Annotated in this window: 213 protein-coding genes, 5 tRNA genes and 3 riboswitches (2 of these 221 only partly in view); of the genes, 73 read left to right on the top strand and 145 right to left on the bottom strand. The window is 65.0% G+C overall.

The features are described 5' to 3' along the window. The 49 genes from rpsM to BSY238_RS11585 all read right to left on the bottom strand — a co-directional run. Positions 1–211 carry the 5' portion of a 30S ribosomal protein S13 gene (gene rpsM / locus BSY238_RS11820; protein ID WP_069039320.1) on the bottom strand. 155 nt of this gene lie to the left of the window's left edge, so the window shows 211 of its 366 coding nt (coding positions 1–211); its start codon is at positions 209–211; the stop codon falls past the left edge of the window. 54 nt (positions 212–265) lie between these two features. Further along, the gene (rpmJ, locus tag BSY238_RS18155; RefSeq protein ID WP_083224033.1) at positions 266–379 is read right to left on the bottom strand and encodes a 50S ribosomal protein L36; all 114 of its coding nucleotides are present in this window, start codon (positions 377–379) and stop codon (positions 266–268) included. Positions 380–409: 30 nt separating this feature from the next. Further along, on the bottom strand, positions 410–628 hold the full coding sequence (infA, locus tag BSY238_RS11815; protein WP_018413356.1) for a translation initiation factor IF-1: 219 nt from the start codon (positions 626–628) through the stop codon (positions 410–412). A gap of 6 nt (positions 629–634) precedes the next feature. Then, positions 635–1,960, bottom strand: coding sequence for a preprotein translocase subunit SecY (gene secY / locus BSY238_RS11810; RefSeq protein ID WP_069039319.1), 1,326 nt, complete (start codon positions 1,958–1,960; stop codon positions 635–637). Positions 1,961–1,963: 3 nt separating this feature from the next. Further along, the gene (gene rplO / locus BSY238_RS11805) at positions 1,964–2,398 is read right to left on the bottom strand and encodes a 50S ribosomal protein L15 (protein WP_069039318.1); all 435 of its coding nucleotides are present in this window, start codon (positions 2,396–2,398) and stop codon (positions 1,964–1,966) included. Then, a complete protein-coding gene (gene rpmD / locus BSY238_RS11800; protein ID WP_069039317.1) occupies positions 2,399–2,581 on the bottom strand; it encodes a 50S ribosomal protein L30 in 183 nt (60 codons plus the stop codon). Positions 2,582–2,589: 8 nt separating this feature from the next. Beyond that, on the bottom strand, positions 2,590–3,114 hold the full coding sequence (gene rpsE, locus BSY238_RS11795; protein WP_069039316.1) for a 30S ribosomal protein S5: 525 nt from the start codon (positions 3,112–3,114) through the stop codon (positions 2,590–2,592). 20 nt (positions 3,115–3,134) lie between these two features. Further along, positions 3,135–3,488 (bottom strand): 50S ribosomal protein L18, encoded by a 354-nt coding sequence (rplR, locus tag BSY238_RS11790; protein WP_069040633.1) that lies wholly within the window; start codon positions 3,486–3,488, stop codon positions 3,135–3,137. 11 nt (positions 3,489–3,499) lie between these two features. Beyond that, positions 3,500–4,033 (bottom strand): 50S ribosomal protein L6, encoded by a 534-nt coding sequence (gene rplF / locus BSY238_RS11785; protein WP_069039315.1) that lies wholly within the window; start codon positions 4,031–4,033, stop codon positions 3,500–3,502. Between the two features lie 10 nt (positions 4,034–4,043). Further along, a complete protein-coding gene (gene rpsH / locus BSY238_RS11780; protein ID WP_069039314.1) occupies positions 4,044–4,439 on the bottom strand; it encodes a 30S ribosomal protein S8 in 396 nt (131 codons plus the stop codon). A gap of 12 nt (positions 4,440–4,451) precedes the next feature. Further along, a complete protein-coding gene (gene rpsN, locus BSY238_RS11775; RefSeq protein ID WP_069039313.1) occupies positions 4,452–4,757 on the bottom strand; it encodes a 30S ribosomal protein S14 in 306 nt (101 codons plus the stop codon). A gap of 7 nt (positions 4,758–4,764) precedes the next feature. Further along, positions 4,765–5,304 (bottom strand): 50S ribosomal protein L5, encoded by a 540-nt coding sequence (rplE, locus tag BSY238_RS11770; protein WP_069039312.1) that lies wholly within the window; start codon positions 5,302–5,304, stop codon positions 4,765–4,767. Positions 5,305–5,341: 37 nt separating this feature from the next. Continuing rightward, a complete protein-coding gene (gene rplX / locus BSY238_RS11765; RefSeq protein WP_069039311.1) occupies positions 5,342–5,659 on the bottom strand; it encodes a 50S ribosomal protein L24 in 318 nt (105 codons plus the stop codon). A gap of 19 nt (positions 5,660–5,678) precedes the next feature. Beyond that, a complete protein-coding gene (gene rplN, locus BSY238_RS11760) occupies positions 5,679–6,047 on the bottom strand; it encodes a 50S ribosomal protein L14 (RefSeq protein WP_069039310.1) in 369 nt (122 codons plus the stop codon). Positions 6,048–6,195: 148 nt separating this feature from the next. Continuing rightward, positions 6,196–6,465, bottom strand: a complete 270-nt coding sequence (gene rpsQ / locus BSY238_RS11755) for a 30S ribosomal protein S17 (protein WP_069039309.1) — start codon at positions 6,463–6,465, stop codon at positions 6,196–6,198. Further along, a complete protein-coding gene (gene rpmC, locus BSY238_RS11750; RefSeq protein ID WP_069039308.1) occupies positions 6,462–6,656 on the bottom strand; it encodes a 50S ribosomal protein L29 in 195 nt (64 codons plus the stop codon). Before rpmC ends, rpsQ begins: the two co-directional genes overlap by 4 nt. 3 nt (positions 6,657–6,659) lie before the next feature. After that, positions 6,660–7,073 carry a 50S ribosomal protein L16 gene (rplP, locus tag BSY238_RS11745; RefSeq protein WP_069039307.1) on the bottom strand — a complete coding sequence of 138 codons (414 nt, stop codon included), beginning with the start codon at positions 7,071–7,073 and terminating at the stop codon, positions 6,660–6,662. After that, positions 7,042–7,899, bottom strand: a complete 858-nt coding sequence (gene rpsC / locus BSY238_RS11740; protein WP_069039306.1) for a 30S ribosomal protein S3 — start codon at positions 7,897–7,899, stop codon at positions 7,042–7,044. Before rpsC ends, rplP begins: the two co-directional genes overlap by 32 nt. Positions 7,900–7,904: 5 nt before the next feature. Continuing rightward, positions 7,905–8,234, bottom strand: coding sequence for a 50S ribosomal protein L22 (gene rplV / locus BSY238_RS11735; RefSeq protein WP_069039305.1), 330 nt, complete (start codon positions 8,232–8,234; stop codon positions 7,905–7,907). A gap of 12 nt (positions 8,235–8,246) precedes the next feature. After that, the gene (gene rpsS, locus BSY238_RS11730; protein ID WP_069039304.1) at positions 8,247–8,522 is read right to left on the bottom strand and encodes a 30S ribosomal protein S19; all 276 of its coding nucleotides are present in this window, start codon (positions 8,520–8,522) and stop codon (positions 8,247–8,249) included. A 10-nt stretch (positions 8,523–8,532) separates the two neighbouring features. Then, a complete protein-coding gene (gene rplB, locus BSY238_RS11725; protein ID WP_069039303.1) occupies positions 8,533–9,360 on the bottom strand; it encodes a 50S ribosomal protein L2 in 828 nt (275 codons plus the stop codon). Then, positions 9,360–9,686: a 50S ribosomal protein L23 gene (gene rplW, locus BSY238_RS11720; protein WP_069039302.1), complete on the bottom strand. Its 327-nt coding sequence runs from the start codon at positions 9,684–9,686 to the stop codon at positions 9,360–9,362. The genes rplB and rplW overlap by 1 nt, the downstream gene beginning before the upstream one ends. Further along, a complete protein-coding gene (gene rplD / locus BSY238_RS11715; RefSeq protein ID WP_069039301.1) occupies positions 9,683–10,306 on the bottom strand; it encodes a 50S ribosomal protein L4 in 624 nt (207 codons plus the stop codon). Before rplD ends, rplW begins: the two co-directional genes overlap by 4 nt. A gap of 10 nt (positions 10,307–10,316) precedes the next feature. Continuing rightward, positions 10,317–10,958 carry a 50S ribosomal protein L3 gene (gene rplC, locus BSY238_RS11710; protein ID WP_069039300.1) on the bottom strand — a complete coding sequence of 214 codons (642 nt, stop codon included), beginning with the start codon at positions 10,956–10,958 and terminating at the stop codon, positions 10,317–10,319. Positions 10,959–11,071: 113 nt separating this feature from the next. Continuing rightward, complete coding sequence (gene rpsJ / locus BSY238_RS11705) at positions 11,072–11,383, bottom strand: 30S ribosomal protein S10 (protein ID WP_069039299.1); 312 nt, start codon at positions 11,381–11,383, stop codon at positions 11,072–11,074. Positions 11,384–11,449: 66 nt separating this feature from the next. Continuing rightward, positions 11,450–12,640, bottom strand: a complete 1,191-nt coding sequence (gene tuf, locus BSY238_RS11700; RefSeq protein ID WP_069039288.1) for an elongation factor Tu — start codon at positions 12,638–12,640, stop codon at positions 11,450–11,452. Between the two features lie 23 nt (positions 12,641–12,663). Further along, the gene (gene fusA / locus BSY238_RS11695) at positions 12,664–14,757 is read right to left on the bottom strand and encodes an elongation factor G (protein ID WP_069039298.1); all 2,094 of its coding nucleotides are present in this window, start codon (positions 14,755–14,757) and stop codon (positions 12,664–12,666) included. A 62-nt stretch (positions 14,758–14,819) separates the two neighbouring features. Continuing rightward, on the bottom strand, positions 14,820–15,290 hold the full coding sequence (gene rpsG, locus BSY238_RS11690; protein ID WP_069039297.1) for a 30S ribosomal protein S7: 471 nt from the start codon (positions 15,288–15,290) through the stop codon (positions 14,820–14,822). A gap of 59 nt (positions 15,291–15,349) precedes the next feature. Next, positions 15,350–15,727, bottom strand: coding sequence for a 30S ribosomal protein S12 (gene rpsL / locus BSY238_RS11685; protein WP_008061703.1), 378 nt, complete (start codon positions 15,725–15,727; stop codon positions 15,350–15,352). Positions 15,728–15,919: 192 nt separating this feature from the next. Continuing rightward, positions 15,920–20,122, bottom strand: a complete 4,203-nt coding sequence (gene rpoC / locus BSY238_RS11680; protein ID WP_069039296.1) for a DNA-directed RNA polymerase subunit beta' — start codon at positions 20,120–20,122, stop codon at positions 15,920–15,922. A 59-nt stretch (positions 20,123–20,181) separates the two neighbouring features. Further along, complete coding sequence (gene rpoB / locus BSY238_RS11675) at positions 20,182–24,258, bottom strand: DNA-directed RNA polymerase subunit beta (RefSeq protein WP_069039295.1); 4,077 nt, start codon at positions 24,256–24,258, stop codon at positions 20,182–20,184. Between the two features lie 309 nt (positions 24,259–24,567). Next, positions 24,568–24,945, bottom strand: coding sequence for a 50S ribosomal protein L7/L12 (rplL, locus tag BSY238_RS11670; protein WP_069039294.1), 378 nt, complete (start codon positions 24,943–24,945; stop codon positions 24,568–24,570). Between the two features lie 78 nt (positions 24,946–25,023). Then, positions 25,024–25,554: a 50S ribosomal protein L10 gene (rplJ, locus tag BSY238_RS11665; RefSeq protein WP_069039293.1), complete on the bottom strand. Its 531-nt coding sequence runs from the start codon at positions 25,552–25,554 to the stop codon at positions 25,024–25,026. Between the two features lie 256 nt (positions 25,555–25,810). Beyond that, positions 25,811–26,503: a 50S ribosomal protein L1 gene (rplA, locus tag BSY238_RS11660; RefSeq protein WP_069039292.1), complete on the bottom strand. Its 693-nt coding sequence runs from the start codon at positions 26,501–26,503 to the stop codon at positions 25,811–25,813. Between the two features lie 2 nt (positions 26,504–26,505). Continuing rightward, positions 26,506–26,937, bottom strand: coding sequence for a 50S ribosomal protein L11 (rplK, locus tag BSY238_RS11655; protein WP_069039291.1), 432 nt, complete (start codon positions 26,935–26,937; stop codon positions 26,506–26,508). Between the two features lie 177 nt (positions 26,938–27,114). Beyond that, complete coding sequence (nusG, locus tag BSY238_RS11650) at positions 27,115–27,648, bottom strand: transcription termination/antitermination protein NusG (RefSeq protein ID WP_069039290.1); 534 nt, start codon at positions 27,646–27,648, stop codon at positions 27,115–27,117. Next, on the bottom strand, positions 27,645–27,998 hold the full coding sequence (gene secE, locus BSY238_RS11645) for a preprotein translocase subunit SecE (protein ID WP_069039289.1): 354 nt from the start codon (positions 27,996–27,998) through the stop codon (positions 27,645–27,647). Before secE ends, nusG begins: the two co-directional genes overlap by 4 nt. A 55-nt stretch (positions 27,999–28,053) precedes the next feature. Then, positions 28,054–28,129 (bottom strand) — tRNA-Trp (locus tag BSY238_RS11640). A 48-nt stretch (positions 28,130–28,177) separates the two neighbouring features. Beyond that, positions 28,178–29,368, bottom strand: coding sequence for an elongation factor Tu (gene tuf / locus BSY238_RS11635; RefSeq protein WP_069039288.1), 1,191 nt, complete (start codon positions 29,366–29,368; stop codon positions 28,178–28,180). Between the two features lie 90 nt (positions 29,369–29,458). Continuing rightward, positions 29,459–29,533, bottom strand: a tRNA-Thr gene (locus tag BSY238_RS11630). A 77-nt stretch (positions 29,534–29,610) separates the two neighbouring features. Then, positions 29,611–29,684: transfer RNA gene (locus BSY238_RS11625), tRNA-Gly, on the bottom strand. Between the two features lie 109 nt (positions 29,685–29,793). Next, a tRNA-Tyr gene (locus BSY238_RS11620) sits at positions 29,794–29,878 on the bottom strand. Between the two features lie 66 nt (positions 29,879–29,944). Next, on the bottom strand, positions 29,945–30,643 hold the full coding sequence (bioD, locus tag BSY238_RS11615; RefSeq protein ID WP_069039287.1) for a dethiobiotin synthase: 699 nt from the start codon (positions 30,641–30,643) through the stop codon (positions 29,945–29,947). Next, positions 30,640–31,422: a methyltransferase domain-containing protein gene (locus tag BSY238_RS11610; RefSeq protein ID WP_069039286.1), complete on the bottom strand. Its 783-nt coding sequence runs from the start codon at positions 31,420–31,422 to the stop codon at positions 30,640–30,642. Before BSY238_RS11610 ends, bioD begins: the two co-directional genes overlap by 4 nt. Next, entirely contained in the window at positions 31,415–32,176 is a 762-nt protein-coding gene (locus BSY238_RS11605) for an alpha/beta fold hydrolase (protein ID WP_069039285.1), read from the bottom strand. The genes BSY238_RS11610 and BSY238_RS11605 overlap by 8 nt, the downstream gene beginning before the upstream one ends. Beyond that, on the bottom strand, positions 32,169–33,323 hold the full coding sequence (bioF, locus tag BSY238_RS11600) for an 8-amino-7-oxononanoate synthase (protein WP_069039284.1): 1,155 nt from the start codon (positions 33,321–33,323) through the stop codon (positions 32,169–32,171). The genes BSY238_RS11605 and bioF overlap by 8 nt, the downstream gene beginning before the upstream one ends. Then, positions 33,320–34,564, bottom strand: coding sequence for an adenosylmethionine--8-amino-7-oxononanoate transaminase (gene bioA / locus BSY238_RS11595; protein WP_069039283.1), 1,245 nt, complete (start codon positions 34,562–34,564; stop codon positions 33,320–33,322). The genes bioF and bioA overlap by 4 nt, the downstream gene beginning before the upstream one ends. 172 nt (positions 34,565–34,736) lie before the next feature. Beyond that, complete coding sequence (locus tag BSY238_RS11590) at positions 34,737–36,131, bottom strand: dihydrolipoyl dehydrogenase (protein WP_069039282.1); 1,395 nt, start codon at positions 36,129–36,131, stop codon at positions 34,737–34,739. Between the two features lie 101 nt (positions 36,132–36,232). Then, positions 36,233–36,967 (bottom strand): glutathione peroxidase, encoded by a 735-nt coding sequence (locus BSY238_RS11585; protein ID WP_069039281.1) that lies wholly within the window; start codon positions 36,965–36,967, stop codon positions 36,233–36,235. A 199-nt stretch (positions 36,968–37,166) separates the two neighbouring features. Between BSY238_RS11585 and BSY238_RS11580 the strand changes: the two genes are divergently transcribed. Continuing rightward, a complete protein-coding gene (locus tag BSY238_RS11580; protein WP_083224032.1) occupies positions 37,167–38,153 on the top strand; it encodes a hydrogen peroxide-inducible genes activator in 987 nt (328 codons plus the stop codon). Then, a complete protein-coding gene (locus BSY238_RS11575; protein ID WP_069039280.1) occupies positions 38,150–38,623 on the top strand; it encodes a Dps family protein in 474 nt (157 codons plus the stop codon). Before BSY238_RS11580 ends, BSY238_RS11575 begins: the two co-directional genes overlap by 4 nt. 209 nt (positions 38,624–38,832) lie before the next feature. On the opposite strand, the gene BSY238_RS11570 is transcribed toward BSY238_RS11575, so the two are convergent. The 5 genes from BSY238_RS11570 to BSY238_RS11550 are packed head-to-tail and all read right to left on the bottom strand — an operon-like array spanning position 38,833 to position 46,853. After that, a complete protein-coding gene (locus tag BSY238_RS11570; RefSeq protein ID WP_069039279.1) occupies positions 38,833–39,510 on the bottom strand; it encodes a phosphatase PAP2 family protein in 678 nt (225 codons plus the stop codon). Beyond that, positions 39,507–41,438, bottom strand: a complete 1,932-nt coding sequence (locus BSY238_RS11565; RefSeq protein ID WP_069039278.1) for an LTA synthase family protein — start codon at positions 41,436–41,438, stop codon at positions 39,507–39,509. The genes BSY238_RS11570 and BSY238_RS11565 overlap by 4 nt, the downstream gene beginning before the upstream one ends. Beyond that, positions 41,435–44,497: an efflux RND transporter permease subunit gene (locus tag BSY238_RS11560; RefSeq protein ID WP_069040632.1), complete on the bottom strand. Its 3,063-nt coding sequence runs from the start codon at positions 44,495–44,497 to the stop codon at positions 41,435–41,437. Before BSY238_RS11560 ends, BSY238_RS11565 begins: the two co-directional genes overlap by 4 nt. Beyond that, on the bottom strand, positions 44,497–45,555 hold the full coding sequence (locus BSY238_RS11555; RefSeq protein ID WP_069039277.1) for an efflux RND transporter periplasmic adaptor subunit: 1,059 nt from the start codon (positions 45,553–45,555) through the stop codon (positions 44,497–44,499). The genes BSY238_RS11560 and BSY238_RS11555 overlap by 1 nt, the downstream gene beginning before the upstream one ends. Further along, positions 45,552–46,853: a TolC family protein gene (locus BSY238_RS11550; protein ID WP_223300106.1), complete on the bottom strand. Its 1,302-nt coding sequence runs from the start codon at positions 46,851–46,853 to the stop codon at positions 45,552–45,554. Before BSY238_RS11550 ends, BSY238_RS11555 begins: the two co-directional genes overlap by 4 nt. Before the next feature lie 58 nt (positions 46,854–46,911). On the opposite strand from BSY238_RS11550, the gene BSY238_RS11545 reads away from it, so the two are divergent. The 4 genes from BSY238_RS11545 to BSY238_RS11530 all read left to right on the top strand — a co-directional run bounded on the left by BSY238_RS11545 (position 46,912) and on the right by BSY238_RS11530 (position 50,794). Beyond that, on the top strand, positions 46,912–47,679 hold the full coding sequence (locus tag BSY238_RS11545; protein WP_442922949.1) for a response regulator transcription factor: 768 nt from the start codon (positions 46,912–46,914) through the stop codon (positions 47,677–47,679). Beyond that, on the top strand, positions 47,676–48,485 hold the full coding sequence (locus BSY238_RS11540; RefSeq protein WP_069039274.1) for a transferase: 810 nt from the start codon (positions 47,676–47,678) through the stop codon (positions 48,483–48,485). Before BSY238_RS11545 ends, BSY238_RS11540 begins: the two co-directional genes overlap by 4 nt. Then, positions 48,478–49,869 (top strand): sensor histidine kinase, encoded by a 1,392-nt coding sequence (locus BSY238_RS11535; RefSeq protein WP_069040631.1) that lies wholly within the window; start codon positions 48,478–48,480, stop codon positions 49,867–49,869. The genes BSY238_RS11540 and BSY238_RS11535 overlap by 8 nt, the downstream gene beginning before the upstream one ends. Before the next feature lie 187 nt (positions 49,870–50,056). Beyond that, positions 50,057–50,794: an AbiV family abortive infection protein gene (locus tag BSY238_RS11530; protein ID WP_069039273.1), complete on the top strand. Its 738-nt coding sequence runs from the start codon at positions 50,057–50,059 to the stop codon at positions 50,792–50,794. Between the two features lie 117 nt (positions 50,795–50,911). Here the strand turns inward: BSY238_RS11530 and BSY238_RS18150 are convergent, their stop codons facing one another. The 4 genes from BSY238_RS18150 to BSY238_RS11515 all read right to left on the bottom strand — a co-directional run bounded on the left by BSY238_RS18150 (position 50,912) and on the right by BSY238_RS11515 (position 55,008). Beyond that, on the bottom strand, positions 50,912–51,787 hold the full coding sequence (locus BSY238_RS18150; RefSeq protein ID WP_083224030.1) for a carbon-nitrogen hydrolase family protein: 876 nt from the start codon (positions 51,785–51,787) through the stop codon (positions 50,912–50,914). Continuing rightward, positions 51,784–52,440: a GNAT family N-acetyltransferase gene (locus BSY238_RS18145; RefSeq protein WP_190295013.1), complete on the bottom strand. Its 657-nt coding sequence runs from the start codon at positions 52,438–52,440 to the stop codon at positions 51,784–51,786. Before BSY238_RS18145 ends, BSY238_RS18150 begins: the two co-directional genes overlap by 4 nt. Before the next feature lie 104 nt (positions 52,441–52,544). After that, on the bottom strand, positions 52,545–54,299 hold the full coding sequence (locus BSY238_RS11520) for a tetratricopeptide repeat protein (protein ID WP_069039272.1): 1,755 nt from the start codon (positions 54,297–54,299) through the stop codon (positions 52,545–52,547). Positions 54,300–54,363: 64 nt separating this feature from the next. Then, the gene (locus BSY238_RS11515) at positions 54,364–55,008 is read right to left on the bottom strand and encodes a histidine phosphatase family protein (protein ID WP_069039271.1); all 645 of its coding nucleotides are present in this window, start codon (positions 55,006–55,008) and stop codon (positions 54,364–54,366) included. Positions 55,009–55,010: 2 nt separating this feature from the next. Here BSY238_RS11515 and BSY238_RS18535 point away from each other — a divergent pair, with 2 nt between their 5' ends. The 3 genes from BSY238_RS18535 (at position 55,011) to BSY238_RS11505 (ending at position 57,810) form a co-directional block, all read left to right on the top strand. Further along, the gene (locus tag BSY238_RS18535) at positions 55,011–55,478 is read left to right on the top strand and encodes a hypothetical protein (protein WP_190295012.1); all 468 of its coding nucleotides are present in this window, start codon (positions 55,011–55,013) and stop codon (positions 55,476–55,478) included. A 155-nt stretch (positions 55,479–55,633) separates the two neighbouring features. Then, positions 55,634–56,140, top strand: a complete 507-nt coding sequence (locus BSY238_RS11510) for a TRAP transporter small permease subunit (RefSeq protein ID WP_069039270.1) — start codon at positions 55,634–55,636, stop codon at positions 56,138–56,140. Further along, positions 56,137–57,810: a TRAP transporter large permease gene (locus tag BSY238_RS11505; protein ID WP_069039269.1), complete on the top strand. Its 1,674-nt coding sequence runs from the start codon at positions 56,137–56,139 to the stop codon at positions 57,808–57,810. The genes BSY238_RS11510 and BSY238_RS11505 overlap by 4 nt, the downstream gene beginning before the upstream one ends. A gap of 37 nt (positions 57,811–57,847) precedes the next feature. Here the strand turns inward: BSY238_RS11505 and BSY238_RS18405 are convergent, their stop codons facing one another. From BSY238_RS18405 to BSY238_RS11465, 8 genes are all read right to left on the bottom strand, one after another. Further along, positions 57,848–58,564, bottom strand: a complete 717-nt coding sequence (locus BSY238_RS18405) for a PEP-CTERM sorting domain-containing protein (RefSeq protein ID WP_150123939.1) — start codon at positions 58,562–58,564, stop codon at positions 57,848–57,850. 58 nt (positions 58,565–58,622) lie between these two features. After that, positions 58,623–61,451: an autotransporter-associated beta strand repeat-containing protein gene (locus BSY238_RS11495; RefSeq protein WP_069039267.1), complete on the bottom strand. Its 2,829-nt coding sequence runs from the start codon at positions 61,449–61,451 to the stop codon at positions 58,623–58,625. 170 nt (positions 61,452–61,621) lie between these two features. Next, complete coding sequence (locus BSY238_RS11490; protein ID WP_069039266.1) at positions 61,622–62,665, bottom strand: heme-dependent oxidative N-demethylase family protein; 1,044 nt, start codon at positions 62,663–62,665, stop codon at positions 61,622–61,624. A gap of 10 nt (positions 62,666–62,675) precedes the next feature. After that, positions 62,676–63,635 (bottom strand): PDR/VanB family oxidoreductase, encoded by a 960-nt coding sequence (locus BSY238_RS11485; protein WP_069039265.1) that lies wholly within the window; start codon positions 63,633–63,635, stop codon positions 62,676–62,678. Beyond that, positions 63,632–64,225, bottom strand: a complete 594-nt coding sequence (locus BSY238_RS11480; protein WP_069039264.1) for a dimethylamine monooxygenase subunit DmmA family protein — start codon at positions 64,223–64,225, stop codon at positions 63,632–63,634. The genes BSY238_RS11485 and BSY238_RS11480 overlap by 4 nt, the downstream gene beginning before the upstream one ends. Before the next feature lie 78 nt (positions 64,226–64,303). Beyond that, positions 64,304–65,422, bottom strand: a complete 1,119-nt coding sequence (locus BSY238_RS11475; RefSeq protein WP_069039263.1) for an aminomethyltransferase family protein — start codon at positions 65,420–65,422, stop codon at positions 64,304–64,306. 314 nt (positions 65,423–65,736) lie between these two features. Beyond that, entirely contained in the window at positions 65,737–68,019 is a 2,283-nt protein-coding gene (locus BSY238_RS11470) for a DUF1989 domain-containing protein (protein WP_069039262.1), read from the bottom strand. Positions 68,020–68,131: 112 nt separating this feature from the next. Beyond that, complete coding sequence (locus BSY238_RS11465; protein ID WP_069039261.1) at positions 68,132–69,493, bottom strand: flavin-containing monooxygenase; 1,362 nt, start codon at positions 69,491–69,493, stop codon at positions 68,132–68,134. A gap of 592 nt (positions 69,494–70,085) precedes the next feature. On the opposite strand from BSY238_RS11465, the gene BSY238_RS11460 reads away from it, so the two are divergent. Both BSY238_RS11460 and BSY238_RS11455 read left to right on the top strand, forming a co-directional pair. Beyond that, complete coding sequence (locus tag BSY238_RS11460; RefSeq protein WP_069039260.1) at positions 70,086–70,877, top strand: TorF family putative porin; 792 nt, start codon at positions 70,086–70,088, stop codon at positions 70,875–70,877. Between the two features lie 50 nt (positions 70,878–70,927). After that, entirely contained in the window at positions 70,928–72,628 is a 1,701-nt protein-coding gene (locus BSY238_RS11455; RefSeq protein ID WP_069039259.1) for an APC family permease, read from the top strand. 104 nt (positions 72,629–72,732) lie between these two features. On the opposite strand, the gene narL is transcribed toward BSY238_RS11455, so the two are convergent. Both narL and BSY238_RS11445 read right to left on the bottom strand, forming a co-directional pair. Then, positions 72,733–73,383, bottom strand: a complete 651-nt coding sequence (gene narL, locus BSY238_RS11450) for a two-component system response regulator NarL (RefSeq protein WP_069039258.1) — start codon at positions 73,381–73,383, stop codon at positions 72,733–72,735. Next, positions 73,380–74,918 carry a histidine kinase gene (locus BSY238_RS11445; RefSeq protein WP_083224146.1) on the bottom strand — a complete coding sequence of 513 codons (1,539 nt, stop codon included), beginning with the start codon at positions 74,916–74,918 and terminating at the stop codon, positions 73,380–73,382. The genes narL and BSY238_RS11445 overlap by 4 nt, the downstream gene beginning before the upstream one ends. Positions 74,919–74,979: 61 nt before the next feature. Here BSY238_RS11445 and BSY238_RS11440 point away from each other — a divergent pair, with 61 nt between their 5' ends. Then, on the top strand, positions 74,980–76,848 hold the full coding sequence (locus BSY238_RS11440) for a PAS domain-containing protein (protein ID WP_069039257.1): 1,869 nt from the start codon (positions 74,980–74,982) through the stop codon (positions 76,846–76,848). Between the two features lie 69 nt (positions 76,849–76,917). Here BSY238_RS11440 and BSY238_RS11435 read toward each other — a convergent pair whose 3' ends face one another. Next, positions 76,918–77,715, bottom strand: a complete 798-nt coding sequence (locus tag BSY238_RS11435; protein ID WP_069039256.1) for an alpha/beta fold hydrolase — start codon at positions 77,713–77,715, stop codon at positions 76,918–76,920. Between the two features lie 142 nt (positions 77,716–77,857). Here BSY238_RS11435 and BSY238_RS11430 point away from each other — a divergent pair, with 142 nt between their 5' ends. Beyond that, on the top strand, positions 77,858–78,361 hold the full coding sequence (locus BSY238_RS11430; RefSeq protein ID WP_069039255.1) for a hypothetical protein: 504 nt from the start codon (positions 77,858–77,860) through the stop codon (positions 78,359–78,361). 16 nt (positions 78,362–78,377) lie between these two features. On the opposite strand, the gene BSY238_RS11425 is transcribed toward BSY238_RS11430, so the two are convergent. The 7 genes from BSY238_RS11425 to BSY238_RS11395 all read right to left on the bottom strand — a co-directional run bounded on the left by BSY238_RS11425 (position 78,378) and on the right by BSY238_RS11395 (position 84,436). Then, a complete protein-coding gene (locus BSY238_RS11425; protein WP_069039254.1) occupies positions 78,378–80,114 on the bottom strand; it encodes a cation:proton antiporter domain-containing protein in 1,737 nt (578 codons plus the stop codon). 48 nt (positions 80,115–80,162) lie between these two features. After that, positions 80,163–80,936 (bottom strand): fumarylacetoacetate hydrolase family protein, encoded by a 774-nt coding sequence (locus BSY238_RS11420; protein WP_069039253.1) that lies wholly within the window; start codon positions 80,934–80,936, stop codon positions 80,163–80,165. 41 nt (positions 80,937–80,977) lie between these two features. Next, positions 80,978–81,613, bottom strand: coding sequence for an NADPH-dependent FMN reductase (locus BSY238_RS11415; protein ID WP_069039252.1), 636 nt, complete (start codon positions 81,611–81,613; stop codon positions 80,978–80,980). Next, a complete protein-coding gene (locus tag BSY238_RS11410; protein ID WP_069039251.1) occupies positions 81,610–82,236 on the bottom strand; it encodes a ParA family protein in 627 nt (208 codons plus the stop codon). Before BSY238_RS11410 ends, BSY238_RS11415 begins: the two co-directional genes overlap by 4 nt. A 23-nt stretch (positions 82,237–82,259) precedes the next feature. Next, positions 82,260–82,919, bottom strand: coding sequence for an SDR family NAD(P)-dependent oxidoreductase (locus BSY238_RS11405; RefSeq protein WP_069039250.1), 660 nt, complete (start codon positions 82,917–82,919; stop codon positions 82,260–82,262). A gap of 114 nt (positions 82,920–83,033) precedes the next feature. Further along, entirely contained in the window at positions 83,034–83,372 is a 339-nt protein-coding gene (locus tag BSY238_RS11400; protein ID WP_069039249.1) for a hypothetical protein, read from the bottom strand. Between the two features lie 80 nt (positions 83,373–83,452). Next, positions 83,453–84,436, bottom strand: a complete 984-nt coding sequence (locus BSY238_RS11395) for a quinone oxidoreductase family protein (RefSeq protein WP_069039248.1) — start codon at positions 84,434–84,436, stop codon at positions 83,453–83,455. Between the two features lie 108 nt (positions 84,437–84,544). Between BSY238_RS11395 and BSY238_RS11390 the strand changes: the two genes are divergently transcribed. Together BSY238_RS11390 and BSY238_RS11385 are read left to right on the top strand one after the other, a co-directional pair. Then, positions 84,545–85,312, top strand: a complete 768-nt coding sequence (locus BSY238_RS11390; protein ID WP_069039247.1) for a ParA family protein — start codon at positions 84,545–84,547, stop codon at positions 85,310–85,312. 109 nt (positions 85,313–85,421) lie between these two features. Continuing rightward, positions 85,422–85,919, top strand: a complete 498-nt coding sequence (locus BSY238_RS11385) for a hypothetical protein (RefSeq protein WP_069039246.1) — start codon at positions 85,422–85,424, stop codon at positions 85,917–85,919. Here the strand turns inward: BSY238_RS11385 and BSY238_RS11380 are convergent. The 3 genes from BSY238_RS11380 to uvrD are packed head-to-tail and all read right to left on the bottom strand — an operon-like array spanning position 85,916 to position 89,641. Beyond that, positions 85,916–86,515, bottom strand: coding sequence for a poly-gamma-glutamate hydrolase family protein (locus BSY238_RS11380; RefSeq protein WP_223300105.1), 600 nt, complete (start codon positions 86,513–86,515; stop codon positions 85,916–85,918). The genes BSY238_RS11385 and BSY238_RS11380 overlap by 4 nt on opposite strands. Beyond that, on the bottom strand, positions 86,512–87,414 hold the full coding sequence (locus tag BSY238_RS11375; RefSeq protein WP_069039245.1) for a tetratricopeptide repeat protein: 903 nt from the start codon (positions 87,412–87,414) through the stop codon (positions 86,512–86,514). The genes BSY238_RS11380 and BSY238_RS11375 overlap by 4 nt, the downstream gene beginning before the upstream one ends. Position 87,415: 1 nt before the next feature. Beyond that, complete coding sequence (gene uvrD, locus BSY238_RS11370; protein WP_069039244.1) at positions 87,416–89,641, bottom strand: DNA helicase II; 2,226 nt, start codon at positions 89,639–89,641, stop codon at positions 87,416–87,418. A gap of 155 nt (positions 89,642–89,796) precedes the next feature. Here uvrD and BSY238_RS11365 point away from each other — a divergent pair, with 155 nt between their 5' ends. The 6 genes from BSY238_RS11365 (at position 89,797) to BSY238_RS11340 (ending at position 97,261) form a co-directional block, all read left to right on the top strand. Beyond that, the gene (locus BSY238_RS11365) at positions 89,797–90,726 is read left to right on the top strand and encodes a mechanosensitive ion channel family protein (RefSeq protein ID WP_069039243.1); all 930 of its coding nucleotides are present in this window, start codon (positions 89,797–89,799) and stop codon (positions 90,724–90,726) included. 58 nt (positions 90,727–90,784) lie between these two features. Continuing rightward, positions 90,785–93,421, top strand: a complete 2,637-nt coding sequence (leuS, locus tag BSY238_RS11360; protein WP_069039242.1) for a leucine--tRNA ligase — start codon at positions 90,785–90,787, stop codon at positions 93,419–93,421. Positions 93,422–93,435: 14 nt separating this feature from the next. Next, a complete protein-coding gene (locus tag BSY238_RS11355; RefSeq protein WP_223300104.1) occupies positions 93,436–93,951 on the top strand; it encodes an LPS-assembly lipoprotein LptE in 516 nt (171 codons plus the stop codon). A gap of 5 nt (positions 93,952–93,956) precedes the next feature. Continuing rightward, the gene (holA, locus tag BSY238_RS11350) at positions 93,957–94,961 is read left to right on the top strand and encodes a DNA polymerase III subunit delta (RefSeq protein WP_069039240.1); all 1,005 of its coding nucleotides are present in this window, start codon (positions 93,957–93,959) and stop codon (positions 94,959–94,961) included. A gap of 275 nt (positions 94,962–95,236) precedes the next feature. Then, positions 95,237–96,493 (top strand): glutamate-5-semialdehyde dehydrogenase, encoded by a 1,257-nt coding sequence (locus BSY238_RS11345; RefSeq protein ID WP_069039239.1) that lies wholly within the window; start codon positions 95,237–95,239, stop codon positions 96,491–96,493. Between the two features lie 171 nt (positions 96,494–96,664). Beyond that, positions 96,665–97,261 carry a MarC family protein gene (locus tag BSY238_RS11340; protein ID WP_069039238.1) on the top strand — a complete coding sequence of 199 codons (597 nt, stop codon included), beginning with the start codon at positions 96,665–96,667 and terminating at the stop codon, positions 97,259–97,261. A gap of 13 nt (positions 97,262–97,274) precedes the next feature. Here the strand turns inward: BSY238_RS11340 and ybaL are convergent, their stop codons facing one another. The 3 genes from ybaL to BSY238_RS11325 form a co-directional block, all read right to left on the bottom strand. Then, on the bottom strand, positions 97,275–98,933 hold the full coding sequence (gene ybaL / locus BSY238_RS11335) for a YbaL family putative K(+) efflux transporter (RefSeq protein ID WP_069039237.1): 1,659 nt from the start codon (positions 98,931–98,933) through the stop codon (positions 97,275–97,277). Between the two features lie 157 nt (positions 98,934–99,090). Next, complete coding sequence (locus BSY238_RS11330; protein ID WP_069039236.1) at positions 99,091–100,491, bottom strand: FecR family protein; 1,401 nt, start codon at positions 100,489–100,491, stop codon at positions 99,091–99,093. 9 nt (positions 100,492–100,500) lie between these two features. Next, a complete protein-coding gene (locus BSY238_RS11325; protein WP_223300103.1) occupies positions 100,501–101,874 on the bottom strand; it encodes a tetratricopeptide repeat protein in 1,374 nt (457 codons plus the stop codon). Positions 101,875–102,071: 197 nt separating this feature from the next. Between BSY238_RS11325 and BSY238_RS11320 the strand changes: the two genes are divergently transcribed. Both BSY238_RS11320 and BSY238_RS11315 read left to right on the top strand, forming a co-directional pair. Further along, positions 102,072–102,656 (top strand): chalcone isomerase family protein, encoded by a 585-nt coding sequence (locus BSY238_RS11320; RefSeq protein WP_069040627.1) that lies wholly within the window; start codon positions 102,072–102,074, stop codon positions 102,654–102,656. After that, positions 102,653–103,198 carry a methylated-DNA--[protein]-cysteine S-methyltransferase gene (locus BSY238_RS11315; protein WP_069039235.1) on the top strand — a complete coding sequence of 182 codons (546 nt, stop codon included), beginning with the start codon at positions 102,653–102,655 and terminating at the stop codon, positions 103,196–103,198. Before BSY238_RS11320 ends, BSY238_RS11315 begins: the two co-directional genes overlap by 4 nt. Here BSY238_RS11315 and BSY238_RS11310 read toward each other — a convergent pair. Next, positions 103,137–103,496: a dihydroneopterin aldolase gene (locus BSY238_RS11310; protein WP_069039234.1), complete on the bottom strand. Its 360-nt coding sequence runs from the start codon at positions 103,494–103,496 to the stop codon at positions 103,137–103,139. The two genes, BSY238_RS11315 and BSY238_RS11310, sit on opposite strands and share 62 nt — an antisense overlap. Positions 103,497–103,559: 63 nt before the next feature. On the opposite strand from BSY238_RS11310, the gene plsY reads away from it, so the two are divergent. Then, a complete protein-coding gene (gene plsY, locus BSY238_RS11305; RefSeq protein ID WP_069039233.1) occupies positions 103,560–104,174 on the top strand; it encodes a glycerol-3-phosphate 1-O-acyltransferase PlsY in 615 nt (204 codons plus the stop codon). A gap of 10 nt (positions 104,175–104,184) precedes the next feature. On the opposite strand, the gene tsaD is transcribed toward plsY, so the two are convergent. Continuing rightward, entirely contained in the window at positions 104,185–105,195 is a 1,011-nt protein-coding gene (gene tsaD, locus BSY238_RS11300) for a tRNA (adenosine(37)-N6)-threonylcarbamoyltransferase complex transferase subunit TsaD (protein ID WP_069039232.1), read from the bottom strand. Between the two features lie 128 nt (positions 105,196–105,323). Here tsaD and rpsU point away from each other — a divergent pair, with 128 nt between their 5' ends. The 5 genes from rpsU to BSY238_RS11275 all read left to right on the top strand — a co-directional run bounded on the left by rpsU (position 105,324) and on the right by BSY238_RS11275 (position 110,703). Then, entirely contained in the window at positions 105,324–105,536 is a 213-nt protein-coding gene (gene rpsU / locus BSY238_RS11295) for a 30S ribosomal protein S21 (protein ID WP_008061479.1), read from the top strand. A 118-nt stretch (positions 105,537–105,654) separates the two neighbouring features. Beyond that, complete coding sequence (locus BSY238_RS11290; RefSeq protein ID WP_069039231.1) at positions 105,655–106,110, top strand: GatB/YqeY domain-containing protein; 456 nt, start codon at positions 105,655–105,657, stop codon at positions 106,108–106,110. 12 nt (positions 106,111–106,122) lie between these two features. Continuing rightward, positions 106,123–107,889, top strand: coding sequence for a DNA primase (dnaG, locus tag BSY238_RS11285; protein WP_069039230.1), 1,767 nt, complete (start codon positions 106,123–106,125; stop codon positions 107,887–107,889). Between the two features lie 276 nt (positions 107,890–108,165). Further along, positions 108,166–110,220 (top strand): RNA polymerase sigma factor RpoD, encoded by a 2,055-nt coding sequence (rpoD, locus tag BSY238_RS11280; RefSeq protein ID WP_069039229.1) that lies wholly within the window; start codon positions 108,166–108,168, stop codon positions 110,218–110,220. Positions 110,221–110,271: 51 nt separating this feature from the next. After that, positions 110,272–110,703, top strand: coding sequence for a CBS domain-containing protein (locus BSY238_RS11275; protein WP_069039228.1), 432 nt, complete (start codon positions 110,272–110,274; stop codon positions 110,701–110,703). Here BSY238_RS11275 and BSY238_RS11270 read toward each other — a convergent pair. Continuing rightward, a complete protein-coding gene (locus BSY238_RS11270) occupies positions 110,688–111,857 on the bottom strand; it encodes an alkaline phosphatase family protein (RefSeq protein ID WP_083224145.1) in 1,170 nt (389 codons plus the stop codon). The genes BSY238_RS11275 and BSY238_RS11270 overlap by 16 nt on opposite strands. Before the next feature lie 87 nt (positions 111,858–111,944). On the opposite strand from BSY238_RS11270, the gene BSY238_RS11265 reads away from it, so the two are divergent. Then, positions 111,945–112,023, top strand: a tRNA-Ile gene (locus BSY238_RS11265). A gap of 67 nt (positions 112,024–112,090) precedes the next feature. Here BSY238_RS11265 and BSY238_RS11260 read toward each other — a convergent pair. From BSY238_RS11260 to BSY238_RS11245, 4 genes are all read right to left on the bottom strand, one after another. Beyond that, entirely contained in the window at positions 112,091–112,453 is a 363-nt protein-coding gene (locus BSY238_RS11260; protein WP_069039226.1) for a BON domain-containing protein, read from the bottom strand. Between the two features lie 150 nt (positions 112,454–112,603). Further along, the gene (locus tag BSY238_RS11255; RefSeq protein ID WP_069039225.1) at positions 112,604–113,983 is read right to left on the bottom strand and encodes a sigma 54-interacting transcriptional regulator; all 1,380 of its coding nucleotides are present in this window, start codon (positions 113,981–113,983) and stop codon (positions 112,604–112,606) included. Further along, positions 113,980–114,456: a hypothetical protein gene (locus tag BSY238_RS18135; RefSeq protein WP_083224026.1), complete on the bottom strand. Its 477-nt coding sequence runs from the start codon at positions 114,454–114,456 to the stop codon at positions 113,980–113,982. Before BSY238_RS18135 ends, BSY238_RS11255 begins: the two co-directional genes overlap by 4 nt. Further along, on the bottom strand, positions 114,437–115,864 hold the full coding sequence (locus BSY238_RS11245) for a HAMP domain-containing sensor histidine kinase (RefSeq protein ID WP_223300102.1): 1,428 nt from the start codon (positions 115,862–115,864) through the stop codon (positions 114,437–114,439). Before BSY238_RS11245 ends, BSY238_RS18135 begins: the two co-directional genes overlap by 20 nt. A 270-nt stretch (positions 115,865–116,134) precedes the next feature. On the opposite strand from BSY238_RS11245, the gene BSY238_RS11240 reads away from it, so the two are divergent. Continuing rightward, positions 116,135–116,740, top strand: a complete 606-nt coding sequence (locus tag BSY238_RS11240; RefSeq protein ID WP_069040625.1) for a bactofilin family protein — start codon at positions 116,135–116,137, stop codon at positions 116,738–116,740. 25 nt (positions 116,741–116,765) lie between these two features. On the opposite strand, the gene BSY238_RS11235 is transcribed toward BSY238_RS11240, so the two are convergent. From BSY238_RS11235 to BSY238_RS11220, 4 genes are all read right to left on the bottom strand, one after another. Further along, a complete protein-coding gene (locus BSY238_RS11235; RefSeq protein ID WP_069039223.1) occupies positions 116,766–118,205 on the bottom strand; it encodes an efflux transporter outer membrane subunit in 1,440 nt (479 codons plus the stop codon). After that, positions 118,202–121,312 (bottom strand): efflux RND transporter permease subunit, encoded by a 3,111-nt coding sequence (locus tag BSY238_RS11230; protein ID WP_069039222.1) that lies wholly within the window; start codon positions 121,310–121,312, stop codon positions 118,202–118,204. Before BSY238_RS11230 ends, BSY238_RS11235 begins: the two co-directional genes overlap by 4 nt. A gap of 14 nt (positions 121,313–121,326) precedes the next feature. Beyond that, positions 121,327–122,553 (bottom strand): efflux RND transporter periplasmic adaptor subunit, encoded by a 1,227-nt coding sequence (locus BSY238_RS11225; RefSeq protein WP_069039221.1) that lies wholly within the window; start codon positions 122,551–122,553, stop codon positions 121,327–121,329. A gap of 94 nt (positions 122,554–122,647) precedes the next feature. Next, on the bottom strand, positions 122,648–124,057 hold the full coding sequence (locus BSY238_RS11220) for a TAXI family TRAP transporter solute-binding subunit (RefSeq protein WP_069039220.1): 1,410 nt from the start codon (positions 124,055–124,057) through the stop codon (positions 122,648–122,650). 144 nt (positions 124,058–124,201) lie between these two features. Here BSY238_RS11220 and BSY238_RS11215 point away from each other — a divergent pair, with 144 nt between their 5' ends. Together BSY238_RS11215 and BSY238_RS11210 are read left to right on the top strand one after the other, a co-directional pair. Continuing rightward, a complete protein-coding gene (locus tag BSY238_RS11215) occupies positions 124,202–125,239 on the top strand; it encodes an HD domain-containing phosphohydrolase (RefSeq protein ID WP_069039219.1) in 1,038 nt (345 codons plus the stop codon). A 3-nt stretch (positions 125,240–125,242) separates the two neighbouring features. Continuing rightward, complete coding sequence (locus tag BSY238_RS11210; protein WP_069039218.1) at positions 125,243–128,350, top strand: hybrid sensor histidine kinase/response regulator; 3,108 nt, start codon at positions 125,243–125,245, stop codon at positions 128,348–128,350. Between the two features lie 13 nt (positions 128,351–128,363). Here BSY238_RS11210 and gloA read toward each other — a convergent pair whose 3' ends face one another. From gloA to BSY238_RS11150, 12 genes are all read right to left on the bottom strand, one after another. Then, entirely contained in the window at positions 128,364–128,762 is a 399-nt protein-coding gene (gene gloA / locus BSY238_RS11205; RefSeq protein ID WP_069039217.1) for a lactoylglutathione lyase, read from the bottom strand. A gap of 25 nt (positions 128,763–128,787) precedes the next feature. Then, the gene (locus BSY238_RS11200; RefSeq protein ID WP_223300101.1) at positions 128,788–129,567 is read right to left on the bottom strand and encodes a M48 family metallopeptidase; all 780 of its coding nucleotides are present in this window, start codon (positions 129,565–129,567) and stop codon (positions 128,788–128,790) included. Beyond that, entirely contained in the window at positions 129,536–130,279 is a 744-nt protein-coding gene (locus tag BSY238_RS11195) for a lysophospholipid acyltransferase family protein (protein ID WP_069039216.1), read from the bottom strand. Before BSY238_RS11195 ends, BSY238_RS11200 begins: the two co-directional genes overlap by 32 nt. Beyond that, the gene (gmhB, locus tag BSY238_RS11190) at positions 130,279–130,821 is read right to left on the bottom strand and encodes a D-glycero-beta-D-manno-heptose 1,7-bisphosphate 7-phosphatase (protein ID WP_069039215.1); all 543 of its coding nucleotides are present in this window, start codon (positions 130,819–130,821) and stop codon (positions 130,279–130,281) included. The genes BSY238_RS11195 and gmhB overlap by 1 nt, the downstream gene beginning before the upstream one ends. Before the next feature lie 3 nt (positions 130,822–130,824). Further along, positions 130,825–132,930 carry a glycine--tRNA ligase subunit beta gene (gene glyS, locus BSY238_RS11185; RefSeq protein ID WP_069039214.1) on the bottom strand — a complete coding sequence of 702 codons (2,106 nt, stop codon included), beginning with the start codon at positions 132,928–132,930 and terminating at the stop codon, positions 130,825–130,827. Between the two features lie 51 nt (positions 132,931–132,981). Further along, a complete protein-coding gene (gene glyQ, locus BSY238_RS11180; RefSeq protein ID WP_069039213.1) occupies positions 132,982–133,932 on the bottom strand; it encodes a glycine--tRNA ligase subunit alpha in 951 nt (316 codons plus the stop codon). Between the two features lie 30 nt (positions 133,933–133,962). Next, a complete protein-coding gene (gene lnt, locus BSY238_RS11175; RefSeq protein ID WP_069039212.1) occupies positions 133,963–135,429 on the bottom strand; it encodes an apolipoprotein N-acyltransferase in 1,467 nt (488 codons plus the stop codon). After that, positions 135,426–136,289 (bottom strand): HlyC/CorC family transporter, encoded by an 864-nt coding sequence (locus BSY238_RS11170; RefSeq protein WP_069039211.1) that lies wholly within the window; start codon positions 136,287–136,289, stop codon positions 135,426–135,428. Before BSY238_RS11170 ends, lnt begins: the two co-directional genes overlap by 4 nt. 105 nt (positions 136,290–136,394) lie before the next feature. Continuing rightward, positions 136,395–136,847, bottom strand: a complete 453-nt coding sequence (gene ybeY, locus BSY238_RS11165) for an rRNA maturation RNase YbeY (protein ID WP_069039210.1) — start codon at positions 136,845–136,847, stop codon at positions 136,395–136,397. Next, positions 136,847–137,830, bottom strand: a complete 984-nt coding sequence (locus BSY238_RS11160; protein WP_069039209.1) for a PhoH family protein — start codon at positions 137,828–137,830, stop codon at positions 136,847–136,849. The genes ybeY and BSY238_RS11160 overlap by 1 nt, the downstream gene beginning before the upstream one ends. Next, positions 137,827–139,176: a tRNA (N6-isopentenyl adenosine(37)-C2)-methylthiotransferase MiaB gene (gene miaB / locus BSY238_RS11155; protein ID WP_069039208.1), complete on the bottom strand. Its 1,350-nt coding sequence runs from the start codon at positions 139,174–139,176 to the stop codon at positions 137,827–137,829. Before miaB ends, BSY238_RS11160 begins: the two co-directional genes overlap by 4 nt. Before the next feature lie 32 nt (positions 139,177–139,208). Beyond that, the gene (locus BSY238_RS11150) at positions 139,209–139,520 is read right to left on the bottom strand and encodes a hypothetical protein (protein ID WP_069039207.1); all 312 of its coding nucleotides are present in this window, start codon (positions 139,518–139,520) and stop codon (positions 139,209–139,211) included. A gap of 183 nt (positions 139,521–139,703) precedes the next feature. Here BSY238_RS11150 and rpoH point away from each other — a divergent pair, with 183 nt between their 5' ends. After that, on the top strand, positions 139,704–140,591 hold the full coding sequence (gene rpoH / locus BSY238_RS11145; RefSeq protein WP_069039206.1) for an RNA polymerase sigma factor RpoH: 888 nt from the start codon (positions 139,704–139,706) through the stop codon (positions 140,589–140,591). 63 nt (positions 140,592–140,654) lie between these two features. Here rpoH and BSY238_RS11140 read toward each other — a convergent pair whose 3' ends face one another. Genes BSY238_RS11140 through BSY238_RS11120 form a run of 5 tightly spaced genes read right to left on the bottom strand, consistent with a single transcriptional unit; the run spans position 140,655 to position 144,408 of the window. After that, on the bottom strand, positions 140,655–141,239 hold the full coding sequence (locus tag BSY238_RS11140; RefSeq protein ID WP_069039205.1) for an SCO family protein: 585 nt from the start codon (positions 141,237–141,239) through the stop codon (positions 140,655–140,657). Further along, the gene (gene cyoE / locus BSY238_RS11135) at positions 141,236–142,135 is read right to left on the bottom strand and encodes a heme o synthase (protein ID WP_069039204.1); all 900 of its coding nucleotides are present in this window, start codon (positions 142,133–142,135) and stop codon (positions 141,236–141,238) included. The genes BSY238_RS11140 and cyoE overlap by 4 nt, the downstream gene beginning before the upstream one ends. Then, the gene (locus BSY238_RS11130; protein ID WP_069039203.1) at positions 142,116–143,132 is read right to left on the bottom strand and encodes a COX15/CtaA family protein; all 1,017 of its coding nucleotides are present in this window, start codon (positions 143,130–143,132) and stop codon (positions 142,116–142,118) included. Before BSY238_RS11130 ends, cyoE begins: the two co-directional genes overlap by 20 nt. Further along, positions 143,132–143,689, bottom strand: coding sequence for an SCO family protein (locus tag BSY238_RS11125; RefSeq protein WP_069039202.1), 558 nt, complete (start codon positions 143,687–143,689; stop codon positions 143,132–143,134). The genes BSY238_RS11130 and BSY238_RS11125 overlap by 1 nt, the downstream gene beginning before the upstream one ends. Next, complete coding sequence (locus BSY238_RS11120) at positions 143,686–144,408, bottom strand: SURF1 family protein (RefSeq protein ID WP_069039201.1); 723 nt, start codon at positions 144,406–144,408, stop codon at positions 143,686–143,688. Before BSY238_RS11120 ends, BSY238_RS11125 begins: the two co-directional genes overlap by 4 nt. 51 nt (positions 144,409–144,459) lie before the next feature. Between BSY238_RS11120 and BSY238_RS11115 the strand changes: the two genes are divergently transcribed. Beyond that, positions 144,460–144,654, top strand: a complete 195-nt coding sequence (locus tag BSY238_RS11115; RefSeq protein WP_069039200.1) for a twin transmembrane helix small protein — start codon at positions 144,460–144,462, stop codon at positions 144,652–144,654. Positions 144,655–144,825: 171 nt separating this feature from the next. Here the strand turns inward: BSY238_RS11115 and BSY238_RS11110 are convergent, their stop codons facing one another. The 8 genes from BSY238_RS11110 to mpl form a co-directional block, all read right to left on the bottom strand. Further along, a complete protein-coding gene (locus tag BSY238_RS11110; RefSeq protein ID WP_069039199.1) occupies positions 144,826–145,692 on the bottom strand; it encodes a cytochrome c oxidase subunit 3 in 867 nt (288 codons plus the stop codon). A 27-nt stretch (positions 145,693–145,719) separates the two neighbouring features. Continuing rightward, positions 145,720–145,908 carry a DUF2970 domain-containing protein gene (locus BSY238_RS11105; protein ID WP_069039198.1) on the bottom strand — a complete coding sequence of 63 codons (189 nt, stop codon included), beginning with the start codon at positions 145,906–145,908 and terminating at the stop codon, positions 145,720–145,722. 2 nt (positions 145,909–145,910) lie between these two features. Continuing rightward, positions 145,911–146,504, bottom strand: a complete 594-nt coding sequence (locus BSY238_RS11100) for a cytochrome c oxidase assembly protein (protein WP_069039197.1) — start codon at positions 146,502–146,504, stop codon at positions 145,911–145,913. After that, positions 146,501–146,572, bottom strand: coding sequence for a hypothetical protein (locus tag BSY238_RS18895; RefSeq protein WP_236952627.1), 72 nt, complete (start codon positions 146,570–146,572; stop codon positions 146,501–146,503). The genes BSY238_RS11100 and BSY238_RS18895 overlap by 4 nt, the downstream gene beginning before the upstream one ends. Before the next feature lie 56 nt (positions 146,573–146,628). Then, positions 146,629–148,215, bottom strand: a complete 1,587-nt coding sequence (gene ctaD / locus BSY238_RS11095; protein WP_069039196.1) for a cytochrome c oxidase subunit I — start codon at positions 148,213–148,215, stop codon at positions 146,629–146,631. Between the two features lie 51 nt (positions 148,216–148,266). Then, complete coding sequence (coxB, locus tag BSY238_RS11090; protein WP_069040623.1) at positions 148,267–149,319, bottom strand: cytochrome c oxidase subunit II; 1,053 nt, start codon at positions 149,317–149,319, stop codon at positions 148,267–148,269. Positions 149,320–149,483: 164 nt separating this feature from the next. After that, positions 149,484–149,954, bottom strand: coding sequence for a DUF2244 domain-containing protein (locus BSY238_RS11085; RefSeq protein ID WP_223300100.1), 471 nt, complete (start codon positions 149,952–149,954; stop codon positions 149,484–149,486). A gap of 124 nt (positions 149,955–150,078) precedes the next feature. Then, positions 150,079–151,431, bottom strand: coding sequence for a UDP-N-acetylmuramate:L-alanyl-gamma-D-glutamyl-meso-diaminopimelate ligase (gene mpl / locus BSY238_RS11080; RefSeq protein WP_069039194.1), 1,353 nt, complete (start codon positions 151,429–151,431; stop codon positions 150,079–150,081). 88 nt (positions 151,432–151,519) lie between these two features. On the opposite strand from mpl, the gene BSY238_RS11075 reads away from it, so the two are divergent. From BSY238_RS11075 to BSY238_RS11035, 9 genes are read left to right on the top strand one after another with little or no spacing between them, the layout of a single operon-like run. After that, positions 151,520–152,077 carry a nucleotidyltransferase gene (locus tag BSY238_RS11075; protein WP_223300099.1) on the top strand — a complete coding sequence of 186 codons (558 nt, stop codon included), beginning with the start codon at positions 151,520–151,522 and terminating at the stop codon, positions 152,075–152,077. Beyond that, positions 152,074–152,613 carry a TlpA family protein disulfide reductase gene (locus BSY238_RS11070; RefSeq protein ID WP_069039192.1) on the top strand — a complete coding sequence of 180 codons (540 nt, stop codon included), beginning with the start codon at positions 152,074–152,076 and terminating at the stop codon, positions 152,611–152,613. Before BSY238_RS11075 ends, BSY238_RS11070 begins: the two co-directional genes overlap by 4 nt. A gap of 53 nt (positions 152,614–152,666) precedes the next feature. Next, the gene (gene aroQ / locus BSY238_RS11065; RefSeq protein WP_069039191.1) at positions 152,667–153,185 is read left to right on the top strand and encodes a type II 3-dehydroquinate dehydratase; all 519 of its coding nucleotides are present in this window, start codon (positions 152,667–152,669) and stop codon (positions 153,183–153,185) included. A 55-nt stretch (positions 153,186–153,240) separates the two neighbouring features. Next, positions 153,241–153,696, top strand: a complete 456-nt coding sequence (accB, locus tag BSY238_RS11060; protein WP_069039190.1) for an acetyl-CoA carboxylase biotin carboxyl carrier protein — start codon at positions 153,241–153,243, stop codon at positions 153,694–153,696. 16 nt (positions 153,697–153,712) lie between these two features. Continuing rightward, positions 153,713–155,074, top strand: a complete 1,362-nt coding sequence (gene accC, locus BSY238_RS11055) for an acetyl-CoA carboxylase biotin carboxylase subunit (protein WP_069039189.1) — start codon at positions 153,713–153,715, stop codon at positions 155,072–155,074. Beyond that, complete coding sequence (gene prmA, locus BSY238_RS11050) at positions 155,071–155,997, top strand: 50S ribosomal protein L11 methyltransferase (RefSeq protein ID WP_069039188.1); 927 nt, start codon at positions 155,071–155,073, stop codon at positions 155,995–155,997. Before accC ends, prmA begins: the two co-directional genes overlap by 4 nt. Next, positions 155,997–157,385, top strand: coding sequence for a DUF3426 domain-containing protein (locus tag BSY238_RS11045; RefSeq protein WP_069039187.1), 1,389 nt, complete (start codon positions 155,997–155,999; stop codon positions 157,383–157,385). Before prmA ends, BSY238_RS11045 begins: the two co-directional genes overlap by 1 nt. A 48-nt stretch (positions 157,386–157,433) precedes the next feature. Beyond that, a complete protein-coding gene (tpx, locus tag BSY238_RS11040; protein ID WP_069039186.1) occupies positions 157,434–157,937 on the top strand; it encodes a thiol peroxidase in 504 nt (167 codons plus the stop codon). Between the two features lie 29 nt (positions 157,938–157,966). After that, positions 157,967–158,344, top strand: coding sequence for a diacylglycerol kinase (locus BSY238_RS11035; protein ID WP_069039185.1), 378 nt, complete (start codon positions 157,967–157,969; stop codon positions 158,342–158,344). A gap of 45 nt (positions 158,345–158,389) precedes the next feature. Here BSY238_RS11035 and BSY238_RS11030 read toward each other — a convergent pair whose 3' ends face one another. Beyond that, on the bottom strand, positions 158,390–159,523 hold the full coding sequence (locus BSY238_RS11030) for a PilT/PilU family type 4a pilus ATPase (protein WP_069039184.1): 1,134 nt from the start codon (positions 159,521–159,523) through the stop codon (positions 158,390–158,392). Between the two features lie 80 nt (positions 159,524–159,603). Continuing rightward, positions 159,604–160,647 (bottom strand): type IV pilus twitching motility protein PilT, encoded by a 1,044-nt coding sequence (locus BSY238_RS11025; protein WP_069039183.1) that lies wholly within the window; start codon positions 160,645–160,647, stop codon positions 159,604–159,606. Between the two features lie 86 nt (positions 160,648–160,733). Here BSY238_RS11025 and BSY238_RS11020 point away from each other — a divergent pair, with 86 nt between their 5' ends. From BSY238_RS11020 to BSY238_RS10990, 7 genes are all read left to right on the top strand, one after another. Then, positions 160,734–161,423 (top strand): YggS family pyridoxal phosphate-dependent enzyme, encoded by a 690-nt coding sequence (locus BSY238_RS11020; RefSeq protein ID WP_069039182.1) that lies wholly within the window; start codon positions 160,734–160,736, stop codon positions 161,421–161,423. A 141-nt stretch (positions 161,424–161,564) separates the two neighbouring features. Next, positions 161,565–165,731 (top strand): PAS domain S-box protein, encoded by a 4,167-nt coding sequence (locus BSY238_RS11015; protein ID WP_069039181.1) that lies wholly within the window; start codon positions 161,565–161,567, stop codon positions 165,729–165,731. Between the two features lie 28 nt (positions 165,732–165,759). Then, on the top strand, positions 165,760–166,944 hold the full coding sequence (locus tag BSY238_RS11010; RefSeq protein ID WP_069039180.1) for an EAL domain-containing response regulator: 1,185 nt from the start codon (positions 165,760–165,762) through the stop codon (positions 166,942–166,944). Positions 166,945–167,012: 68 nt separating this feature from the next. After that, the gene (locus tag BSY238_RS11005) at positions 167,013–167,663 is read left to right on the top strand and encodes a DUF4124 domain-containing protein (protein WP_150123938.1); all 651 of its coding nucleotides are present in this window, start codon (positions 167,013–167,015) and stop codon (positions 167,661–167,663) included. 155 nt (positions 167,664–167,818) lie between these two features. Continuing rightward, positions 167,819–168,622 carry a prolipoprotein diacylglyceryl transferase gene (gene lgt, locus BSY238_RS11000; RefSeq protein ID WP_069039178.1) on the top strand — a complete coding sequence of 268 codons (804 nt, stop codon included), beginning with the start codon at positions 167,819–167,821 and terminating at the stop codon, positions 168,620–168,622. 11 nt (positions 168,623–168,633) lie between these two features. After that, entirely contained in the window at positions 168,634–169,095 is a 462-nt protein-coding gene (locus BSY238_RS10995) for a VOC family protein (protein WP_069039177.1), read from the top strand. Positions 169,096–169,228: 133 nt separating this feature from the next. Continuing rightward, positions 169,229–169,603, top strand: coding sequence for a membrane lipoprotein lipid attachment site-containing protein (locus BSY238_RS10990; protein ID WP_069039176.1), 375 nt, complete (start codon positions 169,229–169,231; stop codon positions 169,601–169,603). A 42-nt stretch (positions 169,604–169,645) separates the two neighbouring features. Here BSY238_RS10990 and BSY238_RS10985 read toward each other — a convergent pair whose 3' ends face one another. After that, positions 169,646–171,187 (bottom strand): C13 family peptidase, encoded by a 1,542-nt coding sequence (locus tag BSY238_RS10985; RefSeq protein WP_069039175.1) that lies wholly within the window; start codon positions 171,185–171,187, stop codon positions 169,646–169,648. A gap of 139 nt (positions 171,188–171,326) precedes the next feature. Continuing rightward, positions 171,327–171,425: riboswitch (S-adenosyl-L-homocysteine riboswitch) on the top strand. A gap of 70 nt (positions 171,426–171,495) precedes the next feature. Between BSY238_RS10985 and ahcY the strand changes: the two genes are divergently transcribed. Next, positions 171,496–172,905 carry an adenosylhomocysteinase gene (ahcY, locus tag BSY238_RS10980; RefSeq protein ID WP_069039174.1) on the top strand — a complete coding sequence of 470 codons (1,410 nt, stop codon included), beginning with the start codon at positions 171,496–171,498 and terminating at the stop codon, positions 172,903–172,905. 223 nt (positions 172,906–173,128) lie between these two features. Here the strand turns inward: ahcY and BSY238_RS10975 are convergent, their stop codons facing one another. After that, positions 173,129–174,676: a carbonic anhydrase gene (locus BSY238_RS10975; RefSeq protein ID WP_069039173.1), complete on the bottom strand. Its 1,548-nt coding sequence runs from the start codon at positions 174,674–174,676 to the stop codon at positions 173,129–173,131. Positions 174,677–174,792: 116 nt separating this feature from the next. Continuing rightward, positions 174,793–174,894, top strand: a riboswitch (TPP riboswitch). 38 nt (positions 174,895–174,932) lie between these two features. Between BSY238_RS10975 and thiC the strand changes: the two genes are divergently transcribed. Next, positions 174,933–176,882, top strand: a complete 1,950-nt coding sequence (gene thiC, locus BSY238_RS10970; RefSeq protein WP_069039172.1) for a phosphomethylpyrimidine synthase ThiC — start codon at positions 174,933–174,935, stop codon at positions 176,880–176,882. Between the two features lie 456 nt (positions 176,883–177,338). Then, positions 177,339–178,316: a PEP-CTERM sorting domain-containing protein gene (locus BSY238_RS10965; protein ID WP_069039171.1), complete on the top strand. Its 978-nt coding sequence runs from the start codon at positions 177,339–177,341 to the stop codon at positions 178,314–178,316. A 69-nt stretch (positions 178,317–178,385) separates the two neighbouring features. On the opposite strand, the gene BSY238_RS18985 is transcribed toward BSY238_RS10965, so the two are convergent. Continuing rightward, positions 178,386–178,907, bottom strand: coding sequence for a MarR family winged helix-turn-helix transcriptional regulator (locus BSY238_RS18985; protein WP_069039170.1), 522 nt, complete (start codon positions 178,905–178,907; stop codon positions 178,386–178,388). A gap of 146 nt (positions 178,908–179,053) precedes the next feature. Beyond that, a riboswitch (cyclic di-GMP riboswitch) is annotated at positions 179,054–179,143 on the top strand. A 225-nt stretch (positions 179,144–179,368) separates the two neighbouring features. Here BSY238_RS18985 and BSY238_RS10955 point away from each other — a divergent pair. From BSY238_RS10955 to BSY238_RS10945, 3 genes are all read left to right on the top strand, one after another. Beyond that, a complete protein-coding gene (locus BSY238_RS10955; protein ID WP_069039169.1) occupies positions 179,369–181,735 on the top strand; it encodes a reprolysin-like metallopeptidase in 2,367 nt (788 codons plus the stop codon). Between the two features lie 105 nt (positions 181,736–181,840). Then, positions 181,841–182,653 carry a pyrroline-5-carboxylate reductase gene (gene proC, locus BSY238_RS10950; protein ID WP_069040622.1) on the top strand — a complete coding sequence of 271 codons (813 nt, stop codon included), beginning with the start codon at positions 181,841–181,843 and terminating at the stop codon, positions 182,651–182,653. 54 nt (positions 182,654–182,707) lie between these two features. After that, a complete protein-coding gene (locus tag BSY238_RS10945) occupies positions 182,708–183,274 on the top strand; it encodes a YggT family protein (RefSeq protein ID WP_069039168.1) in 567 nt (188 codons plus the stop codon). 219 nt (positions 183,275–183,493) lie between these two features. Here the strand turns inward: BSY238_RS10945 and BSY238_RS10940 are convergent, their stop codons facing one another. From BSY238_RS10940 to BSY238_RS10920, 5 genes are read right to left on the bottom strand one after another with little or no spacing between them, the layout of a single operon-like run. After that, positions 183,494–184,792, bottom strand: a complete 1,299-nt coding sequence (locus BSY238_RS10940) for a dihydroorotase (RefSeq protein ID WP_069039167.1) — start codon at positions 184,790–184,792, stop codon at positions 183,494–183,496. Then, the gene (locus BSY238_RS10935; protein ID WP_069039166.1) at positions 184,789–185,757 is read right to left on the bottom strand and encodes an aspartate carbamoyltransferase catalytic subunit; all 969 of its coding nucleotides are present in this window, start codon (positions 185,755–185,757) and stop codon (positions 184,789–184,791) included. The genes BSY238_RS10940 and BSY238_RS10935 overlap by 4 nt, the downstream gene beginning before the upstream one ends. 2 nt (positions 185,758–185,759) lie before the next feature. Beyond that, a complete protein-coding gene (gene pyrR, locus BSY238_RS10930) occupies positions 185,760–186,251 on the bottom strand; it encodes a bifunctional pyr operon transcriptional regulator/uracil phosphoribosyltransferase PyrR (RefSeq protein ID WP_069039165.1) in 492 nt (163 codons plus the stop codon). Next, positions 186,238–186,684 (bottom strand): Holliday junction resolvase RuvX, encoded by a 447-nt coding sequence (gene ruvX / locus BSY238_RS10925; protein ID WP_069039164.1) that lies wholly within the window; start codon positions 186,682–186,684, stop codon positions 186,238–186,240. The genes pyrR and ruvX overlap by 14 nt, the downstream gene beginning before the upstream one ends. Further along, entirely contained in the window at positions 186,677–187,255 is a 579-nt protein-coding gene (locus BSY238_RS10920; RefSeq protein ID WP_069039163.1) for a YqgE/AlgH family protein, read from the bottom strand. Before BSY238_RS10920 ends, ruvX begins: the two co-directional genes overlap by 8 nt. A gap of 87 nt (positions 187,256–187,342) precedes the next feature. Here BSY238_RS10920 and BSY238_RS10915 point away from each other — a divergent pair, with 87 nt between their 5' ends. After that, complete coding sequence (locus BSY238_RS10915; RefSeq protein ID WP_069039162.1) at positions 187,343–188,785, top strand: cryptochrome/photolyase family protein; 1,443 nt, start codon at positions 187,343–187,345, stop codon at positions 188,783–188,785. A gap of 82 nt (positions 188,786–188,867) precedes the next feature. Here BSY238_RS10915 and BSY238_RS18400 read toward each other — a convergent pair whose 3' ends face one another. Further along, complete coding sequence (locus tag BSY238_RS18400; RefSeq protein ID WP_069040621.1) at positions 188,868–189,635, bottom strand: BPSS1780 family membrane protein; 768 nt, start codon at positions 189,633–189,635, stop codon at positions 188,868–188,870. Positions 189,636–189,835: 200 nt separating this feature from the next. Here BSY238_RS18400 and BSY238_RS10905 point away from each other — a divergent pair, with 200 nt between their 5' ends. The 3 genes from BSY238_RS10905 (at position 189,836) to BSY238_RS10895 (ending at position 191,724) form a co-directional block, all read left to right on the top strand. After that, entirely contained in the window at positions 189,836–190,201 is a 366-nt protein-coding gene (locus BSY238_RS10905) for a hypothetical protein (RefSeq protein WP_069039161.1), read from the top strand. A 75-nt stretch (positions 190,202–190,276) separates the two neighbouring features. Beyond that, positions 190,277–190,789 (top strand): acyl-CoA thioesterase, encoded by a 513-nt coding sequence (locus BSY238_RS10900; RefSeq protein WP_069039160.1) that lies wholly within the window; start codon positions 190,277–190,279, stop codon positions 190,787–190,789. Further along, positions 190,786–191,724 carry an MBL fold metallo-hydrolase gene (locus BSY238_RS10895; RefSeq protein ID WP_069039159.1) on the top strand — a complete coding sequence of 313 codons (939 nt, stop codon included), beginning with the start codon at positions 190,786–190,788 and terminating at the stop codon, positions 191,722–191,724. Before BSY238_RS10900 ends, BSY238_RS10895 begins: the two co-directional genes overlap by 4 nt. A gap of 33 nt (positions 191,725–191,757) precedes the next feature. Here the strand turns inward: BSY238_RS10895 and BSY238_RS10890 are convergent, their stop codons facing one another. Then, complete coding sequence (locus tag BSY238_RS10890; RefSeq protein ID WP_069039158.1) at positions 191,758–192,105, bottom strand: hypothetical protein; 348 nt, start codon at positions 192,103–192,105, stop codon at positions 191,758–191,760. A 142-nt stretch (positions 192,106–192,247) separates the two neighbouring features. On the opposite strand from BSY238_RS10890, the gene BSY238_RS10885 reads away from it, so the two are divergent. After that, positions 192,248–193,567: a short-chain fatty acid transporter gene (locus BSY238_RS10885; protein WP_190295011.1), complete on the top strand. Its 1,320-nt coding sequence runs from the start codon at positions 192,248–192,250 to the stop codon at positions 193,565–193,567. Positions 193,568–193,589: 22 nt separating this feature from the next. On the opposite strand, the gene BSY238_RS10880 is transcribed toward BSY238_RS10885, so the two are convergent. From BSY238_RS10880 to BSY238_RS10870, 3 genes are all read right to left on the bottom strand, one after another. Then, positions 193,590–194,060 carry a DM13 domain-containing protein gene (locus tag BSY238_RS10880; protein WP_069039157.1) on the bottom strand — a complete coding sequence of 157 codons (471 nt, stop codon included), beginning with the start codon at positions 194,058–194,060 and terminating at the stop codon, positions 193,590–193,592. A gap of 69 nt (positions 194,061–194,129) precedes the next feature. Continuing rightward, positions 194,130–195,515: a sensor histidine kinase gene (locus tag BSY238_RS10875; RefSeq protein WP_069039156.1), complete on the bottom strand. Its 1,386-nt coding sequence runs from the start codon at positions 195,513–195,515 to the stop codon at positions 194,130–194,132. After that, positions 195,505–196,176 (bottom strand): response regulator, encoded by a 672-nt coding sequence (locus BSY238_RS10870; RefSeq protein ID WP_069039155.1) that lies wholly within the window; start codon positions 196,174–196,176, stop codon positions 195,505–195,507. The genes BSY238_RS10875 and BSY238_RS10870 overlap by 11 nt, the downstream gene beginning before the upstream one ends. 210 nt (positions 196,177–196,386) lie before the next feature. Here BSY238_RS10870 and BSY238_RS10865 point away from each other — a divergent pair, with 210 nt between their 5' ends. Next, positions 196,387–197,598, top strand: a complete 1,212-nt coding sequence (locus BSY238_RS10865; RefSeq protein WP_069039154.1) for a TolC family protein — start codon at positions 196,387–196,389, stop codon at positions 197,596–197,598. Between the two features lie 19 nt (positions 197,599–197,617). Here the strand turns inward: BSY238_RS10865 and BSY238_RS10860 are convergent, their stop codons facing one another. Beyond that, the gene (locus BSY238_RS10860) at positions 197,618–199,540 is read right to left on the bottom strand and encodes a B12-binding domain-containing radical SAM protein (RefSeq protein ID WP_190295010.1); all 1,923 of its coding nucleotides are present in this window, start codon (positions 199,538–199,540) and stop codon (positions 197,618–197,620) included. A 272-nt stretch (positions 199,541–199,812) separates the two neighbouring features. Here BSY238_RS10860 and BSY238_RS10855 point away from each other — a divergent pair, with 272 nt between their 5' ends. The 4 genes from BSY238_RS10855 to BSY238_RS10840 all read left to right on the top strand — a co-directional run bounded on the left by BSY238_RS10855 (position 199,813) and on the right by BSY238_RS10840 (position 211,447). Beyond that, the gene (locus tag BSY238_RS10855) at positions 199,813–201,639 is read left to right on the top strand and encodes an AMP-binding protein (protein WP_083224021.1); all 1,827 of its coding nucleotides are present in this window, start codon (positions 199,813–199,815) and stop codon (positions 201,637–201,639) included. 22 nt (positions 201,640–201,661) lie between these two features. Beyond that, complete coding sequence (locus BSY238_RS10850; RefSeq protein WP_069039152.1) at positions 201,662–203,386, top strand: thiamine pyrophosphate-binding protein; 1,725 nt, start codon at positions 201,662–201,664, stop codon at positions 203,384–203,386. 154 nt (positions 203,387–203,540) lie between these two features. Next, complete coding sequence (locus tag BSY238_RS10845; protein WP_223300098.1) at positions 203,541–210,695, top strand: amino acid adenylation domain-containing protein; 7,155 nt, start codon at positions 203,541–203,543, stop codon at positions 210,693–210,695. Next, a complete protein-coding gene (locus tag BSY238_RS10840; protein ID WP_069039151.1) occupies positions 210,692–211,447 on the top strand; it encodes a 4'-phosphopantetheinyl transferase family protein in 756 nt (251 codons plus the stop codon). The genes BSY238_RS10845 and BSY238_RS10840 overlap by 4 nt, the downstream gene beginning before the upstream one ends. On the opposite strand, the gene BSY238_RS10835 is transcribed toward BSY238_RS10840, so the two are convergent. The 7 genes from BSY238_RS10835 to BSY238_RS10805 all read right to left on the bottom strand — a co-directional run bounded on the left by BSY238_RS10835 (position 211,438) and on the right by BSY238_RS10805 (position 217,969). After that, entirely contained in the window at positions 211,438–212,049 is a 612-nt protein-coding gene (locus BSY238_RS10835; protein ID WP_069039150.1) for a PqiC family protein, read from the bottom strand. The two genes, BSY238_RS10840 and BSY238_RS10835, sit on opposite strands and share 10 nt — an antisense overlap. Next, on the bottom strand, positions 212,049–213,686 hold the full coding sequence (locus tag BSY238_RS10830) for a PqiB family protein (RefSeq protein ID WP_069039149.1): 1,638 nt from the start codon (positions 213,684–213,686) through the stop codon (positions 212,049–212,051). Before BSY238_RS10830 ends, BSY238_RS10835 begins: the two co-directional genes overlap by 1 nt. Next, positions 213,679–214,338 carry a paraquat-inducible protein A gene (locus BSY238_RS10825; RefSeq protein WP_069039148.1) on the bottom strand — a complete coding sequence of 220 codons (660 nt, stop codon included), beginning with the start codon at positions 214,336–214,338 and terminating at the stop codon, positions 213,679–213,681. Before BSY238_RS10825 ends, BSY238_RS10830 begins: the two co-directional genes overlap by 8 nt. Continuing rightward, on the bottom strand, positions 214,335–214,994 hold the full coding sequence (locus tag BSY238_RS10820; RefSeq protein WP_069039147.1) for a paraquat-inducible protein A: 660 nt from the start codon (positions 214,992–214,994) through the stop codon (positions 214,335–214,337). Before BSY238_RS10820 ends, BSY238_RS10825 begins: the two co-directional genes overlap by 4 nt. A gap of 72 nt (positions 214,995–215,066) precedes the next feature. Then, positions 215,067–215,531 carry a tellurite resistance TerB family protein gene (locus tag BSY238_RS10815; protein ID WP_069039146.1) on the bottom strand — a complete coding sequence of 155 codons (465 nt, stop codon included), beginning with the start codon at positions 215,529–215,531 and terminating at the stop codon, positions 215,067–215,069. Between the two features lie 98 nt (positions 215,532–215,629). Continuing rightward, positions 215,630–216,406: an MOSC domain-containing protein gene (locus BSY238_RS10810; RefSeq protein WP_069039145.1), complete on the bottom strand. Its 777-nt coding sequence runs from the start codon at positions 216,404–216,406 to the stop codon at positions 215,630–215,632. A gap of 87 nt (positions 216,407–216,493) precedes the next feature. Beyond that, positions 216,494–217,969, bottom strand: a complete 1,476-nt coding sequence (locus BSY238_RS10805) for a putative nucleotidyltransferase substrate binding domain-containing protein (protein ID WP_223300097.1) — start codon at positions 217,967–217,969, stop codon at positions 216,494–216,496. 127 nt (positions 217,970–218,096) lie between these two features. Between BSY238_RS10805 and BSY238_RS10800 the strand changes: the two genes are divergently transcribed. The 3 genes from BSY238_RS10800 to BSY238_RS10790 are packed head-to-tail and all read left to right on the top strand — an operon-like array spanning position 218,097 to position 219,284. After that, positions 218,097–218,429: an ArsR/SmtB family transcription factor gene (locus BSY238_RS10800; protein WP_069039144.1), complete on the top strand. Its 333-nt coding sequence runs from the start codon at positions 218,097–218,099 to the stop codon at positions 218,427–218,429. A 2-nt stretch (positions 218,430–218,431) separates the two neighbouring features. After that, the gene (locus BSY238_RS10795) at positions 218,432–218,866 is read left to right on the top strand and encodes a YeeE/YedE family protein (RefSeq protein WP_069040616.1); all 435 of its coding nucleotides are present in this window, start codon (positions 218,432–218,434) and stop codon (positions 218,864–218,866) included. Position 218,867: 1 nt separating this feature from the next. Beyond that, on the top strand, positions 218,868–219,284 hold the full coding sequence (locus BSY238_RS10790; RefSeq protein ID WP_069039143.1) for a DUF6691 family protein: 417 nt from the start codon (positions 218,868–218,870) through the stop codon (positions 219,282–219,284). Here BSY238_RS10790 and BSY238_RS10785 read toward each other — a convergent pair. The 4 genes from BSY238_RS10785 to gcvT form a co-directional block, all read right to left on the bottom strand. Next, the gene (locus BSY238_RS10785; RefSeq protein WP_223300352.1) at positions 219,265–220,395 is read right to left on the bottom strand and encodes an NAD(P)H-dependent flavin oxidoreductase; all 1,131 of its coding nucleotides are present in this window, start codon (positions 220,393–220,395) and stop codon (positions 219,265–219,267) included. The genes BSY238_RS10790 and BSY238_RS10785 overlap by 20 nt on opposite strands. Before the next feature lie 224 nt (positions 220,396–220,619). Further along, positions 220,620–222,194, bottom strand: a complete 1,575-nt coding sequence (locus BSY238_RS10780) for a choice-of-anchor I family protein (protein WP_069039142.1) — start codon at positions 222,192–222,194, stop codon at positions 220,620–220,622. Between the two features lie 400 nt (positions 222,195–222,594). Next, positions 222,595–225,510: an aminomethyl-transferring glycine dehydrogenase gene (gene gcvP / locus BSY238_RS10775; RefSeq protein ID WP_069040614.1), complete on the bottom strand. Its 2,916-nt coding sequence runs from the start codon at positions 225,508–225,510 to the stop codon at positions 222,595–222,597. Positions 225,511–225,616: 106 nt separating this feature from the next. Beyond that, the gene (gcvT, locus tag BSY238_RS10770; RefSeq protein ID WP_069040613.1) at positions 225,617–226,741 is read right to left on the bottom strand and encodes a glycine cleavage system aminomethyltransferase GcvT; all 1,125 of its coding nucleotides are present in this window, start codon (positions 226,739–226,741) and stop codon (positions 225,617–225,619) included. Positions 226,742–226,916: 175 nt separating this feature from the next. On the opposite strand from gcvT, the gene BSY238_RS10765 reads away from it, so the two are divergent. The 3 genes in view from BSY238_RS10765 to BSY238_RS10755 are tightly spaced (each overlapping or abutting the next) and all read left to right on the top strand, a layout consistent with a single transcriptional unit that may run on beyond the window. Beyond that, positions 226,917–227,600 (top strand): TetR/AcrR family transcriptional regulator, encoded by a 684-nt coding sequence (locus BSY238_RS10765; protein WP_069039141.1) that lies wholly within the window; start codon positions 226,917–226,919, stop codon positions 227,598–227,600. After that, positions 227,593–228,639 carry an efflux RND transporter periplasmic adaptor subunit gene (locus BSY238_RS10760; protein ID WP_083224018.1) on the top strand — a complete coding sequence of 349 codons (1,047 nt, stop codon included), beginning with the start codon at positions 227,593–227,595 and terminating at the stop codon, positions 228,637–228,639. Before BSY238_RS10765 ends, BSY238_RS10760 begins: the two co-directional genes overlap by 8 nt. After that, positions 228,636–229,275, top strand: partial view of an efflux RND transporter permease subunit gene (locus BSY238_RS10755; protein WP_069039140.1) — the 5' portion only. Its footprint extends 2,489 nt past the window's final position; 640 of the gene's 3,129 nt are visible here — the first part of the coding sequence; its start codon is at positions 228,636–228,638; its stop codon lies off the right edge, out of view. The genes BSY238_RS10760 and BSY238_RS10755 overlap by 4 nt, the downstream gene beginning before the upstream one ends.

Below are 229,275 nucleotides of genomic sequence, written 5' to 3'. Positions count from 1 at the left end.
GGCGAAGGTCACCTTCAATCGTGAACTTGCCGACCTCTTCCCGCAGCCGATCCATTTCGGCCTCCGAGAGGTCTTTGATCTTGGCGGTGCGGGTTACCCCAGCAGCGTCACAGATCTTTTGTGAGCGGGACCGACCGACGCCGAAAATCGCGGTGAGAGCGATCTCGGTGTGCTGGTGGTTAGGAATGTTTACGCCGGCGATACGGGCCATGCAGTCACCCCGAAAAGCGAAACCTTAAATTTTATCAAAAACCACTAGCAAGCGTCAACCTTGACGCTGCTTGTGACGTGGATCCGCGCAAATGACACGCACAACCCCGTGGCGACGAATCACCTTGCACTTGCGGCAAACGCGCTTTACAGAAGCTTGGACTTTCATCCTATTTCTCCAGCTGAACCAAACGCCTACTTACTTGGCGCGAAACACGATGCGACCTTTTGTGAGGTCATAAGGCGTGAGCTGCACCGTTACCTTGTCTCCGGGAAGAATCCGGATGTAATGCATCCTCATCTTTCCGGAAATATGCCCGAGAACCACGTGTCCATTTTCGAGCTTCACGCGAAACGTCGCATTAGGCAGGGTTTCAACAACTTCCCCCTGCATTTCAATGACATCTTCCTTGGACATAAGTACCTAGCGCGTCGGGAATCCAGTCCCGCGGAAATTTGCTTTCTTCAACAAACTTTCGTACTGATGCGACATGACATAGGCCTGAACCTGCGACATGAAATCCATCGTCACAACAACGATGATCAGCAACGACGTGCCGCCGAAATAAAACGGCACGTTCCATTTGAGGATCAGAAACTCCGGTAGCAGACACACGAGCGTGATATACACCGCGCCCACAAGCGTCAGACGCGTAAGAATCTTGTCGATGTAGCGCGCCGTCTGCTCACCAGGACGGATACCAGGCACAAAGGCGCCACTCTTTTTCAGGTTGTCTGCAGTTTCTTTGGCGTTGAACACCAGCGCCGTGTAGAAGAAACAGAAAAACACGATCGCAGCCGCGTACAACAATACATACACCGGCTGACCGGGAGAAAGCGTTGCTGCGAGATCCTTGAGCCAACGCGTGCTTTCGGTCGTAGCGAACCAACCAGCCAGCGTAGCCGGAAACAGTATTATCGACGACGCAAAAATCGGCGGGATGACGCCTGCCATATTGAGTTTCAGAGGCAAGTGCGAACTCTGCCCACCGTAGACCTTGTTTCCCACCTGACGCTTTGCGTAATTGACCAGAATCTTGCGCTGACCACGTTCTACGAAGACCACGACCGCGGTGACCGCAATGACGAGCGCCACGATGAACAATGCCGTCAGTTCGTGCATTGCCCCGGTATTCACCAGTTCAAGCAAGCCGCCTATCGCACCTGGCAACCCTGCAGCGATACCTGCAAAAATGATTATTGAGATACCGTTGCCCACACCGCGTTCAGTGATCTGTTCGCCCAACCACATCAGGAACATTGTGCCGGTTACAAGCGTCGAGATCGTCACGAACCGGAACATCATGCCCGGATCGAGCACCAACCCGGGCTGAGACTCAAGTGCAATCGAAATCCCGATTGCCTGGAACAACGCGAGCACCAGCGTCCCATAACGCGTGTACTGTGTGATTTTCCTGCGTCCGGCTTCGCCTTCCTTCTTGAGCGCTTCAAGTGTCGGAACGGCTACCGTAAGCAACTGCATGATGATCGACGCCGAGATGTACGGCATGATCCCAAGGGCGAAAATCGTGAATCGAGAAAGCGCCCCCCCGGAGAAAAGGTTGAACACTCCAAGAATGCCGCCCTGCTGCCCCTGGAACAATTCAGCAAGACGCGCAGGGTCAATGCCGGGAACAGGTATGTGCGCGCCAAGTCTGTAGACGATCAGCGCCCCTGCAAGAAACCACAGGCGACGCCAAAGATCTCCGAACTTGGCGCTACGACCAGGCTGCTGGGCGGCAGTGACCAAAACTTACTCCCCGACCTGGCCGCCAGCCGCTTCGATAGCAGCCCGCGCGCCCTTCGTAGCACCGATTCCACGCAGCGCGACTTTCCGAGTGATCTCGCCAGACAGAACAACCTTCGCAGCCAGCGCATCACGCGGCACGAGATTGAATTGCTTGAGCACGAGCAGATCGATCTCTTCAACCGGCAGGCGCGAAAGCGAAGACAGGTTCACCTCTGCATTACGTGCCCGGGTCAGCGACTTGAACCCACGCTTCGGGAGACGACGCTGGAGGGGCATCTGACCGCCTTCAAAACCAACGCTCTTCCAACCGCCCGAACGCGACTTCTGGCCCTTGTGACCACGTCCACAAGTCTTGCCCAAACCACTACCAATGCCACGACCAACACGACGACGGGCGTGCTTGGAGCCCTCAGCGGGCTTGATATCGTTCAGTTCCATTTACGCCTCGAGCTTCAGCAGGTAGACCACCTTGTTGATCATGCCGCGAACCGCAGGCGTATCTTCAAGGACAACGGTGTGGTTGATACGACGCAGACCCAATCCGCGGACCGTCGCGCGGTGATCCTGCTTGCGACCGATCAGGCTCTTGATCAGCGTGACCTTCAGAGTTTTTTCAGCCATGTGCGACCTCAGCCGAGAATTTCCGCAACGGTCTTGCCGCGCTTGGCGGCAATGTCGGACGGAGTGCTCATGCGCGAAAGGCCATTCAGCGTCGCACGCACAAGGTTGTAAGGATTGGACGAACCAAGCGACTTCGCCACCACGTCCGTGACGCCCATGACTTCAAACACGGCGCGCATCGGACCACCTGCGATGATGCCCGTGCCGGGCGCAGCAGGTTGAATCAGCACCGTCGAAGCACCATGGTGCCCAATGATCTGGTGATGGAAACTTCCATTGCGAAGGCTGACGCGCGACATCTTGCGACGCGCCTCTTCCATCGCCTTCTGGACGGCGACAGGCACTTCACGCGCCTTGCCTTTGCCCATGCCGATGCCGCCATCACCATCGCCCACGACGGTCAGAGCTGCAAAACCGAGAATACGACCGCCCTTCACCACCTTCGTGACACGGTTGATCGATACCATTTTTTCACGCAGGCCATCATCGCGTTCTTCCTGGGCCTGGTGTTGCTTGCGTTGTGGTTTAGCCATCGCTTTAGTCGCCTGAACAGTTAGAACTTAAGACCGCCTTCGCGGGCGGCCTCAGCGAGCGCCTTGATACGGCCGTGATACTTGAAACCGCCACGGTCGAAGGCAACCTGCTCGACACCCTGAGCGCGTGCGCGCTCGGCGATGAGCTTTCCTACCAGCGTCGCTGCCTGTACGTTCCCGCCATTGCTCAACTCTTTGCGCACCGACTCTTCCACTGTCGATGCCGCTGCAATGACGCGAGTACCGCAGCCCGAATAGACCTGGGCGTAAATGTGGCTGTTGCTGCGGTGAACCGACAGTCGAACTGCCTTCAGTTGCGCAATCCGTGCGCGAGTCTGGCGGGAACGACGCAAACGGGATTGATTCTTGTCCATGTTCGTCACCCCTACTTCTTCTTCGTCTCTTTGATCACCACCACCTCATCCGAATAACGGACTCCCTTGCCCTTGTAAGGCTCGGGTTGGCGGTAAGCCCTGATTTCGGCAGCAACCTGACCCACCAGCTGCTTGTCGATACCCTTGATGCGAATTTCCGTCTGCACAGGCGTCTCCACCTTGATACCGGCCGGCATTTCATGCACAACCGGATGCGAGAAGCCAAGAGACAGATTGAGCTTGTCGCCTTGCGCCTGAGCCTTGTAGCCGACGCCGACCAGCATGAGCTTGCGCTCGAAGCCTTGCGTCACGCCCTGAACCATGTTCGCGACAAGTGCGCGCATGGTGCCGGACAACGCCTTGGTATTCTCCCGGCCTTCAATCTGCGCGAAGCGCACTTCGGCGGCATCTACGGACACCGCTACAGCCGGATTAATGACTCGACTGATTTCTCCGAGCGGGCCCTTGACCGAAAGCTCACCGTTGTTCAGCGCAACAGTCACACCTTTAGGAACGACAACCGGGTTTTTCGCTATACGTGACATGTCAGTTTCCTCAAGCCACGATGCAGAGCACTTCGCCACCGACCTTCTCGGCGCGTGCCTTGCGATCGGTCATGACACCGCGCGGCGTCGATACGATGGCTACACCGAGGCCATTCATGACACGCGGGAGATCATCGGAGCCGCGATAAACACGGAGACCGGGGCGGCTTATTCTTTCGATGCGTTCAATGACTGGACGCCCCGAGTAATACTTGAGAACCAGCTCAAGATCGGCTTTTTGCCCGTTCGCACGGACGGAAAAACCTTCAATGTAGCCTTCGGACTGCAGCACCCCGGCGATCGCTACCTTGATCTTCGAGGAAGGCATGACAACAGAGCCTTTCTGCGCCATTTGTGCATTGCGGATGCGGGTCAGCATGTCCGCAATCGGATCACTCATGCTCATCTTGTACCCCTGTTACCAACTAGCCTTGACCATACCGGGCACTTCACCCCGGAAGGCCGCTTCACGCAACTTCATGCGACACAGACCAAACTTGCGAAACACTCCGCGCGGACGACCGGTCTGTTCGCATCGATTGCGCAGACGCGTCGGATTGGCATTACGCGGCAGCGCCTGCAGCTTGAGGCGGGCGGATGCGTGGTCCGAGTCGCTCGCCGACATGTCGGCAATGGTTGCTTCGAGTGCAGCGCGCTTGGAAGCAAACTTGGCGACCAGCTTTTCGCGCTTTTTCTCGCGGTTAATCAATGACAACTTGGCCATGGCAACCTCAATTCTTGAACGGGAATTTGAATGCGGCGAGAAGAGCCTTGGCTTCTTCGTCGGTCTTGGCGGTGGTCGTAATGCTGATATTCATCCCGCGGAGTACGTCGATCTTGTCGTACTCAATTTCCGGAAAAATGATCTGCTCCTTGACGCCCACGTTGTAATTGCCGCGACCGTCAAAACCTTTGCCGGAAACACCACGGAAGTCACGAACGCGCGGCATTGCCACAGTGATCAACCGGTCGAGGAACTCAAACATCCGCGGACCGCGCAGCGTAACCATGCAACCGATCGGATAACCCTGGCGAATCTTGAAACCGGCGATCGCCTTGCGCGCCTTGGTGATGACCGGCCGTTGACCAGCGATCTTGACCATATCGCCCACTGCATGCTCGAGCACCTTCTTGTCACCAATCGCCTCACCAACACCCATGTTGAGCGTGATTTTGGTGATTCGCGGCACTTCCATCACCGACTTGTAGCCAAAGCGGGTCGTCAATTCGCCCACCACGGCTTCTTTGTAATACTGCTGCAAGCGCGCCATCGTCATTCCTTATCCCAGACTGCCGGAGGAGAGGCCTTCAGGCCTTCACCAACTCGCCGTTCGACTTGAAGAAACGCACTTTCGTACCATCTTCAAGAGTTTTGATACCGACCCGATCACCCTTGCTGGTGGCTGGGTTGAACAGCGCCACATTGGAAATGTCGATCGGCATTTCCTTTTCGACGATGCCACCCTGCTGCCCCTTCATCGGGTTCGGCCGCTGATGCTTCTTGACGCGATTGACGCCCTCAACGAGCACGGCTCGCTCGTCGACGCGACGCAACACGGTTCCGCGACGACCACGATCCTTACCGGCCAGCACGACCACTTCGTCGCCCTTGCGAATCTTTTCCATCAATATTCTCCCGCGGGCCTCAGAGGACTTCTGGCGCCAGCGACACGATCTTCATGAACCGCTCGCCACGCAACTCGCGCGTGACGGGCCCAAAAATGCGCGTACCGATTGGCTCCAGCTTGTTGTTCAACAACACAGCTGCGTTGTTGTCGAACTTGACAAGCGAACCATCCGGACGCCGGACACCCTTGGCGGTGCGCACGACGACGGCATTGTAGACTTCGCCCTTCTTGACGCGACCACGGGGCGCTGCGTCCTTGATCGTGACCTTGATCACGTCGCCGATGCCCGCATAACGGCGCTTGGAACCACCAAGCACCTTGATACACATCACCGACCGCGCGCCCGTGTTATCGGCCACGTTCAGGATGGATTGCATCTGGATCATTTAATTTCTCCAACTTATCCCGCTCATCGAGCGGTCAGTCTTGGACCCGTCAGGGTTTAGGACGAGCCCAACAGATTCAAGGCTCGTTAAGCACAGCACGCAACGATAGCATGCCGGGAGGAGGCGAGCAAGCCCCTCCCGTGCCAAATCAGATGATTCGCGCCACTTCCATAACCTGCGTCACCTTCCATGCCTTGGTGCGGCTGATCGGACGGCATTCGACAATCTGAACCAGATCACCCTCGTGCGCCTCGAGGCCTTCGACATGTGCGTGGTATTTCTTTGAGCGCATGATGACCTTGCCGTAGAGCGGGTGCTTGACGCGGCGCTCCACCAGGACCGTCACGGTCTTGTCCATCTTGTCACTGACCACACGCCCGACCAGCGTGCGATTGACCTTTTGATTGGTCTCGCTCATTTCGCGTCCGCCTTTTCCTGCAGCAGCGTGCGCACACGAGCGATATCGCGGCGAACGTTCTTCAGCTGGTTGGTATTCGTCAACTGCTGGGTCGCCTTCTGCATGCGCATTGAAAACTGCGCCTTCAGGAGTTCGATCAGCTCCGTATTCAATTCGGCGGTGTCTTTGACCCGCAGATCCTTAGCTTTCATCACTTACCCCAGTTGTCGTATGACAAAGGTGGTTTCAAGCGGAAGCTTGGCTGCAGCGAGGCGGAACGCCTCCCGCGCCAGTGCTTCGTCGACGCCATCCATCTCGTACAGCACCTTGCCCGGCTGGATCTCGGCAACCCAGTACTCCGGGTTACCCTTGCCGTTACCCATGCGAACCTCTGCAGGTTTCTGCGAAATCGGCTTGTCCGGGAAAATCCGGATCCAGATGCGACCACCCCGCTTGATGTGACGGGTCATTGCACGGCGCGCTGCCTCGATCTGGCGAGCCGTCAAACGGCCGCGCGCGGTAGCCTTGAGACCATACTCGCCAAACGAAACCTTGGTGCCGCGGGTGGCGAGGCCCTTGTTGCGGCCCTTTTGCTCCTTACGATACTTCCTTCTCGCCGGCTGCAGCATTATTAGCTCCTGACTTTCTGACTCGTTTCGAAGTGCCCTTCACGTCGGCATCTGCCGGCGCTGCAGCACCTTCGGGCTTGGCATCGCGGGCCGGGCGACGGCCTGCCGGCGGGCGGTTATCGCCTTCCGGACGGCGACCATCGCGACGCGGACGGCGTGCATTGTCGTTTTCCTCGGTAACCGCCGGGGCTTCGCCACGGGCGAGCATCTCACCCTTGAAGACCCAGACCTTGATACCGATGACACCATAGGTCGTCTTGGCTTCCGACGTACCGTAATCGATGTCTGCGCGCAGGGTATGCAGGGGCACGCGGCCTTCGCGATACCACTCACGCCGTGCGATCTCGATACCGTTCAGACGACCCGACGACATGATCTTGATGCCTTGGGCTCCAAGACGCATCGCGTTCTGCATCGCACGCTTCATCGCGCGACGGAACATGATCCGCTTTTCGAGTTGCTGGGCGATTGAGTCTGCGATCAGTTGAGCATCGATTTCCGGCTTGCGGATTTCTTCGATGTTCACATGTACCGGTACGCCCATCATCTTGGCGAGTTGTGCCTTGATCAGTTCGATCTCTTCACCCTTCTTTCCGATCACGACACCTGGTCGAGCAGAAAATACGGTGATGCGGGCATTCTTCGCGGGGCGCTCGATGATCACGCGTCCCACCGAAGCGTGCGCGAGCTTCTTCTTGAGAAATGCGCGAACTTCGAGGTCCTGGTTCAGCATGCGGCTGAAGTCCTTGCTCGAAGCGAACCAGCGTGAGGTCCAGTTGTGCGTGACCGCCAAACGGAAGCCGGTCGGATGAATCTTCTGTCCCATAACCTTCAGTCTCCAACCGTGACGAACACGTGGCAGGTCTGCTTCACGATCTGATTGCCGCGACCCTTTGCACGAGCGGTGAAACGCTTCAGCACCGCGCCCTTTTCCACGTAGATGGTCTTCACCTTCAGGCTGTCGATGTCAGCGCCGTCGTTATGTTCAGCATTGGCGATTGCAGATTCGACGACCTTCTTGATGATCTTGGCGCCCTTTTTCGGGCTGAAAGCCAGAATGTTAAGAGCCTGACCAACCGGTTTGCCGCGGACGAGATCGGCAACCAGCCGACCCTTCTGCGCCGACAGGCGCACGCCGCGAAGATTTGCACGGGTTTCCATAGTCATCGCTCCTTACTTCTTGGCTTTCTTGCCGGCGGTGTGACCCTTGAACGTCCGGGTCAGCGCGAATTCGCCGAGCTTGTGACCGACCATGTTTTCCGAAACATAGACCGGAATGTGCTGACGACCGTTGTGTACCGCGATGGTCAGGCCGATGAAATCCGGCAGCACCGTCGAACGACGCGACCAGGTCTTGATCGGGCGCTTGTCGTTGGAGGAGCGTGCCGTATCCACCTTGGCCAGCAGGTGGGCATCGACGAACGGGCCCTTCTTGATTGAACGTGCCATTGCCTACCTCTTATCGCTTGTAACGGCGCTGCACGATCATGCTGCTCGTGCGCTTGTTGCTGCGGGTACGGTAGCCCTTGGTCGGCTGCCCCCACGGACTGACCGGCACACGGCCTTCGCCGGTACGGCCTTCACCACCACCGTGCGGGTGGTCGATCGGATTCATCGCGGTACCGCGGACAGTCGGACGGACACCGCGCCAACGGGTTGCGCCGGCCTTGCCGAGCTTGCGAAGATTGTTCTCTTCGTTTCCGACTTCACCGACAGTCGCGCGACATTCCACATGCACACGACGGATTTCGCCGGAGCGCAGCCGCAACTGGGCATAACTGCCTTCACGCGCCAACAGCTGAACCGAAGTGCCTGCAGCGCGCGCAATCTGCGCGCCCTTGCCCGGCATCATTTCGATGCAATGCACCGTAGAACCGACCGGGATATTGCGCAGCGGCAATGTGTTGCCCGACTTGATCGGTGCTTCGGAACCGCTGAGCAACTGCTGCCCCACGACAAGGCCCTTCGGCGCAATGATGTAACGACGCTCGCCATCTGCGTAACACAGCAGCGCGATGTGCGCCGAACGATTCGGGTCGTATTCGATGCGCTCGACCTTGGCCGGGATGCCGTCCTTATTGCGACGGAAGTCGATCACGCGATACTGCTGACGATGACCGCCACCCTTGTGACGGGTCGTGATGTGTCCGTGATTGTTGCGACCAGCCGTCTTGCTTTGGCTTTCGGTCAGCGAATCCAGCGGGCGGCCCTTGTAAAGGCTCGAATTGACAACCTTGACGACGGCACGGCGGCCGGCCGACGTCGGCTTGACTTTGACGAGTGCCATCAGACAGCTCCTCCTTCAGCAAACTGGATGTCCTGGCCGCGCTTGATGCACACGAATGCCTTCTTCCAGTCACTGCGCCGGCCGAAACTGCGGCCGAAGCGCTTTACCTTGCCCTTGACGTTCAGCACCTGGACCGACACCACCTCGATCTTGTTGTCACCCTTGCTGAACAGCAGTTCAACGGCCGCCTTAATTTCCGGCTTGGTCGCATCAGATGCCACCTTGAACACCACCTGATTGTTGCGGTCGGCGATGAAGGTTGCCTTCTCGGAAATCTGCGGCGCGAGCAGAACCTGCATCAGCCTTTCCTGCGAAAAGTTGCTCATGCCCACATCTCCTCGAATTTGCTCATCGCGTTGCGCGTGATCAGCACCTTGCCGAAACGGATGAGCGACACCGGGTCTGCCTCATGCGCCTCCAGCACCAGCACGTTGTGCAGGTTGCGCGACGACAAGAACAGGTTCTCATCAAGTTCGTCCGTAATCACCAGGACCGAATCGAGCCCCATCTCCTTGAGCTTGCTCGACAGCAGCTTGGTTTTCGGCGCATCGATGCTGAAGCTCTCGACAACTGCAACGCGATCTTCGCGCGCCAGCTGGGACAGAATCGCCGCAATGCCTGCGCGATACATCTTGCGGTTCACCTTCTGCGAGAAATTCTCGTCAGGCGAATTCGGGAAAATGCGACCGCCTCCGCGCCAAAGCGGGCTTGAGGACATACCAGCGCGTGCGCGGCCGGTGCCCTTCTGGCGCCACGGCTTGCGAGTCGTGTGCTTGACCAGAGTGCGGTCTTTCTGGGCACGCGTACCCTGGCGAGCGTTGGCTTGATACGCCACCACCACCTGATGAACAAGTGCTTCGTTGTATTCGCGGGCAAACAGTGCGTCGGGTGCCTGCACCGTCGACGACTGCTGACCTGCATCATTCAGTACTTTCAATTCAGCCATCGCGCTCTCCTCAGCCCTTGACCGCGGGCAGGACGATTACGTCACCACCCTTGGAACCCGGAACTGCGCCCTTGATGAGCAGCAACTGACGGGCTTCGTCGATACGCACGACTTCAAGGCCCTGCTGGGTGCGCTTGACGTCACCCAGGTGGCCGGCCATGCGCTTGCCTGGGAACACGCGACCCGGATCCTGCGCCATGCCGATCGAGCCAGCAGAGTTGTGCGAGACCGAATTACCGTGCGATGCGCGGTTTGACGAAAAGTGGTGACGCTTGATGGCACCGGCGTAGCCTTTACCGATCGTCGTCCCCGTCACGTCCACCTTCTGGCCAACAGCAAACACTGCTGCCGGACTGATGGTGTCACCCGCCTTGAACTGTTCGAGCTGAGCAGCATCGACGCGGAACTCGCGCAGCACTTGCCCTGCCTCGACACCTGCCTTGGCGAAGTGACCTGCTGCGGCCTTGTTCACGCGAGTAGCGCGACGCTTGCCGAAAGCGACCTGCACCGACGAGTAGCCATCGGTTTCTGCTGTCTTGATCTGGGTGACGCGATTGTTCGACACATCGACCACTGTCACCGGCACGGTCTGGCCGTCATCGGTGAAAATGCGCGTCATGCCGACCTTGCGACCCACAAGGCCTAAAGTCATGTTTATTCTCCTCATCCCGGTTGCGATTGACTGGGATTCGTTTCAACTGCCACCGGAACCTCCGGTAACCCTTGCCCGGCAAAAAGAACGCCGGAAAAAGACTGCACTAATTCCTACTGAAGCTTGATTTCCACATCGACGCCAGCCGGCAGATCGAGCTTCATCAATGCGTCAACAGTCTTGTCGGTCGGATCGATGATGTCCATCAGACGGACGTGGGTACGAATTTCGAACTGGTCACGCGACGTCTTGTTGACGTGTGGCGAGCGCAGGATGTTGAAACGCTCAATGCGCGTGGGCAACGGAACCGGGCCACGGACAACGGCTCCGGTACGCTTTGCGGTATCCACGATTTCAAGAGCCGACTGATCGATCAAGCGATAGTCGAAAGCTTTGAGACGGATGCGGATTTTCTGGCTTGCCATTTTATTTCCTAAAGAGCGAAAGAGCTGACCCGGCCTGCTCGCGCAGACCGGGGCACATCAACCTGATTAAGCGATGATCTTGGCAACCACGCCCGCGCCCACAGTACGACCGCCTTCGCGGATCGCAAAGCGCAGACCTTCTTCCATCGCGATCGGCGCAATCAGCTTCACCGTGATCGATACGTTGTCGCCCGGCATCACCATCTCCGTGCCTTCCGGCAGTTCGATCGACCCCGTCACGTCCGTCGTGCGGAAGTAAAACTGCGGACGATAACCGTTGAAGAACGGCGTGTGACGACCGCCTTCGTCCTTCGACAGCACATAGATCTCCGCCGTGAAGTGCGTGTGCGGCTTGATCGAACCCGGCTTGGCCAGAACCTGACCACGCTCGACATCTTCACGCTTGGTGCCGCGCAGCAGCACGCCGACGTTGTCGCCTGCCTGACCCTGGTCCAGCAGCTTGCGGAACATTTCAACGCCGGTACACGTGGTCTTCACCGTGTCCTTGATGCCGACGATCTCGATTTCCTCGCCGACCTTCACAATGCCGCGCTCGATACGCCCCGTCACCACCGTGCCGCGACCCGAAATCGAGAACACGTCTTCGATCGGCATCAGGAAGGCGCCGTCAATCGCACGCTCCGGCGTCGGAATGTAGCTGTCCAGTGCATCGGCCAGCGCCATGATCGCGCCTTCGCCCAGCTCCGTCTTGTCGCCTTCGAGCGCCTTGAGTGCCGAACCCTTGACGATCGGTACATCATCGCCCGGGAAATCGTACTTGCTCAGCAGCTCGCGCACTTCCATTTCGACCAGCTCGAGCAGCTCGGCGTCGTCGACCATGTCGCACTTGTTCAGGAACACCACGATGTACGGCACACCCACCTGGCGGGCCAGCAGGATGTGTTCGCGCGTCTGCGGCATCGGGCCGTCAGCGGCCGAACACACCAGAATGGCACCGTCCATCTGCGCCGCACCCGTGATCATGTTCTTCACATAGTCAGCGTGGCCCGGGCAATCAACGTGCGCATAGTGACGCTTCGCCGTTTCGTACTCGACGTGCGCCGTGTTGATCGTGATACCGCGCGCCTTTTCTTCCGGCGCCGCATCAATCTGGTCATACGCCTTCGCCTCGCCGCCGAACTTCGACGACAGAATCGTCGTGATCGCCGCCGTCAGCGTCGTCTTGCCATGATCAACGTGCCCAATCGTCCCCACGTTCACGTGCGGCTTGGTACGCTCAAACTTTCCCTTTGCCATGTCTAGCCCCTAAATCCCAAAACTCACTTCTTGTTGATGATCGCTTCGGCGACGTTCTTCGGCGCTTCGGCGTAATGCTTGAATTCCATCGAGTAGGTCGCACGACCCTGGCTCAACGAACGCAAAGTCGTGGAATAACCAAACATCGCCGCTAGCGGAACCTCAGCCTTGATGGCCTTGATGCCACCCGGCAGATCTTCCATGCCCTGAACAATGCCGCGACGACCCGAAAGGTCACCCATCACGTTGCCCATGTAGTCTTCCGGCGTTTCCACCTCGACCGCCATCATCGGCTCGAGCAACACGGGACTCGCCTTGCGCATCGCGTCCTTGAACGCCATCGACGCGGCCATCTTGAACGCATTTTCATTCGAATCGACGTCGTGGTAGGAGCCGTCGAACAGCGTCACCTTGACGTCGACGACCGGGAAACCAGCAAGAACGCCGTTCGGCAGCGTTTCGCGCAAGCCCTTGTCGACTGCCGGGATGAATTCTCGCGGAACGGTACCGCCCTTGATCGCATCGACGAATTCGTAACCCTTGCCAGCTTCATTCGGCTCAAGCTTGATCCACACGTGTCCGTATTGGCCACGACCGCCCGATTGCTTGACGAACTTGCCTTCCTGCTCAACCGATTTCCGGACCGCTTCGCGATACGCGACCTGCGGCGCACCAACATTCGCCTCAACACCGAATTCGCGCTTCATGCGATCAACGATGATTTCCAGGTGCAGCTCACCCATACCCGAAATCACGGTCTGACCGGATTCTTCATCGGTACGCACGCGGAACGACGGATCTTCCTGCGCCAGACGCGACAGCGCCAGACCCATCTTTTCCTGATCACCCTTCGTCTTCGGCTCGACAGCAACGTGAATCACCGGCTCCGGAAATTCCATGCGCTCCAGCGTCACTGCATTGTCCGGATCACACAGCGTTTCGCCGGTGGTCACAGACGAAAGGCCGATCGCAGCTGCGATGTCGCCTGCACGCACTTCCTCGATTTCCTGACGGTCATTGGCGTGCATTTGCACCAGGCGACCGATGCGATCCTTCTTGCCCTTGATCGGGTTGTACACCGTATCACCCGACTTCAGCACACCCGAATAAACGCGGATGAACGTAAGCTGACCGACGTATTTGTCCGACATGAGCTTGAAAGCCAGCGCCGAAAATTTCTCGTCGTCGGCTGCGCGGCGTTCGACCGGCTTGTCATCGTCATCGAGACCCTGGACCGGCGGAATATCAACCGGCGACGGGAGAAAATCGATCACGGCGTCCAGCATCCGCTGCACACCCTTGTTCTTGAAGGCGGTGCCGCACAACATCGGATGTATTTCACCCGCGATGGTGCGGGTACGCAGCCCAAGAATGATGTCCTTCTCGTCAAGGTCACCGTTCTCGAGGTAGCGGTTCATCAGCTCTTCGCTGGATTCCGCCGCCGCCTCAACCATCTTCTCGCGCCACTCGCTGCAAACATCCGCGAGTTCTGCAGGAATCTCTTCGTACGAGAACTTGATGCCCTGAGACGCCTCATCCCACAGGATCGCCTTCATCTTAATCAGGTCGACAACGCCCTTGAAGCCTTCTTCTGCACCAATCGGCACAACAACCGGCACCGGATTGGCGTGCAGACGAGTCTTCAACTGCTCATAAACCTTGAAGAAGTTCGCACCGGTACGGTCCATCTTGTTGACGAAGGCGAGGCGCGGCACACCGTACTTGTTGGCTTGACGCCAGACGGTTTCCGACTGGGGCTGCACACCACCCACAGCGCAATAGACCATGCACGCACCATCGAGCACACGCATCGAGCGCTCGACTTCAATCGTGAAATCCACGTGACCCGGAGTGTCGATGATGTTGATGCGGTGCTCGGGGTAGTCGCCCGCCATACCCTTCCAGAACGTGGTAACGGCGGCGGACGTGATCGTGATGCCACGCTCCTGCTCCTGCTCCATCCAGTCCGTCGTGGCAGCACCGTCATGCACTTCTCCGAGCTTGTGGTTCACGCCCGTGTAGAAAAGAATGCGCTCGGTGGTCGTCGTCTTGCCGGCGTCGATGTGAGCGGAAATGCCGATATTCCGGTAGCGCTCGATCGGTGTCTTGCGTGCCACGATACAGTCCTTTGAAACAAGAGGCCGCCACAAGTGGCGGCCATTCGATTAAGCGGGATGACTCAGAAACGGAAGTGCGAGAAAGCCTTGTTGGCGTCCGCCATCCGATGCACTTCGTCGCGCTTCTTCATCGCGGCGCCGCGACCTTCGGAGGCTTCCAGCAACTCAGCCGCAAGGCGCAGGCCCATCGACTTCTCCGAGCGCTTGCGAGCGGCTTCACGCAACCAGCGCATCGACAGCGCCATGCGGCGCGACGGACGCACTTCGACCGGAACCTGGTAGTTGGCACCACCGACGCGGCGGCTCTTGACCTCGACAACCGGCTTCACGTTGCTGATGGCCTGGGCAAAGACTTCAAGCGGATCCTTACCGCTCTTGGTCTTGATCTGCTCGAAAGCCCCGTAAACGATGCGCTCAGCGACCGACTTCTTGCCGGCCGACATCAGCACATTCACAAATTTGGAGAGCTCAACGCTACCGAATTTCGGATCGGGCAGAATGTCTCTCTTGGGTACTTCACGACGACGTGGCATGTTTAAACCCTTAACTTCTTGCTATTACACTGCAATGAGCACGCGCTGACAGAAACCGGTCAGGCCTTCTTCGGGCGCTTCGCGCCATACTTGGAGCGCGACTGCTTGCGATCCTTCACACCCTGCAGATCAAGCGACCCGCGGACGATGTGGTAACGCACACCCGGGAGATCCTTGACGCGACCGCCACGGATCAGTACGACCGAGTGCTCCTGAAGATTGTGACCCTCACCACCGATGTACGAGATCACCTCGAAACCGTTGGTCAGGCGCACTTTCGCAACCTTGCGCAGCGCTGAATTCGGCTTCTTAGGAGTCGTGGTGTAGACACGCGTGCAAACGCCGCGCTTTTGCGGACAAGCCTCAAGGGCCGGCACTTTTGATTTGCTTACCGGCGACGTGCGCGGCTTGCGAACAAGCTGATTAATGGTTGGCATTTTTCGAGATTCCAAAAGACCGGAGGCGACGCCTTTTACGGTCGGCCCGCCTCCGTGACTCGTTCGCCCCGGGCCCGCTACGGTTGGCGGACCCACAAAGAGGCCGGATTATAGGCATACTTAACAGGAGGGGTCAACCACCTGCGGACCTTTGCCACTGGTGGTTGACCCTCCCACGGGTTGCTGCGTTGGTTACTGCGCTTCGCCGGTTTCCGCTTCTACCGGTATCGGATCGTCGCCGAACAGCACGCGATCCGCCGCGGCCGCATCGTCGCCGCGCGTCTGGCCGCGACGGGTGCGGTGATAGGCCAGACCGGTACCGGCCGGAATCAGTCGTCCGACAATCACGTTTTCCTTCAGACCACGCAACTCGTCGCGCTTGCCCATGATCGCCGCCTCGGTCAGCACGCGCGTTGTTTCCTGGAAGGACGCCGCGGAGATGAACGAATCGGTCGACAACGAGGCCTTCGTGATGCCGAGCAGCATGTACTGGTACTCGCATGGACGCTTGCCCTCGGAGACCAGGCGATCGTTCTCGTCCAGCACCTCGGAACGTTCCACCTGTTCCTCGCGGATGAACTTCGAATCGCCCGAGTCAACGATGACAACGCGACGAAGCATCTGGCGGACGATGACTTCGATGTGCTTGTCGTTGATCTTCACGCCCTGCAGTCGATACACGTCCTGCACTTCGTCGATGATGTAGCGCGCCAGTTCCTCGACGCCCTTCAGACGCAGGATGTCATGCGGTTCGACTGCACCGTCGACGATCACCTCGCCCTTGTTCACCACCTGGCCGTCGTGCACCGTGACGTGCTTGTCCTTGGGAATCAGGAACTCGTTCACCGTGCCATCCGGCTCGGTGATCACGAGGCGCTGCTTGCCCTTGGTGTCCTTGCCAAACGACACCGTGCCGGTGACTTCGGCCAACAAGCCGGCGTCCTTCGGTGAACGCGCTTCGAACAGTTCTGCCACGCGCGGCAAGCCGCCCGTGATGTCGCGCGTTTTCGCCGATTCCTGCGGGATGCGCGCCAGCACGTCGCCCACGCTGACTGTCTGACCATCCTTCACGGTGATGATGCAACCCACCTGGAAGGTGATCGACACCGGGGTTTCCGTACCTGCAACCTTCACTTCCTCACCGGTTTCGGTCAGCAGCTTGACCTGTGGGCGCAAACCCTTGGTCGTCGTGCTGCGGCGCTTCGGATCGATGACGACCAGCGTGGTCAGGCCGGTCACGTCGTCCACCTGTTTGGCTACGGTCACGCCTTCCTCGACGTGCTCGAAGCGGACTACGCCCGAGTACTCGGTGATGATCGGACGGGTGTGCGGATCCCAGCTGGCGAGCGCGGTACCGGCCTTGATGGCCTGGCCTTCGTCGACCTGCAGCGTGGCGCCGTACGGCACCTTGTGGCGCTCGCGCTCGCGGCCGTGATCATCGGTGATGATGACTTCGGCACTGCGCGCGATGACGATCTTCTCGTTCTTCGCGCTGGTGACATAACGCATGTTCAGCGTAAAGCGGATGATGCCGGAGCTCTTTGCTTCGACTCCGCTTGCCGCCGCGGCCCGTGATGCCGCACCGCCGACGTGGAAGGTGCGCATCGTGAGCTGCGTACCCGGCTCGCCGATTGACTGCGCAGCGATCACGCCGACCGCCTCGCCGGTATTCACCAGCTGGCCGCGGCCGAGATCGCGGCCGTAGCACTTTGCGCACAGGCCGTAACGGGTTTCGCAGGTCAGCGGGGTGCGAACCTTGACTTCATCCACACCGAGCGAGTCGATCAGATCGCACTTGTCTTCATCCAGCAGCTCTCCGGCGTAGATCACCGTTGCCTGCGTCTCCGGATTCACCACGTCGGCTGCCGTCGTGCGGCCGAGGATGCGATCACGCAGCGGCTCGATCACTTCACCGCCTTCGACCAACGCCTTCATCACGAAGCCTTCGCTGGTGCCGCAATCGTCCTCGGTCACCACCAGATCCTGCGTCACGTCGACCAGGCGGCGCGTCAGGTAACCCGAGTTCGCCGTCTTCAGCGCCGTGTCGGCCAGACCCTTGCGGGCGCCGTGCGTCGAGATGAAGTACTGCAGAACGTTCAGACCTTCGCGGAAGTTGGTCGTGATCGGCGTTTCGATGATCGAACCATCCGGCTTCGCCATCAGGCCGCGCATGCCGGCAAGCTGACGGATCTGGGCGGCGGAACCGCGGGCACCGGAGTCGGCCATCATGTAGATGGAGTTGAAGGACTCCTGCTTGACCGTATTGCCATCGCGATCGACGGTGTCTTCCTGGCCGAGCTGATCCATCATGGCCTTTGCGACCTGATCGCCAGCACGACCCCAGATGTCCACCACCTTGTTGTAGCGTTCGCCGTCTGTCACCAGGCCCGACGTGTACTGCTGGGCAATTTCCTTCACCTCGGCTTCGGCTGCGCTGATCAGGGTGTGCTTGGCGTCAGGCACCAGCATGTCCTTCACGGCAATCGAAATGCCGGCACGGGTCGCGAGTGCGAAACCGGCCTGCATCAGCTTGTCGGCAAATATGACCGTTTCGCGCAAACCGCAGCGGCGGAAGCTGTTGTTGACCAGACGCGAGATTTCCTTTTTCTTCAGCGCCTTGTCGAGCACGCTGAAGGGCAGCCCCGGCGGCAGGATTTCCGACAGCATGGCGCGGCCAACCGTGGTTTCGTAACGGGTCACCTTGTCGCGCTTTTCGTCGTCGATCACTTCGACTTCGCGGATGCGCACCGAAATCTTGGAGTGAAGTTCGACGAAGCCATTGTCGTAGGCGCGGCGCATTTCATTCACGTTGGCGAACATCATGCCTTCGCCCTTGCCGTTGATCTTCGAACGGGTTGCGTAGTACAGGCCGAGCACGATGTCCTGCGACGGCACGATGATGGGCTCGCCGTTGGCCGGCGACAGCACGTTGTTCGACGCCAGCATCAGCGTGCGCGCTTCCATCTGCGCTTCCAGCGACAGCGGCACGTGGACGGCCATCTGGTCGCCGTCGAAGTCGGCGTTGAACGCCACGCAGACCAGCGGGTGCAGCTGAATGGCCTTGCCTTCGATCAGCATCGGCTCGAAAGCCTGGATACCGAGGCGGTGCAGCGTCGGTGCGCGATTCAGCATGACCGGATGTTCGCGGATCACCTCTTCGAGGATGTCCCACACCTCCGGCACTTCCTGCTCGACCAGCTTCTTGGCGGCCTTGATCGTGGTCGCCATGCCATTCAGTTCGAGCTTGTTGAAGATGAAGGGCTTGAACAGTTCGAGCGCCATCTTCTTCGGCAGGCCGCACTGGTGCAGCTTGAGCTGCGGGCCGACCACGATGACCGAACGGCCCGAGTAGTCGACGCGCTTGCCCAGCAGGTTCTGACGGAAACGACCGCCCTTGCCCTTGATCATGTCGGCCAGCGACTTCAGCGGGCGCTTGTTGGCACCGGTCATCGCCTTGCCGCGACGACCGTTGTCGAGCAGCGAATCAACCGCTTCCTGCAGCATGCGCTTTTCGTTGCGCACGATGATTTCCGGCGCCTTCAGTTCGAGCAGGCGCTTCAGGCGGTTGTTGCGGTTGATGACGCGGCGGTACAGGTCGTTCAGATCGGAGGTCGCAAAGCGGCCACCGTCCAGCGGCACCAGCGGACGCAGATCCGGCGGCAGCACCGGCAGTACTTCCAGAATCATCCATTCCGGCTTGATGCCCGAGTGCTGGAAGCCTTCGAGAATCTTCAGCCGCTTGGAAATCTTCTTCATCTTCGCTTCGGAACTGGTCGCTTCCAGTTCGCCGCGAAGCTTTTCGACTTCACGGTTCAGGTCGAGCGAACGCAGCATGCCGCGCACGCCTTCCGCACCCATGAATGCGGTGAAGTCGTCGCCATACTCTTCGACCTTGGCCAGGTAATCGTCTTCCGACAGCAACTGGCCGCGGGCCAGCGGTGTCATGCCCGGATCGACAACGACGAATCCTTCGAAGTACAGCACGCGTTCGATGTCGCGCAGCGTCATGTCGAGCACCATGCCCAGACGTGATGGCAGCGACTTCAGGAACCAGATGTGCGCGGTCGGGCTGGCCAGCTCGATGTGGCCCATCCGTTCGCGACGCACCTTCGACAGCGTGACTTCGACGCCGCACTTCTCGCAGATGACACCGCGATGCTTCAGGCGCTTGTACTTGCCGCACAGGCACTCGTAGTCCTTCACCGGGCCGAAGATCTTGGCGCAGAAAAGACCATCGCGCTCCGGCTTGAAGGTGCGGTAGTTGATGGTTTCCGGCTTCTTTACTTCGCCGTAGGACCAGGAACGGATCTTGTCCGGCGACGCGAGACCGATGGTGATCGCATCGAACTCTTCTTCCTGGGTGACCTGCTTGAACAGATCCAGCAATGCTTTCATGGCAACTCCTTTGGGGCTAGTGGCTAGGGGCTAGGCGGGGTTGGCTTTCGCGCCCTGTCCTAGAACCGCTCCAAATCAATGTCGATGGCCAGCGACCGGATTTCCTTCACCAGCACGTTGAACGACTCCGGCATGCCGGCATCGATCTTGTGCTCGCCCTTGACGATGTTCTCGTACACCTTCGTACGACCCGTGACGTCGTCGGACTTGACGGTGAGCATTTCCTGCAGCGTGTAGGACGCGCCGTAAGCTTCCAGCGCCCACACTTCCATTTCACCGAAGCGCTGACCGCCGAACTGCGCCTTGCCGCCCAGCGGTTGCTGGGTGACGAGCGAGTACGGGCCGGTCGAACGGGCGTGCATCTTGTCATCGACCAGGTGATGCAGCTTCAGCACGTGCATATAACCTACGGTCACCTGACGCTCGAAGGCCTCGCCGGTGCGCCCGTCGTACAGCGTCATCTGACCGCCGGACGGCATGTCGGCAAGCTCCAGCATGCGACGGATTTCGGACTCATGCGCGCCGTCGAACACCGGCGTTGCGAACGGCACGCCGTGCTTCAGGTTGCTCGCCAGCTCCAGAATTTCATCGTCGGTCAGCGAGGAGATTTCTTCCGGCTTGCCGCTGCTGTTGTAGATATCATCCATGAAACCTCGCAGCTCGGCGAGATTCGCCTGACGACGCAGCATGCCATCGATCTTCTTGCCCAGGCCGCGCGCAGCCATGCCGAGGTGGGTTTCGAGAATCTGGCCGATGTTCATCCGCGACGGCACGCCGAGCGGATTGAGCACGATGTCGACCGGCGTGCCGTCTTCCATGTGCGGCATGTCTTCGATCGGAGTGATCTTCGACACCACACCCTTGTTGCCGTGACGGCCTGCCATCTTGTCGCCCGGCTGCAGGCGGCGCTTCACGGCCAGGTAGACCTTGACCATCTTCTGCACGCCTGGCGGCAGCTCGTCGCCCTGCGTCAGCTTCTTCTTCTTCAGTTCGAACGCAACGTCGAAGTCGGTACGGGTCTTTTCCAGCGACTCGCGCAGGCTCTCGAGTTGCGCCGCGATCTCTTCGTCCGCCATGCGGATGTCGAACCAGTTGTGGGGTTCCACGCCGTCGAGGTACTCGCGGGTGATCGTCGTGCCCTTGGCCAGACGCTTCGGGCCGCCATTGGCGACACGACCGGCGAGCAGTCGCTCGATACGGGCGAATGTGTCGCGTTCGACGATGCGCATCTGGTCGCCCAGATCCTGGCGATAGCTGCGCAGCATGTCATCGACGATCGACTGCGCGCGCTTGTCGCGCTCGATGCCTTCGCGGGTGAACACCTGCACATCGATCACCGTGCCGTTCATGCCGGACGGCACGCGCAGCGAGGTATCCTTCACGTCCGAAGCCTTTTCGCCGAAGATCGCGCGCAGCAGCTTTTCTTCCGGCGTCAGCTGGGTTTCGCCCTTGGGCGTCACCTTGCCGACCAGCACGTCACCGGCTTCGACTTCGGCGCCGATATATACGATGCCGGACTCGTCGAGACGGCCGAGCTGGGCTTCGCCGAGCGACGCGATGTCGCGCGTGATTTCTTCCGGGCCCAGCTTGGTGTCGCGTGCGACGACCGTCAGCTCCTCGATGTGGATCGACGTGAAGCGGTCTTCCGCCACCACGCGTTCCGAAATCAGGATCGAATCCTCGAAGTTGTAGCCGTTCCACGGCATGAAGGCGACCAGCATGTTCTGGCCGAGCGCCAGTTCGCCGAGGTCGGTCGAAGCACCGTCGGCCACGACGTCGCCCTTGGCGATGATGTCACCGCTCTTGACCACCGGACGCTGGTTGATATTCGTGTTCTGGTTCGAACGCGTGTACTTCACCAGGTTGTAGATGTCGACGCCGACTTCGCCCGGCACGGTTTCGTCGTCATTGACGCGCACCACGATGCGGTTCGCATCGACGTAGTCGACCACGCCACCGCGCAGTGCCTGCACCGCGGTACCCGAGTCGACCGCAACCGTGCGTTCGATGCCGGTGCCGACGAAGGCTTTTTCCGGACGCAGGCAGGGCACGGCCTGACGCTGCATGTTGGCGCCCATCAAAGCGCGGTTCGCATCATCGTGCTCGAGGAACGGAATCAGCGACGCGGCGACCGACACGATCTGGCCTGGCGCAATGTCCATGTACTGGACCTGATCCGGCGTCGACAGCATGAATTCGCCCTTGTGACGGCAGGACACCAGCTCGTCGGACAGACCACCCTTCTTGTCGAGCGACGCATTCGCCTGCGCGATCACGTACTTGCCTTCTTCGATCGCCGACAGGAAATCGATCTGTTCGGTGACATGGCTGCCATCGACACGGCGATACGGCGTTTCGAGGAAGCCGTACTTGTTGGTGCGGGCGTACAGCGCGAGCGAATTGATCAGGCCGATGTTCGGGCCTTCAGGCGTTTCGATCGGGCACACACGGCCGTAATGCGTCGGGTGCACGTCGCGCACTTCGAAGCCTGCGCGTTCGCGCGTCAGACCGCCCGGGCCCAGTGCGGACACGCGACGCTTGTGCGTGATTTCCGACAGCGGATTGGTCTGGTCCATGAACTGCGACAGCTGGCTGGAACCGAAGAACTCCTTGATCGCTGCGCTGATCGGCTTGGCGTTGATCAGATCGTGCGGCATCAGGTTATCCGACTCGGCCTGCGACAGACGCTCCTTCACGGCGCGCTCAACGCGCACCAGACCGGCGCGGAACTGGTTCTCCGCCAGTTCGCCGACCGAACGCACGCGGCGATTGCCGAGGTGGTCGATGTCGTCGATCTCGCCCTTGCCGTTGCGCAGATCGACCAGGATGCGGATGACGTCGACGATGTCCTCATTGGACAGCGTTGCTGCGCCTTCGATTGCATCGCGGCCGACACGGCGGTTGAACTTCATGCGGCCCACGGCCGACAGGTCGTAGCGCTCTTCCGAATAGAACAGGCCGTGGAACAGCGTTTCCACCGCATCTTCCGTCGGCGGCTCGCCCGGACGCATCATGCGGTAGATGGCGACGCGCGCCTGCCACTGATCAGCGGTTTCGTCGGTACGCAAGGTCTGCGAAATGTACGGGCCGCGGTCCAGGTCGTTCACGTACAGCGTCGAAATCTCGCCGACGCCTGCTACGCTGAGCTTGGCCAGCAGTTCTTCGGTGATTTCATCGTTCACGTTTGCCAGCACTTCGCCGGTTTCCGGATCGACCACAGCACTCGAGAATACGCGTCCGACGAGGAAGTCTTCCGGAACCACAATGGCTTCGGTGCCCGACTCGGCGAGTTCGCGGATGTGCTTGGCGGTGATGCGCTTGTCCTTCGCCACAACGACCTTGCCTGAACCGTCGATGATGTCGAATTTGGCGACTTCACCGCGCAGACGTTCCGGCACCAGCTTCATCTGGATGCCGCCCTTGGCGGCCAGGTCGAAGGCGTCGAATTCGAAGAAGGTCGACAGGATCTGCGTCGGCGTCATGCCGATCGCCTTCAACAGGATCGTGACCGGCATCTTGCGGCGACGGTCGACGCGGAAGTACAGGTAGTCCTTCGGATCGAATTCGAAGTCCAGCCAGGAGCCGCGGTAGGGAATGATGCGGGCCGAGAACAGCAGCTTGCCGGAACTGTGGGTCTTGCCGCGGTCATGCTCGAAGAACACGCCCGGCGAGCGATGCAACTGGCTGACGATGACACGTTCGGTGCCATTGATCACGAAGGAACCGGTAGTCGTCATGAGCGGAATTTCGCCCATGTACACTTCCTGTTCCTTCACTTCCTTGATGGTTTCCTTCGGCGCTTCGCGGTCCATGATGACCAGGCGCACGCGGGCGCGCAGCGGGCTCGCGAAAGTCAGGCCGCGCTGGTGACATTCCTTCACGTCGAATGCGGGTTCGCCCAGCATGAAGTGCACGAATTCAAGGCGCGCATTGCCGGAATGCGAACTGATCGGGAAGATCGACGTGAATGCAGCCTGCAAGCCCTGATTGCGACGGGATTCGGCGGGAATCTCGGCCTGCAGGAACTGGGTGTAGGACTCCAGCTGGGTCGCCAGCAGGAACGGCACGTCGAGCACCGCATCGCGCTTGGCAAAGCTTTTGCGGATGCGCTTCTTCTCGGTGTAGGTATAGGCCATGAAATCTCCGGGCATAGAGTGCGATGGCCGGGGAAAACGGAGCGTGCGCCACCCGGCGCGCGGCCCGCGTTTTACCACGGAATGCGATCAGGACAACGTTACCGGCGGCTGGCCTCTACCAACCCCTGGGCTGACAACGAAAGCGCGGGCATGAGCACCCGAGGCGGGACTTTCGTTCGACCGGAAACGGTCTTCCGTGATCGCTTCGGAAGACAAGGAAAACACGTTCGCTCACGCGCTTTCCTGGTATCCCCAAACGGCGACGGGAGTACGGCCCGAAGGCACGCACTCCCGCCAATCGGGTCGGAATTACTTGATTTCGACCTTGGCGCCTGCGTCGTCCAGCTGCTTCTTCAGGGCTTCTGCGTCGGCCTTCGAAATGGCTTCCTTCACCGCCTTCGGCGCGCCATCCACGAGGTCCTTCGCTTCCTTCAGGCCCAGGCCGGTTACGGCGCGAACGACCTTGATGACTTCAACCTTCTTCTCGCCAGCTGCCAGCAGCATGACGGTGAATTCGGTCTGCTCTTCAGCGGCCGGCGCGGCAGCGGCTGCCGGAGCTGCAGCAACGGCAACCGATGCAGCGGCGGACACGCCGAACTTCTCTTCCATGTCCTTGATCAGTTGCGACAGTTCGAGAACCGACATTGCAGCAACAGCTTCCAGGACCTGCTCTTTGCTAATCGACATTTAAAAAACTCCTGATTCAAGCGCCGGGATGAATTCCAGCGGCGCGGGATGGTATGTAGTCGTTCGTGAAGCCTGAACTCAGGCAGACTGCTTTTCGCGTTCGTCGCGCACCGCTGCGAGGGTACGGACGAATTTCCCCGGCACCTCGTTGAGGGTTTGCACAAACTTTGCGATCGGCGCCTGCATCGTGCCCAGAAGTGTTGCGAGCAGTTCATCGCGGCTCGGCATAGTGGCCAGCGCCTTGACGCCTGCGGCGTCCATGACGTGGTTGGCCAGTGCGCCACCCTTGATGACCAGTTTGTCATTGCCCTTGACGAATTCCTGCAGGACCTTTGCCGCCGATACCGGATCGGCGGACATGCCATACAACAGCGGTCCGGTCATGTCCTTCGCCAGCCCCTCGAAAGGGGTACCCTCGACAGCGCGACGTGCCAGCGTGTTCTTCAGAACGCGCAGGTAGACACCCTGTGCTCGGGCCTGGGCACGCAAACGCGTGACATCGCCCACTTCCAGACCGCGGTTCTCGGCGATCACGATCACCTGCGCGCCCGCAACTTCAGCGGCCACACCGGCGACGACTTCCTTCTTCTGATCGAGATTGAGTCCCAAGGTCTACTCCCATGATTACGGTCGTCAGGCACACATCGCTGCCCACCTGACGAACCACCTGCGGCGACCGTATCAGGAGAAGAAACTGTCCGTGAGGACACCATCCATCCTGTGTCGGGTAACGCCATCTGCGCAGGCGGAGTGTTTGCTCCATTACGCCCGAACGGGCACCTGCGGTCTTTGACAACCTGCCACCCCATGCGGGCGATGGCAGCCCAAAGTTCTTTTGCGCGCCCGGCGAGCCGGGCGCAAATGCTTACTGCACCGACGCCTGATCGACGCGGATGCCGACACCCATCGTCGAAGTGACTGACACCTTGCGCAGATACACGCCCTTGGCCGCAGCCGGACGCGCCTTGTTCAGCGCTTCGATCAGTGCCTTGATGTTGGTGGTGAGCTGTTCCGGCGTGAAGGACGCGCGGCCAACGGTACATTGCACGATGCCACCCTTGTCGGTGCGGTACTGCACCTGACCGGCTTTCGCGTTCTTGACCGCCGTGGCGACATCCATCGTCACGGTACCGACCTTAGGATTCGGCATCAGGCCACGCGGGCCGAGGATCTGGCCCAGCGCGCCTACAACGCGCATCGCATCCGGGGTCGCGATCGCGACGTCGAAATTCAGATTGCCTTCCTTGACCTGGGCGGCCAGATCGTCGAAGCCGACGACGTCCGCCCCGGCGGCACGGGCTTCGTCAGCCTTGGCACCCTGGGCAAACACCGCAACACGTACCGACTTGCCGGTACCTGCCGGCAGCACGACCGAGCCACGGACCAGTTGATCCGACTTCTTCGCATCGATACCGAGGTTCACCGCCAGGTCGACCGATTCATCGAACTTGGCGTTCGCGGTTTCCTTGACCAGCGCGAGCGCATCGGCCAACGGGTAGCTGCGGTTACGATCGATCTTGGCGCGCAGCGCCTGAACGCGTTTGGACAGTTTCGCCATGATTACAGTCCCTCCACCGTGATGCCCATGCTGCGGGCCGAACCGGCGATCGTGCGCACCGCAGCGTCAAGATCACCCGCCGTCAGATCCTTGTTTTTAACCTTGACGATCTCTTCCAGCTGAGCGCGGGTCACCTTGCCCACCTTGTCGGTGTGCGGCTTGGGCGAACCCTTGGTGATGCCGGCAGCCTTCTTGATGAGAATGGTCGCCGGAGGCGACTTCATCACGAAGGTGAATGACTTGTCCGCGTAGGCGGTGATGACCACCGGAATCGGCAGGCCCGGTTCCATGCCCTGGGTCTGCGCATTGAAAGCCTTGCAGAACTCCATGATGTTCAAACCACGCTGACCCAACGCGGGACCGATCGGGGGCGACGGATTCGCCTTCCCGGCCGGCACTTGCAGCTTTACATAGCCGACGATTTTCTTCGCCATGATGACTCCTGATGTGAGTGATAGCGTGACGCGCGGTCACCGGACCGTCTGTCACTCCTCGACCGGTGCAAACACCGGAAACAATTGCACGATGCTGCCATCAGGCTGCGCCGCGCACCCGGACACCGCCTTCCGGCGCTGCCTCAATTCCTGAATACGGCTCCGATCCGCTTGGGATCAGACCTTCTCGACCTGCGCGAATTCGAGCTCGACCGGCGTAGCGCGGCCGAAAATGGTCACCGAAACATGCAGGCGACTCTTGTCGTAATTGACGCTCTCGACCGATCCGTTGAAATCGGTGAACGGGCCATCCTTGACCCGAACCAATTCACCGACTTCGAACAGCACCTTCGGACGGGGCTTTTCAACCCCTTCCTGCATCTGCTGCATGATCTTCTCGACTTCCTTCTCGGAGATCGGTGTCGGCTTGTTGGCACTGCCACCCACGAAACCCGTGACCTTCGGTGTGCTCTTCACGAGGTGCCAGCTATCCTCGTCCATGTCCATTTCGACCAGAACATAACCCGGAAAGAATTTGCGCTCCGACACGGCCTTCTGGCCGCCACGCATCTCGACGACCTCTTCCACCGGAACGAGGATCTGGCCGAACTTGTCCTGCATGCTCGCCCGGGTAATCCGCTCGACGAGCGCGCGCTGCACCGATTTTTCGAAACCGGAATAAGCATGTACGACGTACCAACGCTTGCTCATGATTTTTTCCAGCCCAGGATGAGGTCGTACAACACCCACTCGAAGCTCTTGTCAGTCAGCCAAAGAAAAACGGCCATGACGAACACGAAGCCAAACACGATCGCTGTCGTTTGCACTGTTTCCTTGCGGCTCGGCCACGCAACCTTCTTCGCCTCCGCCACCGACTCGTTGGCAAATTCGAAGAAGCGACGACCCTGTGCCGTGTACCAGGCGACGGCGATACCTGCCGCGATGCCACCGACAACGGACAGCACACGCACCGCCATGATCTGGTCGGAGAAAACATAGAAGCCGGCCAGCCCTGCTATCAGCAGTGCAATGGCCAGCGCGAGCTTCAGCTGGTCGGTCATGAATGTCCGGGAACGCTCAGGCGCCCCACAAAGTTACCCGTCCTGATTACCGGGATGGCAGGGGCAGAGGGAATCGAACCCCCAACCTTCGGTTTTGGAGACCGACGCTCTGCCAATTGAGCTATGCCCCTGCAAAACAAACCCGGCCTGCTCGCGCAGACCGGGGCACTTCAACCTGATTAAGCGATGATCTTGGCAACCACGCCCGCGCCCACAGTACGACCGCCTTCGCGGATCGCAAAGCGCAGACCTTCTTCCATCGCGATCGGCGCAATCAGCTTCACCGTGATCGATACGTTGTCGCCCGGCATCACCATCTCCGTGCCTTCCGGCAGTTCGATCGACCCCGTCACGTCCGTCGTGCGGAAGTAAAACTGCGGACGATAACCGTTGAAGAACGGCGTGTGACGACCGCCTTCGTCCTTCGACAGCACATAGATCTCCGCCGTGAAGTGCGTGTGCGGCTTGATCGAACCCGGCTTGGCCAGAACCTGACCACGCTCGACATCTTCACGCTTGGTGCCGCGCAGCAGCACGCCGACGTTGTCGCCTGCCTGACCCTGGTCCAGCAGCTTGCGGAACATTTCAACGCCGGTACACGTGGTCTTCACCGTGTCCTTGATGCCGACGATCTCGATTTCCTCGCCGACCTTCACAATGCCGCGCTCGATACGCCCCGTCACCACCGTGCCGCGACCCGAAATCGAGAACACGTCTTCGATCGGCATCAGGAAGGCGCCGTCAATCGCACGCTCCGGCGTCGGAATGTAGCTGTCCAGTGCATCGGCCAGCGCCATGATCGCGCCTTCGCCCAGCTCCGTCTTGTCGCCTTCGAGCGCCTTGAGTGCCGAACCCTTGACGATCGGTACATCATCGCCCGGGAAATCGTACTTGCTCAGCAGCTCGCGCACTTCCATTTCGACCAGCTCGAGCAGCTCGGCGTCGTCGACCATGTCGCACTTGTTCAGGAACACCACGATGTACGGCACACCCACCTGGCGGGCCAGCAGGATGTGTTCGCGCGTCTGCGGCATCGGGCCGTCAGCGGCCGAACACACCAGAATGGCACCGTCCATCTGCGCCGCACCCGTGATCATGTTCTTCACATAGTCAGCGTGGCCCGGGCAATCAACGTGCGCATAGTGACGCTTCGCCGTTTCGTACTCGACGTGCGCCGTGTTGATCGTGATACCGCGCGCCTTTTCTTCCGGCGCCGCATCAATCTGGTCATACGCCTTCGCCTCGCCGCCGAACTTCGACGACAGAATCGTCGTGATCGCCGCCGTCAGCGTCGTCTTGCCATGATCAACGTGCCCAATCGTCCCCACGTTCACGTGCGGCTTGGTACGCTCAAACTTTCCCTTTGCCATTTTTGATCACCCTGATAACTGATTAGAGATCTGCGTCAAACCTCGACAGGCAAGCGCGCCTTTACGCGACATGCCGCACGCCAAATACCGTGGTGCCCATGGGCAGGATTGAACTGCCGACCTCTCCCTTACCAAGGGAGTGCTCTGCCACTGAGCTACATGGGCACGAAAAACCTTCCTGCAGACATTCATCGAGGACACAGCCCCGGCAAACGCCTTATATATATGCACACTTCAATTCGTGGAGCGGGAGACGGGAATCGAACCCGCGTCATTAGCTTGGAAGGCTAGGGTTCTACCATTGAACTACTCCCGCCCGACCATTCCAAACACATTGACCCGCCGTGACCGGCCACCATGATCGGAACCTTCACTTGCACGTTTTTCGAGGTCACCTCAACATAACCTTCAGAAACAAAAGGTTATGGTGGAGGGGGAAGGATTCGAACCTTCGAAGGCAGAGCCGTCAGATTTACAGTCTGATCCCTTTGACCGCTCGGGAACCCCTCCGGCGACCAGCGAAACCCGCGATTATGGTGAGCGTTTCGTACTCTGTCAAACACTGCATCGAAATATTCAGCCTGCGCCGTCCAGCAACGCGCCGAAATCAAGTGCTGCAGCGGCCATCCGCGGGTCGGCCGAAGCGAGGCGAGGTAGCGTGCCCAGCCGCGGTGCGCCAAGCCTGCGTGACAACGCTGCGATCGTCGCGTCCTGCTCCAGCATACCGTCAGGCATGGCATTGGCCACCCAGCCCGCCAGACACAAACCCCGCGCACGAATCGATTCGGCTGTCAGCAGTGCATGGTTGATGCAGCCCAACTTCAGCCCCACTACCAGAACGACGGGAGCGGCAATCGCAGCCGCCAGATCGGCGGTGGTGAAATCGTCGTTCAAGGGCACCAAAAACCCCCCGACGCCTTCGACCACCACATGCTGCGCGCGCATCGACAGCGAGCGGAAGGCGTCGAGGATGACCGCCGACGCTATCGTTTGCCCCTCGAGCTGCGCCGATACATGAGGAGCCAGCGGTGCTTCGAACAGATAAGGACTGGTCAGCGCCTGCGGAAGCTCCGACCCGCTGACTGCCGCCAGCGCATCGGCGTCCTCGTTGCGCATCACCCCGTTCGAATCGCGCCAGGCACCGGATGCCACCGGCTTCATGCCGACCGCGTCCAGCCCGCGTGCGCGCAGCGCATGCACGAGTGCGCAGGCCACCAGTGTTTTACCGATGCCGGTGTCCGTTCCGGTCACGAAATGAGCGCGCCCCTCCATCATCCGGAATCTCCGTTACCCGGGCGGTGCGCGACCACCCAAGCCAGTTCATAGGTCAGCGGAATGCCCTGCGGCGTCCGCTGCGCGTCGAATGCGGCGCATACCGACTGCCAGGCAGCGCGGCCCAGTGTCGTACGCCGGGTCTGCAGCGGCACACGCGAGGCGCCGATATCGCGGTTGGACTGGAGCAGGCTGCGGGCGTCATCGAAATACTCGACCTGCCGCGATTGCTCGACATGGTCAACGACAAGCCCGGCCTCACGCATCAACGCAGCCAAGGATGGCTCGTCAAGGAAGGGTAGCGTGTGACGATGCCGATCGACCGCCCCAAAGGCCAGATCGATCTCTCGCAGAGTTCCGTCGAGCACAGTAGCAAAACACATCGGGGCGCCCGGCCGGAGTATCCGGCGACACTCCGGCAACGCTCGCGAGAGGTCGCACCACTGCAGCATCAGGCTGGAAAAGATCAGATCTACGCTGCCGTCTCGCAGCGGCAGCGCATGCGCGTCGGCGCATACACGGGCGTTGTCAGCCATCGGTGCATGCGCACCGAGCATGGCTGGCGCGAAGTCGGCCGACAGCAGCAACGCATCCGGATAGCGGGCACGCAGTCCGGCTGACGCGAATCCTGTGCCGCAGCCGACATCCAGCACGCATCCCGCCGCAATCGGCGGCAACATGTCGAGCAAGCGGTCGCTGACCTGTCGCTGCAGGCTTGCCGACGCCGCGTAGCGGTTGGCCGCGCGGGAAAAACTGCGGCGGACGGCGGCAAGTTCAGTCATCGGCAGCCACCCACTCGCACAGATCCGCGACACCGCCCTGCAGCCAGGGCAGGTGTGCCGCCCCCGGCACGCGCACGCAGCGCGCTCCCACAGCAGACGACATCCAGTTGCATGCTGCGGCATCGACCACCCTGTCCTCCACGCCATGCAGGCAAAGCACGCGGGCAGACACGCCCCGTACGGCCGATCGCAGATCGACATCGTGCAGCCAGTGCAAACCCTGGTCGAGCGCCTGCCGGCTGGGCAGCGGCGGTTGTTCGACCAGTCCGGCCATCGCTGCGCGTACCTTGCGCGCATCGTCATCACCCAACGCAGACAGCGCGGCAAAGCGCGTGCGTGCCTTCATCGGCGCATCGTCGAACGCATCGGCAAAGGCGTCGAAGCGTTCGGCGCTCATGCCATGCGGCCAGTCCGATGCCTGCATGAACCGCGGTGTCGCACCGATCAGCACCAGCTTGCGCAGCGGCGCGCGGGTGGCCCAGGCCAGCGCGAGCAGGCCGCCAAGCGACCAGCCGACGACGACTTCGGCATCCGGCATGCTCGCCATCAACTGATCGACACAGTCATCGAAGCCTGTGCAGTCACGCCCGGCATTCAGCCCGTAACCGGGCAGATCAGGCTGAAGGACGTGCGCATGGCGGCCGAGCGCTTCGGCAAGCGGCGCAATCAGGCGGCCGTCCCAGCCCCAGCCGTGCAGCAGCGCAACGCGCGGCCCGCGCTCGCCGAAAACCCTGGTGTGCAGCGGCTCAGTCATGCCCGGCCTCGATGAGCGCGCGACACAGCGTGTCGAGGTGCTCGGCAGTGTGCGCTGCACTCAACGATATGCGCAGACGTGCCGTGCCGGCCGGCACCGTCGGCGGGCGAATGGCCGGCACCCACAGACCCCGCGCCCGCAACTGCGCCGCAAGCGTCAGCACATCGGAATTGGCACCCACCTGCAGCGGCTGGATCGCTGTGTGCGAGGGCATCAAGGGCCAGCGCGCACCGGCCAACCCCTGCTTGAGCCGATCGCGATGTGCCGCCAGCGTCGCCCGCCTGTCATCCGCCGAATCGATCAGGTCGAGGCTGGCAAGCAGTGCGCAGGCCAGCGCCGGGGGGGCGGCCGTGGTGTAGCGGTAGCTGCGACCGGTCTGCATCAGCCACTCGATCAGGTCCGCGTCCCCGGCGACGAAAGCCCCCGCCACGCCAGCCGCCTTGCCGAGCGTGCCGATGTAGACGATGCGCTGCGATGCCAGCGCAAAGTGCGACAGCACGCCACGGCCGCGCTCGCCCAGCACGCCGAAACCGTGCGCATCATCGACCACCAGCAGCGCATCATGCTGTTCGCAGAGTGCCAGCAGGTCTGTCAGCGGCGCGATGTCGCCATCCATGCTGAACACGCCGTCGGTCACCACGACCTTGCGGCCCTCGGCCGCTTCGAGCAGGCGCTCCACCATGGCAAGGTCACCATGCGGGTAGCGACGCACCGTGGCGCGCGACAGCAGCGCGGCATCGACCAGCGACGCATGGTTCAGCCGGTCGGCGATCAGCGTGTCGCCACGACCTGCGAGCGCCGGCAACAGCGCCAGATTGGCCATGTAACCGGTGGAGAAGAACAGCGCGCGCGCCAGCCCGGTGAAGGCGGCGAGCGCCTGCTCCAGTTCGTCATGCGGCGGCTGGTGACCGCTCACCAGATGCGATGCGCCGGCACCGGCTCCCCAGCGGGATGCGCCTTCGCGCAGCGCTTCGACCACCTCCGGGTGATTCGCCAGACCCAGATAGTCGTTGCCGGCGAAGGCAATCAGGCGCTGCCCGTCGACGACGGCTTGCGGGCCGCAGGGTGCGTCGAGCACCACACGCGTACGCGTCAGATCGTCGCGCGCCAGTGCAGCCAGACGAGCGCGAAAGTCAAAGGCACTCATGCGAGTGCCGCGTCCAGCGCTGCCCGCGCGCCGTCGGCCAGCTGTGAAGTCTGCGCGGCGTCGAGAATGTAGGGCGGCATGAAGTACAGCGTGTTGCCCAGCGGCCTGAGCAGCAACCCGCGTTCGAGCGCCTCGCGGTAATAGCGGCGGCTGAAATCGAGCTGCGGGGCGTCGATGTCGACCGCCCAGATCATGCCGGCCTGGCGGAAATGTCGCGCTGCGGGGTGCGTCGCAAGCGGCGCCAGTGCGTCGGTGAAGTCCTGCGCCCAGGCGCGGTTGCGCTGCAGGATGTCGAGCTGGTCGAACAGCTCGAGCGTAGCCAGCGCGGCGCGGCAGGCCAGCGGATTGCCGGTGTAGGAATGCGAATGCAGGAAACCGCGCGCCATGGTGTCGTCGAGGAAGGCGTCGAACACCGCCGGCGCAGACAGCACGAGCGACAGCGGCAGCGTGCCGCCGGTGATGCCCTTGGACAGACAGATGAAGTCGGGCCAGCCGTCACCCGCCTCGTCGAGCGACTGTTCGCAGGCGAAGAAGGTGCCTGTACGGCCACAGCCGACCGCGATCTCGTCGGCGATCAGGTGCACCGCGTAACGGTCGCACAGCCGGCGCGCATCGCGCAGCCAGGCGGCGTCATGCATCGCCATGCCGCCGGCGCACTGCACGCGCGGCTCGACGATCATTGCCGCGATGCGGTCATGGTGAAGCGCGAGAAAGGCGTCCAGCGCCGACAGCGCCGCCGCTTCGCCTGCAGCCGGGCTGGGCAGCACATGCGCACCGCGCACCATCGGCGCATAGGCATCACGGAACAGCGCGACATCGGTCACCGCCAGCGCACCGACGGTTTCGCCGTGATAGCTGCCGGCGAAGCAGATGAATTCGTTCTTGTCGGCCTGCCCGGTATTGCGCCAGTAGTGCAGCGACATCTTCAGCGCGATTTCGGTCGCCGACGCACCATCAGACGCGTAGAAGGCGTGACCGAGCCGACCGCCGGTCAGCGCCGACAGTCGCTCCGACAACGCCACGACCGGCTCGTGCGTAAAGCCGGCGAGCATGACGTGGTCCAGTGTGTCGAGCTGATCGCGCACCGCCTGCACGATCGCCGGATGGCTGTGCCCGAACAGATTGGTCCACCAGGAACTGATGCCGTCGAGGTAGCGGCTGCCGTCGGGCGCGTACAGCCACGCGCCCTGCGCGCGCGCGATGGCGAGCAGCGGCAGCGATTGGTCGGCGTGCCACTGCATCTGCGTGCAGGGGTGCCAGACGGCTGAAAGACTGCGGGATACGAGCGAGGGTTCTGGTGCGGACACGTGCGGATACCGGCTGCGCGCCGGCACAGGGCATGAGCAACTACCGGCGCATCAAGCCGCCTATTCTAACCGTCCGCCCGGCGTGTCGTCCGGGCGGACGGATGGATCACGCGTCGGCGAGCTTCGCCGCTGCGTCGCGCAGAGCGGTGCGCAGGCCTTCTTCCACCACCGGGTGATAGAAGGGCATTTCGAGCGCGCGCTGCACTGTCATGCCCGACTGCATCGCCCAGGCCAGCAGATGAGCGAGGTGTTCGACATCCGGGCCGATCATTTCGCAGCCGAGCAGGCGTCCGGAGCCCTTTTCGGCATAGACATGCAGCAACCCCTTGTTGCGCAGCACGACGCGCGCACGGCCCTGGTCCTCGAACGACACCTCGCCGGTGACGAAGCTGTCGGGCGCCAGATCCACGAAGCGGCGGCCGACCGTTGCAAGTTGCGGATCGGAAAACACCACGCCGATCGGCTCGCGCCGCAGACCTCGCTGCACCTGCGGGAAGCGCGCCGCGTTTTCGCCGGCGATGCGACCTTCGTCGGCCGCTTCGTGCAGCAGCGGCACATCGTTGTTCGCATCGCCGGCGATGAAGATGCCGGTGCTGCCGCACTGCATCGTCGTGCGGTCGAACTCAGGCACGCCATTGGCGCCCAGCGTCACCGAGGTGTTCTCGAGGCCGAGGTTCTTCACGTTCGGCGCACGGCCGGTGGCAGCGATCACCCAGTCGAATTCCTTGACGGCCGACGAGCCGTCGTCGAAATCCTGCATCAGGCGCACGCCGTCGCCGACGCGTTCGATCGAGCTGACGCGCGCATCGGTGAACAACGGAAACTCTTCACCGAAGGTGCGCGTGGCGTATTCCTTGAGCGCCGGATCCGAAAAAGGGCCAACGAAGTGACCGCGGCCGAACATTTCGACCTGCACACCGAGCCGGTGCAGCGCCTGCCCTATCTCCAGGCCGATGACGCCGGGGCCGAACACGGCCGCCGAACGCGGCAGTTCGGTCCAGTCGAATACATCGTCGTTCACGATCAAGCGGTCGCCAGCGCCTTTGAGCACCGGCGGAATCGCGGGCGACGAGCCGGTCGCGATCACCGCGCAGCCGAAGGTGACGACCGTGTGGTCATCGACCTGAAGGCTGTGGTCATCGACGAACTTCGCATGGCCGCGCAGCTTGTGCTCAGCCGGAATGTTGTCCACGCCCTTGAGCACGAAGCCGACGAAGCGGTCGCGTTCGCGGCGGACGCGCTCCATCACGGCCGCGCCATCGATGCGCACCGACCCTTCGAGGCGGATGCCGAAGGCGTCCCACTTTTCCGTCGCATGGGCCGCTTCGGCCGCGGCGATCAGCAGCTTGCTCGGCATGCAGCCGACGCGTGCGCAGGTCGTGCCGTACGGGCCACCTTCGATGATGACGGCGCGCCGGCCGGCGGCGATGGCCGCACGATAGGCTGCAAGGCCGGCGGTGCCGGCACCGATGACGGCCACATCCACATTCACTTCTTTCATGTCGTTCTCCCTGTATCGGTCGATCAGGCCTGCACACCGTTCGATGTGCAGGCCTGATCGGACGACGGGTTGCCCCGTCATCCGGTCATTTCATGCTGCGCTTAGTTGGCTGCCCACTTTTCCAGCTCTTCCCAGCCGCCGATGTGCTGGCCGTTGATGAACACCTGCGGCACCGTCCTGGCACCGGCGATGGCGCCCAGTGCGCGGGAGCGCTCGGTGTGCGGCAGGTTGATCTCCGCGTAGTGGTAGCCGCGTTCGGTCAGCAATGCCTTGGCCTTGGCGCAGAAGGCGCAACCTTCGCGGGTCAGGACGGCGACCTGGTCCGGCTTCTTCGCGTTCGGGTTGATGAAGTTGAGCATCGTGTCGGCGTCCGACACCTTGAACGGGTCACCCGGCTCCTGCGGCTCGGAGAACACCTTCTGCACGACACCGTCCTTCACCAGCATCGAATAACGCCAGCTGCGCTTGCCGAAGCCGATGTCCGACTTGTCGACCAGCATGCCCATGCCTTCGGTGAATTCGCCGTTGCCGTCGGGGATCAGCGTCACGTTGTCCGATTCCTGGTCCTTCGCCCACTCGTTCATCACGAAGGTGTCGTTCACCGACATGCACACGATGCTGTCGACGCCGTTCGCCCTGAAGGCCGGAGCCAGTTCGTTGTAGCGCGGCAGGTGGGTCGACGAGCAGGTCGGTGTGAAGGCGCCGGGCAGCGAGAACACCACCACGGTCTTGCCCTTGAACAGATCGTCGGTCGTGACGTTCGTCCATTCGTTGTTCTGACGAACGCGGAACGTGACGTTCGGGACGCGTTTGCCTTCCTGGTTGTGCTGGCTCATTTCTATTCCTTTCAGAGAGATGGATCGTAAAGTCCGGAGATGCGCCGGGTGTTGTTCGCCGTTCAGCGCATCGACGGAATGGAGTGTGGGCGCATACACATCAATCGTCCAATGGATTAAACTTGTCGTGTTGATCGAAGGTTTCGATGAAGCGTGGTGGTTTCTCCGTCGACGTCCCCCAACATAGGCTCCGATCTACATGTCTTCCCTGCCCTCACTTCGCCAGTTGCGCTATCTGATCGCAGTGTCCGAAAAGCTCAACTTCACGCAGGCCGCCGAATCCTGCTTCGTCACCCAGTCCACGCTGTCCGCCGGCATCAAGGAGCTGGAAGCCACGCTGGGGGCGCATCTGGTCGAGCGCGAACGCCACTCGGTCGTGATGACGCCGATCGGCATCGAAATCGTCGACCGGGCGCGCAGCCTGCTGTCCGAAGCCGAAGATCTGAGCGAGTGGGCACGCAGCGCCGCGGAGCCGATGAGCGGCCTGCTGCGGCTGGGCGTCATCCCGACCGTTGCACCCTTCGTGCTGCCGACGGTACTGCCCGCGCTGCGCCAGCGTTATCCGTCGCTGCGGCTCGCGCTGCGCGAAGACCTGACCGGTCATCTTCTGACCCGCCTGGCTGCCGGCCAGCTGGATTTCGCGCTGATCGCATTGCCCTACGACACCGGCAATCTGCAGGTGAAGCCGCTGTTCGACGAAGAACTGCGCCTGATCGCGCCGGCGGATCGCGAAGCGGACATGCCGCGCGAAATCTGCAAGATCGATCCGGACGAACTGTTGCTGCTTGAAGAGGGGCACTGCCTGCGCGGCCACACCCTGGGTGGCTGCGGTCTGCGCGAACCGCGGACCCGCGGGATGGAAGCCACCAGCCTGTTCACACTGGCACAAATGGTCGAGGGCGGTCTCGGACTCGCATTGCTGCCGGAAATGAGTTTGCGCTCAGACATCCTGTCGCACATGAAACTGGTGTCGCGTCGCTTTTCCGAGCCCCGGCCAAGCCGTACCATCGCGCTGGTGGCGCGCAGTTCGAATGCGCGACAGGAATCATTCGAACGCATCGCCGAGCTGATCGTCGCACAGGCGCCGCTGCACCTGTCAGACTCGGCCAACTGGGGCGGAACTGCCGGGCAAGGTCCGGACTCCGACCTGCACGAACACGAGAACCTGGAAAGGAAAGCATCATGAGCAGCATCAACATCGGCATTTCCGAAGAGAACCGCCGTGCCATCGCGGACGGCCTGTCGCGCCTGCTGGCCGACTCCTACACGCTGTACCTGACGACGCACAACTTCCACTGGAACGTCACCGGCCCGATGTTCAACACATTGCACCTGATGTTCGAGGCGCAATACACCGAACTGGCGCTGGCGGTCGATCTGGTGGCGGAACGCATCCGCGCGTTGGGCTACCCGGCACCGGGCACGTATTCGGCCTACGCAAAGCTCACGTCGATCAAGGAACCGGAAGGCGTGCCGTCGGCCACCGACATGATCCGCCAGCTGGTCGCCGGCCAGGAAGCCGTGACCCGCACCGCACGCAGCATTTTCCCGGCCGTCGAAGAAGCGCACGACGAGCCGACCGCCGACCTGCTGACGCAGCGCATGCAGGTGCATGAAAAGAACGCCTGGATGCTGCGCAGCCTGCTCGAGAGCTGAGAGCGACGAGAGCGACCGCACGGCGCCCGGCCGCTTTGTTGGGGTCAGGTGCTGCTGTTGGGCATCGCTGCGCTCACCCCAACCTACGGGGGAGCAGCGACACGCCTTTGTAGGTCGGGGTGAGCGCAGCGATGCCCAACGACCCAATCATGCATCCGGCAACTTGACGCTACTGTGCGGCTGCAAGAATCCTCACCCCCCTCCCACCGTCATCCCGCCGGCGGGCGCATGACGATTGCCGCGCCCAGCACCGCAATGGCGCACGTGGCGGCGGCAAGCAGGATGTGCGACGGGAAATGCGCGCCACGCACGACCTGCACCATCCCCGCCAGTCCACCCAGAATCAGCACCGCGAACAGCGCACGCCGCCGCGCCGTGCCGCACATGACCGGCAGCACGGCCAGCCACATGAAGGCGCTCGCGGCATGGCCGCTGGGCAGGCATTTGCCCGGACCGGAATTCGGCGGCACCCCATCGAACAGCCGGAACAACTGCGCCTGGCCGCCGAAATCCGCCAGATACCACGGGCAGCTATGAGCCGACTGCATGCGCAGCAGGTTGACCGCCACCACCGCTGCCAGCGAGGCACAGAGCACGAAGGCGACGCGCGCGCGGCAGCGTGGTTCGCGCGCCCGCAGCCGCAGCGCGAACCAGCTCGCGAGCAACACCAGCCATGCCGCCACCGACAGCCACTTGACGCCGTCGTGCAGCAGCACCGACCACAGCCAGTCGCGGCGCAGCGTGAAACCGCCTGTTGCGGCATCGAAGAAATGCGCCGAAACCCGCAGATCCAGGCCACTCCAGCGGTTGCTTAACAGGGCCAGTGCGGCAAAGGCAAGCGTAAGCCACAACAGATCGGCGTCACGCGCCGGACCCCACCGGCTCACTTGGCCTCAATGGCGTGCAGCCGCCCCTGCTTGAACGCCGACGCGGCCGTCTGGTAGTAGGCGATCGCCTCGCGCGCACGCTGCGGATCCACCTCGGTTGGCGTCGATTCGAACGTGACCGGGTCGACCTTGTAGGCGCGCACCACACGGCGCGGCGACAGCACGGTCAGCAGGTCGCCGCGCAGATAGCCCAGATCCTGATAGTTGGAAATGAAGGCACGATCCAGCGGCGCGTCCGCTTCGAAGAACGAGCGGCCGAAGAAATGATCGTCGCCGTTCTTGCCCATGACCTCGATCAGCGTCGGCGCGAGATCGATCTGGCTCACCCGTTCCGCGTACTCGCCCGCCTGCAGCATGTCCGGCGCATAGAAGATCAGCGGGATGCGGTATTTGGCGACCGGCAGGCGGGTTCGGCCGGCGACGGACGCACAGTGGTCGGCGACGAATACGAACAGCGTGTCGACGAACCAGGGCTGCTTCTTCGCCTCGCGGATGAATTCGCCGATCGCCCAGTCGGTGTACTTCACGCCGCCACGCCGCCCGCCCGGTGATGCAATGTCGATGCGACCATCCGGATAGGTGTAGGGGCGGTGGTTCGACGTCGTCATGATCTGCGCAAAGAACGGCTTTCCCGCGGCCGCCTTGTCATTCAGTGCCTTCAGGGCATTGGCGTACAGCACTTCGTCCGCCACGCCCCACACATTCTCGAAAACGATGCTGTCCTTCGGAAAGTCGGTCCGGTCGACGATCAGGTAGTCGTTGCCGCGGAAATAGCTGTTCATGTTGTCGAAATAGCCATAGCCGCCGTATATGAACATCGGCACGACACCCTGCGGCTCGAGCAACTCGCCCAGCGTGGACAGATTGTTGTTGTGGGTGCGCCGGACGATGGCCTGACCCGGTACCGGCGGCGTGCCCAGCGACAGCGCTTCGAGCCCGCGTACGGTGCGCGTGCCCGTGGCATACACCTCCTTGAAGCGCAGACCATCGGCCGCGAGGCGGTCCAGTTCGGGCGTCAGGCCCTCGGTCGAGCCATAGGCGCCGACGAACTCCGCCGACATGCTTTCGATCGTCACCAGCACGACATTCCGCGGCCGGCGGCTGAACGGCACCTTGTCGTGCGGCGGATCGTCCATCGCACTCGGCCTGTCCGGCGACGACAGCGGCAGTCGTTCGACATGCAGGTCGAGCAGCACCTCGTCGGCCTCCTCCTGCGGCAAGGTGGCATACCAGCGCTCGTAATCGAGCTCGTTGCGGCGCATTGCGGCCGCAAATGCGTACAACCCATTGCCGGCCAGCTCGTCGGCATAGGCATTGCCGCTGCCCTCCATCTGTTCCAATGCCGCGAAGTGCCAGGAGGCGGCCGGCAACACCAGTGCGCCAACCAGCATCGCCAGCCGTACGACCGGCCGGCGCGCCGCGCTGACGAACCCGACCACACGGCTCACCCCGAACACGATGAATGCCGCGACAAGCGCGATGCCGCCGACAATGAGGCCGACCGGGTAGGACTGCATGATGTTGCCGATCACTTCCTGCGTGTAGATCAGGTAATCCACCGCGATGAAGTTGAAGCGGGTCGAAAACTCCTCCCAGAACACCACCTCGGACACCGCGCCGAACAGCAGCAACGCGACCATCAGCCACAACGCCCCCCAGCGCAGCCGGGCCATGAAGCGGCTCGCGCGAAGGCGCGCCGGCAGCAGCGCCGACAGCACCAGCAACGGCGCCATCAGCCAGGCCAGCACGGACAGGTCAAACCACAGGCCGCGCGCGAACACGTGCAGCGCTGCCGAACCGATGTCGGCCGGGCCGGCGATGCCCCACAAAAGCACACGCAGCAAGGTCCAGACGGAGAGGGTCAGAAGGGCAGCGACAAGCAGGAACGGCAGTGCGCGCCGGCGCGGCGCAGGTCGTATCGATGTCATGAAGGGGCGGATGCCGTGGCAGGACGCTCACCGAACCTTTTGTACAGGATGGGTAGCAGCAGAAGTGTTAACGCCGTACAAGAAATGAGCCCGCCGATCACCACGATGGCGAGCGGCCGCTGGATTTCCGAGCCCGGGCCGGTGGCGAACAGCAGCGGCACCAGACCGAGTGCGGCCATCGACGCGGTCAGCAGCACCGGGCGCAACCTGCGCTGGGCGCCATTGACCACCGCGTCGAGCATGCTCTGACCGGCCGCCCGCAACTGATTGAAGTAGCTCACCAGCACGACGCCATTGAGCACGGCGATGCCGAGCAGCGCGATGAAGCCGACCGACGCCGGCACCGACAGGTACTCGCCGGAAATGCCCAGTGCAAAGACGCCGCCGATCATCGCGAACGGCACATTGGCCATCACCAGCGCCGCCTGGCGCAATGAATCGAAGGTGCTGTAAAGGATGAGGAAAATCAGCACCAGCGCCAGCGGCACGACCAGCGCGAGCCGCTGCGCCGCGCGCTGCTGGTTCTCGAACTCGCCACCCCAGGTGAGGCGGTAGCCGCTGGGCAGTTCGACCTTCTGCAGCACCTGGGCGCGCGCATCCTCGACGAAGCCGACCAGATCGCGACCGCCTACATTCGCGATCACGACCATGTTGCGACTGCCCAGCTGACGGTTGATCTGCACCGGGCCGCCCACGCGTTCGAAGCGCGCCAGCTGGCCCAGTGCGATGCGGCCGCCACCCGGCAGTGCCACCGGCATCTGGGCCAGCTCTTCCGACGCGCCGGCGCTGCCGGTGGAGCGGATGATCAGCGGGTAGCGCCGGTCCAGCTTCTGGATCAACCCGACCCGTTCGCCCTCGATCTGCATGCGCAGGCTGGCGGCCAGCGCATCGACATCGAGACCGGCGCGGGCCAGCGCATCGGTGTCCGGCAGCACGCGCAGATACTGAACGCCCTCGTTGCGCACGAAGAACACATCCTCGGCGCCCGGAATCGCGCGCAACACGTCGGCAATTTCGCCCGCCTTGTGATTCAGCGTGTCGATGTCAGGCCCGAACAGGCGGATCGCCAGATCGCCGCGCACGCCCAGAATCATTTCCGACACGCGCATTTCGATCGGCTGGGTGAAGGCATAGGCCACACCGGGGAATTCGGCCAGCAGATCGCGGATGCGGTGGATGATGGCCGGCTTGTCGGCGCCGGGGGCGAGGCTGATGAAGGTGTCGGTCTGGTTCAGGCCCATCGGGTCGAGACCGATTTCGTCCGATCCGGCGCGCGCGACGATCTGAGTCGCTTCGGGCACGATGTCCTTCAGTGCCTTCTGGAAGCGGGTGTCGATATCCAGCGAGGCATCGAGGCTGATCGACGGCAGCTTTTCCAGCTGCACGATCAGGCTGCCTTCATCCATGGTCGGCATGAAGGTTTTGCCCAGGCCCGTGTAGACCACGACCGCCGCGACGAACAGCAGGCCGGCAATGCCGCCGACGATGAGCGGGGCGGCCAGCGCACGCTGCAGCAACGGCGCATAGAGCTTCGACAATGTGCGCGGCAGCCACGGGTCGGCGTGCGAGCGGGCATTCAGCATCAGGCGCGCCAGCAGCGGAATGACGGTGAGCGACAGCAGCAGCGAGCCGGCCAGTGCGAACACGATGGTCAGTGCCACCGGCGCGAACAGCTTGCCTTCCAGTCCCTGCAGGCTCAGCAGCGGTACGAACACCAGCGCGATGATGACGATGCCGGCAGTTGTCGGCACAGCCACCTCGCGCACCGCCTCGAGCACCACGTCACGACGCGGCCGGTCCGCCGCACCCGGCTCGTGGAGATGGGCGACCACGTTCTCGACCACCACCACCGCCGCATCGACCAGCAGACCGATGGCGATCGCCAGCCCGCCCAGACTCATCAGGTTGGCCGACAGGCCGGCGAAGTGCATCAGCATGAAGGTCCACAGTGCCGACAGCGGCAGCACCACCGCCACGGCCAGCGCCGCACGCACATTGCCGAGAAACAGGAACAGCAGGATGAGGACCAGCACCACCGCCTCGATCAGCGCCTTGGTCACGGTGCCGACCGCACTCGACACCAGCTCGCCACGGTCATAGAAGGGAACGACCTTGACGCCTGCCGGCAGGCTGGGCGCGATCTCGTCGAGCCGCGCCCGTACGCCGCGCACCACCTCCTGCGCATCGGCGCCGCGCAGGCCGAGCACCAGCCCCTGCACGGTTTCGCCCTCGCCGTTGTGCGTCACCCCACCCATGCGGGTCAGCGCGCCGAGCCGCACCTCGGCCACGTCGGCGATGCGCACCTGCGCCTGAGGCGTTGCGTGCACCACCAGCCGGCCGATGTCGTCGAGCGACTCAAGCCGTCCCTGCACGCGCACCAGCAGGGTTTCCTCGCCTTCGTTGATGCGACCGGCACCGTCGTTGCGGTTGAAGCGTTCGAGCGTGGCGCGCAATTCATCCAGCGTGATGCCGGTGGCCGCCATGCGTGCCGCGTCGGGCACCACCTCGTAGGCGGTGGCCAGCCCGCCCAGCACATTCACGTCCGCCACGCCGCGCACCGTGCGCAGCGCCGGGCGGATCACCCAGTCGAGCAGGCCGCGCCGTTCGGCCAGCGACAGGTCGCCTTCGACCGTGAACATGAACATTTCGCCCAGCGGCGTGGTGATCGGCGCCAGCCCCCCGGTGAGTCCGGGCGGCAGGTCACCCATGATGCCGGTCAGCCGCTCGCTGACCTGATTGCGCGCCCAGTAGATGTCGGTGCCGTCCTCGAAATCGATCGTGATGTCGGTCAGTCCGTACTTGCTGGTCGAGCGCAGCATGGTCTGTTTCGGCAGACCGAGCATTTCGATCTCGACCGGTGTGGTCACCCGCGCTTCCATTTCTTCCGGCGTCATGCCGGCCAGCTTGACGATGATCTTGACCTGCGGGGCCGACACGTCAGGAAAGGCATCGATCGGCAACTTCGTCATCGACCAGGCGCCGGCCGCCATCAGCAGCAGCGCGGCCAGTATCGTCAGCAGCGGTCGCGCGAGCGCGCCGCGCGTCAGGGCGTCGAGCATCATTCCGCTCCCTTGCCCAGCCACACCGCCTTCAGCGCGGCCACGCCGCTGACCGCGACCGCGGCCTTTGCGTCCAGTGCGCCGCTGACCGTGGCGCGACCCGCGTCCTGCGACAGCGCCTGCACCTCGACTGCGCGGAAGCCCTTCGCGGTGCGCGAAAACACCCAGGTCCGGCCGTCGTGATGGGTGACTGCCGCAGCCGGCACGGTCCACGCGTCGGTCGCCGGCTGCGAGCGCCGCGCCTTGACCCACAGGCCCGGCCGCAGCGAAGACGGCGCAGGCGGCAGTGCGGCGCGCACACGCACCGTCTGCGTCGTGTCGGCAGCGCCCCAGCCGATCTGCGTCACGCGCGCCTGCTCGCCCGACGGCTCCACCAGCAGGACGTCACCTTCGCGCACGTCCTGTGCCTGCGCCACCGTCAGGTTCAGTTCGAGCATCAGCTTGCGTGCATCGGCCAGCCGCAGCAGCGCATCGGCCTCGTCGACGCGCTGACCGGGCAGCACCATGCGTTCGAGCACGGTTGCCGCCGCTTCGGCACGCACCTGCACGCGACCGCTCGACGCGTCGGCGGCCGACACGCCCAGCAGGCGCAGTCGCGACTGCGCGGCGCCGTGGGCGGCATCGGCCTGCGCGGCCGCGTTTTCGGATTCGCGTACCCGGCGCTCGGCGATCAGGCCTTCGGCATGCAGCGCCCGGTCACGCTCAAGATTGCTGCGCGCCAGTGCTGCGGCGGAGCGGGCCTGCGCCAGCGCGGCACCCTGCTCGGGCAGACCGGCGCTGCGCAGTTCCACCAGCACCGAATTCGCCGCGACCTGCTGGCCTTCGACCACCGGCACGCGCACCACCACGCCACCGGCGGGCGCGGTCACCACCCACTCGGCGTCGGCCGACGCCACGACGCGCGCCGACCACGGCGCCGCGCTGGCCTGCGCCGCCGGCACCGGTGCCGCGTCGCGGATGCCCAGACGTTCGATCTGTGTCGCATCGAGCACGATGTCGGCTGCGTGAAGGGAAGACGTCAGCGCGAGCAGACAGGACAACACGAACGCATGTTTCACGGCAGGATTCCCAGACTGGTGTTGTAGCGCGCCACGGCGCGCTCATGGGCAATGTCGGCCAGCGCGGCCGCGCGGCGTGCGTTGGCGGCGCGCGCCTCGACCAGCAGGCGCTCGGCGAGCGAACTTTCGCCGAGCCGGTAGGCGCGGCGCCCCAGTTCGACTTCGCGTTCAGCGACCGCCTTCTGGCCAGCGGCCAGTTGCAGCGCCTGTTCGCGGGCATGCAGTTCATGTTCGGCTTCGTGCAGCACCAATGTGGCCATGCGCAAGGCCAGCGCAAGATCGTCCTCGGCGCGGGCCAGATCGAGCTGCAACGGCGACAGGGTGGCTGCGCGATGCACCGCGCCACCGAAGGGAATCGACAGGGTGGCGCCGACGCTGTCCGTCACCGGGCTGTCGGGCGACTTTTCGGAACGCATGCCGACCAGGATGCGCGGCGCGCCACTGCCCTGGGACTGCACGCTGGCCAGCGCGCTGCGTGCCCGTTCGAGGGCAGCCTGTGCCGTCAGCACCGGCGGATAGCCGGTCGCTGCGTCGGCCACCGGCTCGCGTGCAACCGGCTCGCGTACGGTCGCCGGCAGCGCCGGCAAGCCGGTCAGCGTGGCCCACCCGAACACGCTGTGCGCCAGTTCGACCTGTGCCTCGTAACGCGCGGCATCGCGCTCGCGCCGCGCCGCTTCGGCCGACAGTATTTCGACCGGCGCCGCATCCCCGGCACGAACCCGTTTCGACACATCGTCTTCCAGCGCGCGGTACAGCTCGACGTCGGCGTCGGCCAGCTTCACTTCGGCTTCCGCCTGCAGCACGCGCCAAAGCGTTTCACGCAGATCGCCGGCCACGCGCCAGCGGTGGATGCGCAGTTCTTCGTCAGACAGCAGGCGGCCGGCGTCCGCCTCGCGGCGCAGCGCATCACGCTGGCCGGATCGCCACAAGGGCAGATCCAGCCCGGCTTCCAGTTCGCGCACGCCGGCGGCGCGGCCGGGCAGACGATCGGTCTGGTAGCGCATGTGCAGCGCCGGCGGTGCCGACAGCACACTGCCGGCCCTTTCGGTCAGCACCCGCGATTCGGACAGCCGCGCCTGCGGCAGCTGGGTGCCGGGCGCCCGGCCCAGTGCGGCAGACAGGGCGCCGGACAGCGTGAGTGCGGCGTCACGCACGACGGTCTGTTCATGTTCTTCGGCATGCGAAGCCGCGGCGACGGGCACAGATTGCGCAGACAGCGGTGGCGTCAGCCACAGCATGGACAGCAGGCAGCACAGCAGGGCGGAACGCATGGGCGCACGGCGGACGGATGAGGACATGCGTCAGCTTGCCCGGTGACGGATTGCCTACAGGTGGACACAACATGAACATCCGTTCATGTTGCGGCAAGGTGGCTCGACGCAGGCAGAATCACGGCTCGCGCACCCCGACCCGGGCGGTGCGCAGCGCTTCCAGAAAAGGTCCGACATGCACATCCTCGTGGTCGAGGACGACCCCGAAATCGCCGGCTTCATCTGCCGCGGCCTGCGTGAGGCCGGGCATGTCGTCGACCACGCCGCCAATGGCCGCGACGGCCTGTTTCTGGCGACCGGCGATGCGTTCGACGCCATCGTGCTCGACCGGCTGATGCCGCAGATGGATGGCCTGGCGATGCTGGCCGCACTGCGTGCCACGGGTTCGCGCGTGCCGGTGCTCATCCTCAGTGCGCTCGGCCATGTCGATGAGCGCATCCGCGGCCTGCGCGCCGGGGGTGATGACTATCTTGTGAAGCCGTTTGCGATGTCGGAGCTGCAGGCGCGGCTCGACGTGATCACGCGGCGCGGCCTGATGCCGGCAATCGAAAGCGTGCTGCGGGTGGCCGATCTCGAACTCGACCGCATGACGCACATCGTGCGCCGCGCCGGCGAGGACATCACGCTCAAGCCGCAGGAGTACCGGGTGCTCGAATTCCTGATGCGCCACGCCGGTCAGGTGGTCACCCGCACCATGCTGCTGGAGGGCGTGTGGGACTACCATTTCGATCCGCAGACGAATGTCATTGACGTTCATATTTCCCGCCTGCGCGCTAAGGTCGACCGCGCCGGCCGGGCGCCGTTGATCCATACGCTGCGCGGCGCCGGCTACTGCATGCGGGCGCCGGCATGAACGACCGCCGATCGCCGTGGGCCGGCAGCGCGCCGGGCGCGCCCTTCGTGCAGGACGACGAGGGAATGCTGACGCTGCATTTCGACGGCGCCGCGGTGCAGAGCAGCATGGATCCGGCGCGACCGATCGATCTGGTGCTCGACTATTCGCGCCTGATGATGGCCGCGCTGCTGTTCGTGCCGGCGCCGTCGCGCATCGGCATGATCGGTCTGGGCGGCGGCTCGCTGGTCAAGTACTGCCACCATCACCTGCCCGACGCACGCATCGAAGTGGCCGAAATCTCGCCCGAGGTGATCGCGCTGCGCAACCGCTTCCATATCCCGCCCGACGACGAGCGGCTGCGCATCGATTGTGCCGACGGCGCCGAGTGGATCGCGCAACATGACAATGCCTTCGACCTGCTGCTGGTCGATGGCTTCGACATCGGCGGCCAGGCGACCGCACTGTGCACACAGCGCTTCTACGATCACTGCCACGCCGCGCTGACGCCGAACGGCCTGCTGGCGATCAACATGCATGCGGACGACGCGCTGCACGGCGCCTACATCGGCCGCGTGCGTGCCAGCTTCGCCAATTCGGTCAGTGTCGTCACCACCGATGACGGCGTGAATGAAATAGTTTTTGCCGCGCGCGGCGATGCATTCCGGCTGTCGGAAAAACAGCTATTCCAGCGCGCGGCGGCATTGCAGGCGGCGCAGGGACTCGATTTGCGCAGGCTGGCACGCCCGCTGATCGATGGCCGGCGACGCGACTTTGCGCCCGCGGGTCGCGCGGCCGTACGTCACGTCATGGATGGCGATGACTGAGCCGACACCTCCGGTCGCGCTCCGCGCGACGCGCGGCCTGAGCACGACGGCGCGACTGGCGCTGGCCAACAGCGTTCTGCTGGCGACCGGCTTCGGCCTGATGCTGCTGCTGGTGACTTGGCTGGCCGGGCAGTACATGCTGGGTCACGTCGAAGAGAGCGTGGACGCCGAGCTGGACATCCTGAGCGCCGAGTACCGGGTCGACGGCGTGCGTGGCGTCAGCGGCCTGATCCGCCAGCGGCTGGACATGCGCTCGCCGAATCACGACCGCCTGTACCGGCTGGAAAGCGCCGACGGCGTCATGCTGATCGGCAACCTCGATGCATGGCCAGCCGCGGCGACGCGCGATGGCGTGCTGGTGCGGCTGCCCAGCCTGCGCCATCCGGGCCTCACCGAAGTCGTCGCACGCTGGGCGCGCCTGCCGGACGGTAGCCGTCTGCTGGTCGGCTTCGACGAGTACGAGGTGGAGCAGGTGCGCAGCGACATCCGGCGCGCCGCACTGGCCAGTTTCGGCGTCATGCTGATTGCGTCGCTCATCGGCGGCTTTCTGATCACCCGCGCCGCGCTGCGACCGGTGGAAACCATGCGCCGCGCGGCGCAGCAGATCATGGATGGCGACCTGCGCCACCGCATTCCGGTGCGCGGCACGGCGGACGAGTTCGACCGCCTGTCGCAGACGCTGAACGGCATGCTCGACCGCATCGACCGGCTGATCGCCTCGGTGCGCGGCGCCACCGACAACATCGCGCACGACCTGCGTTCGCCGCTGACCCGCCACCGCGCGCGCATCGAAGCCGCTCTGGCCTGCCCGCCGACGGGCGACGAACTGCCGGCCTTGCTGGAGCGCAATCTGGCCGACATCGATCAGGTGCTGTCCACCTTCCAGTCGCTTCTGCGCATCGCCAATGTCGAGTCCGGCATGCTGCGCAGCGAATTCCGCGCGCTCGACCTCGCGGCGCTGACGCGCGACGCGATCGACTTCATGGAGCCGATGGCCGACGAACGATGCATCACGCTGTCGGCCGGCGTGCCGGCACAGGCACCGATGAGCGGGCACCGCGACCTGCTGTTCCAGGCCGTCATCAACCTGATCGACAACGCGATCAAGTTCAGCCCGGCCGACGGCACTGTGGCGGTCAGCCTGCAGCCGGCGCCGGACGGCTGGCGTCTCGAGGTCGCCGATCAGGGGCCGGGCATTCCGGATGGCGAGCGGGCGCGCGTGTTCGAGCGGCTGTACCGGCTCGAAGGCGCACGCAACACACCCGGCCTCGGGCTCGGGCTCAGTCTGGTGCAGTCGGTGGCACGCCTGCACGCCGGGCGCATCGAACTGCAGACTGCGACACCCGGTCTGTGCGCCGTGCTGACTTTGCCAGCGGGCACATGAAGGACATCCAGGAGGCTTGTCACGCAGTTGACACGAAGCGATAACGCAAAGACGATGCGCTTAATGCGTGCGCGAATCTACCCCCGAAGGGGCGCGTGCGGATGGCCTCGGCGGATTGCGGCCATGGACGACAGCGCGCGCTGCGCCCTCGTCGCAACGGTTGATTTTGAGCTATGGAGTCACTTCAGTGCCGAAAACAAACAAGCCGAGCATCGCGCTCACATCCAAGCTGCTGCGACGCTATCGCGACGCCTCGATCGACAACGCCCGCGAGTTGCTGTATGAGGCGGAACTGCTGCTCAAGCACAACCACTATGCCCGTGCCTACTACTCTTCGGTCGCCGCGATCGAGGAGGTCGGCACGTCGGTGCAGGTGTTCGATGCGCTCGGCCGCAACGTACGCGACCCGGACGTGGCCAACCGCGTCGTGCTCAACCTCGGTGACTACGCGCGCAAGGTGACGGCGGCCGTGTTTCCGTGGCTGCTGATCGTGCCGGGCCGGCGCGACGAGGTGATGCCCTACATCAGCAAGATGATCAAGCGGCAGATTCCGAAACTCGATGCGATCCACACCGAACTGGACGGCAAGGGGCCGCAGGGCCCGCAGATCAACACCCCGAACTACCGCGTCACGCTGACCGATGCCGAAATCTGGCTCGGTCTGGCGAAGGACATCTACACCCACGCCGAAGCCTATGTGCTGTTCGCCCCTACCAAGATCCGCACCAAGGCGGAAGACGAAGTGTTCGCGATGAAGTCTGCCGCGCTGGCTGCGGTGACCAGCAGCCCGGAATTCTGGGAGTACTACATTTCCTGCATGAAGACCGGCAACGCGACCTTCGAAGCCGCCGTGGCCGACTACGTGCGTGCGCAGACCAGCGGGGGTTCGGAAGTGCGCAACGGCTACGACGACGAGGAAGCCTGAACCGGCGTGTTCCCGCGGCACTCCGGGCCAGAAAAAAAGCCACCTTCCGGTGGCTTTTTTTCTGGCTGCGGATCAGGACGGATTGCGCAATGCAATCGCTGGCGCGTACCGCGGCGTTCAGCTCACCTTGATGACTTCCACCGGGTGTTCGTACACGTCCTTGCGCTTGTCGTACAACGGGATGGTCGTACCGTTCAGGCGGTTGCCCTGCAGGTCGTTCAGATCGACTTCGGCGACGATGATCTGTTCGATGTTCGGCGTACCTTCGGCGGCGATGCCGTCGCGCGCGAACGGGAAGTCAGACGGCGTGATGATGCCGGCCTGACCGTAATGCATGCCGAGCCCTTCGACCGGCAGATTGCCCACCGTGCTGGTCTGCACGACGAACACCTGGTTCTCGATCGCCCGCGCGTGGCAGCAGTAGCGCACGCGCAGGAAGCCCTGCCGGTCGTCGGTGCAGGACGGCACGAACAGGATGTCGGCCCCCGCCTCGCACACCATGCGCGACAGCTCCGGAAATTCGATGTCGTAACAGATCAGGATGGCGATCTTGCCGAATGGCGTGTCGAACAGACGCAGCTGGTCGCCGGCGTCGGTGTCCCATTTTTCGCGCTCCCAGCGCGTGCGGTGGATCTTGTCCTGTTCGAACACCTGACCGCCCGGCGTGAAGTAGTAGGCCGTGTTGGTCAGCCGACCGTCTTCGCGCACCGTCGGGTGACTGCCGCCGATCAGATGCACATTCCACTGCGCCGCCAGTTCCAGCATCAGGTCGCGGTAGCGCTTGGTGTAGTCGTGCATGTTGCGCACGGCGGCGTGCAGATCACCGGTATCCATGAAGGACAGCAGCTGTGTCGTGAAGATTTCGGGCAGCAGCACGAACTGCGGCTTGTAGTCGCCGGCGGCCTTCATGATGAAGCGCACCTGGTTTTCGAAACCCGACCAGTCGTGGATGGGGCGCAGCAGGTACTGTACGGCGGCGATGCGGACGATCATGGCAGGATGTGCTCCGGAAAATGGGTGGGGCGGGCCGGATCGTGGTCCGGGTTGAGCCAGACGATGACCGAGGCATAGCCCAGGGATTCGGTGTCTTCGGGAAGATAGTCCGGCACCACGCTGAGGTAGCTGAAGCCTTCCTTCAGCTGGAAGCTCAGCACCGGGTCGCGCAGGTCGCCCCAGACCACCTTGCGGGCGTACAGGTCGGCCGTCATGTCGGCAGCGTGGCGGTGATAGCCGGGCAGGCGACCGCAGGCGATGATGCGCTTCAGGTTCATCGCCCGGCACAGCATGCGCCGTCCTTCGTACAGCAGGTGACCGACGCCGGCGCCGCGCAGATCCGGGTCGACGAACACTTCCGCACCGTACAGCGTGCGGCCATCGGGGTTGTGGTGCTCGAAGGTGCCGGAACCGGTGATGTCCTGCCAGCTGTGCGAGTCGCACCAGTCGTCCCACAGCACGACCAGCGCGCTGGCACAGCCGACGATCGCGCCGTCGATTTCGGCGACGATCTGGCCCTGCGGAAAGACGTCCAGCTGTTCGCCCAGCTTGCGGCGGCTCCACGGCGGAATGGTCGGATACACGCGCGCCTGCAGGGCGATCAGCGCGGGGATGTCAGCCGGCCGGGTATGGCGTATGCGTGGTGTGATCACGCTGTTCTCCCGTCCAGTCGGACGCCGGTCGGCGGACGCCGCCGGCATTCAACAATCAGGAGGCAGTGTAGGCAGCGCCACGCCGCCTGTATGTCGGACGGCGACTACCCGGCGATCTGTGCCACCCTTCCCGGCTTCACATCGAAGGCGATGCAGATGCGTTCTTCGTTCGATTCGAATGGAATCGTGCGGTGGAACAGCGACGACGGAAACAGCACGATGTCGCCGGCGACCGGCAGCAGCGTCTTGCGCGGAAAGTCGTCGTGCTCGCGCGGGTAGTCGTCGCCGTCGGTGCTGAATTCGATGCCGCCGGCCAGACTGCCGGCCGGCCGGTCGCGCGGAATCGCGAGATACACGACGCCGCTCAACCAGCCGGTTTCGTGGATGTGCGACGTCAGATGGCCGCCCTTGCTCATCTTCACGTACCAGGCGCTGCTGAACACCGTGTCGGGCGGGAAATCCTGCGCGAACAGGCAGGTCTCGCCGGCCAGCCGCGCACGGTAGCGCGCGACCTGTTCGCCGATCAGCGCGGCCAGCCGCGCGAACGAGGGCTCGCTGCGCCGGAACAGATTGCCGGCCGACTGGATGCCGTGATGCAGCCGGCCCTGCTTGCGCGCCTCGATCTCGGTATGCGTCACGTCGCGCAGCAGGTCGGCCAGCAAGGCGTCGGACGCATCGGACAGCGCGTCGATGTGGCTGTGGAACACGAAATCGAGCGGCGCCGGACAGAAGCCGTAGTCGTCGGCGACGCCGAAGTTGGCGGCGTGGTGCGCCGACAAGGTCGCCAGCATCGGCGAGTTGTGGCGAACACCGCGGCGGCCAACTTCAGGCTGAGAGGCGCCGATCATGGCCAGCAGCCGCTCACGGAAGGCGTCGAAGCGGCGCGTCTTGTACAGGCAGTACAACACCCGCTCCTGCCAGTCGCGGATCTGCGCACGCTCGAAGTACGGCATGGCCTCGGCCAGTTCGCCCATGTCGTAATGCAGCAGGCCGAGGTTGTAATTGGCTTCGCCATGCGCCGGGTCGATCGCCAGCGCGGCGCGGAAGGCGGCGATCGTCGCGGCCGCATCGCCCTGATCGCGCAGGATTTCGCCGAGATTGCTGTGCGCATCGGCGTAGTCGGGCGCCAGCGCCAGCGCCTGCCGGTAACTGGCGGCCGCGTCGCCGAGCAGGCCCTGATCGCGCTGTGCCGTGCCCAGGCTGAACCAGGCCGTCGCCGTCGGCTGTATCGCGAGTGCCTTGCGATAGGCGGCGACCGCCTCGTCATGCCGGCCCTGCTTCTGCAGCGCCGCACCCAGATTGGCATGCGCTTCGACAAAACCGGGTTCGACCGTCACGGCTTCGCGATAGGCGGCCAGCGCGTCGTCGGTGCGCTGCAGACGTTCGCACACCGTGCCGAGGTTGAACCAGGCGACTGCAAAACGCGGCTGCAGCCTCAGTGCGCGACGGTAGCTGGCGGCCGCGTCATCGAGCTGGCCCAGCGCGTCCTGCACCACGCCCATGTTGTACAGCAGCTCCGGAAAGTCCGGCTTCAGCGCGAAGGCGCGGCGATAGGTGGCCAGCGCCTGTTCGTTGCGTCCGCGCTGCTGCTGCACCAGACCGAGATTGCTCAACAGTTCGGCCGAGCGCGGATCGGCCGCCACCGCCTCGCGAAACGCCTGTTCGGCCTCGTCGAGCCGGCCCAGCCCGGCCAGCGCCGAACCGCGCACGCTGTGCAGCACGATGGCCGCCGGATAGCGCTTGAGCAAGTGCTGCGCCGCGCTGGCCGCGTCGGCCAGCCGACCGCCGTTGTACGCCGCGAACACCGGTTGCAGTTCGGCCGGCGACGGTTGGCGCGATGGGGTGGGCTTGTTCTTCATCGTTCAGATCTTCGGGTCAGGAAACGGACGAAACCGGCTTTGCATATATATATGCAATGCGGAATCAGACCGGCAGTTCATCCAGTGCGCCATCGAGATGCGACACGTCGCCCCAGCGTTCGACGCGCCACCCGCTTTCGTCGTGGCTCACCCAGTTCAGCGCGCAGTTGGCGATGTCGAAATCGCGCGCACAGACGAGCCCCAGCCCGCGCACCCGCCGGGCCACGATGTCGAGCACGCCGCCGTGCGTCACCAGCAGCACGGTCTGGCCGGTGTGGCGCCTGCGCAGCGATTCGACGAAAGCCCACACACGGGCGTCGAAGGTTTCCAGCGACTCGCCGCCGCGCCCCGGAAAACCGGCGCCCGGCTCGCGCGCCTCGAAGCGCGCAAAGGCCTCCGGGTGCTGGCTGCGCGCCTCGGCATAGGTCAGGCGCTGGAAGCCGCCGTAGTGGCGCTCGCGCAGCGCCGGCTCCGGCATCACCGGCAGTCCGCGCGGCACCGCGATGCGCCCGGCGGTCACCCAGGCACGGCCGAGGTCCGAGCCGTAGATCGTGTCGATCCGCTCGCCCAGCAGCGCCTGCGCCGTGGCCTGCGCCTGCGCGAGCCCGGTATCGTTGAGCGGAATGTCAACCTGGCCCTGGATGCGGCGATCGACGTTCCACGTCGTTTCACCGTGCCGGACCAGACAGAAGCGCGTGCGTGCAGTCATGAGTGTTCCTTGTAGAAGCCGGATGTTACCTGCAGGGGACAGCACGAAGTGGAGGTGAAGCGCAACATCCGAGGTTCAGGCCGCTGCACTGGGGCGGTGGTTCCGGGCTGCTGGACTGGGCTGGACTGGGCTGGGCTGGGCTGGGCTGGGGCTGGGGCTGGGGCTGGGGCTGGGGCTGGGGCTGGGGCTGGGGCTGGGGCTGGGGCTGGGGCTGGGGCTGGGGCTGGGGCTGGGGCTGGGGCTGGGGCTGGGCTGGGCTGGGCTGGGCTGGGCTGGGCTGGGCTGGGCTGGGCTGGGCTGGGCTGGGCTGGGCTGGGCTGGGCTGGGCTGGGCTGGGCTGGGCTGGGCTGGGCTGGGCTGGGCTGGGCTGGGCTGGGCTGGGCTGGGCTGGGCTGGGCTGGGCTGGGCTGGGCTGGGCTGGGCTGGGCTGGGCTGTGGGAGCGGCGGCCTCGCCGCGATGCGCACGCTGATCATCGACCATCGCTGCACTGATCGCGGCGAGGCCGCCGCTCCCACAGGCCGCCGCTCCCACAGGCCGCTGCTCCGACAGGGGCCCCTCCCACCCGCGCCACTGGAACCACCGCGGCCGGTTACCATCGCTCACCCGCTGCTCACCCGCCTCCCGATGCGCCTGCTGCTCCCGCTTGCCGACCTGATCGACCGCCTGAATGAAGCCTGCGGCCGGGTGCTGCCCTGGGCGGTACTCGCCGCGGTGCTGCTGGCCGTAGGCAACGCACTGGCGCGCAAGTTCGATGCCGGGTCCAACGCGCTGCTCGAAGCACAGTGGTATCTGGTGTCCGCGGTGTTCCTGCTCGGCGCCGGCCGCGTGCTCAAGCTCGACGAGCATGTGCGCATCGACCTCATCACGTCCAGGCTCGGTCCGCGCGGCAGGCTGTGGGCGGACATCGCCGGCCTGCTGACCATGGTGCTGCCGGTGGCACTGCTGATGCTATGGCTGTCCTGGCCGTGGTTCGTCGCGTCGTGGGCCAGCCACGAAGTGTCGGCCAGCGCCGGTGGCCTGCCGCTGTGGCCGGCGCGCCTGCTGGTGCCGGTGGGTTTCGCGCTGCTCGCCGCCCAGGCCGTCGCGCTGCTGATCCGCCGCATCGCCGCGTTGTCGGAGCCCGCAGAATGAGCGCCTGGCTGGCCGCCAACCTCGCGCCGGTGATGTTCGCGGCGATGGTGCTGTTCCTGCTGTCCGGCGTCCCGGTGGCGTTCGCGCTGGCCGCCTGCGGCATCGTGTTCGGACTGATCGGAATCGAACTCGGGCTGCTGTCGGCGTCGCTGGTACAGGCCATGCCCGACCGCGTGTGGGGCGTCATGAGCAACGACACCCTGCTCGCCATTCCCTTCTTCACCTTCATGGGCCTGGTGCTGGAACGTTCCGGCATGGCCGAAGACCTGCTCGACACGGTCGGGCGGCTGTTCGGCACGCTGCGCGGCGGACTCGCGGTGGCGGTGGTGCTGGTCGGCGCGCTGCTCGCCGCAACGACCGGCGTGGTCGCCGCGTCGGTCATTTCGATGGGCCTCATCTCGCTGCCCATCATGCTGCGCGCCGGCTACGACGCACGGCTGGCCAGCGGCGTCATCTGCGCCTCGGGCACGCTGGCGCAGATCATTCCGCCGTCGCTCGTCCTCATCGTGCTGGCCGACCAGCTCGGCCGCCCGGTCGGCGACATGTACCGCGGCGCGCTGCTGCCCGGACTGGTGCTGACCGGCCTCTACCTGATCTACGTGCTGGCCGTCGCCTGGCTGCGTCCGCACAAGGCGCCGGCGCTGCCCGAAGCCGATGACCACAACGCGGCCGAACGACGCGGCGTGTGGGCGCTGTTCGCCGTGGCGGTGCTGGCCGGCATCGCCGCCAGCCAGTTGCCGGCGCTGCAGGCGCACACCGCCGACGCGCGCGCGCTGTTCGCGGTCACCGCCGGCGGCAGCGTCGCCTGGCTGATCGCCGTGGCCGACCGCCTGCTGCATCTGAACCTGCTGCCCGACCTCGCGCGCCGCGTCGCCTTCGTGCTGATGCCGCCACTGGCACTCATCTTCCTCGTGCTCGGCACCATCTACCTGGGCCTCGCGACACCGACCGAAGGCGGCGCGATGGGCGCCACCGGCGCGCTGCTGATGGCCGCCGCTCGCCGACGCCTGAACCGCGACCTGCTGCAGCAGGCGCTCGACCGCACGGTCCGGCTGACCACCTTCGTGCTGTTCATCCTGATCGGCTCGCGCGTCTTTTCGCTCACCTTCTACGGCATCGACGGCCACCTGTGGGTCGAACACCTGCTGCTCGGCCTGCCCGGCGGCGAAACCGGCTTCCTGATCGTCGTCATGACGCTGGTGTTCGTGCTCGCCTTCTTCCTCGACTTCTTCGAACTGGCCTTCATCGTCGTGCCGCTGCTCGCCCCGGTGGCCGACAAGCTGGGCATCGACCTGGTGTGGTTCGGCGTGCTGCTGGCGGTGAACATGCAGACCTCATTCATGCACCCGCCGTTCGGCTTCGCGCTGTTCTACCTGCGCTCGGTCGCCCCGAAAACCCTGCCGACACGCGACATCTACTGGGGCGCCGTGCCCTTCGTCGGCATCCAGATCGTCATGGTCGCGCTGGTGCTGGCCGTCCCGCAACTGGTGACGGCGAATCTGGGTACCGTGCAGCGCGCAGCCGGCGACGCGGTGACGACCGACGCCGACTACCGGCGCAGCTCGAGCGCGCCCCGATTGCCGGCCGGCCATCCCGACGCCGCACTGGAAGCGGCGATCGAGAAGGCGGAGGCTATGGTGGAACCCCTCGCGGGCGAGGACGTGGAGTGATCAAGCAGCGTGCTGACGTGCAGTTCAGAGACGGTATTCAAGGGCAACGAGCGCAACGACGTCGTCGACTCGTGATTGGCTCACGGATGCCGCATATGCCGAGTGATATCGCTTTGCGCCTTCGCGCAAGCGTCAAAACACCGACAAGACCAAACAGCATCGTTGCATGCGCACCCGGTTCTGGAACCGAACTGACCAAAAAGCTCCCGTATGAATTGTTCGCCTGGTTGCTGAACGGATGCCCACCTGTGAAATGCGCTTCTCCGTACGTCGTCAGGTAATCGATCTTGCCAAGCCGCGCGCTGAATACTTGACCAACAGGATGACTCGCAAGCGTAATGTCTTGGCCGAGAAAGTCGGTGCCGAGAAAGCCCGCTACTGTCACGCGATCACGGTCGACGAGGGTGGGCCCGAGTAGTTGTGCCAGTTCAAGCGTTTCCGCGGGGTGACTGATCGCTAGATTGAATCCGTCGTCAGGCGTACCCGCGTTCGCGAACAGCGTCCTCAGCTCTTCCTTCGTGGCATGACGGAATCCCTTTGAGTACCACGCCCCCGTTCGCACCTCATCAAACGTATGCCCGACGGTGAGGGATACGTCCAGCCATTTCAAGCCTGTTGATGAGTCAATGGTTATCCAGCCATCACCGGATCCCGAGGCGTAGTCAGCACTAAAAACCGCTGCGCTTGCCGGACCAGAAAGAACGAAGAAAACAAATGCGAAAGTGACACCCATTCGATGAGCAGCGAAATGCATTACTACCTCCTGCGAGCGAAGACGATTTCAATGAAATTCAAATCTGTTGATGAATTTGTCAGCGGCGACCCATTCGGAAAGCAAGCAAACCCAGGCCCGCCACGAGCAACGAAATGGTCGACGGTTCAGGTACCGGCGCCGCAATCAGGGCCAGCGTGCCCTCCGTCACATCAAGTCGATAACCCGCCTGCGTGAGGTCACCCGACAGCGCAAGCCGGCCAGCCTCGGCGAACACGATGTCGTTGGCCCAGGCCAACTCGATGCGTTGCGCGCGGTGCGCGGGATCGAAGCCGCTCAGAGTGAGCTCGACGGACTGCGAAATCATCAGCGTGCTGGCGGCGAGCAGGGGGCCGGTGCGCAAGCCACCGGCGAGGTCGAAGTTCAGCGTGCCGCCGAGATCGATCCGGCCAGTTACCGACAGGACCTCACCCGTCAAGAAAAGGCTGCCGCCTTCGCTGACCGAAATGTCGCCTCCGAGCAAGCCCGAAGCGACCAGCCGTGCGCCGGCCAGCACTTCGAAGCTGCCCTCCAGCGCGCCGCCGAATACCAGTTCGCCGGCGGCGACCACGGTGTGACCGGCGTAGTCGTAATCGCCCAGCAAGGTAAGCCGGCCGCTACCCGCCTTGGTGAGTCCGCCCGGCCCGTCGATGCGGCCGATCAGCGTGATGTCGAAGCCGTTGCTGTCGAGCGTGCCGCCGTCGGCGCCGAGCGCGATGTGCCGGCGCAACGTGAGATCGTCGAGCGCCTGCAGCGTGCCCCCGGCAATGAGAAAGCCGGCGCGTGCGTCACCCAGCCGGGCATCGCTGTCGATACGCAAGGTGTTGCTGATGGCGGTGCCGCCGCTGTGCGCGTAGGTGCCGGCCAGCGTCAGCGCGCCGCTGCCATAGCTGTACAGCACGCCCGCGCCGCGGACCGTGCCGTGGTGCGTGTCGTCTTCGTCGATGAAGAAGCCCACGCCGGCACCGTGGGCCACGTCGATGTCGCGGCCGAGCGTGCTGCTGCGACCGACCAGCACGCCTTGCTGAACCTCGACAAACGCCTGCGCGTTGGCACCACGCAGCCAGAGCAGGCCTTCGCCTGATTTCACGAAGCGGCCAGCGCCGGACAACTCACCCGACCACGCAGCCGTGTCGGCGGTTGTCATGCGCAGCACGCCCGCGTTCTGCACGCGCTGGCTGGCGAGCCCGGGGCTGACCGACAACTCGCCTGCGAGGATGCGCGTGGTGCCCGTCCAGGCCGCGTCGCCAACGACCAGGGTGCCACTGCCGTCCTTCTCGAACGCACCGGCGCCTTCGATGCGACCGTGAAACTGTGTACCCGTGGATTCGTGGACGCGCAGGGTGTTGCTGCCCAGCCTGACGGTGGCGCCACCTTCGACATTCGACAGACCGGCCAGCGTGCGTGCGCCGTCGGCTGCAGCGAGGTCGAACACCGCATCGCGCGCCAGATCGATGTGGCTTGCATCGCCGGTGCGGCCGCGCCCCTGCAGCGCCAGCGTGCCGGCCCGCACATTCACCGTGCCGGTGAAGCGGCCAGCCTGCGTCAGCGCGAGTTCGCCGCTGCCAGTCTTGTCGAGCACACCGCTGCCGGACAGACCTTCGGCGAGCGTGAGCCGGTGATCGCCCAGATCGACAGTACTGCTGCCGGTGCTGTGCAGCGCACGCGCCAGTTCAAGCGCCGACGACACCTGCAGCCGACCGCCATCAAGACGCAAGGCCTGCCCGACTGCGCCCAGACTGAAGTCGCTGCCGGCGATCAGTGTGCCGCGCACCAGGGTGCCGCTGGCCTGCGTGTTGTGCCCGGTCAGTTCGATGCGCGCATTGCTGCCCACCTCAAGCATGCCGGCGCCGGACAGCCGACCGGCGAAGGTGTCGTCCAGCTGTGGCACGCCGCTGATCAGCAGCGCGCCGCTGCCGAGAACCACATCGCCGGCACCCGCCACACTCGACGCTTCGGTTGTCGTCGTCCGGGCAGCAAGGTCAAGCGTGGCATCCAGCTCTACCAGGATGCGCGGCCTCTGACCGGGGTCGGCATCTGCGGCGAAGGTCAGACGACCTTCGGCTACATGCAGATCGCCGGTGAATGTCTGAGCGCGGGTCAGCAGCAGTTCGGCGCTGCCCGCCTTGACCACCGTGCCGGTGCCCGACACGACGTGATCGAAGTGACCGGCGTCCGACTGTTCGAACATCAACGCGCCACCACGCAGCAGCACATCCGTCTGCAGGCTCCCGGCGTGTGCAGCCAGCACCCCGTAACTGACCACAGGCGCGGCATGCCAGACATTATTGGCGTGCGTCAGGCGCAGCGTGCCCGCGCCCTGCTTGTACAGCGTCTGGTGAGCCGTGACCCGGCCGTGGATGCCGAAGGTATTGCCCTGCGTATCGATCCACGCCGGCCCGGCCGGTCGGGGGGTGACCGGCGCGGGGTCCGGCGCAGGCACGGGCGTGCCATCAGGCGTCAGAATCGGCAGTACGACGTATTCGATGCCAGACTGCGACGTGGTGAAGCCGATGACGACATCGCGGAAGGTGTCAAAACTGGCCCCGATGACGAGCAGCTCCGAACCCAAGTAGAGCGTTGCACCGGGTTCGCCCAGATCGGCGTCGCTGAATGCGGACCAGGAGTGCAACCACGGCCAGAAGTGGGGTTCGTAGCGCTCGCCACTAAGAACGCCGTCGTGACTGCAACAAAAGTAGACCCCGCCGCCGTAAGTGGCCCCGTTGTTCGGGACGATGAGGTGCACCTCGTCCTTCAGCTTTCGCCAACCATCGTAAGCGGCCGCGAGCGCCGCCGGATCGACCGGGCCATCGTAAAGCCCCGCCGCCACCGGCAGGGGCGCCGCGAGAACCAGCGCCAGCAGAACGCAGGGGTATTTTCCCGAAGACATGTCGAACCGTTACGCATATTGGATGCGTTCCAGTTTCGCCCGGATACGCTACCCGGGCGTGACAGTTGCATGACACCGGACCCGATGCGACATCCGGTCCGGCGGTGGCGGTGTAGAAAGCCGGCATCGCGCGCCAGCGAAGTTGCTGCGCAAAAAGTCGGCCTGCTGCCCTACTCCGGCTGCGTGCCCACCGCGAGCGGGGCGCCGTCGTCGTGACGGGCCAGCCAGTCGAGGGTGGTCTGGCGGTAACGCACCAGGCCCTTGTATTCGGCCAGTTCGTTCGGCAGCGAGCCGAGCACGCGGTTGAGGCGTTTGGCCCAGCGCGGGTAGGTGGCCAGCTCTTCCATGCTGGCGAGGTAGCCGCGGATCGAGAACAGCATGCCGTTGCTGCGCGGCAGGCGAAACAGCGTCTGCAGTTCCACCCGCAGATGCACCTTGGCGCCGACGTTGTCTGGCGTGACGCTGGCGCGGTCCTGGCCCCACTCGGGGTAGGTTTCGGGCGCGGTGTCGAGGCGCGGGTTGATCGTCATGGTCCAGTTCAGGCGGCGCACCGGGCGGCCCTGCTGCAGCATCAGCAGGTATTTGAGCGCGCGTTCGAACACGCCCAGTTCGTGTGCCAGCGGCACCGGTCCGTGCCATTCCATGAAGCTCATGCCGACGTCGAAGGTGAGCGACCAGTCGGCCTGCGACGTGATCATGCCGGCGTCGGCGAACAGGTCGCTGTTGCGCTGATCCATGATGACGAAATCGCCCTGGGTCTGGCGCGTGATGTATTCGAACGGCGGGCACGGCAATGTGGCGGCGTCGCCGAAGGTGAAGGTCTGGTCGATGCCCAGCGGCTTGTTCACCCAGTGCCAGCGCTCGCCGTCCTTGTTCAGCACGAACAGATCGGGGTAGTCGCGCGCCATCGATTCCATCAGCAGTTCGAGCGTGTCCCACTCGGCGTCCATCATGTGCGGCAGCGACACGCAGCGTCCGGGGTCGCGCTCCAGCGTGATCGCGCGGTCGCGCATTTCGGCGATGTAGTGCTCGTCGATGTCGAACGCATGCTCGTACACCGAGCCGGCCGGCCCGCCGGCGTGTGGTTCCATGTTGACCGAGTACATGTACTGGTCCTGATGGAAGGGGAACGGGAAGCGGCGGATGGCGGCCGGAGAGTTGCGATAGGTGTAGTCGTCGCGGAAGGTTTCGTCCGGCTTGAAGGCTAGGGTCATGTCGTCGTCCTCACAGGTTCAGGGTCAGGCAGCCGCCCTTCAGGCGCGACACGCAGGGCATGATTTTCGTGCCCGACGCGCGCTCGTCGGCGCTCAGATACAGGTCGTGATGGATGAGCTCGCCATCGGCGCCGAGCACCTCCAGTTCGCACTGGCCGCAGGCGCCGCCCCGACACAGATAGGGCGCGTCGACGCCCTGCTGCTCGATCGCTTCCAGCAGCGACAGGTCGCTCGGCACGCTGAAGGTCAGGCCGCTGAGCGCGAGCTTCACGTCGAACGGTTCGCCGCCGCTCGGCGCGAGGAACTGTTCACTGTGCAGATGGCTGTCCGGCCAGCCCAGCGACTTGCCGGCATTCAGGCTGGCGGCCACCATGCCGGCCGGGCCGCAGATGTAGAAGTGCGTGCCGAGCGGACGACCGGCCAGCAGCGAGCCGAATTCGATCTGTTCGCGGCGCGACTGCACGTAATGGTGGATGCGGCCGGGCGCCAACGCTTCGAGTTCGTCGGCGAACACGCCGAACTCCGGCGCGCGGTAGGCGTAATGCACTTCGAAGTCGGCGCCCAGGCGCGCCAGTTCGCGCGCCTGCGAAAGTATCGGCGTGATGCCGATGCCGCCGGCCACCAGGATGTGGCGCCGACCGGTGCGGTTCAGCGCGAACAGATTCACCGGTGCCGAAATGTCGAGACGCATGCCTTCGCGCGCGTCCTCGTGCAGCCAGCGCGAACCACCGCGCGACGTCTCCTGCAGGCGCACGGCAATGCGCCAGGTGTCGCGCACCGACGGATCACCGAGCAGCGAATACGGGTTGCGGTGCACGCGCTCGCCCAGCGGCAGCGACAGCACGGTATGGCTGCCGCCGGAAAAGACCGGGAAGTCGGCGCCGTCGCTGCGCCGGAAACTGAACTCGCGGATGCCGGGTGCCAGATCGCGGATGCGACGGATCTCGACGTTCAGGGATGCGTGACTCATGGGTAGATCACCTCCGCGGCCGGGATGTCGCCCGGCGCTTCGGCGTCGATCTGGAAGCCCATGTAGGCGCCCAGACGACGCGAAAAATGGTCGCGCACGAACAGCGCCCGCCCACAGCCGCTGCACGGCACGATATGGGTGTGCACGCCGCGCGTGACGGTGCGGCAATGCACGCAGAACACGGGCCGGGCGCGTGTACCCGCCTGCATCAGCCGCATTTCGTCGCGGCTCATGCCGAAGCCGTCGGCCAGGCACGCTGCCTGCCAGATGGCGTCTTCCGGCCCGACCAGATACAGCCGGGTGCCCATCTGCGCGGCGCGCAGCGTGTCGGCCAGCGCTTTCAGGGCGAGATCCAGCGTGGTGGCCGCAATCGTGTGCACGCTGGCCGGCCGCTCGGCCAGCCAGCCCGCCATCGGCGCGCCATCGACGTGCTGGAGGATGAGCGTGATCGGGCCGACGGGCGGCTGCGCCCACAACCGACGCGCCAGCGCCGCGTCATCGGCGGCGACGAACAGCACGTGATGGGTGCCGGCGCGGTCCCATTCGAGCGCGGGGTAGACCGGCTGGCTTTTGATGGCAGGGGTGGACATGCGGCGTCTCGTGGCAAGAGGATGGAGCAGGCCGACCCGCCGCGCGTCTGGGCGCAGCGGGTCGCCGTCGATGCGCGATCAGCGCTTCCTGTCGGGATGGGTACGCTGACGCAGCGGGTCGTAGAAAGGCGTCGGCACCACCAGTGCGGCCAGATTGCCGGCCTCGCTGCGGATCGTCAGCCGGGTGCCGATCGACGACTTCGCCGGCTTCAGGTGCACCATGGCCAGCGACTGCATCAGCAGGCGGCTGTAAGAGGCCGACGTGACCACGCCGACTTCGGTGTCGCCGTCATAGACCTTCGCGCCCGCTTCGACCGCTTCGTGATGCAGCACCGTCATGCCGGCCTGCTTGACCCGCTCGCGCCCCTTCAGGTGCAGCACCGCAGCCTTGCCGATGTAGTCGCCCGCCTTGTCGAGGTCGACCGCCCAGTCCATGTTCACTTCCCACGGCGTGGTGTCGCCTTCCGGCATTTCGAACGGGAAGAACAGCAGCGCGCCTTCGACGCGCGTCAGATCCAGCGCGGTCCACGAACACGGGATGACGCCCTGCGGCTTGCCCGCTTCGAGGATGGTGTCCCACAGGAACACGGCGTCGGCTGCGGAGCAATACACCTCGTAGCCGCGCTCGCCGGAATAGCCGCCGCGCCCCAGCGTCACCGTCTTGCCGAACAGCGTGGTGTCGACGTGGTTGAAGTAGGGCAGCGCAGCCAGGTCGGCCGGCGTGTGCGGCTTCAGCACTTCGAGCGAAACCGGCCCCTGCAGCGACAGGATGTGCACGTCCTGATCGGAGGTAATGGTTACGTTCCTGCCGGCAGCCAGCGCGGCCAGCGTCTTCGGCGTGGCACCGCTGCCGTGCGAAATGCGGAATCTGTCGGCGGCGTCGCGAATGATCATGATGTCATCGACCAGCGCGCCGCTTTCATCGACCTCGCCGCCAAGACGCGCGGTGCCCGGCTTCAGCTTCGTGACGTCGATGGTGACCAGGCGGTCGATGACCGCTTCGGCGTCCGGGCCGGTCACGTTGACGATGTTCAGCGCCGACACGTCGTACAGCCCGGCGCGCGTGCGCGTGGCGACCACTTCATCGTGCGGACAGCTGCTGTAACTCCACGGGATGGGCATGAAGTTCCACGTGTCGCCGTCGAGCTTGGAGCCGAGCTGGCGGTGCCGCTCGTTCAGAATCGAATTCCTCTGCATTTCCCGGTGTCTCCCTGTCTGACATGTCGCCGCGCAACGCGGTCGATCCGGGATTGATTCTGTTGTCCGGGTGGGTGCGGGACAATTCTCACGAGGGGTTACCTACTTGGAGGTAGAAGCGGGCCTTGCCCGCGCGAGGCAAGTCGAGCGACCGCGCGGGCACCGCACGCACAAAGGAAACGGGGATGAAGGCACGATGCCCGCATCCCCGTTGTCCCTGCAGCTCCCTAAAACGATACTCAAGTCAGGCTGACGTCGCGATCAACGTTCCCCCTTGCACCTTGCACCTTGAATCTTGAATCTTGATTCTGCCGTCAGGCCCGGACGCGCGCCTTCTCCGGGTCGTAGTGCGAGAAACGCACCTGCTTCGCCTGGATGCGTTTCTGGTGGCCGTCGAGCTTGCCGATCTCGACCGTGGCGCCCGGTTCGGCGGCCGACACGTCCAGCCGCGCCAGGGCGATCGTCTTGCCCAGGATGGGCGAACGGGTCGTGCTGGTGATCTGGCCGATCTGTGCGCGACCGCTGTAGATCGGGTCGCCGTGCGCCACCAGCTCGCTGCCTTCGATGTCCAGCCCGACCATGACGCGCGCCGGGTGGGCCTTGCGGCGTTCCAGCGCGGCCTTGCCGACGTAGTCGTCCTCCTTGTCGGCCGCCACGGCGAAGCCGATGCCGGCTTCGAACGGATCGGTCTGGTCGCAGAAATCGTATTCGGCGAACATCAGCCCGGCTTCGATGCGCAGCATGTCGAGCGCAGCCAGACCCATCGGCGCGATGCCGTGCGGCGCGCCGGCCGTGGCCACCGCGTCCCACACCTGCACGGCGTGCTTCGGATGGCACCACACCTCGTAGCCCAGTTCGCCGGTGTAGCCGGTGCGCGACACGACGACCGGGCAGCCGTCGATCTTGCCGACCGAGAAGCGGAACCACTTCAGTTCGTCCATCGAAGCGTGGGTCGGCGGCGTGACCACGATGTCGCGCAGGATGTCGCGCGACTTCGGTCCCTGCACCGACAGGTTGTGCAGCTGGTCGGTGGATGAACGCACCCAGGCGCGCAGGCCGTGCTGCGCCGCCAGCTCGCGCAGCCACACGCCGCACCAGTCGTCGCCGCACACCAGGCGGAAGTTGTTCTGCGCCAGGCGGAACACGGTGCAATCGTCGATCATGCCGCCGTGCTCATGGCACAGCGCGGCGTAGACGATCTGGCCGACCGCCAACTTGCGGATGTTGCGCGTGGTGGCCCGCTGCAGCAGGGCTTCGGCATCCGGGCCGGTGATTTCGAACTTGCGCAGCGCCGACAGATCGATCATCGCGGCGCGCTCGCGGCAGGCCCAGTATTCGTCGATCGGGCCGTTGGCGGCGAACGAGGTCTGCAGCCAGAAGCCGCGGTACTCGACCAGGTTGCGGGTGAGTGCGGCGGTGCGGGCGTGGAAGCCGGATTCGCGCGTCAGTCGGGGGGTGGCGTCGGGCGTCATGCGGTGTGCGATCCCTTTGGAAAAGTTGTTCGAGCCGTCATACACGCGCACATGGATGTCGGTCGGGTACCAGCCATTGGCCGGATCGATGTCGTCCGGGCAGGACGACGACGCGCAGACCAGATCGGTCAGTGCGCGCATCAGCACGTAATCGCCGGCGCGCGACCACGGCTCGTCGAGACCGATGCTGTCGTCGTGATTGACGATGGTGTTGTAGAAGAAGTTGATCGCCGGCCATCCGGCACGGCGCGCGATGCCCAGCGGTTCGAGCGCGTTGTTGAAGTTGTCGCTGCAGTTGGCGTGACCGGGGTAGCCCATGTCGTCGTAGTACTTGGCGCTGCAGGCAAGCATGAAGGTGTCGTGCCGGCCGACGGTGTCGCGCACCACTTCGACCAGCGCCACCTGCCGCTCGTCGTAGTACTTCGACAGCAGGCCCGGGCCCGGATTGGCGGTGCCGGTCAGCGTGCGCGTCGTGGTCGGGTCGAGGTCGTACTCCTGACCGCGTGCCAGCGCGGCCGCGTCGAAGGCGAGAAAGTCGGAGCACTGACGGCCGTCGACGTCGATCACCTGGATGTAGTCGCCGGCCTTCACGCGGTAGGCGTGCGCCGTGCCGGCCGCGACGCGCAGGTCGAGCACCGGTTCCGCCAGCGGCGGCGGCGCCTGGCCGCTGAGCGGTTCAGCGCAGACGATGTCGGCGATCAGTTCGGTCGGTGCGTCCTGCGCATCGGGCGCCATGTCGGAGCCCGGCGCGTGCAGCAGACAGCGCACGGCACCCGGCGCGGTGAAGTCGAGCCGGGTGCCGGGCAGGCTGTCGGTGCCGAACAGGCGGGCGCGCAGCAGACGCCAGCCGGCGGGAGCGCCGTGCATCAGCGCAGCGGCCGGAGTGCCGGCTGCATCAACCGGGTCAAGGGCCACGCCGGGCAGCATGGCGGCCGCGAGGCCGGCCGGTCCGGCGATATAGAAGTCGCCGGGCTGCAGGCCTTCCGGGTCGATCAGCGTGACCCGGTCGCCGGCTGCGAGATCGAACGCGACCGTTGCACCGCCGGGTGCGACATGACGGACATGCGCCGGACGCGGACGGGCGGCGATCGACGGGTTGAAAGAAGGTTCGACTATCGTGTTCATCAGATGCGGTCACCCGCAGTCCGGCGCCGTGCTGCAGGGGCGCGACGGACCGCAACGGGGTTCATCGGATGCGGGCTCATCTGCGTTGATGCCGCCCGCACGCTGCAGCAGGTCAGGCGTGTTCCTGGTCGGCCGGTTCGTTCAGGTAGGCCTCGAGCGAATCGTCGAGCGCGTCGAGCCATGACGTGTGGTGCGGCGTCGCCATGGTGCCGGTCATCAGGGAAGCGTAGCACTTGTTCCGGTAGCCCATGATGTCCTCGTACTTGTCGTTCTTCCACTCGAGGAAGGTCTTGTTGACCGCCGCGATGTCGAAGCTCGGATAGTCGGTCGCTTCGATCAGCTGGCCGATGTACTTGCCCTGGAATTCGAACATTTCCTGCGCCGTTTCCAGCGTCAGTTCCTCTTCGCGCCAGGCCATGTCCTCGGCGTGCATGGCTTCCGGCGACGGCAGCGGGATGCGGCCGAGGATGACGTCGCGTGCATACCAGGCCTGGGCGTCGAACATGTTGAAGCTGTACCACTGGTCCTGCATGCCGAGATAGATCAGCGCCGGGTTCTCTTCCCAGAACACGCCCTTGTAGAGGTTCAGCGGCCACAGGCGGTTGTCGGTCTTCAGGCGCAGCTCTTCCGGCAGGAAGGGGAAGTGGTGCTTGTAGCCGGTGCACAGGATGACCGCGTCGATGTGCTTGCTGCTGCCGTCGGCGAAATGGGCCATATGGCCGTCGACGCGCAACAGCTGCGGCTTTTCATCCCAGTTGTCCGGCCACTTGTAGCCCATCGGGTTGGTGCGGTAACAGCTGGTGATCGAGCGTGCGCCGTACTTGTAGCACTGCGAACCGATGTCCTCGGCCGAGTAGCTGGCGCCGACGATGAGCACGTCCTTGCCCTTGAATTCGAGTGCGTCGCGGAAGTCGTGGGCATGCAGCACGCGGCCGCCGAAGGTTTCGAAGCCCGGGAAGTACGGCACGTTGGGGGTCGAGAAGTGGCCGCTGGCCACCACCACGAAGTCGAAGGTTTCCGAGTAGGTGAGGTCCTGCTCGTAGTTGTGCACGGTGACCGTGAACAGTTTTGTCCCCTCGTCCCAGGTCACGTTGCGCACCGAGGTGTTGAAGCGGATGTGCTTGCGCACGCCGGCCTTTTCGACGCGGCCCTTGATGTAGTCCCACAGCACTTCGCGCGGCGGGTAGGAACCCATCGGGCGGCCGAAGTGTTCGTCGAAGGTGTAGTCGGCGAACTCCAGACATTCCTTCGGGCCGTTCGACCACAGATAGCGGTACATGCTGCCGTGCACCGGCTCGCCGTGCTCGTCCAGCCCGGTCCGCCAGGTGTAGTTCCACATGCCACCCCAGTCCGACTGCTTTTCGAAACACACCAGTTCGGGAATGTCTGCGCCCTTGGCCGCCGCAGACTGGAAGGCACGCAGCTGGGCCAGCCCGCTCGGGCCGGCGCCGATGATGGCAACACGCTTGTTCATGCTGTGGATTCCTCTTGTCAGTTCCGTTCGGGATACGGCTGCGACGGCGCCGCTTGCGCCGGGTCGCCCGCCGGACGCCCGGCATCAAGCCGACCGTCAGGTGCGGCGAATGATGCGAAGCGCGACCGGTGCGGACAATTCTCAAGAGGAGTTACCCATTAGGGGGTAGGGCCGGTCTGTCCCTGTGGGAGCGGCGGACTTGTGGGAGCGGCGCCTGTGGGAGCGGCGGCCTCGCCGCGATCAGTGCAGCGATGACCGTTGATCAGCGTGCGCATCGCGGCGGGGCCGCCGCTCCCGCAAAACCGGTGCCGCTCCCACAGAACGCCTTCGTCCGCGCCTTACCCATTAGTGGGTAACCCCTTGTGAGAATTGTTCGCGCGGCAGCGACGTTTCAATAATCGGTCCCACATCACGACTTCCGGGCGCACTGGCGCGACCGGTTCGTCACACCCCGCAGCACCCTCATTCCCGAGCATCAATGCACCGCAGCCGGATTCGATGCCGACTGCCGTGACGCAGAACAGGCGGACGGCGCTGGGCCCGTCGTCCGTCGTACAGATCGCCCGACAACCGTGGATCACAGGAGAGCACCATGCATGAACGTTTTCGTCACAAGACCCTGAGCGCGCTGCTGCTGGGCCTGCTCGTCGCACCGTTCGCCGCACAGGCGGAAGAGGCGCCGGCGCCGTCGTACACGATCAGCGCCAACGTGGGCGTGTTCTCGCAGTACATCTTCCGCGGCATCAGCTACACGCAGGAAAAGCCGGCTGTGCAGGGTGGCTTCGATCTGGCGCACGAGTCCGGGCTCTACCTCGGTGTGTGGGGCACCAATGTGAGCGACCTGGCGCTGTCGAACGCCACCGGCGAAATCGACGTGTATGGCGGCTATGCGAAGACGATGGGCGACTTCCTGTTCGATGTCGGCTTCCTGCAGTTCATCTTCCCGGGCGGCAAGTACGATCCGTCCGGCGAAAGCCTGAACACGCTGGAACTGAACGCCGCCGTGACCTGGAAGTTCATCCAGCTGAAGTACTCGTACGCGGTGACCGACTACTTCGGTTTCAGCAAGAAGGCGTTCGGCGCCGATTCGGACGGCTCCGACTATCTGGAAGCGAACGCGAACTACGAGTTCCTGCCGGGCTGGATCGCCAACCTGCACGTCGGTCATCAGAAGGTGAAGAACTACGACGACTACGACTTCACCGACTGGAAGGTCGGCATCACGAAGAACTTCGACGGTGGCTGGCAGGCGGCGCTTGCCTATGTCGACACCAATGCCGACAAGAATTTCTACACCATCTGCGACAACGTCGGCGGCGCGGCAACGCGCTGCAAGGACACCGGCGACAGCAAATGGCTGCTGTACGTCAAGCGCACGTTCTGATGACCGAAGGGCTGCCGCGACGCAGCCCTTCTCGCTAAAGGGGATATGACATGAGCAGCAATGCGGATGTGATCGGAGCGGCGCCGGTACGGTCGGCCAGCCGCGCCGAAAGTGCTTCACTGCACCGGAAGATCGACTGGACCGGTGCGTTCTGGGTAGCCAGCGGCGTGCCGGCGCTGGTGCTGTTTTCCATCGGTGCCATCGCGGCGACCGTCGGCAAGCCGTCATGGATGGTATGGGCGCTGTCGATCGGCTTCGGCTTCATACAGGCCTTCACCTACGCCGAAATCGCCGGCCTGTTCCCACACAAGTCGGGCGGGGCGTCGGTGTATGGCGCGGTGGCCTGGGTGCGCTACAGCAAGATCATTGCGCCGGTATCGGTATGGTGCAACTGGTTCGCCTGGTCGCCAGTGCTGGCCATCGGCTCCGGGCTGGCAGCGGGATACATACTGGGTGCGCTGTTCCCTGCCGACGCGGCGATCAACACCTGGCAGCTGACGCTGCTCGATCTGGGCTTCATCCGGTCCGGCCTCGAGCTGCGCATCAACGCCACCTTCCTGGTCGGTGTCGTGCTGCTGCTGGCGGTGTTCGGCATCCAGCACGGCGGCATCCTGCGCTCGGCGCGCACGACCATGGTGCTCGGCATCACGGCGCTGATTCCGCTGATGCTGATCGCACTGGTGCCGCTGCTGTCCGGCGACATGCCGTCGACCCACTTCTCGCCGATGGTGCCCATCGCATGGGAGAACGGTGTGGTGGTCGATGGCTCATGGAATATGGCGGGCGTCACGCTGATGGCGGGCGGCCTGTTCATCGCAGCGTGGTCGACCTACGGCTTCGAAACGGCGGTCTGTTACACGCGCGAATTCAAGGATCCGAAGAAGGACACCTTCAAGGCCATCCTGTTTTCCGGCCTGCTGTGCATCGTCGTGTTCACGCTGGTGCCGCTGGCCTTCCAGGGTCACCTCGGTCTGGGTGAAATCGTCACGCCGCCGGTGGTCGAGGCGGATGGCACGGTGACCTCGCCGGCGGTCTACAGCGGCATGCTCGCACCCGAGGTGTACAGCGGCATGGGTGTGGCCAACGTGATGTCGCACATGGTGGGCGGCGGCGAAATGGTGGCGAACGTGCTGGTGGTCATGCTGGTGCTGGCGGTGCTGCTGTCCATCATGACGTCGATGGCGGGTTCGTCGCGCACGCTGTATCAGGCGTCGGTCGATGGCTGGCTGCCGCGCTACCTGTCGCACGTCAATGAACACGGCGCGCCGACACGCGCGATGTGGACCGACCTCGGCTTCAACCTCATCCTGCTGATGCTGTCCGACTACGTTTTCGTGCTCGCCTGCTCCAATGTCGGTTACATCATCTTCAACTTCCTGAACCTGAACTCCGGCTGGATCCATCGCATCGACCGTCCGGACTGGGAGCGTCCGTTCAAGGCACCGAACATCATCCTGGGCATCGGCGTCGTGCTCGCCTTCGTCAATCTCGCGCTGATGGGTCTGGGTGCCGACATCTACGGCGCCGGCACGCTGACGGCCGGTCTGGTGTTCGCGTCGCTGATCATCCCCGTGTTCCTGTACCGCCACTACGTGCAGGACAAGGGCAGCTTTCCGGACGCGATGGTCGAGGACATGCACCTGAACGACCAGCTGCCCTCAGGCGGCAAGCGCGCCGGGGTGCTGCCCTATGTGACGCTGGCTGCCGGTGTCGTCGTGGTGGTGGTGTCGCACAGCCTGGCCGTGTATTGAGCATCCGCCAGCGCTGGTGCAGCACAGCCGGCAGCGGCAGCCCCCGAGGGCTGCTGTCTGCCGGTTTTCCTTTCAGGGGCCGGCGCAAGCCGGCGACGCGCACCTCAGTCGTGGGCGGCAGCGCGTCGGAACTGCGGGTTCTGCAGCGCCCACACGGCCGCCTCGAGGCGGCTTTTCATGTTGAGCTTGCTGAGCACATGCTTGATATGCACCTTCACCGTTGCATCGGAAATGCCGAGTACACGGGCAATTTCCTTGTTGCTGCGCCCGTCCGACAGCAGGCCGAGAATTTCGCGCTCGCGTTCCGTCAGGTCGGTATGCGTGGCGGCCGGCGGCGCGTTCAGCGCATGCGCCAGCAGGCCGGCGACGCTGCCGTCGAGCACCACGGTGCCGGCCACCGACTGCTTGATGCGCTGGCACAGCTCTTCCGGTTCCATGTCCTTCAGCAGATAGCCGTCGGCACCGGCCTTCATCGCATCCAGCACGTCGCGTTCGTCATCGGACACGGTCAGCATGACGCAGCGGCCGCGCACGCCTGCAGCCTTGAGCCGGCGCAGCGTTTCGATGCCATTCACCGACTTCATGTTGAGATCGATCAGGATCAGGTCGGGATCGGTTTCGGCGGCCAGCGCGAGGCCGGTCACGCCGTCGCTGGCTTCGCCGGCCAGTTCGAGTTCTTCGTCGGCGCGCACCAGTTGCGCCACGCCCTTGCGAAACAGCGGATGGTCGTCGATCAGCAGTATGCGTATGCTCATGTCGTCACGTCTGTAAGGGTGTCGGCCGGCAGCTTCTGCGGCGCAAATGCCAGCTGCACCCGGGTGCCGCCGCCCGGCCGGTGTACCACGGATACCTCGCCACCGAGCGAGCTGGCGCGCTCGCGCATGATGGACAGGCCATAGTGGTTCGTTTCCGCGTAGGGATTGGTCAGGCCTCGACCGTCGTCGTCCACGATGGCGGTGAGCAGATGTCCGGGCCCGTAATGCATGCTGATCCAGACATGGTAAGCCCGTGCGTGGCGCACCGTGTTCGACACCGCTTCGCGGATGACCTGCATCACGTGGAACTCCTCGTTCACGCCAAGCTGGCAGCGGCCCAGATCGTGCACGAAACTGATGTCGAGACCGCTGCGCTGCGCGAACTCATCGACCGTGGCCTGCACCGACGACAGCAGCCCGCCCGGGCCCATGCGCACGCGGAAGGCGGCGATCAGGTCGCGCACCTCACGGTAGGCGGCCGACAGCCCCTCGCGCAGTTCGCGCGCGGCCTGAGCGACGTCGGCCGGATGCTTTTCACGATCGAGACCGCGCTGCAGCCGGGCCACCTGGATCTTCATGTAGGCGAGCGACTGCGCCAGCGAATCGTGCAGTTCGCCGGCGATCGCCGTGCGTTCCTCCATCAGCGCCACCCGCCTTTCCTCCTGGCTGCGACTGACGCCGGACAGCGCGAGCGCAGCCAGATGGGCGAAGCTTTCGGCCAGCTTGACCTGCGGGTCATCGACCCGCGCATGCTCGGGAAATTCGGCGACCAGCGTACCCAGTGCGAGATCGCCGCGGCACACCGGCAGCACCAGCGAACAGGTCGGGCCGGTTGCACCCGGCGGCACCACGCGCGCGGTGATTTCGCGCGCCGCCGGCTGGTCGGCCAGTTGAGCCATGATCGCGGGCTCGCCATGGGTCGCCAGTACGGCGTCGGCACCCAGCGCCTGCCGCGCGGCGGCGCCCAGGCTCAGCGCGACGGTGCGCGCGCCGAGCGCCGATTCCAGTTGGGCAAGGCCGCCGAGCAGGCTGAACGCCGACACTTCGCTGTTGGTGAAGGTGCGCGCCACCTGGTGCAGCGTCTGCAGTTCCAGCGCCTTGCGCCGCAACTGTTCCGCCGTGACCTGCTGGCGCCAGCGCACTTCCGCCTCCAGCCCGGCCTGGCGCGCGGTCATTTCGGCCAGGCTTTCGACCAGCCGCTCGATCTCGTCGCGCCCGCGTGCGCGGCTGCTTTCCGGCATCAGGCTCAATGCGGCCTCGCTGCGGCACACGAGCAGACGATAGGCCCGATGTGCAATCAGTACGCAGCCGACGACAATCGCGAGCAGGCAGAGCCCCTGCAGCAGCAGCATGACGGCCACCCGTTCGAGCAGCGCACGCTCGACGCCGGCCACCACGTCGCACAGCGCGCCTTCGGCGGCCGCAGGCGCGGCGCACAGCGCGACCAGGCGGCCGAATACCTGCGAAAACTGCCGCTCCGTTTCGACGCTGCCCCAGAAGGCCAGCACCGCGCACAGCGCGCAGCCGGCCAGCATGACCGTCAATCCGGTATACAGCGGGTAGCGCCTCCCGGCGCCTGAAAGGAATCGAATCACGATGGCCCTGTATCTGTTTTCCGCATGGACGCTCGCCCTGATGTTTGCTGCCGTGGTCGGCACCTGGCACGGCGGCAGCGCGGCCTACGGCCTACCTGCCGCAGTCGGACTGGGCGGACTGCTGCTGGTGCTGCTGTTGCGGCGACAGACATGGTCCGACGCACCGCTGCGGCGGCGCCCAGATGCCACTGCACAACAGACGCAATGGGCGGGTGAACTGTGCCACAACATTTCATCGCCCTCGGTCACGATAGAAGGACCGACCATCAGTTTCGCCAACCAGGCCTTTCTGGCGCTGCTCGACTACCGCGGGCGTGCCGATGAAGTGGTCGGCCTGCCGTTCACCAATCTGCTGCATCCGGTCGATCATGCCCGCTTCGCTTCGCTGTTTGCGATCGCTGCCGGCAGCACTCCGACGGCCGCCGACAGCATGCTGCGCATGGTCAGCGCCACGGGCCTGCCGGTGAAGCTGCACGCCAGCATTTCGCCGCTGCCGGCAGTACCCGGCAGCCTGCTGATCCAGTTCAGCCCGGATGCCGCGGCCGTGCCGGCACGCGACGACAGCGAACATGACATGCCGGTGGTGCTGGACCAGATCGATCTTGTGCTGTTCAAGACCGATACCGAGGGCCGAATCGGCTATCTGAATCGCGCGTGGGAGCGGCTCACCGGCCGCAGCGTCGCCGACTGCCGGGGGCGCCTGCTGAGCGCGGCCGTGCACCCGGAAGAGCGCGACGGCGTGCAGAGGTCGCTGCTGTCGGTCGCCAGCGGCCAGCTCGACCAGCTGGTCAGCGAAGTGCGTCTGGTCGCCGCCAGCGGCAACGTGTTCTGGGTCATGCTGCGCGCGCAGTCATGCACGCTGCCCGACGGCGACCTGGCCGGCGTCGTCGGCACGCTGACCGAGGTCACGCGCCGGCGCCGCAGCGAAGAGCTCGGTTCCAGCCGGCGCTACCTGAACACGCTGCTCGCCAATGTACCCGGCATGGTCTATCGCGGCCGCAACGATCCGGACTGGACGATGGAGTTCGTCAGCGACGGCTGCGTCGACCTGACCGGCTACGAACCGTGGGAACTGGTCGACAACCGTCGCGTGGCCTTCGGCAGCCTGATCCACCCGGAAGACCGCGAATTCGTCTGGTCTCAGGTGCAGGCCAATCTGGCGCAGCACAAGCCGTATCAGATTTCCTACCGCATCGCCGACGTCAATGGCGTCTATCTGTGGGTGTGGGAACAGGGGCGCGGCGTGTTCTCGTCGCAGGGCGAGCTGCTGGTGATCGAAGGTTTCATCACCGACGTCAGCGAGCGACGCGGCGCCGAGGAACGCGCCCGTCGGCGCATGTGGTTCGAAGCGCGCACCGGCATGACCAGCCGGCCCATCTTCGACGCGCTGCTGGCGTGGACGCTGCACCAGTTCCAGGTCGGCGGCGCCCCGTTCGCACTGCTGTGGGTCGATGTGTTCGGCATGGAAGACCTGGTGCCGCAGTACAGCCAGGAAGTGTCCGAACAGGTGCTGGCCGAGGTGGCGCGGCGTTTCCGTCCGGTCAGCTATCCGGGCGCCGCAGTCAGCTATCTGGAAAAGCACCAGTTCGCGGTGCTGCTGACCGACTTCCGGGCCGGTCAGGCGGCGCGCGAACTGGCCGGCTCCAATGAGCTCATTCCGGCCGTATCAAAGCTTGCCGCCCGCCTGCTGCAGGAACTGACCGCGACCCTGCGCGTGGGCGACAGCGAGGTGGTGATCGCCGCAGCAGCCGGCATCGCGCTGGGCGACGCGCGCTACATCGGCATCGAATCGATGTTCGAAGCCGCGCGCCGCGCCGCGACCCAGGCGGTCGAACTGGGTTCCGGGCACTGCGAGTTTGCCGACGAATAAAGACGTACCGTCGGTCGGTTACGCCGGGCAGATGCCCACGCACGGCGGCGTGCAGAACACGGCAATGGTTCAACGTTCGCCGAGCAGCGCCTGCACCACAGCGGCACACGCTTGCGGTGCTTCCATCGGTACCAGATGACCGGTGTCCAGCTCGCGCCAGTCCTCACCCCAGAAGGCGCGGTTGGCGTCGCGGCCGGCGAGGCGCAGTTCTTCCGACTGGCTGCCGGCGACGAAACCGATGGGCGTGCCGCGCCGGCGCAGCGTGCGCACGGCACGCAGGGCGGCGCGGTGCGCCAGCGTGGCGTAGATGTCGCGCTCGGCTTCGCGTGCAATGGTCAGCGTGACACCGCCATCCGGGTGATCGGTCAGCGCAGCGACCAGGAAATCGTCGAGCACGCCGGGCGCCCAGCGCTGCACGAAAGGTTTGTCGGCCAGGTGTCGCCGGGCGTCTTCGCGCGATGGCCAGTGCATGCGCCGGCGGGCGGCGATCGGCGCCGGACCCGCCTTGCGCGACAGGCCGCTGAAGTGTGACGCCGACAGGAAAGCGCCGCGCCAGCCGCGGACCAGCGGCGCGTCGATCAGCACCACCTGCGCCACGCGCATCGGCCGGCGCGCAGCGGCCATCGCCGCGAGATAGCCGCCCATCGAATGCCCCACCAGCGCGAGCGGTTCATCCGGCAGCGCGTCAACCCGGGCCAGCACCTGCGTCAGCAGGTTGCGCCAGCCACGGCCGGGGCCGTGTGCGGCGGCGATCACGTCGATCGCCCCGACCGGGTGGTGGCGCGCCAGGGCAGCGAGAAACTGGCGGTACACGCCGGCCGGGTAGCCATTGGCGTGCAGGAACAGGACGGGTTGGGCGGGCGGCATGGCGCGACGAAGAATACGCCGCGCACCCCACCCGCGTGTCGCGACGACCGGTTGCGCGCAATGCTTTTGAGTCAGGTCAATGCGTCAAGCGCGTGCGAGGCGCACACTGGCTGCAATCACTCACTACCGGAAGGAAGCAATCATGAACAGGATCTGGGCCGCTCTGGCACTTTCCGCGTTGTCCTGTACGACCGCATGGGCCGACGGCGCGTCGGGCCATGCCGGTTCGCCGCATCCGGCCGATGCACTGAAGGACAAGGCACCGGCCAACGTCGGCAGCAAGCCGGCGTTGCCGCCCGGCGTCACCCCGTCGACACGCAAGGTGCACGCCGGCCACGAACACCCGGTGATCGAAGGCCATGATCACGAACAGCCAAGCGCCACCGAAACGAAACCTGCGCTGCCGCCGGGCGTCAAGCCGTCGACGCGCAAGGTGCATGCCGGCCAGGAACACCCGGTGATCGAAGGGCACGACCATGTACCGCAGAGCGCGACCGAGCAGAAGCTGGCGATGCCGATCGGCGTTCAGCCGTCGACGCGCAAGGTGCATGCCGGACAGGAACATCCGACGATAGAGAGCCACGACCACGTGCAGCCGAGTGCCACCGAAATGAAGCCGGCACTGCCGCCGGGCGTGAAGCGCTGACGCAGCGCGACCACGCTCAGTCGGCGCTGCGGCGTTCGGCGTCGATCAGCTCGCTGCGCTGTGCCGGCGACACATCCAGCTGCGCCAGCACGTGATCGCCCAACTGGAGCGCTGCTTCCAGCGCCTCCGGAATGACTTCGCTGGCGCCCGCTGCCCGCAGTTCGGCAGCATGGGCGCCATCGCGCGCGCGCGCGATCAGCGGCAGCGCAGGAAATTCGCTGTGCAGGCTATGCACCACATGCCGAGCCGCGGCAGGATCATCCATCGTGACGACCAGCGCGCGGGCCCGACCGGCACCCAGATGATGCAGCAGTGACGGGCTGCCGGCATCGCCGACAATCACCGTCCGACCTGCCGCATGATGACGCGCCGCCGCGGCGACATGCCGTTCGATGGCGACCCACGGCAGACCGGCGCGGTCCAGCACGCGCGCCACCCGCTGTCCGACCCGACCGAAGCCGGCGATGATGACCACATCTTCCCGCTCGGGCAGGCCCTGCGCGGTCGCACCGTCACCCGCCGTGTCCGCAGCGCCATCGAAGCGCCGATGCAGCGCACCCCCGGCCTTTGCCGCAAGCGGCGTCATGAACATGCTCAGCGTGGCCACCAGCAACATGAAATTGCCGGTACGGGCATCCAGCAGACCGGCGCTCAACGCGATGCCGATGACGATCAGCGCGAATTCGCCGGCCTGACCGAGCAGCAGCGCCGCTTCGGCCGCGTCACCGCGTGCCAGGCCGAACAGGCGGAACAGCGCGAACAGCACGGCGCTTTTCAGTGCGTAAAGGCCGATCACCGATCCCGCTAGCCACAGCGCGTCGGCTGCCACGGTCACCAGATCGAGACTCATGCCGACCGACACGAAGAACAGCCCCATCAGCAGACCCTTGAACGGTTCGATGGCCTGCAGCGCGGCATGGCGGTATTCGGTTTCGGACAGCATCAACCCGGCCAGGAAGGCGCCGAGCGCCATCGACAGCCCGGCACTGCCGGTCAGCGCCGCGACGCCGAGCGCGGCGAGCAGTGTCAGCGCCATGAAGCTGTCGGCCTGCGTGGTCACCGACACGCGGCGGAACAGCGGCGTCAGCACGAGCCGGCCGAGCAGCAGGATGAGCGCCACCGCCAGCGCCGCCTTGGCCAGCGCGGTCAGCAGCAGCCATGCAAAGCCGCTCGCCGTGCCGCCCGCGCCAGCAGCGGTCATCAGGCCGAGCAGGATGAGCAGCGGTACGACCGCAATGTCCTGCAGCAACAGCACGGCGAAACTCGTGCGACCGACCGTCGAGCGCGTCTGACCGGATTCGCCGAGGAGTTGCATCACCACCGCGGTGGATGACATGGCGAGCCCGAGTCCGAGCACCAGTGCCGTTTCATGGCCGTGCCCGAAGGCCAGCGCAATGCCGGCGATCAGCGCGCCGGTGCCCAGCCACTGCGCGCTGCCGACGCCCAGCACCCAGCGCCGCAGCGACCACAACTGGCGCGCCGACAGTTCGAGGCCGATGACGAACAGCATGAACATGACGCCCAGCTCGGCCAGACCGCGCACGCCCTCGCCGTCGGCGATGGTGAGCGCACCCAGCCAGGGCTGGTCAGCGGCCAGCCGGCCCAGACCATACGGACCGACCAGCGCGCCGGCGCACAGGAAAGCCACCACCTGACTGACCCGGGCGCGCGCCAGCAGCGGCATCACCAGACCCGCGATGGCAAGAAACAGCAGCAGCGGCTGCAGGTGCGGCAATCCGGCGTGGGCATCCATCGGTCAAGCCTGCATCAGACGCAGCCGGGCCGTATTGACGCAGGTCGTTCAGTCAGCGGGCGCGAACACGTTGCTGAGCGTGCCGACCCCGGTGACGGTCACTTCAACCGTGCTGCCCGGCTTCATCGGCAGCACGCCGACCGAGGTGCCGCAGCAGATCACGTCGCCCGGCAGCAGCGTCATGTCGCGCGAAATCATCGCCACCAGCTTCACCGGCGGGATGATCATGTCGGACACCGGATAGCGCTGGCGCTCGCGCCCGCCGACCGTGGTGACCACTTCGGCATCGGCCGGCAGCGCATCGGTTTCGATGACTGGACCGAAACAGCCGAAACCGTCGAAGCTCTTGGCGCGCGTCCATTGCGCGAACGACGGGTCCTTGTCCACCAGTTCCAGCGCGCTCACGTCGTTGACGCAGGTGTAGCCGAAGATGGCGTCGGCCGCCTGCGCCTCGTCAAGGTTGCGAGCGACCTTGCCGATGACCACGCCCAGTTCGCCCTCGTAGAACACGCGACCGTCGAAGGCCAGCGGTTTCGGAATCGGCTGGCCATGCCAGTTCAACGCAGTCGGCGAGCGCACGAGGAACAGCGGCTCCGCCGGCACGCTGCCGCCTGCCTTCTGCACGGCTGCGTGGAAGTTGTTCACGATGATGATCATCTTCGGCGGCACGCAGGGCATCAGCCATTCGACGCCGGCCAGCGGCACGGTTTCGCCGGTCGGGCGCGGCGCACCGAACAGGTCGCCATCAAGAAGTTCAACAGAGTCGCCGGCAATGCGGCCCAGCCGTTCGGCGCCCTGATGGCGCACACGCAGGTATTTCATTGTTGCTTCCTGGAGTCGGACAGAAAATCAGCGGAAAGAAATCAGGGGCGCAGGCGCGCCGCCACATCGACCAGACGCAGTGCGGTGCGGTCCAGCATCTGCTGCAGCCGCTCGTCGGCCAGACGGCCTTCGGATGTGAAGGCCGTGGACGCCCCGCCGACGGCCACCTGCTCAGACAGCACCAGCGCGCCGACCGACTGCAGCACCGCCCTCAGATGCACCAGACCACGCAGGCCGCCCAGCGCACCGGGGGAGGCGGCGGCGAGCGCGGCAACCTTGCCGGCATACGGCACCGTGCCGGCTTCGTCACCGGCCGGGCGGGAAATCCAGTCCAGCGTGTTTTTGAGTACCGCACTGAACGAACCGTTGTACTCGGGCGACGCGATGAACAGGCCGTGGTGCGACTTGAACAGTTCCTTCAGTGGGCGCACCCCCAGCGGCAGGCCGGCCGACGCTTCGAGATCGCCGTCGTACAGCGGCAACGGGTGGTCGCGCAGGTCCATGAAGGTGGCTTCACCGCCGGCCTCTTCGACGGCACGGGCAGCTGCCAGCGCAAGTCTGCGGTTGAACGACGCCTCGCGCGTGCTGCCGGCAAAGCACAGGATGCGTGCCTTCACGCCTTCTTCGTCGGAACTGTTGCGGACGACGGCCAGACTTTTGCTGTTCGGGTTGTTCATGGGGAATCCAGCCAGTCGATGATGGGTTGCCACTGTTCGCGGTCGGTCTGCGCGCGCGAGCGCGACAGGTCGAAAATGCTCATGCCGTGCGCAGCGGTCTGCACGTACAGCTGGGAATTGCGCAGATAGCCCAGCACCGGCAGATCGAGCCCGGCGCAGAAACGCTCGAGCTCCTGCGCCGCACGGGTGCGCGTGTCGACCCGCATGCCGACGATGCCGATGCGCACCCGCGCCGAACTGATGCGCTTGTGCTGCGCCAGCTCGTTCAGGAATTCGCCGGTGGCGAGAATATCGAAGATAGACGGCTGCACCGGCACCAGGATGCGGTCGACGCTGCGCAGCATGGTTTCGAGCCGCTTGCCGCGCAGGCCGGCCGGTGTGTCGATGACCACATGGGTGGTACCGCGCGGCGGGCGGGCCGGCAGGTCAGGTTCGATGTCCCAGCCGGAAATGGGCGACAGCAGTGGCGATCGCAGGGCCAGCCAGTGGCGCGCCGACTGCTGGCGGTCGATGTCGCCCAGCATGACACGAGCACCCTGGGTGGCGTAATGCGCCGCGACGTTGGTCGCCAGCGTGCTCTTGCCGGCACCGCCCTTGGGGTTCGCAACCAGTACGCTATACATGCAGCGGCCTCAGGAAAGTACGCTCAGGAAAGTACGATTTCCCGCGCGAACTGGCCGCCGGGCTGTGAATGCAGGGTCCAGAACGCGTCGGCCACGCGGGCCGAATCGAGCAGGCTGCCTTCGCGCAGCACACCGGCAATCGTGACGATGGCGGCATGCACGCCGGCCGGCGAAAGCTCCTGATGCAGGCTGAACACCAGATTGCGCAACGCCGCCTTCTGCACTGACAGCGAGGCAGCCGCGGCGACCGGTTCCATCGCCAGTCCGCCGCCGGTGAACAGGATGCTGCCCTGGCCGGCAGCACGCATCGCCGGCAGCACGGCGCGCGCCGCGATCAGCGCGCCCAGCACGCCGATGCGCAGATCCGCCGCAAGCGCTTCCGGGTCGAGCACCGAGGGCGCGCTTTCGCGCGGCACCGCGGCGTTGAACACCAGCACCTCGGGCGGCGGCATCGCGTGGCGCATGCTTTCGATGGCGCACACGATGGATTCGTCGCTGCCTGCGTCGGCCACGAAGCCCTGCGCGGTCACCCCGCGCGCGGCCAGTTCGTGTTCATAGCGCTCGAGCTTGCCGGCATTGCGCGAAATCATCGCCACGCAATAGCCTTCGGCGCCGAAGCGCCGCGCCACCGCGGCACCGACCCCGGTTCCCATGCCGACAATGGCGCACACCTTGGATCCCATATCGTTTTTCTCCCGGCCAGCGCTGCTGTGATGGCTATTTGATTTCGCTGTTACCTGTCACGGCCATGTTGCTGGCCTTGTGCTGCCTTTGCCCGATCTACCCGCGCGCCGCGGCTACTTGTCCTTTGCTGCCGCACGCGCCGCGACCAGCGCACTGCGACGTTCCTCGTCGGCCTGCGCGATGGCCTGCTTCTGCTCGTCACTCAGTGGCTGGCCACGCTGCTGTTCGATGGCCGCGACCACGCGCGCGGCCGGGTCGGTGATGCGGCCTTCCGCCGGCATCGCCGAACGCACCTGTGCGTCGGGCAGGCGGGTGATATCGACGATGCGACGTACGAACTGATCTTCGATCCTGCGCGTTTCCGCCTTCAGAAAGGCCGTCTGGGCAGGCGTCTGCGCGATGGCGGATGAAAGCATGCAACAGCAGGCCAGCAGCGACAACAGAAACTTCATCGGGAACGCTCCGCTTGGTCAATCGGTAAACGACGTGCCACGCCGGACACAGTGTGTTCCGCCCGCTCCTTCCTCATGCCTCAATCCGGCGTGAGCAAAAGGGAACCGGTGGTAAGCCGTGCAGCGAGCGCTTCATGCGCGCGTGCGCAGTCCTTCAACGCATGACGCTGCCCGATGGCGACACGCACGGTGCCGTCGGCCACCCGGGCGAACAATTCGTCCGCAGCGGCCAGCAGGTCGGCGCGCTGCGCGACGTAATGGAACAAGGTCGGGCGGGTCAGGAACAACGAACCCTTCTGCGCCAGCATGGCCGGTTCGAAAGCGGCGACCGGACCCGACGCGTTGCCGAAGCTGACCATCATGCCGAGCGGGGCGAGGCAGTCCAGCGAAGCCATGAAAGTGTCGCGGCCGATGCCGTCATACACCACGCGAACGCCCTTGCCGCCCGTCAGCGCCCGAACCTGCGCCGGCAGGTCGGCCGGTGCCACATCGGTCAGCACGTGAGCGCAACCGTGGGCACGGGCCAGTTCGGCCTTGGCCAGCGTACTGACCGTGCCGATGACCGTCGCGCCGAGCGCCTGCGCCCACTGGCTGGCAATCAGACCGACGCCACCGGCCGCGGCGTGCAGCAGTACGCTGTCACCCGGTTCGATGCGGCAGGTCCGACGCAGCAGATACTGAGCAGTCAGCCCCTTGAGCATCAAGGCAGCGGCGGTGTCGAAATCGATCGCATCGGGCAGCCGCACCAGACGGTCGGCCGGCAGGTTGCGCACCGAGGCGTAGGCACCGGGCGGCCCGCCGGCATAGGCCACGCGGTCGCCGGGTGCGATGCCGGTGACGCCAGCACCGACCGCCTCGACCACGCCCGCAGCCTCCAGACCCAGCCCGCCGGGCAGCGGCATCGGGTAGAGCCCGGAGCGATAGTAGATGTCGATGAAATTGACGCCGATGGCGTGCTGGCGCACCCGCGCCTCGCCTGACGCGGGGTCGCACGGCTCGACCGCCTCGTACTGCAACACCTCGGGGCCACCGGTACGGTGCATGCGTACAGCGAAATCAGTCATCGGGAGGGCAGGTTCCGGAACATGAGCCCGGATTCTACCGGCCAAGTTCATGGTGCACTGCACCGTCGGTTTTGGCAGAATGCAGGATCGAATCCACCGGAGTCCGTCATGCGTCGTGTCGTGTTCAACCAGAAGGGTGGCGTCGGCAAGTCCACGATCACCTGCAATCTGGCCGCCATCAGTGCCGCGCGCGGCCAACGCACGCTGGTGATCGATCTCGACACGCAGTGCAACTCCAGCCATTACCTGCTCGGAGACGCCGCCGACAAGGTGGAACTCGGCGCGGCCGACTTCTTCGACCAGATCCTCAATTTCAAGCTCACGCCACGCGACACGGCCGAATTCATCAGCGACACCGGCCACCCGGGCCTGTCGGTCATGACCGCCAGCCCGCAGCTGGCCGAACTCGAAAACAAGCTGGAATCGCGGTACAAGATCTACAAGCTGCGCGAGGCGCTCGAAGCGCTGGACGACTTCGACAACATCTACATCGATACGCCGCCGGCGCTCAACTTCTACTCGCGCTGTGCGCTGATCGCCGCCGAATCGGTGCTGATCCCGTTCGATTGCGACGATTTCTCGCGCAAGGCGCTGTACACGCTGATCGAAAACATCGAGGAAATCCGCGGCGACCACAACGAAGGGCTGAAACTCGAAGGCATCGTGGTGAACCAGTTCCAGGCGCGCTCCAGCCTGCCGGTGCGCGTGGTGCAGGAATTGCGCGACGAAGGCCTGCCGGTGCTCGAAGCCGCGCTGTCGTCATCGGTCAAGGTGAAGGAATCGCACGAAGCGGCGCAGCCGCTGATCCATTTCGCCCCCAGCCACAAGGTCACCCAGGAATTCGTGGCGCTGTACGAGCTGCTCGAAAGCCACTGATCGCCGTGGTCGCGATGATCGCGTTCGATGCGCCGCAGCGGCTACGAGGGCGGTGGCAGCGGTGACCGAGCGGTCGAACTCGCAGCCGCTTCACCCTGTCTGAAGGGCCATGCTTCGCCGCCTCCTCTTCCTCCTGCTTTGCCTGGGTGCCGCTTCCGCCGGCGCGGCCGGCAGCTATCGCGCGGTGGTCGGTCTGGACAGCGGCTGGCCCCGCCGCTGCGGCAGTGCGGTGTCGATACAGGGCTGGGACATCCAGATCCTGCGCGAACGGGTCGGTGACGACGTGGCGGCACGGGTGGAAGTCCGGCCACCTCCCGGCGGCGGTGCGCTGCCGGTGCTGGCCCGGCTCGAGATCGGCCAGTTCAGGCCAGCCGTGCTGCTGATACCCAACGAAGGTCTGCTCACGCTGCCCGGCTTCGAAGCCGACGCGCGGCTGGATTGGGCGACGCTGATGCGCAATTTCATGTTCTTCGGCGGCACCCTGGTGCTCGGGCAGGTCGGCGGCGACATCGAAATTCCGTTCACCGGCCCGGCGCCGCGCGACGTCACGGCGCAGTACCTGAATTGCTCCGGAGACCTGGCGGCGCCACTGCGCGGCGGCAGCTAGGCTTCGTTGGCGCTCAGCCTGTCAGCAAGCGCCAGCCGTACCGCCTCGACCACCGCCGCTTCCAGTGGCCCGCCGCGCAGGCGGTCGCTCAATTCCAGCTGCACCCCCTGCCCGCTCGCGCCGCGGTTGCAGACATTCGCGGCATCGCGGCCGGGATACCGGTGACCCGACACCTGGGCACGTACGCCGCGCACGAACAGCCGATCGGCGATCGCGCAGGCCAGGTGGCTGTCGCGTCCGCCGAGCAGCGCCCGCTCACCGGTATCGGCAACGCCATGTACCGCCAGCACCGTGTGGCAGCCGTCGATCAGCGCCAGCGCACGCGGCTCGTCAAAATGCCGGCTGGTCAGATGCAGGGTTTCGAAATTGAGTGACGGCAGGCAGCCTTCGAACAGATAAAGATCGAACGCCTCGCCGGCAATTGCCCGCGCCACGTCGGATGTACCGCGTTCGATGCGCCCACCGTGCGGTGCGATCACCGCGATACCGCTGCCTCGGTACAGCACGGTGACGCGATAGTCGCGCCCCTCGACCTGTTCGGCGGCGAGTTCAGCGTAGCGACGATAGCGATCCCGATGCACCGCCTGGCGGCTCACTGCGGGTCGGCGCCGATGGCGAAGAGCTTCTCGATGCGCGCCATCGCCGGGTGCGCACGGCCGGAGCGGCGCAGTTCGGCGAAATCGTCGCGCAGGATGCGACGGAACTCGTCTTCGCCGCGCAGCGTGAGGTTGGCGGCATAGACCTCGCGCGCATTGCCGATCTGGCCATTCAGCAACAGCGCGTGCGCGCGGTTGATCTGCGCCGCCTTGTACTCGGCCGCTTCCTTCGGCACCTGATCGGCGGCGCGCAGCACATCGTCGTAGCGGCCAAGATTCAGACAGGCCCATGAATAGGCCACCCATACGCCGTTGTCCTTGTAGCCTGACTCGATGGACCGGTCGAGCCACTGCGCCGCCTTTGCGTAATCGGTCTGCGCGCCGCCGCCGCTGTACAGCTGCGCCAGATGGACAAAAGCCGGGGCATAGCCGGCTTCCGCCGAACGGTTGGCCCAGGCCAGCGCGACATCGGCCGCAACCGGATTGCTGGTATCGGCTTCGAGGTGGCGCGCCAGCAACAGCATGGCTTCGGCATCGCCGGCGTCGGCCGCCAGCAGATACCAGCGGCGCGCCTCTGCGTCATCGCGCTCGACGCCCAGCCCGCTGGCGTACAGCTGGCCAACGACCGCCTGGGCGCGCGGCAACCCGCCCTGCGCCGCCTGCATCGCAAAACGCGCCGACGCAATGTCGTCCTTGTCCAGACAGGTGCCGAAAAAATGCCAGTCGGACAGCTGAAGCAGGGCCTCGGCGCTGCCTGCGTCCGCGGCGGCACGCGCCTCGGTCAGGGCCGATTCGCATTCGCCGCGCAGATGCGCAGTGCGCCACTGATCGCTGGCCGCGACCTGCCTGGCTGCGCCGCACAGCAGCGCCGACAACAGGAGGGCGACGCGCCAGTTCATGTCAGACCGCGCTCAGCTTGGCCACCGCCAGCGCCAGCCACTTGACGCCTTCGCGGCCGAAATTGACCTGCACCCGGGCATCCGAGCCGGAGCCTTCGGCGTTGACGATGACGCCACTGCCGAACTTCGCGTGGTTCACCTGCTGACCGATGCGAAAGCCGCTGTCATTGCCGGACGGCGACTTGCGGCCGCTGCCGAAGGTGCGCGGGTTGCTGCTGGCCGGCGTCGGCGGCACCGTCGCGTTGCCGAAGCTGCCGAAACCACGCGCCGTGGCCGGCGGCGTCAGCCACTTCATCAACTCGGCCGGTATCTCGTCGAAGAAGCGGCTGCGCAGGTTGTAGCGGGTCTGGCCGTGCAGCATGCGCGACTGTGCGAATGACAGGTAAAGACGGCGGCGCGCGCGGGTGATCGCGACGTACATCAATCGTCGCTCTTCCTCCAGCCCTTCGCGTTCGAGGATGGAATTCTCGTGCGGGAACAGCCCTTCCTCCAGTCCGCCGAGGAATACCGCGTCGAATTCCAGCCCTTTGGCCGAATGCACCGTCATCAGCTGCACCGCCGCCTGGCCGGCATCCGCCTGGTGTTCGCCCGCTTCCAGCGACGCGTGCGACAGGAAGGCTGCCAGTGGATCGGGTGGCGCGGCTTCGTCTTCCGCCGCCACCTGCGCGTAACCCTCTTCGGAACTGAAGTTGCTTGCTGCGTTGATGATCTCGTCCAGGTTGGCGATGCGCTCCTGACCTTCCTTCTCGGTCTTGTAGTGCGCGCGCAGGCCCGACAGCTCCAGCACCTGCTCGACCATTTCCGGCAGTGTCAGACCCTCGCACGCGAAGCGCAGCTGATCGACCAGATCGATGAAATGGCCGACCGACTGCGCCGCCTTGCCGGTCAGCAGGTTCAGCGCGCCGTACAGACTGGAGTCGGACGCCTTCGCCGCGTCCTGCAGCTGCTCGAGCGAACGGGCACCGATGCCACGCGTCGGGAAATTCACCACGCGGGTGAAGGCGGTGTCGTCGTGCGGATTGGCAATGAGGCGCATGTAGGCCAGCGCGTGCTTCACCTCCTGCCGCTCGAAGAAGCGCAGGCCGCCATACACGCGGTAGGGAATCGCGGCCGAGAACAGCGCGTGTTCGAGCACGCGCGACTGCGCGTTGCTGCGGTAGAGCAGCGCGATGTCGGAGCGCGCCGCGCCGTCATTGATCAGCGCCTTAATTTCCTCGACCACCCAGCGCGCTTCCTCGATGTCGTTGAACGCCTCATAGACGCGCAGCGGCTCGCCGCTGCCCGCTTCGGTCCACAGATTCTTGCCCAGCCGGCCGGTGTTCTGCTTGATGACGGCATTGGCCGCGTCGAGGATGTTGCCGTGCGAGCGGTAGTTCTGCTCCAGCCGGATGACATTGTCGACATGGAATTCGCGTTCGAAGTCGCGCATGTTGCCGACCTCGGCCCCGCGGAAACGATAGATGCTCTGGTCGTCGTCGCCGACCGCCATCACCGCGGCCTGATGGTCGGTGCCCAGACCGGCCAGCAGCTTGAGCCAGCGGTACTGCAGCACATTGGTGTCCTGGAATTCGTCGACCAGCAGGTGGCGGAAGCGCCGCTGGTAGTGCGCGCGGATCGGTTCGTTGCGCGTCAGCAGTTCGTAGCAGCGCAGCAGCAGTTCGGCGAAATCGACCACGCCCTCGCGCTGGCACTGCGCTTCGTAGGCCTGGTACAGCTCGACGCGCCGACGTGCAAAATCGTCGAAGGCTTCGACTTCGTGCGGCCGCAGGCCCTGTTCCTTGGCCGAATTGATGAAGTAGCTCAGCTCGCGCGGCGGAAACTTTTCGTCGTCGATGTTCAGCGCCTTCAGCAGCCGCTTGATGGCCGACAGCTGGTCGGCCGAATCGAGAATCTGGAACAGCTGCGGCAGCCCGGCTTCCTTCCAGTGCGCGCGCAGCATGCGGTTGCACAGCCCGTGGAAGGTGCCGATCCACAGCCCGCGCGTATTCATCGGCAGCATGGCGGTCAGCCGCGCCAGCATTTCCTTGGCCGCCTTGTTGGTGAAGGTGACCGCAAGGATGCCGTGCGGCGACACTTGGCCGGTGGAAATCAGCCAGGCGAGCCGGGTGGTCAGCACGCGCGTCTTGCCGGAGCCGGCGCCAGCCAGGATGAGGGCCGATTGCGAGGGCAGCGTGACCGCCTGGAACTGCGGTTCGTTCAGACCGGCGAGGAGCGGATTTGCGTTCATCCGGCCGATTCTAACCGCGCAGCCCGCCACTTCAGCGGCGGGCGATGGCCGGCCTTCACACTGCTCGGCGTCTGCTTTCGATGTCGTCATGACGGGAACCGACACGACATGGGGGTGTCCGGAAGGATGACTTCACTGCAAGGGAGAACACAACAATGGCCGAATGGACGCAATGGACCACCTGGTTCTACGGCTGGGCGATGGAACGCCTGCCGCTGCTGCTCGACCTGTCGATACGGCTCGGCTTCATCCTGCTGCTGGCGTGGGGGCTGCGCCTGGCGGCGCGACGCGCGATCAATCTCGTATACGCCGCGCTGAAGAATCGCACCGACTGCATCGAAGACGTCAAGCGCATCGACACGCTGGTGCGCGTGGCGCGCTACGCTGCATCGGTGGTGGTGTTCGTCATTGCCGGCGGTCTGGTACTCAGTGTGCTCGGCGTGTCGGTCGCACCGCTGCTGGCCACTGCAGGCGTCGCCGGCATCGCCATCGGTTTCGGTGCGCAAAGTCTGGTGAAGGATCTGTTTGCCGGCTTTTTCGTGCTGCTCGAGAATCAGATCCGGGTCGGCGACGTGGTGAGCATCGCCGGCCACGATGGCGCAGTCGAAGAAGTGACCTTGCGCTACGTGCGACTGCGCGATTACGAGGGCAATGTGCATTTCGTGCCGAACGGTGAAATCACGACCGTCACCAGTCGCTCGCGTGAATTCGCCCACGCGGTGCTCGACGTCGGCGTGCACTACCGCGAGCGGGTGGATGACATCTTCGAGGTGATGAAGTACGTCGCCACCGGACTGCGCGAGGATGAACAGCTCGGGCCGAAGATTCTGGGCGATCTGGACATCGCCGGCGTGCAGTCGTGGGACGACTCGACCGTGACGCTGCGCGCCCGCTTGAAAGTGGTGGCACTGGCGCAATGGGAAGTGAAGCGCGAATTCCTCCGCCGGCTGAAAGCGGAATTCGATGCGCGCGGACACGAAATCCCGTATCCGCAGGTCACGCTGTCGTTCGCGCGCGAGACCGAAAAGGCGCTGATCGATCAGATGAGCAGCCGGCTGGCGCCGCGCAAGCTGTCCTCTGCCTAGGGTCTGCACAGCCTATAATCGCGGGTTTGCACCCTTAACCTCGCCGCAAACCCGCGCCATGCAACAGAAACAGACCTCCGCCTACACGCCGTCCGCCGTCGAGGCCGCTGCCCGGCAGCACTGGGACACGACGCACGCCTTCAGGGCGGTCGAAGACGCGAGCCGCCCGAAGTACTACTGCCTGTCGATGTTCCCCTACCCGTCGGGCAAGCTGCACATGGGCCATGTGCGCAACTACACCATCGGCGACGTGCTGACCCGCTTTCACCGCATGCGCGGCTACAACGTGCTGCAGCCCATGGGCTGGGACGCCTTCGGCCTGCCGGCCGAGAACGCGGCAATCAAGAATGCGGTGCCGCCGGCGAAATGGACCTACGACAACATCGCCTACATGAAGCAGCAGCTGCAGTCGCTGGGCTTCGCGATCGACTGGAGCCGCGAACTCGCGACCTGCCAGCCGGCGTATTACAAATGGAATCAGTGGCTGTTCCTGCGCATGCTGGAGAAGGGCATCGCCTACAAGAAGACGCAGGTCGTGAACTGGGACCCGGTCGACCAGACCGTGCTCGCCAACGAACAGGTGATCGACGGCCGCGGCTGGCGCACCGGCGCGCCGGTCGAGAAGCGTGAAATTCCCGGCTACTACCTCGGCATCACCCAGTACGCCGATGAACTGCTGAATGATCTCGACACGCTTGAGGGCTGGCCCGAGCGCGTGAAGACCATGCAGGCGAACTGGATCGGCAAGAGCACCGGCGTGCGCTTCGCCTTCACGCACGACATCCGCGACGACGCGGGCACGCTGATCGACGACGGCAAGCTGTGGGTGTTCACCACCCGCGCCGACACCATCATGGGCGTCACCTTCTGCGCCGTGGCCGCCGAACACCCGCTGGCCACGCACGCCGCGCGCAACAACCCCGCACTGGCCGCCTTCATCGAAAAGTGCAAGCACGGCTCGGTGATGGAAGCCGACATGGCGACCATGGACAAGGAAGGCATGCCGACCGGGCTCACCGTCGTGCATCCGTTGACCGGCGAGGCGGTGCCGCTGTGGGTCGGCAACTATGTGCTGATGAGCTACGGCGACGGCGCAGTGATGGCCGTGCCGGCGCACGACGAGCGCGACTTCGGCTTCGCGAGGAAATACGACCTGCCGATCAGGCAGGTCATCGCACTCGGCGACAAGGTGTTCTCGACCGACGCATGGGCCGAGTGGTACGCATCGAAGGACGGGCTGTGCACGGCCAGCGGCAAGTACGATGGACTGGGTTATGAAGCGGCGGTCGACGCGGTCGCAGCCGATCTCGCTGCGCAAGGCGGTGAGAAGAAGATCCAGTGGCGGCTGCGCGACTGGGGCGTGTCGCGCCAGCGTTACTGGGGCTGCCCGATACCGATCATCCACTGCGATCACTGCGGCGATGTGCCGGTGCCGGACGACCAGTTGCCGGTCGTGCTGCCGGAGGACTGCATTCCGGATGGATCCGGCAACCCGCTGCTCAAGCGCGACGACTTCATCCACGTCGCCTGCCCGACCTGCGGCGCGCCTGCAAAGCGCGAAACCGACACCATGGACACCTTCGTCGATTCGAGCTGGTACTACGCGCGTTACTGCTCGGCCGGCAACGATGGCGCCATGGTCGATGAGCGCGCCAATTACTGGATGCCGGTCGACCAGTACATCGGCGGCATCGAGCACGCCATCCTGCACCTGCTGTATTCGCGCTTCTGGTGCAAGGTGATGCGCGACATGGGGCTGACCACGGTGACCGAACCGTTCGGCCGCCTGCTGACCCAGGGCATGGTGCTGAACCACATCTATTCGCGCCGCACCGACAAGGGCGGCATCGAGTACTACGCGCCGGAAGAGGTGACACCGCTGCGCGACGAGGCGAGCCGCATCACCGGCGCCACGCTGATCGCCGATGGCCAGCCGGTCGACTTCCAGGGCATGGGCACGATGTCGAAGTCCAAGCGCAATGGCGTCGATCCGCAATCCATCATCGATGAATTCGGCGCCGACACGGCGCGCTTCTTCATGATGTTCGCCAGCCCGCCTGAACAGACACTGGAATGGAACGACGCCGGCGTCGAGGGCGCGCACCGCTTCCTGAAGCGGGTGTGGGCCTTCGCGCAGGGCTTCGACGCCGACCTGCGCGCCCGGATGCCGGCCCGCCCCACGCTCGACGGCGCGAAGCTGCCGACTGCGCTGGCCGATCTGCGGCGCGAACTGCATCTGGTGCTGAAGCAGGCCAGCTACGATCTGGGCAAGCAGCAGTTCAACACGGTCGCGTCGGGCGCAATGAAGATGCTCAATGCGCTCGAGAAGGCACCGCGCGACGGCGCGCTTGCTGCAGCAGTGATCGGCGAAGGCCTGTCGATGCTGCTGCGCGTGCTGTCGCCGATCTGTCCGCACATCACGCACGTGCTGTGGCGCGATTGCGGCTTCGGCGACGACATCCTGAACTCGACCTGGCCGGAGCCGGCCGCCTCGGCGCTGGTGCAGGACGAAATCGAGCTGATGCTGCAGGTCAATGGCAAGCTGCGCGGCAGCCTGCGTGTGGCGGCCGATGCGGCTAAGGACGTCATCGAGGCGCAGGCGCTGGCCAGCGAGGCGGCGCAGAAATTCATGGAGGGCAAGCCGGCAAAGAAAGTGGTCGTGGTGCCCGGCCGCCTGATCAACATCGTGTGCTGATGCGGGAGAAACGTGTGACAGCCCCAGAATTCAAGGTCCGCCGCAGCCTGATCGCCGCCACCGGCAGTGCGCTGCTGCTCGGCGCCTGCGGCTTCCATCTGCGCGGCGTGCGCGACCTGCCCTTCGCAACAGTGTTCATCAATGCCAGCCCTTACGCCGAAATGACGGCGCAGATCCGGCGCGCCATCGACGCCCAGAGCACGACCCGCGTCACGGATGAGATCAAGGAAGCCGAGGCGGTCATCGACATCACGGAAAACCGGGTCGAGAAGGTGATCCTGAGTCTGAATTCCGCCGGGCGGGTGCGTGAATACCAGTTGCGACAGCGCTTCGGATTCAAGGTCAGAACGGTGAAGGGAGAAGAGATCGCGCCGGTGTCGACGATCGAAGTCCGACGCGACCTGACGTCCAATGACGTCGAAGTGCTGGCCAAGCAGGAGGAAGAACAGTTGCTGTACGCCGAAATGCAGGGCGACGTCGTGCAGCAGTTGCTGCGCCGGCTGCAGGCGATCAAGAAGAAACCCGCCTGACGCGCATGCAGCTTCGCGCCGAACAGCTCGACAGCCACCTGAAGGGCTCGCTCGCGCCGCTGTACGTGCTGCACGGCGATGAGCCGCTGCTGGTCATCGAAGCGGCGGATTCGATCCGCACCGCGGCGCGGGCGCGCGGCTTCACAGAGCGCGAAGTGCTGGTGGTGACGCAGTACTTCAAATGGTCGGCGCTGGCCGAAGCGGCCGGCAACATGTCGCTGTTCGGTGGCGACAAGCTGATCGACCTGCGCATTCCGACCGGCAAGCCGGGACGCGACGGTGGTGACGTGCTGACGCGCTTCGCCGCCAGTCCGCCCGCCGGCACGGTCACGCTGATCACGCTGCCGCAGATGGACTGGAAGGCGCAGAAGAGCGCCTGGTTTGGCGCGCTGTCGGCGACCGGCGTGGTGATGGAGCTGAACGCACCGCCGCTCGATCGCCTGCCGGACTGGCTGGCCGCGCGGCTGGCACGCCAGCAGCAGAGCGCGGATCGGGAGGCGCTCGACTTCATGGCGACCCATGTCGAAGGCAATCTTCTGGCCGCCAATCAGGAAGTGATGAAACTCGCACTGCTGCATCCGCCGGGCGAGCTGACGCTGGAACAGGTGCGCAACGCGGTGATGGACGTCGCGCGCTACGACGTGGAAGACCTGCGTCAGGCGCTGCTGGCCGGCGATGCAGCGCGCGCCAGCCGGCTGCTCGACGGCCTGCGCGCCGAAGGCGTGGCGGCACCCCTGGTGCTGTGGATCATCGTGGCCGAGCTGCGCACGCTGGCCATTGCGCGGGCTGAAATGGACGCCGGGCGCAGTGCCGACGAAGCACTGGCCACCGCCCGCATCTTCGGCGCCCAGCAGTCACCGTACCGGCGTGCGCTGGCAAGGCTGTCATCCGGAGCCACGCGCACGGCGCTGATGCAGGCGGCCCGGCTCGACCGCATGATCAAGGGTGTTGCGCGCGGCGACGTGTGGGACGAGTTCCTGCAGATCGCGCTGCGGATTTGCGCCCGTTGAGGTTTGCCGCGGGCGGGGGTGGTCGGGCGTGGACGGCAGCTTGTTGGGCATCGCTGCGCTCACCCCAACCTACCAACTGGGCGCGGGCAGTGGTGCTGCGCATGGTTCGACGATGCGATGCCGTGTCGCGGGTTGTAGGTTGGGGTGAGCGCAGCGATGCCCAACAACCCCACCCCGGCCCCTCGCTTGCCAGAAACCGGTGGCACGCCGCCGCGCTTTCTGCTTTCATCCGCCTTTACCCGCAGTCACCGCGACCGAGCACTCCAGGACACGAGATGGACATCAAGGACTACATGAACACGCTGGGCCGTCAGGCCCGCGCCGCGTCGCGCATCGTGTCGCAGGCGTCGACCGCCGCCAAGAACGACGCGCTGATGCGCATCGCCGCACTGCTGCGCGAGCGCGCGCCACAATTGCTCGAAGCCAATGCGGCAGACGTGGCCGCGGCGCTCGAGAACGGCCTGGACGCGGCGATGATCGACCGTCTGACGCTGACTGCAAAGGGCGTCGAAGCGATGGCCACGGGGCTCGAGCAGGTGGCCGCCCTGCCCGATCCGGTCGGCGAAATGACCGATTTCAAGCGCCGCCCTAGCGGCATCACGGTAGGCCGGATGCGCGTGCCGCTGGGCGTGATCGGCATCATCTACGAGGCGCGGCCGAACGTGACGGCCGATGCCGCGGCGCTGTGCCTGAAGAGCGGCAACGCGGCCATCCTGCGCGGCGGCTCGGAAGCGGCGCGCTGCAATCAGGCGGTCGCCGCCTGCGTGCGCGACGGTCTGGTCGCCGCCGGCCTGCCGGAAACCGCGGTGCAGGTGGTCGACACCACCGACCGCGCTGCCGTGGGTGAGCTGATCACGATGCCGCAGTTCGTCGATGTGATCGTGCCGCGCGGCGGCAAAGGGCTCATCGAACGCATATCGCGCGATGCCAAGGTGCCGGTGATCAAGCACCTGGACGGCAATTGCCATGTCTACATCGACGAGCAGGCGGATGACGACAAGGCGGTGCGCATCGCCGACAACGCGAAAACCCACCGCTACGGCACCTGCAACACGATGGAAACGCTGCTGGTGCATGTCGCCGCAGCACCGCGCGTGCTCGGCCGGCTGGCCGACATCTATCTCGGCAAGGGTGTGGAACTGCGCGGCTGCGAACGTTCGCGCGCGCTGGTGCCGGCGATGACGGCAGCCACCGACGACGACTGGGCGACCGAATATCTGGCGCCCATCCTCGCGATACGCATCGTCGATTCGCTCGATGAGGCGATCGATCACATCAACCGCTGGGGTTCGCAGCACACGGACGCCATCGTCACCGAAAACCACACGCGGGCGATGCGCTTCATCCGCGAAGTCGATTCGGCGTCGGTGATGATCAACGCATCGACCCGCTTCGCCGACGGCTTCGAGTACGGGCTGGGTGCCGAGATCGGCATTTCGACCGACAAGATCCACGCCCGCGGCCCGGTCGGCCTGGACGGCCTGACCAGCCAGAAATGGGTGGTACTGGGCGACGGTCAGGTGCGGACCTGAAAGTCTCTGCCCCGACCGGGGTGCATGACTGTGCTTCGGCGAGCGGGGAGTGTTGTTGGGCAATCGCCTGCGGCTCACCCCAACCTACGGATCCGCGCCTGTTGTAGGTTGGGGTGAGCCGCAGGCGATTGCCCAACACCCCCACTCACGCACACATCCTGATTCCAGAAAATGTCCGACAGCTTCCTGTCCGCCAGCATCCTGCTTCTGCTGCTGTTCGATCCGTTCGGCAATGCGCCGGTGATGACGGTGCTGATGAAGGACGTGCCGCGGGAGCGGCGCCGGCTGGTCGTGCTGCGCGAGTGCTTCGCCGCCTGGCTGGCGCTCGTGCTGTTCATGTATGCCGGCGAATCGGTCATGCGCGTGCTGCAGCTGTCGGAAACGTCGCTCGGCATCGCCGGCGGCGTGCTGCTGTTCCTGATCGCGCTGCGCATGATCTTCCACCAGCCGGACGGCGTGTTCGGCGAGTGGTCAGGTGGCGAGCCGTTCATCGTGCCGCTGGCGATTCCGCTGATCGCCGGCCCGTCGGCGATGGCCATGGTGATGCTGCTGGTGTCGCGCGAACCGGAGCGCTTCTACACCTGGCTGGGCGCGATGAGCGCTGCCATGGCCGTCACCACAATCGTGCTGCTGGCCGCCGGCCCGCTGATCCGCCGGCTCGGCGAACGCGGCACGGCTGCGCTGGAGCGTCTGATGGGGCTGCTGCTGTGCGCGATTTCGATCGAAATGCTGCTGGCCGGCATCCGCAACTTCATCGACACCCTTTGAGACGCCCTTTGACTCAGACCATCGCGTCGATGACCCGCTGCGCCATGCCGCGCGCGATTTCGGTTTCACCGATGATGGTGTGGGTCGCGCCGTGCTTTTCCAGGTGCGCCAGTTCGGCGTCGGTGTAGGCACGCGCGATCACTTCGATGTCCGGGTTGATGCGCCGCGCGTGCTCGATGATCTGGCCGGCTTCCAGTGCATCCGGAATGGCCACCAGCAGGAAGCGCGCACTTTCGATGCGCGCCGCCTCCATCATGCCGGGCGCTGCACCGTTGCCGTACAGCGCCGGGATGCCGTCACCGTTCAACGCCTCGACCACTTCCGCATGGTCTTCGATGACGACCACCTTGTGCCCGCTGTCCAGCAACGCCATCACGATGCGGTGACCCACCTTGCCGAAGCCGACCAGCACGACGTGCCCTTCGATTCCGGTCGCGGTGGAGGTATCCGGCGCGACGGCGCTCGCGATGCCTTCGCGTGCTTCCAGCCACGGCTTGAGCCGGTCCAGTGCAACGAACAGCAACGGATTGAGCAGGATGGAAATGATGGCGCCACCCAGTATCAGGTCGCGTCCGGTTTCCGGCAGCAGCCCGAGTGACAGACCCAGCGTGGCGAGAATGAACGAGAACTCGCCGATCTGGGCCAGGCTGGCCGACACCGTCAGCGCGGTGCTCAGCGGATGGCCGAAGGCGCGCACGATGGCCGCCGCGGCAATCGACTTGCCGATGACGATGATGAAAACGGTGGCCAGCACCAGCAGCGGTTCCCGCACGATGATGGACGGATCGAACAACATGCCGACCGACACGAAAAACAGCACCGCAAACGCGTCGCGCAGCGGCAGCGACTCTTCGGCTGCGCGGTGCGACAGTTCGGATTCGCTCAGGATCATGCCCGCGAAGAAGGCGCCGAGCGCGAACGACACGCCGAACACATAGGCCGAGCCCAGCGCGAATCCGAGTGCGATGGCCAGTACGCCGAGCCGGAACAGCTCGCGCGAGCCGGTATCGGCGATGCGTTCCAGCGTCCAGGGAATCACGCGGCGTCCGACCACCAGCATGACGACGACGAAAGCGGCCACCTTGCCGAGTGTGATGGCGAGGGTCTTCAGCAGCGCATCGCCGCTCAGCGCATCACCCTGGCCGCCAAGCAGGCCGCTGAAGGCGGGGATCAGCACGAGCGCCAGCACCATGGCAATGTCTTCGACGATGAGCCAGCCGATGGCAATGCGTCCACGGCGTGTGGTTTCGAGCCGCCGCTCCTGCAGCGCCGTCAGCAACACAACCGTGCTGGCGACCGACAGCGCCAGCCCGAACACGATACCGGCTCCGACCGTCCAGTCCATCGCCCAGGCCAGTGCCATGCCGAGCAGCGTGGCGATGCCGATCTGCGCGATCGCCCCCGGAATGGCGATGCCCTTCACCGACATCAGGTCCTTCAGCGAAAAATGCAGACCGACCCCGAACATCAGCAGGATGACGCCGATTTCGGCCAGTTCCTGCGCCAGCGCGACATCGGCGACAAAGCCGGGCGTGAACGGGCCGACCGCGATGCCGGCGACGAGGTAGCCAACCAGCGGCGGCATGCGAAAGCGGTGCGCCAGCGAGCCGAAGATGAAGGCCAGTACGAGACCGCCGACGATGGTCGTGATCAGCGGGGTGTGGTGGGGCATTGTGCGTGGTGTCCGTTTTTATCTGCCGACGGAGCATGACCGCGCGGCGCGGAGATCGTTCGCGCAGCAGCGGAACACGACGCAAAAAGCCGGGGGGTGACGACCCGGGCCTGCCGGGCTGGCAAAAAACCGCCGCGCGAGGCAGCTCCGCGAGCCGTCAGTCGTCGAGACCTGACACGCCTCTGGTGAACACCGCGGCGCCAGTCACCTTGTCGATGCCGCCGATGGAACTGTCGAACGAGTACACAACCCCCGCCCGCTCGGCTGCAGGCCCGGCGAAGAAACCATGGAAGCTGCCGTTCGGCGTGCTGCCGCATCCGCTGCAGTTGTCGAAGGAGCCGGCGAAGGCGGCCGTACCGGAATTGATCGACCCCGAACCGGAAACATTGAACGTGACCGCGCTGACGGTGACGCCGAGATCCAGATCAGCCGTGTAGCTTGAGAAGTCGGCGAGCAGCGTACCGCTGACTGCGCCACCCGGCGCGCCTCCCGAGGCGGTCGGCGTCGTTGCGCCACTGAGGTTGTAGGTCGCGCTGATGCCACCTAGCGCCGCCAGATCCGGCGTGGTACGGCCGGTGACGTAGTGCAGGTCGACGATGTCGTCGCCATCGCACGAGAAGCCGGCGCATGACGCGCTGGCCCAACGGCCCCAGCCGATGATGCCGTCCTGCGCCGATTGCGCGACGGTACCCGCAGTCAGCACTCCGCCGTCACCACTGTCGGCTGACTTGAGTGCGCTGCCTTCGATGACCGTGGTGACACCGCTCAGTGTGACCAGGCCACCATAGCCGCCGTACTGTTCGGTGTATTGCCCATAAACGTAATAGCCGTCTCCCGACTGCAGATCGCCCTGCGGATCCAGCCCGTCCAGCGCGACCAGATCACCGTCGTCGTCGCGTTCATCGCCGACGAGAAACACCTCGTCGCGCACCGGCGGCTCGACGCCGCCCGACGCGTTCGACGGCGGCGCCGGCGGCAGGTCGGTCTTGACCTCGATGATGACGGGTATCGTGTTCTGGTCGGCCACGTAGGCGCTCTGGCCATCCTCGACCGTCAGGCAGCCGGCACCGTTGCAGACATCGACGGCGCCATCGCCGGTCGTGACATTGATGCTGTTGCCGTAGGCCACCGAGAATTCAGTGCCACGGATGCCGATGGTGGCGACCGAGGTGGTGAGCTTGTAGTTGCTGCGATTCGCCTTGCCGACCAGTCCTGTGATGGTGCGCAGGCCGCCCTTGATGAGGTTGAAGAAACCACGGTCTTCGTCCGGCTTGCCGGCGAATGCGTACTGGTCGATGCGGAATTGTGTCTGCGGCTGCAGCGATACCAGCGCACCGTCGGTGAAGCGCATCTGGGCGCGCCCGCTGCCGGTGTCGATGGTGTCGCCGCTGCCGACCTGCGCGCCGCGCGTCAGCGCACGACTGCGCCCATCGGCCGCGACCGCGCGGACTTCGCCGGCAGTGAATTCGACGCGCGCCGCACTTTCGGCAGTCACGGTGAGCGGAAACGCGGCCGCCATGGCGAGCGCCAGCGGAACTGGCCTGAAAATTCGGGTCATGGCGATCTCCTAGAACGTACGGCGCACGGCGAACTGCGCAACGCCGCGGCGATAATCGTTGATGCTGAAACTGGAATCGTTGCGCATCAGCGTGACCGACGGCGTCAACAACCAGCGCTCGGTCAACGCATAGGTCGCACCGAGCGACAACGTGGTCAAGGTATCGTCGCGTACGCGCTGGAACAAGGGATCGGCATTCTCGTAATCGCGCGCTTCGTGAGCGAGTGCACCGAACAGCAGCCAGCGTGGATCGAGCGTGTGCTGAGCGCCGACACGGAAACCGATCACGTCGTTGCCGGCGATGTTGACGCCGGACGGCAGGTCGTTGCGGCCGGTTTCGCTACCCAGATAGAAACTGCCGAACATCATCGTCTTGCCACCCTGCAGCACATGGGCGTGGCCGACACCGTAGATGTTGCGATTGACGTCTCGCACATCGTTGCTGCCGTCGTAGCGAAGCCGTACATGCTGCATGAAGGCGGTCGTCTGGTTGCGCGCGTTGTGCGTGTGCTGCCACTGCAGGCTCAGCCCGGTGTAGTCGCGCAGCTTGTCGCTGTCCACCTCGAAGATGCCACCCTGCAACGCCGCGGTGACGCGGTTGGCGCCGCGCGTCCAGGCGACGCCTGCATTGCCGTCGACCGCCGTCGTGTCGAAGCGCGATTCACCACCATTGAATCGACCAGCCCCGGATACGCCACCCACCACCGCCCATTCGCGGTTGACCGGAATGCGCGCATTGAAGCCGCCGGCGAGCGACGAGAACCACGCGTCGCGACTGCGGCTGTCGCCGGTCAGCGTGAAGTCGCCGATCAACCCCGGAATCGCGATCGAGCCAGCCGACGTGGCGCTGTTCACATTGGTATCGCGCCCGACTGCCGCCTCGATGAAACCGGCGAATGACGGCTTGGGCTCTGTCGGCGCGCGGTCGATCGCCGACAGCAGACGGTCTAGCGAGCGGGCGACCTCCGGCGGAACATTCTGTCCGCGCACTGCCTGCAACTCGCGTTTTGCGCTCGCCGATTCGCCGAGCGCGAGATAGGCACGACCGATTTCGGCGCGGGCACGCGCATTGTCCGGCTGCAGCGCCAGCACCCGCTCGAGTGCGAACACAGCCAGCGTATGGCGACCGGTCTCTACCGCAGCGATGCCGAGCAGCAGATCGAACTGCGGGTCGCCAGCACGTTCGCTTTCCTGCGGCGCCAGCAGGGCGTAGGCCGCTGCATGACGTCCCGCTTCGATGTGTGCCGCCGCCTGTTCGGTGACCGACTGCGCATGGGCCTGACAGCCCAGCCACAGCACGACAGCCGGAAGGTAGAGCCATCGTCGCAGACGCGAAGCGGACGTCCGACGGGTACGCCACGCTGACCTTTTCATTGTTCTCATGTGCTCTCCCTGCCGCCGAAACATGCGGCAACTGAATATTCAGGCCTCTAATCTTTGCACCTCAAGACATAAAAAACAATATGTTGCGAATGCTTTTTAAGGCTCTTTCCTACACAAATCTGTCATCTTCCTTACTTTGACATTGCCATGTGCCGACTGCGCGGGATAATCGGGAGTCCGCCAAAATGGAGTTCTGCATGCCGGCACGCGTCCTCACACTGGTCATTGCCCTGTTTTGCCTTTCGGTTCCGCTGCACGCCGCAGAGCCCGCGACGCAGCGCTTCGAACCCGTCACCCGCGTCGCCGACGCGCCACTGAAGCTCAATGGCGAAGGCATTCGCAGCCTCTACTCCCTCAAGGCCTACGCGATCGGGCTTTACCTGGGCGCCCCGGCAGACAGCCTCGACAGTGCCATGAAGGTCCCTGGGGCCAAGCGGATCGAGATCGTGTCGATGGTCGATGTACCGGCCGAGCACTTCAACAAGCCGCTGATCCGCGGCATCAAGAAAAATCTGCCGCGCGACGAGTACGAAGCGATGCAGCCGCGCATCAAGGCTTTTTCGGAACAGGTGCTGGCCATCGGATCAGTGAAATCCGGCAGCCGGCTGGCGCTGGACTGGATACCCGGCCGCGGTACGCGCATCGTGGTCGATGGTCAGCCGTCGACCACGATGATCAAGGGCGAAGATTTCTATCGCGGCCTGCTCGCGGTGTGGATCGGCCCGGTGCCCACGCAGGACGATCTGAAGGCACAGCTGCTGGCGGGCCGTAGCGCGCCATGAGCAAGGTGGAAGATGACTGGGACGTCATCGTTGGCGCACCCGGCTTCGCACTGGGCGTGCGACTGGCGGCCGACGCCATCGCCGGCATCGAGTTTCTGCCCGCCGGGTCGGCGCGCGCTGCGCGCAACGCCCTCGGCCGCGAGGTCGATGCCCAGCTCACAGCCTATCTGCGCAATCCACTGACCCCATTCGACCTGCCGCTCGCCGCCAGCGGCACGGCACACCAGCGCGCGGTATGGCAGGTGATGCTGACCATCGCGCCGGGCTGCACATTGACCTACGGCGAAGTCGCTACGCAGGTCGGCAGCTCACCGCGGGCGGTCGGCGGCGCCTGTGGCGCAAACCCGTTTCCGGTCGTGATTCCCTGCCACCGCATCGTTGCGGCCGGCGGCAGGCTGGGCGGCTTCGCACATTCAACCACCGGCTTCCTGCCCGGCATCAAACGCTGGCTGCTGGCGCACGAGGCCGCAGCGGGCGGCTTCAGGCTGTCGGCGAACGGCCGCGCTCTATCGTCACGCCGACCTGACGCACATCCTTCATGATGCCGGTCTTGGCGATCGATATCTTGACCCATGGCGCCTTGAAGTCTTCGAGCATCATGTGGATGACGAATTCGCCCAGCGTTTCCAGCAGGTTGAAGTGGCGCTGGCCCAATTCGGCGCGGATGCGATTGACCACTTCGGCGTAGTCGATGGTGTCGTTGATGTCGTCGTTTTCGGCCGCGGCGTCCGGCACACCAAACGTCATGCTGATTTCCAGCTGTTGCGTATGCGCTTTTTCGCGGGCGTAGATGCCGACCGAAGCGGTCACCTTCATGCCTTCGATGAATATGCAGTCCATGACTCGCGTGCTGCCTGTGTGGAACTAGAATGACCGGATTCTACGTCGGGCCCGTCACATATCGTGAATACCGCTTCAAGCATCGCCCTCGCTCTCGTAATCGGCTACGCATTCGGATGCATCCCATTCGCCGTCATCACCAGCAGGATCTTCGGACTCGCCGATCCGCGAACCTACGGCTCGGGCAATCCCGGTGCCACCAACGTACTGCGTTCCGGCAACAGGAAAGCAGCGATTCTCACGCTGCTCGGTGACGCGTTGAAGGGGTGCGTTGCAGTATGGGTGGTGCGCGCACTGGGCATGGGCGACACCATGGCCCTGCTGGCCGGCGTTGCGGCTTTTGTCGGCCATGTCTTTCCTGCCACGCTGGGCTTTCGCGGCGGCAAGGGTGTTGCGACGGCGGCCGGTGTCATGCTGGTTGCCGTGCCCCAGGCAGGCGTGATCGCGCTCGGCATCTGGATAGCGATCGCGGCAGTCACCCGCTATTCGTCGCTTGCCGCGCTGCTCGCCGCGTGCAGTGCGCCGATCACCGGACTGCTCTATACCGGCTCGGCGGTGGTGTGCGGTGCATTCGCCGCAATGGCCGGACTGCTGATCTGGCGCCACGCCGAAAACATCCGCCGTCTGATGAATGGCAGCGAAAGCCGCATCGGTCGCAAGAAAACGGCCGCCGGCTGACTCGACACATTCAGATCGTATCGAGCGCCCAGCGCGGCCGCACGGCGATTTCACCGCCCGTCGAGGTCTGCGTCAGGCCGGCCGCCAGCCGCAACGCGCCTGCGAAGGCAATCATTGCGCCGTTGTCGGTGCACAACGCCAGTTCCGGGTAGAACACACGGCCACGCCGCTGCGCCAGTTCGACATCGAGCCGGCTGCGCAGGCGCCGGTTTGCACCGACGCCTCCGGCCACGACCAGCTGGTTCAGGCGAGTGTGGCGCAGTGCGGCGAGACATTTTGCGACCAGCACGTCGACCACAGCCTCCTGGAATTCAGCCGCGAGATCTGCCCGGGCAGCGTCTTCGACCCCCTTGTTGACCGCATTGAGCACGGCTGTCTTCAGGCCTGAAAAACTGAAATCGAGATCCCCGCTGCCGAGCATGGGGCGCGGCAGCTTGATGCGGCCAGCCACGCCATGCTCCGCCAGTGCAGCGAGCACCGGACCACCCGGGTAGGGCAGGCCGAGCAACTTGGCGGTCTTGTCGAACGCCTCGCCAGCCGCGTCGTCCAGTGTTTCGCCCAGCAACTCGTAGGCGCCTACGCCGGTCACCCGCATCAGCTGGGTATGACCGCCCGACACCAGCAGTGCAACGAACGGAAACGCCGGCGGGTCGGCCGACAGGAGCGGCGACAGCAGATGCCCTTCGAGGTGATGGATGGGGATGGCGGACCGACCGAGCGAAAGCGCGAGCGACTCCGCAAACGCTGCACCGACCAGCAACGCCCCGGCCAGACCCGGTCCGGCGGTGTAGGCCACCGCGTCGATGTCGCCTGCGGTGATACCTGCCTCGGCCAGTACCTGACGGTATAGCGGCACGATGCGCCGCACGTGGTCACGTGACGCCAGTTCCGGCACCACGCCGCCGTAGGCCTGATGCAGGTCGATCTGAGAATGCACGACGTGCGCCACCAACCCGCGCACGTCGTGGTAAAGCGCCAGACCGGTTTCGTCGCACGACGATTCGATGCCAAGTATCCACATGACCGATATTGTAAGGGCGCAACGTCGGTCAGGCTTGGCACACTGCCAACTAGGCGATATACTCATCGGCTTTCCGTTATGCGTTCGCTTCCATCCAGAGAAGTGGGCGCGCCATTGAGGGCTGTTGCATGCCGGGTATTCGCGTCAAGGAAAACGAGCCGTTCGAAGTGGCAATCCGTCGCTTCAAGCGCACCATCGAAAAAGCAGGCACGCTGACCGAACTGCGCTCGCGCGAGTTCTATGAAAAGCCCACCGCCGAGCGCAAGCGCAAGCTGGCTGCCGCGGTCAAGCGCCACCACAAGCGGCTGCGCAGCCAGACCCTGCCGCCGAAGCTGTACTGATCGCCGGGCCCTGCAAGGCTGCAGGGCTTGAAGCAAAAAGCCGGATGCGCTCCACAGCGCCTTCGGCTTTTTGTGTTTGTTGCGCCCGTTCAACCGTTTTCGCTGCGAGTACCCGACCATGAGCCTGAAGGACCAGATCACCGAAGACATGAAATCGGCGATGCGCGCCAAGGACAGTGCGCGTCTGGGCACGATTCGGCTGCTGCTTGCGGCGATCAAGCAGAAGGAAGTCGACGAGCGCATCGTTCTTGACGACGCACAGGTCACGGCGGTCATCGACAAGATGCTCAAGCAGCGACGCGACTCGATCAGCCAGTTCGAAAGCGCCGGCCGGCAGGATCTGGTCGACGCGGAAAAGGCCGAGCTCGAAATCCTGACCGCCTACATGCCGCAGCAAATGGGCGCGGACGAAGTTCGCGCTGTCATCGCCGAGGTGATCGCGGCTGTCGGCGCAAACGGTCCGGCCGACATGGGCAAGGTCATGGGTCCGCTGAAGGCGAAGCTGGCCGGCAAGACCGACATGGCCGCCGCATCGGCACTCGTGAAGGCCGCACTCGGCGGCGCTGGCGGCTGACCGGGCGCGGGCATGATCCCGCAGTCCTTCATCCAGGAACTGCTCAACCGGGTCGACATCGTCGATGTGGTGGAGCGCCACGTGCCGCTGAAGAAGGCCGGCGCCAACTACCAGGCCTGCTGCCCCTTCCACAGCGAAAAATCCCCGTCCTTCACGGTCAGTCCGACCAAGCAGTTCTACCATTGCTTCGGCTGCGGCGCCCACGGCAGCGCCATCGGTTTTCTGATGGAGTATTCCGGCCTGCCCTATCCGGAAGCGATAGAGGAACTGGCGCGCCAGGCCGGCATGACTGTGCCGCGCGAAGATTTCACGCCGGAAATGGCACAGCGCCGTCAGCAGGCCGCGTCGCTGACCGAGCTGATGGCACGCGCCGCGAATCACTACAAGCAGCAGCTCAAGAAGACGCCGCGCGCCATCGAATACCTCAAGGGGCGCGGTCTGTCAGGCGAGGTCGCCGCGCGCTTCGGCATCGGTTACGCACCCGATGGCTGGCAAGCTCTGCGCGACGCCTTTGACGACTACGAGGCGCCCGGGCTAAACGAGTGCGGTCTGGTCATCGACGCCGAGGCGTCCGACGGCCAGGAAAAAGGACGGCGCTATGACCGCTTCCGCGACCGCATCATGTTTCCCATCTTCGACGCCCGCAACAACGTGATCGGCTTCGGCGGCCGCGTGCTCGACAAGGGTGAGCCGAAGTACCTGAATTCCCCTGAAACCCCCCTGTTTTCGAAGGGCCGCGAGCTTTACGGCCTGACGCAGGCGCGCGCGGCGATCCGCGATGACGGCTTCGTGCTGGTGGTCGAAGGCTATATGGATGTGGTGGCTCTGGCGCAGTTCGGCGTCGGCAATGCGGTCGCCACGCTCGGCACCGCCACCACAGCCGACCACATACACAAGCTGTTCCGCCAGACCGATCGCATCGTGTTCTGCTTCGACGGTGATCGCGCCGGCCGCAAGGCCGCCTGGCGTGCGCTCGAATCGGCGCTGACGGAACTCGCCGACGGTCGATCGGCATCCTTTCTGTTCCTACCACCCGAACACGATCCGGACAGCTTCGTGCGCGAACAGGGCGCGGACCGCTTCCGTCAACTGGCGCTGTCGGCTCAGCCGCTGAGCGAATACCTGCTGCACGAACTCGAAGCACGCTGCGACACGCGCAGCGCCGAAGGGCGCGCGCAGCTGGTGACGGAGGCGAAGCCGCTGGTCACGCAGGTGCCGGCCGGCGCATTGCGCACCCAGTTGCTGCATCTGCTGGCGCCGGCGGTCGGCCTGTCCGCGGCGGAACTGGCCGAGGCGTGCGGACTGCGCATGCCGCGACGCGGCAGCTATCCGGCGCGCGCGCCGGCAGCGGCACCACGCACCGCGCCGTCATCGCCTGCCCGCAAATTGCTGTGCATCGTGATGCAGCGCCCTGACCTGAGCCTGCGGCTGGGTCATCTGGAATTCGTGGAGGACGACAGCTGGCTGCAGGCGGTCCAGGCCGTGGCGGACTGCCTCGAACATGGCGACATCGAATCGCCGAATGCCGCGGCACTAATGGAATTTTTCCGGGGCAGCCCGCACGGAGCGCTGATGACCGAAGCCGCAGCCAGCTCGCTGGAGGATGTAGCCGATGAAGGCGCACTGCCACACATGTTCGACGACACCATCCTGCACCTGCGACGTGCCGGAATATCGAATTCGATCAAGCGTTTGACTGAGCTGAGCCGGCAGTCCGGGCTGACCCCGGCACAGCAGGAAGAGCTGCATCGCCTGTTGAAGGAAAAGGCCGGCACTTGAAACAGGCCGACGCGCGCCCTAAAACACGTATAATGACGGGTTCCCCTATTGAACGTTCGTCTGCGGCGCTGGCGCCCTTCCGGGCACCGCCGAACTCGTCGGGCGCAACGTACTCGAACCGTAGAGCGAGCCGAACCGTAGCGCGAATCGCAAAACGTTAGCCGGATGCCCTTGCAGCATTCCGGGCCGCCACATCGCGGGGTGTCTCATCGATGCCGGCGGACGATATTCCGATGGTCGGAAGATCGTTGGTAACACGCAGATCTGAGGAATTACATGGTCGCCAAGGACAAGTCGAAGGATACACGCAAGCAGGTAGCGGTCGAAGAAACACCTGTTGCCGCCCCCAACCCGACTGAAGCAGCCGCACCGAAGCCCGCCGCGGCACGCGCCGCAAAGCCAGCCAAGGCCGCCACCGCCGCCAGCAAGGCGAAGGAACTGAAAGCTGCCAAGGCAGCCGGCGCCGTTGCAAATGCACTGCCGATGGACGCCGACCAGCGCCGCCTGCGCCTGAAGACGCTGATCGCGCTCGGCAAGGAACGCGGCTACCTGACCTACGCCGAAATCAACGACCACCTGCCGGACGACATCGTCGATGCCGAGCAGATCGAGTCGATCATTTCGACCTTCAACGACATGGGCATCCGTGTCTTCGATGAAGCCCCGGCATCGGAAGACCTGCTGATGGGCGAGAACGCCCCGGCTGTGGTCGATGCATCGGAAGTCGAGGAAGAAGCCGAACAGGCGCTGTCCACGGTGGAATCGGAATTCGGTCGCACGACCGATCCGGTACGCATGTACATGCGTGAAATGGGTACGGTCGAACTGCTGACGCGCGAGGGCGAGATCGAAATCGCCAAGCGCATCGAGGACGGCCTGCGCCACATGATCCAGGCCATCTCCGCCTGCCCGACGACGATTGCCGAAATCCTCGACATGGCAGACAAGGTGGCGCGCGAGGAAATGCGCATCGACGAGCTGATCGACGGCCTGATCGACCCGAATGCGGTGGAGGAAGAAGCCGCCGCGGCACCGGAGCCGGCAGTTGAAGAGGACAGCGAAGACGACGAAGAGGAAGAGGAAGACGAGGCCGGCGCGATGAGCGCTTCCCTGATCCAGCTCAAGGCCGACGCGCTTGAGCGCTTCGAGAACATCCGCGCCTTCTACACCAAGATGCAGGCGACGCTGGACAAGAAGGGCTCGCAGGACAAGATCTATCTGAAGCTGCAGAAGCAGTTGTCAGACGAACTGATGAACATCCGCTTCACCGCCCGCATGATCGAAAAGCTGTGCGATTCGGTGCGGGGCATGGTCGAGTCGGCGCGCAAGCACGAGCGCAAGATCCTCGAACTGTGCGTGGACAAGGGCAACATGCCGCGTTCGCACTTCATCAAGGTGTTCCCGGGCAACGAGGTGAACATCGACTGGCTGAAGGGCGAGATCACGGCCGCCAAGTCGAATGGTGCGCAGTTGCTGCGCGCCGCGCCGGCCATCATCGAGGAACAGGGCAAGCTGATCGACATCCAGGACCGCATCGGCCTGCCGCTGAAGGAACTCAAGGACATCAACAAGCAGATGTCCACCGGCGAAGCCAAGATGCGCCGCGCCAAGCGCGAAATGACCGAAGCCAACCTGCGGCTCGTCATTTCGATCGCGAAGAAATACACCAACCGCGGCCTGCAGTTCCTCGACCTGATCCAGGAAGGCAACATCGGCCTGATGAAGGCGGTGGACAAGTTCGAATACCGCCGCGGCTACAAATTTTCGACCTATGCGACCTGGTGGATCCGCCAGGCCATCACGCGTTCGATCGCCGACCAGGCGCGCACCATCCGCATTCCGGTGCACATGATCGAAACGATCAACAAGATGAACCGCATTTCGCGTCAGATCCTGCAGGAAACCGGTTCCGAGCCTGATCCCGCGACGCTGGCCATCCGCATGGAAATGCCGGAAGAGAAGATCCGCAAGATCCTGAAGATCAGCAAGGAGCCGATCTCGATGGAGACGCCGATCGGCGACGATGATGATTCCCACCTCGGCGACTTCATCGAAGACACCGCAACGCTGGCGCCGACCGACGCCGCGCTGTTCGCCAGTCTGCGCGACATCACGAAGGAAGTGCTGGACAGCCTGACGCCGCGCGAAGCCAAGGTTCTGCGCATGCGCTTCGGCATCGAAATGAATACCGACCATACTCTGGAAGAGGTCGGCAAGCAGTTCGACGTGACGCGCGAACGCATACGTCAGATCGAAGCCAAGGCGCTGCGCAAGCTGCGCCATCCGTCGCGTTCGGAGAAGCTGCGCAGCTTCCTCGACACGGAGACCTGATTTCGGGTGCATCCTCATCCGGAGTCTTGATCGACAACAGGGAGGAGCACCATGAAAACGATAGCTCAGGTACTGGAAGGCAAAACCGCCCCGGTCGCGACCATGGAGGCAGATCGCACGGTGCTGGATGCATTGCGCCTGCTTGCGGAGCACGGTATCGGCGCTGTGCTGGTGACCGATGCCGGCAGGCTTGCCGGCATCTTCTCGGAACGCGACTACGCCCGGCGTGTGGTGCTCGAAGGCAAAAGCTCTTCGACGACACCCTTGCGCGAGGTGATGACGAGCAAGCTCATCCATGTGGCACCAGCCAACACGGTGGATGACGCCATGCAGTTGATGACCGACAAACGCATCCGTCACCTGCCGGTGCTTGACGACGCCGGCGCACTGGTTGGCGTCGTGTCCATCGGCGATATGGTCAAGGAAACCATCGCCTACCAGCAGTTCCTGATCCGGCAACTCGAAAGCTATATCACCAGCTGAACCAGCGGCACCCGCATTTCATCGGCGTGCGTCCCGCCGTGGACGCCGACGAGGCGATGCCCGCGCTCGCCGGGCATCGTGTCGCGCAGCGTCCAGTCGTCACGCATTTCCAGCGTGAAGTCGCCAATGCGCGACAGCAACCCAGGATGCGCCGCGCCCGGCCCGAACCGCCCGGCCGCCTGCAGATCGGCCGATCGCCACACGGTGCAGGCGTGATCAAGTGCCTGCAACCCTCGCTCGAAATCGCGCAAGCGCCCCGGCTTCACGTGACAGAACACCGCCCTTCGCTCGCCGGACAGCGGACCGGCGAGACAATCGGCAAGGAATGGAAATTCCTCCATCTCGATCAGGCGCTGCGGCGGCCCATCGATGAAACCGTGGTCGGCGGTCACCAGCAGCAATGTGTCGCTTCGTGGCTGCGCCTGCACCCAGCTGCCCAGTGAGGCATCGGCCGCGCGCAGCAGGGCTCGCGCCTCGTCGGACGCCGCGCCGAGTTGATGGGCGCAATGATCGAAATCCGGCCAGTAGGCATAGAGGTAGGACGGCGGTGACGGCGCTCGCAGCGCGCGATCGATCTGGTCCAGCATGTCCGAAAAACCATCATGGCCGATGCGCCGCGCCCCCGCGCTGTGCCGCAGGTTGAACGGCGAATCGACGATGTCGGCTGGCGAAACGACGCAGCTGTCGCCGGGCAGCGAAGCGAACATCGATGGCGTGCGGCACACCCGCGTCAGCACATCGTCCGGTGCCAGCGCCAGTTCCGACGCATCGCGCGGCCCGCGCGGCGTGACCGGCAGGATGGCCAGCACCCGACCGTCGAGGCCGGGTTCGTCGAAACGCACGTGCCAGCCGGTCAAACCGTGCACCGCAGGCGCACGCGCCGTCATGAAGGTGGTGATCGCCGCCGCCGTGGTGGAAGGAAAAACCGATGTCAATGCGTGCGCACAGTGGCGCCGCAGAAAGCTGTCGTCCGGCAGCAGATCCAGCTGCGCCATGCCGACCCCGTCGAGCACCAGCAGCAGCACGGTGCGTGCATCGCGCCAGCCCGACGTCACGACCTCGCGCAAACCCTGCCCCGCTGCAGTGCCGCCACGCGCACGCACCACGCTGTCCATCAGGTCGACGATCGATCCGCCTTCGAAATCCGGCCACATGCCGCGCTGCATCCTCCACAGGACACGCCATCCAGATGTCCGGTTGTCCGAACCCCAAGGCGCTTTGATATAGTACGCGCCCTTGCCGGGCCTCTAGCTCATGCTTGGTTAGAGCAGCGGACTCATAATCCGTTGGTGCCGAGTTCGACTCTCGGGGGGCCCACCAGACACAAAAGCCCCAGCCCTGCGCGGTTGGGGCTTTTCCATTTCAGGAAAAGCGGAAGAAGTCGCTTTCACGCCGGATCGCCCGGACGTTCTTCTGCCACGGCCAGCGCATTGTCGATCCGCCTCACGCCGGCGACTGACAGGGCGGTCTGCAGCACACGGGCGAGTTGCGCGGCATCGCGCACGGTACCCGACAGGGTCACGTCGCCGGCGTGCGAAGACACCGCAACATCAATGCCATCGAGCGCGCGGTCGGCTCGAAGGGCGATCTGGATCGCGTTCTGCAAAGAGCGGTCGACATCACCGGTGACCGGCTCGTGCGCCTGCAGGCGCGCGGCACCCACCAGACCTGCTGCCTGGGTGGGCGAACAGATCGAGTAGGCGATGGCGGTAGTGGTCAATACGGTGACGATGCGCTGTCGGGTGATCATGAGGTCTCCTCCTTTTGATCCGGTCGTGTAGCTGGAACACCTGCCTGATCCTCAAGCAGATGTCGCGCCAACGCGCTTTTTCCTTTTAAATCAGATTGTTGACAATTCCGGTTGCAGCTCTGGCGTCGCTCTGAGGCGACACTGGCCCGGTCAGCCCGGGCGGCCGATTGCCGCGTCCGCTGCGTCGTTGCGGAACAGCACGGGATCAAGTCCGCAGCGCTGCAGCAGCCGGTAGAACTCGGTGCGGTTGCGCCCGGCGATGCGCGCCGCATCGCTCACGTTGCCGGCCGTGAGCTTGAGCAACTGCACGAGGTAGTTGCGCTCGAAACGCTGCTTGGCTTCGGCGTAGCCAAGCGCTTCCATCGGCTTCACACGCAACGCCCGGTCGACCAGGGCGCGCGGCACAAGTGCCGTGGTGGCCAGCGCGCACGCCTGTTCGACCACGTTCTGCAGCTGACGCACATTGCCGGCCCAGCTCGCAGTGGCCAGCGCTTCGAGCGCATCGGGCGCGAAGCCGGTCAGGGGCTTGCCGTACTTCTTCGCCAGCGTGCGCAGGAAGTGATCGGCGAGCAGCGGGATGTCTTCCCGCCGCTCGTCGAGCGACGGCAGCATCAGGCTGACGACATTGATGCGGTAGTAGAGGTCTTCGCGGAACTGGCCCTGATCAAGTGCGGCGTCGAGGTCGCAGTGGGTGGCCGACACGATGCGCACGTCGATGGCCTCCGCCTGCGTGGCACCGACCGGGCGTACCACACGCTCCTGCAGCACGCGCAGCAGCTTCACCTGCAGCGCCAGCGGCATGTCGCCGATCTCGTCGAGGAACAGCGTACCGCCGTGCGCTGCGCGGAACAGGCCGGTGTGGCGCACGGTTGCGCCGGTGAAGGCGCCCCGCTCGTGGCCGAACAGTTCGGATTCGAGCAGCGCTTCGGGAATCGCACCACAGTTGATGGCGACAAATGGCGCCGCTGCACGCGGGCTGGCGCGGTGGATGGCGCGAGCCAGCAATTCCTTTCCGGTGCCGCTCTGGCCGCGGATCAGCACGCTGGCGTCGGACGCCGCGATCAGCCGGGCTTCGTCGAGCAGCGTGTTCATGCGCGCGCTGTGGCTGATCAGGTCGGCGCGCCAGGCTTCGTCGATGGCGGCACTTGCGCCGGGCGGCGCCGCATGCTCGAGTGCGCGCGAAATCTGCGCCAGCAGCACCGCACTGTCGAAAGGTTTGGTCAGATAGCCGGCAACGCCTTGCGAGGTCGCTTCGACGGCGTCCGGAATCGTGCCGTGCGCGGTCAGCAGGATGACCGGCAGCGCCGGATGCTGATGGCGGATGTCGCCGAACAGCGACAGGCCATCGCGGTCGGGCAGACGCACATCGCACACCACGAGACTGAAGCGTTCGACCGCCAGCCGCAACAGCGCTGCTTCTGCGGTTTCCGCGGTACTTACCGCATAGCCGCTGGCCTTGAGCCGCATCGACAGAAGACGCAACAGACCCGTATCGTCGTCAACAAGTAGCAGCCGGTGCGCGCCGCTCATCGTGCCAGCGCCCGCTTCGGTGCGCGGGCCGGTGGCGTGCGTTCGATGTCGGCCAGCGCGTCGATCTTGCGCTGCAGCTCATCGGTGCGCAGCTGGCTGTCCTTGAGCTGCTGGTTCGTGCGCTCCGCCAGCTGGGAGAGCCGCTGCCGTTCATTGATCTGGTCGAGCAGGGTGCGCGCGTACGGATGCTGCGCGCGTGACGCATCGTCCGTCGCCGCAAGCAAGGTTTCGAGCATCGCCTTCGCGCGGGCGGCATTGCCGGTGCGCGGGTGCGCCGCCTGCATGGCCTGCTGCAGCGGCGACGACTCGATCGGGTGCGGACGGACTTCAGGCTGTACCGGTGCAGGTCCCGGCACTGCGCCGATGGGTGGCGTCGATGTCGCGGCGCAGCCGCTCAGCAGCGCGGCGAGTATCAGCAGGTACGCAAATGGAAGCGCGGAACTGCGGGCGGGATCAGACGGCTTGAGGGGCATGAGGCAGTTCTATCCTGAAGTGGGCGCCACGGTCGGCCGGCATCACGCAAGCCGTGCCGCCGTGGGCGGCGATGAACTCGCGCACGATGGCCAGACCAAGGCCGTTACCCTTGTCCGGTCGCGGTGCGCGGCGGGTGCCACGGAAAAACGGTTCGAAGATGCGATCGACCTCGTCCGGCGCAACACCCGGTCCTTCGTCGATGCAATCGATGCGGGCGTTCTGTTCATCGGCGCTCAACTCAAGCCGAACCGTACCGCCATGCGGGCTGAACGCGATGCCGTTGCTGATCAGGTTGCTCAGCGCGATGCGCAGCTTGGCGGCGTCGCCGCGCACCGGCGGCGCGTAGCCCGACACGTTGATCTGCACGTCCTTCACCATGGCCTGCAGCTTGAGGTCGGCGGTGACGTCGCGCACCAGCGCGCGCAATGCGGTCGGACGCAGGTCGAGATGCTGTGCGTCGAATTGCGTGGCGTTATAGCCGATCAGTTGCTCGATGCGTTCCTGCAGCGCGCGCGCGTTGGTGTCGAGGATGCGGCTCACCTCGAGCTGTTCCACGTTCAGGCCGCCGAGCACGCCGTCCTGCATCAGCGCGATGCCTTCGCGCAGCGATGCGAGCGGCGTCTTCAGTTCGTGCGAAACATGGCGCAGCACCCGATTGCGGTGCGTTTCGAGCTCAGCCATGCGCTGGCGCAGCCATTCCAGCCGGTCGCCCAGTTGACGCAGATCGGCTGGCCCGCTGACCGCCACCGGTAACGCAAAACTGCCTTCGCCCAGTCGCGTGATCGCTCGTTCGACGTGTTTCAGCGGTCGCAATATCCACCAGCCGATGGCCAGCGCCAGCAACATCGCAAGCACGACAGCGGCCAGCATCTGCAGGGCGAGCCGGTCGCGACTGCGTTCCAGCGTATCGAGCAGCGTGGTGTTGCGCTGGTCGATGTGGCTGCGGACTGCGGCCGCCAGCCGGTCGTTGACGCTGGCCAGATCCGATTCTGCGTCGACCGCGTCCGTCGGGGGCACCGTCTGCTCGAATCCGGCGGCGAGCCGGCCGGCACGTTCGAGCCATTGCGTCGTGGCGGCTGAGACAGGCAATTCGGCTTCGATGTCGACCAGCGCGGTCTGCGCCTGCTCGTAGGCCTCGTCGAAGCGTTCGCGCAGCGCTGGCGCCTGCAGCACTGCGTACTGGCGCGCACTGCGCTCCATGTCGGCGCTGCGTTCGTCGATCTGTTGCATTGCAGCCGACAGCTTGAGGGCGCTGACGCCTGCCTGCCTGCTGGCGAGCGCGAAGTCCTGCAGCATCATCCAGCCGCTGCCGGCCGCTGCGCCGAGCGCGCCGGCGATCAGCAGCACAGTGATGAAAAGGGTGCTGCGGAAGGAGAGGTGCGGCATGCGCGGACGAAGTACGGCCAAGATGGAGCCGCGAGTCTAGGGAGGGCGCAGAGCCCGCGCGGTAAGCCGTCGTAAGCAAATGCAAAATAAAGTAAATGGCAAGCGCATGATCTGCATCGGGTTCGCCTTGGGGTTGTCGTGCCGAGGCGACAGACGAACGGCGATTGCGTACATCCACCCGCTCGAAAGCTTCTCAAGCCATTGAACAAATTGGATATTTTTCTCCGGGCACAAGCATTGCTGAATGCTGTCGGGCACCGCTTCGATGGCCCGATCATTCAAGGAGAACGCATGTTCAACAGCAAACCCGGTCCGTTCCCGAAACCCGCCGAAAACCAGACTGGCCGTACCTTGCGGCCGGGCGGTCAACCTTCCCTGTCAGGTGGCTTGCCGGCTGCGCAGTCAGCCAGCGCACCGCCAGTGTCGCTCTCCGGCGACACCCCTGCCTCACTCACCGCCACGCCGGCCGCCCGTGAAACGGCCAGTGCGGGTTCGACAGAACAGGGCAGCCGCCTCATCGTCGGGCCGGACGTGAAGCTCAAGGGCGCGGAAATTCTCGACTGCGACACGCTGGTGGTGGAAGGCCGCGTCGAAGCGACGATGGACAGCCGCGTCATCCGCATCGCCGAGCACGGCGCGTACTCCGGTACGGTGGGCATCGACATCGCGGAAATCCACGGTCACTTCGATGGCGAACTGACCGCGCGCCAGCGGCTCATCGTCCATGCGACCGGCCGGGTCAGCGGCAAGATCCGCTATGGCTCCATCCTGATCGAGGAGGGCGGTGAGATATCGGGCGACGTGAAGTCGCTGACCACGGCAAGCAAGGACGCCTCGCGGCCGACGAAGGAACAGCCGGCCGACGAGCGCCGGGTACTGAGCGCGCTCGCTGGCTGAAACGACAAGCCGGACTGGCTGGAAATCAGGGTAAGGCCGCTGCGGCCTTGCCCTGCTCCGCGGTCGCGTCGGCCCAGCCGCCGCCGAGCGCGACATACAGATTCACCACTTCGGCCAGTTGTGACTGGCGTGCCCGCACCAGCGCGAGCGATGCGTCATTCGCACTTCGCTGCGCATCGAGCACTTCCAGATAGCGCGAATAGCCCGCGTCGTAGCGCTTCTGCGCCAGCGCCAAACTGCGTGCCGCGGCGTCGAACTGCGCCTGCAGCGCAACCACGCTCTGCGCGTACTGCTCGCCCGCCACCAGCGCATCGCGCACATCGGTGAAGGCACTGCGCACTGCGGACACATAGCTCGCCAGCGCCTGCTTCTGCTGCGCACTGGCCTGATCGACGCGCGCACTGCGCCGACCGGCGTCGAACAGCGGCAGATCCAGTCCGACGCCCAGCGACCAGATATTGGCCGGGCCGCTGAACAGGTCGGACAGTTCGCGACTTTGCGAGCCGTAGTTGCCGGTCAGTGAAATCGACGGGTACAGCGCCGCCTTCGCCACGCCGATCTGCGCGCTGGCTGCAGCCAGATCGGCTTCGGCCTGACGGATGTCCGGCCGCGCGTCGAGCAGCGACGACGGCAGGCCGGCCGGCGGCTGCAGCGGCAAGGGCAACGTGCGCAGGTCTCCGGGCGCGATGGACAGATCGAGCTGACCGCTCAGCAGACCGAGCTGGTTTTCGGCAATGGCCCGACTGCGCGTCAGATCGGCGATCTGCGCATCGATGGCCGCGACCGCGCCCAGCGCCTGCTGCAGTTCGAGATCATTGGTCAGCCCGCGCTCTGCGCGCGTGCGCAGGATGGCGGCGTTGTCGCGCCGCGTCGTCAGCGTGTCGCGCGACAGCGCGAGCTGGGCATCGAGTGCGCGCAGGTTCAGATAGCTGCCGACCAGCTGGCTCACCAGCGTCAGCTCGACTGTGTCCTTTGCATAGCGGGTGCCGAGCGCTTGCGCCCGCGCCGCCTCGCTGGCGCGGCGCAGCTTGCCCCAGAAGTCGATCTCGAACGAGGTCGAGATCGCGGCCTGGTAGTTGTTGCGGTACAGCGGCGCACCGGTCGGGAGTGGCGTACCCACGCCGCTGATGCGCGAGCGGCTCGCGGCGGCGCCCACACCCACGTCGGGGAACAGCGCCGCGCCGACTTCGCGCAGTACCGCATCGGCCTGTTCGATACGCGCGACGGCGCGCTGCACGTCGCTGTTGTCGGTCAGCGCGCGGTCGACCAGCGCGTTCAGCGTGTCGTCATTGAACAGCTTCCACCAGCCGCGCGCCACCGCGACCTGGGGCTGCCCGTCGGCCGACGCCGCAAAGCGCGCGGGCAGCGGCAGTTCCGGTCGTACGTAATCCGGGCCGACCATACAGCCGGACAGCAGCCACGCAGCGAGCATCGTCAGGACCGGAGTGCGGAATGCAGTCTTCATTGCACCGCCTCCGGAGATACTGTGTTGCGCGCTGCCGACTTGCGGCCGCTCAGCCAGCTGTAGAACAGCGGGATGAAGATCGTCGCGACAAAGGTTGCGGCCAGCATGCCACCGAATACGCCGGTACCCATCGAACGGCGCGCCGATGCACCGGCGCCGGTGGCGATCACCAGCGGCACGACGCCGAGGATGAAGGCGAGCGCGGTCATGCAGATCGGGCGGAAGCGCAGCCGTGCCGCCTCGAGCGACGCCTCGATTGCGCTCATGCCCTCGGCCTGCTTCTGCGCCGCGAACTCGACGATCAGGATGGCGTTCTTCGCGGCCAGCCCGACCAGCACGACCAGCCCGATCTGGAAGTAGATGTCGTTCGGCATGCCGCGCACCCACACCGCCAGCAAGGCGCCAAGGATGGCGAATGGAATCGCCAGGATGACCGCCAGCGGCAGCGACCAGCGTTCGTACTGCGCAGCAAGGATCAGGAACACCATGATGATGCCGAAGCCCATCGCGATGACAGAGGTAAGACCGGTGCGCTTTTCCTGATACGCCTGACCGGTCCATTCGAGTGCGTAGCCCGCCGGCAGGATATCGCGCGCCACCTCTTCGACGATCTGGATGGCCTCACCCGAACTGCGGCCCGGCGCCGTATTGCCGAGAATCTTGGCGGCGATGAAGCCATTGAAGCGCTCGACCATCTCCGGACCGACGACAGACTTCACGGTGATCACCGCCGACAGCGGAATCATTGCGCCGGTAGTCGCACGCACATACGGTTTGCCCAGATCTTCCGGCTTCATGCGGTAGGCGGCATCGGCGCCGAGCTGCACCTTGTAGGTCTTGCCCGAGCGATTGAAGTCATTCACGTACAGGGTACCCATCGTCGCCTGCAGCGTCGAATACAGCGCATCGATCGGAATGCCGAGCGCGATCGCCTTCGCCTCGTCCACCTCGACCGCCAGTTGCGGCGAGGACACGCGGAAGAAGCTGTTCATGCCGGTCAGCTCAGGCCGCGCCTTCAGCGCGTCGAGCAGCTGCGTGGTGATGGCGGCGAGCTTGCGCGGATCGGCCTCTTCGCGCGCTTGAACGTAAGCTTCAAAACCGCCTGCCGTACCCAGACCCTGAATCGGTGGTGGATTGAAGATCAGTCCCATGCCATCGCTGAGTTTCATGCCGGCAGCGGCGATCTTCTTCTGCAGGTCGTCGGCGGTTTCGGTGCGCTGGTCCCATGGACGCAGCACGACGAACATCATGGCGACACTCGACCGGTTGTTGCCGGTGATGAAATCGATACCGCGCACCATGAAGAGGTTTTCGACCGCCGGCTCGTCGTTGATCACCTTGCGCAGCTTCTCGAACGACTGTTCGGTGCGCTCGGCCGACGCGCCATCGGGCAGCGTGACGAAGCCGAACAGATAGCCCTGGTCTTCCGATGGCACGAAGGCGCCCGGCACGACGCGGAACATGAAGCCGGCGCCGGCGAACAGCAGGCCGACCACCAGCACGCTGATCAGACCATGACGCAGCGTCAGCGACACCGTGCCGGTGTAGACCTTCGTGAGCCAGTCGAAGCCGCGGTTGAACGGCCGGAACATTTTCGATTCACCGTCGTGCGGCTTGAGCATCAGCGCGCACAGGGCCGGGGTCAGCGTCAACGCGACGATGCCCGAAATGGTCACCGACACCGCCACGGTGGCGGCGAACTGCTGGTACAGCTTGCCGGCAATGCCGCCCAGGAAGGCGACCGGCACGAACACCGCAACCAGCACCAGCACCATGGCGACCAGCGCGCCGGACACCTCGCGCATCGCTTCCAGCGCCGCATCCTTCGGCGTGCGGCCGAATTCGCGCATCTGCCGTTCGACGTTTTCCAGCACCACGATGGCATCATCCACGACGATGCCGATCGACAGCACCATGGCGAACAGCGTCAGCGTATTGATCGAAAAGCCGAACATCCACAATCCGGCGAAGGTGCCGACCAGCGACACCGGCACCGCGATCAGCGGGATCAGCGTGGCGCGCCAGTTCTGCAGGAACACGAACACCACCAGCACGACCAGCACCGTGGCTTCGAGCAGCGTGTGTGCAACCGCCTTGATCGATTCACGGATGAAGCGCGTGGTGTCGTTCGGAATGATGAATTCGAGCCCGTCCGGCAGCCGCGCCGACAGTTCATCCAGCTTGGCGCGCACCAGATTCGCTGCTTCCAGCGCATTGGCCCCGGACTGCAGGTAGATGCCCATGCCGGACACCGGCGTGCCGTTCACCTTGGTCGTGCGGTCGTAGTTCTCCGCGCCAAGCTCGATGCGCGCGACGTCCTTCAGGCGCACCACGCCGCCCGGGCCATCGGCGCGCAGCAGGATGTTCTCGAATTCCTCGATGCTCAGCAGACGACCCTTGGCGCTGACCGTATAGGTGAGCTGCTGACCGTTGAGCACCGGCTCCTGACCGATGCGACCGGCCGCGTTCTGCGCGTTCTGCACGCGGATCGCCGCCGCCACGTCGGAGGTGGCGACGCCCAGGCGTGCCATCACATCGGGCTTGAGCCACACGCGCATCGCGTATGGCGCGTCGAAGGCGATCGCGTCGCCGACGCCGCGCAGTCGGCGCAGTTCGTCGAGCACGTTCACCGCGACGTAATTCGTCAGAAAAAGCGTATCGCGCTGCCCATCGGTCGATTTGAGCGCAGCGATCATCAGCAGGTTGTTCGAGCGCTTGCGCACCACCAGACCGTTGCGCCGCACGTCTTCCGGCAGTCGCGATTCAGCGACCGAAATGCGGTTGTTCACCGCGATCAGCGCGGTATCGGGGTCGGTGCCGACTTCGAAGGTGAGCGTGATGCTGACGGTACCGTTGGACGTCGACGTCGAGTTGAAGTACAGCAGGCCTTCAACGCCGGACAACTGTTCCTCGATGGGTGCCGCGACCGTGCGCGACAGCGTTTCCGCATTGGCGCCCGGATAGGTCGCGGTGACGATGACGGTTGGCGGCGAAATCTCCGGGTATTGAGCCACCGGCAGCGACAGCGACGCCACCAGACCGGCAATCATGATCACGATGGAAATGACGCCCGAAAAGATCGGGCGGGTGATGAAGAAGCGGGCCATGGCTGCGCGCTCCGTCAGGTCTTGGGCTGCGCGGCGGCTGCCGGCGGCGCGTTGGCTGGAGCCTCACCCGGCGCGCGCGGGGCAACCGGCGCGCCCGGACGCAGCTTGATCAGGTTGTCGACGATGACGCGCTCACCCGGCTTCAACCCATCGGTGACCACCCAGTTCTTGCCCTGCCAGTCGCCCAGCTTGACCGGGCGCGGCTCGACCTTGTCATCAGCCCCCACCAGCATCAGCACCGGGCCGTTCTCGGTCTGCGTCACGGCGGCCTGCGGCACCAGGAACACATTGTCCTGCTCGCCGACGATCACGCGGGCACGCACGAACTGGCCGGGCAGGATGCGGGCATCGGCATTGGCGAATTCGGCGCGCATTTCCATCGTGCCGAGCAAGGCATCGATGCGGCTGGCCGAAAAGTTGATCTGCCCGCGCAGCGGATAGATGCTGCCGTCCGGCAGCTGCAGTTCGACATCGCGCAGGCTGCGCGCGGCGGCGCGGCCACCCGGCAGCTTCTGCAGGTCGCCATCGGACAGGCTGAAACGGATCCAGATCGGATTGATCTGCGAAATCGATGTCAGCAGACTGTCGGTGCCGGCATTGACCAGCGACCCTTCTGAGCGCTGCGCCCGGCCCGACATGCCGGACACCGGCGCGGTCACATTCGTGTAGGACAGGTTCAGTTCAGCCTGGCGCACCGCCGCTTCGGCTGATTTCACCGCCGCCTTCGACACCGCACTGGCCGACTTCGTGTCGTCGAATTCCTTCTGGCTGATCGCCCGTTCGGCCACCAGGCCCTGCAGACGCTGCAGCTCGCGTGCTGTTTGCTCATCGAGCGCCTGCGCTTCGGCCAGCTGGGCGCGCGCCTGGGCGAGCGCAATCTCGAATGGCGCGCGCTCGATGCGGAACAGCGGCTGGCCGGCCTTCACGGCTTCGCCCTCGCCATACAAGCGCCTTTCGATGATGCCGGTTACGCGCGCCCTGACCTCAACCTCGCGCGCGCCTTCCGCCTGCGCAACCGATTCGATCAGCAGCGGCGCGCGCGTGCTCTCCGCCACCACGATGGACACCGGCAGGGGTTTGGGTGCCGCCGCTGCGGCCGGTTGGTCACCGGAACACGCACTCAGGAAAGTCGCCGCAATCAGCAGTGGCACGACCAACAGGGAAAAACGCAGGGCAGCGGGAGAACGATGCAGGGGCGCCGGCGACATGGCGGCGGACGGAACTGCGGGGCGGGCGGGCATCAATGCTCTCCAGATCTCGGCCTGCAATTATATACACGCACGAATGTTTGTAAATTACAGGGGGCCAGACACTCCGCCAGACCGCCCGCAAAGGTCAGACCCGCGGGGCGGCAGGGTCGCCGGCGGCGACACCGGAGGTCGACAGGTCTGCCGGCACGACGTTCTCGGCCAGCCCCTGCAGGCGCCGGCGCACCATGTGGATGTGCGCACGCAACTGGTAGTGATAGTCGGCATGCGACAGCGGTACGCCGATGCGTGCAACCGCGATTTCGATGCGGTCAAGATCGTGCAGCCATTCGGCGCGCGAGCGCGTCGTGTCCTCCTGCAGCGCCTGGCGCTCCAGATCCTTCAGCTCGCCGTACCAGCGATACAGCTTGCTGCGCACGCGCCAGACATACAGCTGCGGCAGGATGCGGAACAAGGGCACGGCGAGGGCAAGCAGCGGTACCAGCAGCACGATCATGCGGTCGAGCAGATTGGCGATCGAAAACGGCAGGTAGCGCTGCAGGAACGGCGGGCCGACCTCGTAGAAGCGCGCCGCGCGCGGGTGCAGCTCGAAATCGCCGCCGTCGGACTGCGGAAACTCGCCCGGATGCTGAAAAACCGTCGCTTCGGCGTGCGCCGGCTTCATGGCGCCCAGCATCAGGTCGATCAGCGCCGGGTGCGTGTCCTCGCGCGCCACGACGTAGGCGCGGGTCGCCACCATCGAAATGTCGCGCGACGGAATATCGCGCACGAAATCGATCGCACCGCGCGGCAGCGTCACTTCACTCAGATGGGGAAAACGGCGCGCGTAGGCCGGCGACTGCGCCATGCTCATCAGCGAGATACCGTCGGCGTAAAGCAGGGACCACACGCTGGCGGAATTGACCGCGCCGACCACGATCAGCGCATCGATCTTGCGCGACAGCAGCGCCACCACGCCCGCGGTGCCGCCGAGCGGCTTCAGCAGTTTCGCGTCACCGACGAGTGCATGCGCTTCGAGCAGTTGCAGCGCCAGATGACGCGTGCCACTGCCTTCGGCACCGACACCGATGCGCAGGCCCTTGAGCTGATCCAGCCGGTCCAGACCCGGCCGGCCGCGATAGAACACCCACACCGGCTCGTAATACGCGGCACCGAGCGACAGCAGGCCGGGCGGATGGTCTTCGGCACTGCCACCCTGGACGAAGGCGAAATCGACCGACTGCTCCGTATCCATCAGCCGCTGCAGGTTCTCGATCGATCCGGCGCTCTGCCGCACATCGACGCGCACACCGAACGGCTCGATCAGCGGTTTGTAGCGCGCACAGTAGGTCTCGTAGGCCGAGCCTTCGGCGCCGCATGAGAAAGTCGTGAAATCGGGCGGCGCCGGCTTGATGTAGCGCGCGGCGAACCAGAAGCCGGCGCCGACGATGAGCAGTGCCGGCAGGACGAGCACGAACATGTCGCGGAAGGACAGCTGACGCAGCCAGTTGCGCAGCGCGGACGCGCGCAGGGTGTAGGGCGGGGGTGGCGAAGTCATGCGGGTCGGATCAAGACGAAGTTTGCGACGGGCTAAAGTGTGCAACGGCTGCATCCGTTAAACAGGCACGATGCAACATATTGAATGTACGGGCGAGCCGCAAGCTTCCACAAAAGACACTGACCAAAACTAGAGGTTTGTCCGATGAATGTAGTGGTGATCGACGATGCCCAGGTGAACCTGGTGCTGATGGCCGCGCTGCTGGGCAAGCTGCCCGACTGCACCTCGACCTGTTTCCTGTCGCCCGCCGAGGCGCTCGAACACTGCACGCGCGAAGATCCGGATCTGGTGATAGTCGATTACATGATGCCTGACATGGATGGCATCGAGTTCATCCGGCGCTTCCGCAGTCACCCTGCCCGCTCGCAGACACCGCTGCTGATGGTGACCGCCGATCACGAACGTGAAGTGCGCTACCGGGCGCTCGAATCCGGTGCCAACGATTTCCTGAACAAGCCGCTGGACCGCATCGAATTCACCTCGCGTGTGAAGAACATGCTGTTCCTGCGCCGCAGCCAGGTCGCGCTTGCCAACCACGCTCGGACGCTGGCCGACGAGGTGCGCCGGGCCACCGCCGAAATCTACGGGCGCGAACGCGAAACGCTGAACAAGCTGGCGCGCGCGGCCGAGTTCCGCGATCCGGAAACCGGCGCTCATATCCTGCGCATGGCGCACTACTCTGCACTGATCGCACGCGCCATGGGGCTGGATGCCGACATGGAGGAATCGCTGTTGATCGCAGCACCGATGCACGACGTCGGCAAGCTCGGCACGCCCGACCACATCCTGCTGAAGCCGGGCCGGCTCGATCCGGACGAAATGGTGATCATGCGCAGGCACGCTTCCATCGGCCACGAAATCCTGAAAGATTCGGCATCGCCCTACATGCAGCTTGCCGCGACGATCGCCCTGACCCATCACGAGAAGTTTGATGGAACCGGCTACCCCAACGGACTGGCCGGGGAAGACATTCCACTGGTCGGCCGCATCGTGGCCGTGGCCGACGTGTTCGACGCACTGACCTCGCCACGTCCCTACAAACCGGCCTGGGACCTGGAGAAGGCACAGGCCTTCCTGGTCGAGGGCCGCGACAGTCATTTCGATTCCGTCTGCGTGGATGCACTGCTTGGCCAGTGGGATCAGGTACTGGGCATTCGCGCCCGCTTTCAGGACGAAACCTGAGCCATGGAAGACGCACTGACTCCGGGCGGCGGAGGCCTGCTGCAACGCATCGCCGGACTGTTCGCGCTGGTGTTCTGCGTCAGCGTGGTGGGCAATGCGCTATACACCGCGCACGAACAGTCCCAGCAAACACTGCAGCAGTTGCACCGCAATGCGCTGGCCGAAACACGCGTGATCGGCGAACGGATCCAGCAGGCCACCCGACTCGACCAGGGCAACCTCCTGCAGCGGCTGCCGGGCGACACCCGGCTGCAGGGTGCGGCACTGATCGACATCGATGGCACCACATTGGCGGCATTCCGGCACAACGGTGCACCCGGCTGGGTACGAACTGCCCCGACACAGTTCGAACCGCCGCCAGCGAGACCGCAACCGGAAGTCCGCACCCTGCCGGCGAGCGAAAGCCGCACCGGCGCAGTCAGTCAGACGCGCGTCGTCAGCTGGGTTCCGCTCGCCGGCGATGCGGGGCTGCGCTGGCTTCGCACAGAAACCGACAGTGCCGAAGCACGCGAGGTGTGGCAACACATCCTGGCTGACAGCCTGCTGCACGGATTGATCGCCATGCTGATCGGCATCGTCGCGCTGTACGCGCTGCTGCGCCGTCCGCTGGCCGCATTGCAGCAGTGCACCGACTTTGCCGAACGACTCGACCGTTCGACGGGTGAAACCCTGCCGGCTGGCACCGGTTCGCACGAAACCGACCGGCTGGCACAGGCACTGAACTGGGCGTCACTGAGCCTGTACGACCAGCGCAGCGCGCTGGCCGAAAGCGAGGCGCACACCGGCGCCATCATGAGTGCCGCGATCGATGCGGTCATCACCTTCGACACCTTCGGCAACGTCATCGAGTACAACCCGGCGGCCGAACGCATGCTCGGCTGGACGCTGACCGAGGCGAGGCAACGACCGGTGATCGAGCTGCTGGTCACGCGCAGCGAGCGCCAACGAGATGAGACGGATCTGGTGCAATGGCTGAGCCGGCGCTTCGACGCCGTCGTGGGCCATCACCTTCAACTTGATCTGTGCCGCAAGGACGGCAATCTGTTTCCTGCCGAACTGGCGATCACCGCGTCACAGATGAAGGGGCGCACGCTGTTCACTGCCTTCGTATCCGACATCAGCGAACGCAAGGCAATACAGGAACAGATCATGCACGCACGGGACGCCGCCGAAGCGGCCAACCGCGCCAAGAGCGACTTCCTCGCAAACATGAGCCACGAAATCCGCACGCCGATGAACGCCATCATGGGCATGACGGAGCTGGCGCTCGACACCGACCTGACCGCCGAACAGCGCGAATACCTCGGCCTGGTGAAACAGTCCTCCGACGCATTGCTGACGCTGATCGACGACATCCTCGACTTTTCGAAGATCGAAGCCGGCCACCTGGATTTCGAACAGATACCGTTCAGCCTGCGCGACGTCATCGGTGGTGTCGTACGCACCTTGCGACCGAAACCGGGCAAGCCGGTGCAGTTGCGCTGCCACATCGACCCTGCCGTGGCCGACGCGGTGCTGGGTGACCCGATGAGGCTGCGTCAGGTGCTGACCAACCTGCTGTCGAACGCGCTGAAGTTCACCGAACGCGGACAGGTGGACGTGTCAGTCACGCTGGACGAACTCACGCCCGAGGCGCAGGGGCTGCGCTTTGCCGTTCGCGACACCGGCATCGGCATTCCGCTCGACAAGCAGACGCTGATTTTCGACGCTTTCTCGCAGGCTGATACCTCGACCACACGCCGGTTCGGCGGCACCGGCCTCGGACTGGCCATCTGTACGCGCCTGGTGCAGTGCATGGACGGCACGATAGGCGTCACCAGCACACCCGGCGAGGGCTCGACCTTCCATTTCACCGCCCGTTTCCCGCGCGCCCTCGGCAGCGATCTGGCGCAACCCGACACCCGTTCGCTGGACAACATGGCCGTGCTGGTGATCGAACCCGACGCAGCGGCACGCGAGGATCTGGCGGCCCGACTGGCGCACTGGCATGTCGTACCGAAACTGTGCGCCGACCTCGACGCGGGCATCGGCGCCATCGTGTCGGCGGAAACCGAGGCACGCTGTTTCCAGGCTCTGCTGGTCGACCTGCAGATCGCATGTCGCGACGAATGGGCGCTGGTGCATACGCTCGGCAGCGAATACAGCCCGGACCTGCCCATCATCGTGCTGCATGACGGCACAGCGCCGGACGCGAGGACGGTACCGGCCGGCGTGAGCGGCCTGATAGCACGGCCGGTTGAGTCAGCACAGCTGCTCGATGCACTGATGGCGGCGCTCGGCATGCGCCCCGAAACGTCCGCCGGAGTGCCTTCCGATGCGCTGCCCCCGCTGCGCGACAACCGACCGCTGAACATCCTGCTGGCCGAAGACAACCCCATCAACCAGACGCTCGCACTGCGTCTGCTGGAACGGCTGGGCCATCACGTCGAACTGGCCAGCAATGGCGCCGAGGCCGTGGCACTGGCAGCCCGGCAGCGCTTCGACTTGATCCTGATGGACGTGCAGATGCCGCAGATGGGTGGCTTCGAGGCGACGCGGCACATCCGCGCCCAGGACGGCCAGCGGCACACGCCCATCGTCGCGATGACCGCGCACGCAATGGCCGGCGACCGCGAAAAATGCATCGAGGCCGGCATGGACGGCTATGTGTCGAAGCCGGTACAGGTACCGGCGCTGCTGCGTGCGCTGGACGAAGCACTGGGTCCAACCGCTGCACCACTGGTCAGCCGCCCGCCCGACACGCCGGCGGAAGCAACACGGTTCGACCGCCTGTTCATGCTTGGCAACCTCGGCGGCGATGAGGGCCTGATGCACGACATCATCACGCTTTTCCTGCGCGACTACCGCAGCACACTGGACGCGCTGGTGCAGGCCTTTGCCGGCGGCACCCGGGAAGAACTGGCGACGCAGGCGCACACACTGAAGGGAATCGTCCGCAACTTCGGCGCCACCCGGGGCGCCGGCATTGCCGCACAACTGGAACGCGGGGGCGGCGGCACGCCGTCGGAAGACCCGCAGTGCGCCGCATGGGTGGAGCAGCTGGTGGACGAGACCGAAGCGCTGGCCACCGAGCTTCGCGCCGTACAGCAGGCAGCGCGCAAGGTCGCGTGAGCGGCGCCCGGGTTCAGCCGGCGCCCGATGTGCCGCGCTGGATGAATTCGATCTTGTAGCCGTCCGGGTCCTCGACGAAGGCGATCACGGTCGTACCATGCTTCATCGGACCGGCTTCGCGCACCACGCGACCACCCAGTGCCCTGACCTGATCGCAGGTTGCATAGGCGTCATCGACTTCCAGCGCAATGTGGCCGTAGGCGTTGCCCATCTCGTAGGCGTCGGTGTCCCAGTTGTGCGTCAGTTCGAGCACGGCGCCTTCCGATTCGTCCTGGTAGCCGATGAAGGCGAGAGTGAACTTGCCGTCCGGATAGTCCTGCCGGCGCAGCAGGCGCATGCCGAGCACCTTGGTATAGAACTCGATCGAACGGTCGAGCTGACCGACGCGCAGCATGGTGTGCAGGATTCTCATGATGTGACCTCGCAGTTTGGGCGTTTCAATGGGCGACGATGCGACCCGGATGCTGGGTACGCAGTTCGCGTCGCGCGGCTTCGAAGCCGGGCAGGATAAGCGCCACGGTATCCCAGAAGGCGCGCGAGTGATTCAGTTCCTTCAGATGTGCCAGCTCGTGTGCGATCACGTAATCGATCATCGCAGGTGAGAAGTGGATAAGGCGCCAGTTCAGCCGTATCACGCCCTGCGCAGTGCAGGTGCCCCACAGCGTATTGGCCGAACTGAGCATGACGCGCGAGGGCGACACGCCGATGCGCTCACCCAGTTCTGTCGCCCGCCGGGTGAAACGCGTGAGCGCTTCACGCTGCAGGAAGGCACACACCGCATCGCGCACGCGGTCGTGATCGGCGTCGGCCGGCAGCGGCAGACGCAGCACGTCATCGTCGATCATCGGCCGGGCGCAGGTGTCGCCAAGGCGCAGCGTCACATGGCCGCCCAGCCAGGGCAGCCGGGCGCCATCGCGCCAGTCGGTGCGCACCGGTGCACGGCGCGCGCGCACTTCGCCCAGTTTGGTGAATATCCAGCGCTGCTTCTCGCGCAGCGCCTCCTCGATCTGCGGCAGCGTCACCCAGTGTGGCGCGGTCACGCGCAGCCCGGACTCACCGATCGAGAAACCGATCGAGCGGCGACGCGAACGCCGCAGCGCGTACTCGACGATCTGCTGACCAAGCACGATGTGACGCCCGCGCAGCGGCGGCGGCGCGGTGTGTTCCGGCGTATCGAGGGCCAACTCAAGCTGCTGCGGACAGGTGTTCGGCTTCATAGTGATGCGGAAAAAGTCGACGCATTTCACTTTCGATCCAGACCTGAGCGTGCCCGTTGATCTGTTCGGTCGTCAAGCCCTGCGTCGCAATCGGGGGGCCGATGCTCACGACGATTTCGCCCGGATACTTCAGGAAGGCGTTGCGCTTCCAGTAGTCGCCCGCGTTGTGCGCAATCGGTACCACGAGCGCACCGGTCACCTGTGCGAGCCGCGCGCCACCGACCTTGTAGCGTCGTGTCTGCCCGGGTGGCATGCGTGTGCCCTCCGGAAAAACGGTCACCCAGAAACCCTGTTCGAGCAGCACGCGGCCCTGCTCTTCCACCTGCACCAGCGCGTCCTTGCCGGCCGAGCGGTCGATCGCGATCATCGGCATGCATGCCAGCCCCCAGCCGAAGAACGGGATGCGCAGCAGCTCCTTCTTGAATACGAAGGCGACGCGCGGCAGGATCAGCTGCAGGCTCAGTGTCTCCCACGCCGACTGATGCTTGCACAGCACGACCGCACTGTGCGAGGGCAGGTTCTCGCGGCCGATGACACGGTAATGCAGGCCGACGATGAAACGCAGCGCGAGCATCGTGAGACGGGTCCAGGCACCGATGATGCGATAGCGAACGCGCGGCGGCAGCGGCCTCACCAGGATGGCAATCAACGAGAACGGCGGCGTGATGACGGCGAGGAACAGGAAGAACAGGACGGAGCGAACGAGGGTCATCAGTTGGCATTCACCGTGAGTGCACGCACCATGGCGGCCAGATTGTCATAGATCCGGGCGCCGCGCGGCAGCGCCGGATCGGCTTCGGTTTTCGTGCCCTTGCCGGTGCGCACCAGCACCGGCTGCGCGCCGGCCGCATCGGCGGCCTGCAGGTCGCGCAGGCTGTCACCGACCACCGGCACGTCCGCCAGATCCACATTGAAGCGACTGGCGATCTCCAGCAGCATGCCCGGCTTCGGCTTGCGGCAGGCGCACTTCGAATCGGCCGCGTGCGGGCAGAAGAAGATGGCGTCGATACGGCCGCCGGTCTGGGCAAGCGAACGGTGCATCTTTTCGTGGATCGCGGCCAGCGTGTCCATGTCGAACAGTCCACGACCGACACCCGACTGGTTGGTCGCCACCACGACGCGCCAGCCGAACTGGTTCAGCAGCGCGATCGCTTCGAGCGAACCTTCTATCGGTCGCCATTCCTGCGGCGACTTGATGAACTGGTCGGAGTCGTAATTGATGACGCCGTCGCGGTCGAGGATGATCAGTTTCATCCATCAATCTTTCAATTCGAGCCGCGAAATATCCGCCACGGCATTCATTGCCGCGGCCAGCTGACCGAGCAGTGCAAGCCGGTTCGCACGTACGGCTGCATCGTCGGCGTTCACCATGACATCGTCGAAGAAACGATCGACCGGCGCACGCAGCATCGCCAGCGCGCTCAGCGCGCCGGCATAGTTGCCGCGTTCGATATGCTGATGCGCCATCATGTTCGCAGTGCTCAGCGCATGGTTCAGTTCGACCTCGGCATCTTCCGTGAACAGCGCAGGATCGATGACATCGCCGACTTCGCCCGCTTTCTTCAGGATGTTCACGATGCGCTTGTTGGCCGCTGCAAGCGACTGCGCTTCAGCCAGTTCGCAGAACGCAACGACGGCGGCGAGCTTGGCCGGCACCAGATCGATGCGCACCGGTCTGAGCGCCAGCACGGCATCGATTGCGCGCGCATCGTGGCCGCCCTCCTTGAGCAGGTTGCGCAGACGCTCCTGCATGAAATCGAGCAGCTGTGCAGCGAATCCGGCTGTTTCGCCGGTACCGATCTGGCCGGCACGGAAACCACCGGCCGCAATCTGCACCAGCTGACCGAGATCGAGCGGCAGCGACGCTTCCATCAGTATGCGCAGCACGCCAAGTGCCGCGCGCCGCAGCGCGAACGGGTCCTTGTCGCCGGTCGGAATCTGGCCGATGCCGAAGAAGCCGACCAGCGCATCGATCTTGTCGGCCAGCGATACGGCGCAGGCGACATCGCCTTCCGGCAATGCATCGCCGGCAAAGCGCGGGCGATAGTGCTGCTCGACCGCCGCCGCCACGGCATCGGTCTCGCCGTCGTACTGCGCGTAGTAGCGCCCCATGACGCCCTGCAGCTCCGGAAACTCGCCCACCATGTCGGTCATCAGATCGGCCTTGGCCAACAGCGCCGCGCGCGCCGTCGCCAGCACATCGGCATCGAGCAGATGCGCGATTTCCGTCGCCAGCCGCTGGATGCGCATGACGCGGTCGAACTGGCTGCCGAGGCGGTTGTGATAGACCACCGATTCCATCTTCGTGATGCGTCCGGCCAGCGGTGTCTTCTTGTCCTGCTCGAAGAAGAATCGCGCATCGGACAGGCGGGCGCGCACCACGCGTTCGTTGCCGGACACGATGTTGTGCGCATCGGCCACCTGCATGTTGGACACGACGAGAAAGCGGTTGAGCAGCTTGCCGGAGGCATCGAGCAGCGGGAAGTACTTCTGGTTGGCCTTCATCGTCAGGATGAGGCACTCCTGCGGCACCGCCAGGAATTCCGGTTCGAACTGCGCGACGTACACGACCGGATACTCGACCAGCGCCGTCACTTCGTCGACCAGCGCTGCGTCGTCGACGTGGTGCACGCCCTCGCCCAGCGCGGTGCAGGCCTGGGCCAGCTTCTGCGTGATGAGCGCGCGGCGCGCCTCGAACGAGGCCATGACCGAACCGCGTTCGTACAGCGTGCGCGCGTACTCGTCAGCGCCCGCCAGCGTCACCTCGCCCTCGCCCATGAAGCGGTGGCCGCGCGTGCTGCGGCCGGACGCATGGCCGAAAGCCTGACCCGGCACGATGCGATCACCATGCAGCATGACCAACCCGTGCACCGGGCGCACGAACTGGAAGTCGCAATCGGACCAGCGCATCAGCTTGGGAATCGGCAGCTTCTTCAATGCGTCGAGCACGATGCCGGCCAGTACGTCGTCGAGCGCGGCGCCGGGCACCGTCATCGCGTAAAACAGGGTTTCGCTCTTGCCGTCCATCCGGCGCGTGAACTGCGGCAGCGCCTCGACCGGGATGTTCTTCGCCTGAAGCTTCTTCAGCAGCGCCGGCGTCGGCCTGCCGTCGGCATCGAGTGCGACGGCGACCGGCATCAGCTTTTCATCGACCACGGCATCGGGCGCGCGGTCGGTCACGTTCTGCAGTGTGAGTGCAAGGCGGCGCGGACTGGCGTAGCGGTCCATGCGCGCATCGGCGGCGACCAGCTTGCGCTCGACCAGCGCCTTGAAAACGCCGTCGGCGAACACTTCGCCCAGTCGCGACAGCGCTTTCGGCGGCAACTCTTCGGTCAGCAGTTCGACCAGTAATGTGGCGTGCATAGTCAGTCCAGAATCAGCCGCCGTGACCGGCGGTGTCGAAGCAATCGATGATCAGGCGGCGCGCAGCGCTTCGATGCGGCTGCACTCTTCTTCGCCCAGCAGTGCGCGCAGGCGCGGGCTCGTCAGGTCGGCCATCGGAAAGCCGCGCTGCTCGCGCGACGCGTAGTAGGCCTGCGCCACCAGTCGCGCCAGTGCGCGTACGCGACCGATGTAGGCGGCACGCTCGGTGACCGAAATCGCGCCGCGCGCATCGAGCAGGTTGAAGCTGTGCGATGCCTTCATGACCATCTCATAGCCGGGCAGCGGCAGGCCGACTTCGATCAGGCGCTTCGCTTCCGACTCGTAGTCGCCAAATTGCCTGAACAACCACTCGACATTCGAATGTTCGAAGTTGTAGGTCGACTGCTCGACCTCGTTCTGATGATAGACATCGCCGTAGCGGATGCCCGGCGCCCACACCAGGTCATACACGTTCTCGACACCCTGCAGATACATCGCCAGGCGCTCGGCGCCGTAGGTGATCTCGCCGAGCACCGGCTTGCAAGGAATCGACCCGACTTCCTGGAAATAGGTGAACTGCGTGACTTCCATGCCATCCAGCCACACTTCCCAGCCCAGCCCCCAGGCACCCAGCGTCGGCGATTCCCAGTCGTCCTCGACGAAGCGGATGTCGTGCTGCGACGGGTCCAGCCCCAGCGCACGCAGGCTGTCGATGTACAGCTCCTGGATGTTCGGCGGCGATGGCTTCAGCGCGACCTGGAACTGGTAATAGTGCTGCAGCCGGTTCGGGTTCTCGCCATAGCGACCATCCTTCGGACGGCGCGACGGCTGTACGTAGGCGGCGCGCCAGGGCTCGGGGCCGATGGCGCGCAGGAAGGTGGCGGTATGGAAGGTGCCGGCACCGACCTCGATGTCATAGGGCTGCAGCAGGGCGCAGTTCTGGTCGCCCCAGAAGCGGGACAGACGCAGCAGGACTTCCTGGAATGTGGGTGCGGCGGACATGGGCACTGAGCGAATCGGAAAGCGCGGATTCTACCGGCTCGCCTTGCGCCGCACCATCGCCGCCCCGATCAGCAGCAGCGCGCCGATGACCACCGGCGCATTGCCCCAGCGCATGAAGGGCGTCAGGCCCTGCTGGCCGGACAGTTCGACACGCAGTCCGGCACGCTCGAACGGCGGCAGCGCAGCGATGATGCGACCGTCGGCGCCGATCGCGGCCGTCATGCCGGTATTGGTGGCGCGCAGCATCGGCCGGCCCATTTCCAGCGCACGCAGCTGCGCGATCTGCAGATGCTGTGGCTGCGCCAGCGAATCGCCGAACCAGGCAGTATTGGACACATTGACCAGCAGCGTTGCATCGCGCGCCGCGGCGATCAGTTCCTCGCCGAACACGTCTTCGTAGCAGATGTTCACCGCGACCTTCTCGCCCGCCAGATCGAGCGGCGGCTGCACCGGCGCGCCGCGGCCGAAGTCGGACATTGGGATCGACAAAAGCGAAAGCGTCCACGCGAACAGCGGCGGCGTGAATTCGCCGAACGCCACCAGATGCGACTTGCTGTAGCGCGCATCGTCACGGCCCAGTGCGACCGCGCTGTTGAAGTAGCGGGCGGTGCCATCGTCATCGCGACCGATGGTGATGGCACCCATGAGCACATCGGCGCCGGTGCGCCGCACTTCGGCCAGCCAGGCCGGATCGATTTCGTCGTACGGCACCGGGATGGCGGTTTCCGGCAGCACGACCAGATCGGCGGGCCAGGTGCGCGCGAGCTCGAGATAGGTCTGCATCGAGTCGGGCAGACGTTCAGGTACCCACTTCAGGCTTTGCGGCACATTGCCCTGCAGCAGGCTCACGGTCAGCGTGCGGCCCGTGGGCTCGGTCCAGCGGACGGCGCCGAGCAGCGCGCCACCCGCCAGCAGCGCGACCAGCGACAAGATGGCCGGCCGCCAGGTCATCCGCTGCAGCGCCGCCGCCGCGAGCAGGGCGGCAATCAATGCAGCGACCCAGCCTGCGCCGTGCACGCCGAACACCGGCACGTACCCCGCCAGCGGGCTCGGCGGCGCGTGCGCATAGCCGCTGGCCAGCCACGGGAACCCGGTCAGCAGCGTGCCGCGCAGCCATTCGGTCAGTGCCCACAGACCGGCAAACAGCGGTGCGTAAAGCACGCGACCGGGGCGCAGCCAGCACTGTGCTGCGCAGGCCGCCGCCGGGAAGAAGGACAGATAGACGCAGAACAGGAAGGTGGCGAGCAGTGAAATCGCCATCGGCATGCCACCGAAGTCGTGCAGGCTGACATGCACCCAGGACACGCCGCCGAGGAACCAACCCAGACCGAACACGAAGCCGGTCAGCGCGGCAGTGCGCGGATCGCAACGGTCGGTCAGCCACAGCAGCGTGGCGAGCGACAGCAGCGGGAGCGCAAACAGGCCGAGCGGCGCGAATCCGGCAACCGCCAGCAGACCGGCCGCACCGGCTGCGGCCAGCCTGACCACCGGCTTCATTCGACCAACGCTGCGTCGATCGGCGTGGCCGGCTTGATGCGATCCACCATCAGCGTGTGCACGCGCCGACTGTCGGCGCGCAGCACGGTGAAACGCAGATCCTGCAGCTGGATGACTTCACCGCGTTTGGGCAGGCGGCCGAGCTGATGTATGACCAGACCGCCGACCGTATCGAAGGCGTCGTCTTCGAACTCGGTCGCGAAAACCTCGTTGAAATCCTCGATCTCGGTCGCCGCCTTGACGCGATAGCGCCCGGCCTGATCGATGCGGATATTGTCGGCCGACTCGTCGAAGTCGTACTCGTCCTCGATGTCACCGACGATCTGCTCCAGCACGTCCTCGATCGTCACCAGACCTGCCACACCGCCGTATTCATCCACGACGATGGCCATGTGGTTGCGGCTGGCGCGGAATTCGCGCAGCAGCACGTTGAGCCGCTTCGATTCGGGGATGAACACTGCCGGGCGCAACATGTCGCGCAGGCTGTCGTCGTGGCCGGCCACCAGCCGCAACAGATCCTTGGCGAGCAGGATGCCGATGACGTCATCGCGGTTGTCGCCGATGACCGGGAAACGCGAGTGCGCGGTGCGCAGCGCGGTGTCGACGATCTTTTCCAGCGGGTCTTCGATGTCTACGCAATCCATCTGGGCGCGCGGAATCATCACGTCACGCACCGGCATGTCGGACACCTGGAGCGCGCCTTCGATGATCGACAGGGCATCCGCGTCAAGCAGATTGCGTTCGAAGGCGGAGTGCAGCAGCGCCAGCAACTGGTCCCGGTCCTCCGGTTCGCGCATCAGAAGATGGCTCAGCCGTTCGAGAAAACCCGGGCGATGCGGGGCGGAAGGACTACTGTCCATGCGGGGCGAGGAGAACGAACACGGGCCAAGTGTAACCCGAGCCGCGTGCAGGTTTCGAGTCAGGCGTGCGTCGCAGGCCGAGAGCGCACCGTCGCAGGCCCGGTTTCAGCAGTCGTCGGCGTACGGATCAGGCAGACCCAGACCGGCCAGGATGCGCCGTTCTTCCGTCTCCATCGCCTCGGCGTCGGCGTCCGACGTTTCGTGGTCCCGACCCTGCAGATGCAGCGTGCCGTGCACGATCAGGTGTGCAGCGTGCTGTGCGAAAGGCTTGCACTGTGCGCTTGCCTCGGTCGCGAGCACCGGTTGGCAGACGACGAGATCACCCGCCAGATGCGCGCCCTGCTCGTACGGGAACGACAGCACATTGGTCGCGTAATCACGGCCGCGGTAGTCGACATTGAGCGCACGACCTTCATCGGCGTCGACGAAGCGCACCGTGATGTCGGCACGCAAGACGACCTCCTCGTCGAGTGCGGCACGCACCCAGCGCAGGACATCGGTGCGCGGTGGACAGCCGTCGCGCGCGCAGGCGTACTGCACCGACAGGTTCAGCCGCATCAGCCGCGCGGTCCCCTGCGCATGGCTTCTTCGGCCTCGCGCTGCGCTTCGAACCGTTCGTAGGCGGACACGATGCGCGCCACCAGCGGATGGCGTACGACATCCTCGGCGAGGAATTCGGTCGTGGCGATGCCGCGCACGTCGTGCAGCACCTTGCGTGCTTCGCCCAGCCCGCTTTTGTGTCCGCGCGGCAGATCGACCTGCGTCAGGTCGCCGGTGATGACCGCCTTGGAACCGATGCCCATGCGGGTCAGGAACATCTTCATCTGTTCCGGCGTGGTGTTCTGTGCCTCATCGAGAATGATGAAGGCGTTGTTCAGCGTGCGGCCACGCATGTAGGCCAGCGGCGCGATTTCGATCACCTGGCGTTCGAAGGCGCGCGCCACGCGCTCGAATCCCATCAGTTCGTACAGCGCGTCGTACAGCGGCCGCAGATAGGGATCGACCTTCTGCGCCAGATCGCCAGGCAGGAAACCGAGCCGCTCCCCGGCCTCGACCGCCGGGCGGGTCAGCACGATGCGCGCGACCGTTTCGCGTTCCAGCGCGTCGACGGCGCTGGCCACCGCCAGATAGGTCTTGCCGGTGCCGGCCGGGCCGATGCCGAAGGTGATGTCGTGTTCCTGGATCTGTTTGAGGTACTGCGCCTGGCGCGGCGTGCGGCTGTGCAGATTGCTCTTGCGCGTCAGCAGCGTCGGCGCTCCGGGTTCGGGCAGCCCGCGGTTCGACAGTTCGATCAGGCCGAGCTGGATGGCATCGACACTCAGGTGGTCCTTGGCGACGCTGTAGAAGTGGCGCAGCGCAACGATGGCCCGCTGCGACTGCACCGGATCGCCGCTGACGCGGAAATTTTCGCCGCGGCGGGCGATCTCGACGTCGTAGGCGGTTTCCAGCTGGCGCAGGTTTTCGTCCAGCACGCCGCACAGATTGGCCAGCCGGGTGTTGTCCAGCGGTTCGAGCAGCAACTCGAGCGGTTTGGTTTTCAAGCGTCGACCGCCTCTCGCGTGAGCACCGCGCCACGCAGGCTGTGCGGCAGCGCCGATTCGATGCGCACGTCGATGAAGTGTCCGATGAGCCGGGCCGGGCCGCTGAAATTCACGACGCGGTTGTTGTCGGTGCGACCGGCCAGTTCGCGCGCGTCCTTGCGCGACGCCCCTTCGACCAGGATGCGCTGCACCGTGCCGACCATGGCCTGGCTGATCGCCTGTGTGTGTTCCTCGATGCGCTTCTGCAGTCGCGCCAGCCGTGCCTGCTTCACCTCGGTCGGAGTATCGTCCGCCATGTCGGCGGCCGGCGTGCCGGGCCGTGCGCTGTAGACGAAGCTGAAGCTGTTGTCGAAACCGACATCGTCGATCAGCTTCATCGTCTTTTCGAAGTCGTCATCGGTTTCACCCGGAAAGCCGATGATGAAGTCGGAGCTGAGCGACAGGTCGGGACGCGCTGCGCGCAGCCTGCGCACCACCGCCTTGTATTCGAGCGCCGTGTAGCCGCGTTTCATCGCCGCGAGGATGCGGTCGGAGCCGCTCTGCACCGGAAGGTGCAGCTGCGACACCAGCTTGGGCAGGCGCGCGTAGGCGTCGATCACCCGTTGCGTCATTTCGCGCGGGTGCGAGGTCGTGTAGCGCATGCGCTCGATGCCGGGCAGGTCATGCACGCATTCGAGCAGGAAGGCGAAATCGCCGATGTCGTCCGAGCCGCGGCTGATCGGCGCACGCCAGGCATTGACGTTCTGGCCGAGCAAGGTCACTTCCTTTACGCCCTGCGCGACCAGCGTCGCCACCTCGGTCAGGATGTCGTCCAGCGGGCGCGACACTTCCTCGCCGCGCGTGTAGGGCACGACACAGAAAGTGCAGTACTTCGAGCAGCCTTCCATGATGGACACGAAGGCGGTGGCGCCTTCGACGCGCGCCGGTGGCATGTGATCGAACTTCTCGATCTCGGGGAAACTGATGTCGACCTGCGGCCGCCCGCTCTCGCGCCGCTTCGCGATCAGGTCGGGCAGACGGTGCAGGGTCTGCGGGCCGAACACGAAATCAACATAGGGCGCGCGTTCGACGATGGCCGCACCTTCCTGACTGGCGACACAACCGCCGACGCCGATCAGCAGGCGCGGGTTGTCCTTCTTCAGATGCTTGACCCGACCGAGATCATGAAACACCTTCTCCTGCGCCTTTTCGCGCACCGAACAGGTGTTGAACAGGATCACGTCCGCTTCTTCCGGGCGATCGGTCGGCGTCAGACCTTCGGACTCGCCGAGCACGTCGGCCATCTTGTCCGAGTCGTACTCGTTCATCTGGCAACCAAAGGTCTTGATGTAAATCTTGCGGCTCATCGGGGCGAATTCATCCGGATCGTCATGCTTGCCTACTGTTTGGGGGCCGGAAGGTCGATCTCGTCCGGCGACAGGATCCACACGCGGTACAGGTCACCATTGGCGTCCAGCTTGTAGCGCACGACCTGTTCGGACGTGATCATGACCGGCAGCATGATGCGGTTGTCGGTCGAACGTATGTGGGCACCGGGCGCCAGCCGGAAGACATGCTTGCCCATTTCGACCAGACCGTCCTGCGGCGGCTGCATCTTCGCCTTGATCGCGTCCGGCGGAATCGCCCGCAACTGGGCGAACGCGATCACCGGACAGCACATCAGCAGGAACAGGGCAGTCGGAATGCGCATCGGCGGTTTGACAGGACGGTGACTGATGAGCGGATTGTAGCGTGCCCCCCGGTCCAACCCCAAAGCGAGCCGTCGCAGTCGGCGCGCAGTGACCCGTTACATATTGCGACGCAATGAACCGATTCGACCGTTAGCACTCAATAGCGAGGAGTGCTAATCTTGCACGCAAGGGAGGAATGCAACATGACCCATGCTTTGATTGTTCCGAATCTGCCGGTGGCGGGCGCCCTCGGCAATATCGATAGCTACATCCAGGCCGCGAACCGTGTGCCACTGCTCACTGAAGAGCAGGAGCAGGCGCTTGCCCGGCGCTTCCGCGACGAGGAAGATCTGGAATCCGCCCGCGCGCTAGTGATGTCCCATCTGCGTCTGGTGATCGCCATCGCACGCGGCTACCTGGGCTATGGCCTGCCGCACGCGGACCTGATCCAGGAAGGCAATATCGGCCTGATGAAGGCCGTGAAGCGCTTCGATCCGGATCGCGGCGTACGCCTGGTTTCGTTTGCGATCCACTGGATCAAGGCCGAAATCCATGAGTACATCCTGCGCAACTGGCGCCTCGTGAAAGTGGCGACAACCAAGGCGCAGCGCAAGCTGTTCTTCAACCTGCGCAGCCTGAAGCACAGCAGCAACACGCTGAATCCGGCTGAAGTCCGCGAAGTGGCGAAGACACTGGGCGTCAAGCCGGAGGAAGTCGTCGAGATGGAAACCCGTCTGACCGGGCAGGACATCGCGCTCGAAGGCAATACCGACGACGACGACCGCGACAGTGCCCGCATGGCGCCGATCAGCTGGCTGACCGACAGCGCGGCCGAACCGCTGGAAGTGATGGAAGCGGCGCAGGATGTACGTCTACGCGAAGAAGGCCTGCAGTCGGCACTGGCCGCGCTCGACGACCGCAGCAGGACCATCGTGCAGCGCCGCTGGCTCGCGCAGGAGGGCGAATCGGCCACGCTGCATGAACTGGCCGACGAGTACGGCGTGTCGGCCGAACGCATCCGGCAGATAGAGGCGAAGGCGATGCAGAAAATGAAAGCCACCATGCACCGTGCGCTTGGCATGGCCGCCTGACCCGGACTACGGTCGCGACCCGTCGGCTGGACAAGAAAAAGCGACCTCCGGGTCGCTTTTTTTTCAGCTGGCTGCGAGCAGCGTTTTCAGGTCCTGCGCGATATTGGCAGCCGTCTCGCCGTGACGGATGAACAGCCGCAGTCGGCCCTGCGCGTCATGGACGTAGGTACCGGCCGAATGATCCATCGTGTACTGCCCTTCGGTACTGCCAGCAACCTTCTGGTAGAAGATCTTGTATTCCTTGGCCGTGGCGGCAGTCGCCGCAGCATCGCCGCGCAGACCGACGAAGGACGGGTCGAATTTCGGCACATAGCCGGCCAGCAGCTCTGCCGTGTCACGCTCGGGGTCGACCGTGATGAACAGCACCTGCACCTTTGTCGCATCCGGTCCAAGCAGCTCAAGCGCCTGCTTCATGGTCGAGAGGCTGGTCGGGCACACATCGGGACAATGCGTGAATCCGAAGAACAGCGTGACCAGCTTGCCCTTGTAGTCGGCCAGCGTACGCTGCTGACCGGTGTGGTCGGTCAGCGTGAAACCCCGGCCATATTCGGCACCGGTCACGTCGATGCTTCGATAGCTGGGGCCGGACGGACTGCAACCCGACAGTGCGACAGCAAATAGCGCGGTCGCGAAGAGGCGGCGGTTCATAGCGGGATGTAGTGATCGACCAGCAGCGCTGCAAACAGCAGGGACAAGTGCCAGAGCGAAAAGCGGAACGTGCGCTTGGCGAGATCGTCGGAGTAATTGCGCATCAGGCGCCAGGCGTAGGCGATGAAAATGCCGCCTAGCACGATCGCTGCCGCGAGGTAGATCCAGCCACTCATGCGCGAGGCGAACGGCAGCAGGGTGACCGCAAACAGGATAAGGGTGTACAGAAACACCTGCAGCCGGGTGTATTCGGCACCATGGGTCACCGGCAGCATCGGCAGCCCTGCCTTGGCGTATTCCTGCGTGCGATAGAGCGCAAGAGCCCAGAAGTGCGGCGGCGTCCACGCGAAAATGATCAGGAACAGCAGCAGTGCATCGGACGACACTTCGCCGGTCACCGCGGCCCAGCCCAGCACCGGCGGCATCGCGCCGGAAGCACCGCCGATCACGATGTTCTGCGGCGTCGCCGGCTTGAGTACGATCGTGTAGATGATGGCGTAGCCGATGAAGGTCGCAAGCGTGAGCCACATGGTCAGCGGATTGACCCAGTGGTAAAGCAGGGTCAGGCCGACACCGCCGACCACACCCGAGAAGATCAGCGTTTCGAGAGAATTGACCTCGCCGCGCGGCAACGGACGCGCCCGCGTGCGCGCCATCACGGCGTCGATCTTCTGTTCCACCAGACAGTTGATCGCGGCGGCGGCACCCGCCACCAGCCCGATCCCCACGGTGGCGGCCAATACCACACCCATCGGCGGCAGGCCCTGCGGCACGGCGAGAAACATGCCGATCACCGCGCAGAAAACGATCAGCTGGACGACGCGCGGCTTGGTCAGCTGCAGGTAATTGGCCAGCCTCAGCGACAGGGGCGGTAGATCAAGCCGCATGGCTTTCATGGAAAACTCCGGAATAGCGTTGCTGCGCGGTCGCGCGAAGGCGGTAGTTTATCAGCACCATCACGATCACCAGCGCCGCAGCGCCGCCGTTGTGCGCAGCAGCCAGCGGAAGTGGCAGGCTGAACCAGACATTGGCCAGACCGAGCAGCACCTGCAGCACCAGAATCACCAGCAATGCCGTCGAAAGCGCTGCGTGACCGGCTCTGCGCAGGCCGAACGCGAGGGATACCAGCACAAGTGTCGCAATGACCGCGCCGACCCGGTGCATCCAGTGGATCGCCGTCAAGGCCTCGATGGTCAGCGTTTCGCCATCGGCACCGACGCCCAGTTCTCGGATGACGTGGAAGCCGTTGGCGATATCCATCTCCGGCACCCAGGCACCGCGGCAGGTCGGCAGGTCGGAACAGGCCAGCGCCGCGTAATTCGTGCTGACCCAACCGCCCAAAGTGATCTGCGCTGCGAGCACCACGAAGGCCGACATGGCGAACAGGCGCAGCGCCGGACTGACGGTGATGCGGGAGGGTGCCAGCGTACGCGCGTACAGGCAGACCAGCAGCGCGAGCACGGTCAGGCCGCCGATAAGATGGCCGGTGACGATGGCCGGTTTGAGCAGCATGGTGACCGTCCACTTGCCGAACATCGCCTGCAGACCAACAACGCCTATCAGGGCTGTCGCCAGCCAGGGCGACGCCGCAGGATCGCGCCGGTTGCGCCAGGCAAGCGCTGCGATGCCGACGATGCACAAGCCAACGATGCCCGCAAAGTAGCGGTGGATCATTTCCTTCCAGGCCTTGGCAAAGGTCACCGGACCGTGCGGATCGGCCTCCTGCGCAGCGGATATGTGATCCGACGCCTGGGTTACGGTGGCGTGGCCGTAACAGCCGGGCCAGTCCGGACAACCCAGTCCGGCGTCGGACAGTCGCACGTAGGCGCCGAGCACAATCAGTGCGAAGGTCATCGCCAGGGTGGCGAGCAGCAGCTTGCGGTAGGTATTCATCAGCCGAGCCTCGAGTACTTCATCAGTCGTTGGAAATCCTTGATCATCTTCTTCGGGTCCGGCTCGTCCGGGTAGCGCATCATCAACTGCCCGAGCGGATCGATCAGGTAGATGGCTCGGGCATGCGCCGGCTCCCGGATCAACGCAGCCAGCGTGGCCGAGCCCTCGGCGCGCACGATGTGCATGCCTTCGACTGCTTCAACGAGCTTCGCCTGCGGCAATGTCGCGTCATTGAGCAGCCACACGCGCTCGATGCGGTCCTGGTGCTCACCCTGCGCCTTGCGTACCTGGCGGATGAAATAGAGCGATTGTTCGCAGCGCGCATCGCACGCGCCGCTGTCGGCGAGCACCAGCGTCCAGCGTCCCTTTAGGCTGTCGAAATCGAACGACTTGCCTGCGATCGACGTCAGCGCCTCTTTCGGCAGAGGCTGTGGCGACAGCAGCTGCCCGTAGTTGACCGTGCTGTCGGGTCGCCACAGATAGTAAAGCGCGTACGAGGCGATCAGTGGCAGCGTGCACACCAGACCGATTACAACCAGCGTCTTCTTGCCGTTCAAGACTTCTCTCCTGTTTTCTTCATGGCGGCGAACAGTCCGGACAACGCAGTGACGAGGGCGAAGGCGTACCACTGGCCGGCGTAGGCGATGTGCTTGTCGATACCGAACTCGGGCTTCAGGCGCTCGCGCGTCAGACCATCTTCGGGACCACCGTGCTGCGCGAAAATGAATGGCGCCAGTTCCAGCGAACTGGCGCGTGCGACGCGATCAACGGTCACGTTCTGCCACACCTTGCCCTCGACCGAATCCGCCGACAGTTCGACAAATCTCGACTCGGCACGCAGCACGACGCCTTCGATGCGCTGCACACCGGGTTCGGTCGGAACAGCCGGCAGGTCTTCGCGCAGGCGACCGCTGCGTACCCAGCCACGATCGACCAGCACACAGCGCACAGACGTCTGGCACAGCGGCATGAATACCCCGTAACCGACCTGACCATTGCGTACCCGGTTATCGGCGTAGATCAGCACGCTGGCCTTCCACACACCTTCGATCGTGGCATTCGAATACTCGGCCGGAGCGACCGGGCCCCATTGCGTGACATCGAGTGCGGGTGCGGACTGGGCGAGTTCATAGGCAGCGAGAAGCCCCTGCTTGTAGTGCGCGCGCGCGGTTTGCCATTGTGCCGCGGCTATCGTGACAGCGATGACCAGCGCGCAGATCAGCGCGGGCCAGAATCGGATCACGAAAGTGCGACGGGCGAAGGTGAACTGGGTCATTGCGGTGAGATGTCCGGGATACACTGGACATCTTGAAAAGGGAATCGTTTGATGCGCTATCTCGTAATCGTCGTCTTGCTGTTAATCATTGCCAGCCTGGGGTCGGCACTGTTCTTCCTGTTCCGCGATACGGGGAACTCAAGCCGGATGATGCGCGCGCTGGCGCTGCGGGTCGGCCTGTCGATCGCACTGTTCGTCGCGCTGACGCTGAGCTACCGCTTCGGGCTCATCGAAGGAAAACTGTGAGCCACTGCTTCGTGTCGCGGCCGGGCGCCCCAGCGCTCGTTTCACGAAGCAGTTCGGCACCGGATCGGATCCACGAAAAAAAGCGCCGCACGATGTGCGGCGCCGAGTATTTATTTTTTAAGGGCTCTTGTTTGATACCGGCCCACTCTCCTCCTCGCTAATTCCGTTCCATCAGATCCAGTAGACCACAACGAAAAGCAGCAGCCAGACGACGTCAACAAAGTGCCAGTACCAGGCAACGGCTTCGAAGCCGAAATGATTCGTTGAAGTGAAATGTCCGGCAAAGACGCGGCACAGTATCACGATCAGCATCGTTGCACCAATGGTCACGTGAAAGCCGTGAAAACCGGTCAGCAGGTAAAACAGCGATCCGAACACGCCGGTCGTCAGTTTGACGTTCAGGTCACTGTAGGCGTGCATGTATTCGTAGACTTGGAAACCCAGGAATACGACGCCGAGCAGGATGGTCAGAAACAGACCGAGCTTCAGCTGCCCGCGGTTGTCATGCAGCATGCCGTGGTGCGCCCACGTCAACGTGGCACCGGACGTGAGCAGCAGGAAGGTGTTGAGTGCCGGTATGCCCCATGCGCCCATCGGGGTGAACGGGCCGCCATCGTAGGCCGGACCCGGATTCGGCCATGCGTTCGTGGCTTCCGGCCACAGCAAGGCCTGATGTTCGAGCGACGCGAGATCCGGGATGGACAGCACACGTGCGTAAAACAGCGCGCCGAAGAAGGCCGCAAAGAACATCACCTCCGAAAAGATGAACCAGCCCATGCTCCAGCGGAACGACATGCCGACACGCTTGTTGTACAGACCGCCTTCCGACTCGTGGGCAACCTTGCGGAACCAGATGAACATCATGTACAGCAGTGTCAGGATGCCGGCACCCAGAACGTAAGCCCCCCCCTGGATCGCGTTCATCGTCAGCACCGATCCCAGTGCAAACAGCAGCAAGGCGACCGAACCGGTGATCGGGTAGGTCGACGGCGACGGCACGTAGTAATACGGTGCTTGGTGAGGCGTATTCGAACTCATTTTTTAATTTTCCTTCCCGTTATTCTCTCAAGCAATACTGATCAGAACTCTCACAACCACCAGCAACGTGATCACGAACAACGCGGCGGCCACGACGCCCGTGATGATAACTTGCACTGGCGTCAGCGACGCCGCTGCTTCGTCATGATTGCGCTTCCCCCGCACTCCGGCGAATGCGGACAATACGGTCACGACATTGCGGAAGATACTGGCCACGTTCAACCCCCTGCCCCTGCATTGCCATCACGCCCGACCGCTTCGGCTGTCGCACCGGGAACCTCGAAGAAGGTATAGGAGAGCGTGATCGTGTTGATGTCCTTCGGCAACGATGAAGACACCAGGAAGGCCACTGGCATTCGCCGCACCTCGCCCGCCGCGAGTGTCTGCTGCTTGAAGCAGAAGCATTCCATCTTCTGGAAGTACTGCATCGCCGCCGACGGCGTGTAACTGGGGATCGCCTGTCCGGTCACCGCGCTCTGCCGCGTGTTCGACACTTCATACTCGATCGTCACGACTTCGCCCGGATGCACCACCATCGAACCGGTCACCGGCTTGAAGTTCCACGGCAGCTTGTGCAGGTTGGCGTCGAACTCGACCGTCACGCTGCGCGAACGGTCGACCTGGGTGTTGAATGGCAGACTGTTGTCCTGCTTGTTCAGGTTGTTGACGTCAAGCACCTGACAAAGCTTTTCATAGAACGGCACCAGCGCGTAGCCGAAGCCGAACATCAGAAATGCGGACACGATCAACCGCACCAGCGTCGAGCGGTTGCGTCTTTCGGACACCGCCCCGCCCTGTTCCGGAGTTGTCATTGGCCGGACAACCCGTAACGAACCACGAAGGCCACGAACACCGCTACCGCGGTCCCCGCCAGCCACACCGCAGTGCGTACGTTGCGGCGGCGGAGCTCGTCTTCGCTTGAAATCACAGCCGCGCTCACTTGAAGACCGGGGGCGTTTCGAAGGTGTGATGCGGCGCCGGCGACGGCACCGTCCACTCAAGGCCTTCAGCGCCATCCCACGGCTTGGCGGAAGCTTTCTCGCCACCCTTGATGCACTTCAGCACGACGATCAGGAACACCAGCTGCGACAGACCGAAGCCGAAGGCACCGATCGACGAGATCATGTTGAACTCGGCGAACTGCAGCGAGTAATCCGGAATACGACGCGGCATGCCGGCGAGGCCGAGGAAATGCTGCACGAAGAAGGTCATGTTGAAGAACACGATGGACAGCCAGAAGTGCAGCTTGCCCAGTTTCTCGTCGTACATGTGGCCCGTCCACTTGGGCAGCCAGTAATAGGCACCGGCATAGGCGGAGAACAGCGCGCCCGCGACCATCACGTAGTGGAAGTGCGCCACGACGTAGTAGCTGTCGTGCAACTGGATATCCACCGCCGTCATCGACAGCACCAGACCGGAGAAGCCACCCAGCGTGAAGAGGAACAGGAAGCCTATCGAGAAAAGCATCGGGGTTTCGAAGCTCAGCGAACCGCGCCACATGGTGGCCACCCAGTTGAACACCTTCACGCCGGTCGGAATGGCGATCAGCATCGTGGCGAACATGAAGTACAGCTGACCGGCGACCGGCATGCCCACCGTATACATGTGGTGAGCCCACACGATGAAGGACAGGATGGCGATCGACGAGGTGGCATAGACCATCGATGCGTAACCGAACAACGGCTTGCGCGAGAAGGCGGGAATCACCTGCGACACGACGCCGAAAGCCGGGATCGCGATGATGTAAACCTCGGGGTGGCCGAAGAACCAGAAGATGTGCTGGTACAGCACCGGGTCACCACCACCGGCCGCGTTGAAGAAGCTGGTGCCGAAGTGACGATCGGTCAGGATCATCGTGACCGCTCCCGCCAGCACCGGCATCACTGCGATGACCAGATAGGCCGTGATCAGCCAGGTCCAGCAGAACAGCGGCATCTTCATCAGCGTCATGCCCGGCGCCCGCATGTTCAGCAGCGTCGTCACGATGTTGATCGAACCCATGATCGACGAAATGCCGAGGATGTGGACCGCGAAGATCGCCATGTCCATGCCGATACCCATCTGTACGGTCAGCGGCGGATACAGCGTCCAGCCTGATGCCGCAGCACCACCCGGCACGAGCAGTGACGACGTGAGCAGGATGGCAGCCGGCGGCAGCAGCCAGAACGACCAGTTGTTCATGCGTGCGAACGCCATGTCGGACGCGCCGATCATCAGCGGAATCATCCAGTTCGCGAAGCCGACGAAGGCCGGCATGATCGCGCCGAACACCATGATGAGACCGTGCAGCGTCGTCATCTGGTTGAAGCGGTCGGGATCGACCACCTGCAGGCCGGGCTGGAACAGCTCGGCGCGGATGACGAGCGCCATGACGCCGCCGACAAGGAACATCGCAAAGCTGAACCACAGGTACATCGACCCGATGTCCTTGTGGTTCGTCGTAGTCACCCAGCGCATGATGCCGCTGGGCTGATGGTGGTCGTGATCGTGCGCGTGGTCGGCACCGCCCGGAATCGCAGCCATGTTGATCTCCTGAAAATCTAGAATGTTGACTGAAGGTTCGGAGACGGTCGCTTACTCGCGCGCCACCTTGATATCCGACGGCTGAACGACTTCGCCGGTGGCGTTGCCCCAGCTGTTCCGGGTGTATGTGATCACGGCTGCCAGCTCGGTGTCGCTCAGATGCTTGAAGGCTGCCATCGCCGTGCCCGACTTTCCGTTCAGCAGGATGTCGATCTGTCCGTCCTGCGGACCGAGCACGACCTTGGAACCGACAAGCGCCGGGAAGGCAGGCGGCAGGCCCTGACCGTTTGCCTGATGACAGGCTGCGCAGTTGGCAGCAAACACCTTTTCTCCGCGCGGGGTCAGTTCTTCGACGAGGTACATCTTGTTCGGATCGTCGGCTGCAGCCGCCATTGCCTTCATCTTGCCGTCGACCCATGCCGCGTACTCTTCCTCGGTCACGATCTTGACGACGATGGGCATGTAGCCATGTTCCTTGCCACACAGCTCCGCACACTGCCCGCGGTAGGTGCCCGTCTTTTCGGCGCGGAACCATGTATCGCGGATGAAGCCCGGTACCGCATCCTGCTTGACCGCCAGCGCAGGCACCCACCACGCGTGGATGACGTCGTTCGCGGTCGTCAGAATGCGGATCTTCTTGCCGACGGGGACGACGAGCTCGTTGTCGACCTCGAGCAGGTAGTTCTCGCCCTTGGGGACTTCATTCCGCACCTGCGGCTGCGGGGTGGACAACGTGCTGACGAAGCTGATGCCTTCGCCCTCGCCCTTCAGGTAGTCATAACCCCATTTCCACTGATACCCCGTTGCCTTGATCGTGATGTCGGCGTTGGTGGTGTCGCGCATGGCGAGGATGGTTTTCGTCGCGGGCCACGCCATGCCGAGCAGGATGAAAACTGGAACGATGGTCCAGAGAATTTCGACCGTCGTACTTTCATGGAAGGTCGCTGCCTTGTAACCGGCGGACTTGCGGTGCACAAACACCGACCAGAACATCACACCGAAAACGGCGACGAAAATGACGCCACAGACGATGGTCATCAGCAGGTGCAGGTCGTATACGTCGCGACCGAGCGCCGTGATCGGCTCCTGCAGATTCAGTTTCATTTCCGCCCGGGCAATGCCCGAAAGCAGAAACAAACCCATCGCTGCCCAGGCCCGACGGGCAATGGGCAAGCCACCTCTTGATAGCGCCATAGTGCAACCCCAGATTTATGTTGTGATTGGTTCTGTGAAACGGTGATTCCAGACAACGGCCAAGCAACAAACAGCTAAAAACGTCTTTCCCGCAATTTTCCAGCGAGGTCACGTGCAAGTTTCGCACGACCTTTTTCGTCGAGGTAGCGACCGACCGTCACTTGTCTGTCGCGACACCGCACAACGACTTCCGAACCGAAACCGACCTTCCGCGTTTCAACTTTTGCCCATGCCGGTGCGAACTCGTATCGGCTCACACGCGTTTTTTCGCACACCTCGACGAGCAAACGCTCGTCGTCGAGATGAATGCGTTCAAAGTCACCAACCCTGCGCCCGTACGCAATGAACGCAAGCCCGAGCGCGCTGATCTCCAGCCCGGCAAACGGGAACACCCACCACACGCCCACTGCCGCCCACGCAGCCGCTATCGCCATCGACAGCGCACATGTGACCAGGAAAAAAGTCAGGAGCGCGCGCGGCGACATCGAACAATTGCGGCGGGCTTCAATGCTGAACTCGCTGGATTGGCTGAGAACTGCAGACAAGTGGACTGCCTCGGAAGTGGAGCTCCCCTGATACGACCACTGCGGGCCGCTTGGCAATCGATAAGCTAGCACACGCCCCCTCGCTTATCAATATCGCAGCGGCGCAAAACGCGAGACGCAGACCTCACACCGCTGACGGATCAAGTCGATTCAGCAACTTGCGGTGGATGCCGCCGAAGCCGCCGTTGCTCATCACGAGCACATGGTCGCCGGGATGCACCGCATTCATCAACTGGTCGAGCAGCGCATCGACCGATGGCGCAACCCGCGCGCGCCGCCCCAGCGGAGCCAGCGCAACGACAGCATCCCAGCCCAGGGAATCGCCGCCGAGACAGAAGGTCAGGTCGGCACATTCGAGCGCAGCCGGCAGGCGGGCCTTCATCACGCCGAGCTTCATCGTGTTCGATCGCGGCTCGATGACGGCCAGGATGCGCGCCGCACCGACCTCCGTGCGCAGCGCGCGGATCGTTTCTTCGATCGCGGTCGGGTGGTGCGCAAAGTCATCGTAGACCGTCACGCCGGCCGCCTCGCCAATACGCGCCAGCCGCCGACGGATGCCCCGGAATGTCGCCAGCGATTCGAGCGCATGCTCGGGCCGCACGCCGGCATGGCGCGCCGCGAGCATGGCCGCCAGCGCGTTGTTCGCGTTGTGCATGCCGGGCATCGCAAGCCGGCCCGCAACGTCCTCGCCTGCCGGCCCGCGCACGTGCAGCACCTGTCCGGCCCCCGTAACCTGCCAGCCAGCCGGCGTATTGAACCACTCGACGTCGCTCCAGACGCCGCGCGCCAGCACGCGGCGCAAGGATTCTTCAGCGCCATTGGCAATGATGCGGGCGCTGGCAGGCATGGTGCGCACGAGGTGGTGGAACTGAGTCTCGATAGCGGCCAGATCAGCGAAGATGTCAGCGTGATCGAACTCGAGATTGTTCAGGATGGCGGTACGCGGCCGGTAATGGACGAATTTCGAGCGCTTGTCGCAGAACGCGGTGTCGTACTCATCCGCCTCGATCACGAAGAACGGCGCGTCGCCCAGTCGCGCCGAGACACCGAAATTCAGCGGCACGCCGCCGATCAGGAAACCGGGCTTCAGTCCGGCATCCTCAAGCATCCAGGCCAGCATCGAAGTCGTCGTCGTCTTGCCGTGTGTGCCGGCGACCGCGAGCACCCAGCGCCCGGCCAGCACGTGTTCCGCCAGCCACTGTGGCCCGGACACATAGGGCAGCCCGCGATCCAGCACGGCTTCCAGCAGCGGATTGCCACGCGACACGGCATTGCCGACGACGAACAGGTCGGGCTTTAGATCGATCTGCGCCGGATCGTAGCCCTCGATCAGGTCGATACCCAGCTGTTCGAGTTGCGTGCTCATCGGTGGATAGACGCCTGCATCGCAGCCGCTGACCTGATGTCCGGCCTCGCGCGCCAGCGCGGCAACACCGCCCATGAAGGTGCCGCAGATGCCGAGGATGTGAATGTGCATGGCTGGGTGATGTGACAGAATGGCCGCAGATTCTATCAACCCGGGCACGCGCCCACCCTCTGCAGCATCCGCCATGCGCCCCAGCAACATGAGACGGCAGATTGCAAGCACTGCCGCGCGACTGATCGCCGAAGAAGGCATTCGTGACTACGGGCTCGCCAAACGCAAGGCAGCACGTCAGCTCGGCATCGGCCCGAACGAGGAGCTGCCGACCAACCTCGAAATCGAGGAGGCAGTGCGCACCTACCAAGCACTGTATCTGGCCGACGAACAGCCGGAGCAATTGCGCATGCTGCGCAGCGCCGCCGTTACGCTGATGGCCGAACTCGTGCGCTTCAACCCCTACGCCACCGGCGGATTGGTGGATGGAACAGCGGGACGCTTCACGGCAATCGAACTGCAGGTATTCGCCGACAGTGCAAAGGAAGTCGAACTGTTCCTGCTCAACAACGGTGTCGATTTCGATTCGCGTGACCCGCGCCGTCCTGACCGGAACAGCCCCGAAACCACGCTGCTGTTCGAGTGGGATGACCTGCCGGTGGAACTGGCGGTTTTCCCGGCCGGTCTTGAACGCTCGAAAGGGCGCGAGCGGCTGCGCGCCGAATCGCTGCGCGCCCTGCTGGATAACGAGGAGATCGAGGAATGAACATCTGGCTGCGACGCACCCTGATCGCCGCCGTCGTGCTGGCCGCCGGCGCCGCTGGCGTATGGAGCGCCCTGTCGCGGCAACCGAAGCTTGACGCAGCGGCGACCACCATTGGCGCCAACCGTCTCGAAGTGCTCCAGCTGGCCGACGCCAGCGGCACCGAAATGCCCTTCTCGGCATGGCGCGGCAAGCTTCTGGTGGTCAATTTCTGGGCCACCTGGTGTCCGCCGTGCCGCGAGGAAATGCCCGGTTTTTCGCGCATTGCCGGACGACTGCGCGATCGCGGCGTGCAATTTGTCGGCATCAGCATCGACAGCGCAGACAACGTGCGCCAATACCTGCAGGAAGAGGCAATCGACTATCCGCTGCTGATCGGCGGTTCAGACGCCATACAGATTTCCGCAGAACTGGGCAATTCAGCTCAGGGCATGCCATTCACGGTGATATTTGCACCCGACGGCAGTGTGGTCGAACGCAAGCTGGGCACCTACAAGGAAGAGGAACTGGAAGCCATTCTGCTGGCACGGTTGCGCTGAGCGCACTTTCGCCGGCTGGACAAATTGCAGCCAAGTCCGGCAAACTTGCAGCCATGCAGCCTACAACTCGCCGCAAGGCGTCAAAAACTGCCGCGCAGCCGGACAGCATTGAGAAGCTGGCCGAGAAGCGTCGCATACTTGTCCTGCACGGCCCCAACCTGAATCTTCTGGGCTCGCGGGAACCCGACATCTACGGTCATCTGACATTGGCCGACATTGATGCCCGGCTGAAAGTGACTGCGCTGGAGCGCGGTGTGGTCATCGAATGTTTCCAGAGCAACCATGAAGGCGAACTGGTCACGCGCATCCAGCACGCGCGGGCCGAACACATCGATTTCATCCTCATCAACCCGGCCGCCTACACCCACACCAGTGTGGCCATTCGCGACGCCCTCGCGTCGGTCAGCATCCCGTTCATCGAGGTTCACCTGTCGAACGTCCATGCACGGGAAGCGTTCAGGCACCACTCCTACCTGTCGGACATCGCCGTCGGCGTCATCTGCGGACTCGGTGCCTACGGTTATGAAGCCGCTCTGGAGTTCGCACTCCGCCGGCTCGACACCACAAAATAATTAAACATGCACAAACACCGCGCCACGCACGTGGGCGGTTCTTGCGGGGAAAATCATGGATTTGCGCAAACTCAAGAAACTGATTGATCTGGTACAGGAATCGGGTATTTCGGAACTCGAAGTCACCGAGGGCGAAGAAAAGGTACGCATTGCAAAGCACCTGCCACCCACCATGCAGACCACCTACGTATCGAGCCAGCCGCAGCAGCAGCAAGCGGCACCGGCCGCTGCCGTTGCCGCCCTGCCGGTCGTGCCGGTCGAGGCAGCACAGCCCGAGGGCCACGTGGTGAAGTCGCCGATGGTGGGCAGCTTCTATCGCTCGTCCTCGCCCGGCGGAAAATCATTCGTCGATATCGGTCAGACCGTCGTGGTCGGCGAAACGCTGTGCATCATCGAAGCGATGAAACTCATGAACGAGATCGAATCGGACGCCGCCGGCGTCGTGAAGGCGGTACTGGTCGAGAACGGCCAGCCGGTCGAATACGGCCAGCCGCTGTTCATCATCGGCTGAGCGCGGACCCAATACGATGTTTGAAAAGATACTGATCGCAAACCGCGGTGAGATTGCATTGCGCATCCTGCGTGCCTGCCGCGAGCTGGGCATCCGCACGGTGGCGGTGCATTCCGAAGCCGACACCGAAGCAAAATACGTCAAGCTGGCCGATGAGTCGGTATGTATCGGCCCGGCGCCGTCCAGCCAGTCCTACCTGAACATCCCGGCCATCATTTCGGCGGCCGAGGTGACCGATTCGGAAGCCATTCACCCGGGCTACGGGTTCCTGTCCGAAAACGCCGACTTTGCCGAGCGGGTCGAGCGCAGTGGTTTTGTGTTCATCGGTCCGCGTCCTGAAACCATCATGCTGATGGGCGACAAGGTGTCGGCCAAGGACGCGATGAAGGAAGCCGGCGTGCCGGTGGTGCCGGGTTCCGAGGGCGCCCTCGGCGAAGACCCGAAGGAAATCATCCGCATCGCGCGGGGGATAGGCTACCCGGTCATCATCAAGGCGGCCGGCGGTGGCGGCGGACGCGGCATGCGTACCGTACATACCGAAGCGGCCCTGCTCAATGCGGTGCAGATGACGCGTACGGAAGCGGGGGCTGCGTTCAACAACCCCTCCGTGTACATGGAGAAGTTTCTCGAAAACCCGCGCCACATCGAAATCCAGGTGCTGGCCGACGCACACCGCAACGCCGTCTATCTGGGCGAGCGCGACTGTTCCATGCAGCGGCGGCACCAGAAGATCATCGAGGAAGCACCGGCGCCCGGCATTCCGGCGCGCATCATCGCGCGCGTTGGCGAGCGCTGCGCCGAGGCCTGCCGGCGCATCAACTATCGCGGTGCCGGCACCTTCGAGTTCCTGTTCGAGAACGGCGAGTTCTATTTCATCGAAATGAACACCCGCATCCAGGTGGAGCACCCGGTGACCGAACTGATCACCGGCATCGATCTGGTACAGGAGCAGATCCGCGTGGCGGCCGGCGAAAAGCTGCGCTTCAAGCAGCGCGACATCAAGCTGACCGGCCATGCGCTGGAATGTCGCATCAACGCCGAAGACCCGTACAAGTTCACGCCCAGTCCGGGCAAGATCACCGGGTATCACCCGCCGGGCGGCCCGGGTGTGCGCGTCGATTCGCACGTCTATCAGGGCTATACCGTGCCGCCCTACTACGACTCGATGATCGGCAAGGTGATCACCTACGGCGACACGCGCGACCAGGCGATCCGCCGCATGAGCATTGCCCTGTCGGAAATGATCGTCAGCGGCATCAAGACCAACATCCCGCTGCACCAGGAGTTGATGCAGGACGCACGCTTCGTCGATGGCGGCACCAGCATCCACTACCTCGAACAGAAGCTGGCGGATCAGGTCCTGGCCAAAGCGAAATGAACGTCGACGAACAGCCCGTGGATACGGCAGGCGGCTGGACCACCGTCACACTGCTGGCTGATTCGCTTCACGCAGAAGCGCTGTCGGACGCGCTGCTCGATGCCGGCGCACTGTCGGTCGACATCGAGGATGCCGATGCCGGCACGCCGGATGAGAAACCCCAGTTCGGCGAGCCAGGCCTGCCGGTGGCGGTCGAGTTGTGGCCGCATTCGCGTCTGCATGCGCTGTTCGAGCGTGACGCCGACCTCGCCTCCGCCATGGCCGAAGCGGCCGAGGCGGCCGGTCTGACCGCGCCGCCGCCCTACACGACCTCACAGCTCGACGAGCAGAACTGGGTGCGCCTCACACAGGCCCAGTTCGACCCGATCCGCGTGTCGGACCGGCTGTGGATCGTGCCCTCCTGGCACGCCCAGCCCGATCCGGCGGCGATCAACATCACGCTCGATCCCGGCATGGCCTTTGGCACCGGTTCGCACCCGACAACCCGTCTGTGTCTGGAATGGCTGGACCACGAAATCCGCGGCGGCGAAACCGTCATCGACTACGGATGCGGTTCGGGCATCCTGGCGCTGACGGCCTCGCGGCTCGGTGCGGCACGGGTAACGGGCACCGACATCGACCCGCACGCCCTCGACGCCGCGCGGTACAACGCCGAGCGTAACGGCGCCACGCTCGAACTGATGCATTCGCGCGAAACCATCGACCATCAGGCGGACATCGTGGTGGCCAATATCCTCGCCAATCCGCTGACCGTGCTGGCGCCGCTGCTTTGCAGCCTGACACGCAGAGGCGGGCGTATTGCGCTGTCCGGCATCCTGTCCGCCCAGACTGGCATGGTGCGCGATGCCTATCGCCCGGCCTTCGAACTGGAGGTTGCCGGCGAGCGCGACGGCTGGGTGCTGCTGACCGGGATACGCCTCTGATGTTGTCCCGCTGCCCGGCCTGCGCTACCGTCTTCCGCGTCGATACGGTGCAGATCCGGGCACGCGAGGGCCGCGTGCGCTGCGGCCGCTGCCACGCGGTATTCGATGCGCTCGACGCGATGGTCGACATCACCGCCCTGCGCGCGGCCGGTCCGGTCGCCACGGGCAGCACGCCGGTGATCCCACCGATGTCGCCGGCGTTGGCCACGTTCGCTGCGGACACGGCCGCTGAAGTTGGCGATGCGCCCGTCAGCGACTTTTCACGCATCTTCGCGGCCTCAGCGACTGACGAGACTGACCGCCCGCCTGCACCACCCGAAGAAAGCCATGCCACGCTGAACGTGGTCGATGCGCCCGAGGTCCGGGTGAGCACCGAGCCGTCTGCCGTCACCACGGAACTGTTGACCGAGCCGGCTGACCTTGCGGAGCCTCCCGGCCAGCCAATGCCCGAACCGGGTGGCAGCATGGACGCGCTGGTCGCACGCACCACCGACTACTGGGGCATGCCCTCGCTGTCCGAACCGTCGCCGGTCACGCCCCCCGAACCGGCTGCCGCGCACGAACCCGACCCGGACGTCACCCAGCCGCTCGACATTTTCGAACTGGACGCTGCCGACGAGCCGGCCCCGACGGCGGATTTGACAGATCCGGCGGATACGTCACTTCCGCAAGGTTTGCCGGCAGAAGACGCGCTGGTCGCGGCAGCCGTTGAGGGTGCTGCAGACACTGCAGTCCGCTCGCCGGACTACGCCGTCGTCGGCACCGCACGCGACGAGGTGCCTGCCCCGACCCCTGCGCCTGCGCAAGACCCGCTGCTCGATCCGCCGCCGGCGCTTGAACCGGTGCGCGATCCGGCCATGCAGCGCATCCGGCGCGAGCTGTACGGCGACGAAGCGCCGGCGACGCGCGGCGGGCTCCGAACGGCCCTGTGGATTGCCGGCTGCGTGCTGCTCGTGCTGCTTGCGGCTGGCCAGCTGGCCTATCACTTCCGCACCGATATTGCAGTGGCCCAGCCGACGCTCAAACCTTTGCTCGAGCAGGCCTGCGCACGCGTCGGCTGCAGCGTGCCGGCGCCGCGCGAACCCGACAAGGTGAGCATCGAAGCGTCGGAACTGACGCCGGAACCGGGCCGCGAGCCGCTGCTGCGTCTGTCGGCGCTGCTGCGCAATACAGCCGCCTTCGAGCAGGAATGGCCGCATCTGGAATTGACGCTGACCGATACCGGCGACCGTGCCGTCGTACGGCGCGTGCTCACGCCGGCGGAATTCCTGCCCCCGGACGTCCGCACGAAGGGTTTCGCCCCGGCTTCGGAACAGATGGTCGGTGTGCTGGTCGACCCGGCGGCATCCGGCGCCAGCGGCTACCGCCTGTACGCCTTCTATCCCTGAACCCGGCGCACCCGCGCCGGACCCTCAACCGCCACCGAGGACACTGCGATGACCCAGACCGTATTGCTGGCCGGCACGCCCATCCATCTCGCCGGTCATTTTCCCGCTCCGGGATCGCGGGCGCCCTCGTTCACGCTGGTCGGTACCGATCTGGCCGACGTTGCACTGGCCAGCTTCGGCAGCCGGCGCAAGGTGCTCAACATCGTGCCGAGCCTCGATACGCCGGTCTGTCAGGCATCGACACGTCGCTTCAACGAGCAGGCTGGCAAAATGAACAACACGGTTGTACTGGTGATTTCGGCCGACCTGCCTTTCGCGATGAAGCGCTTCTGCGAAACCGAAGGCCTGTCCAATGTGGTGTCTTTGTCCACGTTGCGCGGCCGCGAATTCATGGCGAACTACGGCGTCGAGATACTCGACGGACCACTGGCCGGGCTGACTGCTCGCGCCGTCATCGTGCTCGACCCGAATAACGGGGTGCTCCACGCCGAACTGGTGCCGGAGATCAAGCAGGAGCCCGACTACGACGCCGCCCTGGCCGCGCTGAGGTAGGCGGCCACCCAACCACCCGGTCACCGCAGATGGAAGAAAGTCCGTTCAAGGGCAAGACCGGCCTGCGCCGGCTGCTCAACGCCACCCGCTACTCCGCAGAAGGGCTGGGCGCAGCGTTCCGCCACGAAGACGCCTTCCGGCAGGAAGTGATCGCCGCCGCCGTGCTGATTCCGCTCGCGATCTGGCTGGGCAACACCGGCATCGAGCGCTCGCTGATGGCTTTTTCGGTGCTGCTGGTATTGATCGTGGAACTGCTGAATTCGGCGATCGAAGCCACGGTGGACCGCATATCGCTGGAAAACCACCGCCTCGCCAAACGCGCCAAGGACATCGGCTCGGCGGCGGTCATGCTGGCACTGCTGAACCTGGTTCTGGTGTGGGGGCTGATACTGGCGCAGCGGATCTGAACATCACCGGCCCTGCGCGGCGCGAGCGCTGCGACAGACGCCGGCTCAGACCAGATCCAGCCCTGACGTCACGTTGAGGTTGCGGTCCTGCGCTTCCTTGCTGTTGAGCTTGATCTGCAGCCGCAGGTCATTCACCGAGTCGGCGTTGCGCAGCGCGTCTTCATAATTGATGCGACCGGCCTCGTACAGATCGAACAGCGCCTGATCGAAGGTCTGCATGCCGATCTCGCGTGAGCGCTTCATGACGTCCTTGATCTCGCCCACATTGCCCTTGAAGATGTGGTCGGCGATCAGTGGTGAATTGAGCATCACCTCGATGGCGGCCGCGCGCCCCTTGCCTTCCTTCATCGGCACCAGACGCTGCGAAATCATCGCGCGCAGGTTCAGCGACAGGTCCATCAGCAACTGTTCGCGCTTGTTCTCGGGGAAGAAGTTGATGATGCGGTCGATCGCCTGATTGGCGCTGTTGGCGTGCAGCGTGGCCAGGCACAGGTGGCCGGTTTCGGCGAACTGGATCGCGTGTTCCATTGTTTCGCGGTCGCGGATCTCACCCATCAGGATGACGTCGGGCGCCTGGCGCAGCGTGTTCTTCAGCGCGATTTCCCAGTCTGCCGTGTCGAGCCCGATCTCGCGCTGCGTCACGACGCAGTTCTTGTGTTCGTGCACGTACTCGATCGGGTCCTCGATCGTGATGATGTGGCCGTAGCTGTTCGTATTCCGCCAGTCGACCAGCGCGGCCAGCGACGTGGTCTTGCCGGTACCGGTACCGCCGACGAAGATGGTCAGCCCGCGCTTGGCCATCGCGACGTCCTTCAGCACCGTCGGCAGGCCCAGTTCGTCCAGCGTCGGAATCTTGGCATTGATGGTGCGCAGCACGCAGCCGATCTTGCCTTGCTGCACGAAGGCATTGACGCGGAAGCGGCCGATGCCGGCCGGCGAGATCGCGAAATTGCATTCCTTCGTCGATTCGAATTCCGCCGCCTGACGGTCATTCATGATGGCGCGCGCCAGTTCGGCCGTGTGCTGCGGCGTCAGCGACTGGTTGGACTGCGGAATGATGCGGCCGTCGACCTTGATGGCCGGCGGGAAGCCGGCCGTCACAAACAGGTCCGACCCGCGTTTGGTCGCCATCAGACGCAGCAGGTCGTACATGAACTTCAGTGCCTGATCTCTTTCCATCTACGCTCTCCGCTGCGATTGACGCAATTGATGCTGCCGACGTGTCCAGTGTAGCCGGCTGTACGTCCGGTCGACGCCGGTCACCCGGCGAAGGCGTCCTTGTTCTGTGCGCGGGTGCGCGCTTCGGCGTTCGATATCACGTTGCGGCGCACCAGATCGGTCAGATTCTGGTCCAGCGTCTGCATGCCCACGTTGTGACCGGTCTGGATCGCGGAATACATCTGCGCGATCTTGTTTTCGCGGATCAGGTTGCGGATGGCCGGCGTACCGACCATGATCTCGTGCGCCGCAACGCGGCTGGCACCATCCTTGGTCTTCAGCAGCGTCTGCGAAATGACGGCGCGCAGCGACTCGGACAGCATGGCCCGCACCATTTCCTTCTCTTCGGCCGGAAACACGTCAACGATACGGTCAATCGTCTTGGCGGCACTCGAGGTGTGCAGGGTGCCGAACACCAGATGACCGGTTTCGGCGGCGGTCAGCGCCAGCCGGATGGTTTCCAGGTCGCGCATTTCGCCCACCAGGATCACGTCCGGATCTTCCCGCAGCGCCGAGCGCAGCGCGTTGGCAAAACTGAGCGTATGCGGCCCGACTTCGCGCTGATTGATCAGGCAGCGTTTCGATTCATGCACGAATTCGATCGGGTCCTCCACCGTCAGGATGTGGCCGTAGTCGTTTTCGTTCACGTAATCGACCATGGCCGCCAGCGTCGTGGACTTGCCGGAGCCGGTCGGTCCGGTCACCAGCACGATGCCGCGCGGCGTATTGGCGATCTCCTTGAAGATCTTCGGCGCGTTCAGCTCTTCCAGCGTCAGCACTTTCGACGGAATGGTCCGGAACACCGCGCCGGCGCCACGGTTCTGAACGAAGGCATTGACCCGGAAGCGCGCCAGATTGGGCACCGCGAACGAGAAGTCGCACTCGAGGTGCTCTTCATACACCTTGCGCTGGGTGTCGTTCATGATGTCGTAGATCATGCCGTGCACATCCTTGTGCTCCATCGGCGGCAGGTTGATTCGTCGCACGTCGCCATGCACGCGGATCATCGGTGGCAGGCCGGCCGACAGGTGCAGGTCGGACGCCTTGTTCTTGACGGAAAACGCGAGCAGTTCGGTGATGTCCATGCGTGACCTCGGAGCTGTTGCGACGCGCCGGGCAGCACGAACAGGTGCTTTCCGGCCAGAGATAAATCGATGAAATTCAGGGCATTATGATGAACATTTCAGACAACCTGCAAGCAGTTCGGCACCGCATCGCGGCAGCGGCTCACGCCTGCGGTCGCGATCCGGCGAGCATTTCGCTGCTGGCGGTCAGCAAGACCAAACCCGATGCGGACATCCTCGCCGCAGCGGCAGCCGGTCAGCGGGCGTTCGGCGAGAACTACGTGCAGGAAGGCTGCGACAAGGCGGAGCGGCTGACCGCAGCGGGTCACGCGCTCGACTGGCACTTCATCGGGCCAATCCAGAGCAACAAGACGCGGCCGGTGGCGACCTGGTTTGACTGGGTGCACGCTATCGACCGCGAGAAGATTGCACAGCGGCTGTCCGAGCAACGACCGATCGACAAACGGCCACTGTGCATATGCATACAGGTGAACGTCAGCGGCGAGGCTTCGAAGAGCGGCGTGACGCCAGCCGACGTGCGCGCGCTCGCTGACGCGGTGGCGCGACTGCCCCGGCTGAAACTGCGCGGCCTGATGGCCATTCCCGAACCGACCGACGATGTCGTTCTCCAGCGTCAACGTTTTGCCCATTTACGGCAGGTGCTCGAAGAACTGAACGCGGCCGGACATGATCTGGACACACTGTCGATGGGCATGTCGCAGGATCTGGAAGCCGCCATCGCCGAAGGCGCGACCATCGTGCGCGTTGGCAGCGCACTGTTCGGTGCGCGCGTATGACCCGCTGGCGATTTCAGGTAGAAGTGCGTAGCCAAATCAGGCAGCTTGTCGGCCGATTCAAGGTAGATTAGAAATGACCGAAAGGCGCGGTCCGTTCAGTCAGGGGCGCGGGATCTGTCGACATTCATTCACGGAAGCGTCATGAGCCAGACTGATCACGCAGAGCGCCGCCGGCTTGAAGCACTGACCGCCTGCGCAGTGCTCGACACCCCTCCCGACTTGCAGATAGACCGCCTGACCCGGCTCGCTGCCCAGGTGTGCGGCACGCCGATCGCGTTCACGAGTTTCATCGACGCATCCCGCCAGTGGTTGAAATCGGTGGTAGGCATTGCCGGACCACTCGAGTTTCCGCGCGCGGCAGCTTTCTGCGAGCGCACGCTCAGCACCGGCAGTCCGTTCGTGATCTCCGATATCGATCAGTCAGCAGGCTTGTCAGACCACCCGCTGGTGCGTGGCGAGCCGCATGTCCGGATGTACGCCGGCGTGGCGCTGCGCACGCTGTCCGGTTTCGCGATCGGCACCCTGGCCGTGATGGACACCCGGCAGCACACACTTTCACCTGAACAGCTCGATGCGCTGGACACGCTGGCGACCCAGATCATGGCGCGCATCGAGCTTCAGCAGCAGAACAGGCAGATCGAGGCGCAGCGACAACGCCTCGCCGACCAGCTTCAGGCCACGCAGCGGATGGCCGGAATCGGCACCTGGGCGTTCGACGTTGCAACGCAGCAGCTGAACTGTTCGGACGAGGTGTATGCCATCCATGAAGTGCCGCGTGACACCCGGTTTACGGTCGACCAGGCGCTTGATTTCTATGCGCCGGAGTGGCGCTCGCTCATCACGGATGCCTTCGATGCCTGCCTTGCACAGGGCCGACCCTTCGACGAGGAACTGCAGATCATCACCGCCCGCGGGCAGCGGGTGTGGGTGCGTTCCATCGGACGTGCCGGCCTTGACCGGGAGGGTCGCGTGGTTCAGGTGCACGGCGCATTCCAGGACATTTCAGCGCGCAAGCGTGCCACCGAAGAGACGAGGCGCCTGGCCAGCCGGCTGTCGGCCACGCTGGAAAGCATGACGGACGGCGTGTTCGCGCTCGACGAGAACTGGTGCTTCACCTACATGAACCGCGAAGCGGGGCGCCTGCTGACGCGCGACACGAACGCCATCGTCGGCAAGCGCCTGTGGGACGAATTTCCCGGCACCGAAATCTCGGAGATCGGCGATGCCTACCGGCGCGCCGTCGCGCACAATGTGACGGTCGAGTTCGATACCTATTACACGCCGCTGGCGTCCTGGTTCGAAGTTCGCGCCTATCCATCGGACGATGGCCTGACGGTCTATTTCCGCGACATCACCCAGCGCAAGCAGCTCGAACAGGAGCGCGAGCACGAACGTGAATTTCTCGATGCGCTGCTCGAAAGCCTGTCGGAAGGTATCGTGGCCTGCGACGAACACGGCACGCTGTCGGTGTTCAACCGCGTGACCCGCAATCTGCACGGCCTGCCACAGGAGCCGTTGCCTCCGGAAGAGTGGGGCGCGCATTACAGCCTGTTCATGACCGATGGCGTGACACCGCTTGCCAAGGCCGACATTCCGCTGTTCCGCGCCCTGCGTGGCGAAATCGTCAAGGACGCGCCCATGGTGATCGCACCAGCCGGTCGTCCGCCACGACTGGTCCAGTGCAATGGACAGGCCATCTCAACGGTGTCCGGGCGAAAACTCGGTGCCGTGGTGGCGATGCGCGACATCACGGAACGCGACCGTTCCGAGCGACTGCTGATGCAGCGCACGCGTGCATTGCATCTGCGCAGCCGCTGCAGTGAGGCACTGATACGCATCCAGAACGAACAGGACCTGTTGCACGAAATCTGCAACATCGCGGTGGACGGCGCTGGCTACAGGATGGCCTGGGTCGGCTACGCGATGGATACCCCGGAAAAACCCGTCACCGTGCAGTGCCAGGCTGGCTGGACGGATGGCTACCTGAACAGCATCCATCTGTCATGGGACGAAAACCGCATCGACGGAAAGGGTCCGGCGGGTCGCGTGATTCGCAGCGGAAAAGCCATCGTCAGCGATGACCTCAGCCGTGACGATAGCTTCCGTACCTGGTCGGCCGCGGCCGCAGCGCGAGGCTACAAGGGCGGCGTATGGCTGCCGCTGAAGAACGAGCGGCGGACGTTCGGCGTGCTGTCCCTCTACGCCGACGAAGTGAGACCGATCGCCGAAGAAGAACTGGCCCTGCTGCAGGGGCTGGCCAACGATCTCGCATTCGGCATCGGCAGCATCCGTGCGCAGGAGGAGCGACGTCGTCTGCAATCGGCGGTACTGAAGGTGGCAGCCGCCGTGTCGGCCAGCTCCGGCAACGAGTTCTTCGAACAGCTCGTTCGCAACATGACGGAGGCGCTCGGTGCCGACGCGGGCTTCATGGCTGTCCTGCAGCCTGGTGATCCACCGATGGTGCGGATCATCGCCGGGGTGCGTGATGGCGAAACCATGCCGGCAGCCGAATACGACATCCGCCAGACGCCTTGCGAGGCCGTGCTGCACGACGAACAGTCGGTGATGCACAGCGGTGTCTCGGCGCGTGCGGGCATGTCTGCCTCGCTGATCGACCCCGGCGTGGAGGCCTGTGTCGGGCGTCAGCTGGTCGATTGCGAGGGCCGGGTGATCGGCTGCCTGTTCGTGCTGTTCCGTCACCGCCTCGATGACGCCGACTTCGTGAGCTCGACGCTGCGGATATTCTCGACCCGCGCCGCGGCGGAGCTGGACCGCCAGCATGCCGACGCGCGCATCCGCGAGCAGGCCTCCCTGCTCGACAAGGCGCAGGACGCAATCATCGTGCGCAGCGTCGATCACCGGGTGCTGTACTGGAACAAGAGCGCCGAGCGCATCTACGGCTGGCCAGCTCACGAAGCGATCGGACAGCGCATCAACGACCTGTTTTACCCGGATGACACGGCGTTCCGGATCGCCACGCAGCAGGTCATCGTCACCGGCGAATGGACCGGCGAGATCACGCAACGCCGCAAGGACGGCAGTTTGCTGACGGTGGAAGGCCACTGGACGCTGCTGACCGACGCCGACGGCAATCCCAGGTCAGTACTGGCCATCAACACCGACATCACGCACCGACTCTCCGTGGAAGCGCAGCTCGAGCAGGCACAGCGTCTGGAAGCCGTCGGCCAGCTGACCGGTGGCGTGGCGCATGACTTCAACAATCTGCTGACCGTCATCCTGGGCAACGCCGAACTGCTGATGGAAAAGCTGGGCGACAACGATCGCCTGCGCTTGCTGGCCGAAATGACACGTACGGCCGCGCAGCGAGGCGCCGACCTCACGCATCGCCTGCTCGCCTTCTCGCGCCGGCAGGCGCTGGAACCCAGATCGGTGGATACGTATGCCGTGCTGCTCGGCATGCACGACATGCTGCACCGTACGCTGGGCGAGAACATCGAGATCGAATTCCGTCACGGGCCCGGCCTGTGGCGCGCGCTGGTCGATCCGTCACAACTGGAAGGCGCCGTGCTCAACCTGTGCATCAATGCGCGCGATGCCATGAAAGGCGGCGGGCGGCTCATGATGGAAACGACCAATGCCTGGCTCGACGAGGCGCATGGCACCCCTTATCCGGATCTGTCGCCCGGTCAGTACGTGCTGGTCGCCGTGTCGGACACCGGCACCGGCATCGCGCACGAACATCTTGCACGCGTGTTCGAGCCCTTCTTCACCACCAAGGAGAAGGGCAAGGGCACCGGACTGGGGCTCAGCATGGTATTCGGCTTCGTCAAGCAGTCGCGTGGCCACGTAAAGGTGTACTCGGAGGTCGGCCAGGGCACCACGGTCAAGATGTATTTGCCGCGCGCCGACCTTTCGGACGACTGGTCGGACGACCGACCCCACGACGCGGGTACTGACGGCGAAGCCCAGGGCGGCCACGAAACCGTGCTGCTGGTCGAAGATGATGAACTGGTGCGTCAACATGCGAACAACCTGCTGCTCGGCCTTGGCTACACGGTGATCGAAGCGACCAACGGACCGGATGCATTGCAGATCATCCGTGCCCGGGCGCACATCGACCTGCTGTTCACCGATGTCATCATGCCGGGCGGCATGAACGGCCCGCAGCTCGTCGAAGCGGCGCACAGCGTCCGACCACAACTCAAGGTGCTGTACACCTCAGGCTACACCGAGAACGCGATCGTGCATCAGGGGCGGCTCGACAAGGGCGTGCACCTGCTGAACAAACCCTACCGGCGCGCCGAACTGGCGTACAAAGTCAGGTTGGCACTGTCCGGCTCACGATGAACATGCTTCTGTCAGAAAGCACCGCAACATGTTGAACGGCCGACTGCTGGTACTTGACGACGACCTCGCGGTCGCACAGACGATTGCATGGATCGCTGAAGAAACCGGTCTGGAAACCCGGATCGCCTGCGAACCGGTGCAGTTCTTCGAGGCATGCGATCAGTGGCAACCCACTCATATCGCGATCGATCTAGTCATGCCGGACATGGATGGCGTCGAGGTCATGCGCATGCTCGCCCTCAAGGGCTGCCGGGCACAGATCATCATCACCAGCGGCGTCGGCGGTCGCATTCTCGATGCCGCGAAACGGTCGGCGACCGAACATGGCCTGAACGTGACCGGCATCGTGTCGAAACCCTTTTCACCGGCCGCGCTGCGCAGCCTGCTCGCCATCGAGCCACCGACCGCGAGGGCGCCGGACGGCACCGCCGCCGGTGACGCAGCCTTCGTGCCCGATCGGGCCGAACTGCGCCGGGCGCTCGAAGCCCGTGAATTCGTGCTCGCCTATCAGCCCAAGATCGTCTGCGGCAGCCATCAGCTCGCGGGTTTCGAAGCACTGGTGCGCTGGCAGCACCCGCAGGCAGGGCTGATCATGCCGGACCGCTTCATTCCGCTTGCCGAAACCACAGGTCTGATCGACCCGCTGACCGAACAGGTGTTCGAACAGGCGCTGGCGTGGTTTTCCGGTACCTGTCCGGGCACCCGGCTATCGCTGTCGGTCAACTTGTCCGCCCGCAGCCTGATCGACTTCCAGCTGGCTGAGTTCATTTCCAGCCTGTGCCTCACCTACGGCGTGTCTCCCGGCCAGTTGATTCTCGAACTGACCGAAACCAGTGCGATGGACGACCCGGTCACTTCGCTCGATCTGCTGACCCGGCTGCGCATGCGCGGCTTTCAGCTGTCGATCGATGACTTCGGCACCGGCTACTCGTCGATGGTGCAACTGGTCCGACTGCCTTTCTCGGAAATGAAGGTCGACAAATCCTTCGTCATGAACGCCATGGCATCGCAGGAATCGCGCACCGTCATCCGCTCCATCGTCGACCTCGGCCACAGCCTCGGCCTGCGACTCACGGCAGAGGGCGTCGAGGATCAGGGCGCGCTCGACTACCTGACGTCGATCGGTTGCGACCTCGCGCAAGGCTATTTCATCGCACGCCCGATGACCGGTGATGCCGCTCGGCACTGGCAGCCGGCGCCCGGCCCGGCCTGAATCCGGCGCCCCGGTCTGCTCCCGACGACGCAGCGAGAACACATGCGCCGACAACATCGGCTATCGTCATGGCCTTCCAGTTGAACGACTGGCTACCGATTCCAGCACCGATGGACCGAAGCCATCAGTTTCTGCCCCCGTCCGCTGACCGCCACGTGCGCACGTTGGCGGTGATCGCCGCGATCAGCTCGATCGTCGGCCTGTGGCTGACCATCGAATGGCTGGCGCGCGCCGACCTGCCGGAGCCCACCGTCACGCAGCCGACCGAGGTGACGCCGGCTTCACCGGTACCGTCCGCTGCACCTCCGCAGGCGAATGCCCGTCCGACTCCGCCGACCGAACCCGCCATTCGCGGCGACGCGATCTACAAATGCACGGTCGCCGGCCGCACGGTGTACGCCGATACTCCCTGCGGCGAGCAGGCCCGGACCGTGGCGCTTCCACCGCCCAGTGCCGGCCTGTCACCCGACCGCAGCTACGCCGAGCAGCTGGCCCGGGTGCGCGCGGAGCGTGCCCGGCATGCCGCGACGCAGTCGGTGCCGGGTGCAGACGTCGCCCGCCGCCCGTCGACCGACAGCCGCTGTGCGTCGATCGACGAAACCGTGAAGGCCATCGACGCCGCCACGCGACAGCCGCATGACGTGCCGGCGGCAGAGCACTTCCGTGCCCGGCGCAGAGCCCTGATGGACGAGCGTTTCACATTGGGCTGCAACGGCTAGGGCGTGTTCGCATTCGATGAGCACGTCACACGCGCAGCCAGCGCGACGCAGGGCAAGGCGCGCCGACGGCACAGCGCCGGACCTGTGCGCCCGCACTGTCCAGCGGGCTGACCCGCTAGACTGCGACCTTTGTTGCGCTTCCCCAAGCTCCTGACGTGGCCGCCTCCGACTTCCTGATCCACCCCACGATTTCCCCGATCGCCTTCGAACTTGGCCCACTGGCCGTGCGCTGGTACGGGCTGATGTATCTGCTGGCCTTCGTCGGCTTCATGCTGCTCGGCCGCATGCATGCACGACGGCTGGCCGCACAGGGCGTCCCCACGCTCGACACGAAGCAGATCGATGACCTGCTGTTCTTCGGCGTGCTGGGCGTGGTGCTGGGCGGGCGACTCGGCTATGTGCTGTTCTACAAGCCGGCGTACTACCTCGAGAACTGGCACGAAATACCGGCCATCTGGTCCGGCGGCATGAGTTTCCACGGCGGCTTTCTCGGCGTACTGATCGCGGCAGCGCTGTTTGCGCGCCGCATGGACTGGCGCTTTTTCCAGCTGACCGACTTCATCGCGCCGTTGGTACCGCTCGGACTGGCGGCCGGGCGTATGGGCAATTTCATCAACGCCGAACTGGTCGGGCGCGTGACCGATGTGCCTTGGGCCATGATCTTTCCGACCGTCGATGCACTGCCGCGCCACCCGTCGCAGCTGTATCAGTTCGCCGGCGAGGGACTCGCGCTGTTCGCGCTGCTGTGGTGGTTCGCACGCAAGCCGCGACCGATGGCGGCGGTCAGCGCCCTGTTCCTGATCGGCTACGGCGGCTTCCGTTTTCTGGCCGAGTTCGGCCGCGAGCCGGACGATTTTCTGGGCCTGCTGGCCGGCGGCCTGTCGATGGGCCAGTGGCTCAGCCTGCCGATGGTCGCCGCAGGCATCGTGATGATGACTCTGGCGTATCGCCGTACTTGAGGAGTGAATCCATGAACCGACCTTTCCGCATCCTCGGCCTGCAGCAGATCGCCATCGGCGGTCCGGACCGCATGAAACTGAGGCATCTGTGGGTCGATGTGTTCGGCCTCGATCTGGAAGGCGACTTCACGTCGGAACGCGAGAACGTCGTGGAGGACATCGCCGTGCTCGGCACCGGGCCGACCCGGGTCGAAGTCGATCTGATGCAGCCGCTCGACCCGTCGAAGAAGCCGCGTGTCGACGAGCCGGCGCTGAACCATGTCGGTCTCTGGGTAGATGATCTACCGAAGGCGGTCGAGTGGATGACGGCGCAGGGCATGCGCTTCACGCCGGGCGGCATCCGCCGCGGCGCCGCCGGCTTCGACATCGTGTTCATCCACCCGAAAGGCAACGAGCAGTTTCCGCTGTGCGGCGAAGGCGTGCTGATCGAACTGGTGCAGGCGCCGCCCGAGGTGATCGCCGCGCTCGGTTGAGGTCACGGCATGTGATGAGGGAGGCTTGCCGCTTCGGCGAGCCTGCGGCACCATGAGGCCGCAGCGGCGCGATGCGCGACGCCCGGATCACCGCGTTACAGGGTGACCTTCATAACGACGGAGACTGAAGACCATGAAAAAACTGCTCTGCCTGCTGTTCAGCGTTCTTGCGCTTGCCGCCTGTTCGCCGATGAAACCCACGCCGGCCGGGCAGTGGGACTATCAGGTCCTCGAAACGCCGGAAGGCGACGTGACCGGCACGCTGACGATCACCGGCCCGAACGCCGATCCCAAGTCCTTTTCGGTGCTGATGAAAGCCAATGGCAGCGAACTGGCAATGGACCGCTTCACCTTCGACAGCGAAACCAACAAGATCGACGGCGAGTTCATCTATTCGGGCATGAAGGTGAAGGTCGACGCCAAGCAGCACGAAAGCGGCGACGAAATCACCGGCGCGATGTGGGTGTCCGGCCTCGACTTCCCGTTCAAGGCCACACGCAAGAAGTAAGCGTCAGGCGGGGGTGCGCCCCCGCAGCTACCGGCTGCCGATTCAACGCCGGTTCGCAGGGTCAGCGCACTTTCGTCGTGCGGGCTCTCCGTCGCAGAGCGGTCGCTCAGCTTCGACGCTCGCAGTGCCAGACGCCTGCGCGGGGTGCAGGTCCTGCGCGGTTTGCCACGCGGCAGCCAGATCGTCGAGCCGCGTCCTGATCATCTCCCCTACGGCCATCTGCGGTTCCGACGGCTCCAGCCCTTCGGCCGCTTCGCGCTTGGCGACTGCGGCGCGCGCGCGTTCGAAGGCCTCGGTGAAAGACGTGGTTTCGCGCAGCGCCTCGTCGAAGAAGGCACGGCCGAAAAAAGTCCAGTCGGCCTCGTGCGAGCAGCCGTGCGAGCTGCGGTCGGCGCGTGCGGCGGCCATCACCAGCGTGTCGGGACCGGCCAGCGGCCGCACGAAGCCGCCCGAGTAGCAGGCCGACACCAGGATCACGCGATTGCGGATACCCACTCCATCAAGCAGTCCGGCCAGCCGTTGCGGCGTCAGCTGTTCCAGCTCCCACGGCCAGAGGCTGAGGTCGAACAGGTGGTTTTCGGCGCCGTGGGATGTCAGAAAGACGAACAGCACGTCTTCATCATCGTTCATGCGCTGCGCGATGATCTGCAGGCTGCGTTCCAGCGCGCTGACCGTGGCGAGAGGGCGCGTCAGCACGGTGCCCGGGTTGTTGGCCAGCACGACACTGCGCCCGCCGGTGCCGAAGCGTTCCGCAAACAGACGCTCGACCTTTTCCACCTCGCGCAGGAACACATCCTGCGCGCCATGGCCGGCGACCGCCAGCAGGAACAGGTCGGTCTTGCCCGGCTGACCGGGTTCCAGCCGCGCCAGCGCCTCGGTCAGCAGCAAGGGCTGCCGGTAGATCAAGGTTTCGCTGCGTGCCTGCTGCCAGCGTGCGGCTTCGGCCGGATCCTGTGCGGGCGCATTCGCCAGCCAGAGTGGGGCCTGCGGGCCGACCGCAATCTGCGGCAGTATCAACAGCAGCAGCACCGCGCTCAGCACGCCGGCACGCCGGAAGCCGGTCGCGCCCTGCAGCCGGCACAGCGCGACGGTCGACGCCACGATGCCCCAGCCCAGCGGCGCCCACCACAGCCACTGCGCATGGTCACCCAGACTGTCCCAGAACCCGGCCGGCAGCAAGGCAACCAGATTCCACATCACGTCGATCCATATCCACAGCGCGGCCAGCACCACCACGGCCTGCATCAGCGCGTCAGTCCGATGCGGCCGGCGGGTCACCAGCCAGGCACACAGCAGCAGCCAGGGCAGGTGAAACAGCTGACCGGGCAACGCGCCCGGGTCGATACGCCCGTCGCTGCCGCTGCGGGCGGCTTCGAAGCCAAGACTTGTCATCAGACCGACGATTTCCAGCATCACCCATGCCAGCACGCCGGCGCGGACAGCGACCGGAGCGCGAGCCGACAGCAGGAGACTGCCCAGCCCGGCGGCGAGGTTGCGGATGAGATCGCCGAGGACGTGACCGGCAGGGGGCGACGCTGCCATGGGTGTCGCGCTGCTGGAAATGTCGTGATTTTCGTGATTCATGCTCAAGTTGCGCTCGGTGATGCCGTAAATGCGGACGTGTCGGGAACGTATTGCGGTTTTCGCCACTCTGTTGCCAGCGTCGCATCATTGGCGCGGGCAAATGCCCGAGTCGATGGCCGGTGCGACGTTATAATCGCTTGCTTCCGAGGAGCGCTGCGAGGTGCCGCAAGGCCCCCAGGCTCGGACCCCGCCAGACCGTCGCCGGTCGCGGGCACATTTGTAACGGCGCTCACCTGAACCCGCAGTGCCGGAATTGTCCGGTGGCGGATGGCAGGTGAGCACACCTGCCCTTGCAAAGGAGCCCGTAGATGAATGCCCCCAATGATCTGAAGGATTACGTGATTGCCGACCCGTCGCTGGCCGACTGGGGACGCAAGGAAATCGCCATCGCCGAGACCGAAATGCCCGGTCTGATGGCGATCCGCGAAGAGTACGCGACACAGCAGCCGCTGCGTGGCGCGCGCATCACCGGCAGCCTGCACATGACGATCCAGACCGCCGTGCTGATCCAGACGCTCGAAGCGCTGGGCGCCGAAGTGCGCTGGGCGTCGTGCAACATCTACTCGACGCAGGACCACGCCGCTGCAGCGATCGCTGCCGCCGGCACGCCGGTGTTTGCCGTCAAGGGCGAGTCGCTGGTCGAATACTGGGATTACACCCATCGCATCTTCGAATGGCCGGACGGCGGTTTCAGCAACATGATCCTGGACGACGGCGGCGATGCCACGCTGCTGCTGCATCTGGGCACCAAGGCGGAAACCGATCCGACCGCGCTGCACCACCCCGCGAGCGAAGAGGAGATCTGCCTGTTCAATTCGATCACCGAAACGCTCAAGCGTGATCCGAACTGGTATTCGAAGCGCCTGAAGCACATCAAGGGCGTGACCGAAGAAACCACCACCGGCGTGCATCGTCTGTACCAGATGCACAAGGAAGGCCGTCTGGCTTTTCCGGCCATCAACGTCAATGACTCGGTCACCAAGTCGAAGTTCGACAATCTGTATGGTTGCCGCGAGTCGCTGGTCGACGGCATCAAGCGCGCCACCGACGTGATGATCGCCGGCAAGGTTGCCGTCGTCGCCGGCTACGGCGATGTGGGCAAGGGTTCGGCACAGGCGCTGCGCGCGCTGTCGGCACAGGTGTGGGTCACCGAAATCGACCCGATCTGCGCACTGCAGGCAGCGATGGAAGGCTACCGCGTCGTCACGATGGATTACGCGGTCGAACACGCCGACATTTTCGTGACCGCCACCGGCAACTATCACGTCATCACGCATGAGCACATGCTGAAGATGAAGGATCAGGCCATCGTGTGCAACATCGGCCACTTCGACAACGAAATCGATGTCGCTGCGCTCGAAAAGTACGAGTGGGACGAAATCAAGCCACAGGTAGATCACGTCATCTTCCCGTCCGGCCGTCGCATCATCCTGCTGGCCAAGGGTCGTCTGGTGAATCTGGGTTGCGGCACCGGCCATCCGTCGTACGTGATGTCCAGCTCGTTCGCCAACCAGACCATCGCGCAGATCGAGCTGTTCACCGAAACCGAGAAGTATCCGGTCGGCGTCCATGTGCTGCCCAAGCACCTCGACGAGAAGGTCGCACGCCTGCAGCTGAAGAAGCTGAATGCGCAACTGACCGAACTGAGCGACGCGCAGGCGCGCTACATCGGCGTGCATCGCGAAGGTCCTTACAAGCCGGATCACTACCGCTACTGATCGACGTCCGGTCGGGCTGGCGGGGTTCCCTCCCGGCCCGGATCGACCCGGATAACGATCGCCTCCATGACGGTTCCAGCGGACCCGTCATGGAGGCTTTTTCATTTTCGACGCAGCTGACCGACTTGAAGGCAGCGCTGGCTGGATTCGATGCAGGGCCGGGACGAGGAAGTACACGCCCGAGTTGCGCCATGCGCCATGCAAACGACCGCGCCGAGGCCCTCTACCGCGACTGCTTGATCAGCCTCGAATTCGCCGCCTGCACCGGCCGCGCATTGTTCCTGTACAGATGACCGAACACACCGATCTGCTCGGCCGACACGAGGTGCGGCTGCTTGAGCACGATCCAGGTCACACCCTCCGAACACGGCGGCGTCGTCAGCGAACCCATGTAGGTGAAGTATTCGCGCTTTTCCGGCAGCAGTTTCGCCAGGTCGATGCTCACGTCCGGCGTCGACTCCACGTTTTTCTGCAGCGGCAGATAGGCCCACAGCGTGTTGAAGATCGCGCTTTCGTCGCCGCGGTCCAGCAGAACGGCAACCACCGCGAGCTTGTTGTCCACATCGCGATGCACGAGATGGGCGACCATTTCGTAGCTCTTGCCATTGATGCGTTCTTCGGCCGGCTTGTGAAAATGGAACTGCACCAGGTCGTAGCGCTTGCCCGACAGGGTAAAGCTGCTGCCCTCGCCGACATTGACCTGCACCGTATGGCCGTTGTCGATGATGGTGAAGTAACTTGTCTTGTAGTCGAAGCTGATCGGCGGCAGGTCAACCTTGATGCCTTCGCGGATGTCGATCGGCGATTGCGTGCGGCCTTCGCTGCACTGCGCCCATTCCGGCTTGAGCTTGCCCCAGTTCTGCGGTCCGAACTCGCCTTCGTAAGCCCAGTGAATGTCGCCGTGCGCAGCCGGGTGCGGGGACTCTTCCGCCGCTGCCTTGGGTTTCGGCTTGGGCCCCGCATTGACGTCGGGCGACAGGGCAGCCATCTGCATCGGCCTCGGTTTTGGCCGGTACGGCGGCGGCAGCGGAATCTCGCTGCGCATGACAGGCGGTGCGGGCTTCGCGGCCGGGGCGATCGCCTTTTCAGCGACCGGTTCGACCGACCGGGCTGGCGCCGGCTTGTCCGCTGCAGCCAGCTTTTCCTTCAGACCGGCCGGGGTAGTCACCCTCTCGGCGCTGTCCGGCTTCGGCGCAGCAGCCTTCGGAGCCGCAGCCATTTCGCTGCGCGCCTGCGCCGCAGCTTCCCGCAGGTCGGGCTTGATGCTGACCATTTCGGTACGCTGAATACCGCCCTGCCCCTCGGCCGCATTCGCCGCCGTCAGTGCTGCGCGGCCCGCCTGCTCGGCGACCTGCCGCAATTCCTCGGCACCCGGCGGCTGACACACTTCGCGGAACAGCTTTTCGTCCAGTGTGCCGGGCAACAGCGCGATATCGCTGTCCGAGCCGGCACGTTCCTCGCGCAATATCTTGTGGTTGGCGTCCAGATAGACGCGCTTGATCGTGGCGAAGCGCAGGCTCTGGCAGTCGTAGCGGTTCAGCGCCTGCACCATCGCGTAGCCGGTCTTCTGCGCGTCGGCGTCGCTCAGCACCAGCCGGCCCCAGGCCACCTTCTTGCCGCTTTCGGCACGCAGCACACTGTCGCGATCGATTTCGATCGTCTTGCCGCGGTCGGTCGCCACGACGTGCCAGTCGGCCGCATGGGAAACGCCCAGCGCGCTGCACAGCACGGCAGCGATCAGGGAGGAAGTCAGAGCGGGTGTCTTTTGCATGGCAGGTCTCGCGTCAGCCCTGTCCCGTTCGGGACGATGATGGGTTTACGGCACGCTAGACCGCCCGCTTGAACTGCGCCGCTTGCGCTGGCGCCGCGGGCAGGGTACTTTGAGCTCGCACACGTTAGGGGTGCCGCCTGGCGCAAGCTGGCGGCTGAGACACACCCTCAACACCTGATCCGGATCATGCCGGCGTAGGGAAACGGGCAGCTCCACCTCCGGGCGCTGGCGTTCCTTTCGCCCCACAGGAGCTTTCATGAACGCCAAAGACCCGCTTTCCCCCGCCTCCCGCGATTCCCGCGACACCTTCCTCGCCGCGCAGGCGCACGTCGACTCGGCGGCCATCGCGCCGCTGCCCAATTCGCGCAAGGTCTACATCGAAGGTTCGCGCCCGGACATCCGCGTGCCCATGCGCGAGATTTCCCAGTCCGACACCCCCGCCTCCTTCGGCGCCGAGAAGAACCCGCCGGTCTATGTCTATGACTGCTCCGGCCCCTACTCCGACCCTGCCGCCGCCATCGACATCCGCTCCGGCCTGCCCGGCGTGCGCTCGGGCTGGATTGCCGAGCGCGGCGACACCGAACAGCTGTCGGGTCTGAGTTCATCCTTCGGCACCGAGCGTGCCCTGGATGCCGCCACCGCCCACCTGCGCTTCCCCGGCCTGCACCGCGCCCCGCGCCGTGCTGTGGCGGGTGCCAATGTTTCGCAGATGCACTACGCCCGCCAGGGCCTCATCACGCCCGAGATGGAATACATCGCCATCCGCGAGAACCTGCAGCGGCGCGAATACATCGAGTCGCTGAAGGCCTCCGGCCCGACCGGTGCCAAGATGGCCGCCCTGCTCGGGCGCCAGCACCCGGGCCAGAGCTTCGGCGCGTCCATCCCCGCCGAAATCACCCCCGAATTCGTGCGCGATGAGGTCGCGCGCGGGCGCGCCATCATCCCGGCCAACATCAATCACCCGGAGTCCGAGCCGATGATCATCGGCCGCAACTTCCTCGTGAAGATCAACGCCAACATCGGCAACTCCGCACTGGGCTCGTCCATCGGCGAGGAGGTCGACAAGATGACCTGGGCCATCCGCTGGGGCGGCGACACCGTGATGGATCTGTCCACCGGCAAGCACATCCACGAAACCCGCGAGTGGATCATCCGCAACTCGCCGGTGCCCATCGGCACCGTGCCCATCTACCAGGCGCTGGAGAAGGTCGACGGCAAGGCCGAAGAGCTCACCTGGGAAATGTTCCGCGACACGCTCATCGAGCAGGCCGAACAGGGCGTCGACTACTTCACCATCCACGCCGGCGTGCGCCTGCCCTACATCCCGATGACCGCCAACCGCATGACCGGCATCGTCAGCCGTGGCGGCTCCATCATGGCCAAGTGGTGCCTGGCGCACCACAAGGAGAGCTTCCTCTACACGCACTTCGAAGAGATCTGCGAAATCATGAAGGCCTACGACGTGAGCTTCTCGCTCGGCGACGGGCTGCGTCCGGGATCGATCTTCGATGCCAACGACGAGGCGCAGCTGGCCGAGCTCAAGACGCTGGGCGAGCTCACCCAGGTCGCCTGGCAGCACGACGTGCAGGTGATGATCGAAGGCCCGGGCCACGTGCCGATGCAGCTCATCAAGGAGAACATGGACCTGCAGCTGGACTGGTGCGACGAGGCGCCCTTCTACACGCTGGGCCCGCTGACCACCGACATCGCGCCGGGCTACGACCACATCACCAGCGGCATCGGCGCGGCGATGATCGGCTGGTACGGCACGGCCATGCTCTGTTACGTCACGCCCAAGGAACACCTGGGGCTGCCGGACAAGGACGACGTGAAGACCGGCATCATCACCTACAAGCTCGCCGCCCACGCCGCCGATCTGGCCAAGGGCCACCCGGGCGCGCAGATCCGCGACAACGCGCTCTCCAAGTCACGCTTCGAATTCCGCTGGGACGACCAGTTCAACCTCGGGCTCGATCCGGACAAGGCGCGCGAATTCCACGACGAGACCTTGCCCCAGCACGGCGCCAAGCTCGCGCACTTCTGTTCGATGTGCGGCCCGCACTTCTGCAGCATGAAGATCACCCAGGACGTACGCGACTACGCCGCCGCCCAGGGCCTCACCAACGAGGCCGCGCTCAAGCAGGGCATGGAGACGAAGTCGATCGAGTTCGTCAAGCAGGGTGCCGAGGTGTACAGAAAGGTGTGAGGCGCGCGGCGGCGGTCCTTGCGGGGGCTGTTCCTGTGGGAGCCTGCTGTGGGAGCGGCGGCCGCGATCCAGTCGGCGAGAAGCCGCCGTAATCCTGTCGATCGGACATGTCGCCGCGACTTGCACTGCGCTGACGATATGTCGGCTTTTTTTACACAACGCGTTCATCAAGACAGTTCGGCGCTCGCGAATTCATTGACCACAGCAGACACCGCTCGACGCCAGCCCCATATGACATACGCCGATGGAATTTTCAATACATACAGTAACGCGATAACCCGTTCTCGAAAATAGAGATTCCTGAGCCGCTGCGTTGGTCGAAGCAGTGGCCCACCGGATCGTCAGGGCCGGCCAAGCCCTTGCGACTCAACTCTTCCTGCACGAAGGAATGCCGCTTGCTACCGGCGTCTCCGGGCGAAAACATTTGTCGCCATTCAGACTCGGAGATCACCAAAAATGAAAAAACGGGGTCGTCAGTTCCTCGCGCTTGCGCTGTCCTGCAGCAGCTTTGCCTCCGTGGCGGCCGACCAGCTGGTGTGGTCGGAAACGTTTCAGCGCTTCACGCCGACATTCGCCACGGTCGGTTCGATCAACACGGCAACCGTACCCGGCGGCATGTCCAGCGCGCTGGTGACCGATCCAACCCGCGTCAAGGGGCCGAATGGCGTCGAGTTCGTCGGCGGACGCATCTGGTGGCCGGACCAGCAGCTGAATCGCGTCGTGTCTTCGCTGCCTGACGGTTCGGATCTGAAGTCCTACAACATTTCCGGCGCCTACGACATCGATCTTCAGGGCGGTCTGCTGTACGTGACGCGGCAGAATTCGGGCGACATCCTGACGCTCGACCCATCGTTGCAATTCCCGCCCGCCGACGTATTCAAGAGCGGCCTGACATCGCCGTTCGCCATCGACGTGACCGCGGACAGCGTTTTCTGGAGTCAGGTCGGCACGTCGAACCGCCTGATGCGCTCGAACCTCGACGGCTCGAACGTGCAGACGCTGCTGACCGGCCTGACCTCGTATGACTTCGAAGTCACTGCCAGCCACATCTACCTGACGACGACCGATGGCTTCGTGAAGCGCAGCAACCTCGACGGCAGCGACCTCACGACGCTGGCCAGCGGGCTGGGCTTCCTCAATGGCATCGACGTCACCGACGACACGATTTACGTGTCGGCGCTGCAGGCGCTGTTCACAACGCCGGCCGGCAACTCCACGCTGGGCGCCGGTCGCATCCTCAGCATGACGCTCGATGGCAGTGGTGTGGTGGAAGTGATCCGCGCGCAACAGGACTTCGATCCCAACCTGCCGTTCAGCCCGTCGCAGATGCGCGGTGTGGCGGTGCTCGCCGTGCCCGAGCCGTCGTCGTACGCACTGCTGCTGGCCGGACTGGCGCTGACCGGTGTCGCGGCGCGGCGTGTCCGGCGCGGCTGAGCCAACCCGATGTACTTGAAAAGGGGCCGCGAAAGCGGCCCCTTTTCATTCCTGCCACTGCTGTCGTGTTCAGTCGCCGGCCACCGCATCGAGGTGGCGCGTCAGCGCAGAACGCACGCCCTGCAATGCGGATACAAGTTCGGACAGTTCGCGCGCCGAGCAGCCGGTGGCCGGGCCGAGCGCCACCGGAACCGCCCGGGCGCGCCGGCACGTGTCCTGGCCGGCTTCGGTCAGACTCAGTTCGACGTGGCGTTCGTCGACCGTCGACCGGCAGCGGTTGAGCAGCCCTGCCGATTCCATGCGCTTGAGCAACGGTGTCAGCGTGCCGGAATCGAGAAACAGCTGTTCGCCCAGCGCCGACACGGTCAGCGCCCGGCCGGCGTCCCCGAGTGCAAGCAACACCAAGTATTGCGGGTAAGTCAGGCCGATCTCGTTGAGCAGCGGCTTGAAGGCCTTGGTCATCGTCAGCGATGACGAATACAGCGTGAAGCACAGCTGCGCCGTCACCGGCGTGAGGTGCGTCGTTTCGGGGCTTGCGTCAGAGGCGGCTTCGGAACCGGAAGGGCGGGATTGGCGGGATTTCTGAGGCATCTTTCAATCGTATCAGCAAACAAATGCTCTTCTGCCGGGTTGTCGGACCCGTTCAACCGCTGGTGCGCGCGGCCGATTGTGCGACGACACAGTTGTTGTCGAAGTTCCGGTCAAGACGCCTTCCGGCAGGCCGAAAACAATGCTGAATCTGAAAAAGGCAAGCCCGCGCGAAAGCCGGGTACGCAAAGTTACCGGTCTAATCCGTGCTCGCACGGGATGACAGCGGGACCGCCAGTCATCATCCGCTCCGTCCCGTGACGTGGCGGGCACGCGCGGGCCGCACCGGTAACACCCTGTCACCGGTCTGGAGTGTGTCCGCCATGGTTAATCGTCATCTGCCCGCAAGATCCTCTTTCCGCCTCGCTCGCACGGCGCCGTCGCGCCTTGTTCTGGCATGCGCCCTCGCGCTTTCGTCGTGGTCTGCCTGCGCGGCGACGCCTGCAGTCCTCACGCAAGCGCCTGTGCTGGATGCCGTTGCCGATGCCGTGTCGGAAGGCGGCATGTGGCCGGTTCGCATTGACCTCGCGCGACTGCGCGCTGCGCGCAGCGGCGACTCACTACGCTTTGCACTGCCCGACGGTGCAAGGCTCGACGTGGTATTCGATTCGACGATCGACCAGCCGGATGGCGTGCAGTGGATCGGCCATCTTGCGGCCGGCCGGCAGTTTCCGGTTCGTCTGCGCCTTGATGGCGCGCTCGCCTCGGGCGTCATCCGCACGCCGGATGGCGGCTATGTGCTGGGTCATGTGGACGGGAGACAGCTGGTCGGTGCTGACCTTGCGGCGCAGGCCGATCCGGTGACCGTCGAAAGCCTGCCGGCGATGTTCGCCCCGTCTGTCGCCGTCCTCGATGAAGCGCGCGACACCAGGCGCGGCGCCGACGAACCGGAACCGCGAAAGCCGGCCGACGTAGCCCACCCGGTCACGGTCGATCTGGTCGCCATGTCGGCGCTCGAGCCCGGCGCCGACATGGCCTTGTCGATTCCGGACCACGGCGACTATCGCGTGGCCTATGACCGCACCGAACCGGGCGATACCGACAGCACGACGTGGGTCGGTCACCTCAAGGATTACGGCCAGGAGTTCCGCGTCATCATTACATCGGGTCCGAACGGCAGCGTCGGCAACATCCTGACGCCGTCCGGCGAAATCCTGCTGGTCAGCGATGGCGGTTCGCAATGGCTGGTCGATCCGCAGCGCTCCGGTCTGTCGCAACTGGAGCCGGACCACGCCGATGCGGTGGGTGAAGTCATTGCCGGTGGCCCGATGGAGGCCGAAGGCGCTGCCGGGGACGGGCCGACCGCCGCGGCAGCCAGCAGCACCACGACCGCCGGCAGCGCCACCACCCCGACAACCCAAACGTCGGCCAGCGCCACCACGGTGGATGTGCTGGTGCTGTACACGGCCGGCTTCAAGACACGCAACGGCAGCCTGTGGGCGACCCGCATCGCGCAGTTGGTCGCGCTGTCGAATCAGGCTTACATCGACAGCGGCGTTGCCATGCGCGTCCGTCTGGTCGGCAGCGAGCTGGTCGGCGAGCCAGATACCACGTCCAACTCGAACGCACTGACCGCGCTGGCGCGCGGTACCGGAAACTTCGCCGGCGTACCGGCGCTGCGCAAGAAGTTGGGTGCCGATCTGGTAACCCTGGTGCGCCCCTTCAACATGAACGCACAAGGCGGCAATTGCGGTGTCGGCTATGTCGGCGGCTATAACGGCGCACCGGTTTCGGCCTACGCCGCCTACGGCTATTCGGTGGTCAGCGACGGCCGTGATGTAGCGGGTACCAGCTACTACTGCACCGATTACACCTTCACGCACGAGCTCGGCCACAACATGGGCCTGATGCACGACCGCGATACCGTCGCGCGGCAGGGCGGCGGCAAGGGCAGCCACGACTACGCCTTCGGCTTCGGACGCAGCGGCAGCTTTGGCTCCGTCATGAGCTACATCTCGCCGGTGATCGGGCGCTTTTCCAACCCTGACCAGAAGAACTGCGGCGGCAGCTTTGCCTGCGGTGCACCGGTCGGTACGGCAACCAGTGCGCACAACACGCTGGCACTGAACAACAATCGCAGTGCAATCGCCGCCTTCAGTCCCGCCATGGTGGCCGGTACCTTCCAGATATCGGGCACGATTTCCAGCGTCGGCAAGCCGGTGGCCGGTGTCGCGCTGAGCGCCAGCAACGGTGGCAACTGCACGCCCAGCGGCAGCACCGGCGCCTGGGCCTGCGTGGTGCCGCAGAACTGGAGCGGCGTCATCACCCCGAACGTGCCGGCCGGCCGTGCAACGCCGGGCAACTTCAGTTTCAGCAAGATCAGCGCGGCGCAGACCGGCCGCAACTTCGTGCTGCCCGGACAGACCATCAGCGGCACCATCAGTCGAGCAGGCAAGCCGCTACCCAATACTGCAGTCATTGCCAGCAATGGCGTCTCGTGCAGCGCGACCGATTCCGGCGGCACCTATCGCTGTACGGTTCCATGGGACTGGAGCGGTACGGTGGCGCCCAACATGCCGGCCGGGGCTGTCACGCCGACCTCGCGCACGCTGACCGCGGTGAAGACGACGCAGAACGGATTGAATTTCATCAGTACCACAGTACAGATCAGCGGGACGGTGACGCGCGCCGGAAAACCGGTCGCGAAACTCGTCATGCTCGGCAGCAACGGTGCAAATTGCGGTGCAAGCGCCGCGAATGGCAGCTATGCCTGTACCGTACCGAACGGCTGGAGCGGCATCATCCTGCCCTCAGCCGCAGCGAACCCACCCTATCTGTCGGTGACTGCCGTGAAGGCTGCGCAGCCGGGTCGCAACTTCACGCTGCGCTGATCCGCCCGGCGGGCGGCAAAGGTCGTTCCGCCCATCCGCCCGCTGCGGTTACCATATTGTTCTTCGGCCCGCTTTTTGCGGGCCGTGACCTTTGACGGGGTGGGCATGCAGATCACTTTCATCGGCGGCGGCAATATGGCCAGTGCGCTGATCGGCGGCTGGGTCCGACGCGGCGGCGACGCGGCGGGTATCTGCGTGGTCGAACCGCAGGCCGAGGCGCGCGCCCGACTGGCACACGACTTCAGTGTGCGGGCGATCGAAGCGGCGGACGCGGCCGCGCTGCGTTGCGACCTGATCGTGCTGGCGGTCAAGCCGCAGCAGATGCGTGAGGTGTGCGCCGGACTCGCGCCCGGGCTCGACCACCAGACCGTACTGAGCATCGCGGCCGGCCTGCGCGCGGCCGACCTGTCGCGCTGGCTCGGCGGCTACCCGCGCATCGTGCGCGCGATGCCGAATACGCCGGCGTTGATCGGCCAGGGCGTGACCGGCCTGTACGCCGACGCAGCCGTCAGCGACAGCGAACGCGCGCAGGCGGAGCAGGTGCTGGCCGCCGTAGGCAGCACGGTGTGGGTGGAAGAAGAACGCCTGATCGACGCCGTGACCGCGCTGTCGGGCAGCGGTCCGGCCTACGTATTCCACTTCATCGAAGCCATGGTGCGCGGCGGCGAGGCGCTCGGCCTGAGCGCCGATCAGGCGCACCGCCTCGCGGTCGCCACCTTCACCGGCGCCTCCGCGCTGGCGGCGCAAAGCCCGGAGTCGCCCGGCACGCTGCGCGAACGCGTCACGTCGAAGGGCGGTACGACCGAGGCGGCGCTTAAGTCGATGTCTGCCGACGGTGTGGCGGACTCGATCGTGCGCGCACTCGCGGCTGCAGCAGCACGCGGCGCCGAGCTGGGTGACCAGCTGGGTGCGCAATAGGCGCCGAGCGCCGCCCCATCATCCTTCCTTGCTGAATCACCTCAACACGAATCCATGCTGACCGACCTGATCCTGCTCGTCCTGAATGCCGTCGCCGGCTTCGTCACCACATTGCTGCTCGCCCGTTTCTACATGCAGTGGGCGCGTGTCAGTTTCCGCAACCAGCTGGGCCAGTTCGTCATCCAGACGACAGACTGGGCCGTGCTGCCGGCGCGCAAGGTGATTCCGGCGGTGTTCGGGCTCGACATGGCGACCTTCGTCGTGGCCTGGCTGCTGCAGGTCGCGCTGCTGTTGCTGGCGGCCACACTGCAAGGCGGCCTCGGCGCAGACAACCTGATTCCGCTGGTTTTCCTGCGCGGGCTGTTCGAAGTGGCGCGTCTGTCGGTGTGGTTCCTGATCATCGCGCTGCTGATCTCCGCCGTGCTGAGCTGGGTGTCGCCCGGCAATCCGCTGGGCAGCATCCTGGGCGCGCTGACTCGGCCCTTCCTGCAGCCGATCCAGCGCGTCATGCCACCGATCGCCAACGTCGACCTGTCGCCGCTGGTGCTCATCCTGCTGCTGCAGATCGTGCTCTACCTGATCGATGCGGCGTCGCGGCAGATCTTCGCACTGGTCATGTGACGCGGGCGAAGACCGGCGGCATTCCACCGGGGCGGGGGCACAGCGGGATGTGTTGGGCATCGCTGCGCTCACCCCAACCTACGGTCGACGTGCCGCGGCGGCTCGCCGGGCATCGCTGCGCTCACCCCAACCTACGGGGCAGCAAGTAGGTTGGGGTGAGCGCAGCGATGCCCAACAACAGGCCTTCGATCATGCACTTCGGGAGGCGCGTGGCCGCCTCTACCTGGCGGCCCTGTCGTTCGCGGGCGTCTCGTACACCACCTGACCCGACACCAGCGTCGCGCACACCTTGCCCAGCAGTTCCCGGCCGATGAAGGGCGTGTTGCGGCCCTGACTGCGCAGCGTCGCACGGCTGATCATGACCGGCGCATCGGCGTCGAAGATGCATATGTCGGCCGCGCTGCCGATGCGCAGGTGTCCGGCGTCCAGCCCGAGCACGCGTGCCGCGTCCGACGTGATGCGGGCGAGTGCCAGCCGCAGCGGCAGCTGCATTTCGCGCGCCCATGACAGCGTGAGCGGCAGCAGCAGTTCCAGCCCGGTGGTACCGGGTTCGGCTTCGGCGAACGGCACCTGCTTGGCGTCGTCATCGACCGGCGTGTGGTCGGAACACAGCGCGTCGATGCGGCCGTCGGCCAGCGCGGCGCGCAGTGCCTCGCGGTCGAACTGCGCGCGCAACGGTGGAATGGTGCGGCACTGCGGATCGAAGTAGCCGATGTCGACATCGCACAGGTGCAGCGAGTGGATGGCGACGTCACAGCTCACCTTCAGCCCGTCGAGCCGCGCCTGATCGATCAGCATCAGCCCGGCGCGGCTTGAAATGCGCGCCAGATGCAGGCGGCAGCCGGTGGCGCGGGCCAGTTGCAGCATCTGGCCGATGGCCAGCGTTTCAGCGAGTATCGGTATGCCGGTCAGGCCGAGCCGCGCGGCCACTTCGCCTTCATGCGCCACGCCGTCGGACGACAGGTGCAGGTCGGTCGGCTGCAGCCACACGGTGTAACCGAAGGTAGCGGCGTACTGCATGGCGCGGAACAGCACCTGCGTGTCGGCCACCGGCACGTTCGCCTGGCTGAACGCGATGCAGCCGGCGTCGAACAATTCGCCCATTTCGGTCAGCCGCTGACCCTTCAGGCCCATGGTCAGCGCGCCGTGCGGATACACGTGCGCGAGGTTGAGCATGCGTGCGCGGTGCTTCAGCATTTCGACCAGTCCCGGCTCGTCGAGCACCGGGTCGGTGTCCGGCGGGCAGGCCAGACTGGTGATGCCACCGGCGACCGCGGCGGCCATTTCCGATTCCAGCGTGGCGCGATACTCCAGCCCCGGCTCGCGCAGCCGCGCGCACAGGTCGATCAGGCCCGGCGCGACGATGCGCCCGGTTGCGTCGAGGACGCGGTTGGCGTGGAAGCCGTCCGGTGCGTCGCCCAGCGCCACCACCTTGCCGGCGGCGATGTAAAGGTCGGTCGGCGCATCGATGTCCTGCGCCGGGTCGATCAGGTGACCGCCCTTGATATGGATTTTCATGCATTGCCCCCCGCCAGCATCGCCATGACCGCCATCCGCACCGCAATGCCGAAGGTGACCTGCGGCAGGATGACGGCCTGCTTGCCGTCGGCCACCGCCGAATCGATTTCGACGCCACGGTTCATCGGCCCCGGGTGCAGCACGATGGCGTCCGGCTTGGCCAGCGCCAGCTTTTCCTGCGTCAGGCCGAAGAACTTGAAGTATTCCTGCGGGCTGGGCAGCAGCGAGCCCTGCATGCGTTCGTTCTGCAGCCGCAGCATCATCACGACGTCGACGCCGCGCAGGCCTTCGGCCATGTCGTGGAAGACACGACAGCCGAGCCGGTCGATGTCGGCCGGCAGCAGCGTCTTCGGCGCGATGGCGCGCAGGTCGGGCACACCCAGCGTGGTCAGCGCGTGGATCTGGCTGCGCGCCACGCGCGAATGCAGGATGTCGCCGACGACGGCCACCGACAACTGCGTGAAGTCGCGCTTGTAGTGGCGGATGGTGTACATGTCGAGCAGGCCCTGCGTCGGATGCGCGTGCCGCCCGTCACCGGCATTGATCACGTGGATGTGGTCGCGGCCGGTCGCTTCGAGGTGCTGCGCGATCAGGTAGGGCGCGCCGCTGGAGGCATGGCGCACGACGAACATGTCGGCCTGCATCGCGGCGAGGTTGTCCACCGTGTCGAGCAGGGTTTCGCCCTTGTTGGTCGAACTGGTCGCGATGTTCAGGTTGATCACGTCGGCCGACAGGCGCTTGGCGGCAATTTCGAAGGTGGTGCGGGTGCGCGTGCTGTTTTCGAAGAACAGGTTGAACACGCTCTTTCCGCGCAGCAGCGGCAGTTTCTTCACCTCGCGTTCAGCCACCACGGTGAACGGCTCGGCGGTGTCGAGGATGCGCGTGATGACGTCGCGCGGCAGGCCTTCGGTGGTCAGCAGGTGCTGCAGTTCGCCGTGCCGGTTCAGTTGCGGGTTGCGCGCCATGGTCAGCTCCCGGTCAGTCGCAGCGAGAGGGTGTTGCCGTCCTGCGCCAGTTTCACGCGTTGCCCGGGCGGCAGGTTGAGTGTCGCGGCGCAGTAGGTCGGCGCCACCGGCAGTTCGCGGCCGCCGCGATCGACCAGCACGGCCAGTTCGACCCGCAGCGGACGGCCATAGTCGAACAGTTCGTTCAGCGCGGCGCGCACCGTGCGGCCGGTGTGCAGCACATCGTCGACCAGTATCAGGTGGCGGCCTTCCACCTCGAACGGCAGCGCCGACGAGCGGGTATCGCGCGCCAGCCCGCGCTTGGCGTAGTCGTCGCGGTAAAAGCTCACGTCGAGCGAGCCGATCGGATGGGCCAGGCCGAGCAGTGCGTGCAGTCGTTGCGCCAGCCACACACCGCCGGTGTGCAGGCCGACCAGCGCCGTGTCGTCGGTGACCTGCGGGCGTATCTGGTCGGCCAGTACGACCAGCAGGTGTTCTGCGTCAGGCAGTGACATCGAAATAGTCCTTGAGGATGAGCTGGGCCGCGTGTGCGTCCAGTTTCTGCTTGCGGTCGCGCCAGTCGCGCAGGCCACCTTCGTCGCGCAACTGGCTGTCGGCTTCGGCCGAGGTGTAGCGCTCGTCCTGCAGCACCACCGGCAGGCGGTAGCGCCCTTCGAGCTGGCGCGCGAAGCGTTCTGCGCGCGCGGTCATGTCGTGCGGTACGCCGTCGGGCGACAAGGGCAGACCGACCACCAGTGTGACCGGCTTCCATTCATCGAGCAGTCGGCCGACCGCCGACCAGCGGGCGTCATTGGTTTCGGCTTCAAACGTGAGAAGCGGGCTGGCGCTGCGCAGTTCGCACTCACCGACTGCGACGCCGATGCGTTTTTCGCCGAAATCGAACGCCAGCACGGTACCGCGCGCAGGAAGACCACCCGGTTCAGGCATGCCCGGCCACGTCGGACAGCGACGCGAAATCGACGCCGAGCAGCTGCATCGCGGCGACCAGACGTTCTTCCGGCGGCAGGTCGAAGATGATGCCGCTGTCGGCAGGCACGGTGAGCCAGGCGTTCTGCGCCATTTCCCATTCGATCTGGCCCGCCTGCCAGCCGGCATAGCCGAGCGTGACCAGCACGTCGTCCGGCTCGATCTCGCTGCCCAGCGCCTGCAGCACGTCGCGCGAAGAGGTCAGGCCGAGGCCGTTGCCGACGTCGATCGTGGATTGCCATTCGCCGACCGGGCGGTGCAGCACGAAACCGCGGTCGGTCTGCACCGGGCCGCCGAAATAGACCGGCTGGCCCTGGAAGCGTGGTGATTCGAGCGTGAGCTCGATGCGCTCGAACAGGTCTTCTAGCGACATGTCGATCGGCCGGTTGACGATGACACCGAGCGCGCCCTGATCATTGTGTTCGCACACCAGCGTGAGCGTGCGGGCGAAATTCTTGTCCGCCATGGCGGGCATGGCGATCAGGAAGTGACCGGTGAGATTCACCGTGGAAGTCGATGCGTGCGCGTGCATGGCGGGATTTTATCCGTGTTGTGCGTTTGTCGCAGAACCTGTGCGACTCTCGGGACTCGAAAACGCGATCGGATCCTGGAGGTGGGTGTGGCAAAGAGTTCGTCTCGGCTGGTGTGGTTCCGTCGCGACCTGCGCGTGGATGACCACGCGGCGCTGTACCACGCGCTGCGCGAAGGCGGGCCGGTGTGGTGCACATTCGTGTTCGACACCGAAATACTGGACGAACTGCTGCGTGAAGGCTGGCGCGCCGATCGGCGGGTGGAATTCATCCATGCCGCCATCGTCGAGCTGGACGCGGCCCTGCGCGACCTCGGTGGCGGCCTCATCGTGCGCCACGGCCGCGCGCGCGACCTGGTGCCCGCGCTGGCGCGCGAGCTGGGTGTGGACACCGTGGTCTGCAACCGCGACTACGAACCGGTGGCACAGCAACGCGACGCCGAAGTCGGCGCCGAACTGGCGCGCCATGGCATCGGTTTCGAGCAGTACAAGGATCAGGTCATCTTCGAATGCGACGAGGTGCTGACGCTGGCGCACAAGCCGTTCTCGGTATTCACGCCGTACAGGAACGCCTGGCTGAAGAAGCTCACGCCGTATCAGCTTCAGGCCTATCCGGTACGCCGTTACGCAGCCGCATTCGCCGTGCAGCCGGCAGCCGCCATTCCGTCGCCGGCGGACATGGGGTTCGAGCCGACCAATCTGGCAACGCTGAAACTGCCTACCGGGGCATCCGGCGCCGAAACGCTGTTCGACGAATTTCTCGACCGCATCGACCGCTACAAGCAGACGCGCGACTTTCCGGCGACCAAGGGACCGAGCTATCTGTCGGTGCATCTGCGCTTCGGCACGATATCGGTGCGCCGGCTGGCGCGTGAAGCGCATGCGCGCGGTGGCGCCGGTGCCGAAGGCTGGCTGAACGAACTGATCTGGCGCGATTTCTATTTCCAGATCCTGTGGCACAACCCGCACGTGCTCAACGGCAGCTTCCGGCCCGAATTCGACGCCGTGCGCTGGGTGGACGACGAGGCGCGCTTCGCCGCGTGGTGTGAAGGCCGCACCGGTTATCCGCTGGTCGATGCGGCGCAGCGCCAGCTGGCGCAGACCGGCTACATGCACAACCGGCTGCGCATGGTCAGCGCGTCCTTCCTGACCAAGGATCTGGGCATTTCCTGGCGGCGCGGCGAGCACTGGTTCGCGCGCACGCTGAACGACTTCGATCTGGCGGCCAACAACGGCGGCTGGCAGTGGGCCGCGTCGACCGGCTGCGACGCCCAGCCATGGTTCCGCATCTTCAACCCGGTCACCCAGTCGGAGAAATTCGACGCCGATGGCCAGTTCATCCGCCGCTACTGCCCGGAACTCGCGAAGTTCGACCGGAAACGCATCCACGCGCCCTGGCTGGCGACGGCGCTGGAACAGCAGATGGCCGGCTGCGTGATCGGGCGCGACTACCCGGCGCCGGTGGTGGACCACGCGGCGGCGCGCGAGGCGACGCTGGAACGGTTCAAGGCAGTGAAAGGGGGCGTGGAGTAGAGGCGGTGGCGTTGGGCATCGCTGCGCTCACCCCAACCTACGGGTGTGGCAGGCGGGCGGTGCGACAGTCCTGAACGGCGCCTCAGTCGTGGCGGAACACGTCGCGATAGCTGGCGTAGATCGCGCCGAAGGTGACCGGCAGCAGCACCAGCCAGCCCAGCATGGCCGGAATCGACGCCAGCACGACCAGCACGATGTAGATCAGCGCGAACACCAGAAAGGCCGGTGCATTGCGCAGACAGGCGTAGAAGCTGACGCGCATCGCCTCGATGGCGGTCATGCGATGGAACATCACCAGCGCGGGTGCGAACCACACGGCCATCAGCACGGGCGCCATCAGCATCACCGCAATCACCAGCAGCAGCGAGGTCGCGGCCGATACGACCAGCAGCGCAGCGAATGCAGCGAGCCCGGCCAGCCCGGCGACGATGGCCGACATCAGCAGCACGAACAGGGTGACCGCCACCATCGCACCCAGATACCAGCCGCCCAGCGCGAGCAGCGGATTGACCCGTTCGCCGAAGCCGGCCCAAAGATGCGACAGCGCGAGCGGTTCGCCGCGCGACAGCGCCTGGCAACCCTGCATGATGCCGCCCAGCGTCACCATCGCCAGCAGCGTTGCTGCGATGGTGCCGAACAGCGGCACCACATTGAGCGCCACCAGCACGACCGTCCAGATGACGGTGATGACGATCCACAGGCCGGGCGCGGCCAGGAAACACTGCCAGCCCTGACGCAGCCATTCAAGGCCGCGGCCGGCCGGCAGGCCGCGCGATTCGGGTGCCGTCACGTCCGGCAGGGCGACCGGCTGCGGCGCCGGCTCGAAGGGGTTGTGGCCTGAACTGTTCATGCTCAGCATCATTCCACATCCGCGCGCCATGTCGTGCGCTGGCTGTCGCGCGCCGTCCACAACCTCTGCGGCGCGCAGGCAAGACCGCACACGACGCGCGCGCTTGTAATGAGCGCGCGGCGCATGTTCCACTAGACTTCAGAAGTGTTTGGCGACGCTGCAGCGGATCTGTGGCGTCGCCCCCCCTCCGGGAGACCTTCATGAAACTGACCACCCTGTGCGCCGTGTCGGCGCTGCTGACGTCGTCCGCCGCGCTGGCCGGCGGCATGGGCCACGTGCCCGTCACGCCGATCGGCGGCGACCCCTACGGTCAGGGCGCCGGTATCGGTGGTGCCGGACCGGGCGGCATGATAGGCCAGCATCCGCGCGACCTGATCCGGCCGAATGCGCGCAGCCGCGCGACCCACATCTATCCGACTCTGCGTGGCACGCAGATTCGCGACTATTCGCGACCGGGTGTGCGCATCGAGGAAGATGCCTACGGCACCAGCGTGTATCCCACGGCTCCGTATGGCAATGTGCGCGACTACCGTCAGCCCGGCTGGCGCATCGAACAGGATCGCTGATCCGCAGCCGCCCTCCCCGGCGGCGATTCCTTCCACCTCACGACTCACCGGCCGCGCGGCCGGCGCCCTTCCACGATGACCGAACTTCCGAAACACGAACTGACGATGACGGTGCTGATGACGCCCGACATGGCGAACTTCTCCGGCAATGTGCACGGTGGATCGCTGCTCAAGTTGCTCGATCAGGTGGCCTACGCCTGCGCCGCGCGCTTTGCGCAGACCTATGTGGTGACACTGTCGGTCGATCAGGTCATCTTCCGCAGCCCGATCCACGTCGGCGAACTGGTCACCTTCCTCGCGTCGGTCAACTTCACCGGTACGACGTCGATGGAAGTCGGCGTCAAGGTGATGACGGAAAACATCCGCGAACACACGACGCGTCACACCAACACCTGCTACCTGACCATGGTGGCGATGGACGAGGCGCGCCGCCCGTGCCGCGTGCCGCAACTGACACCGGCCACGCCGGACCAGCGGCGGCGCCAGACCGCCGCCAAGGTGCGCCGGCAGATGCGCCTCGAGTTTGATCAGCGCTTCCATGAATTGATGCAGGCCGAACAGGCGAAAGCCGGCGAGGTGAATGAATGATCGATTACGAGCACGACATATCCGCCATCGACGCTGCACTGCTCCGCCACGGCATGGCATCCATCCACCTGCTGCGCGCCGGTGACGAAGCGGCGCTGGTCGACTGCGGCACCGGCCATTCGCTGCCCAATGTGCTGGCCGCACTGGCACACAAGGGCATCGCCGCCGACAAGCTGCGCTACGTCATTCTGACCCACGTGCATCTGGACCACGCCAGCGGCGCCGGTGCAGCGATGCGCGCCTTTCCGAATGCGCAGCTGGTGGTGCATCCGCGCGGCGCGCGCCACATGATCGATCCGTCGAAACTGATTACGGGTGCCACGGACGTCTATGGCGCGCAGGCGATGGCCGACATGTATGGCGACATCCTGCCGGTCGACGCGGCGCGCGTGATCGAAACGCATGACGGTTACGTGCTCGACTTCAACGGCCGCACGCTCGAATTCATCGACACGCCGGGCCACGCGAAGCACCATCACTGCATCTGGGACGCGCGCTCGCAGGGCTGGTTTACGGGCGACACCTTCGGCCTGGCCTACCCGGAATGCACGGTCGATGGCCGCGCCTTCATCTTCCCGACCACGTCGCCGGTTCAGTTCGATCCGGTCGCGATGCGCGCGTCGGTCGAGCGTTTGCTGTCGCGGCAGCCGGAGGCGATGTTCCTGACCCACTACGGCAAGGTGACCGGCGTACCGACGCTGGGCCGCGCGCTGCTGTCGCGCATCGACGCCCACGTGGCGATCGCCAGGGCGGCCGCCAGTGCCGGTGACGGCCGCAAGCAGGCGCTGCTGGCCGCGCTGTCCGCCTATCTGATGGACGAACTGCGCGCCCACGGCAGCCCGCTCACGCGTGACGAGGCGATGGCCGTATGGGGGCTGGACATCGAACTCAACGCACAGGGGCTCGAGGTTTGGCTGGACTCTGAAAAGACCTGATGACGTGCGCCTGATCGCCGCTTGGCGCGGCGATCAGTCGCCGCACTCGAAATGACGCTGCCAGCGCGCGCACCCCTCGCGGATCATCGTGAGCTTGTCATCGCGCAGACCCGCCAGATCGGCTTCGTCCAGCCAGCCCTCTGCGCGCAGCAGCACAAACAGGGAAATCAGTTCCGAGTAACGGAATTCATACTTCCTGCCCATGTAGCCGTCCCGCTCGGCCAGAAACCGGTAGACCGCCCACATGTCATCCTGCGTCGCCGCCGCCGCGGCGCGCGCCTTGAAATCCGCCAGCAGCGATGCCTCTTCGCGCGACAGCGCCGTGTAGAAAGCCTGTCGAGCAATCTTCCTCTCGCTGTTCGACCAGGTGACGGGGTCCATGCAGCATGCACCTGTCCGGATCGGGAAGAGCTCGACGTCACACCGGTGACGACTGGGCTATCCTCACGCTGCGCGGCATGTCTGCGCACGCCGACCGCCCGCCCTCGATGGCCGGCGCGAAAAATATAAACAGGAGATTCCCATGCTGCAACGTGTCACGTCGCTGTCCGTCCGGCTGGTTGAAAGATGGCTGCCCGATCCGTTCGTGCTGGTGCTGCTGCTGACGCTGCTCGTGTTCGCGGCCGGCATCGGTGTCGAGGGACAGTCGCCGGTGGCGATGCTCGAGCACTGGGGCAAGGGGTTCTGGAACCTGCTGCAGTTTTCGATGCAGATGGTGCTGATACTCGTGACCGGCTGGGTGCTGGCGACGACGCTGTTCTTCCGCCGCATTCTCGAAGCCATCGCAGAACTGGCGCACACGCCGGGGCAGGCCATCCTGCTGGTGAGTGTGGTGTCGCTGCTGGCGAGCTGGCTCAACTGGGGATTCGGCCTGGTCATCGGCGCGATGTTCGCGCGCCAGCTGGCGCGCGGCGTGGCGGGCGTCGACTACCGTCTGCTGATCGCCAGCGCCTACAGCGGCTTCGTCATCTGGCATGGCGGTCTGTCAGGCTCGGTGCCACTCACGCTCGCCACGGCCGACCACTTCCTCGCCGCCCGCACCGGCGTCATCGCCACCGGCGACACGATCTTCTCGACCTTCAACCTGCTCATCGTGCTGGCGCTGTTCATCTGCGTGCCGATACTGAACCGGCTGATGATGCCGCGCCCCGAAAACACGGTGACGGTCGATCCGGCGCTGCTGGTCGATGTCGAATTCGTGCCCGACACCAGCACCGACACGCCGGCTGCGCGGCTTGACAACAGCATCCTGCTGGCGCAGTCGGTCGGCATCATGGGTCTGGTGTTTTCCGGCTACTACTTCCTGGTCAGCGCCGGCACCTTGAACCTGAACATCGTCAATTTCATGTTCCTGTTCCTCGGCATCATGCTGCACGGCCGACCCAGCCGCTTTCTGGCGGCGATCGGCGACGCCGCGCGCGGTTCGGGCGGCATCATCGTGCAGTTTCCGTTCTATGCCGGCCTGATGGGCATGATCGTCGGCTCGGGGCTTGCGGTGACGATCTCGAATGTGTTCGTTGCCGTGTCGACCGACACCACGCTGCCGCTGTTTGCATTCCTCAGCGCCGGTCTGGTGAATATATTCGTGCCGTCCGGCGGAGGTCAGTGGGCGGTACAGGGACCGATCATGGTCGAGGCCGCCGCCAGCATGGGCGCCGACCTGCCGCGCGTGGCCATGGCGGTGGCCTGGGGCGACGCCTGGACCAACCTGATCCAGCCCTTCTGGGCCCTGCCCGCGCTGGCCATCGCGGGCCTGCGCGCGAAGGACATCATGGGCTACTGCCTGATCACGCTGTTCATGTCGGGCGTGGTGATCGGCCTCGGACTGACATTCGTGCCGTGACGCAGCGCGGGGTCCGATGACATCAGCGATAGCGGGCGGCGGTGATGAACTGGCCGAAGGACTCGCACCAGACGATGACTGTCGTGTAGCGCGCGACATCGATAGCAGGCGGTACCTCGACGACGAAGTTGTCGAAGGTGCGCACGTCGCCCACGCGCACCATGGCCGATTTCAGGCGCGCGAAATCGACTTCGGTCTCGACGAACTCGGGCGACAGGTAGAGCTTGTAATCCGGCCCGGGTGCCAGCCGGCCGGTCAGCGCGATGCGCTCGCGACCGATCGACACCCTGCCTTCGCCCCAGTGCAGCAGATCGCTGTCCTTCAGGTCGCGCCGGAACTCGCCGGTGAACATCGCGCCACCCGCAGCCGACGCGGCTTCGGCCGCGGTGGGTGGCGCGGGTGCGGTCAGGATGGGCAGCGCGTAGATGCCCAGCGCAAAGCCGATGCCGAGCACGGCAGTATGGGAAGCGAGAAGCAGGACGGCGGATTTCATGGGCTGGAAGCGTAACGCGACAGTACTCAGAGGGATAGCCGTCAAGACCGGACGCGCAGGCGATTGCTGTCAGGCGGCCTCGGATGTCGGCGTCGGCAGAAAGATATCCACCCGGAGTCCGCCGAGTTTCGCGCAGTCCAGCAGGTCGAGATGACCGCCGTGGGCGAGCGCGATTTCGCGCGCAATGGCGAGCCCCAGACCGCTGCCTTCCCGGCGCTCGCCCTTGCCGCGGCCGAAGCGGCCGAGCACGAGCGTTCGCTGGGCCGGCGCGATGCCCGGACCGCTGTCGCTGACGCTGATCAGCGCGCCCTTCTCGTGTGCGTCGGCCCGGATGACCACCTGGCCACCCGACGGTGTGTAGCGCAACGCGTTGTCGATGATGTTGGCCAGCATTTCCGGCAGCAGCACGCGATCGCCGTGCAGCAACGGCAGGTCGGACGCGGATTCCATCCGCACGTCGGTGCCGCACGCGACTGCAGTGGGAATCGCGGCGGCGACCACATCCTCGACCAGCTCGCGCAGGTCTATCGGATCGCGCGCCACCGCTGCACCGGCTTCCGCCCGACTGAGGTTGAGCAACTGATTTGCCACGCGCGACAAGCGCGCGCTGGCCGCTTCCAGATCGCGCATCACCTGCTCGCGCTGCGCCCCGTCGGGCGTGCGCAAGGCCAGCTCGGCCAAGGTCCGCAACACGGTGACCGGCGTACGCAACTGATGGGTTGCATCGGCGATGAAGCGTCGCTGGGCAACGATCGTGCGACCCAGCCGGGCCATCAGCTCATTGATCACATGGACCTGGTCATACACTTCCGCCGGCAGGTCGGTTTCGTCGATCGGTCCGAGATCGGCGTGGCTGCGCTGGGCAATCGAGCGACTGATGCGATGCAGCGGCGCGATACCCCGGCCCACGCCGTACCAGAGCAGCAGGATCAGGCCGGCCACGAACACGGCCTGCGGCGCGAGCATGTACGCGGTGGCCTCCTGTGCCATCACCTCCCGCTTCTTCAGCGTTTCGGCGACCCGTACGAACAGTTCCTGACCGGCTTGTTCGCTGCGCACCACGAACTCGGCCAGACGCACCCTCTGACCCTCCACGCTGCCGTCGTAGATGACGGTCCCGCCGCCGGAGTCGGCTGAATTGCCGGGCAGTATGTGACTGCCGGCCAATGCACGCCCACTGCGGTCGGTGACGCTGTAATAGACGGTGTCGATCTCGTCGAAAACGAGCATCTGCCGTGCGGCCGGCGGAAGATCGACATCAACACCGCCAAGCGCCGGCCGGATGCGGCCGGCCAGCGTGCGCACCGTGTCTTCCAGTGCGCGGTCATAGGCCAGGTTGGCGAAGTGCAGCACGATGCCGTGGGTGGCCCAGATCCACAGTGCGGTCAGCGCGAGCACCGGTGGCAGCAGCCAGCGCAGCAGACGCAGTCTGAGCGGGGTGCGTTCAGGGCGCATCCGGCTTCTCCAGCAGATAGCCCAACCCGTGCAGCGTACGAATGCGGATGCCATGCGGTTCGAGCTTGCGCCGCAGACGATGGATGTAGACCTCGATCGCATTCGATCCCAGTTCGCTGTCCCAGTCGCTCAGCTTGCGCACGAGGCGCGACTTGATGACGGCTTCGCCGGCACGCTGCATCAGTGCATCGAGTATCGCGGCCTCACGCGCAGACAGATCAAGCGGGACACTGCCGGCACTGGCCTGGCGGGTCGCCGGGTCGAACTCCAGCGCACCGTGGATCAACCGACTCACGCCGCCACCGGTCCGGCGGATCAGTGCGGCGATGCGCGCTTCCAGTTCCGGCAGCGCGAAGGGCTTCGTCAGGTAATCGTCGGCGCCATGCCGCAGCCCCTGAACCCGCTGATCGACACTGTCGCGCGCCGACAGCACCAGCACCGGCGTGACATTGCCGCGCTCGCGCAGCTGCGCCAGCAGGCGCATGCCGTCGATGTCCGGCAGCCCCAGATCGAGCACCACCAGCGCATAGTCGCTCACCTGCAGCGCAGCGAGCGCGCTGCAGCCGTCGCCGACGGCGTCCACGGCATAACCGGACAGCTTGAGTGCGTGGGTCAGCGTACTGCGCAAGGCGCTGTCGTCTTCCACTACCAGTATGCGCATGACTCTCCCGTGTCAGACCCGCCGGTCGTCGCCGTTGCGATTTCTGTTGCAATAACGCAGGGCGAGCGGCTGAAAGAACTTTGTAAGGCCTCGGCGCCTAGTCTCGAGTTCCTCATTTGTGTCACATCCCGGGCATTGAACACCGTCGCCGTCCCATCGCCTCCAGCCTGTACAGCAACCGGTTCGAGCCTGCGCCGCTCGCGCGCAATCATGGCGACCGTCATGCTGGCGCTTGCACTGTCCGCATCCGGCGCCCTCGCGGCCGCCGCGCCGCTGGATCTGCGCACCGCGCTGCGCCTGGCACGTGATGCCGAATTGCGCAGTGCGCTTGATTCGGCTGCGGTCGCTGTGGTCGAGGCGGATCAGCGCAGCGCGCGCGCCTGGCCGAATCCGGTCGTGAGCTACGGTCAGTTGCGGCCCGGTCGCGCGAGCACAATGTTCGACGGATCGCGCCAGCAGGATGTAGCCGTCGAGCTGCCCCTGCTGCTCGGCGGCAAGCGCGCGGCGCGGATCGATGCCGCGAGCAGTGCACTCGACGCGGCGCTCGCACGCAAGGCAGTCGCCCGGCTGGAACGCGCTTCCGAAGCGGGTCTGGCGTTTGTCGCCCTGCAGGCCGCCCAGGCCAGGCGTGCCGCCGTGGACGATGCAGAACGTACGCTCGCACAACTGTCCGAGCGCCTGCGCCTGGCCGACAGTCGGGCGCAGGCCTACCGGAATTTCCGGCTCGACTTCGAATCGGCCGACTGGCGGGCCGAACTGTCGGCGGCCGACGCCGAACTGGCAGCCGCGCAGCAGCGCCTGGCCGACATGCTGGACATTGACGACTGGCGCAGCGTCGTCGTCGAACCCCTGCAGCCTCTCGCGCCGCCGACCGACGCCGGGGTGCCGGCTGAGCATCTGGCCATCCGCGCTGCCCGGCTTGACGAATCCGCTGCACAGGCCGCGATCCGCGCCGCACGCGCCGAACGCTCTCCGCAGGTGTCGGTCGCACTGGTCCGCAGCTGGACCAACGATCCCTATGGCACTGCAGATGGGGTGGGCTTGGCGGTCGAGCTGCCCCTCTTCGATTCGCGCAGCGGCGCCGTCGACCGTGCCAGCGCCCTCGCGGCAGGTGCGCGACTGCGGCGCCAGCTGCTCGAAGTCGAAACCGATACGGATGTCCGTAGCCAGCAGACCGAGGTGGACCTGCGGCTGGCTGCGCTAGGATCGTTTGACGCCGAGGTGGCGCCGCGCCTCGCTGCACTGTCGCAGCTTGCCGGAGACGCCTATGCGGAGGCGCAGACAAGTCTGGCCGATGTGCTCGACGCGGTACGCACGCAGCAACGGGCGCGGCTGCGCCGCATCGAGCTGGAAGCCGGTCTGGTGCGCGCACAACTGCGCCTGCTGGTGGCGCGCGGCGAACTGTCACGCCTCGCCGACTGAAATCATCCCGCCGCGCGGGTCAGCCGAGCGCCCGCTCGATGAAGTGTCGCGGCACACGCGCCTTGGGCGTGCGGTCGCCGAACCAGCTGCGCACGTCCTCGTCGAGCCCGATGCCGTGCATGTAGTTGTACAGCGCCTTGTTGAGCGCGATACCCAGCGTGTCGTGATCGGCGCCGACCGGGTCGACGAAGCCGACGTCATTCTTCGCAAAAGTCACCGGCGGCAGCGGCAGCAGCGTAACGCCGTACTCTTCGGGGTTGAGGCCGACCGGCGAATGCACGGTGCACACGAAGCGGTGGAAGAAGCCGGACTGGATGCAGCCGGCGGCGAACAGCTGGCGCACGTATTCGAGCGCATCCACCGTGTCCTGCACGGTCTGGGTCGGAAAGCCGTACATGAGGTAGGCATGCACCAGGATGCCGGCGTCGGCGAAGCCCTTGGTGACGCGCGCCACCTGATCGACCGACACGCCCTTCTTCATCAGCTTCAGCAGACGGTCGCTGGCCACTTCCAGCCCGCCGGAAATCGCGATGCAGCCGCTGTCGGCCAGTTCCAGGCAGAGCTCGGGCGTGAAGGACTTTTCGAAGCGGATATTGCCCCACCAAGAAATGCTGACGTCACGCCGCTGCAGTTCGGCGGCGAAGGCACGCAGCGATTTCGGCGGTGCGGCTTCATCGACCAGATGAAACCCGGTCTGGCCGGTTTCGGCGACGATGGCCTGCACGCGGTCGACCAGCGTGGTCGCACTGGCCGCGTCGTAGCGCGAAATGTAATCGAGGCTGACGTCGCAGAAGCTGCACTTCTTCCAGTAGCAGCCGTGCGCCACGGTGAGCTTGTTCCAGCGTCCGTCCGACCACAGCCGGTGCATCGGATTGAGCATGTCCAGCAGCGAAAGGTAACGGTCGAGCGGCAGGCCGTCCCAGGTCGGCGTGCCGACGTCGTCGAAGGCGATATCGGGCTCGACGAAATTGACGTACTGCACCGCGCCGGCATCGTTGCGCACGTAGGTGCGCACCAGCCGCTGCGCGGAACGCCGGCCGGCCAGATGATCGAGCAGCGCGAGCAGCGGTCGCTCGCCTGCGTCCAGCGTGACATAGTCGAAATAGTCGAACACGCGCGGCTCGGCCAACGCGCGCAGTTCGGTATTCACGTAGCCGCCGCCCAGCACGGTGATGATGGACGCGTCATGCGCCTTGATCGTCTGCGCGATGCGGAAGGCGGCATACACGGCGCCCGGGAACGGCACCGACAGCAGCACGATGCGCGGTGCATGGCGAGCGATCGCAGCCTGCGTGAGCCGCTGCAGCGCGCGGTCGATCAGCGTGGGCGGGGCGGCCAGCGCCTGCGCCAGCGGATCGAAGGTGGGCTGACTCTGCGCCAGGGATTCGGCATAGCGCACGAACTCGAAGCGCGCGTCGACCGCCAGTCGGATCGCGTCGGCGACATCGTTCAGGTACAGCGTGGCGAAGTGGCGGGCGCGGTCCTGTACGCCGAGCGCGCCGAATGCCCAGCCCAACGGGTCGCCGCCGTCTTCATCGATATAGACGTCGAGCGATTCAAAACGCGGCCCCTCGGGCAGGAAGCCGCGCGACACGATGCGATGCGCCAGCGTGGGGTCGCGACCCTGCAGGAAACCGAGGGTGGCGGCCATCGTCGCGGCGTAGCGATCGAACTGCACGGCAAAACTCGTCAGGCTGGGCGGTCGCTCATGTTCCGGCAGGTCGGCGACGGCGTCGCGCACGGCGCGCAGACCGTCGGCCGACAGCAGATCGAGCACCAGCGCAAGCGCCAGGTCCTCCTGCACCGCGTCGACACCCTGTGCGCGCAGAAAGCCCGTCAGATAGGCGGTGGACGGATAGGGCGTGTTGAGCTGCGTCATAGGCGGGATGACGGACAACACGCGCGGCGGCACCTTCGTGATGGCAGGTTGAAGCGGAATCATGGGACGCAATGGGTCACGGCGAGTGCCTTGTCAGGGCGCGAGCGTACCCGATGACCGATCCGAGTGCGGATTTCCTCACGACAGTCGGCATGCCACGCCGACACATTCATCGGGTTGCCAATTCGTAACGATGCGCATGCCGCGGGCTGCTTAATATGAGATCGATTTCGTATAACCATCGGGGCTGTTCGGATGACGCCGAAGACGGCGGACCGATCGATGGCGGGCCCACCTTCGCTGCCCGTGCAGACCCGTTCTTACGCAAGGTACCCATGCCAGCAACCTTTCACTCTCCGGCGCAGATCCATCGTGTGTTCGACGCCCCGCAACCGTCCTCGGCGGACCTGCCGGCACTGCTCGACATCAATGGCAACAGCGTGTCGCATGCAGCGCTCTCGGCACGCATGCGTCGACTTGCCTCCCGCCTGAACGAGGCCGGTATCGGCACTGCCGACCGCGTGGCCGTCATCGCTCCGAACAGCACGGACATGGCGTCGGCCCTGCTTGGCGTGATGCACGCCTCGGTCTGCGCGCCGCTCAACCCGGGCTATCGGCAGGCGGAGCTTGAATTTTTCCTGCACGATCTCGAAGCACGTGCACTGGTCGTTACGCCGGATAGCCCGCCACTGGCTCGCGCTATCGCAGCCCAGCGCGGAGTGCCCGTCATCGAGGCTGGCCCGTCGCTATGGGATGCCGCGGAACCGGCTCCCGAGCGGCCCAGAACCCTCCCCCGAAACGACGATATCGCACTCGTGCTGCACACCTCGGGGACGACTTCGCGGCCCAAGCAGGTGCCTCTGAGCCACGCGAATCTGGCGGCCTCCATGGCAAACATCGTCGCCTCGCTTCGTCTGACGCAAGCCGATCGGGCACTCAATGTGATGCCGCTCTTTCACATTCACGGTCTGATGGCCGGTTTGCTGGCGCCACTTGCCGGCGGTGGCAGCGTCGTCTGCGCGCCTTCGCTTCAGCTGCCGGCATTCTTCGAGTGGCTCGAACGCTTCGGTGCGACATGGTATTCAGCTGTGCCGACCATGCACCAGGCCATCATCGGTGCCACTGCGAGCGGGAGCATTCGGCAACCGTCCGCACCCCTGTTGCGCTTCATACGTTCATCGTCCGCCGCCCTGGCACCTGCCACACTGGCGCAGCTCGAAACGTGGTTCGCCTGTCCGGTGCTCGAAGCCTACGGCATGACCGAAGCGACACATCAGATGGCCAGCAATCCGCTGCCACCCGCTCAAAGAAAGCCCGGCTCTGTCGGCCTTCCAGCCGGGCCCGAGATGGCGATCCTCTCGGCCCACGGTGTTCCGCTGCCTTCCGGCGAGTGTGGCGAGATCGCCATCCGCGGCGACAACGTGATGCGCGCCTATCACGCCAATCCGGAAGCGAACCTTGCCGCATTTACGAACGGCTGGTTCCGCACCGGCGATGAGGGCTGCTTCGACGCGGACGGTTACCTGCGCATTACAGGCCGCCTCAAGGAAATGATCAATCGCGGCGGCGAGAAGATTGCGCCGCGCGAGATTGACGAGGCCCTGCTCGCCCACCCAGAGGTCAAAGAGGCGGTGGCGTTCGCTCTGCCGCATCCGACGCTTGGCGAGGACCTTGCCGCAGCGGTGGTTCTGCACCCTGGCAGTACGGTCGGCCCCGATACCTTGCGTGAGTTCCTGTTTGGTTGCCTTGCCGGCTTCAAGGTACCCAGCGAAATCATCCTGCTGCTCGAGATTCCGAAAGGTCCGACCGGCAAGGTGCAGCGCATTGGCATGGCCGAGCGTCTCGGCGCAGCGCGTCAGCACGCTTTCGTCGCACCGAGGGACGCGATCGAGGCCATCCTCGCGCAGGTGTGGAACGAGGTGCTGGAGGTCGACGTCATCGGCATGGACGACAATTTCTTTGCCCTCGGCTGCGATTCACTGAAAGCGACACGCGCTGCGGCGCGAATCGCGTCGATGCTGCCGATCGAGCTATCCGCTACCGACATCTTCCACCAGCCCACCGCAGCCGGGCTGGCCCGAACGATATGCGACCGGCTCGGGCCGGACGTCATAGCCGAGGTGGAGCGCATCCTCGACGAGATCACGCCAGTTCCCGATTGATCAAGTACCGAGGTCATGCCCGATGAGCACACGCCCTGACAACGGCAAACCCGGTTTGCCCGCAGACGCTGTCATCGAACGTCTGCAACGCCTCGGTCCTACCCAGCGCAAGGCTTTCGAAGTCAGGCTGCGTGCGGGCCGCGTGCGCGGCCACGACATCGTCGCGCGCAGCCTCCACTCCCTCGGCGTGACCCATCTTTACGCCATGCCGGGCCTGCCGACCGACGAAACGATCGGCGCCTGCGCGCGCGCCGGCATGGATACGACAGGCGTTCGCCATCAGCAGGCAGCCGTGATGATGGCAGCGGCGCACAACTACATGGCGGGGCGCCTCGCAAGCGTAGCCATGGTGTCCAGCGGCGTTGCCGTGACGAACGCGTTGACGGGCCTGCTCGTTGCGCAAGAGAACTGCTGGCCGGTCGTACTGCTGGCCGGCGCTGTCGAACGTTCGGCCCGCGGCACCGGCGCCTTCATGGAGCTTGACGGCGTCGCTGTCGCAGGCCGGATCGCCAAGGCATGCGTGTGCATCGATTCTGCGGGCACGATTGCAGCACAGCTCGCCGATGCCGTGCACACCGCGATGGAAGGTCGTCCCGGTGCGGTCTACGTTGAACTGCCCGACGACTGTCTGTCCGGCTCTGTTGCCGAAAAGCCCCGTTTCGAGGCCGCGCGCGTGCGCAACAACACCGTGACGAGCGAACTGTCCGCGATGGTCGGACGGGCCGCTGATCTTCTGCTGGCGGCACAACGGCCACTCATGCTGTTCGGCAAGGGTGTGCGATGGGACGATGCCTACCTCCATCTACGTGAGCTTGCCGAACACCTGGCGTTGCCCTTCGTGGCATCGCCGATGGGGCGCGGATTGTTGCCCGATGACCATCCGCTTTCGCGCACGGCAGACCAGAGCCGATTACTGGCCGATGCAGATGTGGTGCTTGTGGTCGGAGCCCGCCTGAACTGGACCTTCCGCTATGGCAGCGAGATCCGGCCTGACGCGCGCGTCGTCCATATCGACTGCGCCGATGAAGCCTTCCATGGCGGACCACCACGGACCTTGACACTCCGGGGTGCCGCGTCGGCCATCCTGCCGGCGCTGCTGGAGGGCTTGCGCCAGCGCGAACACGCCGGTACGCATCGCAGCAGATCGACAAGCTGGCCGCCCGATGCACCGCTGGTCCGGAACGTTCAGCGCCCGCCCTGTCGCCCCCCGACTCCCGACGAGCTTGCAGCAGTACTTGCGCGGGTGCTGCCACAAGACGCCATCGTGGTGCTTGATGGCAACATCACTTTGCTTGCGGTGCAGAAGCACCTGTCCGCCGGCATTCCGCTGTCGCGCCTGACCCCCGGTACCAGCGGCTGCATGGGTACGGGGCTGCCGTTCGCGATCGGTGCTGCGCATGCCTGTCCGGAACGTCCGGTAATCGTCGTCACCGGAGACATGGCGCTGAGCCTCAACTTCTTTGAATTCGAAACAGCGGTACGACATGGCGTGCCGGTCGTCGTGGTACTGGCGAACAACGATGGCCCTTCCGGCGCCCGACGCCAGCGCAGCGCGTTTCCGGCCGGTCACCACGAACGGATTCTTGTCTATCAGGCGGGACTGCGTTACGACGAAATGGCGCGCCAACTCGGGGTGGATGCCGTCTGTCTGGACGCGATCGATGCATTGCCCGAGGCGCTGGCGCGCGCGCTGAGCTTGCGACGACCGGCATTGATACAGATACAGATCGACCCGCTTGAAGGTTAATCACAGGTGAATCGGGCGGAATCAATGCACACGAAACATGCACATGCAGCAAGCATCCAGACAGTCGATGCCCGAGAGCCTACGTCCAATGAGTGACCCCAGCTCCCGCTTTGCATCCCTGAGCACCGGGCAACTCGATGCCTTGAGGGCACGAATGCAATCGCATGCTGCCCGGCATTCGACGATATCCGTCCGGCCGCAGTCTCAATGGACCGAACAGCAAGACGGTCGGCGGGAAGATAGGCAACCCTGCTCCTGGGCACAGTCCCGACTGTGGTTTCTGGAGCAGTGGGAGCCGGGCACATCGCTGTATCACATCGTGCAGGAGCTGGAGGTCCGTGGCCCGCTCGATGTCACCGCGCTGCAGAACGCGCTCGATGCGCTGGTCGCACGCCATGAGTCGCTGCGCACCGGTTTCATCGAGGTCGCCGGCGAACCGGCACAGCGCATTGTGCCCTCGGCACGCTGCGTGCTGTCCGTCCAGGACCTGCGCAGCATCGACGCACCCGAGCGCGCGCGCGCGCTTGCGTCACGCATGCAGTCACACGGTGCGCACCCCTTCGATCTGGGCACCCCTCCGCTGATGCGCGTCGCGCTCTGGCACGTGGGCCAGGACGAGCACGTGCTACAGCTGGTCATTCACCACATCGGCTCCGACGGCTGGTCGCAAGGCGTGCTCAACCGCGAGCTCGGTGCGCTCTACTCAGCCGCGCTGCAGGGCGGTGACGCCAGGCTGCCTGACCTGCCGGTGCAGTACGCCGACTACGCGTTGTGGCAGCGCGAAACGCTGTCCGGACCCATCCTACAGAAGCAGCTCGATTACTGGCGTACCCAGCTGGCCGATCTGCCGCTGCTCGCCCTGCCGACCGATCATGCCCGTCCCGCGCAGCCAAGCTACCGCGGCGCCGTGGTGCCCTTCGAGATCGCCACCGAGCTGACCTCGCGCCTGCGCGGACTCGGTCGGGACGCCGGCGGCACGCTCTACATGGTGCTGCTTGCTGCCTTCAAGGTCCTGCTCGCTCGCGCGAGCGGGCACAGCGACATCGCCGTGGGAACACCCGTGGCCGGTCGCGGACAGGTCGAGCTCGAGACGCTGATCGGCTTCTTCGTGAACACGCTGGTGCTGCGCACCAAGTTGCCGATCCATGCCAGGTTTCGGGAGGTGCTTGAGCACGTGCGCGAGACAGCACTGGGCGCCTTCGACCATGCGCAGATGCCTTTCGAGAAGCTGGTGGAGGCGCTGCGACCGGTGCGCGACCCGAGCCGAAACCCCCTGTTCCAGGTCATGTTCTCGCTTCAGAACACGCCTCACGTTGCGCTCGAACTCGACGGCGCACACTGCCATCGGCTCGTGCGCGAAAGCGGCATCGCGAAGTTCGACCTGACGCTGGAGCTGACCGAGACGGCAGACGGCCTGTCGGGCTTGTTCGAGTACGCAACCGACCTCTTCGACGAGCGCCGCGTCCGGCTCATGGCCGGCCACTTCCAGACGCTGCTCGAGTCCGTCGTGGCACAGCCGGATACGCCGATCAGCCGGCTACCTTTGCTCACGTCCGCCGAACAGCAACGCATGCTGGTCCAGTGGAACGCAACGCAGACCGATTACCCGCGCGATGCCACCCTCGCCTCTTTGTTCGAAGCACAGGTCGCACGCACGCCCGATGCCATCGCGCTGGTCTGCGCCGAACAGTCCCTCACCTACACCGAACTCAACGCCCGGGCCAACCGCATCGCCCACGCCCTGCGCGCGCACGGCGTCGGGCCCGACGTCATGGTCGGGCTCCATCTGCAGCGCTCCATCGAACTGGTCACCGGACTGCTCGGAATAGTGAAGGCCGGCGGTGCCTACGTACCGCTCGATCCCGCCTATCCGGTAGCACGGCTCGCCTACATGCTCCAGGACACCGCAGCACCCGTCGTCCTCACCCAGCACGCCCTGATGTCGAAACTGCCACGGCATCCAGGCCATACGCTCTGTGTCGATGACCATGCCGCACTCGATCAACAGCCTGACGACAACCCGCTCCACTCCGCCTCTTCCGAAAACCTCGCCTACGTCATCTACACCTCCGGTTCAACCGGTCAGCCAAAAGGCGTGATGGTCAGTCACGCAGCGGTCAGCAATCGCATGCACTGGCTGATCGACACATTCGGAATCAGCGATGTCGACGGAATACTGATGCAGGCTTCGATCAATTTCGACGTGTCGGTCGGTCAGCTATTCGCCTGCCTGTTTACCGGTGGCCGATGTGTGATTGCACTCGACGACGAACGTACCGACAGCGCAGCGCTGGTTGAACTGACGCGCGTCAATAGCGTATCGATATGGGATCTGACGCCGTCGACATTGAGACCCATGCTGGACGAACCCGGCGTCACAGCCTGTGCTGCCCTGCGCCACGTGTTCTGCGGCGGTGAAGTACTCGATCCTTCCCTGGCACATACCTTCCGCAGCCGCACGAAGGCAACACTGCATAACGTCTACGGCCCAACGGAAACCACCATCGATGCGACTTGCCGGACTATTGTCGGGACCGAGCAGAATTCGATCCCGATCGGTCGGCCGATCGCGAACACGGAAGTGTTCGTGCTCGATGCCTCGCGCCAACCCGTACCGGTCGGGGTCGAAGGCGAGCTCTACATCGGCGGCGCAGGCCTCGCACGCGGCTATCTGGGACGACCCGACCTGACCTCGGAGAAATTCGTCGCTCACCCCTTCAGCGACCGGCCAGGCGCCCGACTCTACCGCACAGGTGACCGGGTACGCTGGCTACACGACGGAAACATCGAATTCCTCGGCCGCTTCGATCAACAGATCAAGCTCCGGGGTTTCCGCATAGAACCCGGTGAAATCGAAGCCGCACTCACCACGCTTCCCGCCGTGAATCAGGCCACCGTGATGCTGCGTGAAGACCGGCCCGGCGAAACACGTCTCGTCGCCTACGTCGCCGGCGACAGCATCGAGCCAACCCGGCTGCGCGCACAACTCGCACTGACCCTGCCTGCGCACATGCTCCCTTCTTCCTTCATCGTCCTCGACGCCTTCCCGATCACACCCAACGGCAAACTCGATCGCGACAAATTGCCGAAATCGGAATCGAGTCTCGCATCCGATGACTATGCGGCACCGCGTACGCCCATCGAGGAGGCGCTGACCGACATCTGGGCAGACACACTCGGCTTGCAGCGGATGGGCATACACGATCATTTCTTCGAGCTGGGCGGACATTCCCTACTGGCGGCGAAGCTCGTCAGCCGCCTGCGCAGCGTGTTCAACTGCAACCTGACACCACGCAGCGTGTTCGATGCGCCGACCATTGAAGGCATGGCACGCCTGCTGCAGAAAGCACGCACGGACGGGATTTCCGACGCCATTCCACCGGTCGCGCGGCCCTTCCCGGCGCCAGTGCGCTGCTCGTTCGCACAGTCCCGACTGTGGTTTCTGGAGCAGTGGGAGCCGGGCACATCGCTGTATCACATCGTGCAGGAGCTGGAGGTCCGTGGCCCGCTCGATGTCACCGCGCTGCAGAACGCGCTCGATGCGCTGGTCGCACGCCATGAGTCGCTGCGCACCGGTTTCATCGAGGTCGCCGGCGAACCGGCACAGCGCATTGTGCCCTCGGCACGCTGCGTGCTGTCCGTCCAGGACCTGCGCAGCATCGACGCACCCGAGCGCGCGCGCGCGCTTGCGTCACGCATGCAGTCACACGGTGCGCACCCCTTCGATCTGGGCACCCCTCCGCTGATGCGCGTCGCGCTCTGGCACGTGGGCCAGGACGAGCACGTGCTACAGCTGGTCATTCACCACATCGGCTCCGACGGCTGGTCGCAAGGCGTGCTCAACCGCGAGCTCGGTGCGCTCTACTCAGCCGCGCTGCAGGGCGGTGACGCCAGGCTGCCTGACCTGCCGGTGCAGTACGCCGACTACGCGTTGTGGCAGCGCGAAACGCTGTCCGGACCCATCCTACAGAAGCAGCTCGATTACTGGCGTACCCAGCTGGCCGATCTGCCGCTGCTCGCCCTGCCGACCGATCATGCCCGTCCCGCGCAGCCAAGCTACCGCGGCGCCGTGGTGCCCTTCGAGATCGCCACCGAGCTGACCTCGCGCCTGCGCGGACTCGGTCGGGACGCCGGCGGCACGCTCTACATGGTGCTGCTTGCTGCCTTCAAGGTCCTGCTCGCTCGCGCGAGCGGGCACAGCGACATCGCCGTGGGAACACCCGTGGCCGGTCGCGGACAGGTCGAGCTCGAGACGCTGATCGGCTTCTTCGTGAACACGCTGGTGCTGCGCACCAAGTTGCCGATCCATGCCAGGTTTCGGGAGGTGCTTGAGCACGTGCGCGAGACAGCACTGGGCGCCTTCGACCATGCGCAGATGCCTTTCGAGAAGCTGGTGGAGGCGCTGCGACCGGTGCGCGACCCGAGCCGAAACCCCCTGTTCCAGGTCATGTTCTCGCTTCAGAACACGCCTCACGTTGCGCTCGAACTCGACGGCGCACACTGCCATCGGCTCGTGCGCGAAAGCGGCATCGCGAAGTTCGACCTGACGCTGGAGCTGACCGAGACGGCAGACGGCCTGTCGGGCTTGTTCGAGTACGCAACCGACCTCTTCGACGAGCGCCGCGTCCGGCTCATGGCCGGCCACTTCCAGACGCTGCTCGAGTCCGTCGTGGCACAGCCGGATACGCCGATCAGCCGGCTACCTTTGCTCACGTCCGCCGAACAGCAACGCATGCTGGTCCAGTGGAACGCAACGCAGACCGATTACCCGCGCGATGCCACCCTCGCCTCTTTGTTCGAAGCACAGGTCGCACGCACGCCCGATGCCATCGCGCTGGTCTGCGCCGAACAGTCCCTCACCTACACCGAACTCAACGCCCGGGCCAACCGCATCGCCCACGCCCTGCGCGCGCACGGCGTCGGGCCCGACGTCATGGTCGGGCTCCATCTGCAGCGCTCCATCGAACTGGTCACCGGACTGCTCGGAATAGTGAAGGCCGGCGGTGCCTACGTACCGCTCGATCCCGCCTATCCAGTAGCACGGCTCGCCTACATGCTCCAGGACACCGCAGCACCCGTCGTCCTCACCCAGCACGCCCTGATGTCGAAACTGCCACGGCATCCAGGCCATACGCTCTGTGTCGATGACCATGCCGCACTCGATCAACAGCCTGACGACAACCCGCTCCACTCCGCCTCTTCCGAAAACCTCGCCTACGTCATCTACACCTCCGGTTCAACCGGTCAGCCAAAAGGCGTGATGGTTGAACAACGCAACGTCGCCCGACTGGTCTGCCATACCGATTACGCATCGTTCGGGCCGGAAGAAACCTTCCTGCAGCTGGCACCGATGGCCTTCGATGCATCGACCTTCGAAGTGTGGGGCGCGCTGCTGCACGGCGCACGCTGCGTGATTTATCCGGATGAGCTGCCGACCGCCGCCGGTCTGGAGGCTGTCATCTCGCGCAATGGCGTGACCACGCTATGGCTCACGGCTGCACTGTTCAACGCCGTGATCGACGAGCGCCCGGAGGCGCTGCGCGGTCTGCGCCTATTGCTGACGGGCGGAGAGGCGTTGTCGGTGGCACACGTTCAGCGGGCGCTTGACGCACTGCCAGGCGTGCAACTGATCAATGGCTACGGCCCGACCGAAAGTACGACCTTCACCTGCTGTCACCGGATTCCATCCGGTTTGTTGACTGCACGCGGCTCGATCCCGATCGGTCGGCCGATCGCGAACACGGAAGTGTTCGTGCTCGATGCCTCGCGCCAACCCGTACCGGTCGGGGTCGAAGGCGAGCTCTACATCGGCGGCGCAGGCCTCGCACGCGGCTATCTGGGACGACCCGACCTGACCTCGGAGAAATTCGTCGCTCACCCCTTCAGCGACCGGCCAGGCGCCCGACTCTACCGCACAGGTGACCGGGTACGCTGGCTACACGACGGAAACATCGAATTCCTCGGCCGCTTCGATCAACAGATCAAGCTCCGGGGTTTCCGCATAGAACCCGGTGAAATCGAAGCCGCACTCACCACGCTTCCCGCCGTGAATCAGGCCACCGTGATGCTGCGTGAAGACCGGCCCGGCGAAACACGTCTCGTCGCCTACGTCGCCGGCGACAGCATCGAGCCAACCCGGCTGCGCGCACAACTCGCACTGACCCTGCCTGCGCACATGCTCCCTTCTTCCTTCATCGTCCTCGACGCCTTCCCGATCACACCCAACGGCAAACTCGATCGCGACAAACTGCCGCCACCGCAGGACAGTCCGCGCGCCAAGGGCATTCCATCGTCGCCCGACACCGGTCGCCCGGGAGACATCGTCGAACGGCATCTGCTCGGGATATGGGAGTCCCTTTTTGAACGCAGTGACATCGGCCTTGATCAGGACTTCTTCGAAATCGGTGGCCATTCGCTGATGGCTGTACGACTGGTCGATGCGATTGCCCGCACGTTCGGCGAGCGCCTGCCTCTGGACACACTGTGGTTTCGCGGCAGTTCGATACGCGACATCGCCGCTGCGGTGCGCAGTCAGACCGTCGGTACCCGCTGGCCGCTTCTCGTTCCGATCAAGCCTGGCGGCGACAAGCCACCTCTGTTCTGCGTGCACACCATCGGCGGCAACCTCTTTCACTATTTCGAGCTGGCGCGCGCGCTTTCGCCCCGACAGCCCGTCTTCGGCCTGAACGCAAGGGGCGCGGGCGGAAGGGAAACACCTCACCACAGACTGGCGGACATCGCTGCCGACTGCGTGGCGTCGATGCGCGAGGCACAGCCATACGGGCCTTATCGCCTTGCCGGTTTTTCCAGCGGCGGAACCGTTGCATTCGAAATGGCACAGCAGTTGAGCGCCGCCGGCGAAACCGTCAGTGTGCTGGCGCTGCTGGATACCTATGCCCCCGGCGTACATCTGCGCCCGCGCGGCCCCGGCGTGCTTGACTGGTTGCGCTGCAGGGTACGCCCCTACATGAATCGTCAGCGCCTCGCACATGCGGCGCTGAGTGCCCTCGGCAGGACGCCATCACGCGGCTTTCCGGATGCGGCCTCAGCGCACTGGTGGGCACACTGGGGATATCATCCTTCGGCTTATTCGGGTGAGGTCGATCTTTACCTTGCCGAGGAATCACTACGCGAGGCAAGCGAGCCGAGCCTCGGCTGGTCGACCTTTGTCACGCACCTTTCGGTTCACAACGTCCCGGGCACTCACGGTCTGATGGTGAAACCACCACTGGTCAACGAACTGGCCCGTCAATTGCAGAATCGCCTTGATGAGGCCGAGACGATGTTCCAGGGTGTCGCTGCACCATGAAAGATTGTCTCTGGGATGTGCCGGCGCATTTCCCGCAGATGACGGGCGACGACATTCATCTGTGGCGCGCGCACCTCGACGAAGCGTACGGTAACGAAAGTCTGATCACCCGCATTTCGGCGGACGAGCGGTGCCGGGCGGATCGTCTGCAGAAGCCGGGCGACCGGGCGCTGTTCGTGCTGGCACATACGATGCTTCGAGAGGTGCTCGGATGCTATCTGGGTCTGACGCCATCGGAAATCATGCTGGAAACCGGTGCTTGCGGGAAACCGCGGCTCGCGTGGCAGCACGGTTCCAGCCTGCAGTTCAGCCTGTCCCACTCCGGCCGGCTGGCATTGCTGGGAATTTCGCAGCGACGAGAGATCGGCGTGGATGTGGAAGCCGCGGTGCCGCATGATGATCTGGCCAACGTTGCCGCCCATTTCTTTTCGCCGGGCGAGCGCACAGCCCTAGCGCGGGTGGGGGACACCGATCGCTCCGATCTGTTCTACATGCTCTGGACGCGCAAGGAGGCCTGCGTCAAGGCTTGGGGAAAGGGCCTGCAGATACCTTTGCACGGCTTCAGCGTGCTGCCCTCGACCGACGCATGGACGGAATCTCCGATACTTTGCCCGGACGTCGATACACAGACGCTGGGCTACTGCAGAAGCGTACCTGTGCCTGAAGGCTACGCGGCGGCCGTTGCGGTCGCGGGTTCCGGCAGCAGGCTGTCCTGCCGGCACTGGTCAGCCGTGTCTTTGCGTCAGCGCTGATGAGCCTGTGCGGCGACGAGGGCTTCTGAAACTTCGCGCGCCAGCGCATCGACCAAGCGGCCGTGAGCGGCGGTGAGCGCGCCGTAGTCGGGCGAGCTGACGGTTTCGCTCGCGGCAAAGCGGCGGCCAGCGATGTCGCGGCCTGCCTTGCGCAGCGTCCAGACGGCTTCCAGCGTCACGCGATCAAAGCCTTCGGCGTCGAAGCGCTGGATGTCGATGGGTACTGTGAGCGTGGGCACCGCGAGCGTGGACTGCGGCCAGGCGACGACCCGGCCGATGCCGGTCTGCCGCACGATGCCGCTGGCCAGACGGCGCGTGACTTCATCCTTCAGCGAACCGGCCCAGCGGTGGCTGTCGGCAATCTCGACGCGCGCACCGTCGACGGTGCGCACGATCTGCAGCCGGTCGATGCCTGCAGGCAGGCTAACCGGCCCGACCACAATACTTGTCAGGGCATCGGTTTCGGCAGCGACCGGCGCAGCCGAGGGAGCGACAACCACCGGACCGAGCGAATAATGACGGATCGGCGGCGTGCTGCCACAGGCGGCAAGCAATGCCGCGATTGCGCAGAAGGCGGTAACGCGCCAGAAAGAGTTCGACATCACGGTTTCTCCTCGGGCTTTCCGCGCAGCAGCGCTTCGGGGTGGCGTTCCAGCGTGTCGGTCAGGTGGCGCAGCGACTGCGCCGCACGCGAAAGTTCCTGCAGGCTGTCGCGCAGGTCCTGCTGCAGCGGCGCATCGCTCGACAGCAGATGGCGCGTATCGGCGATCGCCGCGCGCGCCTCGGCCATCGTGCGCTGCGTTTCGGTCGCGGCGGCGCTCACTTCGTTCGACGCAAGGCCGTCGAGCCGCTGCATCAGCTGATCGGTGCGCTCGACCGCGCGCGCCAGCCCGGCAATCGCGGCGCGGGTCTCCTGTGCGATGTCGTCCAGCGGCAGGCGGTCGAACTTGCCGGCGATGCGCGACAGCGTGGCCTGCAGTTCGTCCAGGCTGCCGCGCTGGGTCGGCAGCTGCGGCGGACGCGCGGCCCAGTCGACCTTCTGCTTGCCGACCGGAGGGAAGAAATCCATCGCCACATAGAGCTGCCCGGTCACCAGATTGCCATTGCGCAGCTGCGCGCGCAGGCCGCGCGCCACCAGCCGGTCGACGAAGGTGCGGAAGGCGGCTTCATCGAAGTCGTCGTCCGCCTTGCCGCCCGCGCGTGGGCGCATGCGATCGGGGAATACCGCGATATCGACCAGCAGGCCGACGTCTGCGGTGTCGAGATCGACATCGGGTTCGAGCGCGATCACTTCGCCGATCTGGGTGCCGCGGAAATCGACCGGCGCGCCGACCGACAGGCCGCGCACGCTTTCGGTGAAGCGAAGCTGCACGATCTGGGCATCCGATCCGGGCTGCTTCAGGGCTTCGGCGCGCGAGCCGAACAGCCTGAAATCCAGCCCGGCAGGCGCCGGCTCGGCATCGCCAGCGTCCGGTGTTTCGAACGCCAGCCCGCCGGCCAGGATGGAGGTGGCCGATTCGGTGTTGATCTGCAGCCCTTCTGCACCGAGCTTCACATCGATGCCGCTGGCGTTCCAGAAGCGGCTGTCGGTGGTCACGTAGCGGTCGTACGGCGACTTGATGAACACCTGGATGTCGAGATGCTGGCCGGTGTCGTCAAGCTTGAAGCCGGTGACCTGACCGGCCGGGATGCGGCGGAAGTAGATCGGCGTGCCGACGTCGATCGATCCCAGCGTTTCGGCATGCAGCGCAAAGGCGCGCCCGGGCACGTCCAGCGTGATGACCGGTGCCTCGTCCAGCGCGACGAAAGTGCGGCCGGGCTCGGTCGACTGACCGGCGTCCATGCCGACATAGGCGCCCGACAGCAAGGTACCCAGACCGGTCACCGCGCTCCCCGACACGCGTGCGCTGACCACCCAGAAACGCGTGTCCGTCACCAGCAGCCGATCGGCTTCGCGCACCAGTTGCGCGGTGGCGATGACGTGGGCGCCATCGTCGGCCAGCGCCACCGCGCTGATCTGGCCGACATCGACATCCTTGTACTTGATGCGCGTCTTGCCCGGCTCGAGCCCGGCGCCGCTGTTGAACTGGATCGTGATGGTCGGCCCCTGTTCGTACCAGGCACGCGCGGCGAGGAATACGCCGATCAGCAGCGCCACCAGCGGGATGATCCACACCAGCGGAATGTGGAAGCGGCGCGGTGCGTCGACCGTGGCGGTCGGCAGTTCGGGTTCAGTCATGGTGTGCAGTGTGGGCGTCGGCAGACCCGCTGGCCAGCGGGTCCCAGATCAGTCGGGGGTCGAAACTCATGGCGGCAAACATGGTGAGCACCACGACGGCGCCGAAGGCAATCGCGCCGGGACCGGCTTCTATCGTTGCCAGCCCGCGGAAGCTCACCAGTGCCACCAGCATCGTGATCACGTAGATGTCGAGCATCGACCAGCGGCCGACGAATTCGACCAGCCGGTACAGCCGGGTGCGCTGCAGCAGGTTGTGCGTCGAGCGACGCTGCACCGACAGCGTCAGATACACCAGCGCGACGATCTTCAGCAGCGGCACCATCACGCTGGCGAAGAACACCACCGCTGCCAGCGGCCAGGAGCCTGACTGCCACAGAAAGATGACGCCGCTCATGATCGTGTCCTGCTGGCTGCCGAGCAGCGATGTGGTAGTCATGACCGGCAGCAGGTTGGCCGGAAGGAACATGACGATCGATGCGATCAGCAGCGCCCAGGTGGTCGACACACTGGCCGGCTTGCGCAGGTGCATCGGTGCGCGGCAGCGCGGGCAGCGCAGGCTGTGTGCGCCCTCTGCAGGCGGACGCGCCAGCTGACCGCACACATGGCAGCTCAGCAGCCCGGCTTCGCGGGCGGTCAGCGCGCGGCGCCTCATCGGTCCGTCACCAGGGCGTCTTCAGCCTCGTCTGGCAGCGGCGTCTGCCACAGCAGTCGCGTGTCGAAAGCCCGGCCGGCGAACGTGAGCGCAAGGATGAGTGCAGCCGTGGCCCAGAAAGCGGTACCCAGAATGACCGAGGCCAGATGCGACAGCTTGACCAGCGACACCAGCATGCCGAGCAGGAACACCTCGACCATGCCCCACGGCTTGAGCGAACGGACCAGCCGGAAGAAGGGCGCCATGCGCGGTGTCACGCGGCCCAGCCGCAGCGGCACCAGCACAAGCAGGATCATCACCAGTTCGAGCAGCGGAAACAGGATGGCAGTGCCGAACACGAGGGCGGCGACCGGCATCATGCCGTCGCGCCACAGCACCTGCACCGCCTCGAACAGCGTCACCGCGACCACGCGGCCCTGCATGTCGAGGCGGACCAGCGGATACACGTTGGCAATCACGTACAGCACCAGCGCGGTCAGCGTCAGCGCCAGCGTGCGGTCGAGGCTGTCCGGCGGGTTGCGTGCAAGAAAGGCGTCGCAGCGCACGCAGCGCGCGCTCTGCCCGGGCAGCAGTGCCGGCTCGGTCTGCAGCAGGTCGCACTCGTGGCAGGCGACCAGGTCGGCAGGCAGTTTCAGGTGCGCGGCGGGTGCAGGCATGACCGATGGTGGCAGGAAGAACCGCGATTCTGCGGTGCAGCGCAGGCCGGTGCAATGACCCTGGCGTGGCGATCAGGCGGCCGCGGCCGCGTCGCGCGCTCGCAGCTTGGCGGTGATGTAGTCGGCGTGCGGGATGTAGAGCAGATCGGCCACCTTGCGCATCACATGCGATTCATGCGCGTGCAGGTGGCCGTCGGCGTACGCGACCTGCCACATCAGCTCGACGATGTGCGCCTTGCGCTCGGCGTCGAAGGCCCGGTTGATCAGCGCCGTGAAGCGCTGATAGTCGTAGGCCTCGCGCGCCGTGGTGGTCGCCAGCTCCATCAGGCGCTCGATTTCGTCCTCGGTCAGCGCGAACTTGCCGCGCAGCGCGGTCATGGCCGCGGCGCGCTCGGCGTCGCCGATGTCCGGGTCGGCGCGCATCACTTCGACCAGCAGCACCGCGGTGGCGAGCTGCAGCTGGTGTTCGGTGGCAGCGGCGTCAAGTGGCGCCGGTGCGGCAAAACTGTCGAACAGGTCTTTCAGGGTACGCAGCATCGTGTCTTTCGTCGGCGGAACGCGGGCGCACCGTGCGCCCGCGTCACAGCGGACCGGTGAATGCCGGTCGGCGTTCCCGATGCTGCTGTGCCCGGATGTTACGGCAGCGGCGTCACGACGGCACCCGGCGCAATGGCGCCGCCGTCGAGCACCTGCAGGTAGACGCCCAGTTCGCGGTGTCCGTAACGCTCCATCATGGTCGCCGGCAGCGTCATGTCGCGCTCGGCGGTCACCGGATTCACGTTGGTCGCGCTGCAGCGCGGCGTGCGCATGACGACCCGCGCGCGCACCTCACCCACCGTGACCTCGCGGTCCAGCCAGCTTGATTCCTCCCACGGCTCGCCACCATCCATGTAGATGTTGGCGCGAAAGCGCATCGGGTCGATGTCCGTACCGAGCGCCGCGCCGACTTCGCGCACCGTGGCCAGATTGATCAACGACACGGCATTCATCATGCCGTGCGACAGCACGCTGACGTCGGTGAAGCGGAAGCCCTCGCCGCTGACGAAGGCAGGCGGGCCTTCCAGCCGTGCGTTGATGTGCTGCGCGATGAAGCGCGCCAGTCCGCCACAGGCGGCCGGGTCATCGACATCGATGCGCAGATGGCGTCCGTCGGGTGCGCTGACGTGCAGGCAGTTGTCGGCGTCGTCGTAGCGGGTGGCCAGCGACGCGAGTGCGGCGTGATCCATCAGCGCGATGAAATCGGTCTTCGGGCGCGGCGTGTAGCTGCCTGCGTCGAACGTCCAGCTGCCGTTGGTGAGCGCCCACTGCCGGTCCAGCGGCACGCCCTCGCCAGCGCGCAGCGCGACTTCTGTGAGAGGTTCGGCCGACAGGCCCTTGACCGGATACCGGTACAACTGACGAACGGTTCTCATGGCAACTCCAGCTTGAAAGGTTGGCTGGATGCTCGGTCGGGCGGGCCGCGGGGGCAATAAGTCGTTTGCCGCAGGTGAAGCCGAAGTTCAGAACCGCCCGGCCTGATAGCGCTGGCCGAGCACGCTCTGCAGGGTCTGCACGACGCCGAACGCGTTCTTCAGCTGGCCGCGTTCGAAATTGGACAGTTCGTCCGGCTTCAGGAAGTTGTCGGCGCCGGCACCACCCGCCATCTGGCGCGCCTGGTGCTGGATGCGCAGCGTGGCGATGTATTCGAGCGCGTCGCGCAGGTCGTGCGCGCTCTGTTCGCTGATTTCGCCGCTGGCCGCCGCCACCGCCAGACGGTCGTGCGTGTTCACCGCGGCGTGGCCGCCGGCCAGCGCATACACGCGCGCCAGATCGACGATGGGCACGATGCCGCTGTGCTTGAGATCGAGCGTGCCCCGGTGCTCACCCGAGCGCAGCGTGGACATGCGGTTGAACAGGCCAAGCGGTGGCTGGTGCTTCAGCGCATTGCCCACCATGTAGGCGAGGAAGATGCGGTTGCCGCGGGTGCGCGACAGCACGTCCTCGCGCAGCGCGTCGAGCAGCGCCGTCTGCCCGTGAATGGCGCGCAGGTCGAAGAACACGCAGGTGAGCATCAACGCCTTGGGTTCCGGCTCCGCCGTCCATTTGCGGAAGTACTGTTCCCAGCGCGCCTTCGGCTGCCGCCACGGATCGGTCATGGCCATCATTTCGCCCGGGCAGTGGATGTAGCCGCAGGCGTCGAGACCGTCGCACACGAAGGTGGCCAGCGCGCGGAAGTATTCGCCGTGAGCAGCGGGATCGTAGGCGTCGTCGATGACCAGACAGTTGTCCTGGTCCGACTTCGCGGTCTGTTCGTTGCGCGCCTGCGAACCGGCGGCCACCCACACATAGCCGACCGGCGGCGGGCCGAACTGCGCTTCGCCCAACTGCAGCAGGCGGCAGGTCAGCGCATCGGTGATGGCGGTGATGATGTGGCCAGTGCTGTAGGCGGTAGCGCCGGCACCGGCCAGACTTTGCTGCAGCGCGCGTACCTGCAGGGCGGCCTCGGCCAGCCCCTCGATGCTCGTCTGCTTGTAGATGTCGCCCGCCAGATGCACCGCCGACAGGTTCTGCTGCGCGCTGACGTCAGTCGCCGTGATCATGCCTACCACGCTGTCGCCGTCCATCACCGGCACGTGGTGGATGTTGTGGCGCGCCATCAGCAGCAGCGCGTCGAAGGCCGGCTTGCGCACATCCATCGTCAGCGGATCGAGCGTTGCGATGTCGAGCACCGGCCGCGCGCTGTCCAGCCCCTGCGCGACGACGCGGTTGCGCAGGTCGCGATCGGTCACCACGCCGATCAGCCGACCCGCCTCGACCACCAGCACCGACGACACCCGCTGCGCGCTCATCTGCGTCGCCGCATCGCGGATGGTGGTCGAGGGCGACACGCTGATCGCTGGGCGCCGGATCAGGCTGCGCACCGGCGTGGTGATCAGGTTCAGGTGCGGATCGCTGCCGTGTGCGGCGTCGGTCGAAACGGGCAGATCGGATGTCATCGGATTCGCTTCATCGGTTCGTGAGGAGGCAGCCATGCGCATCATCGCGCTGAACGGCCGCTTGCGCGACCGTGGCACATTCCTTCAATATACTTAAAGATAGTTTATTTACTGATATATTGTATGGATGGGTAGCACATCCGTTACGGCCATCGATCTCGACACGCTGCGCGCCGCTGCCGGCCGTGCATGCGCGCTGCTGCGCGCACTGGCGCACGATGATCGGCTCGTCCTGCTGTGCCAGCTGGCGCAGGGCGAACATTCGGTCGGCGAACTCGAAGCACGCCTGGGCATTGCGCAACCCACGCTGTCGCAGCAGCTCGGCGTATTGCGGCGCGAAGGGCTGGTCAGCACGCGACGCGACGGCAAGCACATCCATTACCGCATCGCCAGCGACGACGCGCTGGCGCTGATGCACACCCTGCATGCGCGCTTCTGCGCAGATCCACACGGAGAATGAACATGAACATTGCCTGGGACGCCTTCACGCCCTGGAGCTCGCTGGCCGGTGGCGCCCTGATCGGCCTCGCGGCCGCGCTGCTGATTCTGGGCAGCGGCCGCATCGCCGGCATCAGCGGCATTGTCGGCGGACTGTTCAGACCGGCCGCGGGTGACGCGGGCTGGCGGATCGCGTTCGTCGTCGGCCTGATTGCGGCACCGCTGGTATGGGGGCTGTTCGCCGCCCTGCCCGCCGTGCAGTCCGACGCCGGCACGGCGACCCTGATCATCGCCGGCCTGCTGGTCGGCGTCGGCACCCGTTACGGCTCGGGCTGCACCAGCGGTCACGGCGTATGCGGCCTGTCGCGCCTGTCGCCGCGTTCGCTGGTGGCGACGCTGGCCTTCATGGGCGCCGGTTTCGTCACCGTATATCTCGTCCGTCATCTCGCGGGAGCCTGACATGAAAACCTTCATCGCCCTGCTCGCAGGACTTTTGCTGGGTATCGGCCTGCTGCTGTCGGGCATGGCCAATCCGGCCAAGGTGATCGCCTTCCTCGACCTCGCCGGTGCGTGGGATCCGTCGTTGGCGCTGGTCATGGGCGGCGCCATTGCGGTGGCTTTCCCCGCCTTCACGTGGGCGAAGTCACGGTCCGTGGCCTGGTCGGGCGAACGCCTGCAGCTGCCGACCGCGCGCCAGATCGACGCGCCGCTGGTGCTCGGCAGCCTGACCTTCGGTGTCGGCTGGGGCTTGGCCGGATACTGCCCGGGACCCGCGCTGGTGTCGCTCGGCATGGCGTCGCAGCCGGCCATCGTGTTTGTTGTCGCAATGGGGGTCGGCATGACGGCCCACGCCATGCTCACGCGGCCAAAGGCGTAAGCAGGTAGTCGATAAGCGCGCGCACGCTGGCGATGCGCTTGCCGAAAGGCAGCGCGCCGCGACCGCGGAAGAACAGGCCGGTCTTGAGGTCGCCGCGCAGGGCGGCGGCCAGCTGGTGGTCGATGCAGAACTGACCCCAGCCGACCAGACCGTCGCGCAGACCGCACTGCGCCAGGCAATCGAAATGCTTGGCACAGCGCGAGCGCTCATGCACGACGGCCTGCGTGCGCTCCAGCACCGCCAGATACTTCTGCAGCCAGGGCGTGCGCACCGCGCGCGCCGGCAGGCCGGCCACGCTGGTGAATTCGACCAGGTCATCGTCGGCGGCGTCGGCCAGAACATGCTTGAAAGCGTCAGAGGCGTCGCACTCTTCGGTGACGGCAAACGCGGTACCGAACTGCACCGCCGCGGCCCCGAGCGACTGCATGCGCCGGATGTCGTCATGCGTGCGCAGCCCCCCCGCCACGATCAACGGCACGCGACCTTCCAGCCCGGCGCTGCGCAGCCAGGCGAGCGTTTCCGGCAGCACGCGCTCGAAATCGAAGCGCTCGTTCGACACGTCGGCCACCTTTGCAGCACCGAGGTGACCGCCCGCCCAGCCCGGGTGTTCGAGCACGATGGCATCCGGCACGCGCTGCTTGCGTTCCCACTTGCGCACCACCAGCTGCACGCCGCGCGCATCCGACAGGATGGGGATCAGTGCCGCCGACAGGTGTTCGCGCGCGAGGTCGGGCAGGTCGAGCGGCAGGCCGGCACCCACCACGACGGCGTCGATGCCGCCTTCGAGCGCGCAGCGCACCTGCGCCGCGTAGTCGCTCACGGCGCGCATCACGTTCACCGCCAGCAGGCCATTCCTGCCGGCGATCTGTCGCGCCGCACGGATTTCCCGCGTCAGCGCTTCGAGGTTGTTGGCGTTGATTTCAACCTTGGCGTGTTCGCCCGACAGGCCGCGCGTGCGTTCCATCAGATCGGGGTGCAGCCGGCGCAGGTCGACCGACGAAATCGTGCCGACGGCGCCGAGCGCTGCGACGCTGCCGGCGAGCCGGTGCGCCGATACGCCCACGCCCATGCCGCCCTGCACGATGGGCAGCAGGGCGCGACCCGCGAGCATCAGCGGCGCGAGCCCGCTGTTGAGCAGGCGATCGACAGGTGGTGTGAAAGGCTGCGGTGCAGCCGGAACGGATACGGGAGGCGGGAGGCTTGCAGTCGACGTTTCTGTCATGGCAATGCTGGGCGGCGGTCAGGCGGAAAATGGGCTGCTCCACCTTAACCGCCTGACCGCCGCCCGGGCTTGACCTTGCTCAAGCCCGGGTGCCGGGATGTTACAGCGATGTTTCAGCCACGACGACGGCGTGCTGCGAGGCCGATCAGGCCCAGGCCGGCCAGCAGCATGGCGTAGGTTTCCGGTTCCGGCACCGGCGTGATCGAGAACAGCGACGTCGTGCCCGACACTTCGTTCGCCACCGCGAGGAAGTACTTGCCGCCGAATTCGTAGGCGGACAGACCTTCCGGAGACAGCGAATCCGCATCGACGATGAAATCGACGAAGGTGGCGGCCGTCGGGTTGGTCACGTCGTAGATCGCGATGACACTCTGCCGCGTGCGTTCAAAGCCGATGAAAGCCAGCGTGCGGTCACCCAGTTCGAGCACCGTGACGCCTTCGGGCTCGACGCCCTTGTTGTCGCTGCGGCCGTCATCGATCAGCGCACGCAGGGCCGGGTCGGCGAACAGCAGCGCTTCGAGCTGGTTGCCGCTGTCGAACACCTGGTTGCCGTTCTCGTCGAGGATGGAGAACGAGCGGCCACCGAACACATGGATCTGGTCGTAGTCGCCGTCGCCATCCAGATCGCCGCCCGACGTCGTGACCGTCAACCGGCCGAGATTGCTGGTCGCCTTCAGCGCAGCGGCATCCGGGAACGCCGTCGGATCGAGCACATAGCTGCTGGACCCCACGCGCACTTCCTCGTTGAATTCGCCATTGACGAAGTCTTCGAGATTGCGCGAATCGCCTTCGTTGGCGGTGATGTAATAGGTCTTGCCGCCCGACGCATACGAGGCGATCGTGTCCGGCATGTACATGCCGAACACCGGCGCATTGCGGTAGTTGCCGGCCACCGACACGTTGCCGGGAAGGTCGCGGTCCGTGGTGTCGAGTTCATTGCCCGGAAGGCTGTGATCCTTCAGGCCGAGCGAAGTGACCGACACGATCTGCTGCGACATGAGGTCGATCTTGGCGACCGCATTGGCTTCCTGCAGCGTCACCATGGCGAACTGGCCGTCCTTCGACAGGGCGATGTACTCCGGCTCCCAGTCGATCGACGGCTTCGCGCCCGGCGACACGATGCGGCCGAGGCCGGTCGTGCCGTCATAGCCGCTGAAGCCCAGCGTGGTGACCGAATCCTTCGTGGTGTCGATGATGCTGATCGAGCCGCGTGCCTCGATGGTGGCGAAACCCGGGCGGGCCAGCGGCTCGCCTTCGTTGGCGGTCATGATGCGGCCGTCGGCGGTGAAGGTGACCATGTCGGGCAGCGCACCCACCAGATAGCTCTGCTGGAAGCTGCGGCTCGTGGTGTCATAGGTCAGCACCGAACCGGCGTCAGTCTTGATCGGCGCGGCGATGGCGAAGGCGGCCACACCGTTGCGGATGGCCACACTGTTCAGTTCGCCGAAGGCGGTGGTGTCGATGTGCTGCACGAAGCTGCCGGTGGCGGCATTCAGGATGTCCACACCCTTGAGCCCGGCCACCCACAGCTCGTTGTTCAGGCTGTCGAAAGCGAGGATTTCCGACGTCTGGCCGGCGACGCTGGTGCCGGCGCCGTGCTCGAAGGTCCACAGTTTTTCCCAGCCGGCCGCCTGCACAACCGGTACAAACAGTGCCGCAATCGCGGCGGCTGCAATCTTTCTGACCATTATTGATTCTCCTGTTGTCAGCGGGCCGGCAGTCCGGCCGCATTGACCCGACACGACAACAGGGGAAGGTTGCAGACGTGTTACAGCGTTGTCACGTCACTGAAATTTACATTCGTTCGCGCGCGAACCGGATCTGGCCGCGCGGGAGTTGTCCTTGTGGGGAGCTGTCCTTGTGGGAGCGGCGATCCACTGCTGGCCCTGCATGGCCAGCCGGCTCTGCGGGCGGCGAGCAGTGAGGTTTTTGTGGGAGCGGCGGCCTCGCCGCGATGCGCACTTTGCAATACGACCATCGCTGCACGATCGCGGCGAGGCCGCCGCTCCCACAGGGCCGCTCCCACAGGGCCGCTCGCACAGGGCCGCTCCCCAGGGGCCACTCCCGCAGGGCGGCACCCGTTGCCGCTCAGCTCGCCGCCTCGTACTCCGACATCGGCGGGCAGGTGCACACGAGGTTGCGGTCGCCGGCGACGTTGTCGACGCGCGCGACCGGCGGCCAGTACTTGTCGCGGTCGATCGACGGGTGCGGGAAGAAGGCTTCGCGACGGCCGTACGGGCGGTTCCACTGGTCGGCGATCAGCAGCTCGTGGGTGTGCGGCGCGTGCTTGAGCAGGTTGTCCTCGCGATCGGCACGGCCGGCTTCGACCTCGGCAATTTCAGCGCGGATGTGGATCATCGCGTCGCAGAAACGGTCGATTTCGGCGCGGTTCTCGCTCTCGGTCGGCTCGATCATCATCGTGCCGGGTACCGGGAACGAAACGGTCGGCGCATGGAAGCCGTAATCCATCAGCCGCTTGGCGACGTCTTCCACCGTGATGCCGCACGCGTCCTTGATGGCACGCAGGTCGATGATGCATTCGTGCGCCACGCGACCGTGCTTGCCGCTGTACAGGATGGGGTAGTGCGGCGCCAGACGGTGTGCGATGTAGTTGGCGTTCAGGATGGCGACCTGGGTGGCGCGGCGCAGGCCGGCCGCGCCCATCAGCGCGATGTAGGCCCACACGATGGGCAGGATGCTGGCCGAGCCCCACGGTGCCGCCGACACGGTGCCGATGGTGCCGTCCGCCCCGGCCACCGGATTGACGCCCTGCACCACCGGATGGTCGGGCAGGAAGGGCGCCAGGTGCGGCGCCACACCGATCGGCCCCATGCCGGGCCCGCCGCCGCCGTGCGGAATGCAGAAGGTCTTGTGCAGATTCAGGTGGCACACGTCGAAGCCGATGTCGCCCGGACGCACCAGCCCGACCATGGCATTCATGTTGGCGCCATCCATGTAGACCTGACCGCCGTACGCGTGGATCAGCGCGCAGATGTCGCGCACGCCTTCTTCGAACACGCCGTGCGTGGACGGGTAGGTCATCATCAGCGCGGCCAGCCGGTCGGCATGCTGTTCGGCCTTGGCCTGGAGATCCGCTGCGTCGATATTGCCGAGCGCGTCGCAGGCGACCACGACCACCTCCATGCCGGCCAGCACCGCGCTGGCCGGGTTGGTGCCGTGCGCGGAGGCCGGGATCAGGCAAACGGTGCGATGCAGGTCACCGCGCGTGCGGTGATATTTGCGGATCACCAGCAGGCCGGCGTATTCGCCCTGCGAACCGGCGTTCGGCTGGAACGACATCGCGGCGAAGCCGGTGATTTCGCACAGCCGCTCTTCCAGTTCCTCGAACAGCTGCTGATAGCCCTGCGCCTGTTCCAGCGGCACGAAGGGATGCAGTGCGGCGAACAGCCGGTAGGTGACCGGCGTCATTTCGGTGGTCGAATTGAGCTTCATCGTGCACGAGCCGAGCGGAATCATCGCCCGGTCGAGCGCGATGTCGCGCGTGGCCAGCCGGCGCAGGTAACGCATCATTTCCGTTTCGGAGTGATAGCGGTTGAACACCGGGTGGCTCAGGATGGCGCTGTCGCGCTGCAATGCCGGCGGAATGCAGTCGACCACACGCGCGTCGAGCTGCGCCAGATCGAGCAGTGCATCGGCGCGCGTCGAGAACACGGCCAGCAGGTTTTTCAGCTCGCTGCGCCGCGATGTTTCGTCGAAGGCGGCCGACAGGTGGTCGGCATCGATGACGTGCAGATTGAAGCCGGCGGCGCGGGCGCGCGCCGATATGCGACGCGCGACCCCGGGCACACGCACCTGCACCGTGTCGAAGAAGCAGTCATGCACGACGTCGAAACCGAGTTCGCGCAGACCGAGCGCGAAGATCGTCGCCATGCGATGAACCCGGTCGGCGATCGTGCGCAGGCCTTTCGGACCGTGATACACCGCGTAGAACGCGGCGATCACCGCCAGCAGCACCTGTGCGGTGCAGATATTGCTGTTCGCCTTTTCGCGCCGGATGTGCTGCTCACGCGTCTGCAGTGCCATGCGCAGCGCCGGCTTGCCCTGTGCGTCGGTCGACACGCCGATGATGCGGCCGGGCATCTGCCGCTTGTGTTCATCGCGGCAGGCGAAGAAGGCGGCATGCGGGCCACCATAGCCCATCGGCACGCCGAAGCGCTGCGCGCTGCCGAACACGATGTCGGCCCCCATGCCGGCAGCGCCCATCGCGCCCGGCTCCTTCAGCAACACCAGTGCCAGCGGGTCGGCCGCGATCGCCGACAGCGCGCCGGCGGCGCGGGCTGCGGCGATCACCGGCTCCGGATCGCGCAGCCGCCCGCTCGAACCCGGGTAGCTCGCCAGCACGCCGAAGTAGTCGCCCTCGACGCCGGCCCACGGATCGCACACGACGACTTCGATGCCCAGCGGCTCGGCGCGTGTGCGCACCACGGCCAGTGTCTGCGGGTGGGTGTCGGCATCGACGATGAAGCGCGGCGACTTCACCTTCGAAATGCGATGCGCCATGGTCATCGCCTCGGCCGCCGCCGTCGCCTCGTCGAGCAGCGACGCATTGGCGACCGGCAGGCCGGTCAGATCGATCACCATCTGCTGGAAGTTCAGCAGCGCTTCCAGCCGGCCCTGCGAAATCTCGGCCTGGTAGGGCGTGTAGGCGGTGTACCAGCCCGGGTTCTCCAGCACGTTGCGCTTGATGACATTGGGCGTGATGGTGTCGTGATAGCCCATGCCGATCAGGCTGGTGTGCAGTTCGTTGCGCGCGAACATGCGACGCAGCGCGTCATCAACGACCCGCTCGGAACGCGGCGGCGGCAGGTTCAGCGGCGTGTCCGACAGGATGTCGTCCGGGATGGTCTGGGCGATCAGTTCGTCCAGACTGGCGACGTCGAGTGCCGCCAGCATGACGGCGAGATCGCGCTCGTCCGGACCGATGTGGCGGCGGATGAAATCTCCACGGTCTTCCAGCGCTTCGAGGGTGGGGCGTTTGGTCATGGTCAACAGTCCTTTCCGGGCCGCTTCTGGCAGTCCCTGTGTGAAGGTACCGGTCGCCGCCCCCCGTGAAGGGCGTTGACCGGAGTCGAGTGGGCAGTGTGGCGCTTCAGCGTCGGTAGCGGGTGGGTACGAAGGGCATCGAGGTGAGGGAAACGGATACCGACTGTCCGCGCGAATCAATGTGCAGCGCTTCGCCGGACAGTTTCACCGCCCGGTCGAGATAGCCCATGGCCACCGGCCGGCCCAGCGTCGGGCTGTGGTTGCCGCTGGTGATGACGCCGACTTCCCGGCCGTCTGCGCCGAGCAGCTTCGTGCCGGCGCGCTGTGGCGCGCGGCCGTCCGGCAACAGTCCGACGCGCACGCGCGGCGGCGGTTCCTGAAATTCGCCGAGAATGACGGCTGCACCGGGGAACCCTCCGGCACGCGCACCACCGGCGCGGCGCGCGGCACCGACCGCCCAGCCGATCGATGCCGACACCGGCGTCGTCGTGTCGTCGATGTCGTTGCCGTACAGGCACATGCCGGCTTCGAGGCGCAGCGTGTCGCGCGCGCCCAGTCCGGTCCAGCGTACGTTTTCGTGGTCGAGCAGTCGCTGCGCAAACCGGGCAGCCGACGCCGCAGGCAGCGAAATTTCGAAGCCGTCCTCGCCGGTGTAGCCGCTGCGGCTGATGCGCAGCGCCACGTCGCCGTACAACGCGGTGCGCACATCCAGAAAGCGCATGACGGCCACGTCAACCAGCGGCTGCAGCACGCTTTCGGCCAGCGGGCCCTGCAGCGCGAGCAGCGCAAGGTCTTCGCGCAGCGCGTACTGGCAATCGGCGCCAGGCAGGTGCGCGGCCAGCCAGGCCAGCACGTCGGCGCAGCGCGAGGCGTTGCACACCACGTGAAAGCCGTCGCCCAGCCGCTGGATCATCAGATCGTCGATGAGGCCGCCGGCCGTGTTGGGCAGCAGTGAATAGGTCTGGCGGCCGGGCGGCAGCGCGGCCAGATCGGCGGTGGTCAGCGATTCCAGCCAGGCGCAGGCGCCACTTCCGGTGACGTCGATCTGCCCCATGTGCGACACGTCGAACAAGCCGGCCTGGCTGCGCGTGTGCAGGTGCTCCTGGAGGATGCCCGGCGCGTACTGGATCGGCATCGACCAGCCGGCGAACGGCACCATCTTCGCCCCGGCGGCGAGGTGAAGGTCGTGGAAAGGCGTGCGCTGCAGTGCGGCCTGATCCGGGATTGCCATCGTCAGAATCTCCTCGGTGGCGGGCCGGAGGGTGACCGGTCCGCGGGTCTGCCGGCCGGGTAGGCCAGCGAGGGCGCGATGATGCCACGCCCGGTCGGCACGCAACGAATGCCGCTTCATATTGACGCGACCCGGTTATTAACTGAACATTCAGTCATTAAAAGCGCGTCACCCTATGTCAGAGCACTCGCCCCTGCTTCCCGTTCCGGATTCCGCAGACTCGCATCCGCTCGTCCGGCGCGGCCGGCCGGCACTGGTCGACCCGGCCACGCTGGTGGCGTGCGCGCTCGACCTGTTCGTCGAAAAGGGCTACGCCGCGACCCGCCTCGAGGACGTGGCGCTTGCGGCAGGCGTATCCAAGGGCACGCTCTATCTGTATTTCGATTCCAAGGCCGCACTGTTCGCCGCTGTCGTGCGCCAGGGGCTGGTGCCGGCCCTGGCCGGCGGTGAGGCCTTGCTGGACAGCCATCACGGCAGCGGCGCCGACCTGATGCGCGAACTGCTGTGGGGCTGGTGGCGACTGATCGGCGCCACGCGGCTGGGCGGGCTGCCCAAGCTGATGGTCGCCGAAGCACGCAACTTCCCGGACATCGCCGAGCTCTACCACCGCGAAGTGATGGCGCGCGGCTGCGTACTTGTCGGCCGCGCCATCGATTACGGCCATGCGCGCGGCGAGTTCCGCGTGGCCGGCGACCCCTGCACGGTGCAGGCCGTCATGGCGCCGCTGCTGCTGCGCGTGCTGATGAAACATTCCTTCGGCTGTGTCGATCACGCTGCGCCTGCGGGGGATGCGTCTGCTGAATCGACCGACATTGCCGCTTCCATCGAATTCGTCATCCGGGCGCTCGAACATGACTGATTTTTTCCGGCAGGCCGCGCGCGCTGCCGCGTTCTGCCTCGGCTTCACCGTCTTCGCCGGCCACGCGCAGACCACGGCCACGCCGCCGACTTCGCCTGCCGTCGTCTTCAAGCCCTTCGCCGAGGTCGCCACCTACCCCGGACGCGACGCGCCGGCGCAGGCAGTGGCGCTGAACCGCACCCAGCTCGCAGCCGAAGTGAGTGCCCGCGTGGCGTCGACGCATGCCGACCCGGGCGAACGGGTGAACAAGGGGCAGGTGCTGGTGCGGCTCGATACGCGTGACTACCAGCTCGCGCTGGAGCGCGCGCTGGCGCAGCGCAAGGCGGCCGAGGCGCGTCTGGCGCAGGCCGACGCGCAATTGCGCCGTACGCGAACGTTGCAGGCACAGAATTTCGTGTCGCCCGAGGCGCTGACCCAGCGCGAAACCGAAGTCGAAGTGGTGCGCGCCGACGTGTCGGTGGCGGCCAATGCGGTCGATCTGGCACAGCGCAATCTCGACAAGTGCGTTCTGCGTGCGCCCTACGACGCCATCGTGCGCACGCGTGACGCATCGGCGGGTTCGCTGGCCGGCGCCGGCATGGTGCTGATGACGCTGGAAGATGCGACGCGGGTCGAGGTGAGCGCCCGCGTGGCGCCGCGCGACCTGGCGTCGCTGCGCGCCGCGAAGTCGGTCGAGTTCGTGTCGCCGGCCGGACGCAGCGCGGTGCGCATCGCCCGCGTGTCGCCGGCCATCGACGACGCCAGCCGCACGCACGAGGTGCGCGCCGCCTTCACCGGCACGCGTGCGCCGGCGGGGGCAGAAGGCCGGCTGGCCTGGACGGATCCGGCGCCGCACGTGCCGGCAGAACTGGTGACCCGGCGCGACGGTAATGGCGGTCGCAGCCTGCTCGGCGTATTCGTGCTGCGCGACGGTGCAGCCCGCTTCGTCGAACTGCCGGGTGCGCAGGAAGGGCGCCCGGCCGCGACCGATCTGCCGCTCGACGCCCGCATCGCAACCGAAGGCCGCAACAGCCTGCGCGACGGACAGAAAATGCCATGAGCGCCTACGCGCGTTTCATCAGCAATCATCCGCTGGCCAACATCACCTTCGTCGTGGTGCTGCTGCTCGGCCTGATCAGCTACCTCGGGCTGCCACGCGAGCAGGACCCGGAAATCAATTTCAACTGGGTGCAGATCACCGCCGCACTGCCCGGCGCGTCGCCGGAAGACGTCGAGAAGCGGGTGCTGCAGCCGCTGGAGGACGCGATCAAGAACGTGTCCGACATCCGCTTCATTTCGTCGGCGGCGCGCGACGGACTGGCCGGCATCCTGGTGCGTTTCGACGACATCGAGCCGGCGGTGTTCGACAAGCGCATCAATGACCTGCGGCGCGAAATACAGAACAAGGCGCGGGCCGAACTGCCGGTCGAGGCGAAGGAACCGCAGATCATCGAGGTGACCAGCTCGAACGGATTCCCGACGGCACAGGTGCTGCTGACCGGACAGGCGGACGACGAGGTACTGCGCGCGATCGGCCGCGAACTGCGCACCGATCTCGAACGCATGCGCGGCGTCGACCGCGTGTTCGCGCTCGGCCTGCACGACCCGGAACTGCGCATCGAGTATTCAGCGCAGGCGGCGCAGGCGCGCGGCCTGCTGCCGACCGACATCGCCGATGGCGTGGCCGGCTGGTTCC

The organism is Methyloversatilis sp. RAC08 (assembly GCF_001713355.1).
Lineage (GTDB): Bacteria > Pseudomonadota > Gammaproteobacteria > Burkholderiales > Rhodocyclaceae > Methyloversatilis.
Note: the sequence above shows the minus strand (reverse complement) of the source record. Positions and strands in the feature narration are given on the sequence as shown.

Bases quoted from the DNA above. Each gene is read 5' to 3' on its own strand.
- rpmJ (WP_083224033.1), bottom strand. From the start codon at position 379: ATGAAAGTCCAAGCTTCTGTAAAGCGCGTTTGCCGCAAGTGCAAGGTG.
- infA (WP_018413356.1), bottom strand. From the start codon at position 628: ATGTCCAAGGAAGATGTCATTGAAATGCAGGGGGAAGTTGTTGAAACC.
- rplO (WP_069039318.1), bottom strand. From the start codon at position 2,398: ATGGAACTGAACGATATCAAGCCCGCTGAGGGCTCCAAGCACGCCCGT.
- rpmD (WP_069039317.1), bottom strand. From the start codon at position 2,581: ATGGCTGAAAAAACTCTGAAGGTCACGCTGATCAAGAGCCTGATCGGT.
- rpsE (WP_069039316.1), bottom strand. From the start codon at position 3,114: ATGGCTAAACCACAACGCAAGCAACACCAGGCCCAGGAAGAACGCGAT.
- rplR (WP_069040633.1), bottom strand. From the start codon at position 3,488: ATGGACAAGAATCAATCCCGTTTGCGTCGTTCCCGCCAGACTCGCGCA.
- rplF (WP_069039315.1), bottom strand. From the start codon at position 4,033: ATGTCACGTATAGCGAAAAACCCGGTTGTCGTTCCTAAAGGTGTGACT.
- rpsH (WP_069039314.1), bottom strand. From the start codon at position 4,439: ATGAGCATGAGTGATCCGATTGCGGACATGCTGACCCGCATCCGCAAT.
- rpsN (WP_069039313.1), bottom strand. From the start codon at position 4,757: ATGGCCAAGTTGTCATTGATTAACCGCGAGAAAAAGCGCGAAAAGCTG.
- rplE (WP_069039312.1), bottom strand. From the start codon at position 5,304: ATGGCGCGCTTGCAGCAGTATTACAAAGAAGCCGTGGTGGGCGAATTG.
- rplX (WP_069039311.1), bottom strand. From the start codon at position 5,659: ATGGAAAAGATTCGCAAGGGCGACGAAGTGGTCGTGCTGGCCGGTAAG.
- rplN (WP_069039310.1), bottom strand. From the start codon at position 6,047: ATGATCCAGATGCAATCCATCCTGAACGTGGCCGATAACACGGGCGCG.
- rpsQ (WP_069039309.1), bottom strand. From the start codon at position 6,465: ATGAGCGAGACCAATCAAAAGGTCAATCGCACGCTGGTCGGGCGTGTG.
- rpmC (WP_069039308.1), bottom strand. From the start codon at position 6,656: ATGAAAGCTAAGGATCTGCGGGTCAAAGACACCGCCGAATTGAATACG.
- rplP (WP_069039307.1), bottom strand. From the start codon at position 7,073: ATGCTGCAGCCGGCGAGAAGGAAGTATCGTAAGGAGCAAAAGGGCCGC.
- rpsC (WP_069039306.1), bottom strand. From the start codon at position 7,899: ATGGGACAGAAGATTCATCCGACCGGCTTCCGTTTGGCGGTCACGCAC.
- rplV (WP_069039305.1), bottom strand. From the start codon at position 8,234: ATGGAAACCCGTGCAAATCTTCGCGGCGTGCGCCTGTCGGCGCAGAAG.
- rpsS (WP_069039304.1), bottom strand. From the start codon at position 8,522: ATGGCACGTTCAATCAAGAAGGGCCCGTTCGTCGATGCCCACCTGCTG.
- rplB (WP_069039303.1), bottom strand. From the start codon at position 9,360: ATGGCACTCGTCAAAGTCAAGCCGACGTCGGCCGGCCGCCGTGCCGTC.
- rplW (WP_069039302.1), bottom strand. From the start codon at position 9,686: ATGAGCAACTTTTCGCAGGAAAGGCTGATGCAGGTTCTGCTCGCGCCG.
- rplD (WP_069039301.1), bottom strand. From the start codon at position 10,306: ATGGCTGAATTGAAAGTACTGAATGATGCAGGTCAGCAGTCGTCGACG.
- rplC (WP_069039300.1), bottom strand. From the start codon at position 10,958: ATGACTTTAGGCCTTGTGGGTCGCAAGGTCGGCATGACGCGCATTTTC.
- rpsJ (WP_069039299.1), bottom strand. From the start codon at position 11,383: ATGGCAAGCCAGAAAATCCGCATCCGTCTCAAAGCTTTCGACTATCGC.
- tuf (WP_069039288.1), bottom strand. From the start codon at position 12,640: ATGGCAAAGGGAAAGTTTGAGCGTACCAAGCCGCACGTGAACGTGGGG.
- rpsG (WP_069039297.1), bottom strand. From the start codon at position 15,290: ATGCCACGTCGTCGTGAAGTACCCAAGAGAGACATTCTGCCCGATCCG.
- rpsL (WP_008061703.1), bottom strand. From the start codon at position 15,727: ATGCCAACCATTAATCAGCTTGTTCGCAAGCCGCGCACGTCGCCGGTA.
- rpoC (WP_069039296.1), bottom strand. From the start codon at position 20,122: ATGAAAGCATTGCTGGATCTGTTCAAGCAGGTCACCCAGGAAGAAGAG.
- rpoB (WP_069039295.1), bottom strand. From the start codon at position 24,258: ATGGCCTATACCTACACCGAGAAGAAGCGCATCCGCAAAAGCTTTGCC.
- rplL (WP_069039294.1), bottom strand. From the start codon at position 24,945: ATGTCGATTAGCAAAGAGCAGGTCCTGGAAGCTGTTGCTGCAATGTCG.
- rplA (WP_069039292.1), bottom strand. From the start codon at position 26,503: ATGGCGAAACTGTCCAAACGCGTTCAGGCGCTGCGCGCCAAGATCGAT.
- rplK (WP_069039291.1), bottom strand. From the start codon at position 26,937: ATGGCGAAGAAAATCGTCGGCTATGTAAAGCTGCAAGTGCCGGCCGGG.
- nusG (WP_069039290.1), bottom strand. From the start codon at position 27,648: ATGAGCAAGCGTTGGTACGTCGTACATGCTTATTCCGGTTTCGAAAAA.
- secE (WP_069039289.1), bottom strand. From the start codon at position 27,998: ATGACCGACCAGCTGAAGCTCGCGCTGGCCATTGCACTGCTGATAGCA.
- tuf (WP_069039288.1), bottom strand. From the start codon at position 29,368: ATGGCAAAGGGAAAGTTTGAGCGTACCAAGCCGCACGTGAACGTGGGG.
- bioD (WP_069039287.1), bottom strand. From the start codon at position 30,643: ATGATGGAGGGGCGCGCTCATTTCGTGACCGGAACGGACACCGGCATC.
- BSY238_RS11610 (WP_069039286.1), bottom strand. From the start codon at position 31,422: ATGACTGAACTTGCCGCCGTCCGCCGCAGTTTTTCCCGCGCGGCCAAC.
- BSY238_RS11605 (WP_069039285.1), bottom strand. From the start codon at position 32,176: ATGACTGAGCCGCTGCACACCAGGGTTTTCGGCGAGCGCGGGCCGCGC.
- bioF (WP_069039284.1), bottom strand. From the start codon at position 33,323: ATGAGTGCCTTTGACTTTCGCGCTCGTCTGGCTGCACTGGCGCGCGAC.
- bioA (WP_069039283.1), bottom strand. From the start codon at position 34,564: ATGCAGTGGCACGCCGACCAATCGCTGCCGCTGCTCGCCATCGCGCGC.
- BSY238_RS11590 (WP_069039282.1), bottom strand. From the start codon at position 36,131: ATGAAAGAAGTGAATGTGGATGTGGCCGTCATCGGTGCCGGCACCGCC.
- BSY238_RS11585 (WP_069039281.1), bottom strand. From the start codon at position 36,967: ATGAGCCAGCACAACCAGGAAGGCAAACGCGTCCCGAACGTCACGTTC.
- BSY238_RS11580 (WP_083224032.1), top strand. From the start codon at position 37,167: ATGTCTTCCCTGCCCTCACTTCGCCAGTTGCGCTATCTGATCGCAGTG.
- BSY238_RS11575 (WP_069039280.1), top strand. From the start codon at position 38,150: ATGAGCAGCATCAACATCGGCATTTCCGAAGAGAACCGCCGTGCCATC.
- BSY238_RS11565 (WP_069039278.1), bottom strand. From the start codon at position 41,438: ATGACATCGATACGACCTGCGCCGCGCCGGCGCGCACTGCCGTTCCTG.
- BSY238_RS11560 (WP_069040632.1), bottom strand. From the start codon at position 44,497: ATGCTCGACGCCCTGACGCGCGGCGCGCTCGCGCGACCGCTGCTGACG.
- BSY238_RS11550 (WP_223300106.1), bottom strand. From the start codon at position 46,853: ATGTCCTCATCCGTCCGCCGTGCGCCCATGCGTTCCGCCCTGCTGTGC.
- BSY238_RS11545 (WP_442922949.1), top strand. From the start codon at position 46,912: ATGTTGCGGCAAGGTGGCTCGACGCAGGCAGAATCACGGCTCGCGCAC.
- BSY238_RS11540 (WP_069039274.1), top strand. From the start codon at position 47,676: ATGAACGACCGCCGATCGCCGTGGGCCGGCAGCGCGCCGGGCGCGCCC.
- BSY238_RS11535 (WP_069040631.1), top strand. From the start codon at position 48,478: ATGACTGAGCCGACACCTCCGGTCGCGCTCCGCGCGACGCGCGGCCTG.
- BSY238_RS18150 (WP_083224030.1), bottom strand. From the start codon at position 51,787: ATGATCGTCCGCATCGCCGCCGTACAGTACCTGCTGCGCCCCATCCAC.
- BSY238_RS11520 (WP_069039272.1), bottom strand. From the start codon at position 54,299: ATGAAGAACAAGCCCACCCCATCGCGCCAACCGTCGCCGGCCGAACTG.
- BSY238_RS11515 (WP_069039271.1), bottom strand. From the start codon at position 55,008: ATGACTGCACGCACGCGCTTCTGTCTGGTCCGGCACGGTGAAACGACG.
- BSY238_RS11510 (WP_069039270.1), top strand. From the start codon at position 55,634: ATGCGCCTGCTGCTCCCGCTTGCCGACCTGATCGACCGCCTGAATGAA.
- BSY238_RS11505 (WP_069039269.1), top strand. From the start codon at position 56,137: ATGAGCGCCTGGCTGGCCGCCAACCTCGCGCCGGTGATGTTCGCGGCG.
- BSY238_RS18405 (WP_150123939.1), bottom strand. From the start codon at position 58,564: ATGCATTTCGCTGCTCATCGAATGGGTGTCACTTTCGCATTTGTTTTC.
- BSY238_RS11495 (WP_069039267.1), bottom strand. From the start codon at position 61,451: ATGTCTTCGGGAAAATACCCCTGCGTTCTGCTGGCGCTGGTTCTCGCG.
- BSY238_RS11490 (WP_069039266.1), bottom strand. From the start codon at position 62,665: ATGACCCTAGCCTTCAAGCCGGACGAAACCTTCCGCGACGACTACACC.
- BSY238_RS11485 (WP_069039265.1), bottom strand. From the start codon at position 63,635: ATGAGTCACGCATCCCTGAACGTCGAGATCCGTCGCATCCGCGATCTG.
- BSY238_RS11480 (WP_069039264.1), bottom strand. From the start codon at position 64,225: ATGTCCACCCCTGCCATCAAAAGCCAGCCGGTCTACCCCGCGCTCGAA.
- BSY238_RS11475 (WP_069039263.1), bottom strand. From the start codon at position 65,422: ATGCAGAGGAATTCGATTCTGAACGAGCGGCACCGCCAGCTCGGCTCC.
- BSY238_RS11470 (WP_069039262.1), bottom strand. From the start codon at position 68,019: ATGAACACGATAGTCGAACCTTCTTTCAACCCGTCGATCGCCGCCCGT.
- BSY238_RS11465 (WP_069039261.1), bottom strand. From the start codon at position 69,493: ATGAACAAGCGTGTTGCCATCATCGGCGCCGGCCCGAGCGGGCTGGCC.
- BSY238_RS11460 (WP_069039260.1), top strand. From the start codon at position 70,086: ATGCATGAACGTTTTCGTCACAAGACCCTGAGCGCGCTGCTGCTGGGC.
- BSY238_RS11455 (WP_069039259.1), top strand. From the start codon at position 70,928: ATGAGCAGCAATGCGGATGTGATCGGAGCGGCGCCGGTACGGTCGGCC.
- narL (WP_069039258.1), bottom strand. From the start codon at position 73,383: ATGAGCATACGCATACTGCTGATCGACGACCATCCGCTGTTTCGCAAG.
- BSY238_RS11445 (WP_083224146.1), bottom strand. From the start codon at position 74,918: ATGCTGGCCGGCTGCGCGCTGTGCGCGGTGCTGGCCTTCTGGGGCAGC.
- BSY238_RS11440 (WP_069039257.1), top strand. From the start codon at position 74,980: ATGGCCCTGTATCTGTTTTCCGCATGGACGCTCGCCCTGATGTTTGCT.
- BSY238_RS11435 (WP_069039256.1), bottom strand. From the start codon at position 77,715: ATGCCGCCCGCCCAACCCGTCCTGTTCCTGCACGCCAATGGCTACCCG.
- BSY238_RS11430 (WP_069039255.1), top strand. From the start codon at position 77,858: ATGAACAGGATCTGGGCCGCTCTGGCACTTTCCGCGTTGTCCTGTACG.
- BSY238_RS11425 (WP_069039254.1), bottom strand. From the start codon at position 80,114: ATGGATGCCCACGCCGGATTGCCGCACCTGCAGCCGCTGCTGCTGTTT.
- BSY238_RS11420 (WP_069039253.1), bottom strand. From the start codon at position 80,936: ATGAAATACCTGCGTGTGCGCCATCAGGGCGCCGAACGGCTGGGCCGC.
- BSY238_RS11415 (WP_069039252.1), bottom strand. From the start codon at position 81,613: ATGAACAACCCGAACAGCAAAAGTCTGGCCGTCGTCCGCAACAGTTCC.
- BSY238_RS11410 (WP_069039251.1), bottom strand. From the start codon at position 82,236: ATGTATAGCGTACTGGTTGCGAACCCCAAGGGCGGTGCCGGCAAGAGC.
- BSY238_RS11405 (WP_069039250.1), bottom strand. From the start codon at position 82,919: ATGGGATCCAAGGTGTGCGCCATTGTCGGCATGGGAACCGGGGTCGGT.
- BSY238_RS11400 (WP_069039249.1), bottom strand. From the start codon at position 83,372: ATGAAGTTTCTGTTGTCGCTGCTGGCCTGCTGTTGCATGCTTTCATCC.
- BSY238_RS11395 (WP_069039248.1), bottom strand. From the start codon at position 84,436: ATGACTGATTTCGCTGTACGCATGCACCGTACCGGTGGCCCCGAGGTG.
- BSY238_RS11390 (WP_069039247.1), top strand. From the start codon at position 84,545: ATGCGTCGTGTCGTGTTCAACCAGAAGGGTGGCGTCGGCAAGTCCACG.
- BSY238_RS11385 (WP_069039246.1), top strand. From the start codon at position 85,422: ATGCTTCGCCGCCTCCTCTTCCTCCTGCTTTGCCTGGGTGCCGCTTCC.
- BSY238_RS11375 (WP_069039245.1), bottom strand. From the start codon at position 87,414: ATGAACTGGCGCGTCGCCCTCCTGTTGTCGGCGCTGCTGTGCGGCGCA.
- uvrD (WP_069039244.1), bottom strand. From the start codon at position 89,641: ATGAACGCAAATCCGCTCCTCGCCGGTCTGAACGAACCGCAGTTCCAG.
- BSY238_RS11365 (WP_069039243.1), top strand. From the start codon at position 89,797: ATGGCCGAATGGACGCAATGGACCACCTGGTTCTACGGCTGGGCGATG.
- leuS (WP_069039242.1), top strand. From the start codon at position 90,785: ATGCAACAGAAACAGACCTCCGCCTACACGCCGTCCGCCGTCGAGGCC.
- holA (WP_069039240.1), top strand. From the start codon at position 93,957: ATGCAGCTTCGCGCCGAACAGCTCGACAGCCACCTGAAGGGCTCGCTC.
- BSY238_RS11345 (WP_069039239.1), top strand. From the start codon at position 95,237: ATGGACATCAAGGACTACATGAACACGCTGGGCCGTCAGGCCCGCGCC.
- BSY238_RS11340 (WP_069039238.1), top strand. From the start codon at position 96,665: ATGTCCGACAGCTTCCTGTCCGCCAGCATCCTGCTTCTGCTGCTGTTC.
- ybaL (WP_069039237.1), bottom strand. From the start codon at position 98,933: ATGCCCCACCACACCCCGCTGATCACGACCATCGTCGGCGGTCTCGTA.
- BSY238_RS11330 (WP_069039236.1), bottom strand. From the start codon at position 100,491: ATGACCCGAATTTTCAGGCCAGTTCCGCTGGCGCTCGCCATGGCGGCC.
- BSY238_RS11325 (WP_223300103.1), bottom strand. From the start codon at position 101,874: ATGAGAACAATGAAAAGGTCAGCGTGGCGTACCCGTCGGACGTCCGCT.
- BSY238_RS11320 (WP_069040627.1), top strand. From the start codon at position 102,072: ATGCCGGCACGCGTCCTCACACTGGTCATTGCCCTGTTTTGCCTTTCG.
- BSY238_RS11315 (WP_069039235.1), top strand. From the start codon at position 102,653: ATGAGCAAGGTGGAAGATGACTGGGACGTCATCGTTGGCGCACCCGGC.
- BSY238_RS11310 (WP_069039234.1), bottom strand. From the start codon at position 103,496: ATGGACTGCATATTCATCGAAGGCATGAAGGTGACCGCTTCGGTCGGC.
- tsaD (WP_069039232.1), bottom strand. From the start codon at position 105,195: ATGTGGATACTTGGCATCGAATCGTCGTGCGACGAAACCGGTCTGGCG.
- rpsU (WP_008061479.1), top strand. From the start codon at position 105,324: ATGCCGGGTATTCGCGTCAAGGAAAACGAGCCGTTCGAAGTGGCAATC.
- BSY238_RS11290 (WP_069039231.1), top strand. From the start codon at position 105,655: ATGAGCCTGAAGGACCAGATCACCGAAGACATGAAATCGGCGATGCGC.
- dnaG (WP_069039230.1), top strand. From the start codon at position 106,123: ATGATCCCGCAGTCCTTCATCCAGGAACTGCTCAACCGGGTCGACATC.
- rpoD (WP_069039229.1), top strand. From the start codon at position 108,166: ATGGTCGCCAAGGACAAGTCGAAGGATACACGCAAGCAGGTAGCGGTC.
- BSY238_RS11275 (WP_069039228.1), top strand. From the start codon at position 110,272: ATGAAAACGATAGCTCAGGTACTGGAAGGCAAAACCGCCCCGGTCGCG.
- BSY238_RS11270 (WP_083224145.1), bottom strand. From the start codon at position 111,857: ATGTGGCCGGATTTCGAAGGCGGATCGATCGTCGACCTGATGGACAGC.
- BSY238_RS11260 (WP_069039226.1), bottom strand. From the start codon at position 112,453: ATGATCACCCGACAGCGCATCGTCACCGTATTGACCACTACCGCCATC.
- BSY238_RS11255 (WP_069039225.1), bottom strand. From the start codon at position 113,983: ATGAGCGGCGCGCACCGGCTGCTACTTGTTGACGACGATACGGGTCTG.
- BSY238_RS18135 (WP_083224026.1), bottom strand. From the start codon at position 114,456: ATGCCCCTCAAGCCGTCTGATCCCGCCCGCAGTTCCGCGCTTCCATTT.
- BSY238_RS11240 (WP_069040625.1), top strand. From the start codon at position 116,135: ATGTTCAACAGCAAACCCGGTCCGTTCCCGAAACCCGCCGAAAACCAG.
- BSY238_RS11235 (WP_069039223.1), bottom strand. From the start codon at position 118,205: ATGAAGACTGCATTCCGCACTCCGGTCCTGACGATGCTCGCTGCGTGG.
- BSY238_RS11230 (WP_069039222.1), bottom strand. From the start codon at position 121,312: ATGGCCCGCTTCTTCATCACCCGCCCGATCTTTTCGGGCGTCATTTCC.
- BSY238_RS11225 (WP_069039221.1), bottom strand. From the start codon at position 122,553: ATGCCCGCCCGCCCCGCAGTTCCGTCCGCCGCCATGTCGCCGGCGCCC.
- BSY238_RS11220 (WP_069039220.1), bottom strand. From the start codon at position 124,057: ATGACTTCGCCACCCCCGCCCTACACCCTGCGCGCGTCCGCGCTGCGC.
- BSY238_RS11215 (WP_069039219.1), top strand. From the start codon at position 124,202: ATGAATGTAGTGGTGATCGACGATGCCCAGGTGAACCTGGTGCTGATG.
- BSY238_RS11210 (WP_069039218.1), top strand. From the start codon at position 125,243: ATGGAAGACGCACTGACTCCGGGCGGCGGAGGCCTGCTGCAACGCATC.
- gloA (WP_069039217.1), bottom strand. From the start codon at position 128,762: ATGAGAATCCTGCACACCATGCTGCGCGTCGGTCAGCTCGACCGTTCG.
- BSY238_RS11200 (WP_223300101.1), bottom strand. From the start codon at position 129,567: ATGAAGCCGAACACCTGTCCGCAGCAGCTTGAGTTGGCCCTCGATACG.
- BSY238_RS11195 (WP_069039216.1), bottom strand. From the start codon at position 130,279: ATGACCCTCGTTCGCTCCGTCCTGTTCTTCCTGTTCCTCGCCGTCATC.
- gmhB (WP_069039215.1), bottom strand. From the start codon at position 130,821: ATGAAACTGATCATCCTCGACCGCGACGGCGTCATCAATTACGACTCC.
- glyS (WP_069039214.1), bottom strand. From the start codon at position 132,930: ATGCACGCCACATTACTGGTCGAACTGCTGACCGAAGAGTTGCCGCCG.
- glyQ (WP_069039213.1), bottom strand. From the start codon at position 133,932: ATGTCCGCCGCACCCACATTCCAGGAAGTCCTGCTGCGTCTGTCCCGC.
- lnt (WP_069039212.1), bottom strand. From the start codon at position 135,429: ATGAAGCCGGTGGTCAGGCTGGCCGCAGCCGGTGCGGCCGGTCTGCTG.
- BSY238_RS11170 (WP_069039211.1), bottom strand. From the start codon at position 136,289: ATGGACAGTAGTCCTTCCGCCCCGCATCGCCCGGGTTTTCTCGAACGG.
- ybeY (WP_069039210.1), bottom strand. From the start codon at position 136,847: ATGCGGCTGAACCTGTCGGTGCAGTACGCCTGCGCGCGCGACGGCTGT.
- miaB (WP_069039208.1), bottom strand. From the start codon at position 139,176: ATGAGCCGCAAGATTTACATCAAGACCTTTGGTTGCCAGATGAACGAG.
- BSY238_RS11150 (WP_069039207.1), bottom strand. From the start codon at position 139,520: ATGCGCATTCCGACTGCCCTGTTCCTGCTGATGTGCTGTCCGGTGATC.
- rpoH (WP_069039206.1), top strand. From the start codon at position 139,704: ATGACCCATGCTTTGATTGTTCCGAATCTGCCGGTGGCGGGCGCCCTC.
- BSY238_RS11140 (WP_069039205.1), bottom strand. From the start codon at position 141,239: ATGAACCGCCGCCTCTTCGCGACCGCGCTATTTGCTGTCGCACTGTCG.
- cyoE (WP_069039204.1), bottom strand. From the start codon at position 142,135: ATGAAAGCCATGCGGCTTGATCTACCGCCCCTGTCGCTGAGGCTGGCC.
- BSY238_RS11130 (WP_069039203.1), bottom strand. From the start codon at position 143,132: ATGAATACCTACCGCAAGCTGCTGCTCGCCACCCTGGCGATGACCTTC.
- BSY238_RS11120 (WP_069039201.1), bottom strand. From the start codon at position 144,408: ATGACCCAGTTCACCTTCGCCCGTCGCACTTTCGTGATCCGATTCTGG.
- BSY238_RS11115 (WP_069039200.1), top strand. From the start codon at position 144,460: ATGCGCTATCTCGTAATCGTCGTCTTGCTGTTAATCATTGCCAGCCTG.
- BSY238_RS11110 (WP_069039199.1), bottom strand. From the start codon at position 145,692: ATGAGTTCGAATACGCCTCACCAAGCACCGTATTACTACGTGCCGTCG.
- BSY238_RS11100 (WP_069039197.1), bottom strand. From the start codon at position 146,504: ATGACAACTCCGGAACAGGGCGGGGCGGTGTCCGAAAGACGCAACCGC.
- ctaD (WP_069039196.1), bottom strand. From the start codon at position 148,215: ATGGCTGCGATTCCGGGCGGTGCCGACCACGCGCACGATCACGACCAC.
- coxB (WP_069040623.1), bottom strand. From the start codon at position 149,319: ATGAAACTGAATCTGCAGGAGCCGATCACGGCGCTCGGTCGCGACGTA.
- mpl (WP_069039194.1), bottom strand. From the start codon at position 151,431: ATGCACATTCACATCCTCGGCATCTGCGGCACCTTCATGGGCGGTGTT.
- BSY238_RS11075 (WP_223300099.1), top strand. From the start codon at position 151,520: ATGAGACGGCAGATTGCAAGCACTGCCGCGCGACTGATCGCCGAAGAA.
- BSY238_RS11070 (WP_069039192.1), top strand. From the start codon at position 152,074: ATGAACATCTGGCTGCGACGCACCCTGATCGCCGCCGTCGTGCTGGCC.
- aroQ (WP_069039191.1), top strand. From the start codon at position 152,667: ATGCAGCCTACAACTCGCCGCAAGGCGTCAAAAACTGCCGCGCAGCCG.
- accB (WP_069039190.1), top strand. From the start codon at position 153,241: ATGGATTTGCGCAAACTCAAGAAACTGATTGATCTGGTACAGGAATCG.
- accC (WP_069039189.1), top strand. From the start codon at position 153,713: ATGTTTGAAAAGATACTGATCGCAAACCGCGGTGAGATTGCATTGCGC.
- prmA (WP_069039188.1), top strand. From the start codon at position 155,071: ATGAACGTCGACGAACAGCCCGTGGATACGGCAGGCGGCTGGACCACC.
- BSY238_RS11045 (WP_069039187.1), top strand. From the start codon at position 155,997: ATGTTGTCCCGCTGCCCGGCCTGCGCTACCGTCTTCCGCGTCGATACG.
- tpx (WP_069039186.1), top strand. From the start codon at position 157,434: ATGACCCAGACCGTATTGCTGGCCGGCACGCCCATCCATCTCGCCGGT.
- BSY238_RS11035 (WP_069039185.1), top strand. From the start codon at position 157,967: ATGGAAGAAAGTCCGTTCAAGGGCAAGACCGGCCTGCGCCGGCTGCTC.
- BSY238_RS11030 (WP_069039184.1), bottom strand. From the start codon at position 159,523: ATGGAAAGAGATCAGGCACTGAAGTTCATGTACGACCTGCTGCGTCTG.
- BSY238_RS11025 (WP_069039183.1), bottom strand. From the start codon at position 160,647: ATGGACATCACCGAACTGCTCGCGTTTTCCGTCAAGAACAAGGCGTCC.
- BSY238_RS11020 (WP_069039182.1), top strand. From the start codon at position 160,734: ATGATGAACATTTCAGACAACCTGCAAGCAGTTCGGCACCGCATCGCG.
- BSY238_RS11015 (WP_069039181.1), top strand. From the start codon at position 161,565: ATGAGCCAGACTGATCACGCAGAGCGCCGCCGGCTTGAAGCACTGACC.
- BSY238_RS11010 (WP_069039180.1), top strand. From the start codon at position 165,760: ATGTTGAACGGCCGACTGCTGGTACTTGACGACGACCTCGCGGTCGCA.
- BSY238_RS11005 (WP_150123938.1), top strand. From the start codon at position 167,013: ATGGCCTTCCAGTTGAACGACTGGCTACCGATTCCAGCACCGATGGAC.
- BSY238_RS10995 (WP_069039177.1), top strand. From the start codon at position 168,634: ATGAACCGACCTTTCCGCATCCTCGGCCTGCAGCAGATCGCCATCGGC.
- BSY238_RS10990 (WP_069039176.1), top strand. From the start codon at position 169,229: ATGAAAAAACTGCTCTGCCTGCTGTTCAGCGTTCTTGCGCTTGCCGCC.
- BSY238_RS10985 (WP_069039175.1), bottom strand. From the start codon at position 171,187: ATGAATCACGAAAATCACGACATTTCCAGCAGCGCGACACCCATGGCA.
- ahcY (WP_069039174.1), top strand. From the start codon at position 171,496: ATGAATGCCCCCAATGATCTGAAGGATTACGTGATTGCCGACCCGTCG.
- BSY238_RS10975 (WP_069039173.1), bottom strand. From the start codon at position 174,676: ATGCAAAAGACACCCGCTCTGACTTCCTCCCTGATCGCTGCCGTGCTG.
- thiC (WP_069039172.1), top strand. From the start codon at position 174,933: ATGAACGCCAAAGACCCGCTTTCCCCCGCCTCCCGCGATTCCCGCGAC.
- BSY238_RS10965 (WP_069039171.1), top strand. From the start codon at position 177,339: ATGAAAAAACGGGGTCGTCAGTTCCTCGCGCTTGCGCTGTCCTGCAGC.
- BSY238_RS18985 (WP_069039170.1), bottom strand. From the start codon at position 178,907: ATGCCTCAGAAATCCCGCCAATCCCGCCCTTCCGGTTCCGAAGCCGCC.
- proC (WP_069040622.1), top strand. From the start codon at position 181,841: ATGCAGATCACTTTCATCGGCGGCGGCAATATGGCCAGTGCGCTGATC.
- BSY238_RS10945 (WP_069039168.1), top strand. From the start codon at position 182,708: ATGCTGACCGACCTGATCCTGCTCGTCCTGAATGCCGTCGCCGGCTTC.
- BSY238_RS10940 (WP_069039167.1), bottom strand. From the start codon at position 184,792: ATGAAAATCCATATCAAGGGCGGTCACCTGATCGACCCGGCGCAGGAC.
- BSY238_RS10935 (WP_069039166.1), bottom strand. From the start codon at position 185,757: ATGGCGCGCAACCCGCAACTGAACCGGCACGGCGAACTGCAGCACCTG.
- pyrR (WP_069039165.1), bottom strand. From the start codon at position 186,251: ATGTCACTGCCTGACGCAGAACACCTGCTGGTCGTACTGGCCGACCAG.
- ruvX (WP_069039164.1), bottom strand. From the start codon at position 186,684: ATGCCTGAACCGGGTGGTCTTCCTGCGCGCGGTACCGTGCTGGCGTTC.
- BSY238_RS10920 (WP_069039163.1), bottom strand. From the start codon at position 187,255: ATGCACGCGCACGCATCGACTTCCACGGTGAATCTCACCGGTCACTTC.
- BSY238_RS18400 (WP_069040621.1), bottom strand. From the start codon at position 189,635: ATGAACAGTTCAGGCCACAACCCCTTCGAGCCGGCGCCGCAGCCGGTC.
- BSY238_RS10905 (WP_069039161.1), top strand. From the start codon at position 189,836: ATGAAACTGACCACCCTGTGCGCCGTGTCGGCGCTGCTGACGTCGTCC.
- BSY238_RS10900 (WP_069039160.1), top strand. From the start codon at position 190,277: ATGACCGAACTTCCGAAACACGAACTGACGATGACGGTGCTGATGACG.
- BSY238_RS10895 (WP_069039159.1), top strand. From the start codon at position 190,786: ATGATCGATTACGAGCACGACATATCCGCCATCGACGCTGCACTGCTC.
- BSY238_RS10890 (WP_069039158.1), bottom strand. From the start codon at position 192,105: ATGGACCCCGTCACCTGGTCGAACAGCGAGAGGAAGATTGCTCGACAG.
- BSY238_RS10885 (WP_190295011.1), top strand. From the start codon at position 192,248: ATGCTGCAACGTGTCACGTCGCTGTCCGTCCGGCTGGTTGAAAGATGG.
- BSY238_RS10880 (WP_069039157.1), bottom strand. From the start codon at position 194,060: ATGAAATCCGCCGTCCTGCTTCTCGCTTCCCATACTGCCGTGCTCGGC.
- BSY238_RS10875 (WP_069039156.1), bottom strand. From the start codon at position 195,515: ATGCGCCCTGAACGCACCCCGCTCAGACTGCGTCTGCTGCGCTGGCTG.
- BSY238_RS10870 (WP_069039155.1), bottom strand. From the start codon at position 196,176: ATGCGCATACTGGTAGTGGAAGACGACAGCGCCTTGCGCAGTACGCTG.
- BSY238_RS10865 (WP_069039154.1), top strand. From the start codon at position 196,387: ATGGCGACCGTCATGCTGGCGCTTGCACTGTCCGCATCCGGCGCCCTC.
- BSY238_RS10860 (WP_190295010.1), bottom strand. From the start codon at position 199,540: ATGATTCCGCTTCAACCTGCCATCACGAAGGTGCCGCCGCGCGTGTTG.
- BSY238_RS10855 (WP_083224021.1), top strand. From the start codon at position 199,813: ATGCCAGCAACCTTTCACTCTCCGGCGCAGATCCATCGTGTGTTCGAC.
- BSY238_RS10850 (WP_069039152.1), top strand. From the start codon at position 201,662: ATGAGCACACGCCCTGACAACGGCAAACCCGGTTTGCCCGCAGACGCT.
- BSY238_RS10845 (WP_223300098.1), top strand. From the start codon at position 203,541: ATGCAATCGCATGCTGCCCGGCATTCGACGATATCCGTCCGGCCGCAG.
- BSY238_RS10840 (WP_069039151.1), top strand. From the start codon at position 210,692: ATGAAAGATTGTCTCTGGGATGTGCCGGCGCATTTCCCGCAGATGACG.
- BSY238_RS10835 (WP_069039150.1), bottom strand. From the start codon at position 212,049: ATGTCGAACTCTTTCTGGCGCGTTACCGCCTTCTGCGCAATCGCGGCA.
- BSY238_RS10830 (WP_069039149.1), bottom strand. From the start codon at position 213,686: ATGACTGAACCCGAACTGCCGACCGCCACGGTCGACGCACCGCGCCGC.
- BSY238_RS10825 (WP_069039148.1), bottom strand. From the start codon at position 214,338: ATGAGGCGCCGCGCGCTGACCGCCCGCGAAGCCGGGCTGCTGAGCTGC.
- BSY238_RS10820 (WP_069039147.1), bottom strand. From the start codon at position 214,994: ATGCCTGCACCCGCCGCGCACCTGAAACTGCCTGCCGACCTGGTCGCC.
- BSY238_RS10815 (WP_069039146.1), bottom strand. From the start codon at position 215,531: ATGCTGCGTACCCTGAAAGACCTGTTCGACAGTTTTGCCGCACCGGCG.
- BSY238_RS10810 (WP_069039145.1), bottom strand. From the start codon at position 216,406: ATGAGAACCGTTCGTCAGTTGTACCGGTATCCGGTCAAGGGCCTGTCG.
- BSY238_RS10805 (WP_223300097.1), bottom strand. From the start codon at position 217,969: ATGACATCCGATCTGCCCGTTTCGACCGACGCCGCACACGGCAGCGAT.
- BSY238_RS10800 (WP_069039144.1), top strand. From the start codon at position 218,097: ATGGGTAGCACATCCGTTACGGCCATCGATCTCGACACGCTGCGCGCC.
- BSY238_RS10795 (WP_069040616.1), top strand. From the start codon at position 218,432: ATGAACATTGCCTGGGACGCCTTCACGCCCTGGAGCTCGCTGGCCGGT.
- BSY238_RS10790 (WP_069039143.1), top strand. From the start codon at position 218,868: ATGAAAACCTTCATCGCCCTGCTCGCAGGACTTTTGCTGGGTATCGGC.
- BSY238_RS10785 (WP_223300352.1), bottom strand. From the start codon at position 220,395: ATGCTCGCGGGTCGCGCCCTGCTGCCCATCGTGCAGGGCGGCATGGGC.
- BSY238_RS10780 (WP_069039142.1), bottom strand. From the start codon at position 222,194: ATGGTCAGAAAGATTGCAGCCGCCGCGATTGCGGCACTGTTTGTACCG.
- gcvP (WP_069040614.1), bottom strand. From the start codon at position 225,510: ATGACCAAACGCCCCACCCTCGAAGCGCTGGAAGACCGTGGAGATTTC.
- gcvT (WP_069040613.1), bottom strand. From the start codon at position 226,741: ATGGCAATCCCGGATCAGGCCGCACTGCAGCGCACGCCTTTCCACGAC.
- BSY238_RS10765 (WP_069039141.1), top strand. From the start codon at position 226,917: ATGTCAGAGCACTCGCCCCTGCTTCCCGTTCCGGATTCCGCAGACTCG.
- BSY238_RS10760 (WP_083224018.1), top strand. From the start codon at position 227,593: ATGACTGATTTTTTCCGGCAGGCCGCGCGCGCTGCCGCGTTCTGCCTC.